This is a genomic window from Alteriqipengyuania flavescens (assembly GCF_030406725.1).
GTDB classification, from domain to species: domain Bacteria; phylum Pseudomonadota; class Alphaproteobacteria; order Sphingomonadales; family Sphingomonadaceae; genus Alteriqipengyuania_B; species Alteriqipengyuania_B flavescens.
This window is the reverse complement of sequence record NZ_CP129107.1, coordinates 57,672-278,270: the sequence shown is the minus strand read 5'-3', so window position 1 is coordinate 278,270 and position 220,599 is coordinate 57,672. Positions and strand designations below refer to the sequence as shown.

The 220,599-nt window shown below is 65.9% G+C and carries 229 protein-coding genes, 2 tRNA genes, 2 pseudogenes and 2 riboswitches (2 of these 235 running past the window's edge); of the genes and pseudogenes, 107 read left to right on the top strand and 126 right to left on the bottom strand.

The window, feature by feature from the left end; translation table 11 throughout:
• The 3 genes from pdxA to QQW98_RS01500 form a co-directional block, all read right to left on the bottom strand.
• A protein-coding gene (gene pdxA / locus QQW98_RS01510) for a 4-hydroxythreonine-4-phosphate dehydrogenase PdxA (protein ID WP_290135809.1) crosses the window boundary here: on the bottom strand, positions 1 to 984 show its 5' portion. Its footprint begins 45 nt before the window's first position; 984 of the gene's 1,029 nt are visible here — the first part of the coding sequence; the start codon lies at positions 982 to 984; its stop codon lies off the left edge, out of view.
• 7 nt (positions 985 to 991) lie between these two features.
• On the bottom strand, positions 992 to 2,371 hold the full coding sequence (locus tag QQW98_RS01505; protein WP_290135808.1) for a peptidylprolyl isomerase: 1,380 nt from the start codon (positions 2,369 to 2,371) through the stop codon (positions 992 to 994).
• Between the two features lie 148 nt (positions 2,372 to 2,519).
• Positions 2,520 to 4,880: an LPS-assembly protein LptD gene (locus tag QQW98_RS01500; RefSeq protein WP_290135807.1), complete on the bottom strand. Its 2,361-nt coding sequence runs from the start codon at positions 4,878 to 4,880 to the stop codon at positions 2,520 to 2,522.
• A 109-nt stretch (positions 4,881 to 4,989) separates the two neighbouring features.
• On the opposite strand from QQW98_RS01500, the gene QQW98_RS01495 reads away from it, so the two are divergent.
• The 5 genes from QQW98_RS01495 (at position 4,990) to QQW98_RS01475 (ending at position 8,934) form a co-directional block, all read left to right on the top strand.
• Positions 4,990 to 6,438: a leucyl aminopeptidase gene (locus QQW98_RS01495; RefSeq protein ID WP_290135806.1), complete on the top strand. Its 1,449-nt coding sequence runs from the start codon at positions 4,990 to 4,992 to the stop codon at positions 6,436 to 6,438.
• A gap of 137 nt (positions 6,439 to 6,575) precedes the next feature.
• A complete protein-coding gene (locus tag QQW98_RS01490) occupies positions 6,576 to 6,752 on the top strand; it encodes a DUF2256 domain-containing protein (protein ID WP_290135805.1) in 177 nt (58 codons plus the stop codon).
• A complete protein-coding gene (locus QQW98_RS01485) occupies positions 6,749 to 7,186 on the top strand; it encodes a DNA polymerase III subunit chi (protein ID WP_290135804.1) in 438 nt (145 codons plus the stop codon). The genes QQW98_RS01490 and QQW98_RS01485 overlap by 4 nt, the downstream gene beginning before the upstream one ends.
• An 825-nt stretch (positions 7,187 to 8,011) precedes the next feature.
• Positions 8,012 to 8,434, top strand: coding sequence for a nucleoside-diphosphate kinase (ndk, locus tag QQW98_RS01480; RefSeq protein ID WP_290135803.1), 423 nt, complete (start codon positions 8,012 to 8,014; stop codon positions 8,432 to 8,434).
• Positions 8,435 to 8,532: 98 nt separating this feature from the next.
• Positions 8,533 to 8,934: a YybH family protein gene (locus QQW98_RS01475; protein WP_290135802.1), complete on the top strand. Its 402-nt coding sequence runs from the start codon at positions 8,533 to 8,535 to the stop codon at positions 8,932 to 8,934.
• Positions 8,935 to 9,172: 238 nt separating this feature from the next.
• Here QQW98_RS01475 and purN read toward each other — a convergent pair whose 3' ends face one another.
• On the bottom strand, positions 9,173 to 10,150 hold the full coding sequence (purN, locus tag QQW98_RS01470) for a phosphoribosylglycinamide formyltransferase (RefSeq protein WP_290135801.1): 978 nt from the start codon (positions 10,148 to 10,150) through the stop codon (positions 9,173 to 9,175).
• Complete coding sequence (purM, locus tag QQW98_RS01465) at positions 10,143 to 11,240, bottom strand: phosphoribosylformylglycinamidine cyclo-ligase (protein ID WP_290135800.1); 1,098 nt, start codon at positions 11,238 to 11,240, stop codon at positions 10,143 to 10,145. Before purM ends, purN begins: the two co-directional genes overlap by 8 nt.
• 68 nt (positions 11,241 to 11,308) lie before the next feature.
• Here purM and QQW98_RS01460 point away from each other — a divergent pair, with 68 nt between their 5' ends.
• The 4 genes from QQW98_RS01460 to QQW98_RS01445 all read left to right on the top strand — a co-directional run bounded on the left by QQW98_RS01460 (position 11,309) and on the right by QQW98_RS01445 (position 14,370).
• A complete protein-coding gene (locus QQW98_RS01460) occupies positions 11,309 to 12,607 on the top strand; it encodes a heavy-metal-associated domain-containing protein (RefSeq protein ID WP_290135799.1) in 1,299 nt (432 codons plus the stop codon).
• Positions 12,608 to 12,617: 10 nt separating this feature from the next.
• Positions 12,618 to 13,229 (top strand): HdaA/DnaA family protein, encoded by a 612-nt coding sequence (locus QQW98_RS01455; RefSeq protein ID WP_290135798.1) that lies wholly within the window; start codon positions 12,618 to 12,620, stop codon positions 13,227 to 13,229.
• Between the two features lie 74 nt (positions 13,230 to 13,303).
• Positions 13,304 to 14,014: a serine O-acetyltransferase EpsC gene (gene epsC, locus QQW98_RS01450; RefSeq protein WP_290135797.1), complete on the top strand. Its 711-nt coding sequence runs from the start codon at positions 13,304 to 13,306 to the stop codon at positions 14,012 to 14,014.
• Complete coding sequence (locus QQW98_RS01445; protein ID WP_290135796.1) at positions 14,014 to 14,370, top strand: DUF2794 domain-containing protein; 357 nt, start codon at positions 14,014 to 14,016, stop codon at positions 14,368 to 14,370. Before epsC ends, QQW98_RS01445 begins: the two co-directional genes overlap by 1 nt.
• 110 nt (positions 14,371 to 14,480) lie before the next feature.
• Here the strand turns inward: QQW98_RS01445 and QQW98_RS01440 are convergent, their stop codons facing one another.
• Complete coding sequence (locus QQW98_RS01440; RefSeq protein WP_290135795.1) at positions 14,481 to 15,389, bottom strand: SDR family NAD(P)-dependent oxidoreductase; 909 nt, start codon at positions 15,387 to 15,389, stop codon at positions 14,481 to 14,483.
• Positions 15,390 to 15,526: 137 nt separating this feature from the next.
• Positions 15,527 to 16,210: an HAD hydrolase-like protein gene (locus tag QQW98_RS01435; protein WP_290135794.1), complete on the bottom strand. Its 684-nt coding sequence runs from the start codon at positions 16,208 to 16,210 to the stop codon at positions 15,527 to 15,529.
• Positions 16,211 to 16,272: 62 nt separating this feature from the next.
• Here QQW98_RS01435 and glmU point away from each other — a divergent pair, with 62 nt between their 5' ends.
• The 5 genes from glmU to QQW98_RS01410 are packed head-to-tail and all read left to right on the top strand — an operon-like array spanning position 16,273 to position 22,580.
• Positions 16,273 to 17,640, top strand: coding sequence for a bifunctional UDP-N-acetylglucosamine diphosphorylase/glucosamine-1-phosphate N-acetyltransferase GlmU (gene glmU, locus QQW98_RS01430; protein WP_290135793.1), 1,368 nt, complete (start codon positions 16,273 to 16,275; stop codon positions 17,638 to 17,640).
• 55 nt (positions 17,641 to 17,695) lie between these two features.
• Positions 17,696 to 17,959 (top strand): ribbon-helix-helix protein, CopG family, encoded by a 264-nt coding sequence (locus QQW98_RS01425; RefSeq protein ID WP_290135792.1) that lies wholly within the window; start codon positions 17,696 to 17,698, stop codon positions 17,957 to 17,959.
• On the top strand, positions 17,956 to 18,324 hold the full coding sequence (locus QQW98_RS01420; protein WP_290135791.1) for a type II toxin-antitoxin system VapC family toxin: 369 nt from the start codon (positions 17,956 to 17,958) through the stop codon (positions 18,322 to 18,324). The genes QQW98_RS01425 and QQW98_RS01420 overlap by 4 nt, the downstream gene beginning before the upstream one ends.
• 18 nt (positions 18,325 to 18,342) lie before the next feature.
• Positions 18,343 to 20,166 (top strand): glutamine--fructose-6-phosphate transaminase (isomerizing), encoded by a 1,824-nt coding sequence (gene glmS / locus QQW98_RS01415; protein ID WP_290135790.1) that lies wholly within the window; start codon positions 18,343 to 18,345, stop codon positions 20,164 to 20,166.
• Between the two features lie 56 nt (positions 20,167 to 20,222).
• Complete coding sequence (locus QQW98_RS01410) at positions 20,223 to 22,580, top strand: putative bifunctional diguanylate cyclase/phosphodiesterase (protein ID WP_290135789.1); 2,358 nt, start codon at positions 20,223 to 20,225, stop codon at positions 22,578 to 22,580.
• A gap of 3 nt (positions 22,581 to 22,583) precedes the next feature.
• Here the strand turns inward: QQW98_RS01410 and purQ are convergent, their stop codons facing one another.
• Both purQ and purS read right to left on the bottom strand, forming a co-directional pair.
• A complete protein-coding gene (gene purQ, locus QQW98_RS01405; protein ID WP_290135788.1) occupies positions 22,584 to 23,261 on the bottom strand; it encodes a phosphoribosylformylglycinamidine synthase subunit PurQ in 678 nt (225 codons plus the stop codon).
• A 2-nt stretch (positions 23,262 to 23,263) separates the two neighbouring features.
• Entirely contained in the window at positions 23,264 to 23,497 is a 234-nt protein-coding gene (purS, locus tag QQW98_RS01400; RefSeq protein ID WP_290135787.1) for a phosphoribosylformylglycinamidine synthase subunit PurS, read from the bottom strand.
• 88 nt (positions 23,498 to 23,585) lie between these two features.
• Between purS and QQW98_RS01395 the strand changes: the two genes are divergently transcribed.
• Positions 23,586 to 24,842: a bifunctional alpha/beta hydrolase/OsmC family protein gene (locus QQW98_RS01395; protein WP_290135786.1), complete on the top strand. Its 1,257-nt coding sequence runs from the start codon at positions 23,586 to 23,588 to the stop codon at positions 24,840 to 24,842.
• A gap of 3 nt (positions 24,843 to 24,845) precedes the next feature.
• Here QQW98_RS01395 and QQW98_RS01390 read toward each other — a convergent pair whose 3' ends face one another.
• The gene (locus tag QQW98_RS01390; protein ID WP_290135785.1) at positions 24,846 to 27,686 is read right to left on the bottom strand and encodes a M16 family metallopeptidase; all 2,841 of its coding nucleotides are present in this window, start codon (positions 27,684 to 27,686) and stop codon (positions 24,846 to 24,848) included.
• 182 nt (positions 27,687 to 27,868) lie between these two features.
• Positions 27,869 to 28,663, bottom strand: a complete 795-nt coding sequence (gene purC, locus QQW98_RS01385) for a phosphoribosylaminoimidazolesuccinocarboxamide synthase (RefSeq protein ID WP_290135784.1) — start codon at positions 28,661 to 28,663, stop codon at positions 27,869 to 27,871.
• A 240-nt stretch (positions 28,664 to 28,903) separates the two neighbouring features.
• On the opposite strand from purC, the gene QQW98_RS13895 reads away from it, so the two are divergent.
• Genes QQW98_RS13895 through QQW98_RS01375 form a run of 3 tightly spaced genes read left to right on the top strand, consistent with a single transcriptional unit; the run spans position 28,904 to position 30,820 of the window.
• A complete protein-coding gene (locus QQW98_RS13895) occupies positions 28,904 to 29,083 on the top strand; it encodes a hypothetical protein (RefSeq protein WP_319023296.1) in 180 nt (59 codons plus the stop codon).
• 53 nt (positions 29,084 to 29,136) lie between these two features.
• Positions 29,137 to 29,310, top strand: coding sequence for a hypothetical protein (locus QQW98_RS13890; protein ID WP_319023295.1), 174 nt, complete (start codon positions 29,137 to 29,139; stop codon positions 29,308 to 29,310).
• A 55-nt stretch (positions 29,311 to 29,365) separates the two neighbouring features.
• Entirely contained in the window at positions 29,366 to 30,820 is a 1,455-nt protein-coding gene (locus QQW98_RS01375; RefSeq protein ID WP_290135783.1) for an NAD-dependent succinate-semialdehyde dehydrogenase, read from the top strand.
• 3 nt (positions 30,821 to 30,823) lie between these two features.
• Here the strand turns inward: QQW98_RS01375 and QQW98_RS01370 are convergent, their stop codons facing one another.
• The 9 genes from QQW98_RS01370 to QQW98_RS01330 all read right to left on the bottom strand — a co-directional run bounded on the left by QQW98_RS01370 (position 30,824) and on the right by QQW98_RS01330 (position 42,469).
• On the bottom strand, positions 30,824 to 32,131 hold the full coding sequence (locus QQW98_RS01370; protein ID WP_290135782.1) for an exopolysaccharide biosynthesis polyprenyl glycosylphosphotransferase: 1,308 nt from the start codon (positions 32,129 to 32,131) through the stop codon (positions 30,824 to 30,826).
• 86 nt (positions 32,132 to 32,217) lie between these two features.
• Positions 32,218 to 33,384, bottom strand: a complete 1,167-nt coding sequence (locus QQW98_RS01365; RefSeq protein ID WP_290135781.1) for a hypothetical protein — start codon at positions 33,382 to 33,384, stop codon at positions 32,218 to 32,220.
• Positions 33,384 to 35,498 (bottom strand): GumC family protein, encoded by a 2,115-nt coding sequence (locus tag QQW98_RS01360; protein WP_290135780.1) that lies wholly within the window; start codon positions 35,496 to 35,498, stop codon positions 33,384 to 33,386. Before QQW98_RS01360 ends, QQW98_RS01365 begins: the two co-directional genes overlap by 1 nt.
• Before the next feature lie 29 nt (positions 35,499 to 35,527).
• Positions 35,528 to 36,106 (bottom strand): polysaccharide biosynthesis/export family protein, encoded by a 579-nt coding sequence (locus QQW98_RS01355; protein ID WP_290135779.1) that lies wholly within the window; start codon positions 36,104 to 36,106, stop codon positions 35,528 to 35,530.
• A gap of 149 nt (positions 36,107 to 36,255) precedes the next feature.
• Positions 36,256 to 37,779 carry an O-antigen ligase family protein gene (locus tag QQW98_RS01350; protein WP_290137071.1) on the bottom strand — a complete coding sequence of 508 codons (1,524 nt, stop codon included), beginning with the start codon at positions 37,777 to 37,779 and terminating at the stop codon, positions 36,256 to 36,258.
• Positions 37,769 to 38,926, bottom strand: coding sequence for a glycosyltransferase family 4 protein (locus tag QQW98_RS01345; RefSeq protein ID WP_290135777.1), 1,158 nt, complete (start codon positions 38,924 to 38,926; stop codon positions 37,769 to 37,771). Before QQW98_RS01345 ends, QQW98_RS01350 begins: the two co-directional genes overlap by 11 nt.
• Positions 38,923 to 40,323 carry an O-antigen ligase family protein gene (locus tag QQW98_RS01340; protein WP_290135776.1) on the bottom strand — a complete coding sequence of 467 codons (1,401 nt, stop codon included), beginning with the start codon at positions 40,321 to 40,323 and terminating at the stop codon, positions 38,923 to 38,925. The genes QQW98_RS01345 and QQW98_RS01340 overlap by 4 nt, the downstream gene beginning before the upstream one ends.
• Positions 40,320 to 41,156, bottom strand: coding sequence for a glycosyltransferase family 2 protein (locus tag QQW98_RS01335; RefSeq protein WP_290135775.1), 837 nt, complete (start codon positions 41,154 to 41,156; stop codon positions 40,320 to 40,322). The genes QQW98_RS01340 and QQW98_RS01335 overlap by 4 nt, the downstream gene beginning before the upstream one ends.
• Positions 41,156 to 42,469, bottom strand: a complete 1,314-nt coding sequence (locus tag QQW98_RS01330; RefSeq protein WP_290135774.1) for a lipopolysaccharide biosynthesis protein — start codon at positions 42,467 to 42,469, stop codon at positions 41,156 to 41,158. The genes QQW98_RS01335 and QQW98_RS01330 overlap by 1 nt, the downstream gene beginning before the upstream one ends.
• A 160-nt stretch (positions 42,470 to 42,629) precedes the next feature.
• Here QQW98_RS01330 and QQW98_RS01325 point away from each other — a divergent pair, with 160 nt between their 5' ends.
• Both QQW98_RS01325 and QQW98_RS01320 read left to right on the top strand, forming a co-directional pair.
• Positions 42,630 to 43,397 (top strand): polysaccharide pyruvyl transferase family protein, encoded by a 768-nt coding sequence (locus QQW98_RS01325; RefSeq protein WP_290135773.1) that lies wholly within the window; start codon positions 42,630 to 42,632, stop codon positions 43,395 to 43,397.
• A complete protein-coding gene (locus tag QQW98_RS01320) occupies positions 43,394 to 44,224 on the top strand; it encodes a Stf0 family sulfotransferase (RefSeq protein ID WP_290135772.1) in 831 nt (276 codons plus the stop codon). The genes QQW98_RS01325 and QQW98_RS01320 overlap by 4 nt, the downstream gene beginning before the upstream one ends.
• Here QQW98_RS01320 and QQW98_RS01315 read toward each other — a convergent pair.
• The 6 genes from QQW98_RS01315 to infA all read right to left on the bottom strand — a co-directional run bounded on the left by QQW98_RS01315 (position 44,145) and on the right by infA (position 47,044).
• The gene (locus tag QQW98_RS01315) at positions 44,145 to 44,702 is read right to left on the bottom strand and encodes an acyltransferase family protein (RefSeq protein ID WP_290135771.1); all 558 of its coding nucleotides are present in this window, start codon (positions 44,700 to 44,702) and stop codon (positions 44,145 to 44,147) included. The genes QQW98_RS01320 and QQW98_RS01315 overlap by 80 nt on opposite strands.
• 98 nt (positions 44,703 to 44,800) lie before the next feature.
• Positions 44,801 to 44,876, bottom strand: a tRNA-Phe gene (locus QQW98_RS01310).
• Positions 44,877 to 45,014: 138 nt separating this feature from the next.
• On the bottom strand, positions 45,015 to 45,158 hold the full coding sequence (locus tag QQW98_RS01305; RefSeq protein ID WP_319023294.1) for a DNA gyrase inhibitor YacG: 144 nt from the start codon (positions 45,156 to 45,158) through the stop codon (positions 45,015 to 45,017).
• A gap of 35 nt (positions 45,159 to 45,193) precedes the next feature.
• Positions 45,194 to 46,183, bottom strand: coding sequence for an Rne/Rng family ribonuclease (locus QQW98_RS01300; protein ID WP_290135769.1), 990 nt, complete (start codon positions 46,181 to 46,183; stop codon positions 45,194 to 45,196).
• Positions 46,176 to 46,754, bottom strand: a complete 579-nt coding sequence (locus QQW98_RS01295; protein ID WP_290135768.1) for a Maf family protein — start codon at positions 46,752 to 46,754, stop codon at positions 46,176 to 46,178. Before QQW98_RS01295 ends, QQW98_RS01300 begins: the two co-directional genes overlap by 8 nt.
• Positions 46,755 to 46,783: 29 nt before the next feature.
• Positions 46,784 to 47,044: a translation initiation factor IF-1 gene (gene infA, locus QQW98_RS01290; protein ID WP_290135767.1), complete on the bottom strand. Its 261-nt coding sequence runs from the start codon at positions 47,042 to 47,044 to the stop codon at positions 46,784 to 46,786.
• 255 nt (positions 47,045 to 47,299) lie between these two features.
• On the opposite strand from infA, the gene QQW98_RS01285 reads away from it, so the two are divergent.
• Positions 47,300 to 50,041 carry a TonB-dependent receptor plug domain-containing protein gene (locus tag QQW98_RS01285; RefSeq protein WP_290135766.1) on the top strand — a complete coding sequence of 914 codons (2,742 nt, stop codon included), beginning with the start codon at positions 47,300 to 47,302 and terminating at the stop codon, positions 50,039 to 50,041.
• Here QQW98_RS01285 and QQW98_RS01280 read toward each other — a convergent pair whose 3' ends face one another.
• The 5 genes from QQW98_RS01280 to QQW98_RS01260 all read right to left on the bottom strand — a co-directional run bounded on the left by QQW98_RS01280 (position 50,042) and on the right by QQW98_RS01260 (position 55,202).
• Positions 50,042 to 50,830, bottom strand: coding sequence for an esterase/lipase family protein (locus QQW98_RS01280; RefSeq protein ID WP_290135765.1), 789 nt, complete (start codon positions 50,828 to 50,830; stop codon positions 50,042 to 50,044).
• A complete protein-coding gene (locus QQW98_RS01275) occupies positions 50,827 to 52,395 on the bottom strand; it encodes a WS/DGAT/MGAT family O-acyltransferase (RefSeq protein WP_290135764.1) in 1,569 nt (522 codons plus the stop codon). Before QQW98_RS01275 ends, QQW98_RS01280 begins: the two co-directional genes overlap by 4 nt.
• Positions 52,396 to 52,541: 146 nt before the next feature.
• Positions 52,542 to 53,663 carry a BaiN/RdsA family NAD(P)/FAD-dependent oxidoreductase gene (locus QQW98_RS01270; protein WP_404800881.1) on the bottom strand — a complete coding sequence of 374 codons (1,122 nt, stop codon included), beginning with the start codon at positions 53,661 to 53,663 and terminating at the stop codon, positions 52,542 to 52,544.
• A 47-nt stretch (positions 53,664 to 53,710) separates the two neighbouring features.
• Entirely contained in the window at positions 53,711 to 54,706 is a 996-nt protein-coding gene (locus QQW98_RS01265; RefSeq protein ID WP_290135762.1) for an LLM class flavin-dependent oxidoreductase, read from the bottom strand.
• Positions 54,707 to 54,764: 58 nt separating this feature from the next.
• Positions 54,765 to 55,202: a hypothetical protein gene (locus QQW98_RS01260; protein ID WP_290135761.1), complete on the bottom strand. Its 438-nt coding sequence runs from the start codon at positions 55,200 to 55,202 to the stop codon at positions 54,765 to 54,767.
• Positions 55,203 to 55,331: 129 nt separating this feature from the next.
• On the opposite strand from QQW98_RS01260, the gene uvrC reads away from it, so the two are divergent.
• Positions 55,332 to 57,293, top strand: coding sequence for an excinuclease ABC subunit UvrC (uvrC, locus tag QQW98_RS01255; RefSeq protein WP_290135760.1), 1,962 nt, complete (start codon positions 55,332 to 55,334; stop codon positions 57,291 to 57,293).
• Between the two features lie 3 nt (positions 57,294 to 57,296).
• Here the strand turns inward: uvrC and QQW98_RS01250 are convergent, their stop codons facing one another.
• The 3 genes and pseudogenes from QQW98_RS01250 to QQW98_RS01240 form a co-directional block, all read right to left on the bottom strand.
• Positions 57,297 to 58,199, bottom strand: a complete 903-nt coding sequence (locus QQW98_RS01250) for an acyl-CoA thioesterase (protein WP_290135759.1) — start codon at positions 58,197 to 58,199, stop codon at positions 57,297 to 57,299.
• Between the two features lie 25 nt (positions 58,200 to 58,224).
• Positions 58,225 to 58,895: pseudogene (locus QQW98_RS01245) on the bottom strand (cupin-like domain-containing protein).
• 99 nt (positions 58,896 to 58,994) lie between these two features.
• Entirely contained in the window at positions 58,995 to 61,148 is a 2,154-nt protein-coding gene (locus tag QQW98_RS01240; protein WP_290135758.1) for a sodium-translocating pyrophosphatase, read from the bottom strand.
• A gap of 249 nt (positions 61,149 to 61,397) precedes the next feature.
• Here QQW98_RS01240 and QQW98_RS01235 point away from each other — a divergent pair, with 249 nt between their 5' ends.
• Both QQW98_RS01235 and QQW98_RS01230 read left to right on the top strand, forming a co-directional pair.
• The gene (locus QQW98_RS01235; RefSeq protein ID WP_290137070.1) at positions 61,398 to 61,592 is read left to right on the top strand and encodes a hypothetical protein; all 195 of its coding nucleotides are present in this window, start codon (positions 61,398 to 61,400) and stop codon (positions 61,590 to 61,592) included.
• Positions 61,592 to 62,557 (top strand): fatty acid desaturase, encoded by a 966-nt coding sequence (locus QQW98_RS01230; protein ID WP_290135756.1) that lies wholly within the window; start codon positions 61,592 to 61,594, stop codon positions 62,555 to 62,557. Before QQW98_RS01235 ends, QQW98_RS01230 begins: the two co-directional genes overlap by 1 nt.
• Positions 62,558 to 62,763: 206 nt before the next feature.
• On the opposite strand, the gene thiL is transcribed toward QQW98_RS01230, so the two are convergent.
• From thiL to hisG, 4 genes are read right to left on the bottom strand one after another with little or no spacing between them, the layout of a single operon-like run.
• On the bottom strand, positions 62,764 to 63,645 hold the full coding sequence (gene thiL, locus QQW98_RS01225) for a thiamine-phosphate kinase (RefSeq protein ID WP_290135755.1): 882 nt from the start codon (positions 63,643 to 63,645) through the stop codon (positions 62,764 to 62,766).
• Positions 63,646 to 64,110: a transcription antitermination factor NusB gene (nusB, locus tag QQW98_RS01220; RefSeq protein WP_290135754.1), complete on the bottom strand. Its 465-nt coding sequence runs from the start codon at positions 64,108 to 64,110 to the stop codon at positions 63,646 to 63,648. It lies immediately after the preceding gene.
• Positions 64,107 to 65,399: a histidinol dehydrogenase gene (gene hisD, locus QQW98_RS01215; RefSeq protein ID WP_290136819.1), complete on the bottom strand. Its 1,293-nt coding sequence runs from the start codon at positions 65,397 to 65,399 to the stop codon at positions 64,107 to 64,109. Before hisD ends, nusB begins: the two co-directional genes overlap by 4 nt.
• Positions 65,399 to 66,058 carry an ATP phosphoribosyltransferase gene (gene hisG, locus QQW98_RS01210; RefSeq protein WP_290136818.1) on the bottom strand — a complete coding sequence of 220 codons (660 nt, stop codon included), beginning with the start codon at positions 66,056 to 66,058 and terminating at the stop codon, positions 65,399 to 65,401. Before hisG ends, hisD begins: the two co-directional genes overlap by 1 nt.
• A gap of 42 nt (positions 66,059 to 66,100) precedes the next feature.
• Here hisG and QQW98_RS01205 point away from each other — a divergent pair.
• Positions 66,101 to 66,451: pseudogene (locus tag QQW98_RS01205) on the top strand (DUF2332 family protein); the annotation flags it as partial.
• Between the two features lie 103 nt (positions 66,452 to 66,554).
• On the top strand, positions 66,555 to 67,205 hold the full coding sequence (locus QQW98_RS01200) for a DUF2332 domain-containing protein (RefSeq protein ID WP_290135753.1): 651 nt from the start codon (positions 66,555 to 66,557) through the stop codon (positions 67,203 to 67,205).
• A gap of 28 nt (positions 67,206 to 67,233) precedes the next feature.
• On the opposite strand, the gene QQW98_RS01195 is transcribed toward QQW98_RS01200, so the two are convergent.
• The 5 genes from QQW98_RS01195 to QQW98_RS01175 are packed head-to-tail and all read right to left on the bottom strand — an operon-like array spanning position 67,234 to position 70,832.
• A complete protein-coding gene (locus QQW98_RS01195) occupies positions 67,234 to 68,124 on the bottom strand; it encodes an alpha/beta fold hydrolase (RefSeq protein WP_290136817.1) in 891 nt (296 codons plus the stop codon).
• A 5-nt stretch (positions 68,125 to 68,129) separates the two neighbouring features.
• Positions 68,130 to 68,936, bottom strand: a complete 807-nt coding sequence (locus QQW98_RS01190) for an SDR family NAD(P)-dependent oxidoreductase (protein WP_290135752.1) — start codon at positions 68,934 to 68,936, stop codon at positions 68,130 to 68,132.
• On the bottom strand, positions 68,933 to 69,823 hold the full coding sequence (locus QQW98_RS01185) for a pirin family protein (RefSeq protein ID WP_290135751.1): 891 nt from the start codon (positions 69,821 to 69,823) through the stop codon (positions 68,933 to 68,935). Before QQW98_RS01185 ends, QQW98_RS01190 begins: the two co-directional genes overlap by 4 nt.
• Before the next feature lie 8 nt (positions 69,824 to 69,831).
• Entirely contained in the window at positions 69,832 to 70,542 is a 711-nt protein-coding gene (locus tag QQW98_RS01180; protein ID WP_290135750.1) for a glutathione S-transferase, read from the bottom strand.
• The gene (locus QQW98_RS01175; protein ID WP_290135749.1) at positions 70,539 to 70,832 is read right to left on the bottom strand and encodes a BolA family protein; all 294 of its coding nucleotides are present in this window, start codon (positions 70,830 to 70,832) and stop codon (positions 70,539 to 70,541) included. Before QQW98_RS01175 ends, QQW98_RS01180 begins: the two co-directional genes overlap by 4 nt.
• A 43-nt stretch (positions 70,833 to 70,875) precedes the next feature.
• Between QQW98_RS01175 and QQW98_RS01170 the strand changes: the two genes are divergently transcribed.
• Positions 70,876 to 71,478, top strand: a complete 603-nt coding sequence (locus tag QQW98_RS01170; RefSeq protein ID WP_290135748.1) for a J domain-containing protein — start codon at positions 70,876 to 70,878, stop codon at positions 71,476 to 71,478.
• Here the strand turns inward: QQW98_RS01170 and QQW98_RS01165 are convergent.
• The 5 genes from QQW98_RS01165 to QQW98_RS01145 all read right to left on the bottom strand — a co-directional run bounded on the left by QQW98_RS01165 (position 71,475) and on the right by QQW98_RS01145 (position 74,100).
• Positions 71,475 to 71,624: a hypothetical protein gene (locus QQW98_RS01165; protein ID WP_290135747.1), complete on the bottom strand. Its 150-nt coding sequence runs from the start codon at positions 71,622 to 71,624 to the stop codon at positions 71,475 to 71,477. The genes QQW98_RS01170 and QQW98_RS01165 overlap by 4 nt on opposite strands.
• Before the next feature lie 250 nt (positions 71,625 to 71,874).
• Positions 71,875 to 72,324, bottom strand: coding sequence for an SRPBCC domain-containing protein (locus tag QQW98_RS01160; RefSeq protein WP_290136816.1), 450 nt, complete (start codon positions 72,322 to 72,324; stop codon positions 71,875 to 71,877).
• Positions 72,321 to 72,944 (bottom strand): glutathione S-transferase family protein, encoded by a 624-nt coding sequence (locus QQW98_RS01155; protein ID WP_290135746.1) that lies wholly within the window; start codon positions 72,942 to 72,944, stop codon positions 72,321 to 72,323. Before QQW98_RS01155 ends, QQW98_RS01160 begins: the two co-directional genes overlap by 4 nt.
• Positions 72,945 to 72,949: 5 nt before the next feature.
• The gene (locus tag QQW98_RS01150; protein ID WP_290135745.1) at positions 72,950 to 73,726 is read right to left on the bottom strand and encodes a VOC family protein; all 777 of its coding nucleotides are present in this window, start codon (positions 73,724 to 73,726) and stop codon (positions 72,950 to 72,952) included.
• 2 nt (positions 73,727 to 73,728) lie between these two features.
• Positions 73,729 to 74,100 carry a DUF1428 domain-containing protein gene (locus tag QQW98_RS01145; protein WP_290135744.1) on the bottom strand — a complete coding sequence of 124 codons (372 nt, stop codon included), beginning with the start codon at positions 74,098 to 74,100 and terminating at the stop codon, positions 73,729 to 73,731.
• A gap of 87 nt (positions 74,101 to 74,187) precedes the next feature.
• Here QQW98_RS01145 and QQW98_RS01140 point away from each other — a divergent pair, with 87 nt between their 5' ends.
• Positions 74,188 to 74,871: a winged helix-turn-helix transcriptional regulator gene (locus QQW98_RS01140; RefSeq protein WP_290135743.1), complete on the top strand. Its 684-nt coding sequence runs from the start codon at positions 74,188 to 74,190 to the stop codon at positions 74,869 to 74,871.
• 4 nt (positions 74,872 to 74,875) lie between these two features.
• On the opposite strand, the gene QQW98_RS01135 is transcribed toward QQW98_RS01140, so the two are convergent.
• The gene (locus QQW98_RS01135; protein WP_290135742.1) at positions 74,876 to 75,712 is read right to left on the bottom strand and encodes an oxygenase MpaB family protein; all 837 of its coding nucleotides are present in this window, start codon (positions 75,710 to 75,712) and stop codon (positions 74,876 to 74,878) included.
• Between the two features lie 54 nt (positions 75,713 to 75,766).
• On the opposite strand from QQW98_RS01135, the gene cobS reads away from it, so the two are divergent.
• Positions 75,767 to 76,756, top strand: coding sequence for a cobaltochelatase subunit CobS (gene cobS / locus QQW98_RS01130; protein WP_290135740.1), 990 nt, complete (start codon positions 75,767 to 75,769; stop codon positions 76,754 to 76,756).
• Positions 76,757 to 76,818: 62 nt separating this feature from the next.
• A complete protein-coding gene (locus QQW98_RS01125; protein WP_290135738.1) occupies positions 76,819 to 79,035 on the top strand; it encodes a transglycosylase domain-containing protein in 2,217 nt (738 codons plus the stop codon).
• A gap of 112 nt (positions 79,036 to 79,147) precedes the next feature.
• On the opposite strand, the gene QQW98_RS01120 is transcribed toward QQW98_RS01125, so the two are convergent.
• The 3 genes from QQW98_RS01120 to fmt all read right to left on the bottom strand — a co-directional run bounded on the left by QQW98_RS01120 (position 79,148) and on the right by fmt (position 82,060).
• Entirely contained in the window at positions 79,148 to 80,260 is a 1,113-nt protein-coding gene (locus tag QQW98_RS01120) for a zinc-binding dehydrogenase (protein WP_290135736.1), read from the bottom strand.
• Positions 80,261 to 80,405: 145 nt separating this feature from the next.
• Complete coding sequence (truA, locus tag QQW98_RS01115) at positions 80,406 to 81,155, bottom strand: tRNA pseudouridine(38-40) synthase TruA (protein WP_290135733.1); 750 nt, start codon at positions 81,153 to 81,155, stop codon at positions 80,406 to 80,408.
• On the bottom strand, positions 81,152 to 82,060 hold the full coding sequence (gene fmt / locus QQW98_RS01110) for a methionyl-tRNA formyltransferase (RefSeq protein ID WP_290135731.1): 909 nt from the start codon (positions 82,058 to 82,060) through the stop codon (positions 81,152 to 81,154). The genes truA and fmt overlap by 4 nt, the downstream gene beginning before the upstream one ends.
• A 53-nt stretch (positions 82,061 to 82,113) precedes the next feature.
• Between fmt and recR the strand changes: the two genes are divergently transcribed.
• Complete coding sequence (recR, locus tag QQW98_RS01105) at positions 82,114 to 82,710, top strand: recombination mediator RecR (protein WP_290135728.1); 597 nt, start codon at positions 82,114 to 82,116, stop codon at positions 82,708 to 82,710.
• Positions 82,711 to 82,845: 135 nt separating this feature from the next.
• On the top strand, positions 82,846 to 83,412 hold the full coding sequence (gene def, locus QQW98_RS01100) for a peptide deformylase (protein ID WP_290135726.1): 567 nt from the start codon (positions 82,846 to 82,848) through the stop codon (positions 83,410 to 83,412).
• 69 nt (positions 83,413 to 83,481) lie between these two features.
• Here def and QQW98_RS01095 read toward each other — a convergent pair whose 3' ends face one another.
• A complete protein-coding gene (locus tag QQW98_RS01095; RefSeq protein WP_290135724.1) occupies positions 83,482 to 83,880 on the bottom strand; it encodes a four-helix bundle copper-binding protein in 399 nt (132 codons plus the stop codon).
• A 101-nt stretch (positions 83,881 to 83,981) separates the two neighbouring features.
• Between QQW98_RS01095 and rmuC the strand changes: the two genes are divergently transcribed.
• Both rmuC and QQW98_RS01085 read left to right on the top strand, forming a co-directional pair.
• Complete coding sequence (rmuC, locus tag QQW98_RS01090; RefSeq protein WP_290135722.1) at positions 83,982 to 85,523, top strand: DNA recombination protein RmuC; 1,542 nt, start codon at positions 83,982 to 83,984, stop codon at positions 85,521 to 85,523.
• Positions 85,524 to 85,688: 165 nt separating this feature from the next.
• The gene (locus QQW98_RS01085; RefSeq protein WP_290135720.1) at positions 85,689 to 86,093 is read left to right on the top strand and encodes a hypothetical protein; all 405 of its coding nucleotides are present in this window, start codon (positions 85,689 to 85,691) and stop codon (positions 86,091 to 86,093) included.
• Positions 86,094 to 86,143: 50 nt separating this feature from the next.
• Here QQW98_RS01085 and QQW98_RS01080 read toward each other — a convergent pair whose 3' ends face one another.
• The 7 genes from QQW98_RS01080 to QQW98_RS01050 form a co-directional block, all read right to left on the bottom strand.
• On the bottom strand, positions 86,144 to 86,944 hold the full coding sequence (locus QQW98_RS01080) for a TrmH family RNA methyltransferase (protein ID WP_290135718.1): 801 nt from the start codon (positions 86,942 to 86,944) through the stop codon (positions 86,144 to 86,146).
• A gap of 11 nt (positions 86,945 to 86,955) precedes the next feature.
• Positions 86,956 to 87,237: an HPr family phosphocarrier protein gene (locus QQW98_RS01075; protein ID WP_290135716.1), complete on the bottom strand. Its 282-nt coding sequence runs from the start codon at positions 87,235 to 87,237 to the stop codon at positions 86,956 to 86,958.
• Positions 87,238 to 87,265: 28 nt separating this feature from the next.
• Positions 87,266 to 87,670, bottom strand: coding sequence for a PTS sugar transporter subunit IIA (locus QQW98_RS01070; protein ID WP_290135714.1), 405 nt, complete (start codon positions 87,668 to 87,670; stop codon positions 87,266 to 87,268).
• Positions 87,671 to 87,746: 76 nt separating this feature from the next.
• Complete coding sequence (gene rapZ, locus QQW98_RS01065; protein WP_290135712.1) at positions 87,747 to 88,670, bottom strand: RNase adapter RapZ; 924 nt, start codon at positions 88,668 to 88,670, stop codon at positions 87,747 to 87,749.
• A gap of 77 nt (positions 88,671 to 88,747) precedes the next feature.
• Positions 88,748 to 89,161, bottom strand: coding sequence for an HPr kinase/phosphorylase (locus QQW98_RS01060; RefSeq protein WP_290135710.1), 414 nt, complete (start codon positions 89,159 to 89,161; stop codon positions 88,748 to 88,750).
• Positions 89,158 to 90,756, bottom strand: a complete 1,599-nt coding sequence (locus QQW98_RS01055) for a sensor histidine kinase (RefSeq protein WP_404800836.1) — start codon at positions 90,754 to 90,756, stop codon at positions 89,158 to 89,160. Before QQW98_RS01055 ends, QQW98_RS01060 begins: the two co-directional genes overlap by 4 nt.
• On the bottom strand, positions 90,749 to 91,504 hold the full coding sequence (locus QQW98_RS01050; RefSeq protein ID WP_290135709.1) for a response regulator transcription factor: 756 nt from the start codon (positions 91,502 to 91,504) through the stop codon (positions 90,749 to 90,751). The genes QQW98_RS01055 and QQW98_RS01050 overlap by 8 nt, the downstream gene beginning before the upstream one ends.
• A 195-nt stretch (positions 91,505 to 91,699) precedes the next feature.
• Between QQW98_RS01050 and QQW98_RS01045 the strand changes: the two genes are divergently transcribed.
• The 6 genes from QQW98_RS01045 (at position 91,700) to QQW98_RS01020 (ending at position 98,329) form a co-directional block, all read left to right on the top strand.
• Positions 91,700 to 93,289, top strand: coding sequence for a phosphoenolpyruvate carboxykinase (locus QQW98_RS01045; protein WP_290135708.1), 1,590 nt, complete (start codon positions 91,700 to 91,702; stop codon positions 93,287 to 93,289).
• A 191-nt stretch (positions 93,290 to 93,480) separates the two neighbouring features.
• Positions 93,481 to 94,854, top strand: coding sequence for a class II 3-deoxy-7-phosphoheptulonate synthase (locus QQW98_RS01040; protein WP_290135707.1), 1,374 nt, complete (start codon positions 93,481 to 93,483; stop codon positions 94,852 to 94,854).
• A gap of 105 nt (positions 94,855 to 94,959) precedes the next feature.
• Entirely contained in the window at positions 94,960 to 96,213 is a 1,254-nt protein-coding gene (egtB, locus tag QQW98_RS01035) for an ergothioneine biosynthesis protein EgtB (RefSeq protein WP_290135706.1), read from the top strand.
• On the top strand, positions 96,213 to 97,199 hold the full coding sequence (gene egtD / locus QQW98_RS01030) for an L-histidine N(alpha)-methyltransferase (RefSeq protein WP_290135705.1): 987 nt from the start codon (positions 96,213 to 96,215) through the stop codon (positions 97,197 to 97,199). Before egtB ends, egtD begins: the two co-directional genes overlap by 1 nt.
• Positions 97,200 to 97,256: 57 nt before the next feature.
• On the top strand, positions 97,257 to 97,931 hold the full coding sequence (locus QQW98_RS01025; protein WP_290135704.1) for a retropepsin-like aspartic protease family protein: 675 nt from the start codon (positions 97,257 to 97,259) through the stop codon (positions 97,929 to 97,931).
• Positions 97,932 to 98,143: 212 nt separating this feature from the next.
• A complete protein-coding gene (locus QQW98_RS01020) occupies positions 98,144 to 98,329 on the top strand; it encodes a hypothetical protein (protein ID WP_290135703.1) in 186 nt (61 codons plus the stop codon).
• 92 nt (positions 98,330 to 98,421) lie between these two features.
• Here the strand turns inward: QQW98_RS01020 and QQW98_RS01015 are convergent, their stop codons facing one another.
• Both QQW98_RS01015 and QQW98_RS01010 read right to left on the bottom strand, forming a co-directional pair.
• Positions 98,422 to 98,697 carry a DUF1499 domain-containing protein gene (locus tag QQW98_RS01015; protein ID WP_290135702.1) on the bottom strand — a complete coding sequence of 92 codons (276 nt, stop codon included), beginning with the start codon at positions 98,695 to 98,697 and terminating at the stop codon, positions 98,422 to 98,424.
• A gap of 39 nt (positions 98,698 to 98,736) precedes the next feature.
• Complete coding sequence (locus QQW98_RS01010) at positions 98,737 to 100,131, bottom strand: O-antigen polymerase (RefSeq protein ID WP_290135701.1); 1,395 nt, start codon at positions 100,129 to 100,131, stop codon at positions 98,737 to 98,739.
• 110 nt (positions 100,132 to 100,241) lie between these two features.
• Between QQW98_RS01010 and QQW98_RS01005 the strand changes: the two genes are divergently transcribed.
• Positions 100,242 to 101,351 carry a glycosyltransferase gene (locus QQW98_RS01005; protein ID WP_290135700.1) on the top strand — a complete coding sequence of 370 codons (1,110 nt, stop codon included), beginning with the start codon at positions 100,242 to 100,244 and terminating at the stop codon, positions 101,349 to 101,351.
• Here the strand turns inward: QQW98_RS01005 and QQW98_RS01000 are convergent.
• Positions 101,338 to 103,284: a pectate lyase family protein gene (locus QQW98_RS01000; RefSeq protein WP_290135699.1), complete on the bottom strand. Its 1,947-nt coding sequence runs from the start codon at positions 103,282 to 103,284 to the stop codon at positions 101,338 to 101,340. The two genes, QQW98_RS01005 and QQW98_RS01000, sit on opposite strands and share 14 nt — an antisense overlap.
• Positions 103,281 to 103,721 carry a hypothetical protein gene (locus tag QQW98_RS00995; protein ID WP_290135698.1) on the bottom strand — a complete coding sequence of 147 codons (441 nt, stop codon included), beginning with the start codon at positions 103,719 to 103,721 and terminating at the stop codon, positions 103,281 to 103,283. The genes QQW98_RS01000 and QQW98_RS00995 overlap by 4 nt, the downstream gene beginning before the upstream one ends.
• A 101-nt stretch (positions 103,722 to 103,822) precedes the next feature.
• Here QQW98_RS00995 and QQW98_RS00990 point away from each other — a divergent pair, with 101 nt between their 5' ends.
• The gene (locus QQW98_RS00990; RefSeq protein WP_290135697.1) at positions 103,823 to 105,043 is read left to right on the top strand and encodes a glycosyltransferase family 4 protein; all 1,221 of its coding nucleotides are present in this window, start codon (positions 103,823 to 103,825) and stop codon (positions 105,041 to 105,043) included.
• 25 nt (positions 105,044 to 105,068) lie between these two features.
• Here QQW98_RS00990 and QQW98_RS00985 read toward each other — a convergent pair whose 3' ends face one another.
• From QQW98_RS00985 to QQW98_RS00945, 9 genes are all read right to left on the bottom strand, one after another.
• Positions 105,069 to 106,427 (bottom strand): polysaccharide biosynthesis protein, encoded by a 1,359-nt coding sequence (locus QQW98_RS00985; RefSeq protein WP_290135696.1) that lies wholly within the window; start codon positions 106,425 to 106,427, stop codon positions 105,069 to 105,071.
• Complete coding sequence (locus tag QQW98_RS00980; protein WP_290135695.1) at positions 106,424 to 107,638, bottom strand: WcaI family glycosyltransferase; 1,215 nt, start codon at positions 107,636 to 107,638, stop codon at positions 106,424 to 106,426. The genes QQW98_RS00985 and QQW98_RS00980 overlap by 4 nt, the downstream gene beginning before the upstream one ends.
• Positions 107,631 to 108,593, bottom strand: a complete 963-nt coding sequence (gene fcl / locus QQW98_RS00975) for a GDP-L-fucose synthase (RefSeq protein ID WP_290135694.1) — start codon at positions 108,591 to 108,593, stop codon at positions 107,631 to 107,633. Before fcl ends, QQW98_RS00980 begins: the two co-directional genes overlap by 8 nt.
• A complete protein-coding gene (locus QQW98_RS00970; protein WP_290135693.1) occupies positions 108,590 to 109,510 on the bottom strand; it encodes a beta-1,6-N-acetylglucosaminyltransferase in 921 nt (306 codons plus the stop codon). Before QQW98_RS00970 ends, fcl begins: the two co-directional genes overlap by 4 nt.
• Positions 109,507 to 110,529: a glycosyltransferase family 2 protein gene (locus QQW98_RS00965; protein ID WP_290135692.1), complete on the bottom strand. Its 1,023-nt coding sequence runs from the start codon at positions 110,527 to 110,529 to the stop codon at positions 109,507 to 109,509. The genes QQW98_RS00970 and QQW98_RS00965 overlap by 4 nt, the downstream gene beginning before the upstream one ends.
• On the bottom strand, positions 110,526 to 111,368 hold the full coding sequence (locus QQW98_RS00960; RefSeq protein ID WP_290135691.1) for an NAD-dependent epimerase/dehydratase family protein: 843 nt from the start codon (positions 111,366 to 111,368) through the stop codon (positions 110,526 to 110,528). The genes QQW98_RS00965 and QQW98_RS00960 overlap by 4 nt, the downstream gene beginning before the upstream one ends.
• Positions 111,361 to 112,581 (bottom strand): DegT/DnrJ/EryC1/StrS family aminotransferase, encoded by a 1,221-nt coding sequence (locus QQW98_RS00955; RefSeq protein WP_290135690.1) that lies wholly within the window; start codon positions 112,579 to 112,581, stop codon positions 111,361 to 111,363. The genes QQW98_RS00960 and QQW98_RS00955 overlap by 8 nt, the downstream gene beginning before the upstream one ends.
• Positions 112,582 to 112,583: 2 nt before the next feature.
• Complete coding sequence (gene gmd, locus QQW98_RS00950; RefSeq protein ID WP_290135689.1) at positions 112,584 to 113,654, bottom strand: GDP-mannose 4,6-dehydratase; 1,071 nt, start codon at positions 113,652 to 113,654, stop codon at positions 112,584 to 112,586.
• A 122-nt stretch (positions 113,655 to 113,776) separates the two neighbouring features.
• Positions 113,777 to 113,851 (bottom strand) — tRNA-Gln (locus tag QQW98_RS00945).
• Positions 113,852 to 113,943: 92 nt separating this feature from the next.
• Here QQW98_RS00945 and argE point away from each other — a divergent pair.
• Positions 113,944 to 115,095 (top strand): acetylornithine deacetylase, encoded by a 1,152-nt coding sequence (gene argE / locus QQW98_RS00940; RefSeq protein ID WP_290135688.1) that lies wholly within the window; start codon positions 113,944 to 113,946, stop codon positions 115,093 to 115,095.
• On the opposite strand, the gene yghU is transcribed toward argE, so the two are convergent.
• Positions 115,092 to 115,958: a glutathione-dependent disulfide-bond oxidoreductase gene (gene yghU, locus QQW98_RS00935; RefSeq protein ID WP_290135687.1), complete on the bottom strand. Its 867-nt coding sequence runs from the start codon at positions 115,956 to 115,958 to the stop codon at positions 115,092 to 115,094. The genes argE and yghU overlap by 4 nt on opposite strands.
• 100 nt (positions 115,959 to 116,058) lie before the next feature.
• On the opposite strand from yghU, the gene QQW98_RS00930 reads away from it, so the two are divergent.
• Both QQW98_RS00930 and QQW98_RS00925 read left to right on the top strand, forming a co-directional pair.
• On the top strand, positions 116,059 to 117,075 hold the full coding sequence (locus tag QQW98_RS00930; RefSeq protein ID WP_290136813.1) for a DNA topoisomerase IB: 1,017 nt from the start codon (positions 116,059 to 116,061) through the stop codon (positions 117,073 to 117,075).
• 108 nt (positions 117,076 to 117,183) lie between these two features.
• Entirely contained in the window at positions 117,184 to 118,209 is a 1,026-nt protein-coding gene (locus QQW98_RS00925; protein ID WP_290135686.1) for a sensor histidine kinase, read from the top strand.
• A 6-nt stretch (positions 118,210 to 118,215) separates the two neighbouring features.
• On the opposite strand, the gene QQW98_RS00920 is transcribed toward QQW98_RS00925, so the two are convergent.
• Complete coding sequence (locus QQW98_RS00920; RefSeq protein ID WP_290135685.1) at positions 118,216 to 119,325, bottom strand: branched-chain amino acid aminotransferase; 1,110 nt, start codon at positions 119,323 to 119,325, stop codon at positions 118,216 to 118,218.
• Positions 119,326 to 119,775: 450 nt separating this feature from the next.
• Positions 119,776 to 120,321 (bottom strand): hypothetical protein, encoded by a 546-nt coding sequence (locus tag QQW98_RS00915; protein WP_290135684.1) that lies wholly within the window; start codon positions 120,319 to 120,321, stop codon positions 119,776 to 119,778.
• Positions 120,322 to 120,411: 90 nt separating this feature from the next.
• Between QQW98_RS00915 and QQW98_RS00910 the strand changes: the two genes are divergently transcribed.
• From QQW98_RS00910 to QQW98_RS00885, 6 genes are read left to right on the top strand one after another with little or no spacing between them, the layout of a single operon-like run.
• On the top strand, positions 120,412 to 121,146 hold the full coding sequence (locus QQW98_RS00910; protein WP_290135683.1) for a TlyA family RNA methyltransferase: 735 nt from the start codon (positions 120,412 to 120,414) through the stop codon (positions 121,144 to 121,146).
• Positions 121,147 to 121,157: 11 nt separating this feature from the next.
• Positions 121,158 to 121,541 carry a dihydroneopterin aldolase gene (locus QQW98_RS00905; RefSeq protein WP_290135682.1) on the top strand — a complete coding sequence of 128 codons (384 nt, stop codon included), beginning with the start codon at positions 121,158 to 121,160 and terminating at the stop codon, positions 121,539 to 121,541.
• Between the two features lie 7 nt (positions 121,542 to 121,548).
• Complete coding sequence (locus tag QQW98_RS00900) at positions 121,549 to 121,887, top strand: Rossmann fold domain-containing protein (RefSeq protein ID WP_290135681.1); 339 nt, start codon at positions 121,549 to 121,551, stop codon at positions 121,885 to 121,887.
• 5 nt (positions 121,888 to 121,892) lie between these two features.
• A complete protein-coding gene (gene moaA, locus QQW98_RS00895; RefSeq protein WP_290135680.1) occupies positions 121,893 to 122,891 on the top strand; it encodes a GTP 3',8-cyclase MoaA in 999 nt (332 codons plus the stop codon).
• Positions 122,891 to 123,133 (top strand): MoaD/ThiS family protein, encoded by a 243-nt coding sequence (locus QQW98_RS00890; protein WP_290135679.1) that lies wholly within the window; start codon positions 122,891 to 122,893, stop codon positions 123,131 to 123,133. Before moaA ends, QQW98_RS00890 begins: the two co-directional genes overlap by 1 nt.
• 2 nt (positions 123,134 to 123,135) lie before the next feature.
• Positions 123,136 to 123,582, top strand: coding sequence for a molybdenum cofactor biosynthesis protein MoaE (locus QQW98_RS00885; protein WP_290135678.1), 447 nt, complete (start codon positions 123,136 to 123,138; stop codon positions 123,580 to 123,582).
• Here QQW98_RS00885 and QQW98_RS00880 read toward each other — a convergent pair.
• A complete protein-coding gene (locus QQW98_RS00880; protein ID WP_290135677.1) occupies positions 123,579 to 124,076 on the bottom strand; it encodes a hypothetical protein in 498 nt (165 codons plus the stop codon). The genes QQW98_RS00885 and QQW98_RS00880 overlap by 4 nt on opposite strands.
• Before the next feature lie 252 nt (positions 124,077 to 124,328).
• On the opposite strand from QQW98_RS00880, the gene rplU reads away from it, so the two are divergent.
• The 3 genes from rplU to QQW98_RS00865 all read left to right on the top strand — a co-directional run bounded on the left by rplU (position 124,329) and on the right by QQW98_RS00865 (position 125,840).
• The gene (gene rplU / locus QQW98_RS00875; protein ID WP_290136812.1) at positions 124,329 to 124,787 is read left to right on the top strand and encodes a 50S ribosomal protein L21; all 459 of its coding nucleotides are present in this window, start codon (positions 124,329 to 124,331) and stop codon (positions 124,785 to 124,787) included.
• A gap of 26 nt (positions 124,788 to 124,813) precedes the next feature.
• The gene (gene rpmA / locus QQW98_RS00870; RefSeq protein WP_290135676.1) at positions 124,814 to 125,083 is read left to right on the top strand and encodes a 50S ribosomal protein L27; all 270 of its coding nucleotides are present in this window, start codon (positions 124,814 to 124,816) and stop codon (positions 125,081 to 125,083) included.
• 211 nt (positions 125,084 to 125,294) lie between these two features.
• Entirely contained in the window at positions 125,295 to 125,840 is a 546-nt protein-coding gene (locus QQW98_RS00865) for a GNAT family N-acetyltransferase (RefSeq protein ID WP_290135675.1), read from the top strand.
• A gap of 120 nt (positions 125,841 to 125,960) precedes the next feature.
• Here the strand turns inward: QQW98_RS00865 and QQW98_RS00860 are convergent, their stop codons facing one another.
• Positions 125,961 to 126,908, bottom strand: coding sequence for a metal-dependent hydrolase (locus QQW98_RS00860; RefSeq protein ID WP_290135674.1), 948 nt, complete (start codon positions 126,906 to 126,908; stop codon positions 125,961 to 125,963).
• A 52-nt stretch (positions 126,909 to 126,960) separates the two neighbouring features.
• Here QQW98_RS00860 and QQW98_RS00855 point away from each other — a divergent pair, with 52 nt between their 5' ends.
• Positions 126,961 to 127,554, top strand: a complete 594-nt coding sequence (locus QQW98_RS00855) for a TetR/AcrR family transcriptional regulator (RefSeq protein ID WP_290135673.1) — start codon at positions 126,961 to 126,963, stop codon at positions 127,552 to 127,554.
• Here the strand turns inward: QQW98_RS00855 and ygfZ are convergent.
• A complete protein-coding gene (gene ygfZ, locus QQW98_RS00850; protein WP_290135672.1) occupies positions 127,551 to 128,282 on the bottom strand; it encodes a CAF17-like 4Fe-4S cluster assembly/insertion protein YgfZ in 732 nt (243 codons plus the stop codon). The genes QQW98_RS00855 and ygfZ overlap by 4 nt on opposite strands.
• Positions 128,283 to 128,403: 121 nt before the next feature.
• Here ygfZ and pyrC point away from each other — a divergent pair, with 121 nt between their 5' ends.
• A complete protein-coding gene (gene pyrC, locus QQW98_RS00845) occupies positions 128,404 to 129,438 on the top strand; it encodes a dihydroorotase (RefSeq protein ID WP_290135671.1) in 1,035 nt (344 codons plus the stop codon).
• On the opposite strand, the gene rarD is transcribed toward pyrC, so the two are convergent.
• The gene (gene rarD / locus QQW98_RS00840) at positions 129,408 to 130,358 is read right to left on the bottom strand and encodes an EamA family transporter RarD (RefSeq protein WP_290136811.1); all 951 of its coding nucleotides are present in this window, start codon (positions 130,356 to 130,358) and stop codon (positions 129,408 to 129,410) included. The two genes, pyrC and rarD, sit on opposite strands and share 31 nt — an antisense overlap.
• A 158-nt stretch (positions 130,359 to 130,516) precedes the next feature.
• Between rarD and QQW98_RS00835 the strand changes: the two genes are divergently transcribed.
• The gene (locus QQW98_RS00835; protein ID WP_290135670.1) at positions 130,517 to 130,990 is read left to right on the top strand and encodes a glycine zipper 2TM domain-containing protein; all 474 of its coding nucleotides are present in this window, start codon (positions 130,517 to 130,519) and stop codon (positions 130,988 to 130,990) included.
• A gap of 141 nt (positions 130,991 to 131,131) precedes the next feature.
• Positions 131,132 to 131,824, top strand: a complete 693-nt coding sequence (locus tag QQW98_RS00830) for a hypothetical protein (protein WP_290135669.1) — start codon at positions 131,132 to 131,134, stop codon at positions 131,822 to 131,824.
• Positions 131,825 to 131,833: 9 nt separating this feature from the next.
• Here QQW98_RS00830 and astD read toward each other — a convergent pair whose 3' ends face one another.
• Positions 131,834 to 133,249 (bottom strand): succinylglutamate-semialdehyde dehydrogenase, encoded by a 1,416-nt coding sequence (gene astD, locus QQW98_RS00825; RefSeq protein ID WP_290135668.1) that lies wholly within the window; start codon positions 133,247 to 133,249, stop codon positions 131,834 to 131,836.
• Positions 133,250 to 133,328: 79 nt separating this feature from the next.
• Positions 133,329 to 134,708 carry a protein adenylyltransferase SelO family protein gene (locus tag QQW98_RS00820; RefSeq protein WP_290135667.1) on the bottom strand — a complete coding sequence of 460 codons (1,380 nt, stop codon included), beginning with the start codon at positions 134,706 to 134,708 and terminating at the stop codon, positions 133,329 to 133,331.
• An 85-nt stretch (positions 134,709 to 134,793) separates the two neighbouring features.
• Between QQW98_RS00820 and QQW98_RS00815 the strand changes: the two genes are divergently transcribed.
• From QQW98_RS00815 to QQW98_RS00795, 5 genes are all read left to right on the top strand, one after another.
• Entirely contained in the window at positions 134,794 to 135,657 is an 864-nt protein-coding gene (locus QQW98_RS00815; protein ID WP_290135666.1) for an alpha/beta fold hydrolase, read from the top strand.
• Positions 135,654 to 136,808, top strand: coding sequence for a glycosyltransferase family 4 protein (locus QQW98_RS00810; protein WP_290135665.1), 1,155 nt, complete (start codon positions 135,654 to 135,656; stop codon positions 136,806 to 136,808). Before QQW98_RS00815 ends, QQW98_RS00810 begins: the two co-directional genes overlap by 4 nt.
• A 115-nt stretch (positions 136,809 to 136,923) precedes the next feature.
• Complete coding sequence (locus QQW98_RS00805) at positions 136,924 to 137,706, top strand: tetratricopeptide repeat protein (protein WP_290135664.1); 783 nt, start codon at positions 136,924 to 136,926, stop codon at positions 137,704 to 137,706.
• A gap of 19 nt (positions 137,707 to 137,725) precedes the next feature.
• Positions 137,726 to 139,063 carry an outer membrane protein assembly factor BamB family protein gene (locus tag QQW98_RS00800; protein WP_290135663.1) on the top strand — a complete coding sequence of 446 codons (1,338 nt, stop codon included), beginning with the start codon at positions 137,726 to 137,728 and terminating at the stop codon, positions 139,061 to 139,063.
• Positions 139,064 to 139,120: 57 nt separating this feature from the next.
• Entirely contained in the window at positions 139,121 to 140,506 is a 1,386-nt protein-coding gene (locus QQW98_RS00795; protein WP_290135662.1) for a methyltransferase family protein, read from the top strand.
• Positions 140,507 to 140,512: 6 nt separating this feature from the next.
• Here QQW98_RS00795 and QQW98_RS00790 read toward each other — a convergent pair whose 3' ends face one another.
• Both QQW98_RS00790 and QQW98_RS00785 read right to left on the bottom strand, forming a co-directional pair.
• A complete protein-coding gene (locus QQW98_RS00790; RefSeq protein WP_290135661.1) occupies positions 140,513 to 141,883 on the bottom strand; it encodes a glutamate--cysteine ligase in 1,371 nt (456 codons plus the stop codon).
• 39 nt (positions 141,884 to 141,922) lie between these two features.
• The gene (locus QQW98_RS00785) at positions 141,923 to 142,684 is read right to left on the bottom strand and encodes a 16S rRNA (uracil(1498)-N(3))-methyltransferase (RefSeq protein WP_290135660.1); all 762 of its coding nucleotides are present in this window, start codon (positions 142,682 to 142,684) and stop codon (positions 141,923 to 141,925) included.
• A gap of 39 nt (positions 142,685 to 142,723) precedes the next feature.
• On the opposite strand from QQW98_RS00785, the gene ubiA reads away from it, so the two are divergent.
• Together ubiA and QQW98_RS00775 are read left to right on the top strand one after the other, a co-directional pair.
• On the top strand, positions 142,724 to 143,626 hold the full coding sequence (gene ubiA, locus QQW98_RS00780) for a 4-hydroxybenzoate octaprenyltransferase (RefSeq protein ID WP_290135659.1): 903 nt from the start codon (positions 142,724 to 142,726) through the stop codon (positions 143,624 to 143,626).
• On the top strand, positions 143,626 to 144,228 hold the full coding sequence (locus QQW98_RS00775; protein WP_290135658.1) for an SOS response-associated peptidase: 603 nt from the start codon (positions 143,626 to 143,628) through the stop codon (positions 144,226 to 144,228). The genes ubiA and QQW98_RS00775 overlap by 1 nt, the downstream gene beginning before the upstream one ends.
• Before the next feature lie 5 nt (positions 144,229 to 144,233).
• On the opposite strand, the gene smc is transcribed toward QQW98_RS00775, so the two are convergent.
• From smc to QQW98_RS00755, 4 genes are all read right to left on the bottom strand, one after another.
• Positions 144,234 to 147,659 (bottom strand): chromosome segregation protein SMC, encoded by a 3,426-nt coding sequence (smc, locus tag QQW98_RS00770; protein ID WP_290135657.1) that lies wholly within the window; start codon positions 147,657 to 147,659, stop codon positions 144,234 to 144,236.
• A 25-nt stretch (positions 147,660 to 147,684) separates the two neighbouring features.
• On the bottom strand, positions 147,685 to 148,431 hold the full coding sequence (locus tag QQW98_RS00765) for a thioredoxin domain-containing protein (protein ID WP_290135656.1): 747 nt from the start codon (positions 148,429 to 148,431) through the stop codon (positions 147,685 to 147,687).
• Between the two features lie 150 nt (positions 148,432 to 148,581).
• A complete protein-coding gene (locus QQW98_RS00760; protein WP_290135655.1) occupies positions 148,582 to 149,265 on the bottom strand; it encodes a DsbA family protein in 684 nt (227 codons plus the stop codon).
• Positions 149,262 to 149,837: a DUF721 domain-containing protein gene (locus QQW98_RS00755; RefSeq protein ID WP_290136810.1), complete on the bottom strand. Its 576-nt coding sequence runs from the start codon at positions 149,835 to 149,837 to the stop codon at positions 149,262 to 149,264. The genes QQW98_RS00760 and QQW98_RS00755 overlap by 4 nt, the downstream gene beginning before the upstream one ends.
• Positions 149,838 to 149,866: 29 nt before the next feature.
• On the opposite strand from QQW98_RS00755, the gene QQW98_RS00750 reads away from it, so the two are divergent.
• Positions 149,867 to 150,895 carry an A/G-specific adenine glycosylase gene (locus QQW98_RS00750; RefSeq protein ID WP_290135654.1) on the top strand — a complete coding sequence of 343 codons (1,029 nt, stop codon included), beginning with the start codon at positions 149,867 to 149,869 and terminating at the stop codon, positions 150,893 to 150,895.
• On the opposite strand, the gene QQW98_RS00745 is transcribed toward QQW98_RS00750, so the two are convergent.
• Entirely contained in the window at positions 150,892 to 151,113 is a 222-nt protein-coding gene (locus tag QQW98_RS00745; protein WP_290135653.1) for a hypothetical protein, read from the bottom strand. The genes QQW98_RS00750 and QQW98_RS00745 overlap by 4 nt on opposite strands.
• Positions 151,114 to 151,212: 99 nt before the next feature.
• Here QQW98_RS00745 and QQW98_RS00740 point away from each other — a divergent pair, with 99 nt between their 5' ends.
• Genes QQW98_RS00740 through QQW98_RS00730 form a run of 3 tightly spaced genes read left to right on the top strand, consistent with a single transcriptional unit; the run spans position 151,213 to position 154,104 of the window.
• Positions 151,213 to 152,550 (top strand): serine hydrolase domain-containing protein, encoded by a 1,338-nt coding sequence (locus QQW98_RS00740; RefSeq protein WP_290135652.1) that lies wholly within the window; start codon positions 151,213 to 151,215, stop codon positions 152,548 to 152,550.
• Between the two features lies 1 nt (position 152,551).
• Positions 152,552 to 153,427 (top strand): NAD(+) diphosphatase, encoded by an 876-nt coding sequence (nudC, locus tag QQW98_RS00735; protein WP_290135651.1) that lies wholly within the window; start codon positions 152,552 to 152,554, stop codon positions 153,425 to 153,427.
• On the top strand, positions 153,424 to 154,104 hold the full coding sequence (locus tag QQW98_RS00730) for a DsbA family oxidoreductase (protein ID WP_290135650.1): 681 nt from the start codon (positions 153,424 to 153,426) through the stop codon (positions 154,102 to 154,104). Before nudC ends, QQW98_RS00730 begins: the two co-directional genes overlap by 4 nt.
• A gap of 21 nt (positions 154,105 to 154,125) precedes the next feature.
• Here the strand turns inward: QQW98_RS00730 and QQW98_RS00725 are convergent, their stop codons facing one another.
• The 4 genes from QQW98_RS00725 to mgtE all read right to left on the bottom strand — a co-directional run bounded on the left by QQW98_RS00725 (position 154,126) and on the right by mgtE (position 156,766).
• Positions 154,126 to 154,467 carry a DUF4168 domain-containing protein gene (locus QQW98_RS00725; RefSeq protein ID WP_290135649.1) on the bottom strand — a complete coding sequence of 114 codons (342 nt, stop codon included), beginning with the start codon at positions 154,465 to 154,467 and terminating at the stop codon, positions 154,126 to 154,128.
• Between the two features lie 112 nt (positions 154,468 to 154,579).
• Positions 154,580 to 154,849 carry a hypothetical protein gene (locus QQW98_RS00720; protein WP_290135648.1) on the bottom strand — a complete coding sequence of 90 codons (270 nt, stop codon included), beginning with the start codon at positions 154,847 to 154,849 and terminating at the stop codon, positions 154,580 to 154,582.
• A gap of 52 nt (positions 154,850 to 154,901) precedes the next feature.
• Complete coding sequence (locus tag QQW98_RS00715) at positions 154,902 to 155,291, bottom strand: DUF1489 family protein (protein ID WP_290135647.1); 390 nt, start codon at positions 155,289 to 155,291, stop codon at positions 154,902 to 154,904.
• Positions 155,292 to 155,326: 35 nt separating this feature from the next.
• Complete coding sequence (gene mgtE, locus QQW98_RS00710) at positions 155,327 to 156,766, bottom strand: magnesium transporter (protein WP_290135646.1); 1,440 nt, start codon at positions 156,764 to 156,766, stop codon at positions 155,327 to 155,329.
• A 192-nt stretch (positions 156,767 to 156,958) separates the two neighbouring features.
• Here mgtE and QQW98_RS00705 point away from each other — a divergent pair, with 192 nt between their 5' ends.
• The 3 genes from QQW98_RS00705 to QQW98_RS00695 are packed head-to-tail and all read left to right on the top strand — an operon-like array spanning position 156,959 to position 158,284.
• Complete coding sequence (locus tag QQW98_RS00705) at positions 156,959 to 157,468, top strand: hypothetical protein (RefSeq protein ID WP_290135645.1); 510 nt, start codon at positions 156,959 to 156,961, stop codon at positions 157,466 to 157,468.
• A complete protein-coding gene (locus QQW98_RS00700) occupies positions 157,386 to 157,760 on the top strand; it encodes an amidohydrolase family protein (RefSeq protein WP_290135644.1) in 375 nt (124 codons plus the stop codon). The genes QQW98_RS00705 and QQW98_RS00700 overlap by 83 nt, the downstream gene beginning before the upstream one ends.
• Positions 157,761 to 157,819: 59 nt before the next feature.
• Positions 157,820 to 158,284: a peptidylprolyl isomerase gene (locus QQW98_RS00695; RefSeq protein ID WP_290135643.1), complete on the top strand. Its 465-nt coding sequence runs from the start codon at positions 157,820 to 157,822 to the stop codon at positions 158,282 to 158,284.
• 170 nt (positions 158,285 to 158,454) lie between these two features.
• Here the strand turns inward: QQW98_RS00695 and QQW98_RS00690 are convergent, their stop codons facing one another.
• From QQW98_RS00690 to QQW98_RS00635, 12 genes are all read right to left on the bottom strand, one after another.
• A complete protein-coding gene (locus QQW98_RS00690; protein ID WP_290135642.1) occupies positions 158,455 to 159,339 on the bottom strand; it encodes a LysR substrate-binding domain-containing protein in 885 nt (294 codons plus the stop codon).
• Positions 159,340 to 159,386: 47 nt separating this feature from the next.
• On the bottom strand, positions 159,387 to 160,310 hold the full coding sequence (locus QQW98_RS00685) for a hemolysin family protein (protein ID WP_290135641.1): 924 nt from the start codon (positions 160,308 to 160,310) through the stop codon (positions 159,387 to 159,389).
• Positions 160,311 to 160,333: 23 nt separating this feature from the next.
• Positions 160,334 to 160,825 carry an rRNA maturation RNase YbeY gene (gene ybeY / locus QQW98_RS00680; RefSeq protein WP_290135640.1) on the bottom strand — a complete coding sequence of 164 codons (492 nt, stop codon included), beginning with the start codon at positions 160,823 to 160,825 and terminating at the stop codon, positions 160,334 to 160,336.
• On the bottom strand, positions 160,826 to 161,860 hold the full coding sequence (locus QQW98_RS00675; RefSeq protein WP_290135639.1) for a PhoH family protein: 1,035 nt from the start codon (positions 161,858 to 161,860) through the stop codon (positions 160,826 to 160,828).
• 89 nt (positions 161,861 to 161,949) lie between these two features.
• Positions 161,950 to 163,293, bottom strand: coding sequence for a tRNA (N6-isopentenyl adenosine(37)-C2)-methylthiotransferase MiaB (gene miaB, locus QQW98_RS00670; RefSeq protein ID WP_290135638.1), 1,344 nt, complete (start codon positions 163,291 to 163,293; stop codon positions 161,950 to 161,952).
• Positions 163,294 to 163,336: 43 nt separating this feature from the next.
• Positions 163,337 to 164,200 carry a lysophospholipid acyltransferase family protein gene (locus QQW98_RS00665; protein ID WP_290135637.1) on the bottom strand — a complete coding sequence of 288 codons (864 nt, stop codon included), beginning with the start codon at positions 164,198 to 164,200 and terminating at the stop codon, positions 163,337 to 163,339.
• Entirely contained in the window at positions 164,190 to 164,615 is a 426-nt protein-coding gene (locus QQW98_RS00660) for a Fur family transcriptional regulator (protein WP_290135636.1), read from the bottom strand. Before QQW98_RS00660 ends, QQW98_RS00665 begins: the two co-directional genes overlap by 11 nt.
• Positions 164,616 to 164,704: 89 nt before the next feature.
• Positions 164,705 to 165,145, bottom strand: a complete 441-nt coding sequence (locus QQW98_RS00655; RefSeq protein WP_290135635.1) for a MucR family transcriptional regulator — start codon at positions 165,143 to 165,145, stop codon at positions 164,705 to 164,707.
• A gap of 110 nt (positions 165,146 to 165,255) precedes the next feature.
• Positions 165,256 to 165,723 (bottom strand): GNAT family N-acetyltransferase, encoded by a 468-nt coding sequence (locus tag QQW98_RS00650; RefSeq protein WP_290135634.1) that lies wholly within the window; start codon positions 165,721 to 165,723, stop codon positions 165,256 to 165,258.
• The gene (tsaB, locus tag QQW98_RS00645) at positions 165,720 to 166,337 is read right to left on the bottom strand and encodes a tRNA (adenosine(37)-N6)-threonylcarbamoyltransferase complex dimerization subunit type 1 TsaB (RefSeq protein ID WP_290135633.1); all 618 of its coding nucleotides are present in this window, start codon (positions 166,335 to 166,337) and stop codon (positions 165,720 to 165,722) included. Before tsaB ends, QQW98_RS00650 begins: the two co-directional genes overlap by 4 nt.
• Positions 166,338 to 166,382: 45 nt before the next feature.
• Positions 166,383 to 166,976, bottom strand: a complete 594-nt coding sequence (locus tag QQW98_RS00640) for a malonic semialdehyde reductase (protein WP_290135632.1) — start codon at positions 166,974 to 166,976, stop codon at positions 166,383 to 166,385.
• Positions 166,977 to 167,000: 24 nt separating this feature from the next.
• The gene (locus QQW98_RS00635) at positions 167,001 to 167,579 is read right to left on the bottom strand and encodes a NifU family protein (protein WP_290135631.1); all 579 of its coding nucleotides are present in this window, start codon (positions 167,577 to 167,579) and stop codon (positions 167,001 to 167,003) included.
• A gap of 106 nt (positions 167,580 to 167,685) precedes the next feature.
• Between QQW98_RS00635 and QQW98_RS00630 the strand changes: the two genes are divergently transcribed.
• The 4 genes from QQW98_RS00630 to QQW98_RS00615 all read left to right on the top strand — a co-directional run bounded on the left by QQW98_RS00630 (position 167,686) and on the right by QQW98_RS00615 (position 172,642).
• Complete coding sequence (locus QQW98_RS00630) at positions 167,686 to 170,634, top strand: M16 family metallopeptidase (RefSeq protein WP_290135630.1); 2,949 nt, start codon at positions 167,686 to 167,688, stop codon at positions 170,632 to 170,634.
• Between the two features lie 61 nt (positions 170,635 to 170,695).
• Positions 170,696 to 171,028, top strand: coding sequence for a hypothetical protein (locus QQW98_RS00625; RefSeq protein WP_290135629.1), 333 nt, complete (start codon positions 170,696 to 170,698; stop codon positions 171,026 to 171,028).
• Between the two features lie 13 nt (positions 171,029 to 171,041).
• The gene (locus QQW98_RS00620) at positions 171,042 to 171,596 is read left to right on the top strand and encodes a DUF937 domain-containing protein (protein WP_290135628.1); all 555 of its coding nucleotides are present in this window, start codon (positions 171,042 to 171,044) and stop codon (positions 171,594 to 171,596) included.
• A gap of 113 nt (positions 171,597 to 171,709) precedes the next feature.
• Complete coding sequence (locus tag QQW98_RS00615) at positions 171,710 to 172,642, top strand: glycoside hydrolase family 16 protein (protein WP_290135627.1); 933 nt, start codon at positions 171,710 to 171,712, stop codon at positions 172,640 to 172,642.
• Between the two features lie 21 nt (positions 172,643 to 172,663).
• On the opposite strand, the gene QQW98_RS00610 is transcribed toward QQW98_RS00615, so the two are convergent.
• The gene (locus tag QQW98_RS00610) at positions 172,664 to 174,526 is read right to left on the bottom strand and encodes a DUF885 domain-containing protein (protein WP_290135626.1); all 1,863 of its coding nucleotides are present in this window, start codon (positions 174,524 to 174,526) and stop codon (positions 172,664 to 172,666) included.
• A gap of 40 nt (positions 174,527 to 174,566) precedes the next feature.
• Positions 174,567 to 174,950: a DUF3597 domain-containing protein gene (locus QQW98_RS00605; protein WP_290135625.1), complete on the bottom strand. Its 384-nt coding sequence runs from the start codon at positions 174,948 to 174,950 to the stop codon at positions 174,567 to 174,569.
• Positions 174,951 to 175,061: 111 nt separating this feature from the next.
• On the opposite strand from QQW98_RS00605, the gene QQW98_RS00600 reads away from it, so the two are divergent.
• On the top strand, positions 175,062 to 175,265 hold the full coding sequence (locus QQW98_RS00600) for a hypothetical protein (protein WP_290135624.1): 204 nt from the start codon (positions 175,062 to 175,064) through the stop codon (positions 175,263 to 175,265).
• Positions 175,266 to 175,281: 16 nt separating this feature from the next.
• Here QQW98_RS00600 and QQW98_RS00595 read toward each other — a convergent pair whose 3' ends face one another.
• Positions 175,282 to 175,995: an energy transducer TonB gene (locus QQW98_RS00595; protein ID WP_290135623.1), complete on the bottom strand. Its 714-nt coding sequence runs from the start codon at positions 175,993 to 175,995 to the stop codon at positions 175,282 to 175,284.
• A gap of 166 nt (positions 175,996 to 176,161) precedes the next feature.
• Positions 176,162 to 176,818, bottom strand: a complete 657-nt coding sequence (locus QQW98_RS00590) for an alpha/beta hydrolase (RefSeq protein ID WP_290135622.1) — start codon at positions 176,816 to 176,818, stop codon at positions 176,162 to 176,164.
• 157 nt (positions 176,819 to 176,975) lie between these two features.
• Between QQW98_RS00590 and QQW98_RS00585 the strand changes: the two genes are divergently transcribed.
• From QQW98_RS00585 to QQW98_RS00575, 3 genes are read left to right on the top strand one after another with little or no spacing between them, the layout of a single operon-like run.
• Positions 176,976 to 178,052 (top strand): cysteine desulfurase family protein, encoded by a 1,077-nt coding sequence (locus QQW98_RS00585; protein WP_404800880.1) that lies wholly within the window; start codon positions 176,976 to 176,978, stop codon positions 178,050 to 178,052.
• The gene (locus QQW98_RS00580; RefSeq protein WP_290135621.1) at positions 178,049 to 179,146 is read left to right on the top strand and encodes a cysteine desulfurase family protein; all 1,098 of its coding nucleotides are present in this window, start codon (positions 178,049 to 178,051) and stop codon (positions 179,144 to 179,146) included. Before QQW98_RS00585 ends, QQW98_RS00580 begins: the two co-directional genes overlap by 4 nt.
• A gap of 5 nt (positions 179,147 to 179,151) precedes the next feature.
• A complete protein-coding gene (locus tag QQW98_RS00575; protein WP_290136808.1) occupies positions 179,152 to 179,475 on the top strand; it encodes a 2Fe-2S iron-sulfur cluster-binding protein in 324 nt (107 codons plus the stop codon).
• Here the strand turns inward: QQW98_RS00575 and QQW98_RS00570 are convergent.
• Positions 179,472 to 180,410: a DUF4349 domain-containing protein gene (locus tag QQW98_RS00570; protein WP_290135620.1), complete on the bottom strand. Its 939-nt coding sequence runs from the start codon at positions 180,408 to 180,410 to the stop codon at positions 179,472 to 179,474. The genes QQW98_RS00575 and QQW98_RS00570 overlap by 4 nt on opposite strands.
• A gap of 172 nt (positions 180,411 to 180,582) precedes the next feature.
• Complete coding sequence (locus QQW98_RS00565; RefSeq protein WP_290135619.1) at positions 180,583 to 181,143, bottom strand: type 1 glutamine amidotransferase domain-containing protein; 561 nt, start codon at positions 181,141 to 181,143, stop codon at positions 180,583 to 180,585.
• Between the two features lie 98 nt (positions 181,144 to 181,241).
• On the opposite strand from QQW98_RS00565, the gene parC reads away from it, so the two are divergent.
• The gene (parC, locus tag QQW98_RS00560) at positions 181,242 to 183,551 is read left to right on the top strand and encodes a DNA topoisomerase IV subunit A (protein WP_290135618.1); all 2,310 of its coding nucleotides are present in this window, start codon (positions 181,242 to 181,244) and stop codon (positions 183,549 to 183,551) included.
• Positions 183,552 to 183,557: 6 nt separating this feature from the next.
• Here the strand turns inward: parC and QQW98_RS00555 are convergent, their stop codons facing one another.
• The 6 genes from QQW98_RS00555 to QQW98_RS00530 form a co-directional block, all read right to left on the bottom strand.
• The gene (locus QQW98_RS00555; RefSeq protein ID WP_290135617.1) at positions 183,558 to 184,073 is read right to left on the bottom strand and encodes a hypothetical protein; all 516 of its coding nucleotides are present in this window, start codon (positions 184,071 to 184,073) and stop codon (positions 183,558 to 183,560) included.
• A 93-nt stretch (positions 184,074 to 184,166) separates the two neighbouring features.
• A complete protein-coding gene (locus QQW98_RS00550) occupies positions 184,167 to 185,363 on the bottom strand; it encodes a CCA tRNA nucleotidyltransferase (protein ID WP_290136807.1) in 1,197 nt (398 codons plus the stop codon).
• A gap of 67 nt (positions 185,364 to 185,430) precedes the next feature.
• The gene (locus QQW98_RS00545; RefSeq protein ID WP_290135616.1) at positions 185,431 to 186,030 is read right to left on the bottom strand and encodes a CoA pyrophosphatase; all 600 of its coding nucleotides are present in this window, start codon (positions 186,028 to 186,030) and stop codon (positions 185,431 to 185,433) included.
• A 7-nt stretch (positions 186,031 to 186,037) separates the two neighbouring features.
• A complete protein-coding gene (locus QQW98_RS00540) occupies positions 186,038 to 186,586 on the bottom strand; it encodes a DUF1285 domain-containing protein (protein ID WP_290135615.1) in 549 nt (182 codons plus the stop codon).
• A 55-nt stretch (positions 186,587 to 186,641) separates the two neighbouring features.
• Positions 186,642 to 187,160 (bottom strand): GNAT family N-acetyltransferase, encoded by a 519-nt coding sequence (locus QQW98_RS00535; protein WP_290135614.1) that lies wholly within the window; start codon positions 187,158 to 187,160, stop codon positions 186,642 to 186,644.
• A 64-nt stretch (positions 187,161 to 187,224) separates the two neighbouring features.
• Positions 187,225 to 188,412, bottom strand: a complete 1,188-nt coding sequence (locus tag QQW98_RS00530) for a PQQ-dependent sugar dehydrogenase (RefSeq protein ID WP_290135613.1) — start codon at positions 188,410 to 188,412, stop codon at positions 187,225 to 187,227.
• Between QQW98_RS00530 and QQW98_RS00525 the strand changes: the two genes are divergently transcribed.
• From QQW98_RS00525 to folP, 9 genes are all read left to right on the top strand, one after another.
• A complete protein-coding gene (locus QQW98_RS00525; RefSeq protein ID WP_404800879.1) occupies positions 188,411 to 189,037 on the top strand; it encodes a ribonuclease HII in 627 nt (208 codons plus the stop codon). The two genes, QQW98_RS00530 and QQW98_RS00525, sit on opposite strands and share 2 nt — an antisense overlap.
• 37 nt (positions 189,038 to 189,074) lie before the next feature.
• Entirely contained in the window at positions 189,075 to 190,007 is a 933-nt protein-coding gene (locus tag QQW98_RS00520; protein ID WP_290135611.1) for a calcium/sodium antiporter, read from the top strand.
• A 63-nt stretch (positions 190,008 to 190,070) separates the two neighbouring features.
• On the top strand, positions 190,071 to 190,571 hold the full coding sequence (locus tag QQW98_RS00515) for an SDR family NAD(P)-dependent oxidoreductase (protein WP_290135610.1): 501 nt from the start codon (positions 190,071 to 190,073) through the stop codon (positions 190,569 to 190,571).
• Positions 190,572 to 190,748: 177 nt separating this feature from the next.
• Positions 190,749 to 190,976, top strand: coding sequence for an SDR family NAD(P)-dependent oxidoreductase (locus tag QQW98_RS00510; protein WP_290135609.1), 228 nt, complete (start codon positions 190,749 to 190,751; stop codon positions 190,974 to 190,976).
• A gap of 184 nt (positions 190,977 to 191,160) precedes the next feature.
• The gene (locus QQW98_RS00505; protein ID WP_290135608.1) at positions 191,161 to 192,297 is read left to right on the top strand and encodes a site-specific DNA-methyltransferase; all 1,137 of its coding nucleotides are present in this window, start codon (positions 191,161 to 191,163) and stop codon (positions 192,295 to 192,297) included.
• A gap of 138 nt (positions 192,298 to 192,435) precedes the next feature.
• A complete protein-coding gene (locus QQW98_RS00500; protein WP_290135607.1) occupies positions 192,436 to 192,906 on the top strand; it encodes a helix-turn-helix domain-containing protein in 471 nt (156 codons plus the stop codon).
• 53 nt (positions 192,907 to 192,959) lie between these two features.
• Complete coding sequence (locus tag QQW98_RS00495) at positions 192,960 to 193,313, top strand: hypothetical protein (protein ID WP_290135606.1); 354 nt, start codon at positions 192,960 to 192,962, stop codon at positions 193,311 to 193,313.
• A 6-nt stretch (positions 193,314 to 193,319) separates the two neighbouring features.
• Positions 193,320 to 193,736 carry a hypothetical protein gene (locus QQW98_RS00490; RefSeq protein ID WP_290135605.1) on the top strand — a complete coding sequence of 139 codons (417 nt, stop codon included), beginning with the start codon at positions 193,320 to 193,322 and terminating at the stop codon, positions 193,734 to 193,736.
• Between the two features lie 233 nt (positions 193,737 to 193,969).
• Positions 193,970 to 195,082, top strand: coding sequence for a dihydropteroate synthase (folP, locus tag QQW98_RS00485; RefSeq protein ID WP_290135604.1), 1,113 nt, complete (start codon positions 193,970 to 193,972; stop codon positions 195,080 to 195,082).
• 9 nt (positions 195,083 to 195,091) lie between these two features.
• Here the strand turns inward: folP and QQW98_RS00480 are convergent, their stop codons facing one another.
• Positions 195,092 to 196,516, bottom strand: coding sequence for a sigma-54-dependent transcriptional regulator (locus tag QQW98_RS00480; RefSeq protein ID WP_290135603.1), 1,425 nt, complete (start codon positions 196,514 to 196,516; stop codon positions 195,092 to 195,094).
• Between the two features lie 329 nt (positions 196,517 to 196,845).
• Here QQW98_RS00480 and QQW98_RS00475 point away from each other — a divergent pair, with 329 nt between their 5' ends.
• The 4 genes from QQW98_RS00475 to QQW98_RS00460 all read left to right on the top strand — a co-directional run bounded on the left by QQW98_RS00475 (position 196,846) and on the right by QQW98_RS00460 (position 200,187).
• The gene (locus QQW98_RS00475) at positions 196,846 to 197,967 is read left to right on the top strand and encodes a Re/Si-specific NAD(P)(+) transhydrogenase subunit alpha (protein WP_290135602.1); all 1,122 of its coding nucleotides are present in this window, start codon (positions 196,846 to 196,848) and stop codon (positions 197,965 to 197,967) included.
• A 71-nt stretch (positions 197,968 to 198,038) separates the two neighbouring features.
• On the top strand, positions 198,039 to 198,458 hold the full coding sequence (locus QQW98_RS00470; RefSeq protein WP_290135601.1) for an endonuclease domain-containing protein: 420 nt from the start codon (positions 198,039 to 198,041) through the stop codon (positions 198,456 to 198,458).
• Positions 198,458 to 198,742, top strand: a complete 285-nt coding sequence (locus QQW98_RS00465; RefSeq protein WP_290135600.1) for an NAD(P) transhydrogenase subunit alpha — start codon at positions 198,458 to 198,460, stop codon at positions 198,740 to 198,742. The genes QQW98_RS00470 and QQW98_RS00465 overlap by 1 nt, the downstream gene beginning before the upstream one ends.
• Positions 198,742 to 200,187 (top strand): NAD(P)(+) transhydrogenase (Re/Si-specific) subunit beta, encoded by a 1,446-nt coding sequence (locus QQW98_RS00460; RefSeq protein WP_290136806.1) that lies wholly within the window; start codon positions 198,742 to 198,744, stop codon positions 200,185 to 200,187. The genes QQW98_RS00465 and QQW98_RS00460 overlap by 1 nt, the downstream gene beginning before the upstream one ends.
• On the opposite strand, the gene QQW98_RS13935 is transcribed toward QQW98_RS00460, so the two are convergent.
• Complete coding sequence (locus QQW98_RS13935) at positions 200,188 to 200,379, bottom strand: DUF2147 domain-containing protein (protein WP_404800828.1); 192 nt, start codon at positions 200,377 to 200,379, stop codon at positions 200,188 to 200,190.
• A 309-nt stretch (positions 200,380 to 200,688) separates the two neighbouring features.
• Here QQW98_RS13935 and QQW98_RS00455 point away from each other — a divergent pair, with 309 nt between their 5' ends.
• The 8 genes from QQW98_RS00455 (at position 200,689) to gcvPB (ending at position 209,447) form a co-directional block, all read left to right on the top strand.
• Positions 200,689 to 201,417 (top strand): aspartate/glutamate racemase family protein, encoded by a 729-nt coding sequence (locus QQW98_RS00455; protein ID WP_290135599.1) that lies wholly within the window; start codon positions 200,689 to 200,691, stop codon positions 201,415 to 201,417.
• A 140-nt stretch (positions 201,418 to 201,557) separates the two neighbouring features.
• Positions 201,558 to 202,637, top strand: a complete 1,080-nt coding sequence (locus tag QQW98_RS00450; RefSeq protein ID WP_290135598.1) for a S8 family serine peptidase — start codon at positions 201,558 to 201,560, stop codon at positions 202,635 to 202,637.
• A gap of 145 nt (positions 202,638 to 202,782) precedes the next feature.
• Positions 202,783 to 203,943 carry a deoxyguanosinetriphosphate triphosphohydrolase gene (locus tag QQW98_RS00445; protein WP_290135597.1) on the top strand — a complete coding sequence of 387 codons (1,161 nt, stop codon included), beginning with the start codon at positions 202,783 to 202,785 and terminating at the stop codon, positions 203,941 to 203,943.
• Complete coding sequence (locus QQW98_RS00440) at positions 203,936 to 204,646, top strand: NAD-dependent epimerase/dehydratase family protein (RefSeq protein ID WP_290135596.1); 711 nt, start codon at positions 203,936 to 203,938, stop codon at positions 204,644 to 204,646. The genes QQW98_RS00445 and QQW98_RS00440 overlap by 8 nt, the downstream gene beginning before the upstream one ends.
• A gap of 53 nt (positions 204,647 to 204,699) precedes the next feature.
• Positions 204,700 to 204,803: riboswitch (glycine riboswitch) on the top strand.
• A gap of 1 nt (position 204,804) precedes the next feature.
• Positions 204,805 to 204,899, top strand: a riboswitch (glycine riboswitch).
• A 32-nt stretch (positions 204,900 to 204,931) separates the two neighbouring features.
• Entirely contained in the window at positions 204,932 to 206,050 is a 1,119-nt protein-coding gene (gcvT, locus tag QQW98_RS00435) for a glycine cleavage system aminomethyltransferase GcvT (protein WP_290135595.1), read from the top strand.
• A 10-nt stretch (positions 206,051 to 206,060) separates the two neighbouring features.
• Positions 206,061 to 206,432 carry a glycine cleavage system protein GcvH gene (gene gcvH / locus QQW98_RS00430; protein WP_290135594.1) on the top strand — a complete coding sequence of 124 codons (372 nt, stop codon included), beginning with the start codon at positions 206,061 to 206,063 and terminating at the stop codon, positions 206,430 to 206,432.
• A gap of 22 nt (positions 206,433 to 206,454) precedes the next feature.
• On the top strand, positions 206,455 to 207,825 hold the full coding sequence (gcvPA, locus tag QQW98_RS00425; RefSeq protein ID WP_290135593.1) for an aminomethyl-transferring glycine dehydrogenase subunit GcvPA: 1,371 nt from the start codon (positions 206,455 to 206,457) through the stop codon (positions 207,823 to 207,825).
• Positions 207,822 to 209,447, top strand: a complete 1,626-nt coding sequence (gene gcvPB, locus QQW98_RS00420) for an aminomethyl-transferring glycine dehydrogenase subunit GcvPB (RefSeq protein WP_290135592.1) — start codon at positions 207,822 to 207,824, stop codon at positions 209,445 to 209,447. Before gcvPA ends, gcvPB begins: the two co-directional genes overlap by 4 nt.
• 18 nt (positions 209,448 to 209,465) lie before the next feature.
• Here gcvPB and QQW98_RS00415 read toward each other — a convergent pair whose 3' ends face one another.
• Positions 209,466 to 209,594, bottom strand: a complete 129-nt coding sequence (locus tag QQW98_RS00415; protein WP_290135591.1) for an entericidin A/B family lipoprotein — start codon at positions 209,592 to 209,594, stop codon at positions 209,466 to 209,468.
• Between the two features lie 73 nt (positions 209,595 to 209,667).
• Positions 209,668 to 209,796 carry an entericidin A/B family lipoprotein gene (locus QQW98_RS00410; RefSeq protein ID WP_290135590.1) on the bottom strand — a complete coding sequence of 43 codons (129 nt, stop codon included), beginning with the start codon at positions 209,794 to 209,796 and terminating at the stop codon, positions 209,668 to 209,670.
• Between the two features lie 121 nt (positions 209,797 to 209,917).
• Between QQW98_RS00410 and QQW98_RS00405 the strand changes: the two genes are divergently transcribed.
• Entirely contained in the window at positions 209,918 to 211,462 is a 1,545-nt protein-coding gene (locus QQW98_RS00405; RefSeq protein WP_290135589.1) for a long-chain-fatty-acid--CoA ligase, read from the top strand.
• Here QQW98_RS00405 and QQW98_RS00400 read toward each other — a convergent pair.
• On the bottom strand, positions 211,455 to 212,363 hold the full coding sequence (locus QQW98_RS00400) for a DMT family transporter (RefSeq protein WP_290135588.1): 909 nt from the start codon (positions 212,361 to 212,363) through the stop codon (positions 211,455 to 211,457). The two genes, QQW98_RS00405 and QQW98_RS00400, sit on opposite strands and share 8 nt — an antisense overlap.
• Here QQW98_RS00400 and QQW98_RS00395 point away from each other — a divergent pair.
• A complete protein-coding gene (locus QQW98_RS00395) occupies positions 212,362 to 212,685 on the top strand; it encodes a hypothetical protein (protein ID WP_290135587.1) in 324 nt (107 codons plus the stop codon). The genes QQW98_RS00400 and QQW98_RS00395 overlap by 2 nt on opposite strands.
• Here QQW98_RS00395 and QQW98_RS00390 read toward each other — a convergent pair.
• Positions 212,682 to 214,205, bottom strand: coding sequence for a CpaF family protein (locus tag QQW98_RS00390; RefSeq protein WP_290135586.1), 1,524 nt, complete (start codon positions 214,203 to 214,205; stop codon positions 212,682 to 212,684). The genes QQW98_RS00395 and QQW98_RS00390 overlap by 4 nt on opposite strands.
• 242 nt (positions 214,206 to 214,447) lie before the next feature.
• Between QQW98_RS00390 and QQW98_RS00385 the strand changes: the two genes are divergently transcribed.
• The 3 genes from QQW98_RS00385 to QQW98_RS00375 are packed head-to-tail and all read left to right on the top strand — an operon-like array spanning position 214,448 to position 217,307.
• Positions 214,448 to 215,761 carry a flippase gene (locus QQW98_RS00385; protein WP_290135585.1) on the top strand — a complete coding sequence of 438 codons (1,314 nt, stop codon included), beginning with the start codon at positions 214,448 to 214,450 and terminating at the stop codon, positions 215,759 to 215,761.
• A complete protein-coding gene (locus QQW98_RS00380; protein WP_290135584.1) occupies positions 215,758 to 216,516 on the top strand; it encodes a glycosyltransferase family 2 protein in 759 nt (252 codons plus the stop codon). The genes QQW98_RS00385 and QQW98_RS00380 overlap by 4 nt, the downstream gene beginning before the upstream one ends.
• On the top strand, positions 216,513 to 217,307 hold the full coding sequence (locus QQW98_RS00375) for a glycosyltransferase family 2 protein (protein ID WP_290135583.1): 795 nt from the start codon (positions 216,513 to 216,515) through the stop codon (positions 217,305 to 217,307). Before QQW98_RS00380 ends, QQW98_RS00375 begins: the two co-directional genes overlap by 4 nt.
• On the opposite strand, the gene QQW98_RS00370 is transcribed toward QQW98_RS00375, so the two are convergent.
• The 3 genes in view from QQW98_RS00370 to QQW98_RS00360 are tightly spaced (at most 4 nt apart) and all read right to left on the bottom strand, a layout consistent with a single transcriptional unit that may run on beyond the window.
• On the bottom strand, positions 217,274 to 218,356 hold the full coding sequence (locus QQW98_RS00370; protein WP_290135582.1) for a glycosyltransferase family 4 protein: 1,083 nt from the start codon (positions 218,354 to 218,356) through the stop codon (positions 217,274 to 217,276). The genes QQW98_RS00375 and QQW98_RS00370 overlap by 34 nt on opposite strands.
• A complete protein-coding gene (locus tag QQW98_RS00365) occupies positions 218,356 to 219,978 on the bottom strand; it encodes a hypothetical protein (RefSeq protein WP_290135581.1) in 1,623 nt (540 codons plus the stop codon). Before QQW98_RS00365 ends, QQW98_RS00370 begins: the two co-directional genes overlap by 1 nt.
• Positions 219,979 to 219,982: 4 nt before the next feature.
• Positions 219,983 to 220,599: the 3' portion of a glycosyltransferase family 2 protein gene (locus QQW98_RS00360; RefSeq protein WP_290135580.1), read on the bottom strand. Its footprint extends 391 nt past the window's final position; only the last 617 of its 1,008 coding nucleotides appear in the window; the start codon falls outside the window, past its right edge; its stop codon occupies positions 219,983 to 219,985.

The window sequence follows — 220,599 nt, the reverse complement described above, 5'->3', positions numbered from 1 at the left end:
GCCCGCTAGCCGCAGGGCGGCCATCGTCGCGCCTTCGCCTGCGATGCCCTTGCCCGCAATGTCGAACCCGGTGCCATGGTCGGGGCTGGTACGCACGATGGGCAGGCCGAGCGTGACGTTGACGCCCGCATCGAAGTCGAGCGCTTTCAGCGGCACCAGCGCCTGGTCGTGATACATGCAGATCGCCGCGTCGTAGCCATCGCGTGCGCGCGGGGTGAAGATCGCGTCGGCAGGATGCGGGCCGCTCGCCTCGATCCCTTCCGCGCGCAAGGCGGTGATGGCGGGCGCGATGACCTCGATCTCCTCGCGCCCCATGCGGCCGTTCTCGCCTGCATGCGGGTTGAGGCCAGTCACGGCGAGGCGCGGGCGGGCGATGCCGAAGTCCCCGGCGAGCGCAGCGGCGGTGATGCGTGCCCGGCTCACGATGAGGTCTGCGGAAAGGCGCTGCGGCACTTCGGCCAGCGCGCAATGAATGGTGACGGGCACGGTGCGCAGGCTCGGCCCGGCGAGCATCATCACCGTGTCCGCTTCCGCCACACCGCAGGTCGCAGCGCAGAATTCGGTCTGGCCGGGATGGGCAAAGCCGACGTCGGCAAGCAGCGCCTTGGCGATCGGCGCGGTCATCACGCCGCCGGCTTCGCTGCGACGCGCCAGATCGACCGCGCGTTCCAGTGACTGCAGCGCCAACCGTGCGCCCTCCGGCGAAGGCGCGCCCGGCGTGTAATCTGCGTCGGCGTTGTCGAGCACCGGCAGCGCGGCGGCAAAAACCTCGTCAGCTTCCGCAACAGTATCGATCCGCACGACCGGACAGTCCACGCTCATGCTTGCCGCAGAGGCTTCCAGAACGCCTGCGCCACCGACCACGGCAAAGGGCGCGAGCCCTTCGCCGCGCCGCAGCCAGCTGCGGACGACCAGTTCCGGCCCGATGCCCGCCGGATCGCCCACCGATACGGCGAGCGGCTTCACGGCGGACGAAGACGTCACCGGCAGGTCAGTTGAGTTCGATCACCGCATCGCGGCGCAGGTCGCGCAGGTAGCGCTCGCCCCGGCGGTCGATGCGTTCCTGCTTCATTTGCGCCTGAAGGCGCTCGGGGCTGGGCGCGTCGGCGGCCTTGGGGTCATCGCGGCCGCACAGCACGAGGACGCTGACGCCTTCCTCCACGCTGCCGAAGGGCGAGGTGACCTGGCCGACCTGCATTTCCAGCAGGGCGTTCTGCAGCGGACCCGGCAATTCGCGCACGCGCACGTCATTGGCGCGCACTTCGGCGCCGGTTTCGGCAGCGATCTGCTCCGCGTTGCCGCAGCCGCGCAGGCGCGCCACGCCCTGGCCAAAGGTTTCGAGCCGCTGCTCGGCCGCCGCCTGGGTCATGCCCTGGTCGAAAGCGATGGTGATCTGCTTCAGCGACAGCGTGGCATCGCGCGGATCGGCGGTGAGAACCTGGCGACGGTCGACGAGGTAGATGATCGAATAGCCGCCGCCCTGCAGCGGGATCGGTCCGACGATCTGGCCGGGGTTCATGCTGCGCAATTCGGTCGCGATTTCCACCGGCAGCTGCGGCAGGCGGACCCAGCCCAGCAGGCCGCCGCTCGCTGCGGTCGACGCTTCCGAGAATTGGGCCGCTGCCGCCTGGAAATTGGCGCCCTGGCGAATCTGCTGCATCAGCGCGCGGGCGTTCGCTTCCACTTCGGCGGAGGTCGCAGCTGTGGCCGACAGGTAGATTTCGGCGACATTAAATTCGTCCAGACCCTTGCTCGCTTCCAGCCGGGCGATGACTTCGTTCACTTCCTCGATGGAGACGTTCACGAAGGGATCGATGTTGCGCGCAATCAGGTTGCGCCATGCCAATTCGCCTTCGATCTGGCGGCGCAGCGAAGCGGTGGAGGACCCGATCGAGGTCAGGTATTCGTCCATCTGCTGCGGCGTCATGTTGAAGTTGTTCTGCGCCACCGCGTTGTAGGCCGCGGTCACTTCATCCGCCGTGACCGGCATGTCCTGTGCAGCGGATTCCTGGATCTTCAGCATTTCGTCGATCAGGTCGCGCAGGGTCTGGGCGCGCAGCTGGGCGATCTGCTCGGGCGTGGCTTGCTGTTCCGTACCCGCGATGAACAGCGCCATGCGCTGCTGCACGTCGGTGCCGGTGATGATCCGGCCGTTGACCGTGGCGGTCGGCAAGCGGACGTTGGGATCGCTGCCGATGCGAAGCTCGCCCTGGCCCGGCAGTTGCAGGCCGGCCGGGTTCACGGCGGCAGAGGCGGATCCGTCAGCCGCGGCGTCCTGCGCATTGGCGAGGGCCGTGCCGGGCATGGCCGCAAGGGCGATCCCGCCCGCAGCAAGAAGGGTCGTGGCAATCCGGGAATAAGTCGAGGTCACGAAATCATCCTGTCATCGATGCGGCGCATGCTGTGCCCGCTATTGGCGGCAAGCCCTGGCGAATTCCGGCTTAACCGCAGCTTAGTGCATGATCTGCCCGCGCCGATACCGCATCGTCCCTGCGGTGCCAAGCGGCACGCAGGCGCGCTTACCGGAAACCGAGGTTCTTCAGGTTGATATAGACCTGGTAGGTGTTGCCGCGCTCCACGTCGCCGGTGGCGAAATAGTCGCGCCGCCAGGTAGCGCCCAATTCGATGCAATCGTCCTCGTACGCCACACCGAGGCGGGTGCGCAGCGGGTCGAAACCGTCGGCGGTGAAGCTGGGGTCTTCCTCGCGGTCGGTGAGGTTGAACACGCCGGAGCCGAACACCGACCAGTAATTGGCAAAGGCATAGCGGCCGGCGAGGCGCAGTTCCTCGCGGTCCTGCAGATCCTCGATATTGATGGCGATATCGCGGTTGAGGCGCAGGTAGCCGACTTCGACATAGGTCCGCCGCGTCCCGACCGTGGCGTCGAATTCGTTGCGGCGGACGGCCAGATCGTCCTTGTCCAGCCGGAAGCGATGGGTGAACTGGACGAAATCCTTGTAGCGCACCTCCGTCCGCCCGACGATGTCGCTGACCCGTTCGGACAGGCCGGTGCCGTCGGGAAGGATGTCGTCGCTGGACGTCAGGCGATAGGACTGGCCCAGCGTCGCCAGCACGCGCCAGCCGGGCGCGGTGAATTTCCAGTCGAAGCCGTAAGTGACGCGCACCCCGTCTTCCACCCGATCGTAGCCGGGGAAGCGGTTGAGTGCGAAAAGGTTGGAATCTTCCAGGTCGATCGCGCGGGCATCCTCGTTCGGGATGGCAAGGTTGCGGATCGGCGGGCTGGCCACGAGCTGGACGCGCGGGGTGAGCACCTGCGTGCCGCCGAACGCCTCCCCGACCAGCGGCCATTTCACGTCGACTGCGCCGAGCGCCACGAAACGTGTCTGCCAGCCTTCCTCGCCCCGATAGAATTCCGTGGGACTGAGCAGGTTGTCGCCGGAATGGTAGACATCGCCCCGGGCCAGCGCGGTGACGGTCACTTCCTGGCCCATGGGCAGGATGCTGCGCCGGTCCCACCGCGCCCCGGCAAAGGCGCGCTGCGTGTCCTGCCCGTCCGTGCGCAGGATATTGAGCGAATTGGCCTGCAATTCGACCTTGCCGCCCAGCAGCGGGTCGGACAGGCGCTGGCGGAAATCGATTGCGGGAATGGCGAAGGGCACTTCGCCCTGGTCGTCGCCGAACCGTAGCGTCTGGAAGGCCCAGCCGGCGATGGAGAGATAGCTGTCGTCGTCGATCCGCTCGACCTCGACAGTGGATCGCAGCCGGTCGTCGCGGCTGATGTCGTAACGGCGCAGGAAGGTGCGGTCGCTCGCCACGCGAATGGATCCGGTGGCCGACCAGTTGGGATCGAACTGGTAGCGCCCGTTGGCATAGACATAGCCGCGCCAGGATCGCTCCGGATCGCCGGGATTGTCGCCGATGGAGATGCGGCTGGATCGGGTGAGATAGCCGGTTGCCTGGAACGCGCCGGTTTCCCCAAGTTGGCGGTATTGCGCAGACACCATCGGCGGCGCGCCGGTGTAAAGATAGCCGGAAGCGGTGAGGTCGCGGTTCTCCGCCAGCCGCCAGTAATAGCTGCCCGAAACCTCCAGCCCGTTGGAAGCCGACAGGCGCAGGTTGGGCACGAGAATGCCCGAACGCGCGCTGCCGTCGGTGGAAATGGCGAGGCCGGGCAGCGGCAGCAGGCGCTTGCCGAAGAGCTCGAGGTAAGCGCCGCGGAAATCGATCTCCTGCGTCTCGGGATCGTAGACAACACGGTCGGCGGTGATGCGCCAGCTGGGGTTCTTTGCACAACCGTCCGGCCCGGTGATGGCGCAGGCGGAGTAGGCCGCGCGCTCCAGCACGACGGCGCCGTCCTCGCCGCGCGATCCCTGCACTGCGGCCAACCGGCCCCCGGCGCGCAGGGCGAGGAGCAGGTTCTCCATCGCGCCGACGCGCAGGTCGCCGTCCAGTTCCACGCTGTCGGTGTACAGCTGGTTGCCGTCCGGATCGACGACGCGCACGTCGCCCTCTGCACGGATCACGCCGGTCTCGCGGTTCCAGACGATCCGGTCGGCGATGACCGAATCGTCCTCGCTGCGCAGGATGACATTGCCGGATGCGGTGACGATCTCGGGGTCGGAGAGATATTCGATCGTGTTCGCCTCGAACTCGATCTCGCGCCCGGCGAGCGGGTTTTCTTCCGCCGCTACGGCCTCGACAGGCGCAGCCGGTTGCGGCGCGTCCTGCTCTGGCTGGGCAGGGTCGATCTGGTCCTGCGCGGTATCGGTGCCCGGCGCCGCGCCTTCTTGTGCCTGAGCGCCCAGCGGCAGCAGCAGGCCCGCCAATGCGGCAAGCCCGGCGGTGCGCCGATGCGGGCCAAAACGGTGGAGACCGGGGGCAGTCAGGATCGGCAGCGCAGGCTGCGTGTCGCAGGGCATGGCTTGCCTATCGCACCGGCGATGCCTAAGCGCAACGCCGCGAATTGCAGCGCGTGAAAAATGGCCGCAGGGCCGTGGTTTCCGCGCCATCCAGCCGGAGCCCGATCCCATGAAAATCACTTTCGACCAGTCCCCCAGCGGCGCGGCCATGCCCTATGCACGGCTTGCGAAAAAGGACCACCTGCCCGCCGACCTGCCCAACGCGATTGCGAAAGGCGCAGAGCGGAGCCGGTTCACGGGCGCCGCGGGGCAGCTGTTCGAAAGCTTCGCCGATGGCGAGGACGGCGTGCACCATGTCGTGCTGGCGGGGATCGGCGATGCCAGCCCCACCAAGCTCGAAAAGGCCGGCAGCGCGCTCGCGGCGAAGTTCATGACCTCGGGCAACGAGGCCATCGCCATCGATTTCGGCGGTAGCGGCCTCGATGCGGACGGCGCGGCGTCCGTGCTGCTGGGCGCGGTCCTGCGCGGTTGGCGTTACGATGCGCACCGCACCACGTTGAAGGACGACCAGAAGGTCAGCCTGCAGACGATCCATGTCGTCGGCGCGCCCGAAGGGATGGACGCCGCGTGGGACGATGCCGCCGCCGTGGCCGAGGGGATCGAATTCGCCCGCGTACTGGTGACGGAACCGGCCAACGTGATTTTCCCGGTCAGCTATGTCGAACATTGCCGCAAGGCTTTCGAAGGAACGGGCGCGGAGCTCGTCGTGCTCGATGTGCCGCAGATGGAAGAGCTCGGCATGGGTTCGCTCCTCGGCGTAGGGCAGGGTAGCGAGCAGCCTTCGCGTATCCTCGCGGTCAAATGGATGGGCGGCAATGCCCACGATGCCCCCGTCGCCTTCGTCGGCAAGGGCGTGACGTTCGACACCGGCGGCATCAGCCTGAAGCCGGGCCCCGGCATGGGCGACATGAAGTTCGACATGGGGGGCAGCGCGGCCGTGGTCGGCGCGATGCTGACGCTGGCGAAGCGCAAGGCGAAGGCCAACGTCGTCGGCGTGGTCGGGCTGGTCGAGAACATGCCCGACGGCAAGGCCCAGCGCCCCGGCGACGTGGTGAAATCCATGTCCGGCCAGACCATCGAAGTGCTCAACACCGATGCCGAAGGGCGGCTGGTGCTGGCCGACGTGCTGACGTGGACGCAGCGCGAGTTCAAGCCGGCGCGCATCGTCGACCTCGCCACGCTGACCGGGGCGATGATCATCGCGCTCGGCAACGAACACGGCGGGCTCTTCTCGAACAACGACGCGCTGGCCAACGACCTGCTCGCCGCCGGCACCGCGACGGGCGACAAGCTGTGGCGCATGCCGTTGTCAGTGGAATACGACAAGCAAATCAACAGCCCGATCGCCGACATGCAGAACATTGGCGGCAAGGGCGCAGGCTCCATCACGGCAGCCCAGTTCCTGCAGCGCTTCATCGAGAACGACACCCCCTGGGCGCATCTCGACATCGCCGGCATGGTCTGGGCGGACAAGCCCGGCCACGCCTGGGGCAAGGGCGCGACCGGCTACGGCGTGCGCCTGCTCGACCGCCTCATCCGTGACACGGTGAAGGGGTAATTTGTCCTCAAGCAGCGAAGCGGTAGGACGAAAGCTTGTCCTCAAGCAGCGAAGCGGTAGGACGAAAGCTTGTCCTCAAGCAGCGAAGCGGTAGGACGAAAGCTTGTCCTCAAGCAGCGAAGCGGTAGGACAACAAAATGCCCAGGATGCGGAAAAAATCTGATCTGCCCACCAAGACCTGCGCGTCCTGCGGCCTGCCGTTCGCCTGGCGCAAGAAGTGGGAGCGGGACTGGGACAGCGTGAAGTTCTGTTCCGACCGCTGCCGCCGCGCGGGCAAGTCAGCAGACAAAGCAGCGAGCGGGGCCGAGGCATGAAGCTGGGCTTCTATCTCGTCGCCGACATGCCCCTGGAAAGCGCGATCGCTCAGATCGCGGTCAAGGTGCTCGAAGGCGGCAGCCGCATGCTGCTGGTGACGCAGGATGCGGACCTGCGCGCGCGGCTCGACAAGGGGCTGTGGACCGAGCAGCCGCAGGAATTCCTGGCGCATGGCGAGGCGGGCGGGCCGCACGATGCGCGCCAGCCGATCCTCATTTCCGAGGAGTGCGATGCCGCCAACGGGGCGACCTTTGTCGGCCTTGCGGACGGGCGCTGGCGCGATGCGGCGCAGGATTTCGAACGCGCCTTCCTGTTCTTCGACGAGGACGGCCGCGATGCGGCGCGCAAGACGTGGAAGGCGCTGGAAGATCGCGACGGGCTGGAACGCGAGTTCTTCGCGCGCGAGGACGGGCGCTGGGTGAAGAAGGGCTGAGCGCCTACTCGAAAAACCAGTGCAAAAGCGAGCGACAGCCTAGCGAATGGTCCATCGGGCGGATTTGCGAAACCCAATGGCTTGAGGCTAAGAAAGTGTGGTGGGGAGGCGACACGTAGCGGAACAAGCAGGCTCCGGTGTGCCCCCCACGCCATTGGCTTGGAATCCATGGCGCTGACCACGCCACAGGTAATGAATCCCTGAACTCGTTACCGTCAAGCGCGACGGGTCTCTTCTAACCCTAATCTTTTCCCCGCCATCTCCACAAAAAGGGGCGAGTCCCCGCGAATGCTAGGCTGGTGAGGCTGGCAAGGCCCAAAACGTATATGTGAAGAAAAAGGCGGGGATGGACTCATTCGAATCCATGACGGCATCATCATGATGATTTCGGTCATTTACCCTTCACGGCTTTGATCACTCCGCTGATGGGGTGGGCGATGCCTTTCTCAACCGCGAGGCCAAGAATCAGGATGGTTAGGACATTGCTCAACCACGCGGGTGCCTACGCCATGGCGGTGAAATAGGCGCTCATCGCGTCGGGATCCAATGGCCGCTCACCAAGAGCACTGTGAAGGACATGAAGGCAAACGGGCGCGCCCATCGCATCGATAGGGTCGCGGCCTCTCTACCATCGATGAAGCGCAGCCAACGCCATACTGAGACTAGATAGCGCTTCACAATTCATCACTCACCAAATCGAGATAGGATTTTGCCGCCACCTCGGCACGCGAACGCTCATCGGCCTATCCGCTTGCCTAACGCCGCCCCCGGGGGTAGTGGCGCGCGCAACAATTTTCCCCCACAAGACAACCCAAGGAAATCACCATGGCGGTTACCCGCACCTTTTCGATTATCAAGCCCGATGCCACCCGCCGCAACCTGACCGGCGCGGTCACCAAGATGCTGGAAGACGCCGGCCTGCGCGTCGTCGCTTCCAAGCGCATCCAGATGACCCGCGAACAGGCCGAAGGCTTCTACGCGGTGCACAAGGAACGCCCCTTCTTCGGTGAACTGGTGGACTTCATGGTCTCCGGCCCGGTCGTGGTGCAGGTGCTGGAAGGCGAAGATGCCGTGAAGACCAACCGCGACGTCATGGGCGCGACCAACCCCGCCGATGCCGACGAAGGCACGATCCGCAAGACCTATGCGGAATCGATCGAAGCCAATTCGGTCCACGGGTCCGACAGCGATGAAAACGCCAAGATCGAAATCGAATACTTCTTCGACGACAGTGAGATCGTCGGCTGATTCTTCGCTGAATCAGGCGCTTGCCAAAAGGGGGTCGGACGGGCTGCGTCCGGCCCCCTTTTGCGTTATATTGGCGATGCCGACTCGGAGGGGCGCCGATGGCCAGAGGGATCAGCAACCGCAAGATCGATGTCGCGATGCAGTTCGTCGCGGCCCTCAACACGCGCAGTTCCCGGCGGGTTTCCGAACTCATCACCCCCGATTGTCGCTTCATCGACAACACCGGCGGTGCCATCGAAGGCGAGCAGGCAATCGGTGCGGCGATGGAGCGGTTTTTTGAACTCGATCCGTCTTTCAGGCTGGAGATTACCGGCAAGACGGTGCGCGGGGACGATGCGCTGTTGAGCGGGCACAGCCGGTCGAACGAGCCCTCGCTAAACCACGATACGCTGTGGCGTGCCAAGGTGCGCGGTAAGAAGGTTTCCGAGTTCCAGAGCTACGGCACGCAGCCGGTGCGCCTGTCGCAAATCCTGGCGCAGCCGCGACAAGTTGCGACCTAATTTCCTGTAAAGACCTCCAATCAGCGCTTGAATGTGTATACCGCCGGGCGTGACAAACTGCTCGTGCTGGCGAAAACAATGATGGGATCGGATCGTGGGTTCCACCCCCGGCTAGACGAGGTGACACGGCGGGCCGGGATGGGCCTTGCAACGCTGACCATATTCCATTCGCTGGCACCGGAAGGCGAGCGGTTACTGTGGCAGGTGCGTTACGCCGGCGAACGTTCAGCGGACGACGCTAAAATTCCACAGCGGCGCGCTGCAGGCTAGCCAGCCGTTTGGGCGCCACTGCGGCCCAGCTTCGCTCCAGCCAGTCCTCCACCGATTGCCAGTCGAGCCCGGGCTGGTCGAGGATCACGCCGATCCAGCCGCTCGCACCGTAGAAGGCTGGCTTGAAATAGGCTTCCGGCGCGCGCTCGATCAGGCTGTCCATTTCGTCCCGCCCGCTGGTCTTCACCAGCAGCGCGATATGATCGCTGCCGTGGTGGCGGTCGTTGAAATAGGCGAAATACTTGCCGCTCTTCCCCGCCGTGCGCCAGCCGGGCGCACCGTGGCTGGGCCGCTCTTCGGCTTCGGGCAGGGCGAGAGCGCGGGTCCGGACCTGCTCCAGCAGCCAGTCGGCGCGGTAGGCGCGCGAGACATATTCGCCCAGCACGCGCGGATAGAGCTGGTGTTCGGCGAGGCGGACCCGCGCGGCAAGGTCATCCGCCGTGTCGCCATCGCGGATCGCGACGGGCAGCTGGCCCAGGACCTCGCCCGCATCCAGCTCCGGCGTGACGAGGTGGACCGACACGCCGCCGTGACTGTCGCCCGCATCGATCGCCCGCGCATGGGTGTCCAGCCCCTTGTATTTCGGCAACAGCGACGGGTGGATATTGAGCATCCGGCCGCGCCACTTCGCGGCGAAATCGTCGGTCAGGATGCGCATGTACCCCGCCAGCGCGACATAGTCCGCCCCGCTCGCGCGAATGGCCTCGTCCATCGCTTCGTCGTGTTCCGCCCGCGCCATCCCCTTGTGCGACAGGGCGAAGGTCTCGACGCTCTCTGCCTCGGCCAGCGCGAGGCCCGCGGCATCCGGATCGTTGGAGGCGACCAGCACGAGCTCGTAGGCGGCACCCGGCAGGCGGCTGGCATAAAGCAGCGCCGCCATGTTGCTGCCCGCACCCGAAATCAGCACGGCCACGCGCGCTTTCGGGGCACGGGCGGGGTCAGCCATCGTGCCCGGCGGACCAGTCGGCCTTGGCGGCCCAGGTTCCCTGCGATCCGCGCACGGTGCAGCCCCTGGTGCCGCTCTCCACGCTGCCGACCACGAATGCGCCTTCGCCCTGCGCCCGCATCAGTTCGAGGAAATCGTCCGCCTTGTCGGGTTCGATCGCCACCACCATGCCGACGCCGCAGTTGAAGGTGCGGGCCATTTCCTCGGGCTCGATATTTCCCTGGCCCTGCAGGAAGGCCATCAGCGCGGGCTGCGGCCAGCTATCCGCATCGACCACGGCGCGTGCGCCTTCGGGCAGGACACGGGGGATATTTTCGAGCAGACCGCCGCCGGTGATATGCGCCATCGCCTTCACCATCCCCTTGCGCACCGCTGGCAGCAGGCTTTGCACATAGATGCGCGTCGGCTCGATCAGGTGGTCGATCAGCAGGCGCTCGTGATCGAACGGGGCCGGGCGGTCGAGCTTCCAGCCCTTGTCCGCCGCCAGCCTGCGCACGAGCGAATAGCCGTTCGAATGCACGCCCGAAGAGGCAAGGCCGACCAGCAAGTCGCCAGCCGTCACGCCCTCGCCGGTCAATTGCTCGCCGCGCTCCACCGCGCCGACGCAGAAGCCGGCGAGGTCGTAATCGCCCGAGGCATACATGCCGGGCATCTCCGCGGTCTCGCCGCCGATCAGCGCGCAGCCGGCCTGCTTGCAGCCTTCCGCAATGCCCGCGATCACCCGCTCCGCGACGCCGTGCTCCAGCTTGCCGGTGGCGAAATAGTCGAGGAAGAACAGCGGCTCCGCGCCCTGCACGATCAGGTCGTTCACACACATGGCGACAAGGTCGATGCCCACCGTATCGTGCCGGCCCGTATCGATGGCCAGCTTCAGCTTGGTGCCGACCCCGTCGTTCGCGGCGACGAGCAGCGGGTCGCTGTATCCGGCCGCCTTCGGGTCGAAGAAGCCGCCGAAGCCGCCGATCTCGCCATCGGCACCGGGGCGCGCAGTCGCTTTCACCAGCGGTCCGATCGCCTTCACCAGCGCATTGCCGGCGGCGATGGAGACGCCCGCGTCTTCGTAGGTAAAGGGGGAGTTCTTGCCACTCATTGCTTCGCCTTAGCCTTTCGCGCTTGGATTTCCACTCGGCTTTGGGCAAAAGGCGCTGACTTTCCCCGATGACGACCATTCTTCCGCCTCTTCCCCGCATCATGCACCTGTCCGCGCGCGCAATCGGCGTGCTGCTGGCGGGCGCCCTGCTGCTGGTTGCGCTGGTGGCGGTGCGCGCGCAGATCGAAGGCGACCGCGGCATCCAGCCGCGCGCGCAGTCGACCGATATCGAAGTCGGCGAGATCGAGGTCGATGTCACGGCGGACACCGCGCAGGAAGCACGCGAGAAGGGCTGGACCGAAGCCGCCCGCCTCGCGTGGGAGAAGCTGGAAGGTCCCGAAATCTCCGACGGCCAGCTCAATTCGATGGTCGCGGGCATCCTGATCGAGCGCGAATCGATCGGGCCGAAACGCTATATCGCCACGCTGGGCGTGGTGTTCGACCGTCAGCGCGCCGGCGGTATGGTTGGCCGGGGCAGCCAGGCCAAGCGTTCCGCACCGATGCTGATGCTGCCCGTCCTCAACGAAGGCGGCGTCTACACGATGTTCGAAAGCCGCACCGAATGGCAGCGCGCCTGGGCGGAAGCGAATTTCGGGTCGAGCCCGGTCGACTACGTCCGGCCGAGCGGGGCCGGGGGCGAATCGCTCCTGCTCACCTATGGCCAGACCGGCCGCCGCAGCCGTGTGTGGTGGCGCAACATCCTCGACCAGTTCGGCGCGTCCGACGTCCTGGTCGCCATCGCCGAAGTGACGCGGCAATATCCCGGCGGACCGGTGGAGGCGAACTTCGTCGCCCGCTATGGCCCCAACAACGCATATCTCGGCAGCTTCCGCCTGAAAGCCGCCAACGATGCCGCCATCCCCGCGATGTACGAACAAGCGGTCGCCCGCTTCGATCAGATCTACAGCAAGGCGCTGGCCGACGGTAGGCTGAGCCCCGACCCGACGCTGGGCCGCCAGACACTCAGCCTGAGCCCCGAATGGCGCGCCGCTCTCGACCAGCTGCGGGCGAAAAACCAGGCGCAGGCCGATGCCGCAAGCGGCGCATCGCGCAGCAGCAGTTCCTCCGGCAGCGGGGAAGGCGCGGCCACACCTTCGCCCATGCCGACCGAAACGGCGGCCCCGGTACCGACCGTGACATACGTGGTCCAGTTCGCCTCGCCCGACGGTGCGGCATTCGATGCCGCGCTCGGTTCGGTCCGCGGCACGCCCGGCGTCGGCGCCGCTTCGGTGAGCTCGACGGCGATCGGCGGCACCTCGGTCATGCGCGTGACCTACACCGGCGATCTGTCGGCTCTGGCCGCTGCATTGCGGGCGCGCGGCTGGAACGTGACGCAGGGCCCCAGCGCGCTCTCCATCACGCGCTAGGGGCGCACGGTTGAGCCAGATCGCCCTTCCGCTGGAGCGTGCCGGAAAGGCCGCGCCTTCGCGCATCGTACTTGGCCCCGCCAACGCCCATGTGGCGGACGCGATCTCCGACCCGTCGAACTGGCCTTTCGGCACCGCGATCCTTCTCGGCCCACCGCGCTCCGGCAAGTCGCTGATGGGCGGCTGGTTCGTGCAGCAAGGCCTTGGCACCACCATCGACGGCGCGGACACGTTGGACGAGACCGCGCTGTTCCACCGCTGGAATCGCGCCCGCGAAGGGGGCGAGCGGCTGCTGCTGATCGTGGACCGCGAAAGCTGGGATATCAAGCTGCCGGACCTGCGCTCCCGCCTCGGCGCGGCGCTGCAGCTCGAAATCGGCGCACCCGACGACGCGATGCTCGCGGCGCTGATAGAAGAACACGCGGCGATGCGCGGCCTTGCGCTGGGCGAAGAAGCCACCAGATACCTCGTGCCCCGCATGGCGCGCAGCTTTGCCGGGGCGGAAAAGATCGTGGCCGAGATCGACCGCATCAGCCTGGAGCGCAAGAGCCCGCCGTCGCTAGCAGTCTGGCGCGCCGCGCTGGAGGCGGTCGAGGGACCGGAGGCCCCGCGCCTCCTGTAACGCGGCCGCATCCTTTAACGCGGCCCGGGCCGGCAAACTTGCGCGATGCGCGCCGAAGTGAAAGGATTGCCGCGATGTTCGAAAAACTCGTCTCCTTTCTCGATTCCATCAAGGCCCGCGACCCGGCACCGCGCAGCCGCTGGGAAGTGCTGCTGTATCCCGGCGTCTGGGCGATCTTCTACCACCGCATCGCCCACTGGCTGTTCGGGGGGAAGCTGTTCTTCCTCGCCCGGCTGGTGAACCACTGGTCGCGCATGGTGACCGGCATCGACATCCATCCCGGCGCCAAGATCGGCCGCCACCTCTTCATCGACCACGGCTTCACGGTGATCGGCGAAACGGCGGAGATCGGGGACGATGTGACGATCTACCAGTGCGTGACGCTGGGCGGCACCAACCCGACCAACGGCGTGCCGGGCAAGCGGCACCCGACGCTGGCGGATGGTGTGATCGTGGGCTCCGGCGCGCAGATCCTGGGCCCCATCACGGTGAATGAACGGGCGCGGATCGGCGCCAACACGGTGGTCACCGACGATGTGCCAGAAGGCGCGACGATGATCGGCCTCAAGGCCCGCTCCACCCTGATGCCGGTGGAAGAATGGGCGCGCGAATTCATGCCCTATGGCACCCCGTGCGAGGAACCGTGCCCGCCGTGCCCCGAATTGCCCGCGGATGTGGACGGCCGCATCGCCGAATTGCAGGCACAGCTGGCGGAGGTTTCCGCCCAGTTGCAGGAATTGCGCGCCGAAAGGGACGCGCCGCGACCCACGGGGACCGATAGCTGATGGCGGGTTTGAACGACGCGGCGCGGATCGTGCCGTTTCCGGGGCGCCAGCCGCAGCAGGTGGGGTTCGAACGGCTGGAGTTGCAGCGCATCCTCGACCTCTACGGCCGCATGGTCGCCGCCGGCCAGTGGCGCGACTACGCTATGGACTTCACCCGCGACGTGGCGGTCTTCGCCGCCTTTCGCCGCGCGGCGGAACGCCCTGAGGTGCGGATCGAAAAGCGCCCGGCGCTGCGCATGAAGCAAGGCATGTGGGCGCTCGTCGGCGAACAGGGCCAGATGCTCAAGCGCGGGCAGGAGCTCGCCAGCGTCCTCGCCCCGATAGAGCGGCGGCTACTGAAATCGGTGGATTCCTGACGCGAAAAGGCCCGGCTGCGCAGCTGCGCAGCCGGATCCGTCTGTCTGCGCCGGAATTATCAGGCGGTGGCGGGTAGGCGCATCGTCATGTCGCCCGGCAGCGTGGCGGCTTAGCCGGCCATCTTCTTCTGCATCGCGGTCATGATCGCGCCCGATTGCTCCGCACCGGAGTTCGGGATCGTCATTGGCTCGGTCTTCGAAATCTCGTCCCAGTGGGCGGCGAAACCTTCGACCGTGCGATCGTCCTGGTCCAGGATGACCGGCGTGTTCATGGTCACGAAGGCGGAGTGATAGCCGCCTGCACCCGCGCCCACGATCGCGTTGGTCGGCGCGTCTTCGCTGACGAGGTAGAGCGCCGCCGGGACGACGTTTTCCGGGCCGAGCATCTTGAACATGGCTTCCGGCATGATGTCTTCGGTCATGCGCGTCGCGGCGACCGGCGCCAGCGTGTTCACCTTGATGTTGTACTTCGCGCCTTCGAGGTAGAGCGTCTTGGTGAAGCCGGCGAGGCCGAGCTTGGCCGCGCCGTAGTTCGCCTGGCCGAAGTTGCCGAACAGGCCGGTGCTGCTGGCGGTCATCAGGATACGGCCATAGGCCTGCTCGCGCATGGTTTCCCACACGGCCTTGGTCACGTTGGCGCTACCGTTGAGGTGCACGTCGACGACGATCTTCCAGTCGTCCATCGTCATCTTGGCGAAGCTCTTGTCGCGCAGGATGCCGGCGTTGTTGATCAGGACGTGGACGCCGCCCCATTCTTCCTTCGCCTTGGCGACCATTTCTTCCATCTGGGCAAATTCGGTCACGCTGCCGCCGTTCGACATGGCGGTGCCGCCGGCTTCCCTGATTTCCTCGACCACCTGCAGCGCGGCGTCGGAATGGCCGGTGCCGTCGCGCGATCCGCCGAGGTCGTTGACGACGACCTTGGCGCCGCGGCGGGCGAGTTCGAGCGCATATTCGCGGCCCAGGCCGCCGCCGGCGCCGGTGACGATGGCTACGCGGTCTTTGAAATCGATGGACATGGGGGTGTCTCCTGTCGTGAAACTGGCTGAATTCTGCGGGGTCGATGGCATGCACCGGCGGTCAATTCAACCGCGCGATTATGGGTCCCCGCTTTCCGTAACGTCAGACCGCGCCTTGCGCGGGAACGCGCGCGTGATCAAAGCGCCTTGAGGGCGGGGATAAGCTCGTCGAAGCCGCGAATCACCGCATCGCCGCCCAGTTCCCCTGCCGGGCGGTCGTTGTATCCCCAACCGGCCACCAGCACCGGAATGCCCGCCGCCTTTGCCGCATCTACGTCGTAGGAACTGTCGCCGATATAGGCCATGGGCCCGCCGCCGCATTCCGTGCGGATGTGGAGCAGGGGATCGGGCATCGGCTTGGCGCGGTATTGCCCGTCAGCATCCTTGCCCAGGCTGTCGCCGCCGACCAGAAGCGCGAAATGGCCGAGGAGGCCGAGGTCCCCCAGCAGCGTGCGGGCGAAACTTTCGAACTTGTTGGTTACCACCGCCAGCGTGACGTCCATCGCCGCAAGCGCTTCCAGCGCCTCCACGCAGCCTTCGTAGGGGTGGGAATGGACCGAGACATGCTCGCCGTAATAAGCCAGCAGCGCCTTGTAATATGGCTTGAACCCGTCGGCGGGCATTCCGCCGGTGCGCTCCAGCGCCTGTTTCAGCAGCATCTTGGCCCCGCCGCCGACCATCTCGTGGATATTATCGAGGGGCACCGGCTGGCGCCCGGCCAGCGCCAGCGCATGGTTCACGGCCGCGCCAAGGTCGCCGCTGGTGTTTACCAGCGTGCCGTCCAGGTCGAAGCCCACGATGTCGAAGGGAAAATCGCTCATGGCGGCGGGACCTGCCCGTGCATACTTCAATCCGCAACCCTTTGGTGGCATGGGCGCTTTCCATGAGCACTCAGACACGATCGATCGCCGCCGTCATCCTCGCCGCGGGCAAGGGCACCCGCATGAAGAGCGACCTGCACAAGGTCCTGCATCCCATCGCCGGGCGTTCCATGGTCGAGCACCTGCTCGCCAGCGTGGAAAGGCTGTCGCCGGAAAAGCTCGTCGTGGTGACGGGCGAGGGGCGCGAGCAGGTGGAAGAGGCGCTGGCGGGCCGCTGCGACTTCGCGCTGCAGATGCCGCAGCACGGCACCGGCCACGCGGTCCAGCAGGCGAGGGACGCGCTCGCTGGCTTCGAAGGCGACGTGCTGGTGATGTACGGCGATGTGCCTTTCGTGCGCGCGGCCACGATGCAGGCGATGGTCGACCGGTTGAACGAGGCCGACAGCCCGGCTGCGGTGGTGCTGGGCTTCGAACCGGACGACGCCAAGGCCTATGGCCGGGTGATCGCGCAACAGGGCCACATCGTGAAGATGGTCGAATACAAGGACGCGAGCGAGGCGGAGCGCGCCTGCACCCTGTGCAATTCGGGCCTGATGGCGGCGAAGGCGGCGGACCTTTTCGCGCTGCTCGACCGCGTGTCGAACGACAACGCACAAGGCGAATACTACCTGCCTGACATCGTCAACATCGCCATCGGCGACGGGCGCAATTGTGCGGTGGTGACGACCGACAAGCCGGAGGAAGTGACCGGGATCAACAGCCGCGCGGAACTCGCCGCGGCGGAAGCCCAATGGCAGGCCGACCGGCGCGAGGATGCGATGGCGGGCGGCGTGACGCTGCGCGCGCCCGAAACCGTGTTCTTCAGTTACGATACCGAGCTCGCAAGCGATGTCGTGGTGGAGCCCAACGTGGTTTTCGGCCCCGGCACCAGCGTGGCGAAGGGCGCGAAGATCCGGGCGTTCAGCCACCTTGAAGGCGCTACGGTGGGCGAAGGCTGCGAAGTCGGCCCCTATGCCCGCCTGCGCCCGGGCGCGGTGATGGAGAAAGGCGCCAAGGTCGGCAATTTCGTCGAAATGAAGAAGGCGACGCTGGGCGAGGGCGCAAAGGCCAACCACCTAAGCTACATCGGCGATGCCACCGTTGGCGCGAAGGCGAATATCGGGGCGGGCACGATCACCTGCAATTACGACGGCTATTTCAAGCACCGGACGGTCATCGGCGAGGGGGCCTTCATCGGCTCCAACAGCGCGCTGGTGGCCCCGGTGAAGATCGGCCGCGATGCCATCGTCGGCGCGGGCAGCGCGGTGACGCGCGACGTGGACGACGGCGAATTGCGACTGGTCCGCGGCGAACAGCTGATGAAGCCAGGCTGGGCCGACCGCTTCCACGACGCGATGCGCAAGAAGAAGGCGGCGGAGAAGGGCGGCTAAACATTCTTCTTGCGATGATATCACGATATGATATCGGTATATCACCGTGTCGCGCGTGCTAGCAGATATCCCTGAAGAGGACCTCGTTCGCCTCGATGAGCTCGCCCGGGCGGAATCGAAGTCGCGCGCGGCCTTGATCCGCGAGGCGGTGGCGGATTACCTCGCGTCCGAATCGCGCCAGGGGTTCGAGAAATATTTCGGCCTATGGTCGCGCCATGGATCGTCGGTCGACGGGTTGGAATACGAACGCAAGCTGCGCGGGGAGTGGCCCGACGTGGCGGACCTCGACCAGGCGCAAGCCAAACCGCCCAAGCCGTGAGCGAGCGTTTCTTCGACACCAATATCATCATCGACATGCTGCACGATCGCCCTGCGGCATGGGCGGAAGTGCGCAATGTCGGCAGGGCATGGATCAGCCGGATGACCTGGATCGAGGTCATGTCGGGCGTACCCGATGCCGCCGCATCGGAGACGGAAGAGTTCCTCCGCCTGTTCGCGATGAGCGAAATCGACGAGGAAATTGCCCGCCGCGCCGCCGACTTGCGCCATCAGCGCAAGTCTCTAAAGGCACCCGACGCAATAATCCTGGCGTCGGCGCAGGTCGCTGGCCGCATCCTCGTCACCCGAAACACCAAGGATTTCCCGGCGCGCATGCCGGGCATCCGCGTACCCTATTCACTCTGACAGCAAGGCCTTGTAACCATGTGCGGAATTATCGGAATTATCGGCAGTCAGCCGGTTGCGGATCGGCTGGTCGATGGCCTCAAGCGGATGGAGTATCGCGGCTACGACAGCGCCGGCGTGTGCACCGTGCATGATGGCGAGCTTGTGCGCCGCCGGGCGGAAGGCAAGCTGTCCAACCTCGTCGAGGTGCTGAAGAAGGACGATGCGCCGGGCGATATCGGCATTGCGCATACCCGCTGGGCCACCCACGGCGCGCCGACCGCCAAGAACGCGCACCCGCATGCGACCGAGCACCTGGCGCTGGTCCACAACGGCATCATCGAGAATTTCAAGCAGCTGCGCGACGAGCTGCAGGCCAAGGGCCGCACTTTCGAGAGCGAAACCGATACGGAAGTCGTCGCCCACCTCGTCTCGCAGGCTTACGAGGACGGTGCCTCGCCGCGCGATGCGGTGCGGGACGTGCTGCCCCGTCTGCGCGGCGCCTTTGCGCTGGCTATCGCGTTCAAGGACCATCCCGACATGCTGATCGGCGCGCGGCTCGGCTCGCCGCTGGTGGTGGGCTATGGCGAAGGGGAGACCTACCTCGGCTCCGACGCGCTGGCGCTGGCCCCGCTGACCCAGCACATCACCTATCTGGAAGAAGGCGACTGGGTCGTCATCACACGCGACGGCGCGACGATTTACGACAGCGAGAACAACGAGGTGACGCGCGATGTCGTCGCCTCGGGCGCGACCGCCGCCGCGATCGAGAAGGGCAATTACCGCCACTTCATGCAGAAGGAGATCTTCGAGCAGCCGACCGTGGTGGCGCAGACGCTGTCCTCCTACGTCCGGCGCGAAGACGGCACGGTGGCGCTGCCGCAGATCGACTTCGACCTGTCGGCCATCAACCGCGTCACCATCGTCGCCTGCGGCACATCCTATTACGCCGGGCTCGTGGCGAAATACTGGTTCGAACAGTTCGCGCGCCTGCCGGTGGACATCGATGTGGCGTCCGAATTCCGCTATCGCGACCCGGTGCTGGAGCCGGGCGGGCTGGCGCTGTTCATCTCGCAGAGCGGGGAAACGGCGGACACGCTGGCCGCGCTGCGCCATTGCAAGGAAAACGGCCAGACCATCGCAGTGGTCGTCAACGTGCCCACCAGCACGATGGCGCGCGAGGCGGACTTGCTGCTGCCGACCCATGCCGGGCCGGAAATCGGTGTCGCCTCGACCAAGGCCTTCACCTGCCAGCTGGCCGTGCTTGCGGCGCTGGCAGCGCACATGGCGGTGAAGCGCGGGCGCATCGACCGCGCGGAGGAGGCGGAGATCGTGCGTCACCTGATCGAGGTGCCCGCCTGCCTAAACGCCGCGCTCGCCCATGACGAGGATATTGCCGCCATGGCGCACCTCATCGCCCCGGCACGCGACGTGCTGTACCTGGGCCGCGGGCAGGACTTCCCGATTGCGATGGAAGGCGCGCTGAAACTGAAGGAAATCAGCTACATCCATGCCGAAGGCTATGCTTCGGGCGAGATGAAGCACGGCCCCATCGCGCTGATCGACGAGGCGGTGCCGGTCATCGTGATCGCGCCGTCGGGCCCGCTGTTCGAAAAGACCGTGTCGAACATGCAGGAAGTGAGCGCACGCGGGGGCAAGATCGTCCTGATCTCGGACGCCGAGGGGCTGGAAGAGGCGGGCGAGGGGTGCATGGCGACCATCGAGATGCCCAAGGTCCACACGCTGATCGCGCCCCTGGTCTATGCGATCCCGGTGCAGCTCCTCGCCTATCACACGGCCGTTGCAAAGGGCACGGACGTCGACCAGCCGCGCAATCTGGCCAAGTCCGTAACCGTCGAATAATTCGCTCGATTTCGGGGGAAAGGTTTACGCCCCGATAACCCTTTCCCGTTACCCGCATGCTGGTGACGGGCGAACGCAACGACATTCCGGCTTTGCCGCGGGATTTTCCGGCCGACGCACTGCTGGGTCTGATGACCCCGGCAGGCGCGGACTGGGCGCGTGTGCGCGGCATCCAGCATGCAGGGCTGGCCGACACCAGCACCCTGTTCCTGATCGCCAACGCAGTGGCGGGGCTGGTGGCGCTCGCCATGATCGCTTTCGATTTGCCGCTGGTCCTCACCATCGCTTGGGGCACCGCCCTCGGCCTTGCGCTGTGGCAGTTGCGGAAATCGGACGGCATGCTTGCCGATGCGGACCGCAACGGGTTGCCCGCAGGAGCGATGCGCCGCAACGCGGTCGTCTCCGGCGCGCTGGGAGCGGTCTGGTCGCTGCCCGCCATCGCTATCACACTCCTCGGCGGTTCGGTCGATGTCCTCGTGTTGTGGACCATTTCCGCGACGCTGATCGCGGCGGCGATGGTCATCCGCTCGAGCGCGCCAGCAGGAACGGCGATTTTCGTCGCCGCCATCGGCGTGCCCCAGATCGCGGCCTTCCTGCTTACCGGCGACCTTGTCATGGCCGCCGCCAGCATCGGATTCGTCGGGCTGGCGCTGGTCGGCATCATCCGCAGCGCCCGCTCCTACCTGAAAGTGCGGGTGGCGGAGGCAGGCGTGGCGGAAAAGGACGAAGTCGTCTCCATGCTGCTGCGCGAATTCGAGGAAGGCGATGCCGACTGGCTGTGGCAGATCGACCGGCAGCGCCGCATCCATTCCGCCAGCCCGCGCTTCGCCTTTGCGCTGGGTGGGGAGCCTGCCGGCTACAACGGCACGTCCTTCATCCAGGCGATCGCCGGCAAGGCATGGGAAACGGGTCAGTTTCCGCCCAGCCTGCATGACCTGGCCGAACGGCTGAAAAGCCGCGCCAGCTTCTCGAACCTGCTGGTACAGGTCGCCATCGGCGCGCAGCAGCGCTGGTGGGAGCTGTCGGGAACGCCCGTGTTCGACCAGCAGGGCAAGTTCACGGGCTTCCGCGGGGTTGGCTCCGACGTCACGGAACAGCGCGAATCGTCCGAGAAGATCGCGCGGCTCGCCCGTTACGACACGCTGACGGGCCTGCCCAATCGGCTGATGTTGACCGAAACGCTGGCCGACGCGATGAAATATGCCGAGCAGTGGCGCACCCGCTGCGCTTTCCTGATGCTGGACCTCGACCGGTTCAAGTCGGTCAACGATTCGCTCGGCCACCTGATCGGCGACCAGCTGCTCGCCAGCGTGTCCGACCGCTTGCAGAGCCTGATGGGCGACGGCGAGATGGTGGGCCGGCTGGGCGGGGACGAATTCGCCATCGTCATCCGCGATGCCGGCAACAAGGCGCGGATCGAGGAGCTGGCGCAAGCGGTCATCGGGCGTCTGTCCGAACCTTACGAAGTGAACCGCCACACGCTTTATGTCGGGGCTAGCGTCGGCAGCGCCTTCGGCCCGCGTGACGGCGACACGGTCGAGATGCTGATGCGCAACGCCGACCTGGCGCTTTATCGCGCCAAGGACGAAGGCGGCAGCGCACATTTCGCCTACAAGCCGGAATTGCACGCCCATGCCGAGGAACGGCGCAGGCTGGAAATCGCGCTGCGCGGCGCGCTGGAGCGGGACGAGCTGACGCTCGACTTCCAGCCCGTTGTCGATGCGCAGACCGAAAGCATCGCCAGTTTCGAGGCCTTGCTGCGCTGGAACAGCCGCGATCACGGGTTCGTCAGCCCCGCGAAATTCATTCCCCTGGCCGAGGACACGCGCCTGATCGTGCCCATCGGCGAATGGGTCATGCAGCGCGCATGCGAGGAAGCGACCAGGTGGCCCGAGCATGTGCGCGTCGCAGTCAACGTCTCGGGCGAACAGCTGCTCGATCCCGCGTTCTCGGACACCGTGGTGCGCGCCTTGTCGATGAGCGGCCTTGCCGCAAACCGGCTGGAAATCGAGGTCACCGAAAGCATCTTCCTGCGCGACGGGACGACGGCAGGCGCCACGCTGGAGCAGATCAAGGGCCTCGGCTGCTCGGTCGCGCTGGACGATTTCGGCACCGGCTATTCCTCGCTCGGCTACCTGCGCAAGGTGCGTTTCTCCACCATCAAGGTGGACCGAAGCTTCGTGCAGGGCGCCAGCGCCGGCAGCGACGAGAGCCTTGCCATCATCAAGGCCGTGGTGGCACTGGCCGACAGCCTGGAGATGAACACCACCGCAGAAGGCGTGGAGACCGAGGAAGAAGCGGCAATGATCCGCGCGCTCGGCTGCAACAAGATCCAGGGATATTATTTCGGCCGCCCGATGGACGCCGCCGATGCGCTGGCGCTGTTCCGGCGGCACCGGGCCGCGAGCGCGTAAGCGTCATGCGTCGACGAGGCTTTTTACAACGCTTTCGAACAGGGCGCGGCCGTCGGTGCCGCCATGCGCATCCTCGATCGCGCGTTCCGGGTGCGGCATCATGCCGAGGACGTTGCCGGCGGCATTGAGCACCCCTGCAATATCGCGCGAGGAACCGTTGCAGTTCTGCACGTAGCGGAAGGCCACGCGCCCGTCGCCTTCGATCCGGTCCAGCGTGTCCTCGTCGGCGTAGTAGTTGCCGTCATGGTGCGCGACCGGGATTTGGATGCGCTGGCCGCTTTCGTAGCCTCCGGTGAACAGCGACTGGCTGTTGGCGACTTCCAGTTCCACCGTGCGGCAGACGAAGGTGATCTGGGCGTTGCGCATCAGCGCACCGGGCAGCAGGCCGGCTTCGGTCAGGACCTGGAAGCCGTTGCACACGCCCAAAACCGGGACGCCGCGCTCCGCCTGCTTCTTCACCGCGGCAAGGATAGGGCTGTTGGCCGCCATCGCCCCGCTGCGCAGGTAATCGCCGTAGGAAAAGCCGCCGGGCAGGGCGATGAAATCGAGCCCGTCCGGCAAGTCGGCATCGCCGTGCCAGACGCGGTGCGGCGCTGCGCCGGAAACCTGCTCCAGCGCCACCGCCATGTCGCGGTCGCAGTTGGATCCGGGAAAGGTGATGACGGCGGAACGGAAGGCCATCGTCAGCCCACCTTCTCGACGCGGTAATCCTCGATCACCGTGTTGGCGAGCAGCTTGCGGCACATCTCGTCGATCGCTTCGTCGCTGGTGTCGTCGGCGACATCCATTTCCACCGTGCGGCCGATGCGGACATCCTCGACGCCCGAAAAGCCGAGGCCTTCCAGCGCATGGTGGACGGCGCGGCCCTGCGGGTCGAGCACGCCGGGTTTCAGCGAAACGAGGATGCGAAGCTTCATGGCCGGGTGCGTGCCTTGTACCAGTGTGGAGGTTCGCAGCCGCCTATGCCGCGCGGCGCGGAACGGCGCAACCGTGTGGGCGGTTGCCATGAACAGAAAGCGCGCCGACAATGCAGGGGGGAGGACCGAGATGATAGCCACCGAGACTTTCACGTTCGAAGGGCGGGCCGGACAGCGGCTCGACGGGAGGTTGGAACGGCCTCTTTACGGCCAGCCCCATGCCGCCGCGCTGTTCGCCCATTGCTTCACCTGCACCAAGCAGAGCCGCGCGGCGACCCGCATTGCGGCGGCGCTGGCGGCGCAGGGCATAGCCGTGCTGCGCTTCGATTTCACCGGGCAGGGCGGCAGCGAAGGCGATTTCGCCAACGCGGGCTTTACAGCCAATATCGACGACCTGGTCGCGGCAGCCGACGCGCTGGAGGCGGCAGGCCTGCCGCCGAAGCTGCTGGTCGGGCACAGCCTGGGCGGGGCGGCCGTCATCGCGGCGGCGGGCAGGATCGCCAGCGCGGCCGCCGTCGCCACGATCGGCGCGCCTTTCGACACGAGCCACGTGTTCGGCCATTTCGGCGACGCGGTGGACGCCATCGAGCGCGACGGTGAAGCCGAGGTCCAAATCGCCGGACGCCCGTTCCGCATCGCGCGCGACTTCCTGGAACAGGGCCGCAACCAGCCGCAGGCCGAACGCCTCGGTTCGCTGGACCTCCCCCTGCTGGTCATGCACGCGCCGGATGACGACACGGTCTCCGTCCACGACGCGGGCGAGATTTTCCGCGCGGCGAAACATCCCAAGAGCTTCGTCGCGCTGGACGGGGCGGATCATCTGCTGACCGAGCCGGGCGCGGCGTCCTATGCCGCCGGTATCGTCGCGGCGTGGGCGTCGCGCTACCTGCCTGCGCCGGAGCCGGAGGAGGTCGCCCTGTCAGGCACGGTCGAGGTGGAGACCGCGGGCGGGAAGTTCGCGCAGTTCGTGCGCACCTCCACGCACCAGTTCATCGCCGACGAACCGGTCAGCTACGGCGGGCGGGACGACGGGCCGACGCCGTACGATTTGCTGCTCGCCAGTCTCGGCACCTGCACGTCGATGACGATCCAGATGTATGCGGAGCGCAAGAAATGGCCGCTCGAAAGCGTGCGTATCGAGCTGGAGCATTCGCGCGATCACCAGCAGGACTGCGTCGATTGCGACAAGGACGGCACGCAGATCCAGGCGCTCGACCGGGCGATCGAGCTGACGGGAGACCTGACTTCAGAGCAGCGGGAAAAGCTGATGGAGATCGCCGACCGGTGCCCGGTTCACCGGACGCTGGAAGGCGACCTCCATATTCACACGACCTCTATCGGCTGACGCTCATTCCGCGGCAGCGGCGGCCGGCAGCACGCGAATATCCGCGCGGCGTTCCGGCACCAGGTACTTGTTCGCCAGCGCCATGATGTCGGCGGCGGTGATGCCCTGGAGGATGGCTTCCTCCTCCCGTGCCCGGTCGAGCCGGTCGGGCTCGCCCTGTGCGGAGGAAGCGACGCCCAGCCAGAAGCCGTTGTCCTTGCGCCGCTGGCGCACCCGCTCCAGCAGCGGCTGGCGGGCGCGCAGCAGCATGTCGTCGCTCACCGCTTCGCTACGCAGCCGTGCGGCCAGCGTCGGGATCAGCGCCTGCACCTGGTCCACCGCATCGGGCGAGACGACCGCGGCCACGGATAGCTGGCCCGTATCCACGAAATCGCTCGACATGGAATTGTCGACCAGCGGGCTGTAGGTCGCGGCCAGTTCTTCGCGCAGGGTTTCGGTGGCGTAGATGTCGATCACTTCCTTCAGCAGGCGCATCGTGACTTCCTCGCGGAAGTCGCCATCGTCGGCGGTGCGCCAGACGCTGCCGGCCATCGCCTGGTCCGCCGGGCCGCCGTGGGTGAAGGTCGCCACCTCGTCGCCCGACAGGTCGTTGTAGGCGACTTCGCGCTGCTCGCTGTAATCGGGCGCCACGTCCGCACGGGCCGGAAGCGCGCCGAAGCTTTGTGCGACCGCCGCGATGACTGCGTCGGCATCCATGTCGCCGACCACGGCGATCTCGATCGGCGCGTCGGCCGCGTTGGCGGTGAAGGGCGCGCGGATCGCTTCCAGGCTGACGGCCTGCAGCTCTTCCTGCGAAGGGAAGGCGAAGCGCGGGTCGTCGGTCAGCACGCCGGAGCTTTCGAACTGGAACACCAGCGGCGGCTGCGAGGTGAGCTGCGCATAGACGGCCCCGATCAGCGAGGTGTAGCGGCTCTGCGCCTCCGGCCGGAAACCCGGATCGGTGAGGTAGGCCGCGGCCACCTTCATTTGCAGAGCGAGATCCGCCGGCGTCGTCGCGCCGCCGACCACGAAATCGTCGGTGCCGGCAGCGAAGCCGGGCGTCACCTGCCTGCCGACCGTGACCTGCTGGATCTCGTCGAAGCTGTGCGCGGCAGTCCCTGCCTGTGCCGCAACCAGCTGCAGCAGCAAGGCTTCGCCGGGGCCGGCATCGCCCAGCGCGAACTGGCCGCCCGACATCGCCACGTTGAAGCGCACGCGGCCCGGTTCGAAATCGGTCTGCTTGATGTTGAGCTTCACATTGTTGGCAAAAGTGACGGTACGGATGCCGAGGTCTTCGATCACCGTGCCCGCCACCACTTCGCCCGGCCCGTCGCCGAAACTGTCGTATGCGAAGGTGGCGACGGCTGCATCGGCGGGCGCTTCCACTGCGACAGTCGCCGCGTTGGCAAAGGCGGCAGCGACCGCTTCCTCGCCGCCGTCGACGCTCTTTGCATTGATGGTGATCAACGGCGCGCTTCCGGTCCACAGGTTCTGGAACGCCTCGTTCACGGCGGGAAGGGTGAGCGTTTCCTTCATCGCCCCGAACAGCTGGTAGCGCCATGCCGGGTCGGTCACGAAATCGTTCTCCCCAGCGACACTGACGATGGCATCCGCCAGCGCGCGGGTGCGGCGCGCATCGGCCTGCTCCGCCCCGCGGCGATAGCTCGCCTCGGTGTTCGCGATCGCTTCCTGCAGTTCGCTGGCGGTGAAGCCGTACTGCAGCGCGCGCCGCAATTCGTTCTCTGCAATCGCAAGGCCTTGGGCCCACTGGCCGTCACCGGTACCGATCGACAGCATGGTCAGTTCCGTCACGGGATCGAACGCCTCGGTCATCACCCCTCCGCCCAGCAAGGGGGAGCCCTCGCTGTTGGCGAGGCGTTCCAGCCGGCGGTTCATGATCGAGGTGGCGAGGCTTTCGAGCGTCTCGGCTCGGCGCTCTGCCAGCGTATCGGCCGGGTCGGTGTAGGGGCGGGCGACGGCGATCACGACATTGGAGGAGGATGCCGGATCGGTGAACACGCTGAAGGCGGCTGCGCGTTCGAGGTCGACGCGGCCGATGTCGGGCTTGCCGCCCGCCTCGCCGACGCCTTCCCAATCGCCGAACGTATCGGCGATGCGGGCTTCCATTGCCGCGACATCGAAATCGCCGACCACGACGAGGGTGGCGTTTTCCGGGCGATAATAGCGGTGATAGAGCGACTTCAGCCGCTCCGCCGGCGCTTCGCGCAGGACCGTGTCGAGGCCGATCGGCAGGCGGTCGTCATAGAGGGATTCCGGCAGCTGAAATTCCAGCCGGTCGATCAGGCCGCGCAGGGAGACATTGTCGCGCTGGCGGCGTTCGCTGGTGATGATCTCGCGCTCCCGGTCGACCGCCTCTGGCGCGAAAGTCGCGTTACCGGCGGCTTCGCGCAGCAGGAACATCGCCGTGTCGACCGCCTCGTCCGTCGCGTTGGGTGCGTCGAGCTGGTACACCGTCTCGTCGAAGCTGGTGTAGGCGTTGGTGTCAGCGCCGAAGGCCAGGCCCTGACGCTCCAGCAGCGCGACCATTTCGCCTTCGGGCACGTTGGTCGATCCGTTGAAGACCATGTGTTCGATGAAATGGGCGAGCCCGCGCTCGTCCTCGGCCTCGTACAGCGATCCGAATTCGAAATGCAGGCGGAAGCTTGCCGCGCCTTCGGGCGTGTCGTTCTGCCGGATGGCGTATTTCATGCCATTGGGCAGCCTGCCGTAAGTGATCGAGGGATCGGCCTCGACGTCGGTCTGCTCGACGCCCCAGGCTTCGACCGGGGCTTCCTGCGCGAGAGAAGGCGCCGCGATGGCGAGCAGGGATGCGATGGCGGCGGCAGATGCGCTGCCCTTTAACATGCGAACGGATTTCATCGGTACTGACCCCGGATATGGCAAGAATGGTGCAGGCGTGTCGCGGAAACGGAGGCGTGCGACCCCCAATTCCTAACGCGACAGCCTAATTTGCCAAGTCCGGCGTGTCAGCCCCCTGAATGCTAGTGCAGGTGCACTAGGGCTCGCGTGTGCCCCTATTTCCGCTCTTATTTCCGGGGCGGCTTGCCGCGCAGCTTGCGGTGGGCGGACAGGTCGAACACCTCGCCCGGGCCGCCGTCATCCTGCAGCAGACCGAGCCGGCGGGCGACTTCCTGGTAAGCTTCTTCCTCCCCGCCGAGGTCGCGGCGGAAGCGGTCCTTATCCAGCTTTTCCCCGCTCGCCATGTCCCACAAGCGGCAGCCGTCGGGGCTGATTTCGTCGGCCAGGATCACACGCGAATAGTCGCCGTCCCACAGCCGGCCGAATTCCAGCTTGAAGTCGATCAGGCGGATGTTGATCGCGCTGAACATGCCCACGAGGAAGTCGTTCACGCGGATCGCCATGGCGGCGATGTCCTGCATTTCCTCGTTACTGGCCCAGCCGAAGCAGGCGATGTGCTCTTCCGCGATCAGTGGATCGCCCAGCGCATCGTCCTTGTAGTAATATTCCAGCAGCGTGTGCGGCAGCGGTTCGCCTTCCTCGATGCCGAGGCGCTTGGAAATGGAGCCGGCGGCAACGTTGCGCACGACCACTTCGATCGGGATGATCTCGCATTGACGGACCAGCTGCTCGCGCATGTTGAGGCGGCGGATGAAGTGGGTGGGGATGCCGATGTGCGACAGACGCGTGAACACATGTTCGCTGATGCGATTGTTGATCACGCCCTTGCCGTTGATCGTGCCCTTCTTCTGGGCGTTGAAGGCTGTAGCATCGTCCTTGAAATACTGGATGATGGTGCCGGGCTCCGGCCCTTCGTACAGGATCTTGGCCTTGCCTTCGTAGATCTGGCGGCGGCGGGACATGGCATTACCCTTCTTCGGGAGGAGAAAACACTGCGCCCCGGCGGGCCGTGCAAGGGGTGCTGGGCATGCCGGGGCGGATGGCCCCGCCTTAGGCGAAGTGACCTGCCAAGGCAATGACCGCGCGGGGCGCGAATGTGACGGGCCCGACCCAAATTGGGGTGCGGGCGCGGACAGGAGTATGGTCGCCTTACTGTGCCGATAGATGTGCGTCCGCTCACGGGGGCGGAAATCGCCGCCCGCATGCCTGACCTCGCCAGGCTGCGTATCGCCGTATTCCGTGAATATCCATATTGTTACGATGGCGATGCGGATCAGGAGCGGCGCTATCTTTCCGACTTTTCCAATGCGCCCGACTCGGCGCAGGTCCCGGCCTTCGACGGGCGCGAGATCGTGGGCGCGGCCACCGCTTCTTCGACCTGAGGGAAGAGCACGCACGGCGATGCGGCGCCGACCGGGCCGTCTTTTGCGCCGTGGTGCGCAAGGGCCATCGCCGGCGCCGCCCCGACGATTATCGCGCGCAGGAAGAATTCTGGGGTGAGCGGGGCTATCGCCCCCTCAAGGGCCTCGTCACGACATTCGAGTGGAAGGAGATCGGCGACGAACAGCCGACCGACCACACGATGCAGTTCTGGATCGGCGAGCTTTAGGAACGCTGTCCGCGCCCGCGCGCTGTGTCTTCCGAGAGACCTTTCGGAGAACACCATGAAAGCCACTGACCTGCCGGCCCACGACCTGCTGAAGGATTTCCTGACCGGCGAAGGGGTGGAGGTGACCAATCCGTCCGACCTGTCGCATCTCGCCTATGTGAAGGATTGCAAGGCCGACGACGTCCGCGACGCGATCGGCCGGGCAGAGGCCGCCCTGCCGGACTGGCGCGATCGCAACGTGAAGGAGCGCGCCGATATCCTGCGCGCCTGGTTCGAAGCCATCATGGCACGCAAGGAAGACCTAGCCCGGCTGATGACGCTGGAACAAGGCAAGGTCATTACCGAGAGCCGCGGCGAAGTGGAATACGGCGCCAGCTTCGTCGAATGGTTCGGGGAAGAGGCCAAGCGGGTCTACGGCGACCATATCCCCAGCCACGATACCGACAAGCGGATGGTGGTGATCAAGCAGGCGGTCGGCGTGGTCGCGGCGATCACGCCGTGGAATTTCCCCATCGCCATGATCACCCGCAAAATCAGCCCCGCGCTGGCCGCCGGCTGCACCGTGGTGGTGAAGCCCGCCGCCCTCACGCCCCTGTGCGCGCTGGCGATCATGAAGCTGGCGCACGAGGCCGGCGTGCCCGAAGATGCCTTCATCACCCTGACCAGCAGCGATGCGGCCACCGTGGGGGAAGAGCTGTGCAAGTCTTCCACTGTGCGCAAGCTCAGCTTCACCGGATCCACCAAGGTCGGCAAGATCCTGGCCGAACAGTCCGCCTCCACATTGAAGAAACTATCGATGGAGCTGGGCGGCAACGCGCCTTTCATCGTGTTCGACGATGCCGATATCGATGCGGCCGTCGAAGGCGCGATCGCATGCAAGTTCCGCAATGCGGGCCAGACCTGCGTCTGCGCGAACCGGGTGATGGTGCAGGATGGCATCTATGACGAATTCATGGCGAAGTTCCGCGATGCCGTGGCCGCGCTGAAGGTCGGCGACGGGCTGGACGACGACATGGAGATCGGCCCGCTGGTGGAAGAGGCCGCGGTCGACAAGGTCGAGGAGCTGGTGGAGGACGCGACCTCCAGGGGCGGCGAACTGATCGGCGGTGGCCGGATGGAGGGCAGGGACGGCTGGTTCTACCGCCCCGGCATCATCGACGGCGCCACCACCGACATGCGGCTGGCCGAAGAGGAAATCTTCGGGCCGATCGCGCCTGTTTTCCGCTTCTCGAGCGACGAGGAGGCGATGGAGATCGCGAACGACACCGCCGTCGGTCTCGCCGCCTATTTCTACAGCCGCGACATCGGCCGCATCTGGCGGGTGGCGGAAGCGCTGGAATACGGCATGGTCGGCATCAACGCGCCCAGCGTCTCCACCGAACTTGCGCCTTTCGGCGGCGTGAAGGAATCCGGCTTCGGGCGCGAAGGCAGCAAGTACGGGGTGGAGGAATACGTAGAGATCAAGGCGCTCCACTTCGGCGGCATCGGCGAAGCGCTGCCGCGGCGATAGGGGTCAGACCGCGCCCTTGCCCGAAACCATGACCTGCAGCGTGCGGAACAAGATCAGCAGGTCGAGCCAAGCCGAGATATTCTTGATGTAATAGAAGTCGTACTGCAGCTTGACGAAGACGTCGTCCAGTTGCGTGACGTGCCCTTGGTTGACCTGCGCCCATCCGGTCACCCCGGGCCGCACGATATGGCGATACTCGTAGAAATCGAGATTCTCGTCATACCATTTCGACAGCGCCATCGCTTCCGGTCGCGGGCCGATCAGACTCATCTCGCCGCGAATGACGTTGATCAATTGCGGCATTTCGTCGAGCCGGGTCTTGCGCAGGAAACGACCGATGCGGGTAATCCGCGGATCGGACGCCTGCGTCATCTGGCTGTCGCGGTCCAAGCCGTCAGGCGCCCGCGTTACCATGGTGCGAAATTTCAGCGTGTGGAAGGGTACACCGCGATGCCCCATGCGCTGGTGCCGAAAGATCGCCGGTCCCGGCGAGTCCAGCCGGATCGCAATGGCGACGACAAGCATGATCGGCGAGAGAAGGATCAGGGTCGGGACCGAAACCAGCATGTCGATCACGCGCTTTGCATGCAGATAGCTGGAAGAAGGCTGCAATGTACCGAAGGAATTTTCCGACATCGCATCGATGCGGACCATTCCGGTCAGCGATTCCCGCAGCTGCTTCACATGGAAAACGCTGACCCCGCGCACCACGGCGCTCGCTATTGCCCGCTCCCAATCGCTGTCGAGATCTTCGCGCAAATCGACCACGACCGGATTGTCGTCGACCCTGGCAAGATCCTCGGGGCTTTCAAGGCGGTGGAAATCGATGTCGCGCAGCTCTTCGCAAAACGCCACTGTGCGGTCGCTCGGCACATAGAACATGGAAATGCTCTTGTATTGCGAGCGGGCGCGCGCGTTGAGGATCCATGTCAGGCTGAAACCGACTACGAACCCGATGGCGCCCAGGATCGAGCTGTACGGTACGCGGGCGATCAGGATTATCAGGATCAGCACGAGGTAGTTTACGAGAAACGCGGGCAAGATCGAGGCAACGCGCCGCGTACCCGGCACTCGGCGCATCTCGCGATACACAAGCATGGACAGTACGTTGGCGGCGAAGGTTGCGCTCAATGTGTTGCTTGTGGTGCGGCTCAGCAACGCGTCGGGCAGGGCGAAGACGACCACGGCAATCTGGACCGCCAAGGTAATCACGACGAGCAGCGGTATTTGGACGCTGAAGCGGTCGAGCGCATCGCGGCGGCCCAGCTGCGATGCGCCGGAATAATGGAGGAGGTCGTCCAGAACGCTCATGAATTGGGTTGGGAGTGCCGTCTACGTGGGGAATAGCGCGCCCGGAGCGATGCACGTGAATGCATCGAAAGGCAATATTTGCCGCCTTAGATTTTTGATAAATCTACCGAGCGGATCCGGATCGCACTGCGCCGGTCGCGTGCCGTATTGACGATTTGAAGGCGGATCGCCGCAAAGGAGCAGCCGGGCAGGGCGGCAGCGATATCGACCTCGGCGCCTGCTTCTACCGCCCTCCATCGGCCCGGTTCCTGCCCGTCTATGCAGCGGATACCGGGCTCCAGCGAAACATTGTCCGGCAGATCGGCATCGACCGAAAGGCGAAAGCGGCCATCGCGCACGGGAAAGGCCTGGAATGCCAGCGTGCCGGAGGCAGCCAATCTTAAATTGGCCTTGATCAGCAAACCCTCGTCGGACGACAAGCGAGCCCGGATCTGGTCGTTGTCCGGAATGGTCCAGCCGAATGGCCGCATCAGTCCGTCAGCCGCGAGCAGGCTGTCCTTGCTGCGCGAGCCGGCCGCCTTGGTTAGCTGGTATACCGACCATGCCGGCGCCAGGGCACCACGACCGGCCAGCAGGCCCACGGCATCACGGTCGGCGGCAGCCAACTGGTCCAGCGGCTGATCCCGGAAAGCCTGACGCACCGCGACGGCCCTGTCGGGATCGAGGTTCGCCGCCGCGTGCCTGATCATCGCCCGCATCCATTCCGGATGACCGCGCATCAAGCCGGCGACGCGCGCGATGTCGTCGCCTTGGCCGAATGCCGCACCGATAGCCGGAACAAGCCGGTCGCTGATCTGGGGCTGCGTCACGATCATGCGTTGGACCGTGGCGAGTGCGGCCTCGGTATCGCCGCCCTGCGTCTGTGCCTGCAATTGCAGGGCTTGGAGCGTCAGCGTCCGCCGGTTGAGCGGGACGCTGCGGTTGGCAGCATCCAACGGCAGCTCGATACCCTCGTCGTCACAGCCATGCGCCAGCGTTGCCGAGGAAAGCGCATTCCCGTCCAATGGTTCGAGAATTACGCTACGCCGGGCCATGTCGGACAAGGCATCCTCGGCGCAGAATGTTGCCGCGCGATCATCGTCAGCCATCGCCAGAACGTAGGGTTGCCGGGCGATCTTGCCTTGCGTCTGCCCATCCAGAGGCAGTGTAGCGGACAGGCGCACTCCGCCAAAGGCGCTCAGCAGTACGGCGGTTGCTGCCAGTCCGGCGATGCCGACGGCGGTCAGCCCGATCCCGGCCAGCGGGCGGCGCATCAGTCGCTCTCGCGGCTGTAGCTGTAATCGTAGCCGTATTCTTCCGATGTCGGCGTCTGCGTCATGATGAACGCGTCGATGTCGGTACCCACCTGTGCCAGCCGGTTCTGAGCCGAATAGATCTTGCGCGACCGGATCTCGTTTGCCTGCACGGCATAGATCACGAGGTCGACCATGCGCGCCATGTGCACTGCATCGGCAAGGCCCAGGATCGGGGGGCCATCATAAAGGACGAAATCGTACCGCTCGAGCACGGATTGGTGCAACTGCATCATCCGGCCACTGGTGATGGCTTCGCCCGGATTGGGCGGGTACTGGCCTACCGTCATGACATCGAAACCGAAATCCTCGTACCGGCGGATCGGCAGCTCATCGGTATCGAAATCGGCGATGTAATCGCTCAGGCCGGGGCGTTTTGGCAAGTCCAGCCAGCCGTTCAGCCGGCCTCGGCGGACGTCGGCATCGACCAGCAAAACTTTCATCCCGCTGCGCGACAGCGCGTAGGAAAGGCCGATGGAGGTGTAGGACTTTCCTTCGCCGGACTGGCTGCTGGTCATCAATGCAGACTTGTGGTCGTCGCCGATCAGGTGGCGCAGGGAAAGCGAGGCCGACAGGAAGGACTCGTAGACCGGGGAGAGGCGGTCGCCCAGTTCTTCGATCGCATCGTCGCCTTCGTTCACGGGGATGGAGCCGATGACCGGGCGACCGGTCAATTTCTGCAGTTCTTCCGGCGATCGGATGACCTGGTCGAGCGCGAAGGTGCCGCCCACGAACAAACCGGCGAAGACGAGGCCCGCCAACGTTGCGGCAACGACGTTCAGGACCGGATTGGGAAACGAGGGAACCTGCGGCGTCTCGGCTTCGTCGATGACCACGATATTGCTGCGCTCCGTCGGAGCGACGCCCACTTCCTTAACTCGCTGCAAAAGTGCGTCGTAAAGCTGGCGGTTGGTGTCCACTTCGCGGGCAAGAAATCCATACTGCACGCCCGTCCTGCGCTCGCTGATGAGCGACTGGGTCAGCTGGGTCACTTCGCTTTGCAAGGCGCGCTCCGCCTGGAGTGCGGCATTGTACTGTTCCTGCAGGCCGCCGCGATAGACGCCGGCTTCCGATGCGATGGCCGAATCGATCTGGGCGAGCTCTTCCCGGGCGGAGCGAAGCGGCGGGTAACCATCACCGAACCGTTCTTCCAGGCCGGCAACGCGCGCCGCGAGCTCGGCCCTGCGTGAGCGCAGCTGGACGAGCGTGCCAGAGGTGTTCGAACTCGTCCCCGAACGCGCGCTGCCGAGCCGGCTGGCGGCCGCGATGCGTTCGGCGCGTGCTTCGCCCAGCCGATCGTTGAGGCTTTCCAGGCGAGAGGATACGAGAGTGGGGCTGTTCTCGGCCGCCGCTCCTTCGCTGTCGCTCGGCAGATTGAGAATCTGGTTGCGCGAGGCGAATTCGATCAGGGCCTGTTCCGCGTCCTGAAGTTTCTCACGCGTTTCGGCGAGGCGGGAATTCAGGAACTCTCGCGCCTGGATCGACGCGCCGAACCGGCGTTCGATATCGGCCGCGATGAAAGCTTCGGCCCAGGCATCGGCCAGCCGCGCGGAATAGGCGGGATCGCGCGTAGTGAAGGTGATATCGGCAAGGTTGGAATCGATGATCGGTTCCACTTCCAGCGCATCGAGGAGCGTGTTGATCGCGCGCTTCTCGGTTATCTGCTCGCCTTCCAGCCCGAAAGCCGCGGCAAATTCCGGATCGCTCATCGCATCTTCGCCGATCGCAACGTCGCGGGCCAGGGAACGCGAGCGAAGCAGCTCGTACTGGGTCTGGAAATACTGTTCGTTCAGCACCAGCGCGCTGGCGGCGTCGGTGTCCGTCGCCTGGACCAGCGTTTCTTCCGGCTTGAACTCCATCCGCGTCTGCGCGGTGTAATAGCGCGGCTGCAGCATGGTCAGGACAACGCCGAGTGCAATCGTCGCGGCGATGATTGCAAGAACCTTCCACCGCTGTTCGCGCAGGATCTGCATGAGGCGAGCGGATACGTCCGACCCCATGGCGCGGCTCTGCTCGACAGGCGCATAGCGCACGGGCGTTGCCGGATCGGCGTCGATGGGACTTATTCCAAGCACTGGTGTTTCTTCGCTTCCGCCGAATGGTGTCAGTTGAGGATGCGCTCAAGCAGGATAAGCGGGCTGGTTACGGCGTTGACCAGGGGCGCGTAAGTCGCGATCGAACGCAGAAGCGCGCTTTCGCCCACCATGATTACATCGCCGGAATAGACCGGCGGATCGCCGTAATTCCCGCGCTCGATCGCGGTCATGTTGTAGACGCCGATATAGCGCTGCCCTTCCACTTCACGGATGAGCAGCACTTCCTGGCGTTCTGCCGCGTCAGTCATGCCGCCGGCCGCCACGACCGAACGCATCAGCGAATTAGCCTGCGTGCTGGAATAGAAACCAGGCCGCGCCACTTCGCCGCCGACCGTGATCTGGCGGGCGGTGCCTTCTTCGACTTGCAGGGAGACCTGCGGATCGAGGACGATCTGCGGGGACAGGCGGTTGGCAATTTCCGCCGCGAGGTCGCTGCGGCGCATCCCGACCGTGTTGATGGTGCCGGTGAAGGGGAACTGCACGGTTCCATCGTCTTCGATCTGGGCGCTGGCGGTGAAATCCTCCGCACCGTAGACCTGCATCGTCACCGTATCGCCCGGGGCAAGCGTACCGCCTTCCCGCGACAATGCGATACTGCGCGTCGGTGGGCCCGGGAGCGAGGAATTATCGAGGACCGTAACCCCCTCGGCCTGACCGACCGGAGGACTGCTGACGCAAGCCGAGCCCAAGCAGGCGAGGCTTGCCACTGCCGCAATCCGGAATACACCAGTGAAAATCACGCTGTCCCTCGTCCTTGGTCGATCCTGCGCGCCGTGTCGTTTTTGCGCGCCATTCCCGTAGCGACGGCGAGCAATTGATACCAGAGGAAAGTGCCGAACGTAAGGAGCAGCGCCGTTCGCATCGGGTAGTCCACCAGGCTGCCCAGCGCCAGCACTACGATCGATATGAGCAGACATTGCGAGCGGACGCGGACAAGCATTCCCTGTCCGCTCCAGCCGCTGTGAGCCGCGCGCACGATACTGATGATCGGCCACAGTAAGAGGCCAAGAGCGAAAATGCCGTATTCGACGAAAGGCTGCAGCCAATCGTTATGCGCTTCGTTGAGGTACTGGCGCATGAGATTGTCGTCCGCTTCGGCCATGCGGTACGCGGCCTCGAATGTGCCGGGCCCGCTGCCGAACGGGAAGTGTGTGCCAACCAGGGCGGCAATGTCCGGCAACAGCTTGAAGCGAAGATCATCGATTGGGTCCGACGCCACTATGCGGCCGAAAGCCTCGGAATTATATGCGAGCAGGGGCAGGGCAACCAGAGCGATACCGATGATTGCCGCAGGGCCGATCAGCCAATTGGAGCGCCCGCCGCCCGCGTTGGTCCGCGCTTTTGCAAAGACGGCAAGCGAAGCGAGCGTAGCCAGCCCCGATACTGCGAGACCCGCGCGGCTGGACCCCAGCAGGCAGCCGGCGAGGATCAATCCAGCGGCGATGAGGTAGAGCGTGCCGGCCTCGTCCTGCTGCGATCGCTTTTCCATGTAACGGTAGAGGCACAGCGGGATCGAGGCTGCGAGGAAGATCGCGTGATGGTTGCGGTTGGCGAAGACGCCGGTGGCGCGGCCGAAGTTGGCGAGATCGTAGAAATAGAGCGATTTCGCACCGCTGACCACCTGCAAGACGCCAAGAAAAACAGAGAAGACCGCGATGACGATAAACAGGTCTATCGCGCTTGTCCGCCATCGTTCCCCTGCTTGAGCGGCGAGCAGGACGAGGGCAAGGGGCGCGAATATGGCCGTAAGCGTATTCAGGGTAAGAGCGACCGATACCGTGGTTGGTCGCCAGGCGCCCGCCATTCCGACGGACGCGAAAAAGTCTCCGATGACTTCGCGTCCCGGCATCGCCGTCCACAGCGATGGCGGCAAGGGAACCAGGTAGAGCGCGGTAATCGCCAGGGCCAAGGACAGGAATATGGCAGGTACCGGGAAGGGCGCGCCCGCTGCGCTCCGACTGCGGCGACCCGAGCCGCGAAGCTTGGCAACCCCGATCCCGATCAAGATGAGCGAAGCGACGATCTTAACCGCCAGCGTTTTCCATTCGTCGGCGCGCGATGCGCCGCCCATGAAGGCGAGCAGGACGATAAATGCCAGGAACGCCGTTTCGAACGCATTAGGACGCGTCCGCCCGTCTGCGGGGCCGCGCTGCCCGCTGCTTTTCGATCGGCGGCGAGAGATAGTTCGTGTCGACATTGGGGTCAGAGCCGCTTTGTGATCGGGAAAGGTGCGTGATTTTGCATTGGCATCAGATCTCACACGACAGAATGTCGCGGTCCGAGGCCAAAGCGGCGTAGGCTGCGATGTTCCCGGCGACGTCGAACCTTGCTTCGGCATGCGCGCGGCTGGCGGCACCCATCGCGGACAGGGCAGCCGTGTCCAGGGCGAGAAGCTTGCGCATCGCCTGCTCCAGCGAAACGGCATCGCGTGGGACCGCGATGAAGCCCGTTTTTCCCTCGATTACGGTTTCCCGGCAGCCCGGATGGTCGGTGGTGATTACCGGGCGAGCGCACGCGGCCGCCTCGATGGCCGATCGGGGAATGCCTTCGCCGTAATAGGAGGGGAGCACGAAACAATGCGCCCGAGCCATCTGATCGCGCACATCATCGCTTGGCCCGCAATAGCGCGCCGGCGAGCCTTGCAGCAGGGCATCGAGTTCTGCCCGCGGCATGGTCGAGGAAAGCTGTTCCTGCGTGAATCCGACGATCCGGTATTCGATCCTGCGCCCATCGGGCGACACGTCACCGATTGTACGTGCGGCCTGCGCAAATTCTGCCAAACCCTTGCTCAGCACGAGGCGGCCGCTGAACAGGAAGACGAAGGGATCGCTAGCGGGCAGGGGAATGGGCGCAAAGCGTGTCAGGTCGACTCCGGAACCGGCAAGCTGCGCGGCCTGTCCGGACGAAACGATACCTTTGCCGACGAACATGTCCCGGCTTTCCCGGTTCTGAAAGATCACTTTCTTCGCACCGCCGAAAGCCGCGGAATAGGCACGACATGCAGCTGTCGTGAGCAAGTTGTCGCGTTCGAAAACCCTGCCGAGCCCCGACACATTGGGCGCAAAACCGGTCCCGGTCAGCCGACTTGCAATCCCGGCGAACACATTGGGCTTGGGTGTGAAGGTAAACACGGTCGCGGGCCGCAGGCGCCGGAACAAGCCGACGTACCAGGCGAGAATGCGGGCATCGGCAAATGGGCTCATGCGGCTCGGAAGCGGGGGGCTATCGTGCACCGTCGCTCCCAGTTCCTTAAGCGCTTGGCGCCGGTCGTCGCGCGGCGCAGCGCAGTGCACTTCATGCCCCTCAGCAATCAGCGCCGCAATGGTTTCCCGGCGGAAATTATGCAGGTACCACTGCGTATTCGCCGCAAACAGGATGCGGCGGCCATGCTGATTTTCAGAAGTCATATAGTGTTGGCCAGACCCAGTCTTGCGGTGCGAGTGTGGTGGGGCGTTGGGGGTGGCACCGCCCGCCGCCGGGAAGCCTGAACCCCTTGCACCAGACCTGCAATCGCCAATCCCTGCACAAGCCAGAAGATCCGCTGGCGGAGGCCGAAAGTGAACAATCCGTAGAGGTAGATCATCACCAGGGCCATCAGCACGCCAAGAAGGAATTGCGCCGCCTGTGGGTTCGGCAGCGACTGGACTCGGCGCAAGAGACCGACCGCACTGACAACCAGGATAGCCATCAGTAAAGCCATCCCGACCAATCCCTGGTCGATCAATATTCCGAGATAGGTGTTGTGCACCTCGTGCCGATGATCGAAATATTGCCGCAGGGCATCCGGTCCGTAGCCGATGACCGGCGATTCCCACCAATGCTGTTCGACCAGGGCAATCTGTTTTCCTCGCGGGCCCAGCGATTCCAGGGTATCCTGTTGCTCGCCCATTTCGACGAATTCGATGATCGGTCGCGCCGCCACCCGCATCGGCCCTTCGGGCAGGGCGGTCCTGCCGAAAGTGACCACAGCGCCGATCAGGGCCACGGTCGCCAGCCCGATGCCAAGGCTGATCGATATCACGCCCAGCTTGAGCCACACCGAAGTGAGTCGTGAGAAAACCACCCGGACTGCGAAAAAGGCCAGCAGCAGGATAAGAAAAATGAAGGACGACCGGCTTCCTGTCGCCAGCAAGGCGACCATTCCGAGGATAATGGTCACGAGTGCGAACGCACGCACTGCAGGCCGCGCCCTGTCGGTGATGAAGAATGTCGTCGCAAGCGCCATTCCCGGTGCGACGTAGGATTGCACCTGATTGGTTGCCAGCATCGTGGAACTGATGCGGTAGCCGCTGGTCGCCCATGCCGGCGCCAGACCCAGCAGGGCAAGGGCGGCGACGAAAGAGACGAGAAAGGTGCCCGCGACGATCGCAAAGGCGATCGTTTCCATGTCGCGAAAACGCACGGCCCAATAGATTAGCGCAACCGCAATGGCCATCCCGTAGATATAATTCGCGGCCGTCAGCACACCGATTCCGAAAGAGGAACCTGACGGCACCCCGACGAGGGTCAAGCTCAGCATCAAGCCGAAGATGAACGCCGCGAACAGCCACAGGCAGAGGCGCTGCTGGCCGGAGAGCGGGGCGCCGATGCGCTTGCTGCCGACGGCGGCTACCAAGGTGAGAAGCAGGAACAGGCCGAAGAAAATGTCCGCTGCAATCAGCTTGGTACCCACCCCGGGCAATTCGGGCGTGAGAGTGATGGCGGATAGAAACGTGGCGCAGAAAAGCAGGCCCATCGCAAGGCGTTGCATTGCAATGAAGCGCTGCGTTCCCTGAACGGGGGGCGATCCGGCGAAGCCCGTCATGCGCCCGCCTTTTTCTTCACGCGTGTGCTGCTGATCGCAATGCGGCGAAGGTAACGCGCAGCGGACCAGCCGAACGCCGCAGCCATCCAGCCAAGGCCGGCAAGACCCGACGGGCGGTTCTTGACGATATTGAGCAGCTGGCCGTGCATCATCTTGTTGAGATTACCGCTCAACCCGCCGCTGTGGAATGGGGGATTTCCATATACACCGAGCACTTGGTCGATCATCAAAGCTGGCTGACCTGCAGCTTTTAGATAGCGACACCAGAAGTCGTGATCTTCGCCATATCGTCTCGTCTCGTCAAATCTAATTGAATTTCGGCGAAATAATACGGTTGGAGTGTTTATTCTATTCCAAAAGTATTCTTTTTCATAGCTAAGCCAGCGCGCTTCCAGCGAGTCAAATTGCAATTCGGATAGAGAGTAGCGGCCTTCGTGATCTATCTGATGGCTCAGAAGGCGATGAAAACTGAATGCTGCCTTTTTGGCCTGCATGGATTCCAATTGGATCTGAAGCTTGTGGTCAAACCAATAATCGTCAGAGTCGAGCAGGGCGATAAATTCTCCGATCGCGATGTCCATGCCGCGGTTACGCGCAACCGATGGTCCACCATTTTCTTCCAATTCTATCAGGCGAACAGGAACGCGCCCGTTCCAATCGTCCAAGCGAGACTTGATGTAATTCACGGTATCGTCCGGCGACTTGTCATCCACCAGGATGATTTCGGCCGGCGGCAGGGTCTGTGCCAGCACGCTGCCGACGGCCCTGTCGATCGTGTCCGTGCAGCGGTAACACGGTATAACGACTGAAATTCTGTCAGATGGCTGCGACACTATGTCTGCTCAGTGCTGTTTGTCGGGTTGTCGGGGTTTGGTTTCAACGCGCGCAGAGCCATGGCGATGGTCACTACCGCATTGAGGGATAGAGCGATAGTTGCAGCAGCAGCGATGCCCTCGATCCCGAAGGGGCCGACCAGCACAAGGCTCAGAACGACCTGTAGCAGCGCGGATAGCACGACTGCCATCATCAGCCGTTTTTGCCGACCGGATAAATTGAGGTACGCAAGCGTGAATGCCCCGCCACTGGCGAACGCGGTTCCGGCACACAGGATAAGCATGGCCTGGTAAGCAGGTGCGAAGGCAGCCCCGAAAGCTGTTGCTAGCAGCCATTCGCCCACCAGGATCATCGCAAGAAGTCCGATCGCCGTGCAGGCCCAGGTGCCGGCCATCGCACGAAAGAGGATCTGTCGGGTTTTCTCAGGTGCATCCAGTTGTGCACTTTCCGAGATATAGGGCATCGCGACGAGATTGATGGTCGCTGGAACCATGGAGAGGACGGCGGCGAACTGTGCCGCTGCGCGATACAGCGCTACCGCCTCCTCGTCGGTCGTGAATCCCGCGATCAGCGTTCCGGCCTGTTGATTGAAATATTGCAATGCGCCAACCACGGCGAAAGGTATGAACATCCTTGTCGATATCGGTGTCGAAGAGGGGGTGGTGTGGCGGATCGCTTTCCCTCGTGCCGAATAAGCGATCGCCGCGAAGGCGAACACGACCGCCGACAGGAAGATTGCCCCGCGAAGCAAAGCAGCCAGGTTCCAATCGATGACGCTTCCGGATTGCCACACCGGATACAGGCAAGCGACGAAGATCACAGGCGCCAGGACCGATGCGGGCAACATGGCGAAAGCCGGCATCTTCAGCGACCGCGCAGCACCCATGAAAGGCCCGGATAGGCAGAATGCCAGAACCAGGACGGCGGTCGCAAGCCATGGCACTTCGCCGTCGAAAAGCTTGCTGAGGCTAAATGTGAGCAGGGTAGCGATCGACGCGGGGATCACCCACAGCAGGGCGGCCCGGGTAGACCAGCGTACGGCGTGGTGGGCTTCGCCATATTCACCCAGCCGGATATGGCGCGGCACCTCCCTGACCAGGAGATTGGAGGTGCCTTGCACCATGGGGATGCAGAACAGCCGTACCGCCGCGAAAAGGAAGGAGAATCGCCCGAAATCTCCCACGGACATCACCCGGACAAGCGCCATGGATACGCCGACCAGCAATACCGCTTCACCGGCACGCATGACACCGGGCCCCAATAATAGGGCGAAGGCCTTGCGGGCCTGACGGATCAAGCCGGCCTTTGCCATGCTAGCGGACCTTCTGTTCTGATAGGTAGAATAGGTAGGGCGTCTGACTGCGGCTCCTTAGGCTCGTCGCCTGCCGCTTTCAAGCTTCGGCTTCCTTCGCGCGGTTGCGTCGGAGCGTCTGAGTGCATAGAGGGCCACGGCTATCGTCGAAGGGCCCCGTATGTACGATCTTTCCAATGTTTACTGGTACCGTCCGAAGCGGTTCAAGATTTTCCCGCAACCCTTGAACCTGGGCGATGCACTTTCTCCGTTTATCGTGGGCCGTTGTCTCGACAAGTTGGCAACAGCGCCGACCGGCGCCCCGCGAAACCGGTTGCTCGCTCTCGGTTCCGTCCTCGAGAAAGCCCGCGATGGCGACACGATCTGGGGCACGGGATTCAATGGAACGAAGCCCGACGATGCGTACAATTTCGAAAAGCTTGACGTGCGGGCCGTTCGCGGCCCCCGAACAATCGAGTTGCTTCGCAGCAAAGGTATCGAAACGCCCGACACGGTCGGCGACCCGGGCATCCTGCTTCCCCTGTTGCTCGAAAGGCCGGCGGCCGAGAAGAAGCTGGGCCCGCTGATCATTCCGCAGCGAAGCGATCCGACCCGTTTCGACCGGTCCGACCGCGTTCTCCAAACCGTGGGGGATGATTTCGCCGCCTTCGTCGATGCCATTCTGGCGTCCGATGTCGTCCTGTCCGGATCGCTGCACGGCATCATCCTGGCGGAGGCATACGGCGTCCCGGCGGTATTCGTGCACCATCGATCGGCGGAATCGCTCGACAAATATTGCGACTATTACGAATCGACCGGGCGGACGGATTTTCCTGTTGCGCCTGATTACGTTGCGGCGCGCACTGTAAATCCGCCCCCACTACCAAACCTTGGACCGTTGCAGGAAGGTCTGCTGAACGCCTTTCCCGCGGACTTGTGGCTCTCATGAACGCTTCATCCACCGAGCAAGAGCGAATGCTCGTTTCACAGCGCGACCAGTTTGCGCGCGAGCTGGACTATCCGGCGACCGAACATCGAAAGACCTTCGTCATTGCGTCGACCGGTCGATCCGGAAGCCATCTCGTTGGTCGCACGCTGCATGCCAGCGGTGCCTTCGGACTACCGCTGGAATATCTTCATCCCTCGCACCTCGCCCTTTGGGGCCGTCGGTCGGGCATGTCGGATGCGATGGAAATCGTTCGCGATATTATCGCTCACCGGACCGGGCCGAATGGCGTGTTCGGTATCAAGATCCACAATTCCCATTTGCGCGCGTTTCCCGACCTGCAAGGGCTGTTTGCCTTGCTCGGCGATACGTACGCGGTGCATCTCGTCCGCGATGATCTCGCAGCGCAAGCCGTCTCCTATTCGATTGCCGTCCAGACCGGCGAATGGATCAGCGGGATGAGCGGCAACGGCCGTGAAGCGCGATATGACGAGGCGCTGATCTTGCGGTGCTTACGCGAGATCATCGCCGATAACGCGGCCTGGTCTGAATTTTTGGCCCGCAACTCCCTCCCAAACCGATCCATCCGTTTGGCGGAATTTCAAGCCGACATACCGTCAACCGTTTCAAGCCTGGCGGAATCTGCGGGGATTGCGATCGACCAGGCCGCGCTTCCGCAAACGCCTGCGACCAGGAAACAGGGGGGCTCCCGAAACGCGGAATGGACACAGCGCTTCAAGAGCGAGACTATTACCGGGAAAGGGATCGGTTATAGCGCGCTTGGCCTGCTTCCCCGAACCATCCTGCGACGCCTGCTCCGGCGCGCCTGATTTCCTCAAAAAGCGAACCAGTCCACTTCGTCGACCCGTTTGCCGGAAAACTTGGCGCCTTCGACAGTATGGTGCCCGTGTGGAGCAGCGGCTTTTCCTCCACTGCCGTGTCGAAATAATCCGCTTCCATCCAGAACAGGATGTTCGAGACAAAGAGGCTTGCGGCGACGATGCTCTGCGCGAAGTCGTCAAGCTGACCGGGCAGCATGAGCGCCCACGCCGCGGGCACACAGGCCAGTACGACAAGTGTCAGCGCCGGCAGGATGCGCCTCGCGCGTCGCTCGTAGAAATGGGCGATGCTGAAGCGTTCTTTCTCGATATCATCGACCAGGATGGTCGTGATCAGATACCCACTGATGACAAAGAATATGTCGACACCGACGTAGCCACCCTTGAAAAGGCCGAAGCCGGCATGGAAGAGGATGACCGGCAGGACAGCCCACGCCCGGAGACCGTCGATCTCTGCCCGGTACTTCATCTTCTTGCCTCGCCCTGCCCGAAGTTCGTCCCGTGCCCCTTTCAGCGGGCCGCGGCCCTTTGCAAGGCATCAGGCAAGTTTATAAAAAGACAGGAAAATGGTGCCCAAGGGCGGGATCGAACCACCGACACTACGATTTTCAGTCGTATGCTCTACCAACTGAGCTACTTGGGCATATCGTCCGGCAGCGGCCCGGGTGGGCGGCTGGGCGAATGAGCGCCGCCTATGGCGAAGGCGCGGGGCGATGGCAAGGGCTATTTGGGGAGCAAGCGGGGTAAATCGCGCTGCGCCCCGATCGCGGCGCCGGGCGACCTAATCCTCGTGCGCCAGGTCGTCCGGATTGGCGGGTTCGCCGGGCATCGAATAGCCTTCGCCGAACCACTTGGCGAGGTCGAGGTCGCGGCAGCGCGCCGAGCAGAACGGGCTGAATTCCTCGCTGCGGGGCTTTTTGCACATCGGGCAGGGCTTGGGTCGTGGCGGAGCGGCCGGCGTCATGGCTGCACCGCCTGCGCGAATCCGGCTTCGAGCGCAAGGTCGCCGCGTGTCGCTATCCGCACCTTGCGTCCGCTGCGGCGGGCAAGTTCTTCCAGCCAATCGTCCCGCAGGGCCGCGCCGACGCCCGGATGGCAGGTCAGGAGCAATTCGCCCGGCTCCGCCACCGCCTCGCCATGGCGCAGCAGTGCGCGCGCAGCCGCGGCCGTGCGCCGGCCGGCGATGCGGTGGAGGAGGGAGGCGCGCTCGAGCCGGGCGACCAACTGGACGAAGCCAAAGCCGTTCATGGCGGTGCGTTCGTGCGACCAGCCATCGAGGGCGCTTTGCAACGCGTCATCCACGGCCTTGCGGTCGGCCTTGGCCTGAAGCGTGGGGAAGTCGATCCCGATGGAGCCGGCAAGGTCGAAGCGCGCAATGGCGCTGCCGAGCGCCTCTGCTGCCGCCAGCGCCAAATTGCGCGGGTCGGCCGTGCCGTCGACATCGACCAGCGTCATCGCGGGCGTTGGGAAAAAGGCGAGCTCGCCGCCCACAAACTCGGTCCGGCCGTGCCATGCGTCGAGCCACAGCGCATTCCACTCGCCTTCCGTGAAGCGATGCACGACGCGCACGGCATGGCCCCCGGCGCGCAGGGCTTCGGCCAGCGTCGGGGCAGGGCGGGGGTCGGCGGATGTCGGGCGGGCCTGCGCCATCTTGCTGCGGCCCTGCTCGCGCAGGGCGGGGCGATGGATTTCGAGCCGGACGGCGGCGCCTTCCCGCGCGTGCTTGGGCAGGCGGTCGACCAGCGCTTCCTCGCCGCTTGCAAAGCGGGCGGTGCCTCGGCTGCTGCCTTTTGCGCGCGAGACGAGGACCGCGTCCTCCACCTGGCCGGCGGCGAGTTTTCCCGGCCAGTCGATCCGCGCTGCCACGATTTCTCCGCCCCGGCACAGGATCGCGCGATGTTCGCCGATCCCTTCCTCCACCTGCCATTCGTTCCCGGGCCGGTCAGCCAAGCCGGTAGCCCGCGGCTTCGAGGAGGATGCGCGTTTCGTAAAGCGGCAAGCCGACCACGCCGGAATAGCTGCCCTGGATCCAGTCGATCAGCCCCGCCGCCCGGCCCTGGATGGCATAACCGCCCGCCTTGCCGCGCCATTCGCCGCTGGCGATGTAGCCATCGATTTCGGCATCGGACAGGCGCTTGAACCGCACCGCCGTTTCGCTGAGCTTGTGGCGCAAGGTGCCGTCTGGCGCTCGCAGGGCGATGGCGGACAGGACCCGGTGCCGGCGGCCCGACAGCAGCGCAAGGCAACGCTGCGCCTCGGCCTCGTCCTCTGTCTTGGGCAGGATGCGCCGTCCGGCCGCGACCACCGTGTCGCCCGCCAGCACCAGCGCGCCGTCATCTGCTGCCGCCTGCGCCTTTTCGCGCGCCATCCGCTGCGCATAGTCGCGCGGCAGTTCGGCATCCTGCGGGGTCTCGTCGATATCGGCGGGGCGCACGGCGTCGGGCATGACCCCGATCTGTGCGAGCAGGTCGAGCCGGCGCGGGCTGGCCGAAGCGAGGATCAGCTGCGGAGTATCGGCCACGGTGTTTCGGCAGTACCCGGGCCGGGTGGTCAGGCCGGCGGGGCCGACTGCGGGCCGGGGCCGCCGCGCCCGGGCATGAAGCGATAGGTGATGCGCCCCTTGGTCAGGTCGTAGGGCGTCAGTTCCACCAGCACATCGTCGCCCGTCAGCACGCGGATGCGGTTCTTGCGCATCTTGCCGGCGGTGTGGCCGATTATCATGTGGCCGTTTTCCAGCTCCACCCGAAACATGGCGTTGGGGAGAAGTTCGGTCACTTTCCCGCGCATTTCGAGGAGTTCTTCTTTGGCCATGATCCGGTTCGGTCGCTTTCTTCAGATTTCAATGCAGGTTGCGGGGAAATTCCCGCCGCGCGGGGGCCTTTAGCGGGCGCAGAGCAAAAAGGGAAGCGGCGAGGGGATCGGACCGTTCCAGAGCTCCGCCAAGCCACAGTTCATGCGGCGACAAGGCGGCCGCAGCCATGCAACCAAGTCGCTCGTCGAAGATTGGCAACGATTGATACACTTTGCGGCTTGTTTGCCGACCATGCCGGACCCACTAGCGCTGCCATGACATTCTGGACCCCCTCGCTCGGCGCGATCGCCGTTTCCCTGTTTGCCCTGCCCGCCGTCGCCGCTGCGCAGGATGCGCCGTCTCCTGTCGCCCAAGACGTCGATGCTCCCGATACGGAAGCGCCGGTGGAGGGCGACGAAATCCTCGTCATCGGGCGGTCGCTGCGCGGCCAGATCAACGCACCCGAAGCGCCGATCATCGAACTGGACGAGGCGGATATCGCTGCCTACGGCGCCAGCTCGATCGCCGATCTCGTCCAGCAACTGTCGCCGCAGACCAGCTCCGCCCGCGGGCGTGGCGGCGGGCAGCCGGTCTTCCTGGTCAACGGCCTGCGCGTATCGTCCTTCCGCGAATTCCGCAGCTATCCGCCAGAAGCGATCGAAAAGGTCGAGGTCCTTCCCGAAGAAGTGGCCCAGCGTTACGGCTTCCCGCCCGACCGGCGCGTGATCAACTTCATCATGAAGGAGAACTACTCCAGCCGCGAGATCGAGGTGGAGGTGGAAGGGCCGACCAGAGGCGGGTTCGCTGCAGGCGAGACCGAGCTGACCTATCTGAAGCTGGCCGACCAGTCGCGCCTCAATCTCAATGCTGAATATAACCAAAGTTCGCTCCTGACCGAAAGCGAACGCGGCATCGCGCAGGTCGAAGACCCGGCGCTGCCCGCCGGGGTGGATCAGGGCCTTTATCGTTCGTTGCGGGGTGAATCGCGCTCTCTCGAGCTGACCGGCAACCACACGACGCGATTGGGCGAGGGGATCACCACCCTCAGCAGCAACGCGACGTACGAACGCTCCGAATCGCGCAGCTTGTCGGGGGTCCGGCTGGTGGAGGCGGATGGCACCGTCGACCCGCTCGACCGCCGCACCCGCAGCGATACGCTGTCTTACGGCGGCGCGCTTAATACCCTGCTCGGCGACTGGGACACCGCTCTGACAATGGATATCAGCCGGGCGGAAAGCGAAAGCGATATCGACCTGCGCTTCGATGCCGACGAGCCGCTGGCGCCAGCCGTGGCGAACAGCCGGACGCAATCGACCGGGCTGGCCAGCAAGGCGACCTTCCGCGGCACGCCGCTGGTACTGCCGGCCGGCGAGGTTTCGACGACCTTCGACCTGGGCGGCGACTGGACCCGCGTCGAAAGCCAGGACAGCCGGACCGCGCGCGACACCGACCTGTCGCGCCGCAATCTCAACGCGGGCGTCAACGTGACCATCCCGATTGCGGAGCGCGATTATGCGTGGGGCGCACTGGGCGATCTGGCGCTCAACTTGTCCGCCGGGGTGGAGGATGTCTCCGACTTCGGCACGCTGGGCGATTACAACGCCGGCCTGACGTGGGGCATTTTCGAGAACCTGACGCTGGGCGCGAGCTACACCTATGCCGAGCAGGCCCCCGGCCTGACCCAGCTGGGCGCGGCGCAAGTCGATACGTTCAACGTGCCGGTCTATGATTTCGCGAACAACACGACCTCGCTCGTCACGGTGACCAGCGGCGGCAATCCCGACCTTCTGGCGGAGACCCAGCGCGACTGGAAATTCAGCGCCAACTGGCAGCCGTGGTTCTGGGACGATGCGCGCTTGAACGTCGAGTACTTCGACAATTCCTCGCGCAATGTCACCGCGTCCTTCCCCTTCCTGACGCCGGAGATCGAGGCGGCGTTTCCCGGCCGTGTCCAACGCAACGCATTCGGCGAGCTGGTGGCGCTCGACAGCCGTCCGGTCACCTATGCGCGGCAGGATGCGAGCCGGCTTGCCGTCGGTCTGACCGTGCGCGGCAGCTTCGGCGAAGCGCGGCCGCAGGGCGGCCAGCCCGAAGGCGCCGGCGGAAGGCCTGCCGCTGCGGGCGAGGGCTCCGACCGTCCCGAAGGCGCCCGGCCTGGTGGCGGGCCGGGCGGCGCTGGCGGGCCTCCCGGAATGAGCGAGGAACAGCGCGTCCGCTTCATGGAATTCCGCACGAAAGTTTGTGCCGAAGACGGAATGGATTTCATCCGCCGCGTCGTGGCCGCGGTGGACGGTGACGAGGCCGCGATCGCCGAGATGGGCGAAGGCTTCGACCCGCAGCAGGCGGCAGGCTTCCTCGCACGGTTCCGCAAGGACGACGGCACGGTCGATTTCGAACGCGTGGCGCAGTTCCGCACCATGATCTGCAGCCGCGAGACGGGCGGCGGGCAGCAGGCATCGGGCGCCGGACAAGGTGGCGGCCAGCGTGGCGGCGGCGGCGGCGGCCGACGCGGTGGCGGCATGTTCGGCGGCGGCGACGGGCGCGGGCGGTATTTCGTCAACCTCACCTACAATTACGAGCTGACGAACGAGATCCTGATTGCGGAAGGCGGCCCGCTGCTCGACCTGCTGGATGGCGATGCGGTCGACAGCAGCGGCAATCCGCGCGGGTCCGCCTCTTTGGAGGCAGGCGCGTTCCGCGATGGCCTCGGCTTGCGACTGTCGGGCCGCTATTCGGGTGCGAGCACCGTGCTCGGCACCGGCGCGCCGGGTTCGACCGACCTGTTCTTCGGCGATCTTGCCACTTTCGACGTACGGCTGTTCGCGGATCTCGGCGAAGTCATCGACAACGAAGGCATCTGGAAGGGCGCGCGGGTTTCCCTGCGGGCGGACAACATCTTCGACACGCGTCGCCGCGTCACGGATGGCAATGGCGATGTGCCCATCGCCTACCAGCCGTTCCTGGTCGATCCGGTCGGCAGCTATGTCGGAATCGAATTCCGCAAGCTGTTCTTCTGATCAGTTGATCGTTTTCGGGAAGAACATGGCCGGGATGCCTTCCGGCGCGAACGGCTTCCATTCGCCTTCGGGCTGGGCCAGCCGGTCGGCGATGGCATAGATCGCCGCCGGGTTGACGCCGAGGCCGATGTGGCTGGCAACGACCTCGATATTCTCGGTGTCCTTTTCCGGCTTCTGCACCGATCCGCGCCAGTGGACCACGCCGTCGCTCTTGGTCAGGATCGAGGTGGTCGGCACCGGCGGCGCCTTGTCCAGCCCGGTGAAGCGACCGTTGCGCAGCGGCTCCGGCTCCTTGCCGTTGAGCATCTCGAAAAGGCGCGCGGCGTTGGAATGACCGCGGTCGTCGCTGATCGGGCTGCCCATGCTGATGACGCTGCGGACCTTGTCCGGGTGCATCTTGGCCAGTTCGCGCGCGAATACGCCGCCCAGGCTCCAGCCGACGATCGAGACCTTGCGCCCTTCGTTGCGCCGGTAGAGCGCATCGAGGCAGCCGCTCATCGCCTCGACCCGCGCATTGTCCACGCGGACGTTGCGGCCGAGGTCCCAGCCGGCGGCGTCGTAGCCCAGGTCCACCAGCAGGCGGCGCAGCGGGGCGGTGGAAAAATCGCTCGCCATGAAGCCCGGCAGCACCAGCACCCCGTGCCCGTCGCCCGACGGAAGGGCGGAATAGAACGGGCGCATGGCGTAGAAACTGGCGACTTCGAACATCGCGCGGGCCGGTTCGGTCAGCGCGAACAGCGGGCTCGGCGGACGCGCGGAAATCTCTTCGGTCATCGTAGTGGCGGTCATGCGGTTTGCGTCCCTTTCTTCGCGCGCGGCTCTTTCGCCGGCGCCTTTTTCTTCGCTGCGGGCTTCTTCGCTGCCGCTTTCCTGGCGGCAGGCTTCTTCTTCGCCGGAGCCTTCCTTGCGGGCTTCCCATCTGCCTCTGCTTCACCGCTACTCGCGGCAAGGTCGCGCAGTTCCTCGAAACTCTCGCGGATGCAGCCGGCATAGAATTCGGGATCGGGTAGCAGGTCGCGGCAGGCGGTGAAGGCGATCGTCGCCTCGTCGACATAGGATTGGACCGTGTGGGCGAGGCCGAGCCCGTCGGCGAGGCAGATGAGGCCCATCTGGCTTTCGAGCTTCGCCCCGCTCGAATAGATCGGCACCGGCGGGCCCGGCACGTTCGTGACCACCGTATTGTACGGCATCTTCACCCGGTTTGCGAGGCCCAGCTGGGTGTAGAGCCGCGCGCCCAGCGCCATGAACAGGGCGGGGGACACCTTGCTGATCTCGGTCATGTTGCGCGCGCCCATCGCGTCGGTCATCGCCTTGGAATTGACCGTTTGCGCGTGGCAGTATTGCAGCCGCTCCACCGGGTCTTCGATATGCGTGCCGAGCGGTGCGATCATGGCGGCGACCTGGTTGCCCATGTCGCCTTTCTCGTCCTTCGCGCGGACGGAGATCGGCGCCATCGCCGTCATCGTCCGCTTGGGCAAATCGCCCTTTGCAAGCAAGTAACGGCGCAGGGCCCCGCCGACGATGGCGAGGAAGACGTCGTTGACCTTGCTCCCCGGCGCAAGCGCGCGGATCGCCTTGATGTCGGCCAGCGGCACGCTGATCCCCTCGACAACGCGGCTGGCGGAAATCTTGCGGTTGAAGCGGGTGCCGGGTGGGATCAGGTCGCGCTCCAGCTTGAAGTCCTTCTGCACCGCGCCTTTCAGCGCATTGGCCATGCCCGGCATTGCCTTTGCGGCGACTTCCAGCTGCTTCATCGGATTGGTGATCGCCCCGACATAGCTCTTGGCGAGCAATTCGGCGGGGCTGGGTATCTTTTCCGGTTTCCACGTGTCGGGCGTTTCCGGCGGCGGTGCGTCGGGAACCAGCGTGTGCATCGCTTCCAGCAGGTCGACGCCGCTCATCCCGTCGATAGCGGCGTGGTGGACCTTCGTCACCATCGCATAGCTGCCCTTGGGCACGCCTTCGACCCCGTCGAGCCCTTCCACCACCGTGAATTCCCACGGCGGGCGCGTCAGGTCGAGCTGGCGGGCGAAGATGCGTGCGGCCTGGATGCACAATTGCCGCCAGTCGCCCGGCTTGGGCAAGGCGATGTGGCGGACGTGGTATTCGAGGTCGAAATTCGGGTCCTCGATCCAGTACGGATAATCGAGGTCGAACGGCACGCGGACCATGCGCTGGCGGATCGTGCGCGACAGCTGCATCCGGCTTTCGAAAAAGGCGAGGATATCCTTGAAACGGACGAAGCCGCCGGGCGCGGTGGCAGGGTTGTAAATGAGGATGGAGCCGATGTGCATCGGCGATGTCGGCGTTTCCATCGCCACGAAACTGGCGTCCATGCCCTGCAATTGGCGCATGTGTGTCCTTTCGCGCTACCGCTTCGCTACTTGAGCGCGGGTAGCCTCTCCTGTGGTCGCCCGCTTTGCGCGGGTCATGGGAATGCTAGCAAAGGGAGGGTCGCGGTCAACTTGCCGCTCCCGTCAAAGGCGCGGGTATCCGTGTCTTACAGCGCCTCGCCCGCCGCGACACCGCTGGCCCACGCCCACTGGAAATTGTACCCGCCGAGCCAGCCGGTGACGTCTACCGCTTCGCCGATGGCGTACAGGCCGGGGAGCTTCTTCGCTTCCATCGTCTGCGAGGAGAGCTCGGCGGTGGAGATGCCCCCGGCGGTCACCTCCGCCTTCGCGAAGCCTTCGGTGCCGTTGGGGAGGAAGGTCCAGCGGCGCAGGCGGTCCTCTGCGGCGCGCAAGGCCTTGTCGCCGGTGTTGCCCAGATCGCCCTCGATCCCCAGCCGCTCCGCCAGAGTATCGGCCAGGCGCTGCGGCAGCGCGTCGCGCAGCAGGCTGCGCAGCGTCGCGCGGGGCTGGGCGCGTTTCGCTTTCAGCAGCCAACCCTCGGCATGGTCCGGCAGCAGGTTCACGGTCACCGGCTCGCCATGTTTCCAATAGCTGCTTGCCTGCAGGATCGCAGGGCCGCTGAGGCCACGGTGGGTGAACAGCGCCGCCTCGCGGAACGCGGCCTTGCCCGCGCGCGCTTCCACGTCGGCGGATACGCCGGAAAGGTCGCGGAACAAAACGTCTTCGCCCCCCAGCGTCAGCGGGACGAGGGCAGGGCGCGGCTCGACCACCTTGAGGCCGAACTGGCGCGCAAGGTCATAGGCGATGCCGGTCGCGCCCATTTTCGGGATGGACGGCCCGCCGGTGGCTATCACGAGCTTGTCCGCACGATAGCTCGCCGCCCCGGTGGTGACCGTGAAACCGTCCCCGTGGGCGACCCCGGACACTTCTTCGCCGCAGCTGATTTCGACTTCGCCCTTGGCGCATTCGGCCAGCAGCATGTCGACGATCGCCTGCGCGCGCCCGTCGCAGAACAACTGGCCGAGCGTCTTTTCGTGATAGGCGATGCCGTAGCTTTCGACGAGCTCGACGAAGTCTTGCGCAGTGTAACGGGCGAGTGCCGACTTCGCGAAATGCGGATTGGCGGAAAGATAGTTCGCCGGTCCCGCGCCCCAATTTGTGAAATTGCACCGCCCGCCGCCGGAAATCAGGATTTTCTTTCCCGGCCGGTCGGATTTCTCGAGCACCAGCACGCGCTTGCCCCGCTGGCCGGCGCGTGCGGCGCACATCAGCCCGGCCGCGCCCGCGCCAAGCACGATCGCGTCGTAGCGGGCGCTCACGCCGGTTCGAAAGCGCCCAGTGCTTCGGCCGTCAGCCTGAGCGATACTTCGCGTGCTTCAGGATCGTAGGTCGCGCCGGCGACGATAATCTCGTCCGCCTGCGTGCGCCGGGCGAAAGTCTCGACCTGTTCACGCACCGTGGCGGGGCTGCCGACGGCGCTCGCCTGGCTCACATGGTCGAGCATCCGCCGCGCCATGGGATCGAGCGTGTCGCGATAATTCGCAATCGGCGGTGCCAGCTTGCCCGGTGTGCCGGTGCGCAGGCGGACGAAGGACTGCAGCTGGCTGGTCGAGAGCGTCTGCGCGGCCTCGTCGGTTTCGGCCGCGAATACATTCATCGCCACCATCACGTGCGGCCTGTCCAGCGTCTCGGACGGCTGGAAATTGCGGCGATAGACCGCCAGCGCCTCGTCCAGGTGGTCGGGCGCGAAGTGGGCGGCGAAGGCATAGGGCAAGCCGAGCGCCGCGGCGAGCTGCGCGCCGAACAGGCTGCTGCCCAGCATCCACATCTCGATATCGGCACCGAAACCCGGCGTCGGGCGCAGGCCGATGTCGGGATGGCCGGCGAAATAGGCGCGCAATTCCTGCACGTCCTGCGGGAAATCCTGTGCCGCCTGGCCCAGGTTCTTGCGAAAGGCATGCTGGATCCGCCCGTCCGCGCCCGGCGCCCGGCCCAGGCCCAGGTCGATCCGGCCCGGGAACAGCGCGTCCAGCGTGCCGAACTGCTCCGCTATAACGAAGGGGTTGTGGTTGGGCAGCATGATCCCGCCCGAACCGATACGGATGGTGCGGGTGGCGTGGCCGACATGCGCCAGCACGACGCTGGCCGCGCCGCCCGCGATACCTTCCATCGCATGGTGTTCCGCTACCCAGAACCGCTTGTACCCCGCATCCTCCGCCACCTGTGCGAGCGAAGCGGCAGCGGCGTAGGCTTGTGGCAAGGTGCCGCCTTCGCGGATGGGGACGAGGTCGAGGACGGAAAGCTGTGTCATTCGCCCTAGATGGGAAGCGCAGGCCGGTTTGTCGACCTCCGCGACGCCTGGGCGGCGATCAGCCCATCAGTTCGGCGGATTTCGCATAGGGATCGCCAATGTCGGCCATGCCGGACTTGTCGCCATCGCACATGTAGGCTTCGTAGTCGGCGCCGGGAGATCCATCGCGAATGGGCTCGGGCGGCAGGTCGAGCACTTCGGATGCAACCACGCTGCCGTATCCGTCGATCACGGTCATCGAATACAGCTTCCATTCGCGCGTGTCGCAATGGAGGATGATCTCCGCTTCCATGAATTCCAGACCGGATCCCTTGTCCTGGGCGATCAGGATCAGCGCGGCGCGGTTGGCCTGCGATCCGGAAACGCTGTCGACATCGATATAGCCGATCGTCGACCCGTCGTCGGTGACGTACCACCAGTTTTCCGCCATCGCGGCGGCCGGGGTGGCGAGCGCCGCGGCGGCGCAGGCGGCGGCCGCAAGGCGAGATGCGGGCATGGAAAACTCCCATCCGGCGGCGAAACTGCCGCTGCGCTTCCACGCTGCTACGGCTGCGTAAATTGTCGATTAAGGCAAGGAAATTGCGCGCGGTGGTGACGGGGCGGCGACACCGCCTATATAGGCGCGATGGCGCGCACCCCGGCAGGCTCTCCCCACGATCCGCGTGGCAAGGAACGGTTCAACGAGGAACGCGCGACCTACACCGTCGCGGGCGCGAAGCCCGACCTGGAAACCGGGGTCAAGGCGATCCGCGAGGTGGTGAAGACGCTGAAACCGAAGCCCGGCGTCTACCGCATGCTCGATGCGCGGGGCGACGTCCTCTATGTCGGCAAGGCGCGCAGCCTGAAGGCGCGGGTGGCGAACTACACCCAGCCCAAGGGGCTATCCAACCGCCTCGTCCGCATGATCGGCCAGACGCGGGCGATGGAAATCGTCACCACCAATTCCGAAGCGGAGGCGCTGTTACTGGAGGCGCAGTTCATCAAGCGCTTCCGCCCGCCGTTCAACGTGCTGCTGCGCGACGACAAGAGCTTCCCTTTCATCCTGCTGCGCGCCGACCACGATTTCCCGCGCATCATGAAGCATCGCGGCGCGCGCCGGGCGAAGGGCAATTACTACGGCCCCTTCGCAAGCGCAGGCTCGGTCAACAAGACGCTGAATGCACTGCAAAAACTGTTCCTGCTGCGCAGCTGCACCGACAGCTTCTTCAATAACCGCGACCGGCCGTGCCTGCTTTACCAGATCAAGCGCTGCAGCGCGCCCTGCGTCGGCCGGATCGACGAGGCGGGCTATGCCGAGCTGGTGGGCGAGGCGAAAGACTTCCTCGCCGGCAAGTCGGGCAAGGTGCAGGCCAAGATCGAAACGCAGATGGCGAAGGCGGCGCAGGACCTGGACTTCGAAACCGCCGCCCTGCTGCGCGACCGGCTGCGCGCGGCGACCTTCATCCAGGGGTCGCAGGCGGTGAATGCGGCGGGCGTGGGCGATGCCGACGTCTTCGCGCTGGCGGAGAAGGGCGGCAGCATCGCGGTGCAGGCCTTCTTCATTCGCGGCGGGCAGAACTGGGGACACCGGGCCTTCTTCCCCCGCAACACCGGCGACATAGACCTTGCCGAAGTACTGGCCGACGTGCTGACCCAGTTCTACGAAGAGGTGCCCCCGCCGCGCACCATTCTCGTCGACCGGGCACTGGAAGAAAGCGAGCTTCTGGCCGAGGCATTCTGCGCCAGTGCCGGACACAAGGTGGACATCAGCGTGCCCCAGCGCGGCGACCGGCGGCGGCTGATGGAACAGGCGCAGCGCAACGCGGTGGAAGCGCTCGACCGGCGGCTGGCGGAAAGCGGCACGCGGGCGAAGACCTGGCGCGAAATGGCCGAATTCCTCGAACTGGAAGAGGCCCCCCAGCGCGTCGAAATCTATGACAACAGCCATATCCAGGGCGACAAGGCGCTGGGCGCGATGGTCGTCGCTTCGCCGGAAGGGCTGGAGAAAAGACAGTACCGCAAGTTCAACATCAAGACCGCGCAAACGAACGACGATTTCGGCATGATGCGCGAGGTGATGCGGAGACGCTTCCGCAACCTTGCGGAGAACCCGGACGGCGAGGAAGGCAAGGCGAACAGCCACGAGACGATCTGGCCCGACTTGCTGCTGATCGACGGCGGCAAGGGGCAGGTCTCGAGCGTAATGGCCGTGCTGGAGGAGCTGGGCATCGCCGACCGTGTGGCAGTTGTAGGTATTGCCAAGGGCCCGCACCACGGGCGCGAGGGGCGCGAGGTCTTCCATTTCCCCGACGGGCGGGAAAAGACGCTGCCGACGAATTCGCCGGTGCTGTTCTTCCTGCAGACCCTGCGCGACGAGGTCCACCGCTTCGCCATCGGCGCCCACCGCGCCAAACGCAGCCGCGCGATCAGCGCATCGCCGCTCGACGAAATCCCCGGCATCGGCCCGTCACGAAAGCGTGCCCTGCTGCTGAATTTCGGCACCGCCGGAAAAGTCCGCGCCGCCAGCCTCGAAGACCTGATGCGCACCCCCGGCATCAGCGAAGGCGTGGCGCGGAAGGTTTACGATTTCTACCACGCTGGAGGGTGAGGATTATCCCCGCGCATCCCGGATCATGCCCTCTTGCGCGACGCTGGCGACCAGTCTTCCGTCGGCGGCGAAGATGCTACCGCGGTTGAAGCCGCGCGACCCGCCGGTCCAGGGGCTGTCGGTCGAATAGAGCAGCCATTCGTCGGCGCGGAAGGGTTCGTGGAACCAGATCGCGTGGTCGAGGCTGGCGCTTTTCAGCTCGCCGCGTGCCCAGCTTAGGCCGTGGGGCAGGGCGCTGGTGCCGAGCAGCTGCATGTCCGAGAGCCAGGCGAGCGCGGCGCGGTGGAGGCGCGGATCGTCGGGTAGCGAGGCCTTCACGCGGAACCACGCATGCTGGACCGGCTCGGCGGGGCCGGTGCGCTCCCAGTGCCGTTCGCCGACCGGACGGATCTCGATCGGGCGTTCCTGCAACAGGATCCGCTTGAACGGGCCGTCGACCTTTTCCGCGATCGCGCGGCGCGCGGCGTCTTCGCTTTCCAGCCCGTCCGGCCCCGGCACGTCCGGCATCTGCGGCAACTGGTGGTGAAGACCGGTCTGCTGTTTCTGGAAACTCGCCGCCAGGTTCAGGATCGGGCGCAATTCGCCGTTCTCGCCGCCCGGTTGCAGGGCGACGACGCGGCGGTTGGAGAAGCTGCCGCCGTCGAACTGGCGGTCGACCTTCAGCGTGATGTCGTGCTCTTCGCTGCCGCCGCGCAGGAAATATGCGTGGAGCGAGTGGGCGTGGCGATCTTCCGCCACGGTGCTTTCCGCTGCGGCGAGCGCCTGCGCGATCACCTGCCCGCCGAAGACGCGGCCGATGCCGTCGCCCTTTCGCGGTGCGGTGAAAACGTCGTCGCCTTCGTCGGTCAGCGTGAATAGGCGCATCAGCCGCGCCACGAGCTCTTGGGGAGGAGTACTGTCCGTCATCGCGCGCTGCGATGGCGGGGCGGGCCTATCGGGTCAAGCGCGCCTTTCGCAACACCTTCCAGCCGAGCGACCTGGCGCGGTTGGCATGCGGCCAGCGGCCCGGTGCTGCGGGGCGCAGGCCGATCCGGCGCAGCACGGCGTTGAAAGCGCGCGCCTCGCTTTCGGCATAGCTCCACTCGCTCCGCCAGGTGATCGACAGGCTGATCGAGGACGCCGGGCCGTTGCGCACGAAGTGCGGCGCCATGACGGGCACGAACAGCGCATTGCCGGGCGACAGGGCGAACTCGGTGCCGTGGGCCAGCATGTCGTCGCTCCACGTCAGTTCGCGCGGGCCGCCGGTGTGATAGGCCTCGTGCACAGTATCGGGCGCGAAGCGCGTGTCGCCGGAGGGGAACTAGGTCATCGCCTTGGTCCCTTCGAGCTGGAGCAGAATATTATGCTCCGGATCGAAGTGATACGGCGTCACCGCATTCGGGCTTGAGATGAAGACGAAGGCTTGCGGGGTCAGCATCGCGCCGGTCCTTGCCTCGAGGGCGAGGCGCAATTCGCCCAGCAGCCGATGGGCAGGTCGCCGCGATTGTATTTGATCGAGCGTTCGGGGAGCTGGACGACCAATTGCGCAAGAGCGTCGAGAGCGAGGAGCGGATGGTCGCGCAAGCCGAAGCAAGGTTTAATCGTGTCGCTCGCGTCCCCCAACCCGACGGAGGCGGCGGCAATCGTTAACGCCGCAAATGCGAAGGCCCCGCCCGGCGCGAACCGGACGGGGCCTTGCCTTGGCCGAATTGGGCGTTTCGATCAGCCGTGGGCCAGCGCGGCGAGCAACAGCAGCGCCACGATGTTGGTGATCTTGATCATCGGGTTCACGGCTGGGCCGGCGGTGTCCTTGTAAGGATCGCCGACCGTGTCGCCCGTCACGGCGGCGTGGTGGGCATCGCTGCCCTTGCCGCCGTGGTTGCCGTCCTCGATGTATTTCTTGGCGTTGTCCCATGCGCCGCCGCCGGCGGTCATGGACAGGGCCACGAACAGGCCGCCCACGATCACACCCAGGAGCAGGGCGCCCAGCGCCGCGAAGGCATTTTCCTGCCCGGCAATGGCGAGGATCGCGAAATAGACCACGATCGGTGCCAGCACCGGCAGCATCGACGGCACGATCATTTCCTTGATCGCAGCCTTGGTGACGAGGTCCACCGTGCGGGCATAGTTGGGACGGCTGGTGCCTTCCATGATGCCCGGGTCGCCCGCGAACTGTTCGCGCACGTCCTTCACCACGTCGCCAGCCGCACGGCCCACTGCGGTCATGCCCATCGCGCCGAAGAGGTAGGGCAGCAATGCACCCAGCAGCAGCCCGACGATGACGTAGGGGTTCTCGAGTGAGAAATCGACGTCGGCATCGGGGAAGAACTCCGCGAGGTCGGTGGTGTAGGCGGCGAACAGCACCAGTGCGGCGAGGCCGGCCGAACCGATGGCATAGCCCTTGGTCACGGCCTTCGTGGTGTTGCCGACGGCGTCGAGCAGGTCGGTCTTTTCGCGGACGCTGTCGTCAAGGCCCGCCATCTCGGCGATCCCGCCGGCGTTGTCCGTCACCGGACCGTATGCGTCGAGCGCCACGACCATGCCGGCCAGCGCCAGCATCGCGGTTGCGCCATAGGCGATGCCCATGAGGCCGGCGAGCTGGTAGGCGATGATGATGCCGGCCACGATCACGATGGTCGGCAGGGCGGTCGATTCAAGGCTGATGGCGAGGCCCTGGATCACGTTGGTGCCGTGGCCCGTTTCCGATGCCTTGGCGATCGATTTCACCGGGCGGTAGTTGGTGCCAGTGTAATATTCGGTGATCCAGATGATCAGGCCGGTGATGACGAGGCCCAGCATCGCGGACCAGAACAGGTCCATGCCGGTGAAGCTGGCGAGGGCGGCGGTGCCTTCTTCTGCCAGCGGCGCGCCGGGGTCGACATTGCCCAGGTTCTCCCCGCCGCCGATGGCCGTGGTCATGTCGCCGAGCGCCCAGTTGGTGACGAGGTATATGAGCGGGATCGCGAGCACGGCGGTGGCGATGAAGCCTTTGTACATCGCGCCCATCACGTTGGTCCCGCGGCCGAGGCGGACGAAATAGGTGCCGATGATGCTGGTGACGATGCAGGCACCGCCGATCAGCAGCGGCAGCGCCATCAGCGGCAGCAGCAGGTCGCCCACGCCGGTGAGCAGCAATGCGGTCAGCACCATGGTCGCGCCGACGGTCACGACATAGGTTTCGAAAAGGTCGGCGGCCATGCCGGCGCAGTCGCCGACGTTGTCGCCCACGTTATCGGCGATCACGGCCGGGTTGCGCGGATCGTCTTCGGGGATGCCCGCTTCCACCTTGCCGACCAGGTCGGCGCCGACATCGGCAGCCTTGGTGAAGATGCCGCCGCCGAGGCGCGCGAAGATTGAGATGAGCGAGGCACCGAAGGCGAGGCCGACCAGCCCGTCCACTACGACGCGGCTGTTGGGCTCCATACCCATCGGCCCGATCAGGACGAGGAAGAACACGGCGATGGCCAGCAGCGCGAGCCCGGCGACCAGCATGCCCGTGATGGCCCCTGCGCGAAACGCGATGGTCAGGCCATGCTGCAGCCCGCTTTGTGCGGCAGCTGCGGTGCGGACGTTGGAGCGGACCGAGATATTCATCCCGATATAGCCCGCCACGCCCGACAGAACTGCGCCGATCAGGAAGCCGACGGCCGGGACCAGCCCGAGGAACACGCCGACCAGCACGGCCACGACCACGCCGACGATGGCGATGGTGGTGTACTGGCGGTTGAGATAGGCCTGCGCGCCCTCCTGGATCGCGCCGGCAATTTCCTGCATCCGCTCGTTGCCGGCACCGGCCCCGAGCACCTGTCGACTGGTGACGAAGCCGTAGAGCACGGCCAGCACACCCAGCGCGATCGCTGTGTAAACGAATATCATCGGGTTGTACCCCTCTCCCAGATCACATTGATGTGAAATGCCCCCTCGTGAAAGCGGGGGGCGTTGGGGCAAGGGGTATAAGCAAAGGCGGGGGCGGCGCAAGCCCCGCAAACCGCCGGTTTCTCACAGTCCGCCCGCATGCATTCTCCGCCCGGCTGCGCGCGCGATCCAGCATCGGGACATTAACCCAAATCGTTAGCGATGTTAGGTTTCTTGCGGGGCGCGATGGTTTCCATTATCTTAACCGTCATGGAAGGGGCCGCAAAGAAACTCATGGCGATCATGCCGTTCCTGTTCGGGATCGGCTTCATCGCACCGCTGACCGCGCAGCTGCTGGAACGGTTCGGCCATTCCGGCCCGTTCGGGTTGAGCGCCGTCGCCTTCGGCCTGCTGTTCGGCGGCACCTGGGGCCTCGTCGCGAACATCCGCGGGCGGTGGCTGTAATGGATACGATCCGGCAGCCGGGCTATGCGGACGAGGCGTTCACCGCCGACGTCGAAGCGGAAGTCGCCGGCCTTGCGCTGCGCGGCGGGAACGATCTCGACAAGCACACGCGGGTCGACCTGCTGAAGCAGGAACGCGCCATCGCCAGGGAATTCCATAGCGGGCGGATGTGGCCCTATGTCGTCGCGGCGTGGGGCGGCTTTGCGCTGTGGGTCAGCCTGTTCCCGCTCACCATGCTGGGCATCGTGCCGCTCTGGCTCGCCTGCATCGTCGCCTGTGTTCTGGCGACCGGCGGCTATGTCACCAGTCACGAGGCGATGCATTCCAACATCGCGCGGCCGAATACGAAATATCGCTGGGTCAACGAATGGGTCGGCAAGGTCTCGACGATCCCGATCGTCTTCCCGTTCTCGATGGCGCGGCTGATGCACCTTGAGCATCATTACCACTGCAACGACCCCGAAAAGGACCCGGACTATACCGACGAGGCGCCGAGCGCAGCGTGGGCCTGGTACAAGACGTGGTACAACCGCCAGCCGGGCGTCGACGGTTCGATCCACCACTACAAGCGCATCCTCGCCGGCATGGGCACGCCGGAGGCAAAGAAGGCGCTGAAGGACACGCTGCTGCTGCAGCTGTTCTTCATGGCGACGCTCTTCACGCTGGCGTGGAACGGCTATGCGCTGGTGGCCGCCGCGGTCTGGTGGCTGCCGCGCCATGTCGGCCTCAGCTACATTCGTTTCTACCTCAGCTGGGCGCCGCACCACCCGCGCGAAGGCAACACCAGCCGCTATGACACCACGCGTATCTTCAAGAGCCGCCTGGGCCACACGATGAGCATGGGGATGGAAACCCATCTCATCCACCACCTCTATCCCGGCATACCGAACCACCGCACCAAAGAGGCGTATTTCGCGCTCAAGCCGATCCTGCAGAAGCGCGGCGTGGACTGTTCGGCGCTGTAACAACCTAGCTTCGGCAAAGGCTCATCGTCCGCAAAGACGGTAAACCCACCCCGCTGCGACTAGTGAGCAAGCTCACAAGTCTCGCTGCCCCTCCCTTGAGGGAGCGAGCGGGGCTGTCCGACCATCCCCCGGATGGTTGGACGGGCGCCCCGCTGGGTGGGTGTGCGGCGCTCGCAATCGGCGATAGTCAGGCTGTGATACGCTGATTAGCCGTGCTGGTACCCGAGGCCGTCGGGGCGCTCGAAAACCTCTCCATCCACCGAGATGCCCGATCCTGCCTCGACCGTGCCGATGCGGTGGATAGGCCATTCCGAGGTGAAACCCGCAGGCGCGGTGAAGAGCAGTTCGTAATCGTCACCCCAGCGCAGCGCTTCGGCGCGGCGGTGTTCGGGCGCGCCCAGCGGGACCGCGCCGCTCTCGATGAATAGGCGGACCCCGCTCGCCTGCGCCATGCGCCACGCGTCGAGCAGCAGCCCGTCGGAAATGTCCATCATCGCGCCGACATGGGGCGCCAGATCGATGCCTTCGTAAGTGCGCGCTTCGGGCCGGCGATAGGCGCGCGCGGCGGCGCTGCGATCGCGGGACAGTTCCTCGAACGCGGTCATCGCCGCGCCGATTTGGCCGGTGACGAAGATCGCATCGCCGGGGCGGGCTCCGTCACGTCCCGGGACAGGGCAGTGCCGCGCCTTGCCGATGGCGGTCATGGTGAAGCTGCGCGGTGCGCCTTCGGGCATCAGCACCGTGTCCCCGCCGAGCACGTCGGCCTGGCAAGTCCCCAGCGCGGAGACGAGCCCCGCGGCAAACCGCGCATCGTCCAGCGTGACCGAATGGCTGACCAGCACCGCAAGCGGTTTCGCGCCCTTCGCCGCCAGATCCGACAGGTTCGCCGCGACAAGGCGCCAGGCGATGTCAGCCTCGTCCATGTCGGGCAGCAGGTGGACGCCTTCGACCAGCGTGTCGCAAGTCACGACCAGCGTTTCGCCGCCGATCTCTATGATCCCGGCATCGTCGCGCAGGTCGCGGGCGCCCGGGGCAAGCGGGGCCACGCCCCGCAGCATGTCGATAAAGGCGAATTCCGCCGAGGGCACCTAGGCGCGCACAGCCTTGCCGACACGGTCGAGCACGCCGTTGACGAATTTTGCCTCGCGGTTCTCGAAGAAGGCTTTTGCGACGTCGATATATTCGCCGATCGCGGTGCCGGTGGGCACGTCGGGGCGGGCCATCAGCTCGTAGGCGCCGCAGCGCAGGATCTGCAGCGTCGTGCGGTCGAGGCGCGTCAGGCTCCACCCTTCGGCAAGATAGCCGGCCAGCAGCGTGTCGATTTCCTCGCGCCGTGCATCCACGCCGCGCACGATATCGTCGAAGAATTCCACCTCGGCTTCGGCCAGTTCCATGTCGTCGATGACTTCGCCCAGCCGGTGCTGGTGGAATTCGTCGAGCAGCCGCGCCAGCGCGGTCTTTTCCATATCCATCTGGTACAGCGCCTGCACGGCGGCGAGGCGGGCGGCAGAGCGGGCCGTTGAGCGATGGGGCGATCGTTTGTTCTGGGTCATTTGAGGCGCAATTCTATCGAGCGGGCGTGGGCCGGCAGCCCTTCCGCGTGGGCAAGGCGGGCGGCGGCGGGGCCGATGGCGGCCAGCGCTTCGGGCCCGCTTTCGAGGAAGCTGGTCCGCTTCATGAAATCGGTCACCGACAGCCCGCTGGAAAAGCGCGCCCGGCGGCCGGTCGGCAGCACGTGGTTCGGCCCGGCAACGTAATCTCCGACCGCTTCGGGCGTGTGCCGGCCGATGAAGATGCTGCCCGCATGGCGGATGCCGTCGAGGAACGGCTCCGGGTCGGCAACCGAAAGCTCCACGTGCTCGGCAGCAAGGCGGTTGGCGAGCGGGATGGCGTCGGCCAGCTTCTCCACCACGATGATCGTACCGTGATTGTCCCAGCTCTGCCGCGCTACGCGCTCCGTGGAGAGCTGGTTAAGCTCCATGCCGATTTCGTCCTGCACCAGGCCGGCAAGCAACGTGTCGTCGGTGACGAGGATCGACTGGGCCGCCGGATCGTGCTCCGCCTGGCTGAGAAGGTCGGCGGCGAGCCAGCGCGGATCGCTGTCCTTGTCGGCGATGACCAGGATCTCGCTGGGGCCGGCGACCATGTCGATGCCCACCGTGCCGTAGAGCTGGCGCTTGGCCTCCGCCACCCAGGCGTTGCCGGGGCCGGTGATGACGTCGACCGGGCGGATGCGGCTGGTGCCGTAGGCGAGCGCCCCCACGGCCTGCGCGCCGCCGATGCGCCAGATTTCGTCGATGCCGCACAGATGCGCCGCCGCCATCACCAGTTCGTTCGACAGGCCCTTGGGCGTCGGGGTGGCGACGACGATCCGCTCCACCCCGGCAACCCTTGCCGGGATCGCGTTCATCAGCAGCGAGCTGGGATAGCTCGCCCGCCCGCCGGGCACGTAGAGGGCTGCCGCATCGACCGGCCGCCATTTCGCGCCCAGCCTTACGCCCGCATCGTCACGATAGTCGCGGTCCTGCGGCAGCTGCGCCTCGTGATAGGCGCGGATGCGGTCGGCGGCGAGGGTGAGGGCATCGCGCAGCGACGGATCGAGCGTGTCCCACGCCGCCTCGCACTGGCGCGGCGTGATCCGCCAGCTGGCGAGGTCCGCCGTCAGCGAGTGGCCGTCGAAACGCTGGGTGTAGTCCTCCAGCGCCCTGTCGCCCGCATCGCGGACCTGGGCGAGGATGCCCCGCACGTCCTGCGACACGTCGTCGCCGGATTCGCGGCGGTCCTTCACCAGCCGGTCGAAGCGCTTGGCGAAATCGGGATCGCTTGCGGAAAGGCGCTGCATCATGCGGCCTTCCTTTCGCTTGCGATGGCCCGGAACCGTTCCACCAGCGCGCCGACGCGCAGGTCGGTCTTCAGCGCGGCGCGGTTGACGATCAGCCGGGCGGTAATGTCCATGATATGGCCGGTTTCGACCAGCCCGTTGTCCTTCAGCGTCTGCCCGCTGGAGACGAGGTCGACGATCCGCCCTGCAAGGCCGAGCGAGGGCGCCAGTTCCATCGCGCCGTTCAGCTTGACGCATTCGGCCTGGATGCCGCGCTTCTCGAAATAGCGGCTGGTGATGTTCGGATACTTGGTCGCGACGCGCAGGTGGCTGGCGCCGCTTGTGTCTGCCGCGCCGCCTTTCGGTTCCGCCACGGCGAGGTGGCAGTGCCCGATGTCGAGATCGACGGGCGCATAGAGGTCCGGATAATCGAATTCCTCAATCACGTCCGATCCCACGATGCCGACCTGCGCCGCGCCGTGGGCCACGAATGTCGCCACGTCGAATGCGCGCACGCGGATGATGCGCATGTCGCCGCCTTCGGTGGCAAAGCTCAGCGCACGGCTGGCCTTGTCGTGAAAGGCGGCATCGGGCACCACGCCCGCGCGCGCCATCAGCGGCAGCGCATCGTCGAGGATGCGCCCCTTGGGCACTGCGAAAGTCAGGCTGTTGCTGGTCATGCGCGGCGGGATAGGGTGAGGCAGGGAAAAGGGCAATCGTGCATGAGTGAAGGCAGCACAAGTGCTGGCGAACGCTATGAGGTAATCGATCCGCTGGCGAGGGGGCCGGAGGCAATCGACCGCGCGTTCGAGAACCAGGTGGCTTATTGCCGCGACAACGGGGCGGATATCACGGCCTGCGTGTGCGCGGGCCTGCGCGCGTTGCTCGATACCGACCGCGGCGGCGCGACGATGAAGCGCGTGCGCCGCTGGTCCGGGCCGCCGCTCGCCGATGCCCTGCCGCTGCGGCTGGCAGGCGGCCTGCACGCGCTGCACTTGTCGGGCGACGAGCCGGCGCTGGAGCCGCTCTACACCGGCCAGCGCGTCACCGACGTGGCCGACTTGCTGGCCGATATTATCGAGCGGCACGACTACACGCTGCCCGTCTGGCTCGACGGTCCCCCCCCAAACGAACGAGGCGGGCCGGTCCGCCAATTATGCCGCCGCGCTTTTGTGGTTGGCGGACAAGGGCCTGCCCTCGCAATTCGCGCTGAACGAGATCGGGTCGAGCGCGGGCATCAACCTGATGATGCGGTGCTATCGTTACGATCTCGGCGGCACGACGATGGGGCCGTCGCTGTCCTCCATGCAGCTCGCGCCCGAATGGCGCGGCGATGCGCCGCCGCAGGTCGGAGTCGATATCGTCGCCGCGCGCGGTTGCGACATTGCGCCGGTGGATCTGACCGATCCCGCCCAGGCGCTGCGCCTGCGGGCCTATATCTGGCCGGAATTTACCGCCCGCTTTGCCCGGATGGACGCCGCCATCGCCGCCGCGCAGACCATGCCTCCCGAAGTCGCGCGCCAGAGCGCCGATGCTTTCGTGGAAGCGATGCTGGCGGAGGAGCCGCAGGATGGTGTCACCCGCGTGCTCATGCACTCGGTCGTGTGGCAATACGTGCCCGAAGACCAGCGCCGCCGCGTGACCGAACTGATGGAGGCCGCCGGCGCCGCTGCCACCGCGGATGCCCCGCTGGCATGGGTCTCGCTGGAGGCGAACCGCGACACCCACCGTCACGAACTCACCGTCCGGTACTGGCCCGGCGGGGAGGAATGGACCCGCCTGGCCACCGCGCACCCGCACGGCGAATGGATCGAGTGGCGGGGGTAGGCGCGCGCGCGTTGGGCGCGAGGCGGGATTAGCGGGCGAGAAAACGCTCCATCGCCGCGTTGACCTTGTCCGGGGCTTCCCACGGGACGAAGTGGCCGCAACCGTGGACTTTCTCGATGGTGAGGTCGTCGACGAATTCGTCCAGCCCCTCGATATTCGCAGCGGGCAGGGCAAGGTCGTCCATCGCCCAGATGACCAGCGTCGGGATGGCGAGGTTGGGGATGGCGGGAGGGGTGTAGTCCGCCGGCACCTCGTAGGGCGCATCCAGCGGGGGGACCTGCACGGGCGAGCCGCGATACCAGTTCAACATCGCCATGGCGGCGTCGCGGTCCTGCCAGTCGGCGAGCAGCGCCTCGCGCTCTTCCGGTTCCATCGCGCTCGGGCGGTCCCAGCGCACGGCCTTCAGCAAAATGCCGACGAGTCCGTGTTCGCGCACGAGCGCGTCGTTCGCCGGATCGCGGAATTCGCGCATATACTGGCTCGCCTCGCGCTGCGCCCGGTCGGTGAAGAGCAGGCGCTGGAACACGAGCGGGTGGGGCGCATTGGCGATGATCGCGCGGGTTACGCGGCCCGTCATCTGGCCGCCGATGGCAGTGCCCCAGGCGATCGCGCCGCCCCAGTCGTGGCCGACCACGGTGAATGTCTCCACCCCCAGCGCATCGGCGAGCTGGAAGACGTCGCCGATCAGCTTGTCGGGCGTGTAGGCGGCGACCTCCGCCGGTTTCGAACTGCCGCGATAGCCGCGCTGGTCGGGCGCGATGCAGCGATACCGGTCGGAAAAATGCGCGATCTGATGCCGCCAGGTGCGATGGCTTTCGGGGAAGCCGTGCAGGAAGACCAGCACCTCGCCGTCCCTGGGGCCGGTGTCTACCACATCCAGCTCGATACCGTTGGCGAGCGTAACGCGGGTTTGCTCCATCGCGCTCAATCCTCCGCTTCCATCTTTTCCATGTAGCCGCTCGCCACCATGGCGGCCATCTGGTCGAACATCGCATCTTCGGTGCGGCGGGCTTCGCCCATCTGTTCCTCCACCCCGCGCGCGACGATGATCTCGCGCTCGCCGCGCCCGATGGCGTCGAGGATGGCGAGGGCGGCCTCGGCGGGCGGGATGCCGTTGTCGATCACCTTGTCGCTGCGCCCGCGCGCCGCGCCGCTGCCGGACAAGGCGTTGCGGCTGACGTCGGTGGCGACCGATCCGGGCGCGACGACATGGACGTCCACTCCCGATTGGGACAGCTCCGCCCGCAGTGTATCGGCATAGCCGATCAGGCCGTGCTTAGCCGCGCAATAGGCGCTGCGCATCGGCACGCCGACCTTGCCGGCGATGGAGCTGATGAAGACCAGCCGCCCCGATCCCCGCTCCACCATGTGCGGCAGCAGCGCCTGCGTCAGCGCGATGGGGGCCATCAGGTCGATGTCGACGATGTGCTGGTAAACCGACAGCCGCGTGTTGATCGCCCGGCTGCGCTGGGAGATGCCGGCGTTGTTGACCAGCGTTCCGACACCGTCTTGCCACGCCTTGGCCTGCTCGACCGCTTCTTCCATCGCGGCCCGGTTGGTTGCCTCGAACGGCAGGATAAGCGTGTCGGACGCGCACTCCGCCGCCGTTGCTTCCAGCGCATCGACGTTGCGGCCGGAAAGGATGACGGGCTCGCCCGCCTGCGACCATGCTAGCGCGAGGGCGCGGCCGATGCCGGACGAGGCGCCGGTGATCCAGACGCTGCCACTCATGGGTAGCTCACCGTTTTGGGCACGTCGGGCAGGGGGATGTATTCCTCCTCGTCACCCGGGACCTTGGGGAAGGCCCCGCTTTGCCACTGTTCCTTCGCGTGGTTGATGCGTTCGCGGTCGCTGCTGACGAAGTTCCACCAGACGTGGCGCTGCGTCGCAAAGGCTTCCCCGCCCAGCAGCATCGCCCGTCCGCCGGTTCGCGAGGTGAGCGTCATCGCCTCGCCGGGCTTCAGGACATAGAGCGTATAGAGCTCCAGCCCTTCGCCATCGAGGCTCGCTTCGCCGCCCACCAGCATCACGGCGCGTTCGTCCGCCCCGGCGTCGATCGGCAGGCTGCCGCCCCCGGCAAGGACGATTTCGGCATAGATCGTCTCCGCATGGGTCGTGGTCGCCGCGCGCTTTCCCCACAGGTCGCCCATGATGACGACTGCCTTGGCGCAATCGTCCTCGACAATCGGAAGATCGCTGATCGCTTCGAAGGCAGGTGCGATCTCTTCCTGCCCGTCCGGCAGGGCGAGCCAGGTCTGCATGCCGTAGAGCTTCGGTCCCCTGTCGCGCTCGTCCTGCGGGCTGCGCTCGGAATGCACGATGCCTGTGCCGGCTGTCATCAGGTTCACCGTGCCGGGCCGGATGGTGGAGAAACTGCCGATGGAATCGCGGTGGTCGATCGCGCCCTCGAACAGCCAGGTAACGGTGGCAAGGTTGATGTGCGGGTGCGGGCGCACGTCCATCCCGCTGCCGATGTCGAGATCGGCGGGCCCGAACTGGTCGACGAAGATGAACGGCCCCACCATCGTGCGCGGCCGCCCCGGCAACGCGCGGCGAACCTTGAAATCGCCGAGATCGTGGGTCGTCGGTGTGATGGTCTGACAGAAGAGGTCTGACATCGGGCTGCTCATTCCGGGTCCAGTTCGGGATAGTGGCGGAAAATGCCGTCTTCGCTGAAGGCCTGCGCGCGGTCGGAGCGCTTGTATGCGGCGATGCCGTCCAGTTCGGACACGGCATCGCGGCACGCTTTCAGTCTTGGATAGTCTTCGCGCAGCGCGGCCATCCTGTTGGGGAATGCATATTCCAGGCCTTCCATCATCTGGAACAGCGACGTGTCCACGTGGCTCCACCGCGCGCCGCGCACGAAGGGGCCGTCGTTCGCCGACAAGGCGTTCTCGAAATGGTCCGCATATTTGGGGATACGGTTCTCCCGAAAATCCTTGGCATGGGCGATCGCCGCATCCTTCTGTTCATCGAAATATTTCGACGTGGCGATGGGATGGTGGGTCGTGTGAACCTCTTCGACCCAGTCCGAAATGTCCAGTTGCAGCTGGATCAGCTGAAGCGCCTCTAACTCGTTCTCGCTGCCGAAACCGTGCCGGTCTGCCAGCCAGCTGACGATATGCGCGGTCTGGCCGATGCACAGCCCTTCCTCGGTCACGATATAGGGCGGAGCGTATGGCTTTATACCGCTGCGCTGCTCCATGTCCTCGGTCAGCGCGTCGATTCCGTCCTCCATCGCGCGGTCGCGATAGGCGATGCCTGCAGCCTCTAGCGGAAGGCGGACGAACTCGCCGCGTCCGGGTATGCCGGGCCAGTACCACAGGTCATAGCTCACGGCCGCTCTCCCGGTGCCCAGGTCTTCAGCGCGACTGCATGGACCCGCGTGCCGGGAATGTCGCCCAGCGCAGCGTTGACCAGCCGGTGGCGCGCCACGCGGCTCTGCCCGGCGAAGGCGGCGCTTTCGATCTCGATGGTGAAATGCGATTCGCCGGAACCGTCGTCTCCCGCATGGCCGTGATGCGCCGCGCTGTCGTTGATCACCGCGAGGTGGAGCGGCGCGAATGCCTCTTCCAGGATCGCGTGCATTTCGCTTTCGAGCGGGCCTGCTTCGGGACGGGGTGCCATGGCGGGGGTTCCTTTTCGTGGGTGGTGCCCCCATCCTATGCCCGTGAGGCAGACGAAGTTCCATGGACGATACGAAGCGGACGGGCGCCTGTGCGCCGTTCCGGGGTGCGAGGAGGCGGGGGAATTCCGTGCGCCGGGCACCCAAGGCCACGGCTTCGACGGGCCGGGCAGCTGGCGCTGGATGTGCCTCGACCACGTGCGCGCGCACAATGCGGGCTATGATTTCTTCGAAGGGATGAGCGCGGACGAGATCTTCCATGCGCAAGGCACGACCGCCGGGTGGGAAGACGTCACCCGCGCCTTTGCCGGGGTGGGGGAGGACGGCTTGCCGCGCTGGGCCGACTTTACCGATCCCCTCGATGCCATCGGCGCCCGGGCGGAGGGCATTCGCGACGCTGCCGGACGCCGCGCCGCCACCGCGCGGCCGATGCCGGGCGGCGGGCGCTTCACCCGCGCAGAGGTGCAGGCGCTGGATGTCATGGGCCTGTCCCGCGATATCGACCGCCGGGCGCTGCGCCGCCGCTATGGCGAGCTCGTGCGCCGGTACCACCCGGACCGCAACGGCGGGGACCGCACGCACGAGGTGCGGCTGACGCGCGTTGTCGATGCCTACAAGCTGCTGCGCGAAAGCACGGCGCTGGCCTAGGCGGCCTCGCCTTCCGGCGGGGTATAGCCGCGCTGCATCCGGTCGAGCTCGCCCACGATGCGCGGTTTCAGGCTTTTCACCCAGTCCAGGATTTCCTGCCGGATGTTCGCCGTTTCGCGTTCGTATTTCTGGCGGGAAATGCCCATGCCACCGGGCATGCCGACATCGCGCAGCAGCTTGCCGATTGCCGGATCGTCCTACAGCTCCTTCGGGAAGACCCGCGCGATGCCGTCTGCGTCCGGCTCTCGCATCATCGCCTGAAGTTCCGCCATGCTTTGCTGCTTGCGGCCAATGTTACCTTGCGCCCGAATGCCGTTGCAAACCCCCTCGTGTCTGGCGGGGGCGAGCATAGGCGCAAGCGGTGAAAGCCGGGTTACCGGCACAGGTGGGTTGCGGTCAGCCGCTTTCGCCTTCGCAGATGTCGGCAAGCTGCGCGGCGCAGGCTTCCCAACCCTGCACGAAGCCCATTTCCTCGTGGTTCCTGCGCGCCTCTTCGCTCCAGTGGCTGGCGGACGCGGTGTAGCGCGTGCCCACAACGCCATCCTCGGTCGCCGGCTCGAATTTCCACGTGCCGACCATGAAGGGCTCCGCCGGCACGAAACCTTCGGTAATCGCGTCGGTCGTCACGAAACGGCGGCCCTCGTCCCATTCCAGGTAAATCCCGCGATTGGGCATCTCCTCGCCATCGGGGCCGAGCATCGTCATGTCGCAGGCCCCGCCGGCGCGCTTGTCCAGCCGGACTCTCCACGGGGCAGGGCACCACCATTCCTCCTGCCGGTTGGCGAGGACATCCCACACCTTTTTCGGCGGCGCAGCAATGAAGCGCGAAACGGATAGTTCGTTTATGCCGCGTCCCCACGCTGCTCGGCCTCGATCGCGCGCGCCTTCTGGTAGGCTTCGCGCTGCTGCAGGCGCTCGGCATAGACCTTGAAACTGTCGCGGTCGGGCAGGCTCTTGAACATCAGCCCCCAGTCGACCTGGCTGCCGACATAGACATCTGCCATCGTGAACGCCTTGCCGCAGACATAATCGTGGGAAGACAGCCAGTTGTCGAGCGTATCGACCGCAAGCTCGTAAGTGCCGAACCCGGCCATTCCGCGCTTGTCGTCGGGAACTTCCCAGCCCATCGCCTTGCTCGTCACCGCCGCCTCGATCGGCCCGGCGGCGAAGAACAGCCAGCGGAAATAGTCGGCCTTCTTGTGCGCATTCGGCAGCAGGCCCGCGTCGGGGTGGGTTTCGGCGAGGTAGTGGCAGATCGCCGCTGCCTCGGTCACCACGTGGTCGTGGCCCTCGTGGTGGTGGACAAGTGTCGGCACCTTGCCCATCGGGTTCGCATCGAGCAGCGCCTGCGGCTTGTCGCCCCAGTCGACGAAGGCGTATTCGAAATCCGCCCACACTTCGAGCAGTGCCCAATGCGCAATCGCGCCCCGGCTCATCGGATTGGTGAAGAAGGTGAATTCGGCCATCGCCTCTAACCCTTCTTGCCGATCAGGCTGAACATGGCCCCTTGCGGATCGATTGCGGAGAACACGTGTTCGCCGCCCGGAATTTCCATCGGACCGACGATGATCTGGCCGCCATTCGCCTTCACATACTCAGCCGCCCCATCGATTTCCGGCACGCGGAAGTAATAGCTCCATAGGCTGACCGGCATTTCGGCAGGTTTGGCCATGATCGCGCCAAGTGTGTAGCCGTTGACCGAATACATGTCGTAGGCGCCCATTTCGCCCATATCCATCGTATCGGCCTTCTCCCAGCCGAAGAGATCGGTGTAGAATTCGTGCGCGGCGGATTGGTCGGCGCTGGCCAGTTCGTTCCAGGCGCAATGACCGACCTTCGGCTCGTGCTTGGCGAAGGAGGTGGAGCCTTCGCCTTCCGGCTGCATCAGGTAGAACGGGGCGCCCTGCGGATCGGCCACCATGGCCATCTTGCCGACGCCCGGCATATGCTGGATATCCATGAAAGGCTGGCCACCTGCCGATGTGAGACTGTCCATCGCGGCGGCGATATCGGTCACCGCAATATATCCCACCCAGACGGGCCGGGCGCCGCCCGCGGTCATCTCTTCGGTCAGGCCCAACAGCCCGACAACATCCGCGCCGGCGGCCTTGCCCAACCGGTAATCCATGCCGGGCGTGCCGCTATCGGCGAATTTCCAGCCGAGCAGGGGTTCATAAAACGCCTGCGCCGCATCGGCATCGCTCGTCATCAATTCGTACCACACGAAATCGCCGTGACCGTCTGCCATGCTTATTCTCCCTTCAATTCTACTACCGGGGCAAACCCGCCAAAGATCAGGCGTTTGCCATCGAATGGCATCGGATTTTTCTCCATATCCATCCGCTCATCGTCGAAATCGTCCGACATCATCCGTGCCATCGCGGCATCGCGGGTCGGCTTGTCCGGCCACTCGATCCAGCTAAAAACGACCGTCTCATCGTCCTTCGCCTGCACAGCCTTGCGGAAATCGGTGACCTTGCCTTCGGAAACATCGTCGCCCCAGCATTCCAGCACGCGGGTCGCGCCCATGTCGATGAATACGCTGTCGCCGGTGTTGGCGTGGTCGATGAACTTCTGCTTGTTCGCGGTAGGCACCACGATCACGAAACCGTCGATATACATGCGAACTCTCCCCTGCATTCCGGCCCCGCAACAAAGCTGCGATCCGGCCCTTGATAAGCATTGCGGCAGCAGTTACCTTTTGCAACAGTGAAGTTACAAAAAGAAACCAAAACCGGGCAGGGCACCCACGGCAAGTGGTACAACGATGCCTGCGGCACCGCCTTCGCGATGGAGGTGTTGGGGGAGCGTTGGGCGCTGCTCGTGCTGCGCGAACTGATGCTGGGTCCGCGCCGCTTTTCGGACCTGCGCGCCAGCCTGCCGGGCATTTCCGCCAAGGTGCTGACGGAACGGCTGGCCAATCTCGAAAGCGCCGGTGTGCTGGTGAAACGGCAGATGGAGCCGCCGATCGCCGCGCGCGTCTACGAACTCACCGAGTGGGGCTACCGGGCGGAGCCGCTGATCCAGGAACTGGGGCGCTGGGCGGCCATGTCGGGCGATCACGATCCCACGCTGCCGCTTTCGCCGGTGTCCTTCATGCTCTCGCTGCGCACGATGTTCGACCCCGCAAAGGCGGCCGGGCAGGCGGCCCGGATCGGCTTCCGCTTTCCCGGCGACCGGCTGGTCGGTGAACTGGCCGACGGGGTGCTTGTCGCATCGCGCGGTTCGCTCGACGGGTGCGAAGCCGTGTTCGAAGCCGCCGAAGCGCCGCAGCTGGCGGCGATCTTTTATGGCAACGTGGCGCCCGAAGACATCGGTGTTTCGGTCGAGGGGGATCGGGAGGCGGCCCTGCGCTTCGCCTCGATCTTCGAGCTTCCGGCCAAGATGACCTGACGCCTCAGCCTTGCCGGAAAGCCCAGCGCAGACCGCCCGCGATGCCGCGGGTCATCGCGCGGGCGGGCAGGACCGCAAGACCGCCGCTTTTCAGCCCCAGCATCTGGCGAGCGTATGCGGGCAGCAAGTCGACCGCCGCCTGGCCGACCGCCCGCTGGACCGCGCGCGGCGTACCTTCGGGCCGCTGGGAGAGCACCAGGCGGGCAACCTCGCGCGCTTCGGGCGTCGCTTTCAGTTCCGGCCGGAAATCGCGCAGCAAGGCGTCCGCCTCGCGCCGCGTCTCCGGCACCGGATCTGCGCCCAGCCGCCGCGCAACCTCTGCAAACTGGCGGAAATACTCGTCCTGCTTCGCCATCGGCCAGGTGGGCTTTGCATAGGCGAGATAGCCCGCAAGGAAGCTGTCCGCCTCTGCCACGTGCACCCAGGCCAGCGTGCGCGGATCGCGGGCGGAGTAGGGCGTGCCATCGGGCAGCGTGCCTTTCACGACCTCGTGGATGCGATTGACCCGCGCGATTGCAGCCTCCGCGCGGTCGCGTTGGCCGAAACTGGTGGTGGCGATGAAGCGCGCGGTACGCCGCAGCCGCCCGTGCATGTCGGCGCGGAAATCCGAATGGTCGAGCACCCCCTGCAGCGCATGGGGGTGGAGCATCTGCAGCAGCAGGCCGCGAATTCCGCCCACCATCATGCCGACGATATCGGCGTGGACCATGCGGATCGGCGTGTCGCGTTCGAACAGCGCGTCGTCGGACGGCGGCTCCCCCTGGCCATCCTCGTTGAAGAAGCCGCGCACGTGGTCGACCACGCGCCGGCGGATGGCTTCGGAAGGGAGCGTTGGCGGCATGGGGCCAATATAGGGTTGGCGTTCGCCGGATAAATGCCTAGGTCGCCCCTCGCGATGAACGACATGACCAGCACCAGCGAACACGGCGGCCAGACCGTCCTTGCCGAGCCCGATACCACCGTGGACGTGCGGGAAACCTTCGGCATCGATATCGACATGAAAGTGCCGGCCTTTTCCGAAGCGGACGAGCGGACGCCCGATTTCGACGCGAACTACGTGTTCGATCCGGATACCACGCTGGCGATCCTGGCGGGCTTTGCCCACAACCGCCGCGTGATGGTTCAGGGCTATCACGGCACCGGCAAATCGACCCATATCGAACAGGTCGCAGCGCGCCTCAACTGGCCGTGCGTGCGCATCAACCTCGACGCGCATATCAGCCGTATCGACCTGATCGGGCGCGATGCCATCGTGCTGCGCGACGGATTGCAGGTGACCGAATTCCGCGAAGGCCTGCTGCCGTGGGCGCTGCAGACCCCGACCGCGCTGGTGTTCGACGAATACGATGCCGGGCGCCCCGATGTGATGTTCGTGATCCAGCGCGTGCTGGAAACGGAAGGCAAGCTGACGCTGCTCGACCAGAACCGCGTGATCCGCCCGAACAAGTGGTTCCGCATGTTCGCCACGGCCAACACCGTCGGCCTTGGCGATACGAGCGGGCTGTATCACGGCACGCAGGCGATCAACCAGGGACAGATGGACCGCTGGAGCCTGGTGGTCGGCCTCAACTACCTGCCGCACGAAACGGAGACGGAAATCGTCGCGGCCAAGAACCCGGACATCGACCCCAAGCTGATCGGCGACATGGTCAAGGTCGCCGACCTTACCCGCCAGGGCTTCATGACCGGCGACATCTCCACGGTGATGAGCCCGCGCACAGTCATCAACTGGGCGCAGAACACGGCGATCTTCAACGATGTGGGCTTCGCCTTCCGCCTCACTTTCCTCAACAAGTGCGACGAGGCGGAGCGCAGCCTGGTGGCCGAATACTACCAGCGCGTGTTCAACACCGACCTGCCCGAAAGCGTGGTCGGCAGCGCCTGACGGGCCGCGCGCCGAGAAAATTCTCGCACCCGCTGTGTTAAACGTGTAATACAGTAGGCGTCATGGGTATCTGGTCGCTTTTCTCCCGCAGCCGAGACGACGCCGATCGTAACGGCGGCGGCTGGCAGTTGCCGGACGATTACGGTTACGCAGGCGGCGCGCAGGAGCGTGTCGACTTCAGCCGGTTCGATGCTGCGCTGGCCTATGACGACGACGAGCCGCGCGGACCCATAGATCACAGGATCGATCATAGGGGCGATCGTTGGTGGCAGAAGCGCTTCTGGTTCGGCCGGCGCAAACGCTGGTGGGCGGTGCGGATTGTTGCCGGCATCCTGCTAACCTTCCTGCTGCTGGTCGCCTATCTCGCGATCACCGCGCCGCTGTCGAAATCGCTCCAGCCCGTGGTGCCGCCGCAGATCACCCTGCTGGCCGCGGACGGCACGCCGATCGCCCGCAACGGGGCGGAGGTGGAAAAGCCCGTCGATGCGGCGAAGCTTCCCGACCATGTGACCGGAGCTTTCCTCGCCATCGAGGATCGCGGGTTCTACGACCACTGGGGCATCTCGCCCAAGGGCATCGCCCGCGCAGCGTGGACCGGGGTCGGCGGGGGGAGCACGATCACCCAGCAGCTCGCCAAGTTCACCTTCCTCACCCCCGAGCAGACCCTGACCCGCAAGGCGCGGGAGGCCCTGATCGCCTTCTGGCTGGAGGCGTGGCTGACCAAGGACGAGATCCTCAGCCGCTACCTCTCCAACGCCTATTTCGGCGACAATGTGTACGGGCTGCGCGCGGCGAGCCTGCATTATTTCTACCGCCAGCCGGAAAAGCTGAAGCCCGAACAGGCGGCGATGCTGGCCGGGCTGGTGCAGGCGCCGTCCGCCTATGCGCCCACGCGGCACTGGGACCGGGCGGTGCGGCGCATGGGGATGGTGAAGCAGGCGATGGCCGACGCTGGGTATATCACGCAGGCCGAAGCCGATGCGATGCCGCTACCCCGGCTGGACGTGCGCACCAAGCGCGACGTGCCGACCGGGACCTATTTCGCCGACTGGGCGCTGCCCCAGGCGAGGAAGCTGACCGAGGGCGGCTACGACCGGCAGACGCTGACCACAACGCTCGACAGCCGGCTCCAGAACCTCGCCCGCCGCATCGTGGAGCGCGCGCCGCTGGGCGGGGCGCAGGCCGCGCTGGTCGCGATGCGGCCGAATGGCGAGGTCGTGGCGATGGTCGGCGGCAAGGACTATTCGAAAAGCGCGTTCAACCGCGTCACGCAGGCGAAGCGCCAGCCGGGTTCCACCTTCAAGCTGTTCGTCTACCTCGCCGCGCTGGAAGCGGGGGCGGAGCCGACCGATACGATCGACAACACCGCCATCACCACCGGCAGCTATCGCCCGAAGAACTACGCCAACCGCTATTCCGAAACGCTGACGCTGGAGCAGGCCTTTGCCCAGTCCAGCAACGTGGCCGCCGTGCGCCTGTTGCAGGACGTCGGCAGCAAGAACGTGATCGACATGGCGCAGCGGCTGGGCGTGTCTTCGCCGATGGCGGAGGGCGACCCCAGCCTCGCGCTCGGTACGTCCACCATGACGCTGATGGAACTGACCGCCGCCTATGCCGGGGTTGCAGGGAACGATTACCCGGTCGAACCGCGCGCTTTCAAAGCGGAAGAAGCGGGCTGGTTCGACTGGCTGACAAGCGGGCGCGGCGAATTCTATTCCAGCGACCTTACGCAGATCGAACGGATGCTGCGGGCGGCGATCAACACCGGGACGGGCCGCGCGGCGACGCTGGCGGGGCCGAATTTCGGCAAGACGGGCACCACGCAGGACAACCGCGACGCACTGTTCGTCGGCTATGCCGGGGAGGGGGATAACCGGCTGGTCGTGGGCGTGTGGATCGGCAACGACGACAACTCGCCGCTGAACGGCGTGACCGGCGGCGGTCTGCCCGCGCGCATCTGGCGCGACTTCATGGTCGGCGCGAAAGCCGGCACTGCGCCCGCACCGCGCCCATCGCCGCAGCAGACCGACCCCGGCGGCCCGATCGAGCCGCTCGACGTGCCGGACATCGGCGACATCCCGCTGGGTGACGGCGCGACGCTGGGCGTAGACGGCGAGGGCGCGAATATAAGTACCGAGATCGAAGGGGTGCCAATCGATGTCCGGATCGACCGCGACGGCGTGCGCCTCAACCCGGGGCAGCGGGATGCGCCGCGCGACGCCCCGCGCGAGGTCGATCCCGCGCGGCTGGAGGAGGAATTGCAGCGGCTTGAACGGTAGCGAACGCCGCAATCCCACCCCGCTGCGACTAGGTAGCAAGCTACCAAGTCTCGCTGCCCCTCCCTTGAGGGAGGGGATGGGGTGGGTGCTCAATGCTAGCCGTTTGAGAGCGTTAACCGTTCGGGGTGACGAGGTATTTCTCGCCCGTCTTCATCTGGCGGTAGTCGAGGATCGCGTCCTTGGTCAGCATGCCTTCCAGGTCGACCTTTTCCTTGTAATTGCTGGCGAAGGTCGTGGTCAGGTTGTCGAGCACGCGTTTGCGCATCCGCATCACGGTTTCCATGCCCGCGTTTTGCAGGAACGGGGTCAGCAGCCAGCCCGACAGCGTCCAGCCGAAGCCGTATGCCGGGGTGAGGACCGTCGGCCCGAAGTCCAGCCGGCCGTAGATGAACATCCGCTTCGCCTGGTTGGAGCCGTAGCGGCTGTATTCGCTCATCTGGGCCACGGCGACCTGTTCCATCGCCTTGAAGCAGTGGTCGACCATCTGGCCGCCGCCGATGGGATCGAAGCCGTAGAATGCGCCCGTCGCCTCGACGGCGCTGCGCAGCTTGTCCATGAAATCCTCGTCCGAGGAGTTCACGACATGCTCTGCGCCCTGCGACTTCAGCAAATCCGCCTGGTCCGCCTTGCGCACGATGTTGACCAGCGCGATCCCGTCTTCCTGGCAGATACGATTGAGCATCTGGCCAAGGTTCGATGCGCCCACCGTGTGGAGGATCGCCTTCTGCCCGTCCATCTTCGCATTCTCGACGAAGCCCAGCGCGGTCATCGGGTTGACGAAGCTGGATGCACCGGCCTCTGCGCTGTGGTCGCCCAGCGGCAGGCACATGGCGGCATCGGCGATGGCATACTGGCTGAAAGCGCTGCCGGGTACGCATGCAACGCGCTGGCCCATCAGGCCCTGCGCCATCTCGCCGTCGCCCGCGGCAACGACCGTGCCTGCGCCCTCGTTACCGGCGGGCAGGCGCTGGCCGTGGCGCGCTTTCGAGCCGGTGTTGAACGGCTCCGGCATCTTGGCGACCACCTTGCCGGGCGAGTATTCCGCATTCTCGAAATCGGCGGCCCCGGTCAGGATGGCAAGGTCGCTCGGGTTGATCGGCGCGGCCTCCATCTTCACCAGCACCTGGTTGCCGGTGGGATCGGGGAAAGTGGCCTCGGCGATCTCGACCGTCAGCGTGCCGTCGGATTCCAGCGTGGTGAAGAGTTGCTTGCCGGTGGTGCTCATGCGGTTTTCTCCTGTTGATCCGGTCGGCCCGGTTATCCTGTTCTGCGACCGTCTGGCTCCCACCCTGCTTCGCTAAGGCTCACCTGCGGTGAACCAAGCTGCGCTGCCCCTCCCTTGAAGGAGGGGTTGGGGTGGGTGTTCGACGTCACTTATCCTCGTCATACTCCGCAGCCACGAAATACAATCCGTGGGCGGGGGCGTTGAGGCCCAGTTGCTGGCGATCCCGTGCCTCCAGAACCTCCGCCAGCTTCGCCTTGTTCCACTGGCCGAGCCCGACCAGCGCAAGGCAGCCGACCATCGAGCGGACCTGGTGGTGGAGGAAGCTGCGCGCGGCAGCGTGAATGTGCACTTCCTCGCCCACGCGCTCGACATCCAGCAGCGCAAGCGACTTGACGGGGCTGTCGGACTGGCAATTGACGCTGCGGAAAGTGGTGAAATCGTGCTTGCCGACGAGGACCTGCGCCGCGTCGTGCATCGCAGCTTCGTCGAGCGGGCGCGGCTGGTGCCACACGCGCCCTTTCAGCAGCGCGGGCGGCGCGCGGCGGTTGAGGATGCGATAGAGGTATCGGCGCCCGGTGCAGGAGAAGCGGGCGTGCCAGTCCCCGTCCACGATCCGGCAGTCGGTCACGACGATGGGATCGGGCCGCAAATGCGCGTTGAGCCCTTCCATCAGGCGGAAGGGATCCTTGTCCTTTTCCAGGTTGAGGTGGCTGACCATCGCCAGCGCGTGGACCCCGCTGTCGGTCCGCCCGGCGCTGTAGAGCGTGACATCTTCCCCGGTTAGCCGGTGCGCCGCCGCCTCGATCGCGCCCTGGATGCTCGGCCCGTGCTTTTGGCGTTGCAGGCCCTGAAACGGCCCGCCGTCGAATTCGATGGTGAGGGCGTAGCGGGTCAAGAAAGCCGCGTCCCGGGCCCTGCCGCATTGCCGCGCAGAAATTCGCCCACCACCATCGCGGGCTTTCCGGCCTTTTGCAGGCGCAGCGGGCGGATTGCGCCCGTGCCGCAGGCAATGGTCATAGTCTGGTCGAGGATTTCGCCCGGCGCGCCGGTGCCCTCCGCCAGTTCGGCCGTGTGCAGCTTCACCCGGTCCTCGCCCAGCATGAACCACGCGCCGGGGGCAGGGGCAAAGGCGCGCACCTGCCGCAGCACTGTTGCGGCGTCCGCGCCCCAGTCGATCCGTGCCTCGGCCTTGTCGATCTTGGCGGCGTAGGTCGCCTCCTCGTCGTCCTGCGCGATCGGGCGCAGCGCATCGAGGTCCTCCAGCTGGCCGACCAGCAGCTGCGCGCCCAGCTGCGCCAGTTCGTCGGTCAGTTCGCCGGCGGTCTTGGCGTCCACCTGCGTGCGCACGGTGGCCAGCATGGGGCCGGTGTCGAGGCCCGCTTCCATCTGCATCAGCGTGATCCCGGTGCCCTCGTCGCCCGCCAAGATCGCGCGCTGGATCGGCGCCGCACCGCGCCAGCGCGGAAGGATGCTGGCATGGACGTTGATGCAGCCGCGCGTTGGCGCGTCGAGGATGGGTTGCGGCAGGATCAGGCCATAGGCCGCGACCACCGCCAGCTCCGCCTCCAGCGCGGCAAACTCCGCCTGCGCTTCGGCGCCTTTCAGGCTGGCGGGATGGCGCACTTCGATGCCCAGCCGCTCGGCCTCGACATGGACCGGCGTCTTCGTCAGCTGCTTGCCGCGCCGCCCGCCCGGGCGCGGGGGCTGGGTGTAGACGCACGCGATCTCGTGATTGGCGCGGGCGAGGGCCGTGAGGCTCGGCACCGCGAAATCGGGCGTTCCCATGAAGATGATGCGCATTGCGTGTGTTTCTGTTTTTGCCAATCGAGGTTCGCGGCCCTATCTCCCGGCCCATGGCATCGCAAGAGATCGAACGGCTGACCGGCGCGCTGGCGCGGCTTCCCGGGTTGGGGCCCCGCAGTGCGCGGCGGGCGGTGCTGTGGCTGGTGAAGCGCCGCGACAGCGCCCTGCCGCAGCTGGTCGAGGCGCTGGCCGAAGTGGGCGAGCGGCTGGTCGAATGCTCCACCTGCGGCAATGTCGACACCACCGACCCGTGCGGCATCTGCGCCGATGCGAAGCGCGATTCCCGCAGCCTGTGCGTGGTGGAGGACGTGGCGGACCTGTGGGCGCTCGACCGGGCGCGGCTGTTCACCGGGCGCTACCATGTGCTGGGCGGCAAGCTTTCCGCGCTCGACGGGGTGGGGCCGGAGGATCTCAACATCGCCAGCCTGATGCAGCGGGTCGGGCAGGGCGGGATCGACGAGATCGTGCTCGCCATGAACGCCACGCTGGAAGGGCAAACGACCGCCCACTACATCGCCGAGCGGCTGGAGGGGAAACCCGTCCGCATCACGCAGCTGGCCCATGGCCTGCCGGTCGGTGGGGAGCTCGATTACCTCGACGAAGGCACGCTCGCCCAGGCATTGCGCGCAAGGCGGCCGATGGCTTAGCAGATGCCGTAGTGCACCCACCCCAACCCCTCCCTCAAGGGAGGGGCAGCGAGACTTGGCGACGTGTCGCCTAGTCGCAGCGGGGAGGGTTTACGACCGTTGAATTCACCCATTCGATCACCTATCTGCCCCCGCATGGCTATCCGCGAAATCCTCGAAGTGCCGGACCCCCGGCTGAAGACCGTGTCCGAACCCGTCACCGAGTTCGATGACGAACTCAAGCTGCTCGTCGATGACATGTTCGAAACCATGTACGCCGCGCACGGCATCGGCCTCGCCGCGATCCAGGTGGGCGTGCCCAAGCGCGTGCTGGTTATCGACCTGCAGCGGCCCGACGAGACTGCCGAACCCGAAGATTGCGGCGACGGCGAGTGCGGGCACAAGCACTATCCGGTGATCAACGAGAAGCTGGTCTTCATCAATCCCGAAATCCTCGACCCGGCGGACGAGATGGCGGCATACCAGGAAGGTTGCCTGTCGGTGCCGGACATCTATGCCGACGTCGAACGCCCCGCGACCTGCCGGGTGCGTTACCAGGACCTGGACGGCAACAGCCACGAAGAAGACATCGAAGGCATGCTGGCGACCTGCCTGCAGCACGAGATGGACCACCTCGAAGGCATCCTGTTCATCGACCACCTGAGCAAGCTGAAGCGCAAGATGGCGCTCAAGAAGCTGGAGAAGCTGCGCCGCGCTGCGTGACCGGCTGACCCGTGAACAAGAAAGCCCCGCTGTTTATGGCGGGGCTTTTCGTTTGTGTCGCGATTGGGGTCAGGCCGCTTCGACCATGCCCTCGTGCGCCTGGACCACGTCTTCCACCACTTCGCGGCACATCCGCTCGCAGCGCTTGCAGTGTGCGTTGTCGTGCTTCGCGCATTCTTCCGCGCAGACCTTGCAGGCGATGATGACCGCTTCGGACAGCGACTTGATCACCGTGACATTGCCGGCGGTTCGGCGGCTGGCGATGCGGTAATAGGCGGTGCAGGCGTCGGAGGCATCGCTGCACAGGCGGATGCAGCGCGACATGTCGCCACCTTCCGCGCTGCAGGCATCGGCGCAGCTGTTCATGATCGCGGCGCCGTACATCGCATGCTTGATCGCCTCGCCCAGCTGCTCGTTGTAATCGGCGCCCACCTGCGGGTGTTCGGAAATCATTTCCTTGATCGACATGTGTTTTCTCCTCTTTGACTGGGGAGCGAACGGGGCGGGGGATTGGTTCCGCCGCGGCGCTTGGCAAAGGCTCACGTTCCGATTATGTTCCGCACATGGAAATGACCCTGCTGATTGTCGCGCTGCTTGCCCTGCTCATCGGGGGAGGGATCGGCTGGTTCGCCGGCTCCCGCCCCATTGCTGAGTGGAAGGAGCGGCACGGCGCGGCCGAGGCGCGCGCGGCGGAGGCGGATGCGAAATACCTGCGCGCCTTTGCTGATCTGGAAGCGGCCGGAGCGCGGGCCGAACGGCTCGAACCGCTCGAGCGGGAGCTTCGCGAAACCCGCGCCGCGCATGACACCACGCTGGCCAACCTGCGCGGATCGCACGAGAAGGCGCTGGCGGACCTGCGCACGGGGCACGACACGCTGGCCGAGACGCTGCGCGGCGAAAAGGCGGCGCTGGCGCGCGAGCTTGACACGCTGAAAAGCGGCGCGGCGGCGCGCGAGAAGGCGCTCGAGGATCGCTATGCCGAGCGCGAGCAGCATTTCGAGCGCGAGCTGAAGCGGCTGGTCGAAGCTGAGGAGAAGCTGCAAGCGAAGTTCAACGAGATCGGGGAAAAGATGCTGGAAGGCGCGCAGTCCAGGTTCATGGAAGGCGCGCAATCGCATCTCGCCAATCTCAACAAGGAAAGCCTTGCGGAGCTGGAAAAGAAGGTTGGTCCGGTGGGCGAGACGCTGGAACGCTATCGCAAGCGGATCGACGAGATCGAGAAGAACCGGGCCGAGGCCTATCACCAGCTGACCGGCGTGATCGGAGAAGTGAAGGCGGGCCAGCGCGAGGTAATCGACGGGGCCAACCGCATCACAACCACGCTGAAAGGCGCCACGAAAGCGCGCGGCGACTGGGGCGAACTGCAGCTGGAGAACCTGCTCGAAAGCTGCGGCCTCAGCCAGCGGACGGATTTCCGGCGGGAGGTCGGGATCAAGGGGGAGGACGGGCAGGACCTGCGCCCCGATGCGATCATCAACATCCCCGGCGGACGCAAGCTGATCGTCGATGTGAAGAACGTCTTCAACACCTACAAGGAAGCAAACGAGGCGGAGACCGAGGAGCAGCGCGGCGTGTTGCTGGCCAAACATGCGCGCGAGCTGCGGGGTCATGTCCAGGCGCTCTCAGCGAAGCGTTATCAGGACCACGTGAAGGGCTCGGCCGATTTCGTGGTGATGTTCGTGCCCGGCGAACACGTGCTCTACGCCGCGCTGACGCAGGACGAGGGACTGCTCGATTACGCGCTGCGGCAGAACGTGGTGCTGTCGAGCCCGCTTAATTTCATGTCGATCGCGATGACGGTGGCGACCGTGTGGCGGCAGGCGGGGGTGCAGGCCGATGCGGACGAGATAGCGAAGCTCGGCAAGGAGCTTTACGACCGGCTCGGCGTCGTGGCCCGGCACCTCGGCAATCTGCGCCGCGATCTCGGCAAGGCGAACAAGAGCTTCGATTCACTTGTGGGCAGCTTTGATACCAACCTGCGTCGCACCGGCGAAAGGTTCGAAGAACTGAGCATCGATACCTCCGCGAAGGAACTTACCGAGGCGTTGCCTATCGGTCATCAGCCGCGCCGATTGGCGAATTTCCCCGACGGCACGGATAATGACGAATAAGGGAATGGCGCGGTGACGTAATAGAACCTCCGGCTCGTTTGCCGGGATGTCGGTTCGACGCGCCAATTCTTTCCTACACCGCTCGCATTTGCTCCACCTATGCGGATGCCGCGCATCCCAGCCCATCGCCGCCGGCGCAAGCCGCCGTTCTTTCATCCCGTACCGGTGCGTTTGCGCAGCGACGGGTGGAACGAGCTGCGCCAGTGCGCTTTCCTTGCCGAGCTCTATTTGACCGGCTCTGCCAGTGAAGCGGCGCGGCGGGTGGGGATGTCGAGGGCTTCGGCCTATCGGCTGCGCGGACGGGAGGACGCAGCGGATTTCGCTCACGCCTGGGATGCGGTGCTCACCCCGCCCGGATCGGGGCGGCTGGCGCGGCCGAAGCGCGACTGGCGGAAGGTGACAACCCGCGCGCTGATAGAACGGCTGGAGGCGGGACTGGTACAGCCCGTCCTTTATCAGGGCCGCATGACCGCGATCCGCCGTAAACCCGACAAAACCTCGCTCTTTCGACTGCTGCGGCGAGCCGACGCGGGCTGGGCGACGCTCGACAGGCGGGAGGCCGGGCGGTGACCGTGCAGTTTTGCGAAACACCCCGGTCGGTGTTCCATGACAGGCGTCGGTTAGCCGTCCAAACCCGCCAGCACCTCGTAGGCGAGCACGGCGCCGGCGATGGCGGCGTTGAGGCTGTCGGCGCGCCCGCGCATGGGCATGGTCACGCGCAGGTCGCAGGCCGCTTCGTAGGCTTCGGGCAAACCTTGCGACTCGTTGCCGACCAGGAGGAAGCACGGCGCCTTATACGGCGCACCGCGATAGGGCACGGCATCGCGCAGGGATGCGGCGACAAGCTGGCCGTCGCCCGTTCGCAGCCACGGCAGGAATTCGTCCCACGTGGCGCGGGCGATCGCCTGGGTGAAAACGGCGCCCATGCTGGCGCGCACGGCCTCCACGCTGAAGGGATCGGCGCAATCGTCTACCAAAATCAGCCCGCCGGCGCCCACCGCGTCGCAGGTGCGCAGCATGGTGCCGAGATTGCCGGGATCGCGCAGCGCCTGCGCCACCAGCCAGATCGGCGCGGCGGTGCGGTCGATCTGGGCGAGCGAGGTGTCCCACTCCGCGAACACGCCCGCGACCGCCTGGGCGTTCGACTTGCCGGTGATCTTGGAAAGGATGTCGGGCGTGGTCTCGATCACCTCGCCGCCGCCCGCATCCACCGCGCGTTCCAGCTCGTCCAGCAGCGGATGCGCATCGCGGCCCCTGGCCATCGCCAGCATTTCCGGCAGGCGCCCGCTTTCGCGCGCATCGGTGAGCAGGCGCAGCCCCTCGACAAGGAAGCGGCCTTCGCGCCGCCGGTACTTCTTGTCCCGCAAGGACCGCAGGTACTTGACCGTCGGATTGGAAAAGCCGGTAATTTCGCGGCGCATGGCCTTCCGCCTCAATCTTCGCCGAAGCGATCTTTCACGAGGCCGACCAGCCGCATGACCGCGACGTCCGCTTCCGGGCCGGCGACGGTGATCGTCACCTCGTCGCCCTTCGCCGCGCCCAGCATCATCAGGCCGAGGATCGAGCTGCCGCCCGCGGAAACCCCGTCCTTCTCGACCGTCACCTGCGTGCCATCGGGCAGGCCGGCAACCGCGCCGACGAACTTTGCGCTGGCGCGGGCGTGCAGGCCCTTCACGTTTTCGATGACGACGCGTTCGCTTGCGGTATCGGCCATGGCTGCGTGCTCCCCCCTTGGCCGCCGACTATGCCTCGGCCGCGAGGAATTCGCTAGCCACGGTGATGTAGTTGCGCCCGGCATCGCGTGCCGCCTTCACCGCTTCCCCGATGGACAGGTTCTTGCGCGCGCCGGCCAGGCGGATGAGCATCGGCAGGTTGATGCCGGCGACCACTTCCACGCGGCCCGCCTCAAGCAACGAAATGGCGAGGTTGGAGGGCGTGCCGCCGAACAGGTCGGTAAGGATGATCGCGCCGTCGCCGATATCGACCTTGCCGATCGCGGTGCGGATGTCCTGCCGCCGTTCCTCCACATCGTCTTCCGGCCCGATGCAAACGGTGGCGACGCGGTCCTGCCCGCCGACCACGTGTTCCATCGCGGCGACGAATTCTTCGGCCAGGCGGCCGTGGGTTACCAGGATTAGACCGATCATCGGTTACGCGCACTCGTCAATCTGCATGGCCAAAGCCTATCGCGGGCTTGCTGGCTGGAAGGTGAAGCGGCGGCCATTACAGGCTCGAACTGCCTTCGACCAGCCCTGCCGCGCGCGAGCCGAGGTTGCGGTGGACGACGGTCGGCTCGAACCCCTCGTCGCGCAGGGCGGCGGCCATCCGTTCGGCCGAATAGACGCTGCGATGGCGCCCGCCGGTGCAGCCGAAGGCGATGGTGGCATAGCGTTTGCCGGTATCGCGATAGCGCGGCAGCAGGTCGAGCACGAGGTGGCAAATCTGCGGGAAGGTCTCATCGAAAGCCGGGTCCGCCTGGATGTGCCGCGCCACCGCTTCGTCCAGCCCCGTCTGTTCGCGCAGCCCCTCCACCCAGTGCGGATTGTCGAGATAGCGCATGTCGAAGACGAGGTCGGCGACGGGCGGCATCCCGCGGGCGAAGCCGAAGCTGGTCACGGTGACAACCATCGCATCTTCGGTGGCCCCGGCGAAACGCTCCCGGATTGTTTCCTGCAGCGCATTCGTGCTGAGCTTGGTCGTGGTGATGACGAGGTCGGCCCAGCGCCTCAGCGGGGCGAGCAGTTCGCACTCCATGCCGATGGCTTCGGTCACCGGCACGCCGTCCGCCAGCGGGTGGCGGCGACGGTTCTCGTTATACCGCCGCTCCAGCTCCGCATCGTCGCAGTCGATGTAGAGGGTGGAGATTTCGAGATCGGGCCGCGCCGACAGCGTCTTGACCAGCTCGATGATCTGGGCCGGCACGAAGCCGCGGGTGCGGGCGTCAAAGCCAATGGCAAGCGGCGCGCGATGCTCGTCCGCTTCCTTGCCGGACACGAGGTTCTTCAGCAGCCGGATGGGGAAATTGTCGATGGTTTCCCAGCCCAGGTCCTCCAGCTCGCGCAGGGCCGTGGTCTTGCCGGCGCCGGACAGTCCGGTGACGAGGAGGATCGGCTGGGCAGCCAGGGCGGTTGTCGAATCGGACACCATGGGGAAGGCGGGCTTGCGCGCCTTGGCCGCGAATTGGAAGGGCGAAGTGGCGACGCTGTTCCGAACGAGGACAGGCTTCAGGCAAGGCCGTAGCGAGCGAGCGCAAGCTCCGCGCGGATGGCCGCTGCCGGGATAGCGGGGTCGAACAGGAGGTGGGGAATGCGGCGGCCGAGAAGGTCGATCCCGCCGGCTGTATCGACGAAACGCGGGGCCTCTGCGGTAAGGGTCAGCACCAAGGCCACCGGACCCTCGCCGACGGGTTTTTCGGCCAGGCCGACATTGCGCAATTCGATAAGGCCGGCGGTGTTGGGCGGGGGCGCGGCCCACAGGGCTTCGCCGCGATCGCTGAGTGTGACGCCGTCATCGCCGACCAGCGTCGCGCCGCGGTCGAGCAACTGGAGGGCGAGGGTGGATTTGCCGCTGCCCGCCGGGCCTTCGATCAGCAGCACGCGCCCGTCGATCAGGACGGCCCCTGCCTGCCTTTCGGTCATCGCGCGCTGTCGGCGGCGGGGAGGGCGAGGGTGAGGCAGGCCCCGCTTCCTCCGTCCGCACGGTCGCCCACGGTCAGCGTGCCGTCATGCGCTTCGGCGATGGTCCGTGCGATGGCGAGGCCGAGGCCCGAATGGTTGCCGAACTGTTCGCTGTCCGGTCGCACCGAATGGAACCGGGTGAAGACCTTTTCACGCGCTTCGGGTGCGATACCGGGGCCCTGGTCGCAGACGCTGAGCTCGACGAACTCGCCTTCCCCCGTGATATCGATGTCGATCCTGCCATCCTTGGGGGAGAACGAGACGGCGTTGTCGAGGAGGTTGCCGATGACCCGCTCCAGCCGCAAGGCAACCCCCTGGATGTAAGCGGGGCCGTCGTGCAGCGTGATCGCGACCTCGCGGCCTTCGTTCTCATCTCTGCGATCGCGCGCCGCGACGAGGTTGCGGACCATCCGGTCCAGGTCGATGACTTCGAATTCGGTGCGCGACATTTCCGCCTCGATACGGCTCGCATCGGAAATCTCGGTAACCAGCCGGTCAATCCGGCGCACGTCGTGGGCGGCAATGTCGTTGAGCTGGCGGCGCAGGGCCGGGTCGTCGACCGTGCCGAGGCTCTCGATGGCGCTGCGCAGGGAAGCGAGCGGGTTCTTGATCTCGTGCGCGACGTCTGCCGCGAAGGCCTCGACGGCATCGATCCGCTGGCGCAGGGCCTCTGTCATGTCGGAAGTTGCGCGGGCGAGGATGCCGATCTCGTCGCCGCGCTCGCTCATGCGCGGGACCACGACGCCGCGCTCGCGCCCCAGCCGCACGCGCACGGCGGCGCGGGCGAGACGGCGCAGCGGCTCGACGATGGTCCGCGCGAGGTACAGCGAGATCATGATGGAAACGAGGAAGGCCACCCCGATCAGCGCGGCGATCAGGCCGCGCGCGTCGCGGACGGATTGCACGATGTCGCGCGGGTTGCGGCTGAGCAGCAGCGTCGCGCCTTCGAGGCCGACCGGCGCGGCGGCGGTAATGACCGGGGTCCGGTCGGGGGCATAGCGCAGGCGCAGCTGCGTGATGCCCTGCCGCCGCGCTTCGGCGAGCTCGGGCCAGTCTTCGGCATCGTCGGTCTCGGGCTCGACATAGTCGGGCACCGGGGGGGCGCCCAGCATCGCGTCCATTCCGGCGTCGAGCGAGCGGCCCCAGCGTTCGACCCAGCTGTCGTCGGTGGGGTCGTCAAGCGTGTAGGCGGGTTCGCCCAGCACGAAACTGTCCTGCGTCAGCACGCCTTCGGGATCGTAAAGGCGGATGCGCAGCTGCTGTTCCTTGCCGATCTGGATCAGCAGCGCCTCCTGGCGTTCCTGCGACGCGCCGGCCAAGGCCTCGGCGATGATCTGGGCTTCTACCTGCGCCAGGCGGAACCGTTCCCCGGTCAGTTGGCGGCGATAGCTGTCGAGGTAGAAGACCGAGCCGGCAAGCAGCGCAATGGGAATGATGTTGAGCAGCAGGATGCGCGTGGTGAGCGAGGCACCGCGGGCAAGGTCAAAACGCGCGAAGCGGGGCGCGATCCGGCCCGGATCGTGCGGGTCGAGCCCGGTCTCGGCAGGCTCACGCACCGGAGAAGCTGTATCCTGCACCGTAAAGCGTCTCGATGCCGGAAAACTCCGGATCCTTGGCGCGGAACTTGCGCCGCATGCGCTTGATGTGGCTGTCCACCGTCCGGTCGTCGACGAAGATGTCGTCCGGATAGGCCGCGTCCATCAACTGGTTGCGGCTCTTGATGACGCCGGGACGCTGGGCGAGCGCTTCGAGGATAAGGAATTCGGTCACGGTGAGGGCCACTGGCACGCCGTCCCAGGTCACGCGGTGCCGCGCGGGGTCCATGCCCAGCCGGCCACGGGTGACGATGCCGGAGCCGTCCTCGTCGCCGTGCGGGCCGGCATGGGCGGGCGATCCGCTGCGGCGCAGGATCGCGTGGATGCGGGCGAGCAGCAGGCGCTGGCTATAGGGTTTGGCGATGTAATCGTCCGCGCCCATCGCAAGGCCGGCCGCCTCGTCAGCCTCCTCGTCCTTGCTGGTGAGGAAGATAACTGGAAGGTCGGAATGTTCGCGCAGCTTGGCGAGCAGTTCCATCCCGTCCATCTTGGGCATCTTGATGTCGAACACGGCCAGGTCCGGCGGGTTTTCCAGCAAGGCCTTCAGCGCCGTTTCGCCATCGGTGTAGAGGCGGGTGACGAAGCCTTCGGCCTGCAGGGCAATCGCCAGCGTGGTCAGGATGTTGCGGTCGTCGTCGACCAGCGCGATGACGCGGTTGTCAGCGCTAGATGCGGCGCCGGGGGCCAGTTCGGGTGTGTCGGTTTCCATCGTCCGCCGGAGATAGCGCGGCAGGCCCGACTGCACAACGCAGGGGATTTTTCGCGCGGACAGCCGCAGCGAAATTGACGGAATCGGTACGGGCCCCTAAAGGCGGCGCAAAGGTCGCTTGCATACGAATGCACCCAGCGTGTCGTTCGCCTGCCTCGCGCCGTCCACCAGACCTGTTACGCCACGGAGTTTCCATTGGCCCACACGCTTTCCGTTCCGCTGTCCGCCCAAGGTATCGAAACCGCCGCGACGATCCACGCCAACCTGTCGAGCGAGGAGCTGACCGAGGCGGCGCTCGCCAACGGGGAGGGCAAGCGCGCCAAGGACGGTCCGCTGGTGGTCGAAACCGGCAAGCACACCGGCCGCAGCGCGAAGGACAAGTTCATCGTCCGCGACGGCGAAACGGAAGACACCGTCTGGTGGGACAACAACGCCTCCATGTCGCCGGAGCATTTTGCCGCGCTGAAGGCCGATTTTCTGGCCGCGCTGAAGGACAAGGGCGACCTCTACGTGGCCGATCTGTTCGGCGGATCCCAGCCCGAATATCGCGCCAACGTTCGCGTCATCAACGAATTCGCGTGGCACAACCAGTTCATCCGCACGATGCTTTGCCGTCCGACGGCGAGCGAGCTGGACGGCTTCTCGCCCGATTACACGATCATCGACCTGCCCAGCTTCAAGGCGGACCCGGAACGCCACGGCACGCGCAGCGAGACCGTGATCGCGGTCAACCTGTCCGAAAAGCTCGTCCTGATCGGCGGCACGCAATACGCCGGCGAAATGAAGAAGAGCGTCTTCGGCATCCTCAACTACCTGCTCCCGCCGCAAGGCGTGATGCCCATGCACTGCAGCGCCAATATCGGCCCCGACGGCAAGAGCGCGGTGTTCTTCGGCCTGTCGGGTACCGGCAAGACCACGCTCAGCGCCGATGCCAGCCGCACGCTGATCGGCGACGACGAGCATGGCTGGTCGGACACGGCGGTCTTCAATTTCGAAGGCGGCTGCTATGCCAAGATGATCCGCCTCGATCCGGAAGCGGAGCCCGAAATCTACGCCACCACCAAGATGGAAGGCACCGTACTCGAAAACGTGGTGATGGACGCGAACGGCGAGATCGACCTCGACGACAACAGCCTCGCCGAGAATACGCGCGGCGCCTATCCGCTCAGCAGCATTCCCAACACCAGCGAAGACAACATGGGCCCGCCGCCCAGCAACGTCATCATGCTGACCGCCGATGCGTTCGGCGTGCTGCCTCCGATCGCGCGGCTGACGCCCGACCAGGCGATGTACCACTTCCTGTCGGGCTACACCGCCAAGGTCGCCGGCACCGAAATCGGCGTGACCGAGCCGGAAGCGACGTTCAGCACCTGCTTCGGAGCACCTTTCATGCCGCGCCATCCCAGCGTCTACGGCAACCTGCTGAAGAAGCGCATCGCCGATGGCGGCGTGCAGTGCTGGCTGGTCAACACCGGCTGGACCGGCGGCAAGTACGGCACCGGCCACCGCATGCCGATCAAGGCAACCCGCGCGCTGCTCAATGCCGCGCTCGACGGCAGCCTGAACGATGCCGAATTCCGCAAGGATCCGAACTTCGGTTTCGAAGTCCCGGTCGCGGTGCCGGGTGTGGACAGCGCAATTCTGGACCCGCGCTCGACCTGGGCGGACGGGGAGGAATACGACCGCACGGCAGAAAAGCTGGTCCAGCTTTTCGTCGACAATTTCGAACCCTTTGCGGCGCATGTCGATCAGGGCGTACGCGACGCGGCACCGGCCGCCGCCTGACGCGCTGCCGGCATGTAGCGTCATGAGAAAAACCCCCGCTCGGGAGACCGTCGCGGGGGTTTTCTCTGGCCCCGCGTCCTCGCACCCGATCAAGGTGATCGGAAAAGCGCGCTTGCCCGCGGCCCAAATTCCGTTTCTGGCAATCCGACCGGCCAACCCCTAGGTTGGAGGCCGAGTAACGGATGGAAATAATGGCACACGATTGGCAACCCGGCAGCTGGACAGGTTTCGAAGCGAAGCACCTGCCCCGCTACGAGGACGAGGCAGCGCTGGCAGAGGCGACCGGCACGCTGTCGTCCTTCCCCCCGCTCGTCTTCGCGGGCGAGGCGCGGGCACTGAAGGCGGAACTGGCCGAGGTATGCCGCGGCGAGGCGTTCCTGCTGCAGGGCGGCGACTGCGCGGAAAGCTTTGCCGAATTCCACCCGAACAACATCCGCGACACGTTTCGCGTGATCCTGCAGATGGCGGTCGTTCTGACTTTCGCCGGCAAGAGCCCGGTGGTGAAGGTGGGGCGCATGGCGGGCCAGTTCGCCAAGCCGCGCAGCAGCGATACCGAAACGCAGGGGCAGCAAACCCTGCCGAGCTACTTCGGCGACAACGTGAACGGGATCGAATTCGATGCCGAGACGCGCCGTAACGATCCGCAGCGCATGGTGCGCGCCTATAACCAGAGCGCGGCGACGCTGAACCTGCTGCGGGCGTTCTCGACCGGTGGCTATGCCAATTTGCGCAAGGTCCACCAGTGGACGCTCGATTTCATGGGCCGCAGCCCGTGGGCGGACAAGTTCGCGCAAACCGCCGACCGCATCGGCGAAGCGCTCGATTTCATGGAAGCCTGCGGGATCGATCCGGCAACCGTGCCGCAACTGCAGGGCACCAGCTTTTACACCAGCCACGAAGCGCTGCTGCTTCCTTACGAACAGGCGATGACGCGGCAGGATTCGCTGACCGGCGACTGGTACGATACCAGCGCCCACATGCTGTGGATCGGCGATCGCACGCGGTTCGATGGCAGCGCGCACGTGGAATTTGCGCGCGGCATCGGCAATCCGCTGGGCGTGAAATGCGGGCCGAGCCTGGAGCCGGACGTCCTCGTGCGCATCCTCGATACGCTCAACCCCTCGCGCGAGGCGGGCAAGATCGTGCTGATCAGCCGCTTCGGCCACGACAAGGTGGAAGCCGGCCTGCCGAAGCTTGTCCGCGCGATCGAGCGCGAAGGGCACCCGGTGGTGTGGAACTGCGACCCGATGCACGGCAATGTCGTGAAGGCGGACAGTGGCTACAAGACGCGGCCTTTCGAGCGGATCATGGGCGAGGTTCGCGGCTTCTTCGCGGTCCACAAGGCCGAAGGCACCCATGCCGGCGGCATCCATCTGGAAATGACCGGGCAGGACGTGACCGAATGCACCGGCGGCGCGGTGGCGATCACCGACGAACGGCTGGGCGATCGCTATCACACGCATTGCGACCCGCGCCTCAACGCCGCGCAATCGCTCGAACTCGCCTTCGCGATTGCCGAAATGCTGGTGGAAGAAGGGGTCGACCGCCGCGCCGCTGCGGCCTGACCCCAACTATCTTTCGCTAATTTCGGGAAATTTCCAGCCTCCCGGCCTTTCTATTGTCATGTCCGTCCGCCATGCTGGAGGAAGACACGAAGAGGGGAGGCGGATTTGGCATCGGTCCAGCCGCAACACGGGGCGCCCGTCGCGTCGCTCGAAGCAGAATTTCGCCGCACGCGCGCGCTGATGCCTGCGCTGGCCGCGCCGCTGTCCGAAGCGGACGCGACCATCCAGTCGATGGAGGATGCGAGCCCGACGAAGTGGCACCTGGCCCATACGACCTGGTTCTGGGAAACCTTCCTGCTGCGCGACCATGTACCGGGCTACACGCTGCATGACGAGCGCTGGCCGTTCCTGTTCAATTCCTATTACGAGGCGGAAGGCGCGCGGATTGCCCGCGACCGGCGCGGGATGCTTTCCCGTCCCACGGTGGCGGAAATCCTCGACTGGCGAGGTGCCGTAGACGAAGCGATGGCCCCGCTGCTGGACCGCGAGGAACTGCAGCCGCTGATCGCGCTCGGCTGCGCGCACGAGCAACAGCATATCGAATTGCTGCTGACCGACATCAAGCACGCGCTGTCCCAGAACCCGCTCGGTCCGAAGATGTGGGACCGCCAGCCGGATCGGTCGGCGGAGCGTACGCAAGGCTGGCACCGCCATCCCGGCGGCATCGCCAAGATCGGCCATGATGGCGATGGGTTCGCCTTCGACAACGAAGGGCCGCTCCACCGCACCTTGCTGGAACCCTTCGCCCTGTCGGACCGGCTGGTCACCAATGGCGACTGGGACCGCTTCATCGCAGACGGCGGCTACCGGGATCACCGCCTGTGGCTGGCGGACGGCTGGGCATGGGTCAACGAGAATGGCATCGACGCGCCCATGTACTGGCGCGATCGCGAGCATTTTACCCACACCGGCTGGCAGGAGCGCGATCCCCATGCGCCTGTCACCCACGTCAGCTATTTCGAAGCGGACGCGTTTGCCGAGTGGGCCGGATACCGCCTGCCGACGGAAGCCGAATGGGAAGCGGTCGCCCGCGGCCAGCACGACGATATCGAACCCGCACACGACCCGGCGGGCGGCAACCAGCTCGACGGCGCGGCCCCGCCGCTGCCCACCGGATCGGACGGGTTGTTCGGCGACGGGTGGCAGTTCACCCGCTCCGGTTACCTGCCATACCCGCGCTATGCCCCGCCCGCTGGCGCGGTGGGTGAATACAACGGCAAGTTCATGAGCGGGCAGTTCGTACTCAAGGGCGCCAGCTGCGCCACGGTGCGCGGCCATTCGCGCGCGAGCTACCGCAATTTCTTCTACCCGCACCAACGCTGGCAATTCACCGGCGTCAGGCTCGCGAAGGATCTCTGATGACGAAAAACAATTCCATGTCCCTCGTCGACCTGGACGAGGGCGGGGTGCACCACGCCTTTCGCTCCGATGTGCTTGAAGGCCTGTCGCAGCGGCAGAAGGCCGTGCCCGCGCGCTGGCTTTACGACGATGCGGGCAGTGAGTTGTTCGAGGATATCACCAAGGTCCCCGAATATTACCCGACCCGCGCCGAACGCTCCATCCTCGAGGAGCGGGGCGCGGAATTTCGCGAGCTCATCGGGCCGGATCGCGCAGTGGTGGAATTCGGCAGCGGCTCCAGCCTCAAGACCCCGCTCCTCCTTTCCGCCATCGATCCTGCGGCTTACGTCCCGCTGGATATCGCGGGAGATTTCCTGCGCGCCTCTGCCGCCGAACTGCAGGCGAAATTTCCCGATCTCGCGGTGTACCCGATCGAAGCCGATTTCATGCGCCGGGTGGAGCTGCCGACTGCGGTGGCGGACATGGCCAAGCTGGGCTTCTTTCCCGGTTCGACCATCGGCAATATGGTCGCGCGCACGGCGGTGGACCTGCTGCGGTCGATGCGAGAGACGCTGGGCGACGGATCGCAATTGCTGATCGGCATGGATCTGATCAAGGATCCGGCCGTGCTGGAAGCGGCATATGACGATGCCGCAGGCGTCACGGCCGAATTCAACCTCAACCTCGCGCGCCGGATCAACCGCGAGCTCGATGGCACCATCCCGGTCGAGGCCCTGCATCACGAGGCCCGCTGGGAAGACATTTTCGCCCGTGTCGAGATGCATCTGGTGGCAGACCGCGACATCGAATTCGAGGTCTGCGACCAGACGTTCCGGATGGCGAAGGGCGAAAGCATCCACACGGAAAACAGCCACAAGTTCGACGAGCGGTCCTCGACAATGCTACTCCTTGCCGGCGGATGGACCCCGGTGAAGCGCTGGCTGGACGCTGAGGAGCGGTTTTCGCTCATCCTCGCCGACGCCAGCGAACCGCGCAACGCGCCCTGACGTGGGTCGGGCCAGCCGTTCATGGCAGGATAGGGTGGCGCACCCTATATAACCGGAATGTCGATAGAAAACCTGTGGCGCGATGCGGCGAACGCGATTGCGGAGGTTCCGCAGACCGGGCTGATGGTCGTCGTCCTCGCCGCCGTGCTCCTCAGCGTGTTCGGCGGGTTCCTGCGCCGCCGCGCGCCGCGCCTCGGCGGGCTGATCCGCGGGACGAGCACCGTGGTCCTGTGCGGTGTCCTGGTGCTGGTGGTCCTGCAATTGAGCCGGCTCGATCCGCGCTTTGACATGGCGCTTCCGCAAGCCGGGCTGCCCGAACAGGTGGTGGAGGGCGGCGAAACCCGCGTACCGCTGGCGCGCGACGGGCATTACTGGCTGGATGCGGAAGTCAACGGCGTGCCTACCCGTTTCATGGTCGATACCGGCGCCACGCTGACGACCTTGGGCGCGGAATCCGCCTCCGCTGCCGGCCTCGAACCTGCCCGAGATCGCCTGCCGATCCGCATGCAGACCGCCAATGGATCGATCAGTGCCAGCATCACAACCATCGACGAACTGCGCTTCGGCAATATCGCGGCGCGCGGCCTCGATGCCGTCATCGCGCCCAATATCGGCCCGACCAATGTCATCGGCATGAACCTGCTCAGCCGCCTGAAGGGCTGGCGCGTGGAGCAGGGCGAGCTGGTCCTCCAGCCCAACAATCCCCAACCGGAACTGGTCGTCGACCGCTGATCAAGGCTGTGGCGGCATAGCCACATTGTCCGGCGATTTTAACAAGCCGACGCTCGACATGACCGAGGGCACGGTCGAAGCCAACATCAATATGGCGTAGGAAGACGACATCGGGGGCACGCTGAAAGGCGCGGTCAACTTGTCTCTGGGCGATATATGAGGCGCTGCGCATCGCATTGACCGATGCCGGCCCGTTTTAGTGGCTCTATTGCATGTATTATTCCGAAGTCGACCGCGTGTACGCGCAGCGCCTGCCGATGCCGGGCTATGCCGCGGCAACCGATGCGGCTCTGGGGGCGGGAACATCTGCCGCAGTCGCCAACGGCTTCCACAATCTCGCCAGCCCGTACAACGCCGACGTGCCGTCCAATATCAGCAGTTCGCGATCTTCGGGGTAACGGTTCGCCAGAGCTTCTGACGCTTCCGGACGGGAGCCCGGCGAGGGGAAGGGCGCGGGACCGCAGGGTTCCGCGCCCTTTGCCGTTGGGGCTCAGGGCAGCTGCTCTGCCGCCGCTGGGCGAAGCTTCACGATGCGGTCGGCGTTGTAGCCAAGGTCGCTCAGCCCGACGCGCGAGGTGCTGCGGAAATTGATGACGCTGCCGCCATCCTCGCCCGGTCGCACGATCGGTCCCAGTTGCCGGACCATCGTGCCCAAGGCGAAAGGCCATTCGATCAGGCCGAACTTGGGTCCGAACACGGCCCCGGCGAACCACAGGACGAGAGCGAGGGCGAGCCACAGGGCGATGCGGGGGCGGGGCGTTTTCATGCGCGCCTTGTGTCCAGCGCATTCCGCGCAGACAAGGATTTACGCGGGTTTGCGCGCCTTGGCCGCCTGCGCCGCCAGTTCCTTGCGCCGCTGCGATGGGTTCGGCTGCGATCCGGCAAAGGCATCGGTCGACAGGCTGCCGCGGCGGTCCATCAGGGTGAACAGCCAGATCAGCAGCAGCGGCAGCTGGTAGAAAACGCTCATCCTTGCGACCGAGATCAGGCTGCCGTCGCGGTAGCTGATGACGGTGGTCGCCAGCAGCAGGAAATAGAACAGGACCAGCAGGCGCGACGAACCGCGCCGCGCGGCGAGGCGGTAGAAATAGCTGTAGAACGCGGCGAATATCGCGGTCTGGATCACGATGCCGAGCCAGCCGAGCTCGTACCATCCCGCTCCGGGCAGCGACGGGGTCATGCCCATCGGGCGCCCGTAATCGAACAGGTTCATGAACCGCACCGGCGCGCCGGCGGGCTTGCCCTCCCACAAGGCGCGCGGGATCGGCTCGGTAAAGAACTGCAGGTAGCTGGCGAAATAGTCGTAAGTGCCGCTGCGCTGCGGGACGACATAGACCAGGTACTCGAAATATTCGAGATTGGCGAAGTCCATGTTTTCGAGCGGCGCGTAGTCGTAGGCCTGCTCCCACGCGACCGAGTTATCCTCGATAAAGACCTCGCGGATGCTGCGTCCGCGGTCCGTCACTACCACGGCAAAGGCGAGGCCCGTCACTGCCACCAGCGCCACCGTACGGGCATCGGGCCAGCTGCGCCGCTTGTCCCACAGCCACAGCAGCAAGAGGGCGGTGATGGCATATACGAAAGGTCCGCGCCCGCCGGTCCCGGCGCGCATGATGACGAAGACGACCAGCGGTATGAAAGACCACCATTTGAACCGCGTCAGCCAGGCGAACAGCACGGCGAGCGGGGCGAGAACCAGCTGCGCTTCGACAAAATAGCCGACACTGTCGGTATGGATTTTCACGAAAGTGGTGGGGTCAGTCAATTCGGTCGGATCCCCGCTGGCAATGGCGCCCCAGCGGGATACCACCGAGGCAATGCCAAGCGGCGCGAGGATAGGGGCGGTCAGGAGAAAGGGTCGCCACATGTTTTCCCGCGGCAGCATTTCCCGTCCAGCCGAAGCCGGTTGCAACGGGGTGTTTCCGATCCGCAGGCTCACGAAGATAAAGACGATCAGCCCCAAATTCGCACCCAGGATCACGGTCATCTTGTCAGCCATCGACGGCTGGAACTCGAAAACCATGTAGACGAAGCGGAAGTCGTAGATGCGCGCCAGGATCGGGCGGAAGACGAACAGGAAGCCGTGGAACAGCAGGTAGAACGCCGCCGGGTGATAGATCGACGCCGCCTTGTGCCGCGCAAACACCGTGCAGGCGGCCACGAAGAACAGCGCCGAGGCGATCAGGAGCAGGTCGTACATGCCGGGATGGGGAATAGGGCATGTGCCCCACGAAGCAAAACTGTGGGCGAGGCAAAGCGGGGGACGGCGGCGCTATCGCCTCCAGCGCGGTCATGCGCCATGTCATGCGCATGACCGCGCGTGATAATCCGATTGCCGTGATGTGGGAGAATTTCGGCCCATACCACCATGACCGTGCCCGCGCGCTGGCAGGGGCGGGCCACCGCGTCCATGCCATCCAGCTGTTCAGCCGCTCGACCGATTACGACTGGGAGCAGGCGGAAGAGGTGTCCTATCCATTGGTCACCCTGGCGCGCGGGGAGGAGGCTATCGGTACGCTTGCGCTAGCCCGGCGGCTGGTGGCTGCTGTCCGGCAATCCGGCGCGCGCGACTGCCTGTTCTGTCACTACGAAAAGCCTGCTGTGCTCCTCGCCGCGACCATCCTTGCAATGCGGGGCGTGCGGGTCTTCACCATGGTTGACTCGAAAGGCGACGACTACGCCAGGCGGCCGTGGCGCGAGGCGCTGAAGCGCCTATGGCTGAAGCCCTACGCCGGCGCGATCGCCGGAAGCGAACGGTCACGCGATTACCTTGCCGGGCTCGGCCTGCCGAGAGCGCGAAGCGTCACCGGCTACGACACGGTCGACATTGCCCGCATCCGGCAGCAGGGAGATGCCGCTACCGAGCCATTTTTCGTAGACCGCCCGTTTGTCATCGCAGCGCGGCTGGTGCCGAAGAAGAACATCGCACACGCGCTGCACGCCTTGGCGCGGGCTCGGTCGCTGGGAGTCGAAAGGCGGCTCCGAATTCTAGGCGACGGCCCCCTGCGCCGCGATCTCGAAAACGAGGCGGCAAGGCTCGGCATCGCCGAACACGTGGTCTTCGAAGGCCATTGTTCCAGCGCACAGGTCAGCGTGGCCATGCGCGAAGGGCTTGCGCTGCTCTTGCCGAGCCTGTCGGAGCAATTCGGCCTGGTCGTGAACGAAGCGCTGGCCAACGGACTTCCGGTCATCGTTTCCCGCAATGCCGGCGCGGTGGACCTGCTCGTCGACGATGGCAGCAACGGCATCGTAATCGATCCGCAGGACGAGGGGGCGCTGGTGGATGCGATGCGCGCAGTAGATCGCGAGACGCGCTGGCAGGCGATGCACGTCGCCGCGCGGAATAGCGCCCCGCGCGGCGACGTGCAGCAGTTCGTGCAAGGGGTGGAAACGCTCCTCGCCCTGCCTAGGCGGTCGTGAAGAAGCCGGTCTCCTCCCAGATCGACCCTGCGAAGGCATTGTAGGTAAATTCGATCCAGTCGCCCGACCGGCTCAGCACCCGGTCAGCGGCAAGCTTAATCCACCATTTCGTGCCCTTGGCGAATTTCAATCCTGCGCCCGGCGTGTCGGACAGGGCACGGAATTTCACCTTCTGGCCGTGGGCATAGGCGAAATTGCTGCCGCCCGTCGGAAAGCGCGCCAGCGCCATGTCGTGCGGTCCGTTGGCATCGAAATAGCAACCGATCAGCGGGCTGTTGGGCGTGATTGTCGTCGCGCCGGTCAGGGGGCCCATGTTGGCCGTGCCGTAGCTGCCGCTCTGTGTGACGAGATTGCGAATCTCGATGGCGGGTACCGACACGGGCGGGTGGGCAACCCATGGTGCTCCGCTCAGCTCGCAATCATCGATAAGCAGGCGCACGGAGTTGGCGACATGGCCGGTCCAGCTCGGCGGATACCACTGCCGCCCATTATCCCGTGCAACTTGCGTCCGCCGGCTCCGCAGGCGCAGCTGGATGTCGCGCGGTGCCTGCTGATACGTGCCTGCCGGTGCGCCGACAATCTGCTGGGTCAACGATGCCGGCCCGTTGATGCGAAGCGGGGCGATGCCGTTCTTTCTGTCGATGACGGCATCGATATCGAGATCGATGTCTTTCAAAGCGAGATAGAGCGGGGTCGACAGGTCCACCGTCGCATCCGTCGTTCGCATTCGCCCGCGTACCCAGCAGCCGACAAAGACTGTCGGGATATTGCGGAACTCGCACCCGTCGAGCTGGGTGATCGGCGGCGCGGCTGCCGCATCCCGCGTGGGATAGAGATAGTGGTAGGTAATGCCGTCGGTCGCACCGCTGCCGATCAGCGTCGTGTCACTGTCGCGCCACAGGCAGCCGCTGTATTGCGCGCGGGTCTTGCCCGTGTCCTCCTGCGCCGTGCGCGCATCGCCGAATTCGCAATCGCGGGCGACGAGCGGGCAATTCGTGCCGGGATTGAAGGCGTTGGCATTGGTGGTCAGCAGCCTCGTGCGCTCGATCGTCAGGCTGCGCTGGGTCTTCGCGCCGCCGAAATAGATCTCGCCCTTCCAGCCGATGAAGTCGCAATCGGCGATCACGACGTCCCCGATGTGGGTGTCGTGCAACCAGACCGCCTTGTCGCTGGTGTCCCAGCCGTCTCCGGTCGCAGGGTTGGCAGGCCAGCTATGCTGCCCGGTCCGTTGCCGGTTGCCGATGAAGTTCAGGCGATGGATCTCCAGCCTGTCGATGGCGAGCGTCTCCGGGGCTTCGGCACCTCGATCCGCAAGCGCAAACAGGCCGCCGCCCCGCCACACGGCGTCGCCGGCATCGGACGCGGATTTCGGCACCACCTGCCAGCTGGTTTCCGGATCGGCGCCGCCGAGGCCGCGGAAGTCGAGCGTGCTGCGCGCGGGGCCGACACCGCGGAGTGTCACCGATGCGCGGGCGACGAGCGGGTGACCGTCGGGCGAATAGATATCGTTCGCCGGGCTCGTGCGCTGCGGGCAATGGATGCGATAGGCAGGCGCGGTGAAGCGGACTTCGCCGATGCCGGTGGCGGCCGCGTAATCGAGCGCAGCCTGGATCGCCGGCTGGTCGTCGGTTACGCCGTCGCCGATGGCGCCCGCCTGTTCGACCGCAATCCCGCCCGCTTCCGGCATCAGACGGAAGACGCGCCCGTCAGCGGCGCGAAAGGTGCATCCCGGATGATCGGCAAGCAGCTCATCGGTGCATCGCGCATCGTGGAGGTAACGCGCTGCACCGACGCCGCCTGCGGCATGGGCAGAGCTGTCGATCCGGTCGCAACCGGGCGGCACGGCGCGGCCGGAAAGCTGCGCGAAGGGCGCCGCGGCGAGGAGGCTTGCCCGCGCCGCCAGGCCGCGCGCGATCATGTCGGGCGCGCTCATTGTGCGATCCTCCAGCTCACGGTTCCGCCCGTGATGTCAAATTCCAGGTAAAGCGTCGCCCCGTCCTCGTATTCGACCCAGACCGGCTCGCAGGCGTTGCCGGTGAAGCTTGCCCACGGGGCGCCCGCCAGGGTCAGCGGATTGCGGGTCGCGCCATTGTCGGTGGAGCGGGTGACAGTCACGGTGCCTTGCCATTCGCCGGCGAGGCGCAGCATCACGGGCGTACCGGGCACGGGGGTGAAGGGCCCTTCCTCGCCGACAGTTGCGGCCATGCCCTCCAGCGGCTGGGGCGGCGATTCGCCACGGGCCAGCACCGGCAGGGGGCTGTCGTGGTCGATCAGGGCGAAGCGTCCGGCAGGGTCGGCATAACCGAGGGCGAAGGCGGGCGCGAAGCCGCCTGGCAAATCAATGGGCAGGTCGTTCGGCAAGTGTTTCATGGTTGGCTCCTGCGGTAAAAGGAACCAATTCGGTTATGCGTGTGGGTCCGTGTAGGAAAATGAAAATTGCCGACATGCATGCAGATGCTAGGATCGCCTGCATGAGAGTGGGCCTCTTCCATCCGGGTACGCAGCACAGCTGGCAGACCGCTCTCGCGCTGCAGCAGCAGCAACGGCTCGCCTGGTATGCGACGTCGATATTCCGTCGCGAAGGGCGCTTTCCCTTCGATTTGCTGGAACGGCTGCCCGGGCCTGCGGGACGGGCTGTCCGCCGCGAGTTCGGCCGCTTCCGCTTCGATGCACTCGATCCGGCAAAAGTGCGCACTCATGGCCTGCACGAATGGGCGGAACGTGCGGCGCGGCGCGCCGGCCTCGGCCGTCTTGCCGCACGGCTTAACGCGGGCGGCAATGTCGAATTCGGGCGCTGGGTCGCGCGGATGGCGCGCAAGGACCGGCTCGATGCGTTGTGGGGCTTCAATTCCAGCTCGCTCGAAGCGTTCGGCGCGGCTGCGGGTACGGCGCGCATCCTCGACCAGACCACACCCGATTTGCGGGCGATCAACGCTGTGCTGGGTGAACTGGAAAGCGGCCACGCAGACTGGCTGGTCAATCCCGGCTTTCGCCATTCGCAGGCGGCCATTGACCGGCAGGCGGGGGAATTCGCGCTCGCCGATCGCATCCTCGTGGGCAGCGAATATACCGCCGCAACCTTGCGCGAACATGCCGGTGCGGGCGTGGCCGCGCGGACCCGGCTCCTTCCCTATTGCTACGATGCGGCGCAGTTCACCGGGCAAAGGGCGCCGGAGGCGACGAGCGGACCGGTCCGGTTCCTGATGGTCGGCTCGATCTCGGCGCAGAAGGGGGCGCATCTTGCGCTCCAGGCGATCGAGCAATTCTCGCCGTCGGAAGCAACGCTGACCTTCGTCGGCAGCCTCGCCCTGCCGCCGCAGAAATGGGGGCAGCACGAACGCCGCGTCAGGCACGTGCGCCATTTGCCGCGCAGCCAGGTACCGATGGCGATGGCGGACCATCACGTCCTGCTGTTCCCGAGCTTCTACGAAGGCGGCGGCATCGTCCTGTACGAAGCGCTCGCAAGCGGACTGGCGCTGGTGCAGACGCCGCGGGCGAGCCATGCGGTCGATGCCGACACCGGCATCCTGCTCGACAATCTGGATGTCGACACGCTGGCAGAGGCCATGCGCACCTGCATCATGGACCGGGAGCGGCTCGAACGCTGGCGCGCGGCTGCTCCCGAACGCGCGCGGCGATTCAACTTCGAATCCTACGCAAGTGGCGTAGCCAAGATACTGAAAACGCTCTGATCAGTCCTTTTGGCCACTCCGGCTTTCAACGCGCGCGTCCCGAGAATATCTGACGGAAGTTTTGCATAAGCGGACCTTCGAGCAGTCCCAGGCGGCGCGTTTGCAGCGAAATCCAGCCGAGCATGGCAAGATCGAGGAGCAGCGCAGCCCAGGCTGCACCGTTCGCCCCCATTGTCGGAGCCAGCAGCGCAACCAATGCCAGCGCGGCAAGTGCCAGGACCAGGAAGGTCCACGTGAAAAGCTCGTGACGATTTATCGCCATGATCAGATTTCCCAAGGGTAGCCAGAGTCCATGCAGGAGCATCGCTATCGCCAGCAGCACCGCAAGCTGGCGGTCGGGCGTGATCGCCCCGTCGGTCCACAGCGCAACAAACCAGGGGCCGAATATCGAAAGCGCCAGAGTGGCAGGCACCAGTACGGCAATGGCAGTTGCGACTGAAAGCATTGCAAGGCGGCTGCGCGCCGCGCGGCTTCCTTGCGCATCGGCGACGGTAAAGAGCGGGGCTGCGCTGGTCGAGACGAGCGCAGTCATCTGTACGGCTGCACGGCTAAGCGTCCGGACCGCGCTGAAGGCGGGCGCTGCCGCAGCTCCGGCGAATGCTCCCAGGACTACCAGAGGCCCATGCAGGGCCAGCGCAAAACACAGCGGGACGATGGCCATCGCCAGCGCCGGGCGCAGCAGCCGCCGGAGTTCGGCGCCGATACCGACGCGGCCGGATGCTCGAAGGAACGGAGCCTGCCTCGAAAGCAGGATCCGCAGACCCAAGGCGCCGGCAATATGCCCGATGCAATAGACTGCCGCCGCATGCAGGATAGATCCGCCGAGTATGACGGCGACCGACAGGGCGGTGACTTCGAGTACTGTAACGGCCGTTATCCAGTATACGCTTTTTGCATAGGCGCCGCTTGCGCGCATACCACCTTGCGCCAGGGCCATCTGCTGGCCGGCAAGACCATATGCCACCATCAGCATGACGGTCAGGAATGCTGCGTCTCCGGATGCGTCTGCAGCACGCTCGGTCCAGGAAGCCAGCGGTCCGGATGCCAGGAACAGGGCGGCAAGTAGGATCACCGGGGCGATGATCGCCAGCATCGCGCCCAGGGCGCGGAAGGTACGGGCAGCGTCTGCCTGCCGTCCTTGCGCGACCGCCGCAGTCATGTCGTTCGCGCCCGCTCCGAGCAGGCCGAAATCTCCAACACCGAGCCAATAGGGGATGGTAAAAAGTACGAGCCAGATACCGTAGGTTTCCAGCCCCCAATGCGTAGCGAGAAGCGGAACCATGACAAGCTGGGCGAGCACGTTGATCGCCTGGCTAAAACCGTTGGCCCCCAGATTTGCACCCAGTCCGGCGCCGCCGAGCCGTGTGGCGAAACGCCTGATCATCGGCCTGTCCGTTGGCGGATTTCCCGGTCCGCTCCATTCAGGATCGCTTCGCGAGACCAGCGATCGGCCGCGCGCCTGGCGGCGTTCTCGCCCAAGGATTGCCGTCGAGCTGGATCGTCGAGCAGTGCCGAAAGCGCCTCCGCAAGGCTTTTCGGATCTTCCGGCGGCACGGCGATGCCGCATCCGGCGATCTCAGCGGCGAGGCCGGTATCCGGCGCCGCCGTCGTGACGACGGGCCGGCCGGACGCGAGCATGTTGGTCAGCTTCGAGGGTAGTACCAGATCGGCGGCTTCTGCGCGCTGCGGCAGCAGATGGATATCTGCCAGTCGCAAAAGCGCTGGCACATCCTTCGCGGGTTGCAGATCCTCGAAGCGGACGTTGTCGAGAGCCGCTGCAAGGTCTTCCAGGCGCTCGCGCTCGGGCCCCTCGCCGCAAATCAGGAAAATGGCATCTTCGCGCACCGACATGCGGCGCGCTGTTTCTATTACGGTATCCAGCCCCTGTTTGTTGGCGATATTCCCGGAATACAGCAGCACGCGCCGCTCGCCCAGGTTCCATTCCTTCCGGTAATCGCGATCCGTGCGGCTCCCTTCGTGGTTGGCCCAGTTGCGCAATTCGAAAACGCGGTCCGACGCGATGCCTTTTGCGAACAGGCGGCGGCACATCGCCGGCCCGATCGAACTGATGATGTCCGCGCTCTTGAACAGCCGCCGTTCGATCGCCGCCGCCACGCGCCCGGCGCGCGATCCGATCAATCCAGTCGCTTGTGCGGCATCGACTTCGAAATCCTGGATGTGAAGCCACAGCAAGGCCCCGCGTCGTTTTGCGACAAGCCAGCCGACCGGAACGCTGAGCAGGGATGGCGCGACGACCATCACCACGTCGGTTCGTTTCTCGCTGCGCATCAGAGCGGGAAACAGGGCGGATAGCGCGAAGCTGGCGTGGTGAAGAATACGTCGCGGCCCGGTGGGTCGTGGGGGCACGTAATGCGGGCAGCGATGGACATCGACACCGTTTTCCCGCCGGGTCGACCAGCCGCGCGGCGCCTCTTCGAAGCGAGACCATGCCGGGTAATAGGGTTCGCCAGCGACGACGCGCACTTTCCACCCTCGCTGCGCAAAGCCTTCCGCCAGATCGGTGGTGTACGGGCCGATGCCGATGGGTTCCGGGGAATAATTCAGGCCAAGCACCAGGAGGGAGGGCTCAGCCACGCAGCATCACCCGGCGCCCGCCGTCTTTGAGGAAATGTCGGTAGGTTGCCGCAATCCCGTCTTCCAGAGTGATCGCCGGCCGCCAGCCCATCGCATTCAGGCGGGAACTGTCGAGCAGTTTGCGCGGTGTCCCGTCGTGCCGGGTGCTGTCGAAGGCCAATTTGCCTTCGAACCCGACGATGTCCGCAACCAGCCGCGCTAGCTCGGTTATCGAAAGCTCTTGGCCCGAGCCGACATTGACGTGCTGCGCTCCGGAATATTCGCGCATCAGGAAAACACATGCATCCGCAAGGTCGTCGACATGCAGGAATTCGCGGCGCGGCTTGCCGCTTCCCCAAACCAGCATTTCCTCGTCTCCTGCGACTTTCGCCTCGTGCGCCTTTCGTATCAGGGCGGGCAGGACGTGGCTGGTGTCGAGGTCGAAATTGTCGCCGGGACCGAATAGATTGGTCGGCATTGCGCTGATGAAGTCGCAGCCATGCTCGATGCGATAGGCCTGGCACAAGCGGATCCCCGCGATCTTCGCGATGGCATACCACTGGTTGGTCGCCTCCAGCGGGCCGGTCAGCAGCGCGTCCTCGGCGATGGGCTGGTCGGCTTCGCGCGGGTAGATGCAGCTGGAGCCCAGCATCAGCAGCTTGGCGGTGTCGACTTGGCGGGCGGCCTCCACCACATTGGCCTCGATCATCAGGTTGTCGTAGAGGAATTGCGCCGGGTAGGCATCGTTGGCGGCGATGCCGCCCACCCGCGCCGCGGCCATGAACACGGCATCGGGACGGGCTTGCGCGAACCAGGCATTCACCGCCTGCTGGTCCCGCAAGTCGACGCCGCGATCGGCGGTCAGGATTTCGCAATCCTCCCGAGCAAGGCGGCGAACGATGGCGCTGCCGACCATCCCGCCATGGCCCGCGACATAAACCCGCTTGCCGGAGAAATCGAAAGTCGGGCGGTTCATGCTGCGAGCCTGCGTCTGTCGAGCCAGTCGAGCAGACCGCTGTCCGACGACCGTATCTTGCGAACGAAGAACTTGCGGCTCGCCCGGATCGCTTGCCGGGTTTCCACGCTATCCGTCAGCCATCGTCCTGGTTCGGTGGCAACATGGTGCAGCGGGGCGTCGTAAATCGATCTGCCTCCCTTGTCCTCGCTCGGCCCAATTCGTTTTTCCGCCCTGTCGCTGTTGGCGAGGATCGAATGAAAGGTCAGCTCATCACTTGCAAAACAGCTTCGAAACGCTGAACGCCACTGCGGTTCGGCCCGAAATCTCTGCAAAACCGTTTCGACCGATGCCGGCGAGAGCGCCCACCATGACGCGCCATGATGGACAGCTGCGCCGTCCAGTTCCTTGGCGATCTCGCGGCCGACAATCCGTGCGATGCGGTTGCGAACTTTCCGGACAAATTCCGCGATTGCGCCGATCGGCGCAAACCTTCGCAAGGTGTCGGACAAATAGGGTTCCATGCGCCATTTGCGGCCGATCAGGTTCCAAAGCGCGGAGCCCGGATGGACAGGGTATGACTGAATCACATCCTTCCCGCGGTGGCAGGAAAGGTAGTCGGCAAGTTCGCCGAGAGGTCGCGCCGGGTAGCAGTGACCCGACAGCAGAATGGTATGGTCCGCCAAGCCCTGATTTTGCATCTCCTCCAGCAGCGCCGCAGTGGCTTCGACCATACCGAACCCCGCCCAATGGATGTCCGTCCGCTTTGCAAGCACCGTTGCATGGTCCAGATCGGACAGCGTCTCCGGCGGTAGAGCGGGAGCGCGCTTGTCCCAGTGGATCAGTACCGAATGCGGGCACAGCGCCGCGACGAGACGGCGTAGCATGGCCGGATCATCGTGCGCGAGAATGCAAAAAGCGAGCGAGTGATTTTTCACAGCTTGCCTCGCAAGCGCGAGATGGAGCCTTGAGCCATGCCGGACGCGACAGCGAGGGCGCCGCCGCGCCCTTTCGCCATTTTCCGCAAGGCCGCGTTCTCCGCCGAAATGGCAGCGCGGACAGCTGCCTTCGTTCGCAAATCGCCGACCGGAGCTTCGGCCCTTATTGCCAGCCAGTCCCCTTGCAGGATCGCATGTCCCAGCGTTTTTCCCGGCTCGCCAAGCGTGTCCAGCCGGTCTGCCTTGCGCAGGAAAGCAGACCGGGCAAGCCAATACCCCATCGTCAGGTGCCAGCTGGACGTCGATACCGTAATCGAGTCGTTGTGTGCGGAAAATTGTGCGACCGGCTGGTGCACGAACGGCACTTGCACGGAAGGCGACCGACCAAGCGCAATCAGAAACAGCAGCAGGTCCGGCCCGATGGCGCGGCGCCACATGAAGTGTGCCCTCAAAGAATCCGCCGTCGAGATGGCTTCCACCTCGGCGAACCATGCATCGAATGCGTCGCGGCGGAACAGGGCGGCGGTAGGACTGACCGGCAGGTGTATGCCGTCCGGCTGCGATTTCGTACAATAGTGCGCCGCGATTTGGCGAGCGGGCATGGTACTCACGCGCCCGTCAGGCTCGAAAGGCTCTTCGCTTTCCGCAGGACGGACCGCGCCATGGCCGATGGCAACGGGTGCGCCTCGCTCAAGCGGTGGCAAAAGCTGGGGCAGGAAATCGGGCGCGATGTAATCGTCCGACCAGACGAAGGTGACTGCGTCGCCGGTCAGCCCCTCGGCACAATCGAGCCAGCTTTTCGTCGGGCCGAGACCGCGCCTGTTCTGGCGCAGCACGACGCGTGGTTCCTCGCCGAATTCCTGTTGCAGACCTTCCCACGATCCGTCGTCGCTCTCGCTGTCGAGCACAATGACTTCGCCGTCGGCCCGCGCATGGTCGAGCGCGACGAGGCAGCTGCGAACCGCCCGCTGGACCAGCCCGTTGCGGTTGAGCGTGGGGATGAGGAAGGTGGTCTTCATGCCGATCCCCGCTCCGCCATGAAACGTGTCAGCGCGGCATCGAGATCGAAGTCGGCCACCGTGCCGACTTCGCCTTCGTAGCGCGCGGTATCGCCGACCAGCGTGTTCGCCTCGCCTTCGACGGGTACGAACTTGATGTCGCTGCGCCCGAAGGCCTTGGATAGCTTGCGGGCGAGGGTTTCGATCTTCACCCCGCTGCCGGTGCAGATGTTCAGCGGCCCCGAAACCTTCGCCTCCAGTGCATCGACCACGCGCGCTGCCAGCCATGCGGCGTCGGCGATGTCGCGCACGCTCTGCGCGCCGTGTAGGTCGAGCTCCGCCCCGAATTCCGCCGCCTCGATCCGGGCGGCGAGCGCGGGCACGACATAGCTTGCCGCCTGCTGCGAATCGAAGAAACTGAACAACCGCAGGATCGCGGCATCGGGCAGGATGCGCTTTACCCAATGTTCGGCATGGAGCTTGGTCAGGCCGTAGTCGGAGGCGGGGGCGCGACTCGTATCCTCGGCCAGCGCCTCGTCCGACGGGCGATAGACGTGCGAGGTGGATATCTGCACCATCCGCGCGCCCGCCTTGGCGACTGCGCGCGCGATCGTGACGCTGCCGCCGACATTCACGGCGATGGCGCGCGCCGTGTCGGCGACCACGTCGCCCACCGGCACCATCGCGGCGGAATGGATCACTGTTTCCTGCCCGCTTGCCCATGCGGTCGCGGCGACGCTGTCCGTCACGTCGCCGGCGAAGGCGTCGACCTGGTGCCCGCGCGCTTCAAGCTCGGCGTGGATGCGGCGGCCGAGCGTGCCGCTCGCCCCGGTCAGGCCGATGCGCATGGCGTCAGGCACCCGCAGAGCGGCGCAGCGCCTCGTGCAGGAACGCCTCGTCGCCTGCATCGGGCTGCGGGTTGAGGCCGATCATCAGGCCGCGTTTGAATACGCCGTCGCATTCGGGCAGGGGCCGCTGGTGGTCGGCGAGGCCGAGCATGCGGGCCAGCGGGTGGCGCAGCACATTGCCGACGATAATCGGGCGCGTTTCCACCCCGTCCGCCTCCAGCGCGTCCCGCCCGCGGTCGCGCGCGTCCCGATCGGGGAACAGCAGCGGCGTCGTCATCCACGAATGGCGATCAATTATATTCGCGCCGGGCACGCGCACGGCGGTGCCATTCAGCGCATCGATACGCCCCTGCGCGACCGTGCGCCGCGCATCGACCATGTCCGCAAGCCGGGTCAGCTGCACGCTGCCGAGCGCGGCGTTGAGGTCGGTCGAGCGGACGTTGTAGCCCGGCAGGACGAAGCAGAAGCGCGGATCGATCGCGCCGCTTTCCTCCCCGCTGTCGAAATCGAGGAAGCCGTCCAGTTGCAGGTTCCGGCTCCACCCGTGGGCGCGCAAGGCATAGGCCATGTCCGCCAGCTCGTCGCTGTCGGTCAGGATCATCCCGCCCTCGATGGTGGTGAGGTGGTGGCTGAAATAAAAGCTGAAAGCGCTGGCCGAACCCAGCGTGCCGATCCTCGCACCGCCTGTCGTCACCGCCCCCATGCTTTCGCAGGCATCTTCGAACAACAGCAGATCGTTCGCGGCGCAATAATCGGCAAGCTCGGCCACGTGGGTGGGATTGCCGAGCACCGGCACGGCGATGACCATGCGGGTCCGCTCCGTCACCGCGGCGGCGAGTGTTTCGACGCTGGCGTTGAGGCTGGCAGGGTCGATGTCGCAGAACACGGGCTTCAGGCCGAGGTTCATCAGCGGCTTGAGCGTGGACGGCCAGTTCAGCCCCTGGATCACGACCTCGTCCCCCGGCGCGCAGGGGCGGCCGGAGGGCACGAGGTCGGGGCGCAGCCGCGACAGTTGCACCAGCGCCTCTATGCCCACCAGGTTGGCGGAGGAGCCGGAGTTGACGAAGATCGCGTGCTTCGCGCCGTGCCAGTCCGCGAATTCCCGCTCGAACCGCGCTACCCTAGCGCCCTGTGTCAGTCGGCCGCTTTCCAGCACCTCATGCGCGGCGGCCATCTCGGCATCGCCCAGCGTGTTGTAGGCGAGGGGGACGCGATAGTCCGTCATCGTCAGTCGGCCTGGCTGATCGTGGCGGACTGCATTTCCTGCAAGTCGGCCTGCAGCATTTCCCGGGCAAGTTCGCGCACGTCGGTTTCGTGGCGCCAGCCCAGCTTCTGGTGCGCCTTGCTGGGATCGCCCAGGAGCAGTTCCACCTCGGTCGGGCGGAAATAGCGCGGATCGACTTCGACCAGCACTTTGCCGGTGGTCCGGCAATAGCCTTTCTCGTCCACCCCTTCGCCGCGAAACTCCAGCGGCAAGCCCGCATCCTCGAAAGCCCAGCTCACGAAATCGCGCACGCTGGTGGTGGTGCCTGTGGCGAGGACGAAATCGTCGGGCTCGTCCTGCTGCATCATCATCCACATGCCGCGGACATATTCCTTGGCGTGGCCCCAGTCGCGCTTGGCGTCGAGGTTGCCGAGATACAGCCGCTCCTGCCGGCCGAGGCTGATCGCTGCGGCGCCGCGGGTGATCTTGCGGGTGACGAAGGTTTCCCCGCGATAGGGGCTTTCGTGGTTGAACAGGATGCCGTTGGAGGCGTGCATGCCATAGGCTTCGCGGTAATTGACCGTGATCCAGTAGGCATAGAGCTTCGCCGCGCCATAGGGGCTACGCGGGTAGAAGGGCGTGGTCTCGCGCTGCGGCACTTCCTGCACCAGGCCGTAAAGCTCGCTGGTGGACGCCTGGTAGAAACGGCTGTGCTTCTCCAGGCCGAGAATCCGGATCGCCTCCAGCAAGCGCAGCGTGCCGATGGCATCCGCATTGGCTGTGTATTCCGGCGTTTCGAAGCTGACTGCCACGTGGCTCTGCGCGGCGAGGTTATAGATTTCGTGCGGCCTGGTTTCCTGCACGATCCGGATCAAATTCGTCGCGTCGGTGAGGTCGCCGTAATGCAGGTGGAAGCGGCGGTTGTCCTCATGCGGATCCTGGTAGATGCCTTCGATCCGGTCGGTGTTGAAGCTGCTGGACCGGCGCTTGATGCCGTGCACCTCGTAGCCTTTCTCCAGCAAGAGCCGCGACAGATAGGCGCCGTCCTGCCCGGTGACACCGGTGATGAGGGCGACTTTACGATCCTGGGACATGGCGACGCGGCTCTCCTGAAACAGTGCCGCAAAGCCGTAGCCACATCACGAGTCGCGCCGCAACCGCCGCCTTTGCGTAATCGACATGTCAGGAAGATCGTCGGAACCGTCGGTTCAGGGCCTGGCTGGGGTGGCAGGGATCGAACCTGCGAATGGCGATACCAAAAACCGCTGCCTTACCACTTGGCTACACCCCAGCAGGCGAGCGCCCCTATAGCGCCCCTGCCGGTGATGTGAAGGCCCGATGTTTGTGGATGCCATGGTCCATTTCGCGGGCTAGGCTGGCGGCATGACCGACCTACTTGCCTCCCGACGCATCCTCGAAACGCTGGTCGCCTTCGACACCACCTCCCACCGGAGCAACCTGGCGCTGATCGAGTGGGTCGAGGCGTACCTGGCCGATCATGGCGTCGCTTCGGTACGGATGCCGGACGACAGCGGCTTGAAGGCCAACCTGTTCGCGACCTGCGGGCCTGCGGTGGAAGGCGGCGTCATCCTTTCGGGCCATAGCGACGTGGTCCCGGTGGCGGGGCAGGACTGGACGAGCGACCCGTGGGTCGTGCGCGAGGCAGACGGCAGGCTTTACGGGCGCGGGACGAGCGACATGAAAGCGTTCATCGCGCTGGCGCTGGCGTGGGTGCCGAAATTCGTATCCGCCTCGCGGCCGGTGCATCTTGCGATCAGTTATGACGAGGAGGTCGGCTGCGCGGGCGCGCCGGCGATGATCGCGCGTATGGCGAAGACGATCCCTGCGCCGCGCTGCGCCATTGTGGGCGAGCCCAGCCTGATGCGCGTGGTGACGGGACACAAGGGCATCGCTGTCCATGAAGTCACGGTGCGCGGCCACGAGGCGCATAGCTCGCTGGTGGACCAGGGGCTATCGGCCAACATGGTGGCGGTCAGGCTCATGGCGCAGCTGGCGGATCTGGCGGAGGAACTGGAGCGGCGCGCCGATGCGGGCAATGGCTTCGATCCGCCGCAGGCGACGCTGACCATCGGCGAGATGGAAGGCGGGACGGCCGCCAACATCCTAGCCGGCCATGCGCGCTTCGTCTTCGACCTGCGCTGCCCGCCGAACGAGGATGCCGCCGCCATCCTCGCCCCGTTTCGCCGGACGTGCGAGGGCATGGACGCGCAGATGAAGGCGCGCTTCCCGGGCACCGGCGTGCGGTTGGAGCGCCGCTCCGGCACCTGCGCCATGACGCCGGAAGGCAGCGACGATGCGGTCGCTTTTGTCCGCGCGCTGACGGGCGAGAACGCGCCGCCGCTGCAGGTGTCCTACGCGGCGGAAGGCGGGCAATTCCAGCAGGCCGGCTTCCCTACGGTGATTTGCGGGCCAGGCTCCATTGAGCAGGCGCACCAGCCGGACGAATGGATCGCGCTATCGCAGCTGGAGGCCGGGGCGCGGTTCATGGACCGGCTGGCGGAAGCTTTGACCTAGGCGGGCTTGCTCGGCTCCAGCCGCTTGCCCTCGAAATCGGCAGCGGAGTGGCGCTCGGCCAGCCTTGTGTCCTCGTCGCCCCAGACCTTCGTCACGATGCGGCCCCGCTGCACGGCCGGACGCGCGCCGATATCTGAAACCCAGCGGACGACGTTCTCGTATTCGTGGATCGACAGGAACGTGTTCGCGTCGTTGTAGATATTGCCTTCGACGAAGGGCGCGAGCCACGGGAAGGTCGCAATGTCGGCAACGGAATAGTCCTCGCCGCCGAGATAGCGATTGTCCGCCAGCCGCTGGTCCACCACATCGAACTGACGCTTCGTTTCCATCGCGTAGCGGTTGATCGGGTATTCGTATTTCTCCGGCGCGTAGGCGTAGAAATGTCCGAAACCGCCGCCCATGAACGGCGCGCTGCCGACTTGCCAGAACAGCCAGCTGAGCACTTCCGCCCGCGTATTGCCGGTCGGCAGGAGGGCCCCGAATTTCTCGGCAAGGTGCAGCAGGATCGCGCCGCTTTCGAAAACGCGCACAGGCTCTGCGCCCGACTTGTCGAGCAGGGCGGGGATTTTCGAATTGGGGTTCACGCCCACGAAGCCGCTGGTGAACTGGTCCCCGTCGCCGATGTTGATCGTATAGGCGTCGTACTCCGCTTCGTGGCCGGCTTCCAGCAGCTCTTCCAGCATGATCGAGGCTTTCACCCCGTTCGGCGTTGCGAGCGAATAAAGCTGGAAGGGATGGTCGCCTTCGGGGAGCGCCTTGTCCTCCCGCGCGCCGGCCGTGGGCCGATTGATATTGGCGAACTTCCCGCCGTTTTCGGCATCGTGGGTCCAGACCTTGGGCGGGGTGTAGGTGGGATCGGCCATGTTCGGTTCCTGTTGCAATGCTACACGGGGTCAGTTGGCGACGACCTGCATCGATTCCATAAGGAACCCGTTTCGCAGCGGAAACGTTTCCTTGCCCACCATGGCCTCCGCCCCGCCACAGATTGTCTATGTCGACGATTCCCAGCCCGGGATCACCCGCAAGGGCGCGGGGAAGGGCTGGGCCTATTACATGCCGGACGGTTCGCTGATCAAAGACAGGGCGGAAAAGAAACGCCTCAACGCGATCGCCCTGCCGCCGGCCTACCAGCGCGCGTGGTTCTGCATCGACTGCAACGGCCACATCCAGGCCACCGGGCACGATGCGCGCGGGCGCAAGCAGTATCGCTACCACCCCGAATTCCGCGCCTGGCGGGAAAGCGAGAAGTTCGACCGCTGCATCGAATTCGGCAAGGCGCTGCCGGGTTTGCGCGAAAAGGTGATCAGCGACATGCGCAAGCCCAAGCTGACGCGGGACCGCGCGGTGGCGGCGCTGGTAAAGCTGCTGGACCTTGGCGCGATCCGCGTCGGCAACACGCAATATGCCAAGGCGAACAAGAGCTACGGCGCCACCACGCTGCAGCAGCGCCACGCGCAGGTCACCGGAAAGACGCTGCGCCTGCGCTTCATCGGCAAGGGCGGGAAGGAACGCGACATCAAGCTGTCCGATGCCTCGCTCGCGCGGGTGGTGCGCCTGATGCAGGATTTGAACGAGCAGGAACTGTTCGCCTGGGTGGGCGATGACGGCCAGCCGCAGGACGTCAATTCCGGCCACGTGAACGAGTACCTGCGCACCAACATGGGCGGGCCGTTCAGCGCCAAGAATTTCCGCACCTGGCACGCCAGCGTCATGGCTTTCCGCCTGCTGGGAGAAGCGACCGGGAAGCTGACGATCAAGGCGGTACTGGAACAGGTTGCGGAGCATCTGGGCAATACGCCGGCGGTCACCCGCAAAAGCTATGTCCACCCCGCCGTCATCGAGCTGATCGGGCGGCAGGAGGAATGGCGCAAGACGCTGCGCCTGCCGCGCGCCCAGCCGCACCTCAACGAATGGGAGCGCGGATTGCTCGAATTCCTGGAAGGCGAGCCCGACGCTATGGAAATCTTCGCCGCGGCCTGAAATTCGCGCCCCGCGCTATTCATGCGAGGTTTTTGCGAACCTGTGCTAGACGAGCCTCGTCGCGGATCACGGCCTGCCACGGGCATGGACGCGGCATGGAGCCATTCCATGCATCGCCTGGCGCATTTCGACGTTGCAAAGACCTTTCGCCGGCCGCGCTCGAAGATCGCTGCGCAGCTGGTATTCGGGTTGACTTGTGCCCTTGCGATGATCGGCTTGCGCACGCTGGTCGATTTCATCGCGCCGGCGGCCGGTCCCTTCGCGCTGGTCTATCCTACCGTCCTGATTGCCACGCTGTTCGGGCATTGGCGTGGCGGGCTGGTCGCGCTTCTCGTCTCGTTCGGATGGGCGTGGTATTTCGTGCTGGAAGCGACTTCCAGCTTCACTTTCGTCGTGGCGACCGACTCGGCCCGTGTCGCGATCAATTTCGCGGCCAGCTCCATCCTGATCATTTTTGCCGAAGCTTTCAGGCGGGCGGTGCGCAACAACGCCGATCGCGCCGAGCTGGAAATCGCGCGTCGCAAGCTGCTGATGGCGGATCTGGAGCACCGGACGAAGAACAATTTCGCCCTCGTTGCCAGCTTGCTCGCCATCCAGAAGCGGCAGGATACCACGCCGGGTATCGAAGAGGCGCTCGACCTTGCCATCAACCGCATCCACACTTTCAAGGATGCCTATTCCAACCTCACGCTGGACCCTGACGACGACAGCGACATCGATATGGTGGAATACCTTTCCCGCCTGACGACGCGCGTAGCCAAGGCCAGCCTCCATGAGAATGTGCGGATCGACACCGACATTGCGCGCATGGTCCTGCCGCGCGAAAAAGCGGTCGCCATCGGCCTCTTCACCAACGAGGCCCTCGCGAATTGCGGCAAATACGCCTTCGCCGATGGCCGCGCGGGCTCCGTCAAATTGCGCTTCCAGCAGGCCGACGACGATGGCTGGACCTTGGAAATCCTCGACGACGGGGCGGGCAACGCGGCGAAAGCCTCAACCGAAAAAAGCGGCCTTGGTAGCAATCTCTTCACCGCCTTCGCGATGCAAGCTGGCGCCGAACACGAAATCGAGATCGGGGAGAGCGGGGCACGAGTGGTGCTGAAATCACGCCCTGCGGAACCCTCCGTTCACTGATCCGGCCTAGCCGATCCTGGTCACCCAGCCGTGGCGATCCTCGATCGTACCGCGCTGGATGCCGACCAGCTTCTCCCGCAGCCTGGCGGCCATCTGCCCGGCTCTCCCGCCGCCAATGATGAATTCGCCATCGCGCCCGCCGACCTTGCCGACCGGGGTGACGACCGCCGCGGTGCCGCAAGCCATCGTTTCCAGCAGCTTGCCGCTCTGCGCGTCTTCGCGCCACTGCTCCAGGCTGTAGCGTTCCTCGACCACGTCCAGCCCTTCCTCGCGGGCGAGGGTGATGAGGCTGTCGCGCGTGATGCCGGGCAGGATCGTGCCGGTTAGCGGCGGGGTCAGGATACGCCCGTCGTCGAACACGAAGAACAGGTTCATGCCGCCCAGTTCCTCGACCCACTTGCGCTCCACCGCGTCCAGGAAGACGACCTGGTCGTATCCGTTCGCGATCGCTTCGGCTTGTGGCACGAGGCTGGCAGCGTAGTTGCCGCCGCATTTCGCATCGCCAGTACCACCCGGGGCGGCGCGGATGTAGTCCTCGCTCACCCAGATCGAGACCGCCGGCGCGCCCGACTTGAAATAGCCGCCGACGGGGCTGGCGATGACGAGGAACTTGTATTCCTTCGCCGGCCGGACGCCGAGGAAGGCTTCCGAGGCGAACATGAAGGGACGCAAATAGAGCGAGCCGCCTTCGACGCTGGGAAACCAGTCACGGTCGGCCAGCACCTGTTCGCGAACGGCGGCGAGGAAGTCGGCCTCCGGAATGGGCGGCATCGCCAGGCGCGCACCGGAATTGTTGAAGCGCGCGGCGTTGGCTTCGGGCCGGAACAGGGCGATGTCGCCATTGTCCTGCCGATAAGCCTTCATGCCTTCGAAGATTTCCTGCGCGTAGTGGAGGACGCTGGTGGCGGGGTCGAGGGCGATCGGCTCGCGCGGGCCGACCCGGTGGCTGTGCCAGCCGCGCCCCTCGGTCCAGTCGATCTGCACCATGTGGTCCGAAAACAGCGATCCGAAGCCCGGATCGGCCAGTGCCTGGTCGCGCGTGGCCCCGGGTACGGGCGCGGGATGGGGGATGCGCTCGAAAGGAATATCGGTGCTGTCGGTGCCGTCTGCGGCCATGGTAATCTCCTGCCCGGCGCGCCTAATTCGCGATGCTGCGGCTGGCAAGGCTGCTGACCTAGCAAAGGGCCGAAGAACCGGCGCGCGTGGACTTTTGGCAGGGCCCGAAAATGAGAAAGGCCGCCACGGCTATGCCGATGGCGACCTTTCGCATGGTCAGCGGCCGGAAGTGCCGCCCACGAAACCTTTATCGGTCAGGAATGCTTACCGATAATGCCTCGCGTGGAAACTTGCCGACCCCTCTGCTGAACCATGAGACATCGGATCACCTCCTTTCGCGCTATTGAGCCAAAACCCGCCGTTTCACCGGGGGCAAGAACCCGCGTTCACCGCTGGCCTTACATGCATATGTGAGTCGTTTGCGCGGCAAAGACAAGGCTTGAAATATATCTTTTCCCCGTCAGAATACGGCGCTTCCGGCCTGCGCTATATGCGCGGGCCGTTTGCGTTTCAGCGGCAGTCCTCGACCACCCGGCTGACCTCGATCCAACTGGGCAGGTACAGCGGCGCAAGACCGGCGATCTCGATGGCGAAACGGCCGCGCGAAAAGGCCATCGCATCGAGCAGCGGATCTCGCGGGGACAGCGCGGCGACCAGCTGCGGCACGGACCCTGTCGTGGGCGAGGCGCTGAGCTGGCGATTCTCCGTTTCGGTGAAGACCCCCATCGCCACGGCGGACGGCGCATTGCCCGGCCGCGCGATGCGAACCTGCCGCGCGGCAAGGTCGCATTCGATCGACAGGCGGACGGTCCCGTCCTCGCCCGCATAGGTCGCGACGGTGGCGTTGCCGACGGCGCCGTAGGTCCAGTTCCCCGGCGTGCGCGGGTTGTCGATCCAGTTCTCCGGCGCGACGGCCACCACGGGCGCTTCGGGCGTCGGCGCGGGCCGCGGGATCGGGGTGTAGATCACCGGCGGCTGGCGCGGCTGCTCCGGCGGGGTGGAACAGCAGGCGATCGCAAACAGCGGGATACAGGCGAGGAGGCGTTTGATTTGCATGGGCTTCCTATGAAGGTTCGGGCCCCTCGTTACAACGCGCGATGTGAACCCCGGCTGGCATGTGGGGCGGCTCGCCGCTATCGCGCTGCCATGGCGAAGCAGAGGGTGGATCAGGCGCTGGTGGAGCGCGGACTGGTGGAAAGCCGCACACGTGCCCAGGCGCTGGTGATGGCGGGGCTGGTCTTTTCCGGCGAGACGAAGATCGCCAAGCCCGGCCAGCAGCTTGCCGTCGATGCGCCGTTGGAAGTGCGCGGACGCGACCATCCGTGGGTCAGCCGCGGCGGCATCAAGCTCGCCCACGCCATCGCGCATTTCGGGCTCGATCCGCGCGGCGCGATCGCAATGGACATCGGCTCTTCTACCGGCGGGTTCACCGACGTCCTGCTGCAGGGCGGGGCGGCGCATGTCTTTGCGGTCGACAGCGGCACGAACCAGCTCGCGTGGAAACTGCGGCAGGACGAGCGCGTGACCGTGCTGGAGCAGACGAGCGCGCGGATCCTGACCGCGGAACAAATCGACCGGCCGTGCGACTGGGTGGTGTGCGATGCCAGCTTCATCGGCCTTGCCAAGGTGCTGGAGCGCCCGCTGGAGCTTGCGGCCACGCCGTGCCGTCTGGTCGCGCTGATCAAGCCGCAATTCGAGGTCGGTCGCGACGAGGTTGGCAAGGGCGGCGTGGTGCGCGATCCGGCGCTGCACGACCGCGTGTGCGGCGAAGTGCGACACTGGCTGGAAAGCGCAGGCTGGCAGGTTGACGGCATCGTCGAAAGCCCGATCACCGGGCCGGAAGGCAACGTGGAATTTCTCATCGCCGCGCAAAGGCGCTAGGGGCCGTTTCCATGACTGCATTCAGCAAAGACACACTGGTGCTCGAAGTCGCGGACTTCACCCACGACGTCCTCACCGGGATCTATTCCGAAGAAACGGGCGAGGCGCAGCCGCTGGTCTTCACGATCTCCGTCAGGATGCGGCCCGAACCGGAGTACACGCCCGACACGCCGCTTTCCGACAGCAAGAATTACATGGACCTGATCGAGGCGGCGTCGAGCGCATTGCCGAAAGATGTGCATTTCAAGCTGATCGAATCGGTGGCCGACCACGTCTGCACCACGCTGATGGCGCAGGACGAACGGATCGAGGCGGTGACAGTCAAGATCGTCAAGCCGAAGATCAGCGAGGCGGACGAGAAGATCGGCATGACGTTGCACCGCGAGCGGCGCTGATCAGCCTGTGGAATCCGGACGCTACGTAATCGAGGAGATGCCGGACGATCCGCTCGACGCGGCGGCCCTGTTCTACGGCAATCACGTGAAGCTGATCGAGGTCGGGCTGTCCGTGCTCGATATCCTGACGGTGCAATTGCCCGCTGTGCCCAAAACCCACGAGCGATATTTGCGCGCTGCAATGGGTGCGCTTGCTCGCAATGTCGCCCCGCGCAGGGTCAATGCCATCAGCGGGAACGACGATGCGGCCATGGAAGCGGCCGCGGCCTGGCTCGCCTCTGCGCCGGGCATCACCGGGCAATATTTCGTTGTGGATGGCGCCGAACCGCAAGGTGCGTTAGGCTGAGCCGCATGAACGAGGGCAACTTGATCGACGGATTTGCGCGGCGGATCAATTACCTGCGCCTTTCGCTGACCGACCGCTGCAACCTGCGCTGCACCTATTGCATGCCCGAACGCATGGAATTTCTTCCGCGCAAGGACCTGCTCTCCCTCGACGAGCTGGAATTGTTGGCGACCCATTTCGTCGCGCGCGGCATTCGCCGCATCCGGCTTACCGGGGGTGAGCCGCTCGTGCGGCGCGGAGCGATGGATCTGGTCGAACGGCTCGGGGCGCTCGTCGGCAGCGGCCTGGACGAGCTGACGCTGACGACCAACGGCACGATGCTGGCAGAACATGCAGAGGCCCTCGCCGCGGCGGGCGTGCGGCGGGTCAATGTCTCGCTCGATACGTTAGACGCCGATCGTTTTGCCCGGCTGACGCGGGGCGGCGACCTGTGGCAGGTGCTGGATGGCATCGCGATCGCCAGGCGTGCCGGGCTATCGCTGCGCATCAACACTGTGGCGTTGAAGTCGGGCAACCGGCACGACCTCCCCGACATGGTCCGCTGGGCGCATGGGCAGGGCTTCGACCTCGCGCTTATCGAAATCATGCCGCTGGGCGAAACGGGCGAGGACCGCTTCGACCAGTATCTGCCGCTCTCCACGGTGCGAGAGGAACTTGAGGCAGAATTCGGCCTCTTCGCCATCGACCACCGGACCGCCGGACCGGCGCGCTACATGCGCAGCGCTGCGACAGGCGGACGCATCGGCTTCATCACGCCGCTGAGCGAAAACTTCTGCGGCAGTTGCAACCGCATCCGCGTGACCGCCACGGGCCAGCTCTATCCCTGCCTGGGCGATGCCGGCCGGGTGGACCTGCGCGCCGCGTTGCGAAGCGAGGACCCCGCGCGCATCCATGCGGCGCTGGACATGGCGATGCGCACCAAGCCCGAACGGCACGATTTTTCCATCACCGCGCCCGGGCAGGCCCCGGCGCAGGCACGGACGATGTCGGTGACGGGCGGCTGATGGCGGTCCGCGTACTCTTCCTCGGCCCGTTGCAGGATTGTGAAGGCGCGGCCGCGCGCGAATTCGACGCGCCGCTCGACTGGCAGGCCCTGCTCGCAAAGGTTCAGCCTTCAACGGCGGAGCAGCTGCGGGAAGATCGCGTGCAGATCGCCGCGCGGGGCAGGGTCCTCGCCGACAAGACCGCACTTCTTGCGCAAGACGGCGACGAGGTGGCGCTGCTGCCGCCTGTCAGCGGCGGTTGACCATGCGCGACGTGCGCGTGACCGCCAGCGGCTTCTCCCCGGCCTCTGCCATCGCCGGTCTGGCAAAGGCGTTCCCGGACGCGGGAGGCCTCGCCAGTTTCGTGGGGCGTGTCCGGCAGGGCGACAGTGTGAAAGCGCTGGAACTCACCCACTACGAACCGCTTACCTTGCCGGGGATGGAATCCTTGGCGGGAGAGGCAGTGGCCCGCTTCGCGCCGCTCGGCCTACTCGCATGGCACCGGGTCGGCGTGATGACGCCAGGCACGGCAATCGTGGTCGTCGCGGCGGCCGCCGATCATCGCCGCGCCGCTTTCGACACGGTCGATTTCCTGATGGACCACCTGAAAAGCGCCGCGTGGTTCTGGAAGCGCGAGCGCCGCGCCGACGGCTGGCACTGGATCGAACCCCGCCCGGACGACTACGCCGCGCTGGAGCGGTGGCGGGTCTAGCGCCGCAATCGGCTGCGCAGCGCGGCGATGGCGGCATCCTGTTCGCCCTGCAGCGCGGCAAGCTCGTTGCGCGCGCGCTCCACATCGCTCGCATCGACGCCGATATCGTAGGTCTCGACATACAGCAGTTCGATGTCGGCGAGCGGCCCGGCCATGGCGCTGCGCTGGCTCGATAGGTCGGCCACGGCCACCTGCGCGGCGGCCCAGGCGTCGGAGGTGACCGATGCGCCCGAAGCTGCCGCCACGGCCCGCTGCGCCCGGCCGAGCGATTCGCGAAACGCCGCCGCATTGGCCAGCGCGGCGGCGCGCCGCTCTTCCAGCAAGGCGCGCTGGTCGGCGGGCAGGGCGCGCAGGGGCGCGGCGGGGTTTGAATAATCGACGTCGCCCGTGCGCCTGAGCTCTGCATCCCGGATGGCAAGGCTGGGGTAGTCGGTGCTGGCCCCCGCGCAGGCGGCGAGGGGCAGGGCGGCGGCAAAGGGCAGGACGATACGCATCGCCCGCAGCCCTAGCATGTTTGGCGCGGCGCACCATATGGGACGGGCGCTGCATGACGGGCGCACGCGGGGTCCGACAGCGGGCAAAAAACCGCCCGCCCGGCGTTGACAGAAGACGGGGCTTGGCCTAACGGCTCCCTTCTTTCCGGCCTCCCTTGCGGGTGGCCGGCGTGTCGCTTGCGCTATGTTGCCCGTTCGGGCAGCGGATCGGAGCGGGGCGACCTGACACGATTAGAAACGGATTTGAAAACCATGTTCGCAGTAGTGCGCACGGGCGGCAAGCAGTATCGCGTCGCCGAAGGAGACAAGATCGCGGTCGAGAAACTCGGCGGCGAAGCCGGTGACACGATCACCCTGGGCGATGTCCTGCTGGCCGGCGAAGGCGACAGCATGGCGGATGCCGCCAAGGTGACCGTCTCGGCCGAGATCATCGCCCAAGCGAAGAGCGAGAAGGTCGTCGTTTTCAAGAAGCGTCGCCGTCACAACTATCGCCGCAAGGCCGGCCACCGCCAGCAGATGACGCTGCTGCGCATCACCTCGGTCGGCGAAGGCAGCAAGAAGAAGGCCGCGCCGAAGAAGGAAGAAGCCACGACGGAGGACGCCCCCAAGGCTGACACCAGGGAGGCAGCTCCCAAGGCGAAGGCTGAGGCACCGAAGAAGGCAGCCGCAACCAAGAAGGCACCGGCCAGTAAGCCGGCTGCCAAGAAGTAATCCAAGCGATCCGGTAGGAACGAGACATGGCACATAAAAAAGCAGGCGGCTCTTCGCGTAACGGCCGCGACTCAGCGGGTCAGCGCCTCGGCGTGAAGAAGTTCGGCGGCGAAAACGTCGTCGGCGGCAACATCATCGTGCGCCAGCGCGGGACCAAGTGGTACCCGGGCCAGAACGTCGGCCTCGGCCGCGACCACACGATTTTCTCGCTCGTGGACGGCCGCGTGCGATTCCACTCGGGCAAACTCGGTCGCACTTACGTGTCCGTGGACGCCATGGCGGAAGCAGCCGAATAACCGGGTGATCCGATAACGGGGTCATCCACCGGGATGGCCCCGCCGGGTTTTCGAACACCGGCATCTGCAAGGGAGACGGGGCCAACCCCTCTCCCTTTTTCTATGTGTCGCTCCCTTGCAACAATCTGCCGCCATCGGGCGGCCGTGTGCAGGCTCCAGTAAGAATTCCCGCATAATCGTGCGGCTTGCGGGGGCGAGAGGAGTAGTACCGATGTTCCACCGTACGCAGCGCCTGTTCCTGCGGCCCGTCTTCCCCGACGACTGGGAAGCGATCTTTGCCGGCATCGCCGACGAAACGGTGGTGCGAAACCTTGCCAAGGCGCCGTGGCCCTATCGCCCCAAGGATGCGCAGGCCTTCGCCGCGCGCGGCCAGGATCCCAGCCTGCCGAGCTTCATCGTCACCGAGCCCACGGCGCGGGGCGAACGGTTGATCGGCAGTGCCGGGCTGGGCGAGGACGCGGGCGAGGTCGAGGTCGGTTACTGGATCGCGCGCGAATACTGGGGGCGCGGCTATGCCTCCGAAGCGCTGGCCGGCGTGATCGAGGTCGCGCGCATGCTCGGGCTCGACCGGCTGACGGCGGGCCACTTCCTCGACAATCCTGCGTCCGGCCGGGTGCTGGAGAAGAACGGCTTCACGCCGACGGGCCGCGTCATGCCGCGCTTTAGCTGCGGCAGGGGCGAGGAATCGCCCGTACGGCAGTACGAGCTGCTGCTCGGGGCGGGGATGGCGAGCGGCGACGAACCCCAGGCGGCCTGAGCCGGGCAATTATTCTCCCCTCCCCGTGGGGAGGGGCCGGGGGTGGGGGTTCCGTGGCCACTGGCGTCGAACCTCCATCCCAACCCTTCCCCAATGGGAAGGGCTACAAAACGGACGCGTTTATTCCGCCGGGACCGCGGTCATGTTGGCGTCGGCGAACTCGCTGTCGTACTTGCCGATCAGCGCGCGATCGTCGTGGTCCCACGGGTGGAAGCCGGGCTTGAAATAGGCCAGCCATGCCGGGAAAATCCGCCGCAGCACGCCGGGCTTAACCGTTAGGTACTTGAACAGGCCCCAGCGCGCCTTCCAGCCGGTGATGCCGTCCTGCGCCAGGAGCTCGATGGCATCCTTCCAGCGGTTCACGATGAAGCTGTTGGTGATGATCAGCATCATGATCGCGCGCAGGCGGTACTTGCGCCACGCCGGCCAGTCCTTCGTCGCGTGCAGATAGGTGTCGTAGGCGACGCCCTTGTGCTCGATTTCCTCGACCGCGTGCCAGCGCCACATTGCGGCGACTTCCTCGTCCGCTTCGGCGAAGTGCTGCGGGTTGGCGAGGAATTCGTGCGCCATCATCGCGGTGTAGTGTTCCAGCGCCATGGTCACGGCGAGGTTGATGATCTGCGGCCGCCCCTTCGTCAGGTCGAGCAGTTCCTTCACCCGCCGGTCAATTTTCTGAATGTCATAGCCATGGTCCTCGGCCAGACGGTTGAAGGCGACGTGTTCGCGCGTGTGGTTGATTTCCTGCCGGATGAAGGCGCGGATTTCCTCCGCCAGCTTCGGATCGGCGCCGTCGCGGTGAGCCTTCACCGATTCGATGAAGAACGCCTCGCCGCGCGGGAAAGTGGCGGACAGGGCGTTGTGCCAGGCCGTGCCGAAGGGTTCGCCCGCCCACCAGCGGCCGGCCTTCTTGTCGCGATTGAAGCGCTCGTCACGGATCACGATGTCGAGATCGGCGGGGGTGGGAGTGGTGCGGGCGCCAGTACCAGTAGCAGTGCGGGTAGCGGTGCGGGCCGCGTCCTTGTCGGTTGCGGCGGCGCGGTCTAACGGGATTGCAGTCGGGGCGTTCATGTTGGTTGCCTCGTGATTGTTCGTGATTGCAAATTGGGGCTTACTTACATCAATGTCAATAAGGAAGCGTTTAAGCCCCGAAGAGTTCCGCATGACCGCGCTGGAAAGCGCGCGCGCAATCCTTATCGAGGCGGGGCCGCAGGCGGTCACGCTCAAGGCCGTGGGCGCTCGGATCGGGCGGACCCATGCGAACCTGCTCCACCATTTCGGTTCGGCTGCCGGGTTGCAGAAGGCGCTGGCCGAGCACCTGACGGCGACCGTGTGCGATTCGGTGGCCGAAGCGGTACGCGCCGCGCGCGCCGGGATCGCCTCCCCGCGCGAGGTGGTCGACATCGCTTTCGATGCGTTCGACAGGGAAGGTGGCGGCGCGCTCGTCAGCTGGATGCTGGCGACGGGCCAGGAAGACGCGATGGAGCCCTTCGTCGAGACCATCCACCGCATGGTCGACGAACTGAACCCCGACGAAGCCACGCACGGCAAGCCTACGCCCGCCCATGACGCCACGCTTGGGGTGGTGCTGCTGGCGCTCGGCAACTCGCTGATGGGCGCCCCGCTGGCCGCCTCGCTCAAGCTCCCCGACAGTCGCGCCCGCGACATCGCGCAGCGCCTGCTGGAACAATCGTTGGCGGCCGAGGTGGTGGGCTAGGGGGCTTCGGCTCTGCCGACCCAATCGGGCCAGGCGTCCGTTGCTACATCCGCCACGCGCACGTGGTCGATGGCGTAGCCGAGTTCCGGCCACGCATGCTTGCGGCGCTTTTCGTCGGACTTGTCGAGCGGGCGCACCAAAAGGCGTCGATTGACCTTCTGGCGCCAGTTCATGCGGGCAGTGTTTTCCTGGCCGATGTAGCAGCCCTTTTCGAAGCTGACGCCGTTCAGCTCGGCCGCGTTCGTTTCAAGCCAGAGGATATCGCCGAGCTCGGCGCGGCCTTCCGGAACGCCGAGCGACAGGCGGTGCTTCGTCCACGCCGCATCGGCGGCCTCGTCCTCCTCCGCCACCGGCGCGAGCCACCGCTGGCCAAGCGCGGCAAGGCGCGGATCGGGTGCGCCGCCATCGCCAAGCTCGGCCTGCCAGTGTACGCCGACGCCATCGTCCACCGCGATGTCGATCTTGCGGCGCAGGCGATAAAGCGAAAGGCGCGTGGCAAACTCCTCCGCATGCGCCGCTTCGCAATCGAGCAGCACATCCTTGCCGCCGGGCCAGACGATGCAGTCGAACATCGTCTTGCCCTGTGCGCTCAGCAGCGCCGAATAGGCGGGAAGCTTGCCGGTCACGTCATTGGTCAGCAGGCCTTGCAGGAACGCGGCCACGTCCTCTCCGTCGTCGGTGGGAGAGAGGCGGATCACGGCACGGTCGAACAGGCGGGTTGCAGTCATGGCCCGATAGATGGGGCGGGAGCGCGCGCAGCACAAGCAATGAGAGGCTTGGCAACGCGAGACGGGCCAATGACGAAGCGGTGGCTGTTCCGCCGCGCCCCGACGCGCTAGGGGAGCGCGCATGACCGAGACGATCACGATCCGCCGCCCCGACGACTGGCATCTCCACCTGCGCGACGGGGCCATGCTCGAAGCCGTGCTGCCCTATACCGCGCGTCAGTTCGCCCGGGCGATCGTGATGCCAAACCTCGCCCCGCCGGTGACGACGATGGCGGACGCGGCGGCCTATCGCGATCGGATCCTCGCGGCCTTGCCGGAAGGTATGCATTTCACCCCGCTGATGACTGCCTACCTCACCGACACGACCGACGCAGGCGATCTTGCGCGCGGCCACGGCGAGGGTGTGCTGACCGCTGCCAAGCTCTATCCCGCGGGCGCGACGACCAATTCAGCCAGCGGCGTGACCGACATCGCCAACATCATGGGGGTGCTGGAACGGATGGCCGAAATCGGCATGGTCTTGTGCGTCCATGGCGAGGTGACGGACGGCGATATCGACATTTTCGATCGCGAGGCCGTGTTCATCGACCGCGTGCTGGCCCCGGTGATCGAGCGCCTGCCCGAACTCAAGGTCGTGTACGAACACATCACCACGCGCGATGCGGTGCAGTTCGTGGAAGGTGCTGGGCCGAACGTCGCCGCCACAATCACGCCGCAGCACCTTCACATCAACCGCAATGCGATCTTCGCCGGCGGGATCAACCCGCACGCCTATTGCCTGCCCGTCGCCAAGCGCGAGGAGCACCGCCTGGCGCTGCGCGCCTTTGCGACCGGGGGCAGCGCCAAGGCCTTCCTCGGCACCGACAGCGCGCCCCACGCGCGCCATGCGAAGGAAAGCGCCTGCGGCTGCGCCGGCATTTTCAACGCGCCCTATGCGCTCGAAAGCTACATCGCCGTGTTCGAGGAAGAGGGCGCGCTGGACCGCTTCGAGGCCTTTGCCAGCGAAAACGGCCCGCGCTTCTACGGCCTGCCGCTGAACGAGGACACGGTGACGCTGGCGAGGTCCGGCACCGATGTGCCGGAACGGTTGGACGGCGAGCACGAGCTCACCCCGTTCCATGCCGGTCAGCGGATCGGCTGGTCCTTCGCGGGCTGAGCTGCCGGCTGCGTGACGCCTTCCGCAGGCGCGCGCCTGGCCCACAAGTCCCAGCAGAACAGCGCGATCGCAAGCCAGATCAGGATGAAGCACGCCAGCTGCGACGGACGCAGCTCCTCGTCGAAAACCGTGAGCCCCAGCACGAACACCATTGTCGGAGCGATGAACTGGATGAAGCCGAGCAGCGAGTAGGGCAGCCGCCGCGCCGCCGTGGCGAACAGCAGAAGCGGCACGCCGGTTACCACGCCCGCGGCTACGATCAGCAAGTCGAGTTGGAGCGACTGGCCCATCGCGGAACCGGCGGCGGTCTGTGTGGCGAACCAGCCGATGACCGCCAGCGAGGGGAGCGCGAGCAGCGAGGCTTCGATCGTCAGCCCCGGCAGCGATCCGACCGGCGCGGTCTTGCGGACGAGGCCGTAGAGCGAAAAGCTGCACGCCAGCGTCAGCGTGATCCACAGCGTGTCGAGCGCGCCGAACAGCAATATCGCCACGCCGCTGGCCGCGAGCGCCACTGCCAGCCACTGCCGCCAGCCCAGTTTCTCGCCAAGGAACAGCGTGCCGAGCGCGATATTGACCAACGGGTTGAGGTAGTAGCCCAGGCTGGCGCCGTAGAGCTTGCCGTCCATGATGGCGTACACATATACCAGCCAATTGATGGCGATCAGGACGCTGCTGACAAGCAGCAGGCGCAGCACCTTCCAATCGCCGAAGGCCGCTTTCAGTTGTGGCACCTGGCCGCGCAGCGCGACGATGGCGAGGCAGACGGGCACCGTCCAAAGGATCCGCCAGCCGACGAATTCCACCGGCGGCACGGCGTTCACCAGTGCGAGGTAGAGCGGCATCAGGCCCCACAGCAGATAGGCCGCAATGGCATGCAGCAACCCGCTGCGGTTCTCGTCACCAGTTTGCGGGCCAGCCATGGCATCGCGGTAGGAGCGCTTGCCGGTCGGCGCAATCACTCGTTTCGTCGCGGCTGAAAAACGCCTCGCCGACCGATAGGGAATCTTGCAGCCTAGTTGCGTGCCGTTCACCTTCTTGCTGCCAAAGCTGAACGCAACAGGGAGCCAGGAGATTTCAAATGCGTAACGTTTTCACCGCCACGTCGCTCGCAGCAGCCGCTGCCGCCATGTCCCTCGCCGCGCCCGTCGGGGCTGCCGAAGTGCCTGCCGCGCAGCCGGCCGGCTTCACCATGGCGCTGCCCGCGGCGCCGATGGGCGCGAACGGCATTGAGACGGCAGAGCACCACCGCCGTGGGCACCGCCCGCGCGGCAATGCCTATGGCCATCGCCGCGATTCGCGCCGCTATAACGACACCCGGCAGCGCTATTACGGCGACCGCGTGACGCGGAACACCCGCGTGTGGCAGGGCCGTGACGGCCGCTATTACTGCCGCAAGGACGACGGCACGACGGGCCTGCTGATCGGCGCCGCAGCGGGTGCGCTTGCCGGACGCGAGCTGACTCGTGACCGTACGCTCGGCACCATCCTGGGCGCTGCCGTCGGCGGTCTTGCCGGCCGCGAGATCGACCGCTCGAACTCGCGCTGCCGCTAAACCAACGGGAAACCGCCGGGTCGAGGTCCGGCGTGCACCGGACGCAAGGGTCGCAATCCTGTTCTCCGTGTGCAGGGGGCGCTTCGCCAGCGATGGCGGGGCGCCCTCGCTTTATGCGCAGGATGGATTACAGAGCTCTGCGTGGTTCGCATCATCGCCCCGATCCTGCTCGTGCTCCTGTCCGCGTGCGGTGGCAACGGGGAAGAGGCGGTACCGCCGACCGAGGTGGCGCTGGAACGCCCGATCGCGTCGGATCCCGACCTCGCGCTCAGCAACGATAGCGGCGCGGTGCTCGGGCTCGGCGGGGGCAGCGCGGCCGGCATGCCCGAAGTCGACCGCTCACCGGAAACGGTCGTCCGCATCCGCGAAAAGGCGGTCCGCCATGTCGGCGGCAACCAGGCGATGCAGGATGCACCCGAAGCCGACGAAACGCTGGAAGAAGCGCCCGACATCCTGACGCTGGAGCAGCGCTTCGCATCGAGCGGGCTGACGACGCTGGCCTGCAGCCGCACCGTCCGTTATGGCGGGCGGTATTCGGCAACGATGCCGCAGCCCTTCGCGCTTTATCCCGAAGCCGCCTTGCAGGATGCCGCCGGATCGGACGGGGAGGCATGCAAGCTGCGCGGCGCGGTGTTCCGCACGCCCATGCCGGTGCAGGACGTGCTCGACTTCTACTACACGCTGGGCGGCAAGGCCGGGTTTCAGCAGGCGCGCGCCGAAATGGGAGAGACGCAGGTGCTGACCGGCGAGCGCAAAGGCCGCAAGTTCGCACTGTACGCGAGCGAGATCGGCGACGGCGTGACCGAGGCCGAGCTGCTCGTCGCCAGCGACTGAGGCCCTTTCCTAGGCTTCGCGCAGGCCCACGCCGATGGTGGCGCGGGGTTGCTCCATTTCCGTGCTGGCGACCGGGTAGGCGCAGTAATCCGCCGCGTAGAACGCCGCCGGGCGGTGGTTGCCCGACAGGCCCACGCCGCCGAACGGGGCAGCGGAGGACGCGCCGTTGGTCGGCCGGTTCCAGTTGACGATGCCGGCGCGGATATTGGCCCAGAAACGGTTGTATTCCTGCGGCGCGCCGCCCAGCAGGCTGGCCGACAGGCCGAAGCGCGTGTTGTTCGCCTCCGCGATCGCCTCGTCGAAATCGTCGACCTTGATCACCTGCAGCAGCGGGCCGAACAGCTCCACGTCGGGGCGGTCCTTCATCGCGGTGGTGTCGATGATGGCGGGGCTGACGAACGGCAGGTCGTCGTCCTTGCGGCGCATGTGCTTGATCGCCTTGCCGCCGTTGGACAGGAAATAGACGAAGCTCTCCGTCAGCTGGTCGGCCACGTTGTTGTCGATCACCGGACCCATGAACGGGGCAGGTTCGCCGAAGGGTTCGCCCACGATGAGGCGATCGGCGAGGCGCTTCACCTGCTCCATCGTCTCGTCATAGAGCGACTTCTTCACGATCAGGCGCCGCGCGGCGGTGCAGCGCTGCCCGGCGGAGGTGAAGGCGGACTGGATGATCAGCGCCGCCGCATCGCTGACGAGCGGCGTGTCCCACATGATGATGGGGTTGTTGCCGCCCATCTCGAGCGCCACGATCTTGCCGGGATTGGTCGCAAGCCGCTTGTTGATCGCGATCCCCGCCTGCGCGCTGCCGGTGAACAGCACGCCATCGATGCCGCGGTGGGCGACCAGCGCCTTTCCTTCTTCCGGCCCGCCGTGCAGAACCTGGACCACGGCGGCGCTGACGCCGGCCTTGTGAAAGCATTTCACCAGCAGTTCGCCGACGGCAGGCGTCTTCTCGCTCGGTTTGAAGACGACCGCGTTGCCCGCGATCAGTGCGGGCACGATGTGGCCGTTGGGGAGGTGGGCCGGGAAGTTGTAGGGACCAAGCACCGCCATAACGCCGTGCGGCTTGTGCCGCAGCGCGGCGGTGCCCTGCAGCGCGCTGTCCAGCTTGCGCTGGCCGGTCCGCTCCGCATAGGCGCGGATCGAGATTTCGACCTTGCCGATCACCGCCTCGACTTCCGTGCGGGCTTCCCACATCGGCTTGCCGGTTTCGCGCGCGATCAGTTCGGCGAAATTCTCCTGCTCCCTGCGCACTTCGTTGGCGAAGCGGCGCATGAGCTCGATCCGGTTGGCGAGGGGCTGCGCGGCCCACGCCGGCCATGCGCGCCGCGCCCGGTCGACCGTGGCATCGACATCGCCGGCGACACCGCGCCACAATTCCCGCCCCGTCGCCGGTTCGGTCGAAATAATCGCGTCGCTACTCATGTGTGATCGGTTCCATCCCCGTTTCGCAGCGCTGATAGCCGCGTTTTTCCAAGCTTTCCAGTAATGTCCTGTCTATATTCTAGGACGGGGCCCGATGCGCCTCTCCCATGCGTCGCAGCGCGTCGACCTTGGCGTGGAGCGGGCCCCAGTCGTCATCCCGGTCGATTGCCGCCCAGATCGCCTCGACCTCCTCGATCAGCATGGTTTCCGGCCCGTCGCCCTGCCAGTAGTCGTGATCGCTCTCGACCGCTTCATACTGAGCCATGATTTCGCCGAGTGCGTGCGCGGCATCGCGCCCGCCGCGGTGGCGGAAGAAGAAGGCATCGGGCGGCTCGTCGCTAGTGCGAAGGGCCGCTTCCGACAGGGAGACGAGCTGGCGGTCGACCTCGTCGCCGCGGGGCTTCAATCCCAGCCGCTGGCACCAGCGCCGCGCCATCGCCGCCTCGTACAGCGGCCCGAAGCGGTCCATCGCGGCGATCAGCGGCGGCGCCTCGCAAATCGACCGCAGCGCGATGGCGAGCTGCGCGCTGTTCCAGTGCATCGCCTCGGGCTGGCGGGCGAATGCGTAAAGGCCCGCGTGGTCGAAATAGGCGGCGGTGAAGCCCGGCTCCCACCTGGGCAGGAATCGCCACGGGCCGTAATCGAAGCTTTCGCCGGTGATGTTCATGTTGTCTGTGTTGAGCACGCCGTGGACGAAGCCCGCGACCATGTAGCTGGCGGAAAGTTCCGCCATGCGCTCGACCACCTGGTGCAGCAGGCGTACGGCCGGTTCGCCGCGATCCGGCGCGTCGCCCGGCGGCTCTGCGCCGGGATAATGGCGCAGGCAGTAATCGACCAGCGCGCGCAGGTGATCGTGCTCCTCCAGCAAGGCGAGCCGCTGGAAGCTGCCGATGCGGATATGGCTGTGCTGCAGTCGCACCAGCACGGCGGAGCGGGTGGGCGAAGGCTCGTCGCCCCGCTCGAGCTGCTCGCCGGTTTCGATGACGCTGAACGTGCGGCTGGTTTCGACGCCGAGCGCCTCCAGCATTTCCGTGGCGAGGATTTCGCGCACCGCGCCTTTCAGCGTCAGCCGCCCGTCGCCCTGCCGGCTGTAGGGCGTCTGGCCCGAACCCTTGGTGCCGAGGTCGAGGATGCGGTCGCCGCCGTCCTTCAGCTGCGCGAACAGGAACCCGCGCCCGTCGCCGATGTCGGGATTGTATACGCGGAACTGGTGCCCGTGATAGCGCAGGGCGAGGGGGTGGGGGAGGTTGTCGGCCAGCGGCTCGAACCGGCCGAAATGGCGGATCCAGTCCTCGTCCGGCAGGCTTTGCAGCCCGACCTCAGCCGCTGCACGGTCGTTGCGGAAACGCAGGACAGTCTGCGGGAAATCGGCGGGCGCGACCGGATCGCCCAGCCAGTCCGCCACCTCCCCAATGATCGGCGCGGGGCGGTAAGCGGCAGGGTCGGGATTGCGCGGCATCTTCCCTAAGTGGGCGAGGGGCGCTAGCAGCGCAAGCCAGTGACACGCGCGCCGCGCCCGGCGCGCGGGGGAGGGGATCAGACCATTGGCCAGTGCCGCCCACGAAGACCGTTATTGGGACAGTCCTGACGGGCTGAAGCTACATTACCGCCACTATGACGGCGACGCGGCTGCGCTCCCCGTGATCTGCATGCCGGGCCTGACCCGCAACGCCCGCGATTTCGAGGAGCTGGCAGAGCACCTCGCCGGCAAGCGCCGCGTGCTGTGCGTGGATTTCCGCGGCCGGGGTGGCAGCGAATATGCGCGCGACCCGATGACCTATAACCCGGTGGTCTATGCCGGCGATGTCGCCGCGCTGCTGGACCAGGCGGGGATCGAGCGGTTCGTCGCCATCGGCACTTCGCTCGGCGGGCTCGTGACCTCGCTGCTGGCGACGATGCATGGAGGCAAGATCGCCGGCTATGTCATCAACGACATCGGTCCCGACATCGACCCCGAGGGTATCGAACGCATCAAGACCTATGTCGGCGTCGGCGGCAGCTATCCCACGTGGATGCACGCGGCGCGGTCCCTGCAGGAAGGGCACGGGGAGACCTTCCCTGACTGGTCGCTGGAAGACTGGCTCACCTTTGCCAAGAAATGCATGACCGTGGGCGGCAACGGGCGGATCGTGTTCGATTACGACATGAAGATCGCCGAACCCTTCCGCCAGTCGGAGGGCGCGCCGGACGTCGACCTGTGGCCCGCCTTCGAGGCGCTGGGCGGGCGGCCCGGCCTGCTGGTGCGCGGCGAGCAGTCCGACCTGCTGACACCCGCCACGCGTGACGCCATGCTGGCCCGGATCGACGGGCTGGAAAGCGTCACCGTGCCCCGCGTAGGCCATGCGCCGACGCTGGCGGAGCCGGAGGCCATCGCCGCCATCGACGCGCTGCTGGAGAGAGCGGGATGAACGAAGCCCGTCGGCCCGCGCGCATCCTCCACCTGCATTCCAGCTTCGCCCCCGGCGGCAAGGAATTGCGCAGCGTTCAGCTGATCAACGCCTTCGGCCGCTCTGCCGAGCACGAGATCGTTTCCGCCGACAAGAACCAGTACGGCGCCTCCAAAGCGATCAAGCCGGGTCTTCGCGTGCGCTATCCTCGCAGCTTCCCCTCCTTGACGGGCAAGCCCACGCCGCGCCGCCTGCTGAAAATGGCGCAGGCGATGACGGATTACGACCTTATCCTGACCTACAACTGGGGCGCGATGGACGCCGCGATGGCGCACACCGCCTTTGCCGAGCGGATGGGCCTACCGCCGCTGATCCACCACGAGGACGGCTTCAATTCGGACGAGGCGAAGAAGCTGAAGTGGTCGCGCAACTGGTATCGCCGGATCGCGCTTGGCCGGTCGGCGGCGGTTGTCGTGCCGTCGCACATTCTCGGCCGGATCGCGCGCCAGACCTGGAGCCAGCCGCCCGACCGCGTGACGCGCATTCCCAACGGTATCGACGTGTCCGCCTTCCGCAAGAAGCCGAAGCGCAGCGCCTTGCCGCGCCTGATCAAGCGGCCGGGCGAAATGTGGCTCGGCACCATGGCCGGTTTGCGCGAGGTGAAACGCATCGACCGGCTGGTGGAAGTCGTCGGCAAACTGCCCGACAACTGGCACCTCGTCATTTTCGGGGAGGGGCCGGAGCGCGAAGCGATCCTCGAGACTGCGGACCGATACGAGATAAGCGACCGCGTCCACCTGCCCGGCCACGTGAAGGATCCGGCGAAGGTTATCGGCCTGCTCGATATCTTTGCGCTATCTTCCGACAGCGAACAGTTTCCGATTTCGGTGCTGGAGGCGATGGCCGCCGGGCTTCCGGTCGCCGCACCCGATGTCGGCGACATCTTCGCCATGGTTGCGCCGGAGAACGAGGAATTCATCGTCTCGCCCGGCGACAGGGAGGCTTTCATCCACGCCGTACGGACCCTGAGTTCCGACGATGTGCTGCGCGAGCGGATCGGCAAGGCAAACAAGGCGAAAGTGACGGCCGAATACGGCGAGGCGCGGATGATCGAGTCCTACCGCGATCTCTACAACCGTTTCCTGCCGGCCCATGCCCGCTTGCAGGCCTGAGCCGGTTCACCGCAACTTCATTTGCCGGACGACATCTTCGGCGGACCAGTTGAATAGTCCCCGCCATGCGCTAAAGAGCGCGCCATTCCGAAATTGACAGCGAAAGTGGCTTTTAGTGGCCCTGACACCCAAGACCCCGCCGGCAAATATCGGCAATGAACCCGGCAAGAAGGAGCGCGTCGCCGATGCGGAGCAGGAAGCCCTGCTGCGCGAAGTGGACGAGGCGGTCCGCACCGACACGTTCGAAGGCTTTGCCAAGAAGTACGGCACCGCCATCGTCGGCGGCGTCGTCCTGCTGCTGGCGGCGTTCGGCGGCTACCTGTGGTGGAACTCCAGCCAGAAGGCCGAGCGCGAAGTCGTTTCCGAAGAGCTGATCCGCGGCATCGATCAGGTCGAAGGCAATGCGAACGCCAGCGAAACGCTCGCCACGGTGGAGGCCGATGGCGGTCCGGCCCAGCAGGCAGCGGCGATCATGCTGCGCGCATCTGCCGCCCAGCGGCAGGGGAACAACGCGGACGCGATCGAGCTGTTCGACCAGGTCGCCGCCATGGGCGATGCGCCCGCTGCCCTGCGCGACGGGGCGACGATCCGCGCGGTTGCCGCCGGATACGACACGATGCAGCCGTCGGACGTGATCCAGCGGCTGGCCCCGCTGGCGAAACCGGGCAACCCGTGGTTCGCCAGCGCAGCCGAAATGAGCGCGCATGCCTATCTTGCACAAGGCAAGCCGAACCAGGCCGGCCCGCTGCTGGTCGCGATCGCTCAGGACGATACGCTGCCGAACACGATTCGCCAGCGCACCCGGCAGTTGGCCGGATCGCTCGGCTTCGATGCGATCGACAACGTGGCGGAAATCGTCGGCCCGCAAGGCGCGGCGGCGCCGGCCGCGGCCGAATAGGACTTCAGAGGATTTTCGAATGACCCGCACCAAGCCTTTCTCTTTCCTCGCGGTTTCGGCGATGGCTTTGGCCGTATCCGGTTGCGGCATCTTCGGCGGTAGCGACGACAAGACGACCACGCCGACAGTCGGCAACCGGGTGCCGATCCTATCGCAGATCCGCGCAGGTGCAGTGGTCGATCCCTCGCTCGCGGGCGTGTCGGTGATCGTGCCGGCAGCGCAGGCGAATGCCGACTGGCCCCAGCCGGGCGGCGCGGCCAGCAACGCCATCGGCCATGTCGCGCTCAGCGCTACGCCGGCGCTGGCCTGGACCGCGCAGATCGAAGGCTCCAACGACCGGCGCCGTCTCGGCTCCTCCCCGGTGGTCGGCGGCGGCAAGCTATTCGTGGTCGACACCAGCGGTACGATCCGCGCGTTCGACGCCGCGAGCGGCGGTGCGCTGTGGACCAAGGCACTGGAGCGGCCCGACGGTTCGCAGAACGCTGCCTTCGGCGGTGGCGTCAGCTATGCCGGTGGCCAGCTGTTCGCGACCGACGGCACCGGCAACGTCGTGGCGATGAGCGCCGACACGGGCGAAATCCGCTGGCAGGTGAAGCCCGCCGGTCCGCTGCGCAACGCACCCACCGTGGCCTTCAACCAGGTCTTCGTGATGACGCAGGACAACCAGATCCACGCGCTGAGCACGCTCGACGGTTCGGCCATCTGGTCGGATACGGCAGCCGCTGGCAGCGCCGGCGTCTTCGGTGTCGGCGCCCCGGCCGCGGCGCAGGGTTCGGTCATCGCGGGCTACAGCTCTGGCGAACTGACCGCCTATCGTTACGAAAACGGCCGCAACCTGTGGTCCGACGCGCTTGCGCGCACCTCGATTTCCACCCAGGTCGGCACGCTGACCGACGTCGACGCCGGGCCGATCATCGAATCGGGCAAGGTTTACGCATTGGGGCAGGGCGGCCGCATGGCAGCGTATGACCTGCTGAGCGGCCAGCGCCAGTGGGAGCTCAACATCGCCGGCATTTCCACGCCCGCGGTGGCGGGTGAGTGGCTGTTCGTGCTGACGGACGAAGCGGAGCTGCTGTCCATCCAGCGCACGACCGGCAAGGTCCGCTGGATTTCCCAGCTCGACCGGTACCGCGACGCAAAGGACCGCGAGGGCGAGATTTTCTGGACCGGGCCGGTGCTCGCCGGCAATTCGCTGTGGGTCGCCAGCAGCCGCGGTGCGGTCAAACGGGTCGACGTGATGTCGGGGGCCATCGCCGACTTCCAGCAGCTCAACAGCGGCGTATCCCTGCCGCCGATCGTGGCCGGCGGGACCATGTATATCCTGGAAGACAGCGGCCGCATCAATGCCTACCGCTAGGGCTCGCCTGCGGGTTTTACCGCGGCCTTAACCCTTCTGCGCTACGGCGCGAGGGGTATGGACACAACGCGCACGATCCCCGCGGCCCGCCCGGCCAGTGATGTCAGCGCCGCCGTCGGCTTCGTCGGGCTGGCGACGCTGGCCGCATGGGTCATCGTGTGCCGCAACTGGCCGGCCATCGCCCCGCATTTCGGCTTCGACCCCGCGCTGGGGCGGCTCGACGGACCCTATGCCGCGTTGCTCGGCGTCGTTTTCTCCGGCCTCGCGATGAGCGTGTGGTCGGTGGTGGTCGAGAAAGTCCACCGCAATACCTCGACCGGGATGGCGTGGGACAACCCGCGCCCCTTGCACGCCGTGCTGGATGTGTCCGTGGTCAAGCTCGCCGGGCTATGGACCACATTTGCACTGATCGCCGCGTTCTACTGCCTCGGCCGGTGGTACTGGAGCGGTAGCTACCAGTTCTCGATGCACGTGCTCGGCTATGCGGCGATCCCGCTGGTCCTGCTGTCCGTGCCCTATGTCCTGTGGATCGACCGCCGCATGGGCGAACCGCGCGATGCCAGTTGGCATTTCGGCGCGATGCTGCTCGGCCGCGATGGCTGGGAAATGGCGGCGGTGAAGAAACACGGCCGCGCCTGGTTCATCAAGGCGTTCTTCACCGCCTTCATGCTTTCCATCATTCCGGGCGGCTTTTCCTACGTCGTGATGGCCGATATCGGCGCGGTCGCGGGCAATCCGGTGGCGCTGGGCGAGGTGCTGTTCGCGGCGCTGTTTCTGGTCGATGTGCAGATCGGCACGGTCGGCTATTTGCTCACCTTCCGCCCGCTCGACAGCCACATCCGCAGCGGCAACCCGTTGCTCGCGGGCTGGATCGCGGCGCTGATCTGCTACCCGCCGCTGGTGTGGGGCATCATGGGCGGCCCGGGCATCTTCACCAACGGAGAGGGCGGCCTGCTTGGATACGAGGTGGGCACCGGCGGCTGGGCGCATTGGCTGGGCGGCAGCGAGCTGTTGCTCTGGGTCTGGATGGGCTGGCTGGTGTTCCTGACCGCGGTCTATGCCTGGGCGACCTTCGCTTTCGGCATCCGCTTCTCGAACCTCACCTATCGCGGGGTCGTGACCAACGGTCCCTATGCCTTCACCCGCCACCCGGCCTATGTGTCGAAGAACCTGTTCTGGTGGAGCAGCGTGCTGCCTTTCGCGGTCGTCAACGGTTCGACCACCGACATGGTCCGCAACACCGTGTTCCTCGGCGTGGTGAGCGCGATCTATTACTGGCGCGCGCGCACCGAGGAGGCGCACCTGCTGGCCGAGGATCCGAAGTACCGCGAATATTACGACTGGATGGGCGAACACGGCGCGCTGACCGCGCGGCTGCGCAAGCTGGTGCGCTTCGCCAATCCGCGAAAGTCCGGCCCGCCGGTCATGCATCCGGTAGAGTAGGGCGCGCTAGAAGCGTTCCTCGTAAACGCGTGAAATATCGCCGTCCCACGGGCCGTGAAACTTATCCAGCAGGACTTGCGCCGGCGACTTGCCGCTTTCGATGATCGCATCGAGCGGGCGCAGGAAACCGGTCTCGTTGTCGCCGCTGGTGGAAGGATTGCCGCGCGCGGCAAGGCCCTGCCGCGCGATTGCTAGCACGTCCTTGCCGAGTTCCTGCAAGGTCCGCCCGCCGGGCACGGCAGCCGCCAGCCCTTCCTTCGGCACCGCGTTGCGCAGTGCCTCGCGCTCTTCCATCGACCAGTCCTTGACCAGGTCCCACGCCGCATCGAGCGCGCCCTGGTCGTAGAGCAGGCCGACCCACAGCGCGGGCAGGGCGCAGATGCGGTTCCACGGGCCGCCATCGGCCCCGCGCATTTCGAGGAAGCTCTTCAGCCGCACTTCGGGGAAGGCGGTGGACAGGTGATCCCACCAGTCGCTTTCCGTCGGCTTCTCGCCGGGAAGCTGTGGCAGCTTGCCGTCCATGAATGCGCGAAAACTTTCCCCGGCGCAGTCGATATACCGGCCGTCCCGCACCACGAAATACATCGGCACGTCGAGCATGTAGTCGACATAGCGTTCGTAACCGAAGCCCTCTTCGAACACGAAGGGCAACATGCCCGTGCGGTGCGGATCGGTGTCGGACCAGATGTGGCTGCGATAGCTCAGGAAGCCGTTGGGCTTGCCCTCGGTAAATGGCGAGTTGGCGAACAATGCGGTGGCGAGTGGCTGCAACGCCAGCCCGACGCGGAATTTCTGCGCCATGTCCGCTTCGGAAGAATAATCGAGGTTCACCTGGATCGTGCAGGTGCGCAGCATCATGTCGAGGCCGAGATTGCCGACCTTCGGCATGTGCCGCATCATGATGCCATAACGCCCCTTGGGCATCACCGGCAGTTCGCCGCGCGTCTTGTCCGGCCACATGCCGAGGCCGAGCATCCCGACGCCCAGTTTCTTGCCGATCGTCTTCACCTGGTGGAGGTGGCGCTGCGTCTCGTTGCAGGTTTCGTGAAGGGATTTGAGCGGCGCGCCCGACAACTCGAACTGGCCGGCGGGTTCCAGGCTGATCGTCCCGTCCTCGCCCGCCATGGCGATGACCTTTCCGCCTTCCTCGACCGGCTCCCACCCGTATTCGCGCATGGCGAGCAGGATGTCGCGGATGCCGCCGGGTTCGTCGTAGGACGGGGCGCGGTAGTCTTCGGTCCGGAAGACCAGCTTCTCGTGCTCCGTCCCGATCCGCCAGCGGTCCTTCGGCTTCTCGCCCGCCTGCATCGGCGCGACGAGCTGGTCGCGGCTTTCGATCACGGGATCGTTGCTATTGGAAACTGATCGGGTCGACATGCGCTCGCCCTAAGCCAGCGATTGTGAATTCGCCAAGCGCTATTTCCAGTCGCCGGCGATACCCATCCACAGCGCGGTGGCGGCAATGGCGGCGGTTTCGCCGCGCAAGATGCGGGGGCCGAGCGCAATGGCGCGCGCCTGGGGGTGGGCACGGATGGCGGCGCGCTCGGCATCGTCGAAGCCGCCTTCGGGGCCGACCAGCAGCGCGGCCGGACCAGCGGCGGACGCAAAAGCCCCGGCTGCCGGATCGCCGCCCGTCTCGTCCGCGAAGAACAGCACGCGGCCCTCCGGCCAGCCTGCCAGAAGCGCATCGAGTTTCACCGGAGCGGCAACCTGCGGCAGCGCGGTGCGGGCGCACTGCTCCGCCGCTTCGGTGACGAGGGTCTGCGCGCGCGCATCGTTCAGCTTGTCGGCGACGCAGCGGCGGGTGACGACCGGGTGGATGGCCGCCACGCCCAGCTCGGTCGCCTTTTCGAGCACGAGATCGAAGCGGTCTTTCTTGAGGAGGGCGGGAACGAGCCAGAAATCGGGCACGTCCTCGCGCGGACGCAAGCGCTCGCCCACCGTCAGCGTTACGTTGCGCCGGTCCGCCGACTCCATCCGGGCGACCCATTCGCCGGTCGCATCGTCGCACAGGATCACTGCGTCGCCGGGCTTTGCGCGCATAACGCGTGAAAGATAGTTTGCCTGGTTGCCCTCCAACGACACCATCGCACCCTGCGCCAGCCGGTCCTCGACGAAGAGGCGCGGCGCGCTGCGCGGGGGCCATGCGGGGGTCTTGGGATCATGCGTCGACGGCATGGCTTTTCACTACGCGAACGCCGCTGTAGGACAAGGGCGATGACCGATAACATCGTCCCCGACAGCCAGCACCGCGGGCTCGTGGCGCGCCTGCCGCAGCTGCCGCGCGACCTTGCGCAGCTGGCCCGGTTCGACCGGCCGATCGGCTGGTGGCTGCTGTTCTGGCCCTGCGTTGCCGGGGTCTGGCTGGCGGGCGAGGGGCCGCAATGGGCGCTGCTCGCGTGGTTCCTGCTCGGTGCTATAGCCATGCGCGGCGCAGGCTGCGTCTACAATGACATCGTTGATGCGAAGCTGGACCGGAAGGTCGCTCGCACGGCGCAGCGCCCGGTGGCGAGCGGCCGCGTGTCGAAGCCTCTGGCCTGGGCCTGGCTGATCGCCCTGAGCCTGGTCGGCTTCGTCATGCTGCTCCAGCTGCGGTGGCAGGCGCAGCTGGTCGCGCTCGCCAGCCTCGCACTGGTGGCGGCCTATCCCTTCATGAAGCGCATCACCTGGTGGCCGCAGGCCTGGCTCGGCCTTGTCTTCAGCTGGGGAGCGCTGGTCGGCTGGACCGAACTGCGTGGGCCCCCGTGGGAGGCGCTGGCCGCGCTGTATGCCGGGTGCGCGCTGTGGACCATCGGCTATGACACGATCTACGCGCTGCAGGACCGGGAGGATGACGCGCTGGTCGGCATAAGGTCGAGCGCGCTGCGCATGGGCGAAACCGTGAAGGGCGGTGTCGCCGCATTCTATGGCGGCGCGCTTGGCCTGTGGGCGCTCGCCATCTGGCTGCTGCGCGGAGACTGGCTGGCGCTGACGGCGCTGCTGCCGGTCGCTGGCCATCTCGCGTGGCAGGTGCTTACGCTCGACCCGGCAGACGCCGACAACCCGCTCGCCCGTTTCCGCGCCAACCGCTTCGCCGGGCTGTTGCTGGCGCTCGCCTGCTTCGTGGTTGGGAACGCCTGATGTGCAACCTTTATCGCATGACGAAGAACGCAGACGAAGTGGCTGCATGGTTCGATGCGGTGAACGAGGCCGCAGGCGGCAACTGGGGGGCGGAGGTCTATCCCGGCACACCCGGCCTCGTGATGGCGGAAGGCAAGGTCAAGGCCTGCACCTGGGGCTTCCCGCTCCAGCGCAAGGGTGCGAAGGGCCAGCCGCTAAAGCCGAAGCCGGTCAACAACACGCGCACCGACAAGCTCGGCTCGCCATTCTGGAATTCGAGTTTCGAGAAGCGCCGCTGCCTCATCCCGGTGGAAGCCTTTGCCGAAGCCGAAGGGGAGAAGGGCGCGAAGACCCGGACGTGGTTCTCCGCGCCCGATTCCGACTTGCTCGCCATCGCCGGCATCTGGCGCTGGAGCGAGGAATGGGGCGCGGTCTATTCCATGATCATGACCGAAGCTGCCCCGGAAGTGGAAGGCGTCCATGACCGCAGCCCGGTCATCATCGGCCCCGACCAGCGCGGCGCGTGGCTGGACGGCGAGCCGGACGAGGCTTTCGCGCTATGCAAGCCGTGGCAGGGCGGGCTGGAGGTGGAACGGACGGACGCGCCGTGGGTGCGGCGCTAGCGGCGCTATTCCGCCGCCAGCAGTTCTTCGGCGCCGCCGAGGTCGACGCTGACGAGACGGCTTATGCCTTTTTCGATCATCGTGACGCCGAACAGGCGATGCATGCGGCTCATGGTGACGGCGTTGTGCGTGACGATGAGATAGCGCGTGTCGGTTTCGCGCGTCATGCGGTCGAGGAGATCGCAGAAGCGGTCGATATTGGCGTCGTCGAGCGGCGCGTCGACTTCGTCCAGCACGCAGATCGGGGCCGGGTTGGTGAGGAACAGGCCGAAGATCAGCGCGACCGCCGTAAGGGCCTGCTCGCCGCCGGATAGCAGGGTGAGCGATTGCAGACGCTTGCCCGGCGGCTGGGCGAATATCTCGAGCCCGGCTTCGAGGGGATCGTCGCTGTCGATCAGTTCGAGATAGGCCTGCCCGCCTTCGAACAGGGCGGTGAAGAGCCGCTTGAAATGCGCGTTGACCTCCGTGAAGGCGGCGCGCAGCCGTTCCCGCCCTTCGCGGTTGAGGCTGCCGATGCTGCCGCGCAGGCGATTGACCGCTTCGTGCAATTCGGCCTGTTCTTCGGCACTTGCGCCGTGTTCCTGCTCGATCTTCGCAAGTTCTTCGGCGGCCACGAGATTGACCGGGCCGATGCGTTCACGGTCTGCGGTCAGCTTCTCCAGCATGGCGGATTCGTCCGGGGCCGGCTTGACCTCGTCCTCGGCGAAATCGAATTTCGCGGGTAGCAAGGGCGGGGGCGACTGGAAGCGCTCGCCGGAAATGCGGCCCATTTCGCGGCGCCGCTCTTCCTCGTTTTCCGCGCGGGTGGTGGAGGCGGCACGCATTTCGCGCGCGGCGGCGAGGGCTTCATTCGCTTCGGAAAAGGCGCTGTCGGCAGCGCGTCCTTTCGCTTCCTCAGCCTCCAGGGCCGCCTGCGCCTTTGCGAGTTCTTCGCCGAGCCGCTGGCGGGTCGCTTCGCCGCCTTCGATTTCGCGCATCAGCCCGGCGGGCTTGGCGGCGATGACTGCGCGCTCTTCCTCGATTTCCTCGAACCGGCGCCCCATGTCGGACAGGCGCCGGGCGGCATCGCCGGCGCGGGCCTGCCAGCCTGAAATATCGGCCTGCTGGGCCGCGGTACGCTCCCTGCCCACGGCGAGCGCCTGGTCGTGCGCGGCGAGCTCTCCGGTGGCCGACTGGTGGAGAGCGCGTGCGGCTTCGTTCTTGGCCTGCGCCGCTTCCAGCTGCGCGCGGCCGGCGGCGGGGTCCGGCAGGGCGGACTTCTTCGCCTGCGCTTCCTCGAGATCGTTTTCGGCGGACTTGCGCTGTTCAGCGAGGTCGTCGGCGGCGGCATCGAGCTGCTCCATCCGCGCGGCCAGCCGTTCCTTTGCCGCTTCCGCCTGATCGAGGGCGCGCAGGGCACCGCGCTCGTCCTCGCTCGCCGCGGCAATATCGCGCTCGCGGGCGACGAGGCCGCGCTGCAGTTCGCCAAGGGCCTCGGCAGTTTCGCGCGCTTGCGCCTCGGCCCTCTCGGCAGCATCGCGCAGCTCCGGTAGCTGCGCGGCGAGTTCGGCATGGCGGTTCTCCGCCTCCAGCCGCGCCGCTTCCGCCCCGCCTTCGCCGCGCGCGACGAAACCGTCCCACCGCCGCAGCGCGCCCGACATCGTCACCAGCCATTCGCCGGGGGCAAGATCGCGCCCGTCGTCGCTTTCCGCCACGTGGACCAGCGCGAGCCGCGCCGCGAGCTCTTCCGGCGCCTGGAGCACATGAGCGGCGAGGCTGTCGGCCACGCGCGCAGGTGCACTCCGCCCGGTCCAGAAGCGGCCTTCCGCCTTGTCTTGCGGCGATCCGACCGGCGTCTTCGCGTCCCGGCCGAGCACGGCGGCGACCGCCCGTTCATAGCCGGCAGCGGCGCGGACGCCGTCGATGGCCAGATGCCGGCCGCTGGCGTCCTTTTGCCGCTTTTCGCGCGCGGCACGGTCACGTTCGAGCGCCGCATATTCGCGCTCGATCCCGGCAAGCTCGGCCCGGGCGGCGGATTGCGCTTCGGCGGCAGCATCGCGGGCCTGCTGCAGCTCGTCCTTGCGTGCCCGCTCTGCCTCCAGCTCCTCGCGCAAATCGGCGAGACGCTTGGAGGCTGCGTCGGCATCGGCGCGCGCTTCGGCGACGACTTCGTCCGGATCGCGCGCGCCGAGCAGGTCCTCGCGCTGCGCCGCCTGCCGCCGCGCTTCGGCATCGAGCCGCGCGAGCCGTGCCTCGGCCTGTTCGATCGCGGCCTGCGCCACGCGCCATTCCGCCTCGACACCCGCATGGTCGGCGGTCGCCTTGGCCAGCGCCAATTCAGCGGTTCGGCTCGCGCGCTCGGCATCCTCCAGTTTCGCGGCGAGGGCGGGGCGCCGTTCCTCGTCCGCCGCCAGCGCCTTGCCCGCCTCCGTCAGTTCGCGCTCCAGCCGCTGCAGGGCTACTGCCGCGTCCTTGGTCAGCCGGTCGGCTTCGCCGCGGTCTTCCTCCAGCCGCGCCTTTTGCCGGTCGAGATCGGCGAGCCGCTGTTCCGCGGCTTCCAGCTGGCTGGTGAGCGCCGCCATGCGGTGGCCGTGGGCGCTCGCATCGTCGCGCCGGTCGGCCACTTCCTCGCGCGCTTCGGCAAGGGCGATGGCGGCGGCCTGCTGCGCCTTTTGCGCCCCGTCCGCCCTGGCCTTGGCCTCGGCCACCCGCGCTTCCGCCTTTTCCGCCTCGGCCCGCGCGGCATCGGCGGCGGCGGCCGCATCGCGCCACCGGGCGAAGACCAGCCGCGCCTCGGCAGCCTGTATCTCGCCCGTCAGTTTCGTGTAGCGTTCGGCCTGCCGCGCCTGGCGTTTCAGCGACGAAATCTGGCTGTCGAGCCCGGCCATCAGGTCTTCCAGCCGCTCGAGGTTCTTTTCCGTCGAACGCAGCTTGCTCTCGGCGTCCTTGCGGCGGACGTGCAGCCCGGCGATGCCGGCCGCTTCCTCCAGCATCTGGCGCCGTTCGGTCGGCTTGGCGGCGATGACGGCAGCGATCTTGCCCTGGCTGACGAGGGCAGGGCTATGCGCCCCCGTCGCCGCATCGGCAAAGGTCAGCGCGACATCCTTTGCCCGCACATCGCGCCCGTTCACGCGGTAGGCGCTGCCCGCCCCGCGCTCGATCCGGCGGACGACCTGCAGTTCGTCGCCGTCGTCGGTTTCCGCTTCCAGCACGACTTCGGCGAAATCGCGCGGCGGGCGCGCCTCGGTACCGGCGAAAATCACGTCTTCCATTCCGCCGGAGCGCATGGACTTGGGCGAGTTTTCGCCCATCACCCAGCGGATCGCCTCGAGCAGGTTGGACTTGCCGCAGCCGTTGGGGCCGACCACGCCGGTCAGCCCTGGTTCGATGCGCAGGGTGGACGGCTCGACGAAGCTCTTGAAGCCGGTCAGCTTGAGCTTCGAGAACTGCATGCCGCCCGTTGCCCCGCGCTACGCCCTAGCGGGCGCCCGCGTTCTTGAGGGCTTCTTCGATCTTCGGCCAGCTGTTCTCATCGACGCGGCGACCATTCAGGAAGAAGGTCGGGGTGCCGGTGATGTTGAGCTCTGCCGCCTGATCGTTGGAATTCTTGTAAATTTCCGCAGCCTTGTCCGTATCGGCAAGGCAGGTGGCGAGCTGGTCGGCGGAAATGCCGCGCTGGGCGAAGAACTGGGGCAGGCCGGCGAGCTGCGCCAGCGCCACGAAGCGGCGCTCCGGCGGCTGCTGCAAGGCCGCGTTGTAGGCGGCTTCATTGGCGTAGGCCGTCTGCATGATGTTCTGGAAGTCGCCCCACGCCTGGTTGGCGATAGGGTGGAACGATTCCTCCGCGCCGCACCGCGCGCCAAGGGCGATAGTGAGGTCGAGCGGGTCGCGGATCAGGTTGCGGATTTCATAGCTGACCCGGCCCGAAGCGACGTAATCGTTTTCGATGGACGCGGCGCCGGTCTGGGAGAACTGGGCGCAGGCCCCGCAAGTGTGGCTGGCGTATTCAACCAGCTTGATCGGTGCATCGGGGTTGCCGACCACGATGCCGCCTTCGGGGGTCTCGCTTGCGGTTTCGACCCAGCTCTGCCCTGCGGGGGCCTCGATCGCGTCGATGGCATCGCCGCTCGGCGGGCCTTCGCCGGTATCGTCCGAATTGCACGCGGCCAGCGTCAGCGCCAGCGCGGCAAGGGTTGCGGATTTCAAAGCGGTGCGGATCGTCATGGTCAGTCCTGTCTCAACGTTTGAGAAAAACGTAGCGGTAGAGGGGCATCGCACAAGGGCGAAGGGGCGAGAGCGGTGGGTTTTGCACAGCGCCATCCCCAGTTCGGGCCAATTCGGGCGTCGATCGGGCGATCATAGTCCCTTTCCGGTTCAATCGTACGCCAGTTCGTAGAGCCGCGCGTTGAGCGTAGGCCAGCTGTGCACGCCCTCCAGCGTGATGCCGTTGACGACGAAACTGGGCGTACCGGTGATCCCGTACGCGTCCGCGTCGCGCGCCGAGCGGTCGCGCAGGGCGTCGGCCTCAGTCGTGTCCGCAAGGCACGCGTCGAGCTCGGTTGCATCATAGCCGCGTGTCGCCATCAGGTCGTAGAAGCCGAGGTCGCTGGCCATGGCCTGGTATTGCTGCGCCCGGGTGCCGCTGCTCCACCGCGCGCGCTGGGCGGGGGAGGCGGCGCGCCCTTTCGCGAACCACTGGTCCTGGGCGATCATCATCGCCGTGTGATTGCCGAAGAATTTTTCCGGCGGGCCGCAACGGGTGGTGAGTGCGGCGACGAGGTCCGCCTTATCCCGGATCCGGTGCTTGATCTCCACCCCGACGCGCCCTTCGTGGATGTAGCCGAGCTTGAGGATGCCCTCGCTCGCTTTTTCGAAAGAGGCGCAGTGCGGGCAGGTATAGCTGACGAATTCAATCAGCTGCACGTCGGCATCGGGATCGCCCATGCGGTGCCCGCCGTCGGTTTCGACCACGGTGTTGATCCAGCCCTGCACGGATGCGCCGGGCACTGCCGCGCCAAGGGCCAGCGCCGCCGCGCCGATGAAAAGCTTGCCGTTCACGCCTTGCCGTCCTCCTTCTCGCCGCCGTTGTCGCCCCCATTGTCGCCCAAGCTGCGGGCGAGGCCTTCCAGCACGCTGCGCAGTTCCGGATCGCCGATGTCGCGCAGGCTTTCGCCCAGCTCCATGGGGATGGGCTTGAGCGAAGGCGGCGCCGCGCGCGGCTTTTCAGCAGCCGGCGGCTGAACCTCGCCTTGCCGGATCTTGACCTTGGCGACGGCGCGATAGCCGAAGAAGCGGTTCACCCGCTCCATGATTTCGGGGATGACGTGCTGGATGAGCGGGGCGTGGGCGGGCAGCACGACAAGCTGCAGGATGCCGTCGGCCTTTTCGCCCGGCGGGAAGCGGATCGCTTCGGGCGCGCAGACGCGGGCGTGGGTGGTGCCGACGATCTCCGGCCAGCGGGTGACGACGCTGGACTGGACGAAGCCGAAACGGCGGAATGCGCTGCGGCCGACATGGGGCATCAGGTCGGCAATCTGGCGCGCACCGCGGCCGCGCGGCCGTTCGTACGCCTTGGGCGCAGTCTTGCCTTTTCCACTACCCTTGCCGGGGTTTCCGTCGCCGTGTTCCATCGCGGGGAAAGCCATGCCATAGGCGCCGCGTGAGCGCCACCGCCGACATCGCCGGAACATTGCTGCATTGGTACGATGTCCACGCCCGCACATTGCCCTGGCGCGCGCCGCCGGGATCGCCTGCGCCCGACCCGTACCGGGTGTGGCTGTCCGAAGTGATGCTGCAGCAGACGACCGTTCCGGCGGTGAAGCCATATTTTGAAGCCTTTACCTTGCGCTGGCCGACCGTGGAGGCCCTGGCGGCGGCGAGCGAGGAGGACGTCATGGCGGCGTGGGCGGGGCTCGGCTATTATTCGCGCGCCCGTAACCTCGTCGCCTGTTCCCGCGCGGTGGCGGAGCGTGGGGGTTTTCCGGACAAAGAGGCGGAACTGCGCAAGCTGCCGGGGTTGGGCGCTTATACAGCAGCTGCGGTCGCGGCGATCGCCTTCGGCCAGCGGGCGGTCGTGGTGGACGCGAATTTGGAGCGGGTGGTGTCGCGCCTGTTCGCGATATCCGAGCCGCTTCCCGGCGCGCGCAAGGCGATCCGGGCGCGCACGGACGAGATTACGCCGGACACGCGCTCCGGCGACTTTGCGCAGGCGATGATGGACCTTGGCTCCGGCATCTGTACGGCGCGCGATCCGAAGTGTTTGTTGTGTCCCGTGTCCGCCCACTGCGAGGGCAGGCGAGCAGGCGATCCGGCTCGCTTCCCGGTAAAGGCACCGAAGAAGGCCAAGCCGCACCGCACCGGCACCGCCTATTTTATCGAGCGGGACGGCGAGGTCTTGCTGGCTACGCGTCAAGGCACGGGAATGCTTGGCGGGATGCGCGCACTACCCGACGACGGCTGGAGCGCGCGGAGTGACGGCGACGGTGTGCCGCCGATCGACGAAGACTGGAGCGATGCGGGTGTCGTGAGCCAAGGCTTCACGCACTTCACGCTCGACATGGCGGTGCGATTTGCCCGCGTCAGCGATGCATCGCTGGATGGCGAGTGGTGGCCGATCGAGCGGCTGGACGATGCGGGCCTGCCGACACTCTTCGCGAAAGCGGCCGCGCGGGCGCTAGCCGATCGTTAGATCAAGCCGCCGCCCAGCGAGAGGCGGATCACGGCGATCAGGCCGATCACGAGACAGAAGTTTCGCCCCGATTTGCTCGACGACATCTGGCCGAGCACGACACCGATCACGAGGATGGGCAAAGCGAACCAGTTGCCCCAGCCGAGAAGCGGGATCGTCGCCGGGATGACGATGATCAGCGACAGGATTCCGAGGAGGAAGGAGAGTATGTTCAGCATGTGTGTTATATAGGTAGTGCAGTGCGCTTTCGCAAGAACATTGACCGGCTTAACCAGTCGCTTAAAACGCGCTGCTGCAATCCCTTTGAGGAATTCCCGATGGCCTATCGCTCTTTCGAAGATGTCACCCTGTCGCGGCGCGCGCTGTTTCGCTCCGGCGCCCTGTTTGCAGGGGGCGCGGCCGTTGCCGCATCGCCGATCGGCGCAGGCGTCGCATGGGCCGATCATCACAAGGCGGCAGGGGCGGCGATGTGGCCCAACGTCGCGGCCACGGTGGCGGACTACGTCTCCACCGGGAAGGTCGCCAACATGCAGGCGGTCCTCGGTTTCGGGCAGGCCGACCCTGTAATCATCTCTGACGGCCTGACGCAATTTGCCACCGGGACGCCAGTCGACGGGGACACGCTCTATCGCATCTATTCGCAGACCAAGCCGATCACCGGCATGGCCACGATGATGCTGATCGACGACGGGCTGATTGGCCTGGATCAGCCGCTGGCGGAGATCATTCCCGCCTTCGCCGACACCAAGGTGCAGATCGAGTATGATGGCAGCATCGAGGAAGACAATCTCCAGCCGCAGGCACGCCCGGTTACCATCCGCCACTTGCTGACCCACACGTCGGGCCTGGGGTACGGCATCGTCCAGAAGGGCCCGATCGCCGCCGCCTATGCCGCCCGCGGGCTGGGCGCGGGGCAGGTGACGAAGCTACCCCTGCCCGGCATCGGCGGCGTCCCGGAGAAGATCACCCTCGAAACCTTTGCCAACCGCCTCGCCAGCCTGCCGCTGGTCCACCAGCCGGGCACGAAGTGGAGCTATTCCGTCGGCCTCGATCTGCTCGGCCGCGTCATCGAGGTGGCGAGCGGGATGAGCTTCGACAGTTTCCTGCGCACCCGCCTGTTCGAACCGGCCGGCATGGACAGCACCTTCTTCCGCGTCCCGGACAGCGAGAAGGAGCGCCTGACCACCAACTACGGTATCGACAACGGGACCCCGTTGCCGCTCGACCTCGCTGCGGACTCGATCTTCCTCGACGAACCGGCCTTCCCCTATGGCGGGTCGGGCCTCGTCAGCAGCCCGCGCGATTACGACCGTTTCCTGCGAATGCTGCTAGGCAACGGCATGCTCGACGGCAAGCGGGTGATGGGCGAACTTGCCGTGCGCGTCGGGACCAGCAACCTCCTGCCGCGCGGCGTGGAGACGGCAGGCACGTGGATCGAAGGCCAGGGCTTCGGCGCCGGCGGCAGGGTGCAGACCGACAACGGCATGCACGCCTACGGCTGGGGCGGCGCTGCGGGCACGGTCGGCTTCGTCGAATTCACCAGCGGGCTGCGGGCGGGCCTTTACACCCAGTACATGCCGGCAGAAGCCTATCCCATCCAGCGCGGCTATCCGGAAATCGTCCTGCGGGATCTCGCCGCCATGCGCGGGATGTAGCATGGCGGCACCTGCCGTAGCATTTTCCGGCAGCCCGCTGGACCGGGCGGACAATATCCGCTGCGATCCCGATGCGCTGGGTGGCCTGATGGACTGGCGCGCGCGGCTGCTGAAGCTCGACGGGCTGATACCCGACATCGCCGACGACGGGACGCTGGAATGGGGCACGCTGGCGGATGCGGCGGACGATGCGGAGCTGGTTTTCCTCGGCCTGCTGGACGGCAAGGCATGCTTCGCCGCCGTGCCGGAAGAGGGCGCCGGCGGCCCTGCGGACCCTCGCGCCTGGCAGGTCCTCGGCCTGCTGCAACCCGCCGACCTCGCGCTTTACGGCGGGGCGCGCAGCCTGGTGGACTGGCATGCGCGGCACCGTTTCTGTGCTCGCTGCGGTTCGCCGACCAAGCCCGCGAAAGGCGGCTGGCAGCGCAATTGCCCGGCGTGTGGGGCGGAGCATTTCCCGCGCACCGATCCCGTCACCATCATGCTCGTCGAGCACGAAGATCGCCTGCTGCTCGGCCGCCAGCCGCGTTTTCCCCCGCGCATGTATTCCGCGCTTGCCGGCTTCGTCGAGCCGGGGGAGACGATCGAGGAGGCGGTGGCCCGTGAGGTGCTCGAAGAAGCGGGCGTGACGGTTCACGATGTCGAATACGTCGCCAGCCAGCCGTGGCCTTTCCCCTCGCAGCTGATGATCGGCTGCCATGCAAAGGCGAGCGACGATGCATTGATTATCGACCAAACCGAATTGGACGATGCGCGTTGGTTCACGCGGGCCGAGTTGCTTGAAGCGCGCGGTGCCGGGCCGCAGGGGAACGACACGATCATATACCCGCGCCCCTTCGCCATTGCGCGCACCCTCATCGACTGGTGGCTGGACCTGTGAGCGAGCGGGTCACCATCGACATCTGGTCCGATGTCATGTGCCCCTGGTGCCTTGTCGGCTGGGGCCAGCTGTCGCGCGCGCTGGAGACCCTAGAGGGCGAAATCGACGCCGAGATCCGCTGGCTCCCGTTCGAGCTGAACCCCGACATGCCGGAAGAGGGCGAGGAGCGCACAGCGCATATCGCCCGCAAATACGGCCGCACGATGGAACAGTCGCACGACGTGCAAGGGCACATGCGCGCGATGGCGGAAGAAGCCGGCGTCAGCCTCGATTATTCGGGCGGCGAAACGCCCGAACCGGCGGCGATGATGTGGAACACCTTCCTGGCGCACAAACTGCTCGGCTGGGCGCTGGCAACGGCAGGGACCGAGGCGCAGACCCGGCTGAAGCTTGCGCTGTTTGCCGCCCATTTCCACCATCGGCGCAAGATCGGGGAGGCCGAAGTCCTGCTCGATATCGCCGCGGAGGAAGGGTTCGATCGCGCGGAAGCGGCCGCTGCGCTGGCGGACGAGCAACTGGGCCAGATGATCCGCATGGAGGAACGCCACGCTTTCGACCTCAACATCACCGGCGTCCCGGCGATGGTCGTGGACGGCAAGTTCCAGATCCCCGGCGCTCAGGGCGCCGAAACATACGAAACCGAGCTCCGCCGGGTGGTGGCGAAGCGCGCTTCGTAAGGTGATTTTGGTGGTTGCCGGCTAGCCCGCTTGGGCCGCGCTCCGCTCGGCCACCTCCGCATTGAAACGGGCCATCAGTGCTTCGTCGGTCTGGATACGCTGGCCGATATAATTGAAGCGCGCGACCGAAAGGCCACCTTGCTGTAACATGGCCGCCATCAGTTGCTGCTTTTCCGCATTGGTCTTGCCGGCATCGTCACGCAGCTGCGCAAGGACGATTGCCGCGTCGACGAAGCCGCTCATTTCGGCCTCGGTGACCGGCCCGCTTGCCTCGGCGGGGGCCATCGCCGCATCCTGCGCGGTGGCGGCAGCCGGCGCGGCGGTGAGGGCCAGTACGGCGAAAATGGTCTTGAGATAGGTCATCGGGTCTCCTGTCCGTTGGATGGGCGCGCGACCTCGTAAGATCGCGGCGCCCGTTCAAGGACAGTCAGCCGGCTCGTTGCGTGTGTTCGGCGAGCCGAGCCCGATTTGCGAATTACCCGCGCGGTCCTTGCGGATCGGCCTTTTCAGGGCGCGAGGAGCCCATGGTGTTATTGCTCATCGCGGCATCCTGCGCTTCGGATTTGTCGGCACCGCGCACGCGCTCGACGCGCGGGTCGGCATCTTCTACGTGATGCTTTTCGGCGCGCGTCCCGACGTCGCGAGCGAGCTCTCCCCCGGCGCGACCGGAGTGGCCGGGCGTCGCGTCCTCGGTAATGGCGTCGATCAGTTCGTTGTCGGGATGGCGGGACTGGCGTTCGGGCATGAAGTTTCTCCTTTCCCGATCAACGGGCCGGAGGGCATGCCCGTTCCGAAAATCAGATCAGGCCAAGTCTCTGCAACTTGCCGGCGAGCTTGCCGGGGATGACATCGCCGATGTCCTCGCCTTCCTCCAGGTCGCGCGGCGGTTCGCCCTTGAGGTAGCGCCAGCCCTGGTGCGCGCGCTTGGGGCGGGGCAGGACCGGCACTAACCGCGGTTCTAGGTCGATCGACCAGCGCCCGCTCTGCGTTTCGGAGAAACCCAGAATTTCGCTGCGGGCGACGATATTGTGCTGGTGGATCCAGTAGAGCGACCCGCCGATGCATTCCTCCCATCGCGTGGGGCGATAGCACGTGGTCAGGTTGGGGCTGCGCCGCTGCGCGTACCAGCTTTCGATATCGCCGAAAGACTGCGCGCCGAAGGCGATCTTGGTCAAATGGAGCGGCATGCCCCTCAAGATAGGGGCGGGGCTGCTCGCTGCAACTAGAGCGAGACCAGCCCGCTGGCGACGGCAAGGCCGAGGAAGGCGAAGAATCCCATCGAATCGGTGATCATCGTCACGAACACGCTGCTCGCCACCGCCGGATCCTGGTCCATGCGGTCGAAGGCCACGGGCACCAGTACGCCGGCCATGCCGGATATGACGATATTGACCACCATGGCGGCAGCGATGACCGCACCGAGCGGCGGCGTGAAGATGACCGAGACCGCAAGGCCGATCAGCACGGCGATGACCACGCCGTTCATCATCGCCACCTTCAGTTCCCGCCACAGGACTCGCCATGTGTTCGACCGGGTCAGCTGGTTCATGGCGATGGCGCGCACCGTAACGGCCATCGTCTGCGTGCCCGCATTGCCGCCGATGCTGGCGACAATCGGCATGAGCACGGCAAGGGCAACGAGCTGTTCGATCGCCCCGCCGAAGAAGGCGATGATCGCGCTTGCCACCACAGCGGTCCCGAGATTGGCGATCAGCCAGCGGACGCGGGCGGAGAATGCCTCGCGCAGCGGCTCGTTGATGTCCCCTTCGCCCGCGCCGCTCATCAGCAGGGCATCCTCGCCCGCTTCTTCGGCAATGATGTGGACAATGTCGTCGACCGTCAGCTGGCCGACCAGCCGCCCGTCCTCGTTGACCACGGCGGCGCTGATAAGGCCGTATTTCTGGAAGCGCAGCGCGACTTCTTCCTGATCCATTTCGACTGGGATCAGCGTCTGTTCGCGCTTCATCACGTCGGCGATGGCGACATCGCGCGGCGTGGTGAGGATCCATGACAGCTGGCAGGTGCCGACCGGGTGGTGGCGATGGTCGACGACGAAGATTTCCCAGAAATCCGTCGGGAAATCGTCGCTGTTGCGATCGGGGCTTCGCAAGTCGTCGATCAGGTTGCCGACGGTGTAATGCTCCGGCACCGCGACCAGCTCGCGCTGCATCAGGCGGCCGGCGGATTCGTCGGGATAGGCAAGCGCGGTCTCGATCGCGAGCCGGTCTTCCGCGTCGAGCTCGGCCAGGATGGCCTGCTGGTCCTCTGCGTCGAGGTCCTCGATCAGCTGGACGGCATCGTCCGTGTCGAGCTGTTCCGTGATCGCCGCCGCCGCCGCGGCTGGCAGGGCCTCGATCATGTCCTCGCGAACGAAGTCGTTGAGCTCGGCGATGACGTCCGCCGTCATCAGGTCGCTTATCGCGCTGGCGAGCGCGAGCCGCTCTTTCTTCTCCAGCAGTTCGAAAAGGTCGGCGATGTCGGCCGGGTGGAGCGGTTCGACGAGGTCGTAGGCGGCGCTCCCGTCGCCCGCGTCGAGCGCTTTTTCGACCTCGCGGACGAAGCCGGGCTTCAGCCGGTCGTCCTCGTCCAGCCGCGATTCCTCGCCCTCCGGACCCTGCGGATCAGCGAGTTCGCGATCGAGAATGTCGGGGTCCCCTGCCATGCGCCCCGTCTAGGCCCGCGCGATGGAAACGCAAGCGCTTGCCAAGTGTATTATTGCACTATAGGAGTGAGTCACTATTTCGACCGACCGAAGCAAGACAGGGGCTCCCATGCACAGACTTTTCGCCCCCGCCGCAGTTGTGGCACTGCCGGCCTGTTCCACCGTGCCGCAACAGGCCGCGTTGTCGGAAGCGTGGCCGAGGTTGCCGCGATGGGCATGACTTCCATCGAGCACGCCCGCGACCTGCCGCTCGACTGCTCGACCTTCGGGGCGGAATATCGCGGTGCGATCCTCGCCAAGATCCGCGGCGAGGCCGAAAACTGGCCGGACCGGCGCGCCATGCCTGGCAAGGCCCGCGACACGTTCGACCAGGCGACCTGCGATGCGCAGATCGCTGCCATGTGCGACAACGGCACCTATTACGTGCCGACGCTGCTGACACGCGAAATGGATTACCGGGCGGGGGAGGCGGCCTATCGCGACGATCCGCGCCTTGCCTATATCCCCGCGATGCAGGCCGGGCACTGGAAACGGCGACCTCGACCGCACGGCCTCCATGCCGGCAGAGCTGGTTGCCGACTTCGGCGATTTCTTCCGCCTGACGCAGCGCACCACTGGCATGGCGTACAAGGCGGGCGTGAAGATCATGACCGGCACCGATGCCAACGATACGATGGTGTTCCCCGGTTTCAGCCTGCATGACGAACTGCGCCACCTGGTCGGCTCCGGCCTCTCGGAGATGGACGTACTGCGTGCGTCCAGTACCGTGCCGGCGGAATATCTCGGCCGCTCGGCAGAGTTGGGCGGAGTGTCGGTGGGCAAGCTGGCCGACCTAGCGCTGCTGCGTGCCGATCCGCTCGCAGACATCGGCAACACCACGCAGATCGAGGCGGTGTTCGTGAACGGCCGGCTCTATGACCGCGCCGCACTCGACGGCTTGCCAGCAGACGTGCGTGAGTGGGTGGTGCAGGCCAACGAAATGACCGGCGACTAGCCAGTGACGGTATGGCCACCTATGGCGTGGCTGCAACCAATCACAGGAGATTCGCAGACATGGCCGACAGCACACTGACCCTCACCCTCGACACCGGCGACGGCGAAGGAAAGGACGTTGTCATTAAGCTGCGCCCCGATCTGGCGCCCGGCCATGTCGAGCGGATCACCGAACTTGCCAAGGAAGGCTTTTACGACGGCGTGGTGTTCCACCGCGTGATCCCGGGCTTCATGGCGCAGGGCGGCGATCCGACCGGCACCGGCATGAGCGGCAGCGACAAGCCCGACCTGAAGGCCGAATTCAACAGCGAGCCGCATGTGCGCGGCACCTGCTCGATGGCCCGCACCCAGGTGCCGGACAGCGCCAACAGCCAGTTCTTCATCTGCTTCGACGATGCGCATTTCCTCGACGGGCAGTACACCGTGTGGGGCCAGGTCGAGAGCGGCATGGAACACGTCGACGCCCTGCCGAAGGGCGAACCGCCCGCGAATCCGGGCAAGATCCTGAAGGCCACTGTAGCTTGAGTGAGATAGAGCAGGTCGTGGATTTCATCCGGCGCATGTCCGTTGAGGTCCACGACCAGCAATGGGGTTAACGAGGTATAGAAGCCGATGTGGTCGTTAAAGCCGTCAGCGACACGCTAATGTCGCTGGCTAATGCTATCGAGAACGGCGCGCATCGAGAATGACCTGCTTCACAGCCCTGCCTTGACCAGCCAGTCGTGGAACAGGCGCACGGGGCGTTGTTCCAGTGCCATGGGCTTGCAGACGAACCAGTAGCTATAAGGGCTGTCGACTTCGAAATCGAACAGGTCGGTCAGCCGGGGGTCGGCGGCGCGGCGGCGGTGGTCGTCGTGCATGATGGCGATGCCGAGGCCCTGTGCGGCGGCCTCCAGCATCAGCTGGCCGGAATCGAACTGGTCGATGGCGGCAGGCTCCAGGTCCCGCATGCCGAGCTCTTCCTTCCACGCGGTAAAGCTTTCGGGCAGCTCGTTGTGGATGAGGAAGGTCTGCTTTTCCAGGATCGCGCGATCCGGCGTGTCGCCGAGCGACTTGGCGACCTCGACGTTGGAAATGGCGTGGACCTTGTTCTCGTCCAGCCGCACGGCGTGAAGGCCCGATTTGGGGCCGCGGCTGAGGATGATTGCGGCATCCAGCGTGTCGCCGACCCGGTCCTCCAGATGCGCGCCGGTATCGATGTCGATATGCAGGCGCGGGTGCATCCGGCGCAATTCGGCGAGGCGCGGGAACAGGCGTTGGCTGCCGAACAACGGCAGCACGCCGAGGTGCAGGCGCAATAGGGAGAGGTTTTCCGACTGGCCTTCGATTGCCAGCGCCAGCTCTTCCAGCTTGGGTTGCACGGCGTCATAGAAATGGCGCCCTTCGTCGGTCAGCTTCATCGCCTGGTGCGCGCGCGTGAACAGCTTCTTCCCGACGAATTCTTCCAGATTGGTTATCCGTCGGGACAGGGCCGACGGGCTGAGCGCCAGCTCGTCCGCCGCCGCGCGGGCGGAGCCGAGCCGCACGACCCGCATGAAGGCCTCGAGGGCGCGCAGGGGAGGGAGGCGGCGGACAACCATGGCTTCGGTTTAATGCAACAAAGCGCGATGTCGAACGGTTTGTCGCCCTAACCTTCTTCGGCCGCTCTCGGTTCGTGCAGGCGCAGGCGCGTCACGTGGGTTTCGTCGCCCGCCAGCACTTCGATGCGCCAGCCGCTCGGGTGGTCGAGAATGTCGCCCTTGGCCGGGACTTTCTCCGCCAGCACGAAAGCGAGGCCGCCCAGCGTGTCGACCTGTTCCTCCACCTCGGCAAGGCGCGGATCGACGCGGGCGGCGACTTCCTCCAGCTCCACGCGGGCGAGGGCATCCCACATGCCGTCGCCGATATCGACGAGCTGGTCGATCGGATCGTCGTCATGCTCGTCCTCGATCTCGCCGACGATTTCCTCGACCAGGTCCTCGATCGTGATGATGCCGTCGGTGCCGGAAAATTCGTCGAGCACGATGGCAAGGTGCGTCTTGCTCGATCGCATGTCCGCCAGCACGTCTAGCGCGCCGCGCGCCTGCGGCACGAATAGCGGCTGGCGCATCATCCGCGTCCAGTCGCGCGGCGGTTCCTTTCCGGATGCGAGGTGGTTGAAGACGTCCTTGATCAGCATCATGCCGATCACCTGGTCCAGCCCGTCGCGGTAGACCGGCATGCGCGAATGGCCGTGCTCGGCAAACATGCCGACCAGATCTTCCCACGATGCCTCGGTCGACACGGCAATGATCTCGCTGCGCGGAATCGCCACGTCGTCGGCATCGTGCTCGCTGAAATGGAGCAGGTTGCGCAGCATTTGCCGCTCCACCAGCGACAAGTCGCCTGCAACGGCAGAGCCGCCGGCATCGCCGTTCAGCTCTTCGGCTTCCTTGTCGTCAATCGCCTCTTCCAGCTGCTCGCGCAGGCTCTGGCCGGGTTCCTCGCCCGAAAGGAAGCGGCGGAGTGCGGGCCAGAACCCGCTGCTACTCTCCGCCTCGGCGGAGGTATCGGTACTCGAAGGGTCGGGCATGGCCCTGTCTGTCTTCCCTGAAGTCATTGTTCGGTCCGCCCATATGGGTCCGCCAGCCCCATGTCCGCAAGGGCCTTCACCTCGATTGTTTCCATCGCGTCGGCATCCGCGTCGGAAATCTCGTGATCGTGGCCGGCAAGGTGGAGGAAGCCGTGGACGATAAGGTGCGCGGCATGGTGCTCGACCGGGAGTGATTTCTCCGCCGCCTCGCGCGCACAGGTTTCATAGGCAAGCGCGATATCGCCGAGCATTTCGGGCGGGCCCTCATCGGCGAGATCGAGCAGGTCCTCGCGCGCCAGCATGGGGAAGGACAGGACGTTGGTGGGCTTGTCCCGCTGGCGCCATTCGCGGTTGAGCGTGTGCACCTCCGCATCAGATGTGAACAGCACGCTGGCGGTAAGCCGGGGGTTGGCCAGCGCATGCTCGTGCGCGGCGAGGGCGCCAAGGCACCGCTCCGCCAGCTCTTCCCACGGCCCGGTGGGCCACGGCTCCTCGATGTCGATGTCGAGCTCCACCTAGGCGGCGGGGCCTTCGTAAGCTTCCACGATACGGCCGACGATGGGGTGGCGGACCACGTCCGACGCGGTGAAGCGGCAGGTGCCGAAGCCTTCGACGCCCTCCAGCTTCTCGACCGCGTCCGCAAGCCCGCTCATGCTGCTGCCGCCGGGGATATCGACTTGCCGCGGGTCGCCGCAGATTACCATGCGGCTGTTCTGGCCGAAGCGGGTGAGGAACATCTTCATCTGCTCGCGCGTGGTGTTCTGCGCCTCGTCGAGGATGACGAAAGCATCGGCCAGCGTCCGCCCGCGCATGAAGGCGATGGGCGCGATTTCGATCACGCCGCTGGCGATGTGCCGTTCCACCTGTTCGGGCGGCATGCAATCGTACAGCGCATCGTAAAGCGGGCGCAGGAAGGGATCGACCTTCTCCTTCATGTCGCCGGGCAGGAAACCGATCTTTTCGCCCGCCTCGACCGCAGGACGCGACAGGATCAGGCGCTGCACGCTGCCGCTGATCAACTGGCTGACCGCCTGCGCCACCGCGATATAGGTCTTGCCGGTGCCCGCCGGGCCGAGGGCGAAGATGATGTCCTCGCGCGCCAGCGCTTCCATGTAGGGAACCTGGCCGGGGCTGCGCGGCACGATGGTCTTGCGCCTTGTGCGGATCATGATCGGCGGCGCGCGGTCCGGCGCGTCGGCCATGATCCCGTCCAGCGTGGGTTCGTTCGACATGGCGATGATGCTTTCAATGAGACCGGCGTCGAGGTCCTGCCCGGTCATCAGCTTTTCGTGCATGGACTTCAGTACGTCGCGGGCGCGGGCGACATCGTCCTCGCTGCCTTCGATGTGGACCTTGTTGCCGCGCGCGGAAATGAAGACGCCGAGCCGGTTTTCGATCTGGACGAGATTGGCGTCGAATTCGCCGAACAGCGCGCCGAGCACGGCTTCACCGTCGAAGGTAACCTCGGCGTGGGTGCGGGGGCCGATATGCCCCGGCCCGTCGATATTTGCAGCCGCCCGTGGGGCGATGCGGGTTGTCTTGCGAGCCATGCGCTCCTTTCGAGTGTGTCCGAGTCGGAAATGTAGGCACTCGAAGGATTAAGGCAAGCTGGCGGAGTTTTCGTGACAGTGGATAGCGCTCAGGCGAGAGCGGGTTGGCGCAGGCTTCCGCCGAGCGATTGCGGGCCGGCGCTGGTCAGTTCCACTTCGACCAGATCGCCCATCGCGATGTCGCCGGTGAAATGGACCGATTGCAGCCACGGCGACTTGCCGAGCCACTGGCCGTCCTGCTTGCCGCGTCGTTCCACCAGCACCTGGCACGTCTTGCCGACGCTCGCCTCGTTGAAAGCGAGCTGGTCGCGGCGCAGCGCGGCCTGGAGGCGTTGCAGGCGCTCGTCCATCACCTCGGGCGCGATTTGCCCGTCCATCGTCGCGGCGGGGGTGCCGGGGCGGGGCGAATACTTGAAGCTGAAGGCCTGCGCGTATCCGACCGCGTCGACCAGCTGCAGGGTTTCCGCAAATTCCGCCTCGGTTTCGCCGGGAAAGCCGACGATGAAGTCTCCGCTCAGGGCAAGATCCGGGCGCGCGGCGCGGAACCGGTCGAGCAGCCTGAGGTAGCTTTCCGCCGTGTGGCTGCGGTTCATCGCCTTCAGCACGCGGTCGCTGCCACTTTGCACCGGCAGGTGGAGATACGGCATCAGCTTGTGGACTTCGCCATGGGCGGCGATCAGCGCTTCGTCCATGTCGGCCGGGTGGCTGGTGGTATAGCGGATGCGGGAAAGGTCGGGCAGCTTTGCAAGCGCGCGGACGAGGCCGGCGAGGCCGACGGTGCGGCCCGCTTCATCCTCCCCGCTCCACGCAGAGACATTCTGGCCGAGCAGCGTGATCTCGCGCGCGCCGGCATCGACCAGTTTCTTCGCTTCGTCGACCAGGGCGCTGTACGGCCGCGATATTTCCGCTCCGCGTGTGTAGGGCACCACGCAATAGGTGCAGAACTTGTCGCACCCTTCCTGGATCGTAAGGAAGGCCGACGGGGCGGTCTTGCGGCGCCTTGGCAGCGCGTCGAACTTCGCATTGGCGGGCATGTCCGTGTCGGTCGCACGCCCCCCGGCGATCGCCGTGTCGAGCATTTTCGGCAGGCGGTGGTAGGCCTGCGGGCCGACGACCATGGACACCGCGGGCGCGCGCGCCATGATCTCCTCGCCTTCCGCCTGGGCGACGCAGCCGGCGACTGCGATCAGCGGCTGCTTGCCCGCTTCCCGCCCGCGCTTGGAAATGCGGCCGATGTCGGAATACACTTTCTCCGCCGCCTTTTCGCGGATGTGGCAGGTGTTGAGGACGACGAGATCGGCATCCTCACCTTCCGCCGCGGGCATGATGCCGCGCTCGCCCAGCAGCTCGCCCATGCGCTCGCCGTCATAGACATTCATCTGGCAGCCGAAGCTCTTGACCCGGTAGGTCTTCGGGGGCGCGTTGTCTGGCATGCGGGCGCCTATAGCGGCAGATGGCGGGCCGCGAAAGGCGGGACTATTCCAGCGGCACCTGCGGCTTCGAATAGCGCACCGGGCCGACATCGTGATCGAACGGGCGGGGTGGGTGGCCGAGTATATCGGTCAGCTTCGCCTCGATCATCTCGCGCGCCTTTTGGGCGATGGCTTTGCGCCCTAGATGCTCGACCGGGCTGAACGGTTCGAGATAGTGGATGTTGAGCCGGAACGTGCCCGGCCGCCCCAGCACGCGCATCGCGTTGTTCACGCCGCTTTCCGTGCCGATCCACCCGATCCATTCGGAGACCTTGCCGTAATCGAGCACCACCGGCTGGACGAGCACGTTGGCAGGCGGCGGCTCCAGCACTTTGAGCATCGAGCTCTTGAAGGGGAGGAGCGACTTGTTGTCGGTCGTCGTGCCCTCGGGGAAAACGGTGACCGACCAGTTGTCGGCCAGCGCCTCCCGCAGGGCGTTGATCTGGCCTGCCACACCCATGCGGTTTTCCCGTTCGACATAGATGGTGCGATTGAGCCCCGCGAGCCAGCCGACGACCGGTGCATCGCGCAGTTCCGCCTTGGCCACGAAAGCCGTTCCGCTCGACCCCGCGAGCGACAGGATATCCAGCCACGACACATGGTTCGCAACGAAGAACACGTCGCGCTTCAGCGGGGTGCCGTGGTTCTTTACTCGCGCGCCGGCAATCCATGCGGCTAGCTTCAGGAAATACTTCGGGAAGGGCGAACCGTAGGCGAAGATCCGGTAGAGATAATGCAGCGGCACGAAGACGATCAGCGTCAGCAGCAGCAGGATTACGCGAAGGGTGAAGAACGCCCAGCCGAGAGGAGACAGCGGCGTCTTCTCGCCGGCGGCCGCGCGGGCGCGCAGCGCGTCCCTATCCGGCATCGCGGCCCAGTTTGACGCCGTAGAGCTCCATCCGGTGGTCGACGAGGCGATAGCCCAGCTTCTCGGCAATCTGGCGCTGCAGGGCCTCGATCTCCGGGTCGACGAATTCCACGACCTGGCCGCTTTCGATATCGATCAAGTGGTCGTGATGGGCTTCGGGCGCAGGTTCGTACCGTGCGCGCCCGTCACCGAAGTCGTGCCGGTCGAGGATGCCGGCCTCTTCGAACAGGCGCACGGTGCGATAGACCGTGGCGATTGAGATCTTGGGGTCGACGGCCGAGGCGCGGGCGTGGAGCATTTCCACATCGGGATGGTCGTCCGCCTCGGACAGCACCTTAGCGATCACGCGCCGCTGTTCGGTGATCCGCAGGCCCTTGTCGGCGCACAATTGTTCAAGATCGATCGGGTTCGGCATGCTGGTCCTGGATACGAAACGCCCCGCCACCGATAGCGGGGCGGGGCGCTGCGCTCAAGTTTGGGGCAATGCCCGGAATAAAACGGCGTTCAGTCCGTCTTTTTCTTGCGGCCGCGTTTCTGGCCGGGCTTGCGGCCGAGGCCGATCTTCTTGGCCAGTTCGCGGCGCTTCTCGGCATAGTTCGGCGCGACCATCGGGTAATCGGACGGCAGGTTCCAGCGCGCACGATACTCGTCCGGCGTCATGCCGTGGTCGGTCATCAGGTGACGCTTCAGCATCTTCATCTTCTTGCCGTCTTCCAGGCAGACGATGTGATCCGGCTTCACCGATGCGCGAACCGTTACGGCCGGCTCGGGCGGGGTTTCATCGGCCTGCGCGGGCGAACCGAGACCGGCAAGCGCCCCGTGCACGTTCTGGATGAGTTCGGGCAGCTGATTCACCTCGACCGAATTGTTCGCGACATGCGCGGCGACGATTTCGGACGTCAGGGTGATGAGCATTTCTGCGGAATCGGTTTCGAAATTTTCCATATGTGTGTTCTCTCCAAGCCTTCTGCGGGCCTTTGTGTATTCCGTTGTAGGAATCCGCCATCTATGGCCTTAATCGTCCCGCTTTGCAACCGATTGTAGTATAGTTTTCCCTATCCGTCGATCTTGGCGAGCGGTTTTACGAATGTGATGGCATCTCGTTTCGATCCATCGAGGGCGCGATAGTAAGCCTTGCGAATACCGATGGGCGAGAACCCAAGGTCGCGATAAAGCGTTTCCGCTGGATTATCAGCCCGCATTTCAAGGAATAACTTGGCGACGCCGCGCTCCGCAGCTTCTTCGAAAAGATTGGTCAGAAGGGTGCGTCCGAACCCGCGACCGCGCAGGTCCGGCAACACTGCGATCAGCAGCAATTCTTCCTCGTCCGCGGCCATGCGGCTGAGGGTAAAGCCGACAGGATCGCTCTCGCTGTCGATCCTTCCGGCTGCATCGATGGTTGCTGCGAAAGTATTCGGCATGACGAGTGCATCGCCGACTTGCCTGCGGTTCCACGCCTCACCGAAGAAGGGATCGAAGCCGCGTTCCATCACCGCCATGATCCTGTCGACGGTGTCGTTCATCGTGCCTGCGGGAGCTTCGCGTCGGGCGCGCGGCCATAGAGCGGGGAGAGGTCGGCGGTAAATTGGTCTTCTGCAAGCAGCAGCGCCTCCCGCGCATCGGGAAGGATGTCGAGCGCCGTGCCGTGCCCGCGCTGTCGCACCAGGGCCTGCGCCTGCGTGCCCGCCACTAGTGCCGGGCTAGCTGCTTCGGCAGCTTGGGCCGGGACGAGGGAAGCAAGAGTTCCCAGCGCCTCGCCATCGCTCCCGAACGATTGCACGAACCATTCGCCGTGCCCGCCGGTCATCGCGACCGCAACGTCCTGCGCGCCCTCACGCTTGCGGGCCATGGCGGCGACCAGCGCGAGCGTCGGGTAGGCGAGCACCTCGGCCTGCCAGGCGAGACCGAATGCGCGCGCGGCGGCAATCCCGATGCGCACGCCGGCGAAACTGCCTGGGCCGCGTGCGACCAAGATCCGCTCCGCTTTCCCGCGATCGGGCAGGGCGGAGACCATCGGCACCAGCTGTTCCGCGTGGCCCCGGCCCAGTTCGCGCCAATCGCCCGCAAGCAAGCGATCGCCTTCGAACAGGGCGACGGAGCAGGCGGCTGTCGCGCAATCGATCGCGAGCGTTCTCACCTGCCCCCCATACACCCGCTCTGGCGAAGTGCTACGGTCCTGACCCTAGACGACCCGGTTGAAGCGGTCGAAGTCCGGACGCGGACTGCGGTCGAAAATCGTCGACCTGTCGCCGTGGCCGATGGAGATGAGCCAGTCGGCACGGTACTTCGGCTCGTCGGCGAAGAATTCCTTGGTCGTCGCATCCTGGTCGAACCCCGACATCGGGCCGCAATCGAGGCCGATGGCCCGCGCCGCGAGCATCAGGTATGCGCCCTGGAGCGCCGAGTTGCGGAACGCGCCTTCCTTGCGGCCTTCCTCGTCGCCTTCGAACCAGCTCTTCGCGTCGGTGTGGGGGAACAGCCATGGCAGCTGCTCGTGAAAATCGATGTCATAGCCCACGATGACGCAAACGGGCGCAGTCAGGATCTTCTCCTGGTTGCCCTCGCTCGCATGCTTGGCGAGCCGTTCCTTCGCTTCCTTCGACTTGCACCACACGAAACGGCCGGGCTGCGAATTGGCAGAGGTCGGCCCCATTTTCAGCAGTTCGTAGATCTGCCGGATTTCCTCGTCCGACACTTCCTTGTCGTGCCAGCCATTGTAGCTGCGCGCTTCGCGAAAGATGAGGTCGAGGGCGGAATCGGAAAGAGTGTCAGTCAAGTGATGCTCCGGAAGGAATGAAATTCAGGCTGCGCGAACTTCAACCACTTCCGGCACATAATGTTTCAACAGGCCTTCGATGCCATGCTTCAGGGTCGCTTCGGAAGACGGGCAACCGGCGCAGGCACCCTGCATAGTGAGGTAAACCACGCCTTCGCGAAAGCCGCGGTACTGGATGTCGCCGCCGTCACCGGCCACCGCCGGGCGAATGCGCGTTTCCAGCAATTCGTGGATCTGTGCGACGATTTCCGCGTCGGCGGGATCGTCCTCGATCATCTCCTCGTCCTCTGCCGGGACGCTGATCCCGGCGGCGGTGCCGGGCGCGAACAGCGGGGCGCCGGACACGAAATGGTCGAGCAGCACCCCGGTGATCTGCGGCTTCAGGGCCGACCAGTCGGTACCGGGTGGGGCGGATACGGATACGAAGTCGGCCCCGAAGAACACGCCGGTGACCATGCCCGTGTCGAACAGGGCCTGGGCGAGCGGACTGGCCTCGGCATCCTCAGGCGAAGCGAAGTCGCGGGTCCCGCTTTCCATTACCGTGCGATGCGGCAGGAACTTGACGGTGGACGGGTTCGGGGTCGGTTCGGTTTCGATATACATGATGCCTTGCATCTAGGGGGCCGGCGGTGCGCCTGCAATGGGCAGCGGTTGCGTGAAAACCTCCGCATTCACCAATCCTTCAGGGGCTTTCGTGCTTGGGTGCCCCATGACATCGAAACTGCGCCCCGCCGGGGCTTTCGCTTTCCTGCTCGCCGGATTTGCCCTGCTACCCCTGCCGTTGCTGGCGCAGGAATCGAACACGCCGGTCCGCGCCGCCGTATCCGTTCCCGAACCGCAGGCGATCGATCGCGAGGATCCGTGGCTGTTTCGCGGCGGCGACATCCCGGTCGATCCGGCGTGGTATTTCGGCGAGATGGAGAACGGCGTCCGCTACGCCACACGCCGCAACGGCGTGCCGCCGGGGCAGGTTTCGATCCGCATCCGTATCGACGCCGGGTCCATGTACGAGCGTGAGGCGGAGCGCGGCTTTGCCCACCTGATCGAGCACCTGTCCTTCCGCGAATCCAGGTATCTCACGGCGGGCGAGGCTATCCCGACGTGGCAGCGCCTTGGCGCATCCTTCGGCAGCGACACCAATGCCGAGACCAGCCCGACGCACACGGTCTACCAGCTCGACCTGCCCAACGCGACGCCGGCTAAGCTGGACGAATCCTTCCGGCTGCTATCGGGCATGATGCGCGATCCTGTGTTCTCGCAAGCCAACCTCGCCGCCGAAGTGCCGATCGTGCTCGCCGAACTGCGCGAGCGGGCAGGCCCAGGCCAGCGCGCCTTCGATGCCTCGCGCGAGACGTTCTATCGCGGCCAGCTGCTCGCCGAACGCTCGCCCATCGGCACGGTCGCGACGCTGCAGGCGGCAACCCCGGGCAGCGTGCAGGCCTTCCACGACCGCTGGTACCGGCCGGAACTCACCGTCATCAGCGCGGTCGGCGATATCGATGCGCGGGTGATGGCCGGCCTGATCGAGAAATATTTCGGCGACTGGTCGGTCCCCGGTCCGGTCCCGGCGCAGCCCGATTTCGGCGCGCCGCAGCCACCCGTCGATGCCGATCCCGCATTCCCGCTCGACGCGATCGAGGTGGTGATTGAGCCGGACCTGCCGCATTCGGTGAGCCTCGCCTACATGCGCCCGTGGGAGCAGGTTACCGACAACCTCGAATACAATCGCGGGCTGATGCTCGACCAGCTGGCCATGTCGATCATCAACCGCCGGCTGGAAAGCCGCGCGCGCGGCGATGCGCGTTTCCTTGCCGCGCAGGTCGGCACCAACGACGTCGCCCGCTCGGCCAACGGTACCTTCGTTTCACTGACGCCCATCGACGGCGACTGGGAAGGCGCGCTGGAAGATGTCCGGCTGGTGATCGAGGATGCGCTCGCCAACCCGCCCAGCCAGCAGGAAATCGACCGCGAGGCGGCCGAATTCATCCTCGCCTTCGAGACCGGCCTTGAACAGGAATCGGTCGCGGCGGGCGCAGGGCTTGCCGACGAGATCGTGACCGCTGTCGATATCCGGGAAATGATTGCGACGCCGCAGACCCGGCTTGATCTCGTCACCGGCCTGACCGACCGCTACAATCCCCAAGAGATCTTCCGCCGCACCAAGCGTCTGTTCGAAGCAACCGCGGTCCGCGCCGTGCTGGTCACGCCCGAGGCACCGGATGGCGGCGATACCGCGCTGCGCCTCGCGCTGACGCGTCCGCTCGAACTGCCCGAAAACATCCGCGGCGATGCGAACCTGCGCAGCTTCGCCGATCTTCCCGCGCTCGGCACGCCGGGGACCGTCACGGATCGCCGCTCGATTTCGCGGCTGGGTTTCCAGCGTATCGAATTCGACAATGGCGTGACGGCGCTGATCTGGCCGACGACCAACGAGCCCGGCCGCGCGACGGTGAAAGTGCGCTGGGGCGCAGGCTTCCGTGCCTTTACGCCCGACCAGGCACCGGAAATCGCGCTTGGCCAGTATGCCCTCGTCCCGCAAGGCCTGGGCGAGCTCGACCTCGAAGACCTGGACCGCATTGCCACGGGCCGCAAGTTCGGCTTCGATTTCGAAATCGGCGAAGGCGTGTTCTCGATGAAGGCGGAAACGCGCCGTGCCGATGTACGCGACCAGCTCTACCTGTTTGCCGGCAAGCTTGCCGATCCGCGCTGGGACGAGGCGCCGCTGCGCCGTGCGAAATCGGCGCTGCAGACCGGCTACGAGAGCTATGCGGCCAGCCCCGTTGGCGTGATCAACCGCGACCTGTCATGGCTGCTCGCCGGCAAGGACGGGCGCTACCAGACGCCCACACCGGCCGAGATCGCCGATGTCACCAGCGCCGAATACCGCGCCGTGTGGGAGCCGATCCTGAAGCAGGGCCCGGTCGAAGTCCTCGTTTTCGGCGATATCGAGGCGGAAGAGACGGTTGCCGCGCTTGCCGAGACCTTCGGCGCGATCCCCGCGCGCGAACCTTTGCCCGCCGGCGTCGCCGCGCGTGCGGTCCCGTTCCTCGACGGCACGCCAGAACCGATCCGCCTGACCCATCGCGGCGCAGGGGACCAGGCGGCGGCCGCCGTCGCTTGGGAGACGGGGGGCGGTTCCGCCAACCTAGCGGAGGCTCGCAAGCTCGAAATCCTGTCCCAGCTGTTCAACAACCGGCTGATGGATGCGCTGCGCGAAAAGGCGGGGGCGAGCTATTCGCCGCAGGTCGTCTCGCAGTGGCCGGTCGATATCGACAGCGGCGGCAATATGCTGGCGCTGGCCCAGTTGCCGCCGGAAACGGCCGATGCCTTCTTCAACGAAGCCGAGGCGATTGCGGCGGACCTTGCCGCCAATGGCCCCGATGCGGACGAGCTGGCACGCGTTACCGAACCGCTCAAGCAGCTGCTGCTGCGGGTGCAGACGGGCCATGCCTTCTGGCTGGGCCAGGTCGAAGGCGCGACGACGGACGAGAGCCGCGTCGCACAGCTGGCCACGCTGTTGCCGGACTTCACCGAAACGACGCCCGACGAAATGCGCGCGCTGGCCGCCAAGTATTTCGTCCCGGGAGAGGCGGTGAAGATTGTCGTCCTGCCCGAAAGCGGCAGTGCGGGCGCAGGATCGGCTGCATCGGGGCGCTAGGGCTTTGACAATTGCTGCCCGCGAGGCATGGTGACGCCCTAGCAATAGAAGGAGCGTCACCATGAACCTGTTCGATTCCATCTTCGACAAAGTCAGCGACCACCCGACAGTCGACAATCTCGCCGCCAAATTGGGCATCGACAAGGAACAGGCGGCCAAGGCGATCGCCGGCCTTGCCGAAGGCCACCAGGCCGATGGCGACACGGTGCAGGAAGCGGCGGCGAAGACCGGTCTCGACGCCGGCATCCTGGAACAGGTGCGCGAACATATCGGCGGCGAAGGCTCGCTGACGAAGTTCGCCTCCATGTTCGACAAGGACGGCGACGGAAATCCGCTCAACGACATCCTCGGTTCGGACGGCGGGATGCTCGGCGGCCTGTTCGGCAAGAAATAAGGGAGCGCACGGCATGAACCTCAACCAGATTCTGCAGAACAGCGGCGTCATCACCAGCATGGCGAACGAGCTCGGCATCGACGAACAGACCGCAAAGGTCGGCGCGGGCGCCTTGCTGCCTGCCATCGTGGCCGGGATGGGCCGCCAGTCGACCTCCGCGCCGCAAGGCGGCGGCCTGGGCGGCCTCGGCGACATCCTGGGCCGTTCGATGGGTGGCGGTGCAGGCTCCGCCGCGGGTGGCGGCCTTGCCGGCGGGATAGGGGGGATGCTGATCGACGCGGTGCTGAAGAAGGACCCGACCCCGGCGGCGCCCGGCAACGACATCCTCGGCCAGATTTTCGGCAGCAAGGATGTCAGCCGCGGGGTGGCGGAAGAAGTTGCCGGATCGACCGGGATCGACAGCGCCGTCCTGAAGAAGATGCTCCCGATCCTCGCCATGGCCGTGGTCGGCTACATGATGAACAAGCAGGCACCTGCCGGGCAGGGCGGAGGCGCCGGAGGCGGCGCACTGGGCGGTGCGCTCGGCGGCCTACTGACGCAGGTCGTGGCCGGAATGGCGCGCCGCTGACCCGCGCATAGCTATGCGCCGGCCTTGCCAATCGCAGGGTCGGCGGTTTAGCTTCTGTGAACGTTATCAGCCGCCGGCTCCCTCGCCGGGCGGCGATGAGCGGGAGAGAAGCTATGCCAGGACTACGCAACATTCTTGCCACTTCGCTCGGCGCAATCGCGCTCGCATCCTGCGGCGGGGGCCAGGGCGGGGGTGGTGGCTCCGGCGTAATAGCGCGCCCCTCCACCCCGCCGCCGACCGTTACGCCAACGCCGACCCCGCCTGCGACGCTCCAGCTGGTGTGGTCCGACGAATTCGACGCCGACGCGCTCGATCGCAATGTCTGGACAGTCGAAGGGCCTTCGTTCTTCGTCAACAACGAGCAGCAGGCCTATATCGATTCTGCCGAGACGATCTCGTTCTCGCGCCCCGCAGGCGCGGATGGCGGCGCGCTGGTGTTGAAGCCCGTCTGGCAGGAGAATTATGCCACCCCGACCGGCCGCGAAGTCGATTTCGTGTCCGGCCGCATCAACACGCGCGACAAGGTCAACGTGACCTATGGTAAGGTCGCCGCGCGCATCCGCATGCCGGTGGCAGTCGGCGTGTGGCCCGCCTTCTGGATGCTCGGCTATGGCCAGTGGCCGGATTCGGGCGAGACCGACATCATGGAATATGTCGGCGATCCCACGTGGGTGAATTCGGCCATCCACGGGCCCGGCTATTCTGGGGACACCCCGATCCTGAAGCGCTATTACTTCTCGCAAGGCCAGGATGTCAGCGGATGGCACACCTATGCCGTGGAGCGCACGCCCGACGCGCTTATCTTTTCGGTCGACGACATCGAATATTACCGTGTCACCAAGGCCGATATCGAACGCTACGGCGCGTGGCGCTTCGACCGCGAGCAGTACATCATTCTCAATTTCGCGGTCGGCGGGGTCTATCCCTTCAACGTCAATTCCATCGAAACGCCCTATTATGGCGTGCCGCAGGAAACGGTCGACCGGATCAAAGCCGGCGAACTGGCGATGGAAGTGGACTGGGTCCGCGTGTGGGAGCCGCGCTGAGGCTGCTCCCGCCGCACGCGGTCAGACGCTCGCGATATAACGGTCCACGTTCTTCGCCAGCACGTCCAGCGGCGCGTTGCCGCCCAGGATCACGGCGTCGTTGAAGCCCTTGAAGTCGTAGGCCGAGCCCATCGCCGCCTGCGCGCGGCCGCGCTGGCGCACGATCTCGCTGTGGCCCAGCTTGTAGCCGCAGGCCTGGCCGGGCCAGCTGCAATAGCGGTCGACCTCGCTTTCGACTTCCTCCCGCTTCGATCCGTTGCGCTCGACGAAGAAGTCGACAGCGCGCTCGCGGCTCCAGCGCTTGTGGTGGAGGCCGGTGTCCACCACCATGCGACAGGCACGGAAGGCGAGCGACTGGAGATAGCCGAGACGGCCGACCTTGAAATCGTCATAGGCGCCAAGCTCGTCGGCCAGCTGTTCGGCGTACAGCGCCCAGCCTTCGCTGAAGGCGTTGAAGGCGAGAATGGAGCGGATCAGCGGCAGGCGGTTGGAATATTCGCCTTCCCACACGTGGCCCGGAATGGTCTCGTGAAAGGTCAGGTCGGCGAGGTCGTATTTGCGGTGCAGGTCGGTGGTGCGCAGGTTGATCCACATGCGCCCCGGGATGGAGCCGTCCTTGCTGCCTGCGCCGCCATATGCGCCCGGCGCGCCGGGTTCTTCGGCCAGCGGCAGGCGCTTCACTTCCAGTCGGGGATCGACCAGCGTGTTGAAGGCGCGCGGCATCTGGCCCTTGATCCAGCCGATACGCTCTTCGATGAAGGCCATGATCTCCGCGCGGCCGGGATCGCCTTCGGCAAACTTGTAGCGCGGATCTTCGCTCAGCGCCTGCATCCGCTCCCCCACCGTGCCGGAGGTGTAGCCGATTTCGCGCAGGATCGGGTCCATCCGGTCATGCAGCAGGGCCAGTTCCTCGAGGCCCTGTTCGTGAACCTCGTCGGGCGACATGGTGGTGGTGGTGCTGGACCGCAGCGCCCAGGCATACCATTCGTCGCCGCGCGGGCGGGCGGACATGCCGGGATCGCCGGTCGCCATGCCGCGTTGCACCCTCAGTTCGGACAGCTGGCGGCCGAGCGCGCCGGCAATCGGCCCGGTGACGAGCGGGTTCAGTTCCATCGGCCAAGCGCGCGCGATGCCGGTATCGGACAGGTTCTCCGACAACTGGGCCAGGAACAGCTCCCCGCTGCGCGCCATGGACAACGTGCTTTCCATTTGCGCGATCGCCTTGTCGAGCAGGAAGGACGGCGGGACCACGCCCATGCCGCGGGCCTCGCGCATCCGCGCCAGTTCCCCGTCGAGCACGGCGGGGAGGGCGCGCAGCCGCTCGGCATACGCCTCCGCATCGTCCGGCGTCTTCAGCGGGTGCGTGCTATCGAGGAGGCGCGGCATGTCGAGATAGGTCCCGACGTTCTGGATCACGGCATAGGGCGCCGTGCGCCAGCTGCCGATAGGAATGTCGCCATAAGGAAGATCGAACCCCGCCGTCGCGACGTCGTAGGCGCTTTCGACCACCTCAAGGCTGGTGCGCGTGTCGGCATCGAGCGCGGAGGTGTCGAGCGAGCGGACCAGGGCAAGGTCGCTTTTGAGGGTTTCGGCCAGCGCCGCCTGGCCATCGGGCGACTGGTCTTCCAGCTGTCCGCGAAGATAGGCGTATTCGCCGGTATCGACGCCGAGGCCGGTCGCCCGCTCCGGCTCGTGCTTCAGCAGATTGTAGGCGATCCGTTCGAGGAAGGCGTTGGCCGATGCATTGTCGATTGGCAGCAGTCCACCGCCCTGCGGTCCTGCGGGCCGTGTCAATTGCTGCGCACATCCCGGAAGCGCGGCAAGCGAAACCCCCGCACCGAGCGATGCGAGGGTCTGGCGGCGTGTGAATTTCGTCGTGTCCATGGCGCGGTTGATCGCCGCGCCATGGATTGGAGTCAAACGCTTAGTCGAGCATCTTGTCGGGAACCTTGCCGCCGTTCAGCGCCAGTTCCTGCATGGTGCGGCGATGCAGCCAGATATTATCTTCCGCGCTGCCTTCGTAATCGGTGCGGCCCATTTCCTGCGCAAGTTCCTTGCGGTTCTCGTAGCTGGAATCGATGCCGAGCAGCTTCATCAGGTCGACGATGGAGGTCCGCCAGTTGAGGCGATCGGCGCCGTCCATCTTGGACAGACGGTCTTCCACGTCGACCGAACCCGCGCGGCTGATGTTGCGCAGCGCCTCCGCCGTGATCGAATTGTCGCGCGCCTTCTGCGCCTCTTCCGGCGGTGCCGGCTTGGGCTGGTCCTTGCCGAAAATCGCGTTCTTGATGGATGAGAAAATGCCCATGTGGTGGCTCCTTTGGTTTGTTATTATGAGGTCACCGGTTCAACGCACGCGGGCGCGGATCGGTCCCGCTTGGGCGGACATTTCCGCCATATTGAGGCAGAAGGCAATCCGATGGACACGGTACTTTCCATTGTGGCGATCGCAGCCATCGCGCTGCTGGTGGGCGCGGTCTGTGCGTTTCGTGCCGGCCACCGCAAGCAGGCAGGACTGATGGTGGTGCTGGCGCTGGTGATGGCGGGCAATATCGCGATCATCGCCGCGCCCGATGCCAGCGGTCGCTCGCCGATCCTGGATGCGGCGAGCGACAGCGAATGATGGCAAGTAGTCCGGCCTAGCGCGGGATTTGCCAGCGCACCTGGCCGGTGTATGTGCCGACCACCGAATTGCCGTTCCGGTCCTGTGCCGGCGTGAAGCGGGCGCGGCGCGTGATTGCGTCGCAAGCCTTCTCGTCCAGGCGGGAGTGGCCGGAGGAACGTGTGACCTGGCAGGCCGACACCCGGCCGCTGCTGGAGACAGAGAGGCGGTAGGCCGTCACACCCTCGTTGCCGCGGCGCAGCTCGATCGAAGGATAGTCGCGCGCGGTGACCCAACCGCCTTGTTCGTTACTGGGGCGCGGAGGGAGGGGGTCGAACAGCGGGGGCGGACTGGGTGAAGGACTGGGGGATGCCGACGGCGATGCGCTTGGCCCGGGACTGGGGCGCTCGTCATTGGCGTTGGGATCGGCGGTAACGCCTTCGTTCGCATTTTCGTCGGTCGTCGGCGTGCGGAAATCGTCCGGACGCGGAATCGGGTTCGGAACGGGGGGCATCGTGATGACGCTTTCGACTTCGGTCCGCTCGGGCTGGTCCGGCTCGGGCGGCGGGGGCGGTGTCGGTTTGTCCTCGGGTATTTCGAACGTGTCGATGCGCTCGGGGGCAGCGCCGATCACGCCGGTGGCGTTGAGGCCGACGACGAGCAATGCGCCGATGCCGGCGTGGATCAGCACCACCGTGCCGACCGATGAAACGCGCTGGGCGGGGGTTATTGTCTGTTGGGCATAGGACATGGGCGGTTCCTCTCACTCGTGCTCGCACTGGTTTGCGAGTCATGTGATAACATTACATAACGAGGATGCTTTTGCAAGGTGGTGCTTCGCCCGGGCCTCCCGAGTGAAAGCAGAACGAAAAAGGGCGGCCCTCGGACCGCCCCTTCGAAGTTCGGATTTGCCCCGCTCAGCGGATCGGGCAGGCCGGGTCCAGCCGGAAGTCGAGATAGTTGTCGATCGACCGCATCAATTCGGCCTGTTCATTCTCGAAGAAATGGTTCGCACGCGGGATCACGTCGTGGTGGATCGTGATATGCTTTTGCGTCCGCAGCTTTTCCACAAGCTTTTCCACAGCCGCCGGCTGTACCACAGTGTCTGCCGCGCCCTGCACGAAAATGCCGCTGGCGGGGCAGGGGGCGAGGAAGGAAAAGTCGTACATATTCGCCGGCGGGGCGACAGAGATGAAGCCCCGGATTTCCGGGCGGCGCATCAGCAGCTGCATGCCGATCAGCGCGCCGTAGCTGACGCCGGCGACCCAGGTGACCTGCGCTTCGGGATGGATCGTCTGCACCCAGTCGAGCGCGGCGGCGGCATCGTTCAGCTCGCCGATACCGTTGTCGAAGCTGCCCTGGCTGCGGCCGACGCCGCGAAAATTGAAGCGCAGCACGGCGAAGCCGCGATTGACGAAGGTCTTGTACAGGCGCTGCACGATCTGGTCGTTCATCGTCCCGCCGCTCTGGCTGTGCGGGTGCAGGATCATGGCGACGGGTGCGCGCGGACGCGGGGCCGGCTGGAAGCGCCCCTCTAGACGACCTTCGGGACCGGGAAAAATGACGGCGGGCATGGTGCGGTTCTCGCAAGTGAAGTGATGCGGTGGTCGGCAATGCAGCGCTGGCGCATGCCGGGTCGGCGCCTATATAGGGCGAAGCGCCGTTTTCGCAACGATTTCGGCGGTTCGCGCCCGCGCCGCGAAAGCGACCTGCCTGTTCCTTCCCCCTCGACTGGAGGCCTACGTCACCGACCGCATCTATCTCGACCACGCCGCCAGCAGCCCGCTGCGCCCCGAAGCTCGCGCCGCGATGGAGGAGGGCTTTGCCATCTGGGCCAATCCAAGCAGTCCGCATGCCGAAGGCCGCAAGGCCCGCGCCGCGCTCGAAGACGCAAGAGCCCGGATCAAGGCAGCGCTCGGTTGGGAAGGCGAAGTCATCCTGACCTCAGGCGCTAGCGAGGCGGCGGCGTTGGCACTAAGCAAGGCCAAGGGCGGTGCGCGCCTCGTCTTCAGCGTCGAGCACGACGCGGTGCGCAATGCCGCGCCGGTTGCTGAGCAGCTCCCGGTCCGCCCCGATGGCAGGATCGACATGGGCGCGTTGCACGAGGCGCTCGAGCGGGAAGCGCCGGTTGTCGCCATCCAGCAAGTCAATTCCGAAACTGGCGTGGTGCAGGACATGGCTGCCATTGCCGCAATGGTGCGCGATGCGGGCGGCCGCCTGCTCGCCGATTGTTCGCAGGGTGCCGCGAAGATGCCCCTGCCGCCGTGCGACATGGCAATCGTTTCGGCGCACAAGTTCGGCGGGCCGATCGGCGTCGGTGCGCTGCTGGTTCGCGACTTCGCCATGCTTGAACCGGCGGGCGGGCAGGAACGTGGCTATCGGCGCGGGACGGAGAATTTGCCCGGCGCGCTGGGCATGGCAGCCGCATTGGAAGCGGCCAAGCAGTACTATCTCGACCCCGCCATCCTCGCGCCGCTCGGCACGCTCAAGGAGCGCATCGTGGCGGCTGGCCTGCCGTGGATCCCGGACATGTTGGCGGAAACATCGCCCTATATCCTGCCGCTCGCCATGCCCGGAATGTCTGCCAGCGCGCAGGTGATGCGTTTCGACATGGCCGGCATCGCCCTGTCGCAGGGTAGCGCGTGTTCGTCCGGCACGCTCAAGACCAGCCGGGTGTTCGAGGCGATGGGCTTCGATCCCGGCCTTGCCGAGCGGGTCATCCGCGTCAGTTTCGGCTGGAGCACGACCCGCGCCGATGTCGAGAGGTTTTGCGAGACGTGGTACGAACTGGCAGGGGTGGGCGCATGATCTATCTTGATTACCAGGCCACGACCCCGCTGGCGCCCGAAGCGCGCGATGCCATGCTGCGCTGGCTCGACGGGCCGGGGGGCGAGGGGTTCGGCAATCCGCACAGCCCGCACCGCATGGGGCGCGCGGCCCATGCCGCGGTTGAGATGGCGCGCGAGCAGGTCGCCTCCCTGTTTCCCGCCAACGGCCGGGTCATCTTTACTTCCGGCGCGACCGAGGCGGTCAACCTCGCCATCCGCGGCGTGCTGTCTGCGGCGCGCAGCGAGGGCAAGCCGCGCGGCAGCGTCTCGGTATCCGCAATCGAACATGCCTGCGTGCTGGACACCGCCCGCGCATTGGGGGCGGCGCATATCCTGAACGTGGGGAAAGACGGGCAGTGCAACACGAAACAGGACCTGCCGAACGATTGCCGCCTCGTCTGCCTGATGCAGGTCAATAACGAAATCGGCACGATCCAGCCGACGGTCGACTGGCACCGCAAGGCGAAAGAGGCGAACGCGCTGTACCTGTGCGATGCGGTGCAAGCGTTCGGCAAGATGGAGGTGACCGGGGCAGACCTGATCGCCGTCTCCGCCCACAAGCTGCACGGGCCCAAGGGCATCGGTGCGCTGTGGGTGCGCAACGGGGTGGACCTGGGCGAGGTGCAGACCGGCGGCGGGCAGGAATTTGGCCTGCGTTCGGGCACGCTGAGCCCGGCACTGTGCGCCGGCTTCGGCGCCGCGGTGGCGGAATGCAAGGACCGCATGGGCCGCGATGCGGAGCACGTCGAAACGCTCTGGCAGCGCGCCCGCATCCTCTTCGCCGACTGGGACCTGAACGGTAGCGAGGACACGCGCTGGCACGGCAATCTCAACATCCGCCGCAAGGGGCTCGATGTGAACCGCCTGATGAGCGATTGCCGCAAGGTGATGTTCTCTGCCGGGTCCGCCTGCGCCAGCGGATCGGGCCGGCCGAGCCATGTGCTGGAAGCGATCGGCCTGTCGGCGAAGAAGGCGAAAAGCTCGATCCGGCTGGGCTGGGGCCGCTACACCACGCTGGCGGAAATCGAGGAAGCGGCGGAGTTGATCAACGCCGCGGCGGATCGCCAGCAGTGAGCGTCATGGTCAACTTCACCCGCCGCGACGGCACGGTGCTGAGCGTGGAAGCGGGCGAGGACGAGAGCCTGCTCACCGTGGCCCAGAACGCCGGCTTGCCGCTGGAGGGGACGTGCGAGGGGCAGATGGCGTGCTCCACCTGCCACGTTTACGTCGCGCGCGAATGGTTCGAGAAACTGGAACCGCCGCGCGAGGAGGAAGAGGACATGCTGGACCTTGCCGCCGCCGCGCGTGCGAATTCGCGGCTGTCCTGCCAGATCGAGCTGACGGCGGAACTGGACGGGATCGCCATAACGATCCCGCCCACGTCCTACGACCAGAGCCGCTAGGCTTCCGCCGGCGTTTCGGCCGCCATCCGTTCGGCGTCGCGTCGTTCGCTCCAGCGGTTGATCCGCATCGCACCCCACACCAGCGCCGCGACCGGGGCAACGCCCGCGCCCAGCATCAGCAACCATGCGATCACCGTGCCCAGAATGCCGCCGACATTGCCTAGCGCATCGCCGATGGGGCGTGAGAAGCTGCCGCCCATCGGGGTCGAGCTTTCGTAGTCGAGAGTCATCCGGCTGAAGGACACGCGACCCTGCATCTCTGCCACCCATGCCTCGGCCGCCTCGATCTCTTCGGTGACTTTCGCCACCTCGCGTTCGGCCTGCACCATCTCGCCGACCGAGCCGCGCCGGGTCTTGAGGTCCGCCATCAGCCGGTCGCGCAGCGCCTTGCGCGCTTCCAGCCGGGCCTCGGTATCGACCATCTGCTTCGACAGGTCCTCGCCCGTGATTCCGGTGGAGACTTGCTCACCGCCCGCATTCTCCGTCGCCTGCGCCAGCTCGCTGCCGAAGCCGCGTGCGACTTCGGACCGCACTGCCAGTTCCAGCCTGCCCTGGCCTTCGTTGTCGGCACTGGCGCCGGTCATGCCGAGGATCCGGCACACCTCCGGCCCTTTCGCCTCGCACATGTCGGCATGGCGCCGCTGCAGGTCGACGATGTCGTCGCCCGGCAGGCTGAAACCGTACTGGTATTCATAGGCGATCTTGGGCATCGTCGCCGGCATTTCGAGTTCGGGCACGCTGCCAGCTTCGGTCGTGCTGGTTGCAGTGGCAGCATCCGCAGTCGACTCGACCGCAGCCTCGCTTGCCATGTCGACCTGCGCCATTTCGGCTTCGCCCGCAGCGTCCGTGTAGCTGGAATTGTCCGCTTCCGAACACGCGGCCGCTGCCAGGGCCAGCGCGCAAACACCCATTTTCAATCCGAGTCGCATCATCATTTCCTCTCCGTAAATGGGGCCATCCGGCCCTGCCTTATTGTGCCTCAAAGATGCCGTAATTGTGCCACAATCGGGAAATCATGCAAGCTGGAAACGTAACACCCCGCCACCGGGGGGACGGTGACGGGGTGCCGAAGCCCGAACTTGATCGAGCTATTTCAAATTATTGGGATCAGGCGCTTTCCATCTCGCGCTTCTCGACGGTCATGCCCAGCTTTTCGAGCAGTGCCTGCGAGAATGCGGCGATATCTTCCGGTTTGCGGCTGGTAATCAGGTTGCCGTCCACGACGACTTCCTCGTCCACCACATTCGCGCCGGCATTGGCGAGGTCCGTGCGGAGCGAGGGCCAGCTGGTGACCGTGCGGCCCTTTATGACGTCCGCTTCGGCGAGCAGCCACGGCGCATGGCAGATTGCGGCAATCGGCTTGCCCTGGGTTTCGAAGTCGCGGACGAGGGCGATGGCCCGTTCGTTCATGCGCAGGATGTCCGGGTTTATCTGGCCGCCTGGTAGCAACAGCGCGTCGAACCCGTCGATGCTGTCCACTTCGTCGACCGTCTTGTCGACCTTGACGCTTTCGCCCCAATCCGTCTGGTCCCAGCCCTTGATCTCGCCGCTTTCAAGGCTGACGACGACCGTTTCGACGCCGTTCGCTTCCAGGTTGGCCTTTGGTTTCATCAGCTCCGACTGTTCGAAACCGTCGGTTGCGAGGATCATGATGCGGTTGGTCTGCATGGGGATAACTCCTTGTTTCTATGTTACCTTCCCTACGCGTGGGGAAAGCACTCGTTCCGCTGTGTCCCGCGAAGCGAGCCGGTGATAAGGCGGACCGCATGAGCACCGATATCGAAGACGAAACGGACCCGTTCGACGCCATCGTGAACGCCCCTTTCGACAGCGCCCTGTCCGAACGTTATCTCGTCTATGCCCTCTCCACGATAACCGCGCGCAGCCTGCCGGATTTGCGCGACGGGCTGAAGCCGGTCCATCGCCGGCTGCTGTGGACGATGCGCCAGCTCAGGCTCGATCCCGGCAACACCTTCAAGAAGTCCGCCCGCGTGGTCGGCGAGGTGATCGGCAAGTACCACCCGCACGGGGACACCGCCGCTTACGATGCGATGGTCCGACTGGCGCAGGATTTCTCGTTGCGCTATCCGCTGGTCGAAGGGCAAGGCAATTTCGGCAATATCGATGGCGATAATGCCGCTGCCTACCGCTATACCGAAGCGCGCCTGACCAAGACCGCGATGACCCTGATGCAGGGGCTGGACGAAGGCACGGTCGACTTCATCCCGACCTACAATGGCGAGGAAGTGGAGCCGGAGCTGATGCCCGGGCCGTTCCCCAATCTGCTCGCCAACGGAGCCAGCGGCATCGCGGTGGGCATGGCGACCAGCATCCCCAGCCACAATGTGGCCGAAGTGATCGATGTCGCGCTGGAACTGATCGACAACCCGCACGCGGAACACGCGCGGCTGATGGAGCTGTTCCAGGGGCCGGATTTCGCCACCGGCGGCCTGATCGTCGACAGTCCCGAAGCGATTGCCAAGGCTTACGAGACCGGACGCGGCAGCTTCCGCGTGCGCGGCCGTTTCCATGCGGCCGAGGCGGAAAAAGCGGAGGATCGCGAAGCCGGGATCGAACGGCAGAAGGGCGGCGGGTACCAGCTCGTCATCAGCGAAATTCCCTACATGGTGCAGAAAGGCAAGCTGATCGAGCAGATCGCGGCTGCTATTTCGGACCGCAAGCTGCCGATCCTGGAAGACGTGCGCGACGAAAGCGACGAGCAGATCCGCATCGTTCTGCTGCCCAAGAGCCGCAATGTGGACCCGGAGCTGCTGAAGGAATCGATCTACAAGCTGACCGATTTCGAAACCCGCTTCGGCCTCAACCTCAACGTGCTGGACGCCACCCGCACGCCGATGGTGATGGGGCTGAAGGAACTGGTCCACAACTGGATTGGCAGCCAGATCGAGATCCTGCAGCGCCGTGCGCGGCACCGGCTGGAACAGATCGCCAGGCGACTGGAACTTGTCGGCGGCTATATCATCGCCTTCCTCAACCTCGACCGGGTGATCGAGATCATCCGGACCGAGGACGAGCCCAAGCCGGTGATGATGGCCGAGTTCGAGCTGACCGACCGGCAGACCGAAGCGATCCTCAACATGCGGCTGCGGTCCTTGCGCAAGCTGGAAGAGATGGAGCTGAAGCGCGAGAAGGAGAGCCTGCTGGAAGAGCAGGACGGGCTCGAGAAGCTGCTCGCCAGCCCGGCGCGCCAGCGCACGCGGCTGAAGCGCGATCTTGCCAAAGTGCAGAAGGAATACGGCAAGGACACCGATCTCGGCGCGCGGCGCACGACGATTGCGGAAGCCGCGCCCACGGTCGAATTCAGCATGGACGCAATGATCGAGAAGGAACCGGTCACGGTCATCCTTTCCGCCAAGGGCTGGGTGCGCGCGGCGAAAGGCCATGTGGAACTGGCTGGCAGCGCCGACGGCATGGGCGATTTCAAGTACAAGGAAGGCGACGAGGCCGCCTTTGCAATCCATGCGCAGACGACCGACAAGCTGCTGGTCGTCGCCGATGACGGGCGCTTCTTCACTCTGGGCGCCGACAAGCTGCCCGGCGCGCGCGGCTTCGGCGAGCCGATCCGCACGATGCTGGACATCGATCCCAAGGCGCAAATCGTGGCGCTGCTGGCGCACAGGCCAGGCGGCAGGCTGCTGCTGGCGAGCAACGCGGGGAAGGGCTTTGCCGCGGAAACCGATGCGCTGGTCGCCGAAACGCGCAAGGGGCGCCAGGTGGTCAATCTGAAAGCCGGCCAGCGTCTTGCCGTGATCCGCCCGATCGCCGAGGGGCACGATCACGTCGCGGTTGTCGGCGACAACCGCAAGCTGGTGGTCTTCAACCTGGAGGAAGTGCCGGTGATGGCGCGCGGGCAGGGCGTGCAGCTGCAGCGTTATCGCGACGGCGGATTGTCCGACGCGATAACCTTCACGCTGGAGGAAGGCCTGAGCTGGCAGATGGGCGGCAAGGGTGACCGGACCCGCACCGAAAGCGACATGTGGCAGTGGAAGGTGGCGCGCGGCGCCGCCGGCCGGATGCCGCCGCAGGGCTTCCCCCGCGACAACAGCTTCGGTTGAGGCGCGTTACTTCTTCGCCGCCAGCTGCGCGGTGACGTCGGCCGTGCTGACCAGCGCCTGCAACTGGCTGCTGACCAGGCGGAAGCCGCTGCGCGGCAGGTAGAACGCTCCGGCAACGCCTTCCACCAGCACCATGCCGGTAGCCGTGACTTCGCTAATGGTGCCGAGCGGCGCGCCGTTCGCGTCGAAGACGGCCGCGGCGGGGACGATGGCTGCGTTGAGCGCATTTGCCTGCGCGGTTTCCGCAGCCAGGATCAGCTCGTCGAGCTGCGCGCGCGTGGTCACCAGCATCGGGCCGCGGGTCGACTGCCCGAACGTCGCGAGCAGCACGGTGCCGCGCCGCGTTCCGGTATCGACGACCGCCGTACCCGCAGCCTGGTCGACGCTGACGATCGTGGCGACATAGTCCCCGCGCGGATCGACGACCTGCCGGCCCGGCGCCGGATCGCGCATGTCCTGCGCCTGGGCGATGCCGGGAATGGCAAAGGCGAGGGCGGCGGCGAGGAAGGCGGTCGATTTCATCGGGGAACTCCAGTGGCTTGTCCGGGGCCAGCCATTCCATCGAATGCGGGCCAAGGCAACAGCGATCCTGCGGCGCGGGCGATGAAGCCCGGCTTAAGCGGCGGCGGCGATCGCGGCGTCGATATGCGCCAGCGCGGCCTCCCGGTCCGGGAAGCCGGCCGCGATCCAGCGTTCTTCCGCGTCCTGCAGGATCGCCGCGACCTGCGGCCCGGCGCTGACCCCGCGCTCGATCACGTCGCGGCCTTTCACCGGGAATTGGGGCACGTCCCACTCGTCCAGCATCGCCGTGTTCGCGCCGCCCAGCAGCAGGCGGTCGCGCGCGCTGTCGAGCCCGTGGCGATAGGCGAGGGCGTGCGCGCCGTCGCTGTCCGCCGCTTCGCGCGAGGCCGCCGTCACCAGCCGCAGTTTCTGCGCGCGCGACAGCCGCAGGCGTGCGGCAACGTCCCTTGCCACCTCGGGCGAGGGTGGCAGCAGCGCGGCAAGGCGGCGCAACGGGTGCGGCGCAATACCGGAAGATTTCTCGGCATCGATAAGACGGGCAAGCGCCGCCACTTCCTTGGCGCCCGCCTCGGGCAGGATCACGCCGAGCACGCCCCGGTCCTCCATCCGCGCTACGGTGTCCGCAGGGGCGGGCAGGGCGAGCAGGTTCAGCAATTCCATCGCGATCCGCTCGCGGCTCAACCCTTTCATCGTCGGGGCAAGCTCGGCGCAGGCCTCCTCCGCCTCGCTGTCGAGCGCGCTGCCGAAGCGGGTCTGGAAGCGGTAATAGCGCAGGATGCGCAGGTGGTCTTCGCGGATGCGTTCGCGCGCATCGCCGATGAAGCGGACCACGCCGGCGCGCAAATCGGCAATGCCGCCGAAATAATCGTGGACCACGCCGCTGCCCGGCTCTGCGTACAGCGCATTGATGGTGAAATCTCGCCGCGCGGCATCGTCCTGCCATTCGCTGGCGAATGCCACGGTCGCCCGCCGCCCGTCGGTAGAGACGTCCTTGCGCAGGGTGGTCACCTCGACATTCCCGCCCTCGCGCAGCGCGGTGACGGTGCCGTGTTCGATCCCCGTGGGGACGGTGCGAATGCCGGCGGCGTCGCAGGCAGCGATCACCTGTTCCGGCGTCAGCGTGGTCGCCGCGTCGATATCGTGGACCGGCACACCGGCCAGCGTATCGCGCACGCAGCCGCCCACCCAGCGCACGTTTCCGTAACCCAGCGCGGCGACCAGCTGCGCGAGGTCTTCGCGGTGCAGCCATTCGGCGTCGATGGTGGCGGTTTCGGTATCGTCGTTGGTCATGCTCACCGGGCGTCCTTTACTACGCCGCCGGCGGTTGTCGAATGGCGCGCAATCGGATTTCGCCGGCCTAGCGTTCCCACAATTCGGTCAGTTCCAGCCGGCGCGAGAGATTGGCGATGATCGCCGCCGTCACGCCCCAGATGCGGTAGCCGTTCCAGTCCATCTCGTAATAGGTCCTGTCGGCGCCTTTCCAGAAGGTGGAGTTCTCGCGGTAATTGCTGCGGTCGAACAGGACGCGCAGCGGCACTTCGAACCAGCTTTCCACCTCGTCCGGATTGGCGCGCAGCGGCAGGTCGGGCGGCGCGACGCCGAGCACCGGGGTGACCACGAACCCCGTGCCGGTGGTGTAGGGATCGGTCGCGCCGATGATCTCCACCTCGGCAGGCGGCAGGGCGATTTCCTCGTGCGCTTCCCGCAAGGCGGCCTGGACGACGTCCTCGCCCGGATCGAGCTTGCCGCCGGGAAACGCGACCTGGCCCGGATGGCTGCGCATGTCGGCGCGCCGGCGCGTCAGGATCGCGCCCGGATCGGGCCGGTCGGTCACCGCGATCAGCACGGCGGCGGGACGCGGGTCGGGTTCGGCAAAGCGCTTGTCCGTCAGCAGTCCGTCGAGCGGCTTGCCGTGGCCTTCGTCAAAAATGCGGGTCAGCCGCTCGACCAGCGTCATGCGCGTCTCATGCGGGCTGGAGGCTGAAGGTTTCGCCGCCGCTGGTGACCGTCCAGTCATCCCCTTCCTCGAGCGAGAGCGCGGCAAGCTGTTCGTATGTCGAGCGGTTGAGCCTGGCTTCCAGGCCGCTGCGGACGTGAAGGTAGATGGCCGGCGTATCGGCATCGCCCCGCGCGGCGAGCGCATGGTCCGGTCCCGCGACGACGAGATCGTCGGTGTTGAGGCGGAAGGCGAGCGCGCCGTCGCGCCGCTGCACGTCCACCGCGACGAGCGGCGCGTCCTCCACCGCGATGGCCAGTTTCTGGTACGGGGTGACGAGCGAGTGGCTGCCGTCCTCTTCGCGGCGCAGGAGGCCGGAGAACGCACGCACCATCGCGGGGCGGGTTATAGCGCTGCCGTCATGATACCAGGTGCCCGCCGCATCGATCCGCATGTGGCTGTCGCCTTCGTGCGTTGGCGCCCATTCGGCAACCGGCGGCAGCTTGCGCGCGGCGACCTGCTCGGCGATTTGGGCCAGGGAGAGGGAGGCGAGTTCGGGCGGGGGCGTGTAAGGCATGCGAGTTAAAGCGCTGGCACAGGCCGCGCGTTCCGCCAAGTGCCCTTTGCAGGCTTCAGCCGGGCCACGGCCCCAGCATGCCTTCGCGGGGCAGCACGGCCGCATTGGGCGCGCGCACCAGCAGCCGCTCCGGCTCCCACGGGCCGGGCAGGCGCCAGCCACCGGTGGGCGCGGCGCTGAAGCCGAAGAAGCGGCCGTAATAGTCGGGATCGCCGACCATGACCTGCGGCAGGGCATTTTCGCCCAGCGCGCCCAGCAGCCCCAGCATGAGCACCTTGCCGAAGCCTTCGCCCTGCCGTTCGGGCACTACGGCCACCGGTCCCACCATCACCATCGGGTGCGCGCGGCCATCGGGATCGGTCAGGGCGACGGGCCAGCTCTGGATCGTGCCGGCCAGCATTTCCTCCGCGTCGAGCACGGCGAAGCTCAGCGCCGGAAGCCACTGCGTCCCGGTGCGCACACGATAGGCAGTGCGCGCATGGCGATCCGGCCCGAAGGCACGGTCGAGCAATTGCTCGATCATCGCGGGCTCGACCTGGGCGAGCGGGATCAGCGTGGCATCGTCGGCGGACATGGCGCGCGCCGTTACGGGCGGCGGCGGGCCAAGTCGATTAAATTCCGCTTTCCGCCCGCGCGGCTCAGCTTGCCGGCGACAGCTTCAGCAGCCGGCCGCCTTCGCCATCCTCGATGATCCAGACCGCGCCGTCCGGCCCCTGCGCAATGTCGCGCAGGCGCTTGCCGAAGTCGTAGCGACCGGCCTCGGTGGCGCGCGTCCCGTCCATCGCAACGCGGATAAGCGCCTCGGTCTTGAGCCCCACGATCAGCGCATCGCCGCGCCATGCGGGGAAGGCATCGCCGGAATAGAAGATGAAATCGCCCGGCGCGATTACCGGGGTCCAGCCGATCACCGGTTTAACGAGGTCGGGCCGCGTGTCGTTGTCGGGGATCGGCGACCCGTTGTAATTGTCGCCGTTGGATACGAGCGGCCAGCCGTAATTGTTGGCGACCTCCACGAGGTTCAGCTCGTCACCGCCTGCGGGGCCATGCTCGAGGTCCCACAGCCGCCCGGCATCGTCGAATTGCAGGCCGAGGATGTTGCGATGGCCGTAGCTCCAGATCTGGTTCGTCGGGGCGGGCAACCGCGGATAGGGGTTGCCGGCGGCCGGGGTGCCGTCGAGGTTCAGGCGAACGATCGTGCCGAGATTGTTGGTGTTGTCCTGCGCCGGGTCCTTCTTCTGGCGCTCCCCGCTGGCGATGAACATGTTTTGCTCGTCGGGCGAGAAGGCGATCTTGTGCGAATAATGCCCGCGGCCGGTGACCTTGGGCGCCTGCCGCCAGATGACCTGCCAGTCCTCGATCGTGCATTCGTCGGCGACGTAGCATTTCAGCGTGCCGCGCCCGACCGCCGCCCCGCGCGTATCGCCGCTGCCGGCCTCTGCGAACGAAAGGTAGATCGTCCGCGTATCGAGCCGGTCGGCGCTTTCCGAAGGCAGGAAGGCAACGTCGCCGAGCCCGCCCTGGCCGCCGTAGTCGACATCGGGAAGGCCGCTCACCGTCACGAGGCGCGGATTTTCGCCGGAGGTGTCGACGATGCGCGCGGTGCCGGGCAATTCGGTGATGAAGGCAAGGTCGGTGCCCGGAATGAAGGCGATCGCCCACGGTTCGTCATACGTCCCGTGTTCGCTGATCGTGTAGGGCACCGTATCGCCTGCAGAGCCGGTGCTGGCGGGCGCGGCGCTATCCCCGCCCATTCCGCCCGAGCAGCTTGCGGCGGTAAGCAGGGGAAGCGAAAAGGCGGCGAGAAGGAGGGTTTTTGCGTTGGTCATTTTGGCTTCAACTCCCTGTGCATCGTTCGGGCCCGAAACGGCGCCGGTCATCGGGGTGGACGAGGCCGGGCGCGGACCGTTGGCAGGGCCTGTGGTAGCCGCTGCGGTCGTGCTGTGCCAGCCGTGTCCCGAAGGGCTGGACGATTCGAAAAAGCTCACCGCCGCTCGTCGCGCCAGGCTCGACAGTGAAGTGCGCGAATGCTGCGCCTGGGGCATCGGGATCGTCGAGCCGGGGGAAATCGACCGGATCAACATCTTCGCCGCGACCATGCTGGCGATGAGCCTGGCGGTGGAGCGGCTGTGCGGCGCACTCGGCTCCGCCCCGAGAGAGGTCCTGATCGACGGCAACATGACGCCCGCCGGGCGCTGCGACCTGTGGCGCTGGCCGGCGCGCGCCATCGTGGGCGGGGACGGGATCGAACCGGCGATTTCCGCAGCCAGCATCGTCGCCAAGGAATGGCGCGACCGGTTGATGAAGGACGCGGCGGCGCGGCACCCGGCCTACGGGTGGGAGCGTAACAAGGGCTACGGCACCAGGGAGCACATGGCGGCACTGCGCGAACACGGGCCCACGCCGCTCCACCGGCACAGCTTCGCCCCCGTCGCGCAGGCCAGCCTGCTTTGACCTCGCTTGGCGCCATCGAACCCGCTAGGGCGCGCCGATGCTGACTTCGATCCTGATCCTTCTTGCCGGCCTCGTGGCGCTGACCATCGGCGGCGAACTCCTCGTGCGCGGCGCCGTGTCGCTGGCGGAAATCTTCGGCCTGTCGGCCCTCGTCACCGGCGTCGTGATAGTCGGCGCGGCGACATCGATGCCGGAACTGGTCGCGAGCATCCAGGCCGCGCTTGCCGGATCGCCGGGGATCGCATGGGGCAATATCGTCGGCTCCAATATCGCCAACACGCTGCTCATCCTCGGCGCGGTGGCCGTGTTCGCGCCGTTCAGCCTGTCGGGCGGTGGGAAGCGCGATGCGTTGGTCGGTTTGCTGGCCACGGTGTTGCTGGGTGGGCTTGCGTGGTTCGGGCTTGCCGCCACTTGGCTCGGCATCGTGCTGGTCGCGCTCCTCGTCATCTACATCGTCTGGCGGCTCGGCCATCCGCGCATACCGACGGCGGAGAACGAGGAGAAGGAAGAGGAACTCGGCGGCTATCGCCTGCCTGCCGCCAGCGCCTTGTTCGCCGTAGGCGTCGGCCTGCTCGTCCTGGGCGGCAGCTGGCTGGTTTCCGGCGCGGTCGATCTTGCCCGGCTGGCCGGGGTGAGCGAAGTCGCGATCGGCGCGACGGTGGTGGCGATCGGCACATCGCTGCCCGAACTCGCCGCGTCGGTTGCCGCCGCCTTGCGAGGCCAGCCCGACCTGGCTTTCGGCAACGTGGTTGGGTCCAACGTGTTCAACGCACTGCTGATCGGCGGCGTGACGATGGCCGTTGCACCGCTGCCCATCCCGGTCGAACTGCTCGACATCGAATGGCCGGTGCTGATCGCCAGCGCGGCGCTGCTCTTGTTGCTTGCCGGCAAGATCAAGCGCATCGGGCGCGGGGTGGGTGCGGCGATGCTGGCGGTCTTCGCGGCTTACTCGGCGCTCGCCTTCACCTGACCGCCTGACGGAACGTAGCGGCGGTGCCCCGCATTGGACCGGAACCGATCCATGGAGCACGCCGTGCGAAACTTCACCCTTTCCGATATTCCCGACCAGTCCGGCAAGACCGCCATCGTCACCGGCGCGAACACCGGCATCGGCTACGAGATTGCGCGCCACCTCTCCATGAAGGGCGCCCGCGTGGTGCTTGCCTGCCGCGACGAGGACAAGGCGCGCGATGCGATCGCCGAAATTGCTGCCGACGCCCCGGGCGCCTCGCTCGATTTCCTCGCCCTCGACCTCGCCGACCTCGACAGCGTGGCCAGGGCTGCGCAGCAGGCGAAGGAAGAGGCGCGCATCGATCTACTCATCAACAACGCCGGCGTAATGATGCCGCCGCTCGGCCATGCGACCGCGGGCACGGAACTGCAGTTCGCCGTGAACCACTTGGGCCATTTCGCGCTCGCGGCCCAGCTGGTCGGCAAGCTGGCAGAGGATGGCGGCGGGCGCGTGGTCGTGCAGTCCAGCATCGCCCACAAGAGCGGCAACATCGGTTTCGACAATCTCGACGCGAGCAAATAATACGCCCGCAGCCCGTTCTATTCGCAAAGCAAGCTGGCCAACCTGCTGTTCGCGCTGGAGCTGGACCGCCGTCTGCGCGCCGCTGCATCGCCCGTCGCCTCCATCGCCTGCCACCCCGGCGTCGCCGCGACCGAGCTGACGCGCCACATCGGCTTTGCCGCGCTGTTCACGCCGGTCATGAAGATCATGCTGAACACGCCGGAGCAGGGGGCAATCCCCGCGCTGCAAGCGGCGACCGACCCTGAAGCGCAGGGCGGACACTACTACGGACCCCGCGGCTTGCTGGAGGCACGCGGCAACACGTCGGGCCGTGCCTATGCGACACGCCGCGCACGCGACGAAGCGCTGGCGAAGAAGCTGTGGGAACGCTCCGAAGAGCTGACCGGGATCGACTTTCGCATTTAACGGGGCGGGGCGAGTCTTTCGCGCCACACCACAAGATGGCGAGTCTGCGCGTCCTGCGCGGACTCAACATCTTGTGTCGGACTCGCTTCGTTCTCCCCCAATGCTCGCAACATGCGGCAAATTTGCCGCTTGACCCGCGGAGTCCCGACAGGCCACATCCTGTGGCTAAGTCGAGGGGGATGCTGTGGGCCAGGTTACGAAAATTCGCGCGCCGCGTGTGCGCGCAAGGGACGATGCGGCCCGGAAGGCCGACTTGCCGCTCGGCCAGATCCTCGACGGCGATTGCGTTCAGCGCCTGCGCGAGCTGCCCGATGCCAGCATCGATCTCGTCTTCGCCGATCCGCCCTACAACCTGCAGCTGGGCGGCGACCTGAACCGCCCGGACGGCAGCCATGTCGATGCCGTGACGGACGACTGGGACCGCTTCGACAGCTTCGCCCTTTACGACGAATTTACAAGGGACTGGCTGGTGGAGTGCAAACGCGTCCTCAAGCCGGACGGGGCACTGTGGGTGATCGGCAGCTACCACAATATCTACCGCGTCGGCGCGATCCTGCAGGACCTCGGCTTCTGGATCCTCAACGACATCGTCTGGCGCAAGACCAACCCGATGCCCAACTTCCGCGGCACCCGCTTTACCAACGCGCACGAAACGCTGCTGTGGGCGAGCCAGGGCGAAAAGGCGAAGTACCAGTTCAACTACCGCGCGATGAAGACGCTCAACGATGAACTGCAGATGCGCAGCGACTGGGTCCTGCCGATTTGCCAGGGCGGGGAGCGGCTGAAGGACGGCGGACAGAAGGTCCACCCGACGCAGAAGCCCGAAAGCCTGCTTTACCGCGTGCTGCTGGCGACGACGGAGAAGGGCGACGTGGTGTTGGACCCGTTCTTCGGCACCGGCACCACCGGCGCGGTCGCCAAGCGGCTTGGCCGCGAATGGATCGGGTGCGAGCGGGAAGAGGCTTATCGCAAGGCCGCCCGCGCGCGGATCGACAAGGAACTACCGCTGGATGAAAGCGCGATCACGGTCATGCAGGCCGGCCGCAGCGCGCCCAAGGTCGCCTTCGGCGCTTTGGTGGAAAGCGGCCTGATCCCGCCAGGCACTCAGTTGTTCGACAAAAAACGCCGATGGATCGCAACCGTGCGTGCGGATGGCTCCATCGTCCATGGCAAGCAAGCCGGCAGCATCCACGGCCTTGGCAAGGACCTGCAAGGCGCCCCCAGCTGCAACGGCTGGACCTTCTGGCACTACGAGAACGGCGGAGAGGTCAAACCCATCGACGCCGTGCGGCAGCTATACCTGCTCAGCGTCGAGGATTGAGGTTTCGCGTTGCAGAACCGCATTCCGGATGGACACTTAGGTCATTTTACTTAGTCGACCGTTAACCGGAACTCGCTACACGCCCTGTGATTGATCCAATATGGATGAAACGGGGGGCACACCATTAACGACGATGAATTGTCACCTCTGGACAGGTTGACGCCGCGTCAACTCGAATGCCTGCGCCTGGTCCGCGACGGTCTGTCGGCCAAGCACGTGGCGCGAGAACTGGGCATTTCCCATCGGACGGTAGAATTTCACCTTACCGCAGCTATCGAGAGATTGCAGGCTGGCAACCGGTTGGGGGCGGTCATGATGCTGTCCGAGCTGGAAAAATCTGCGGAAGAAAAGAACACCACACCCCAGGTTCCGCCGGCCCCGTTTATGCTCGTTTCCGACGCCGCATCGAACGAAGACGATCTCGTCGAGGGATCATCCAAAGAAGGGCGCCACAATCACATTCCGCCTGTCGGTGGTAAGGTTAACGATCTGACCGTTGCGGAACGACTCAAGGCGATACTGACCGTGGCCAGCGTGTCTATCCTCGTCGTCGCGGGGCTAATCCTGACCATTGCGGGGGCAATCCATGTTCTTTCGAACAGTTCATGACGGCAAGCTTCTTTCCCAGCCCCCATTCCGGGAGCTTTGCGAAAGGGTCAAACATGCACAAGATTGAAGATTCCGCAGGTCACGTGGTCGCCAACGACACGCAAAACTCCGTCGCGTCGGTCGATCAGGCTGTCGTGTCGCTGGCAAACCTTTGTGCCAGCATCGTCGAAGTGAGCACGGCGTCGAACCTGCCCATCGCCACCGCACAGAGCGCGCTGGCGCACGCCTCCGCGGGACTTTCCAACCTGGTCGCATCGCGTGAGAATATGGCGGCAGCGACGCGCGAGATCATCCGCGTGCAAAAGGCATCGACGCTTTCGATCGTGAATTTTGGTTGCCCGAACGGCTTGCCGCAACCGAGCGGTATGAAGTCTGACCAAGCTGTCGGCCGCAGCGAGACTGCCTAGTTCTCTATGACCTTCACACTTGCCTTCTGGATCTTTTTTGCCGGTGCAATTGGGTTCGGTTGGCAGGTGGGAAGGCGGCAAGATCGACACGTAGTCGCTGCGGTCATCGTTGCCGCGACTGCGACATTTGTCGCCAATGGGGCGTTGGGTATCGAACAGGCACTTTTGGCCGTAGCGATTATTGACTTCGGCCTGCTGGTATTTCTCCTGGTGGCAGCATTGCGGACAGACCGCTATTGGCCGCTCTGGTTTACAGGCTTTCAATTTGCGGCTGTACTGACTTCTCTATCGGCTTTGCTTTTGCCTGGGGACAATCGCTGGATTTTCCAGACGCTCGGAGGTTTTTGGGCCATTCCAGCGCTGGTCGTCATGTGTATTGGCTTGGCAAAGGATCGCTTGGCGGGGGTTACGGTGGCTGGTTGACTGAAGCACCTGTCCTACCGACGCTTTCACCGCTAGCGGTACGGTATGAACTTTTACCAAGCCTCAAGCGCGGTCGTTGGCGGTTGGATTCCGGAAGGTGACAGCGCCAAGCCATGTTCCGCGCATAACGTTTTAAGGGATAAGGAAAATTTGGTTTTCTCGCTTTATGCAATCGAGGCACATGCCTGTTCCACGCAATTGAATAGGCGGCCAGCATTGGGCAAGCGAACGACATGACCAAAAGTCTCTACATCCGCCCCATCGGCCTCGCGCCTTCGCCGCAGGGCGAGGAGGGCGGAGCGATCAGGCTGGCAGGCGGGATGGTCTATGCCAGCCGGTTCGCGGTGATCGTGCGCGATAGCGACCGGGTCGTTTCGCGCAGCCTTGGCGGGGTGGACGATGTGCCGGCGATGCTCGGCGCGCTAGAAAGCGACCTTGCGGCGGAAGGCGAACGGCAGTGGTCCAATTTGCGAATGGCGCATGTGCCGCTGCAGCTGGGTGAGCGCACCGTGCGGCTCGACCAGCCGCAGGTCATGGGCGTGCTCAACGTCACGCCCGACAGTTTCAGCGACGGGGGCGAATTCCTCGACGATCCGGAGGTCGCCGCGCAGCACGCCGCAGCGATGCTGGAAGCAGGCGCGGCGATCATCGACATCGGCGGCGAAAGCACGCGGCCGGGCGCCTCTGCGGTGTGGGAAGGCGAGGAAATCAAGCGGACCGGGCCGGTGATCGAACGCGTCGCCGCAATGGGGGCGGCGATCAGCATCGACAGCCGACGGCCCGCGGTCATGGAGGCCGCCCTGGCCAAGGGGGCGCAGCTGATCAACGACGTATCCGCGCTGCGCCACGACCCGCGCAGCATCGAACTGGCTGCGGCGAGCGGCGCGCCCGTGGTGCTGATGCACGCGCCGGGTGACGGCGACGACCTCCATTCCAACGGCGACTATGCGAACGTGGTCTTCGACGTATTCGAGTGGCTGCGCGACCGGCGCGATGCGGCGCTGGATGCGGGCATCGCGCGCGAGAAAATCGTGCTCGATCCCGGTATCGGCTTCGGCAAGACCCTCGCTGACAACCTCGCGTTGCTCAATGCGCTGCCGCTGTTCCATGCGCTCGGCCAGCCATTGCTGCTGGGCGCGAGCCGCAAACGTATGATCGGCGCGCTGTCGGGCGAGGCGGGTAGCCACGAGCGGCTGGGCGGCAGCCTGGCGCTCGCCATCGCGGGCATGAATGCCGGCGTGCAGCTGCTGCGCGTCCACGACGTGTTCGAGACCGTGCAGGCGCGCAACGTGTGGCGGGGCCTGCGCGATGCGGCGCTGACGGATTTCGCGGATCTGCCGGCCTAGGCCGACCGGTCAGGCAGCGTTGTCGATGCCGAGATCGCTGAGCTTGCGGTAGAGCGTGGAGCGACCGATGCCGAGCCGCCGTGCCACTTCGGTCATTCGGCCACGGTAGTGACCGATCGCGAGGCGGATGACGTCGGCCTCGATCTCTTCCAGTGGGCGCAGATTGCCGTCCTCGGTGTAGAGCTGGATGCCGATGCCTTCGTGCGTCGGCGTGTCGTCGGCTGCCGGGGCGAGCTCGCCAATCAGCTCGAGGAGCTGGGGGAAGTCGTCCGCCGTCAGCGCGTCGCCATCGGCATAGACGGCGGCGCGGAAAAGGACGGATTGCAGCTGGCGCACGTTGCCGGGCCAGTCGTATGCAGACAGCAGCGCCAGCGCGCCGTCGGTGATGCCCAGTTCGCGCAGGCCCGGCTGTTCGCCGATGCGTTTGAGGAAGAAGCGGGTCAGCCGGCCGATGTCGCGCCCCCGGTCGCGCAGGGCGGGCAGGACGATGCGGGTCGCGGCGAGGCCGCTGCGCAAGTCCTCGCGGAAATCGCCCGCGGCCACCAGCTCGTCCAGCGGTGCGTTGGTGCAGGCGATCAGGCGCAGGTCGATCTTGAAGGCGTGGCGCGCGCCGATGGGGCGGACCTGGCCCTTGGCGATGGATTCGGCCAGGCGCTCCTGCACTTCAGGTGGCAGATGGTCGACCTCGTCCAGCACCAGCGTGCCGCCGTCGCATTGCTGCATTGCGCCTATCTGGCGGTCGAACGCGCCGGGAAACGCGCCTTTCTCGTGCCCGAACAACAGCGATTCGAGCGAAGCTGCGGGCATGCCGGCCACGTTGACCAGCCGCAGCGGCGCCTTTGAGCGCGGGCTGGCGGCGTGCATCGCGCGCACGATCATTTCCTTGCCCGTTCCCGTTTCGCCCTCCAGCAACACATGCCCGTGGCCGCGCGCCGCCTTTGCCGCCTGGGCGAGCGCGGTGCGGAATTCGGGCGAGGTGCCGATCATCGCGTCGAAATCGAGCGTCGCCTCCATCTTCTCGGTCAGAGGGGCGAGTTCGTCGGCAGGCGTTTCGCGGGTGGTGGCGCTGCGCAGCGCCAGCATCAGCCGGTCCGGGCTGACGGGCTTGATGAGGTAGTCGGTCGCGCCGGCGCGCATCGCCTCCACCGCCAGCACCGGACTGGCGCTGGTGGTCAGCATGAGCAGCGGCAGGGCGGGGCGGCGGCTCCTGAGTTCGCCGATCAGCGCGCAGGCATCGTCGCCGGGCACCCACTGGTCGAGGATGATCGCGGACAGCTGCATGCCCTCGCGCGTGCCGAGCGTGGCGATGGCGGTTTCGGAATCCTGCACCACGAGCGTGCGCCAGCCCTCCCGCGCGGCGAGCACGGAGATCAGCCGGCTCTGCGCCGGTTCGTCGTCGATCAGCATCAACAGGCGAGTGTCGCTGTCGCTCATGGCCCCGAAACCGTCCCCCTTTGGTACGGAAATGCGTGTAGCGGCGAGGGGTAAAGAGCGAATTAAGGCTGATGTCGTCTTCCCGTCTCCTTCCGGGTGCAGCCGCGGAATACCCACAGGGGCTTGAGCGGCGCGTTGCGGCGGACTAGGACACGGGGCCAACGACAACACATCCGAAGGAATGCCCATGTCCGGCAACGACATGAAAGCCGCCAAACACACCTACACGTCCTTCATCGGGCACCTGAAGTGGGCGGTGCCGCTGATCGCCGCCGTCACGGCCTTCGTGGTCATCCTGATCTCCTGATCGGGCATACGGGGGGCGCATTATGAAGATCGCGGTGTTGAAGGAGCGGGCTCCGGACGAACACCGGGTCGCGGCCACCCCCGAAACCGTCAAGAAATTCATCGCCCTCGGCGCCAACATGGCGGTCGAGAGCGGAGCCGGCGCGGGCGCGTCGATCCCCGACGATGCCTATGCGGAGGCGGGCGCCACCGTGGCCTCGCAGGCCGAGGCGGTAAAGGACGCGGACATCGTGTTCGGCGTCCGGGCGCCCGATGCGGCGCTGCTGGCACCGGCGAAGAAGGGCGCATGGCTCGCCGCTGTCCTCGACCCGTTCCGCCAGCGCGAGACTGTGGATGCCTATGCCGCCGCCGAGATCGAGGCGCTGGCCATGGATTTCATGCCGCGCATCACCCGCGCGCAGAGCATGGACGTGCTTTCCAGCCAGTCTAACCTTGCCGGCTACAAGGCGGTAATCGCCAGCGCCAACGCGTATGGCCGCGCCTTCCCGATGATGATGACCGCCGCAGGCACGGTGCAGGCCGCGCGCGTGTTCGTGATGGGCGTCGGCGTCGCGGGTCTGCAGGCGATCGCCACGGCCAAGCGGCTTGGCGCGCAGGTCTCCGCCACCGACGTGCGCAGCGCGACGAAGGAGCAGATCCAGTCGCTCGGCGCGAAACCGGTTTTCGTGGAGGAAGTCGAAGGCATCGAGGGCGAAGGCAGCGGCGGCTATGCCACCGAAATGAGCGAGGAATACCGCAAGGCCCAGGCAGAACTGGTCAGTTCGCACATCGCCAAGCAGGACATCGTCATCACCACCGCGCTGATCCCCGGCAAGCCCGCGCCGCGCCTGATCACCGATGCGCAGGTCGCCAGCATGAAGCCGGGCAGCGTGATCTTCGACCTCGCCATCGCCAACGGCGGCAACGTGGAAGGCGCCAAGGCCGACGAGACGGTGGAGCGCCACGGCGTCAAGATCATCGGCTTTTCCAATACCGCCGGCCACCTGGCTGCCGACGCAAGCGCGCTGTACGCCCGAAACCTCTACAACTTCCTCAGCGCGTTCTGGGACAAGGATGCCGGCCGACCCGTGCTGGACGAGGAAATCGGCGACGCGGTGCGGCTGACGAGAGACGGCAAGGTCGTGAACGAGAGGCTGGCGGGTTGAGCCACGGCACTTCTGGAAGCTCCCCCTTTGGGGGAGGTGGCAGCGCGAAGCGCTGACGGAGGGGGCGGGGCTTGGAAAACCATACCACGCAATCACTCACCTCGGCGCGCAGGCAGCGTCGGGAAATGTCCCTGCCCGAAGGTCTTTTGTGGCAAAAACTTCGCCAGCGTCCCCATGGCGTCAAGTTCCGCAACCATCATCCGATGGGTAGTTTGGTCGTCGATTTCTATTGTACGAGCAAGAAGCTTGCCATCGAGATCGATGGAATTTCGCATGATATGGGCGACAATCCGGCGCGCGACCGCAAGCGCGATGCCTGGCTGCTTTCGCAGGGCATCCATGTCGTTCGCATAGCTGCAAGCGAGGTGTTGCGCGATCCATTGGAAGTTGCCGACGGACTTGCGAAACTCTGCGCCGACCGGCCCCCTCCGTCAGCCGCTGGCGCGGCTGCCACCTCCCCCAAGGGGGGAGATTCTGGAGTTACTGCCTAATGGACTTCATTTCGATCCTGTCGATCTTCGTGCTGGCGTGCTTCGTCGGCTATTACGTGGTGTGGTCGGTCACGCCCGCGCTGCATACGCCGTTGATGGCGGTGACCAATGCGATCTCCTCGGTCATCATCGTGGGCGCGCTGATTGCGAGCGCCGAGGCGGGTAGTCCTGCGGCCAAGTGGCTCGGACTTGCCGGGGTCGTGCTGGCGAGCGTCAACATCTTCGGCGGCTTTGCGGTCACGGAGCGCATGCTGGCGATGTACAAGAAGAAGGAGAAGAAGTGATGCTCTCCTTCCTGGCAGGCGGTGCGGACGGCGCGCCGGTGAACCCGTGGGTCGCGCTCGCATACCTTGTCGCCGGCGTGTTCTTCATCCTTGCGCTGCGCGGCCTGTCCTCGCCTGCGACGAGCCGGACGGGCAACCGCTTCGGCATGGTGAGCATGCTGATCGCCGTGGTGACGACGCTGGTGACGCACGATGTCGCGAACATCGTCGAGATCGGCATTGCCATCCTGATCGGCGGCAGCATCGGTTTCATAATCGCCCGCCGTATCGCCATGACGGCGATGCCGGAACTGGTCGCCGGGTTCCACAGCCTCGTCGGGCTTGCCGCAGTGCTGGTGGGCTGGGCGGCCTATCTCAATCCGGCAGCGTTCGGCCTGCTGATGCCCAATGGCGGGATCGATCCCGTCAGCAAGGTCGAGATGGGCCTCGGTATCGCCATCGGCGCGATCACGTTTTCAGGTTCCGTCATCGCGTTCCTGAAACTGTCGGGCCGCATGAGCGGGTCGCCGATCCTGCTGCCGGGGCGGCACGTCATCAACCTCGGCACGCTCGCCGCAATTCTGGTGCTGGTCGCCATGTTCGCGCACACGATGGGCGCGGGCACGCTGCCGCTGATCGTGGCGCTGACTATGGCGGCCTTCGCCATCGGCTTCCTGCTGATCATCCCCATCGGCGGCGCGGACATGCCGGTCGTGGTTTCCATGCTGAATTCCTATTCCGGCTGGGCCGCGGCGGCGATGGGTTTCACGCTGGGCAACACGGCGATGATCATCACCGGCGCGCTGGTCGGCAGCTCGGGTGCGATCCTCAGCTACATCATGTGCCGCGCGATGAACCGCAGCTTCCTGTCGGTCATCGCCGGCGGCTTCGGCGCGGACGACAGCGTGGGCGGCAGCGGCGAGGCGAAGGAGCAGCGCCCCTACAAGCAGGGTAGCGCGGCCGACGCGGCCTTCATGCTGGAACAGGCGGAAAAGGTCATCATCATCCCCGGCTACGGCATGGCGGTGGCGCAGGCGCAGCACGCGCTGCGTGAAATGGCCGACATGCTGAAGGAGAAGGGCGTGGAGGTGAAATACGCCATTCACCCCGTCGCCGGCCGCATGCCGGGCCACATGAACGTGCTGCTGGCCGAAGCGCAGGTGCCCTATGACGAGGTGTTCGAGCTGGAGGACATCAACAGCGAATTCGCACAGGCCGACGTCGCCTTCATCATCGGCGCCAACGACGTGGTGAACCCGGCGGCCAAGACCGACAAGTCCAGCCCGATCTACGGCATGCCGGTGTTCGACGTGGACAAAGCGAAGCAGGTCTTCTTCATCAAGCGAAGCATGGGCGGCGTGGGCTACGCCGGCGTCGACAACGACGTGTTCTACATGGACCAGACCATGATGCTGCTGTCCGATGCCAAGAAGATGGTCGAGGAGATCGTCAAGTCGCTCGACTGATCAGTTGTAGCGCGGCCAGACCTGTGTTTTGCAGAACACCGCGACGCAGCCTTTCACTTCAAGCCGGTCGGCGGACAGCTTGCGGACTTTTGCCGTGAAATAGCGCCCGTCGGGCGGGCTGTAGCCTTTGCCCCGCCGGCAGGCTTTGCCAACAGGAAGCGGCTGATGCGGCCGCAATAGGCGGAACCGCACCGCGCGATGTGACTACCGCGCGCCCGTCTGCCGTCTTCCACTGCCCGTCGATGGCCGCAGGCGGGGCCGCAGCGGAGATCGGGGCGGGGGCGACCGCTGCATTCGCTGCAACCACGCAGGCCGTGGCGGCGATAATCTGGCGGATCATGGCAATACTCCGTTTGTTGGGACTTCTGCAGGAATAGACGGCTACGGGCGGTTATCGGTTGCAGGAAGTCCGGCCGGGCTGCCAGCTTTTCCTGACAGGGGAACGATGCAACCGGCCAGGCCTTTCTACGGCATGAGTTCAGAACGGGGGGAGTTTTTGTTTTGCGCAAGCTTGGTTTGATCGGGGGGATGAGCTGGGTTTCCACGCGCCGGTATTACGAACATCTGAACACGATCGTACAGCGCCGCGTCTCGCCGCGATCGAGCGCGCCGCTCCTGATCGAAAGCCTCGATTTCGACGGATTGTACCGCATTGCCGACGAGGATGGCTGGAAACGCGCAGCCGACACGCTGACCGCATCGGCGAAGCGGCTGGTCGGCGCGGGGGCCGAAGGGCTGATCGTCTGCGCCAATTCCATGCACCGCGTGTACCGCGAGCTGGAAGATGCGGTGGAGGTGCCCATCATCCACATCGCCGATTGCGTAGCCGCGCGCATGCAGGCCGACGGGGTCACGAACGCCGCGCTGATCGGCACGCGCAACGTCATGACCGAAGGGTTCTACCGCCGCCGCCTGATCGAGCGGGGCATTACCCTGCTTCCGCCCGACATGGACACTGTCGAGACCGTCGACCGCATCATCTACGAGGAGCTGATGCTCGGCAAGGCGACCAAGAATGCCGAGCGCACGCTCAAGAGCATCCTGACGATCAAGGAGAAGGACGGCGCATATGCGATCGTGCTGGCCTGTACCGAGCTTGAAATGATCGTCGACACCGATGCCAACGTCTTGCCGGTGTACGATTCGACACGGATCCACGCAGAGGCTGCGGCTGACTGGATGCTTGGCGATAGTGACCACGCGAAACTTTCGGAAAGCGCCGCGACTTAAGCTTACCCTATATCCCCCTGTTTTCGTGCCTCAGCCGAAATTTACCGTCAATTTGGGGTTCACAAAAGCGTAACACGCGTCATTGTGCCGGTCTCTGATTTTCCAAGGGACTGGGAGAATAGTTTATGAAGGGTCGTATGATGACCGCTGCATCGGCAGCGGCTTTCGCTGCATCTGCGTTCGCCTCGCCGGCAGCGGCAGCACAGAAGATCGACAACAGCTATATCTGCGTGTTCAAGGACAGCCGCGTGGCTCCGGGCCAGGCGCGTGCGGCAGCAGCTGCAGCAGCCAATGGCCGTGGCAACGTTGGCCATGTCTATTCCGCCACGATCCGCGGATTCAACTTCAAGGGCTCGGCACAGGCCGTCACCGCGATGCGCCGCGCGCGTCCGGAAATCGCCTATTGTGAGCAGGACCAGATCGCGACCATCGGCCAGCGTGGCAAGAAGGGCAAACCCGGCGGCGGCAGCACCCAGCCACAGGTCACCCCCTACGGCATCACCCGCGTGAATGGCGGTGCGGCAGGCTCCTATGGCACCGCGTGGATCATCGACAGCGGCGTGGATCTCGACCATCCCGACCTCAACGTTCTGGCGGGCATCAACTTCACCGGCGAGCGCAACGCCGACGACGGCAACGGCCACGGCACGCATGTTGCCGGGACGATTGCTGCCATCGACAACGACATCGGCGTGATCGGCGTTGCCCCCGGCGCCCCGGTCGTGGGTCTGAAGGCTCTGGGCCGTCGCGGTTCGGGTTCGTATTCGGACATCATCGCCGCGGTCGATTACGTGGGCGCCAACGGCAAGGCCGGCGACGTCTGCAACATGAGCCTCGGCGGCGGGGCCAGCTCCGCGCTCGACAACGCGATCATCGCCGCGTCCAGCCGCGTCGTCTTTTCGCTCGCCGCGGGTAACGAAAGCCAGGATTCGAACAACGTTTCCCCGGCTCGCGTGAATGGTGTGAACATCTTCACGATCAGCGCCATCGACATCAACGACCGCTTCGCCAGCTTCTCGAACTTCGGCTCGCCGGTGGATTATGCGGAGCCGGGCGTCTCCGTCGGTTCGACCTACAAGGACGGTGGCTACGCCACGCTGAGCGGTACTTCCATGGCCGCGCCGCACTTCGCCGGTCTGGTGCTGACGGGCTACCGCACCGACGGTCGCCGCGCCATCAACGACCCGGACGGCAACGCCGACCTGATCGCGCTGAGGTAAGACAAACGGGTTCCCGCTTGCGGGAGAGGGGGATGGGCCGTGCGGGCAACCGCGCGGCCCTTTCTCGTCAGGCGAGGGTTTCAAGCGGGTTTCCCGCTCTGTTCCCGTTGCCACGCCCGCCTGCGCTGACTAGCGCTGCAAGCCGATGACCCGCGCCCACTATGCCGCCGATCCTGCCGCCACGCGCGGCCGCCAATACCGGGCAGCGGGCGGCGAGACCCGCGGTCCGCGCAGCGAATTCCAGCGCGACCGCGACCGCATCGTCCATTCGATCGCCTTCCGTCGGCTGCGCGGCAAGACGCAGGTGTTCGTGGCGCCCGATGGTGATCATTACCGCGTCCGCCTGACCCACAGTATCGAGGTCGCCCAGGTCGGCCGCGTCATCGCGCGGGCCCTTGGCCTTGACGAGGACTTGACCGAGGCGCTGTGCCTCGCCCACGACATCGGCCACCCGCCGTTCGGCCATGCCGGCGAAGCGGCGCTGGAGGATGCCACCCGGCGCCATGGCGGCTTCGACCACAATGCGCAGACCCTGCGCATGCTGCACGTGCTCGAAAGCCCCTATTGCGACCATCCCGGCCTCAACCTGACTTGGGACACGCTGGAAGGCCTCGCCAAGCACAACGGCCCGGTCCACCAGCCGTCGTGGGCGCTGGAGGAAATCGACGCCGCCTTCCCGCTCGACCTTGCCAGCTGGCCGAGCGCGGAAGCGCAGGTCGCGGCCGTCGCCGACGACATCGCCTACGATAACCACGATATCGACGACGGCTTGCGCGCAGGCTTCCTCGAACTCGACGAGCTGCTCGCGCTCGATTTCGTAGCCGACCAGTGGCGGGCGGTCGAAAAACGCTTTCCCCATGCCGAGCAAGAGCGCCAGTTGCGCGAGCTCGTCCGTAGCCAGATCGGGCTAATGGTAAACGACGTGATCGAAACCGGGCGGGCGAACCTTGCCGGTATGGGTTCCGTCGGCGACGTTCGCGGGGCAGGGCGGCAGTGTGTCGGCTTCTCGCCCGGGCTGGCGCAGGAAGAAAGGTCGCTGAAGAAGTTCATGTACGACCGCCTCTATTACCACCCCGAGCAGCTGGAGACGGCGAAGAGAGCGCATGACGTGATCGCGCGGCTTTATGCCGCCTACGACCAGGATCCGCGCCGGATGCCGGGCGACTGGCAGCGCGCGATGCCGGACCGCGAGCCCAAGCGCAGCCGCCATATCGTCGATTACATCGCCGGGATGACCGACCGCTTCGCCATGCAGCAGGTCACCCAGATCTACGGCGCGCGGCCGGAGGGATTGTCCAATGTCTGAAGCCGCGAAACAAATGCGGGTGCTGGTGGTGGGGGCCACCGGCCTGATCGGAGGAGAGGCGATCGCGATCGGCGCGGCGGACCCGCGGGTCCGCATCCTCGGCCTCTCGCGGCGCGAGGCTACCCTGCCGCCGGGCACGCGGGCAGAAATGGTGGTGGCGGACCCGCAGGACTGGGCGCAGTCCATCAGGACGCTGAAGCCGCATGTAGTGATCAACGCGCTGGGCACGACCTGGCGCAAGTCCGGCAAGAGCGAGGAAGGCTTTCGCGCCGTCGACGTGGACTTGGTGCTCGAAGTTGCGCGCGCCGCGAAAAATGCGGGCGCGACCGATTTCATCCACGTCTCCTCGGTCGGCGCGGCGGCGAGCAGCAGCAATTTCTACCTGAAGACCAAGGGGGAGGCGGAAAAGGCGCTCACCGGCCTCAAGTTCCGCCGCCTCGATATCGTCCGGCCCGGCCTGCTGCGCGGTGCGCGGGGCGGGGACCGGCGGCTGAAGGAGCGCGCGGCGATCATCGCCAGCCCGCTGACCGACCTGTTTCTCCACGGCGGCGCGCGCAAGTTCCGCTCAATCCGGGGCAGCGAAGTGGCGACCGCGGCGATCGCCTTTGCACTGGAAAAGGCGGGCGGGCGCTTCATCCACGAGAACGACGGCCTGCACCTGGCCGCCAAACGCTATCGCCGGACGCTGGAATCCGCCGATTGACGGGGGCGCGGCGATTGACAGCCGCCGCTCGCAAATGCATCGCCATTCCATCGCTGAACCGCGCGGGAGAGCGTCCGATTCGTCGCCAGACGGGCCGGGCCGCCGAAGGAGCAACCGACCCCGGAATCTCTCAGGCATCAGGGACCGCGCGGGTTCGATAGCGATGCTCTGGAAAGTGCCTTGATGGCCACCGAAGGGGGAAGTGCGGCCCAGCCTGCGCGAAGCTCTCAGGTTATCCGACAGAGGGGGTCCGCCGGGCAATTCCGCCCGCTAAGGACCCGTATCTTGAGCGATTTCGAAACAGGCGAAGACACGGTCGAAACCGGCACCTTGCCGCTCGACGCATGGCACCGCGCGCAAGGCGCCCGGATGGTGGAATTCGCCGGCTACCACATGCCGATCCAGTACGAAGGGATCATCGCCGAACACCTCTGGACCCGCGAGAACGCCGGCCTGTTCGACGTGTCGCACATGGGCCAACTGACGGTCAGCGGCGCTGGCGCGGCAGAGGCGCTGGAAAAGCTGATGCCGGGCGATTTTTCGGCGCTGGGCGAAGGGCGCATGCGCTACTCCCTGCTGCTGGACGAAGACGGCGGTATCTTGGACGACCTGATGGTGACGAACACGGGCGAGCACCTGGCGCTGGTGGTCAACGGTGCCTGCAAGTGGGAAGATATCGGCTTCCTGCGCGAACATTTGCCCGACGACATCACGCTGACCCATCACGAGGACCAGGCGCTGGTCGCGCTGCAGGGTCCGAAGGCGGTCGATGCGCTGTCCCGCCTCGTGCCGATGGCCGCGGATCTCAAGTTCATGCAGTCGGGGCCTGCCGATTGGGACGGGGTGCCCCTCTACATCAGCCGCTCCGGCTATACGGGCGAAGACGGTTACGAGATATCGGTGCCCGCAGATGCGGCGGAGAAGTTCGCCGAAGCGCTTGTCGCGATGGACGAGGTCAAGCCCATCGGACTGGGCGCGCGCGACAGCCTGCGGCTGGAAGCGGGGCTGCCGCTATACGGCCACGACCTGACCACGGCTAGCGACCCGGTCACCAGCGGCCTGACCTTCGCGATTTCGAAGCGCCGGCGCACCGAGGGCGGCTTCTACGGCGCGGAGCGCATCCTCGACCTGCTCGCGAATGGCGGGCCGACCAGGCGCGTCGGCCTTGCACTCGAAGGCCGCATGGCAGCGCGCGAAGGCGCCAGGGTCTTCGCGGGCGAGCGCGAAATCGGCACCGTCACCAGCGGCGGTTTCTCGCCCACCCTCGAACACCCGATCGCCATGGCGCAGGTCGATGCGGCGCATTCCGAGACCGGTACCGCGCTTGAAGTGGAGCAGCGCGGCAAGCGCCTGCCCGCGACCGTCGTCAAAATGCCCTTCGTACCCCCAAAATACGTCCGCTGAGGAGCACGCAATGACCCGTTACTTCACCGATGAACACGAATGGATCGACGTCGATGGCGATGTCGGCACGGTCGGCATCACCGACTACGCACAGAGCCAGCTGGGCGACATCACTTTCGTCGAGCTTCCGGGCGCGGGCGACCAGCTGAAGAAAGGCGACGCGCCTTGCGTGGTCGAAAGCGTCAAGGCGGCGAGCGATGTCTACGCCCCGATCAGCGGCGAAGTGACCGAAGCCAACGCCGCGTTGGAAGACGAGCCGGAACTGGTCAACTCCGCCCCTGAAAGCGACGGCTGGCTGTTCAAGGTCAAAATGTCCGACGCGTCCGAACTCGACGGGATGATGGACGAGGCGAAGTACAAGGACTTCGTCAGCTCTCTCTAACCCGCAATTGCCGGAACCTGACATGCGATATCTTCCCCTGACCGCCGAAAACCGCGCCGAAATGCTCGGTGTGATCGGTGCCGATACGGTCGACGACCTGTTCACCGACGTGCCCGAGGCCGCGCGGCTGAAAGGTCCGATCGAGGGCCTGCCCCTGCACGCGAGCGAGCTTGCGGTGGAACGGCACATGACGCGGTTGGCGGCGAAGAACCTGTCGGCAGGGGCCGCGCCCTTCTTCCTCGGCGCCGGGGCTTATCGCCACCACGTCCCGGCCAGCGTCGACCACCTGATCCAGCGCGGCGAGTTCCTGACGGCCTACACGCCGTACCAGCCGGAAATCGCGCAGGGTACGCTGCAGGTGCTCTTCGAATTCCAGACGCAGGTCGCGCGGCTGTTCGGCACCGATATCGCCAACGCCTCGCTCTACGACGGCTCGACCGCGTGCTGGGAAGCGATCGCGATGGCGGGGCGGATTACGCGGCGCAAGAAAGCGGTGCTGTCGGGCGCTTTGCACCCGCATTACGTCGCGACGATCAAGACCATGGCGAAGTTCACCGGCGACGAGATTGCCGATGCGCAGCCTACCGTGGCGCCCGAACCCGACGAGGCAGGGCTGATCGGCCGGATCGACGACGCGACCGCTGCCGTGGTGGTGCAATATCCCGATATCCTCGGCCGGATCGGCAACCTCCAGACCATCGCCGAAGCCGCGCACGCGAAGGGCGCGCTGCTGATCGCGGTGGTGACGGAGCCCGTGGCGCTCGGCCTGATCGAGGCGCCGGGCAAGCTGGGCGCCGACATCGTGGTGGGCGAGGGGCAGTCGCTCGGCGTCGGCCTGAACTTCGGCGGGCCCTATCTCGGCCTGTTCGGTTGCCGCGAGAAATTCGTCCGCCAGATGCCGGGAAGGCTCTGTGGAGAAACTGTGGATGCGCAGGGGAAGCGCAGCTTCGTGCTGACGCTCTCGACCCGCGAGCAGCATATCCGCCGTGAAAAAGCGACGAGCAATATCTGCACGAACTCAGGGCTTTGTGCGCTGGCCTTCAGCATTCACATGACCTTGCTCGGCGGAACGGGTCTCGCCAGACTGGCGAAGACCAACCACTTGCGCGCGCGGCAATTGGCGGATCGCCTGTCGGGTATCCCCGGCATTGCATTGGTCAACAGCACATATTTCAACGAATTCTGTGTTAAGCTGCCGACCGACGCGCGCGAGGTCGTGCGGGCGCTGGCGGATCGCGGGATCCTGGGCGGGGTGTCGCTCGGCCGGCTCTATCCGGATTACGAGGCGATCCACGGCGGGCTGCTCGTGACCGCCACCGAAACGACGACCACCGAAGATATCGAGGCGCTGGCCGGCGCGCTCGAGGATATCCTTGCGGGAGAGGCAGCATGAACGCCGTGAACCCCTCGGGCTGGCGCCCGGCTGCTCCCGCCCGCGCCGCCGACGCCCCGGAAAGCCCGACCGCCACCGGCGACCGCGGGCTGATGCTGGAAGAAAAGCTGATCTTCGAACTCGGCGGCTGGGACCAGACCGGCGTCGATATCGAGGATGTGGAAGGCGAGGTGCTCGGCAGCCTGTCGGGCCACCTGCGCGCCGAAAAGCCGGCGCTGCCGGGCCTCAGCGAGCCGGAAACGGTACGCCATTACACGCGCCTCAGTCGGCAGAACTATGCCATCGACCTCGGCCCGTTCCCGCTGGGCAGTTGCACGATGAAGCACAACCCGCGGCTCAACGAGAAGATCGCGCGCCTGCCGGGCTTTGCCGACATCCACCCGCTGCAGCCGACGGGCACGGTGCAGGGTGCGCTGGAGTGCATCAACGAGCTGGCATTCTGGCTGATGGACCTGACCGGCATGCACGGCGTCGCGATGAGCCCGAAGGCCGGCGCCCATGGCGAGCTGTGCGGCATATTGTGCATCCGCGCCGCGCTGGAAGCCCGCGGCGACTCGCGCGAGGTGGTGCTGGTGCCGGAAAGCGCGCACGGCACCAATCCCGCCACCGCCGCCTTCGCCAACTACCGCGTCGAGGCGATTCCGGCGACCAAGGATGGCCGCGTCGACCTGGCCGCGCTGAAGGACCGGCTCGGCCCAGATGTCGCCGCGGTGATGATCACCAACCCCAACACCTGCGGCTTGTTCGAGCCGGACATGAAGGCGATTTCCGATGCGGTCCACGAAGCCGGCGGCTTCGTCTATTGCGACGGCGCGAACTTCAACGCCATCGTCGGCAAGGTTCGCCCCGGCGACCTTGGCATCGATGCGATGCACATCAACCTGCACAAGACGTTCTCCACCCCGCATGGCGGCGGCGGACCGGGTTCGGGCCCGGTGGTGCTGTCCGAGGCGCTTAGCCCGTTCGGCCCACTACCCTACACCGCGCGGACGAACGACGGCGTGGTCCACCTGGTCGAGGAAGAGCAGGCCGACGCGTTCTCCGAAGAACATTTCGGCGGCGTCATGCGCAGCTTCGGCCGCATGGCGGCGTTCCACGGGCAGATGGGCATGTTCACCCGCGCGCTGACCTACATGCTCAGCCACGGTGCGGACGGGCTTGCCCGCGTGGCGGAAGACAGCGTGCTCAACGCCAATTACATCCTGCGCAGCCTCGAAGACCTGCTCGATGCGCCCTATGCGCACAGCGGCCCGTGCATGCACGAGGCGCTGTTCAGCGATGCGGGACTGGCGGAAGGTTTCTCGACGCTGGATATCGCCAAGGGACTGATCGACGAGGGGTTCCACCCGATGACGGTCTATTTCCCGCTGGTGGTGCACGGCGCGATGCTGGTCGAGCCGACCGAGACCGAAAGCAAGGACGGGCTCGACCGTTTGATCGTGGCGCTGCGCAGCGTGGCGGAGCGGGCGAAAGCGGGCGACGAGGCGCTGCATTCCGCGCCGCATTTCACGCCGCGTCGCCGGGTCGACGAAACGCAGGCAGCCCGCAAGCCGGTGTTGGTCTGGAATGGCGACCCCGCGCCGTCCGGCCAGCCGGTGCCGAGCGAGATTGGCGGGCGATAGGCGAGGGCTGGCGCGCGGTCAGTCGATCGCGCGCTCGCCGGCCCTGCCGACCGACTGGATATCCTCTCCAAGGCCTTTCACCGTATTACAGGCTGAGGCAGTGAATGCGAGGCCGGTCGCGGCCATGACGAGGACGAATCTACGCATTGGAAACTCCAAAAACAAAGGCCCGCGCCTTTAACCGGCGCGGGCCTTGATTTTCGCTGAATGATCGCGGCGATCAGTCGATGACTTCTTCGCCGGCCTCACCCACGGATTCCACGTCCTGGCCGAGGCCCTTGACCGTGTTGCAGGCGCTCGCGGTCAGCGCGAGGCCGGTGGCGGCGACGATGATTACGAATTTGCGCATGGTATTCTCCCTTGCACGACCGGCACATCGCCGACCCTCATGATCCCACCAAACGCTTGTTCCATCGCTAAAGTTCCTGTTTGAATGTCTCGAGACCCGCAAACGGGCGTGGAGAGGTGCGATGGACGAGATACTGAGCTTCGATGCATTCCTGCGGCACTGGGCCAAGGAGAAGCCCGACGCGGTCGCGCTGGAGCAGGACGGCCGCACGCAAAGCTGGCGCGAGTTGGAGGACAACACTGCCCGGGTTGCGGCGATGCTGGTGGAGCGGGGCCTCGCAAAAGGCGACCGGATCGCCTGGCTCGGCAAGAATTCCGATCTCTACTTCACCCTGTTCTACGGCGCGGCGCGCCTCGGCGTCGTGATGGCACCAGTGGGCTGGCGGCTCGCGCCTGCCGAGGTGCGCTACATCTTGGAAGACACCGGCGCGAAACTGCTCTTCACCTGCGAGGATTGCAGCGGCGCGGCGGAAAAGGCGGTCGAGGGAATTGCTGAGGCGCCCGCTATCATTTCGCCCGGCGAGGCATGGCAGGCAATCGGCGAAGCCGGCCGCACCGATTTCGTCGCGGCCGGCCCGGACGATGCGGTCCTGCAGCTCTACACCTCCGGCACCACCGGCAAGCCGAAAGGCGCGGTGCTTTCCAACCGCAACCTCTTCAGCCTGCGCCTGCCGGGCGAGGAGGCGGGGGTGCCGTGGGCGATCTGGGAGGAGGACGAGGCGATCCTCGTCTGCATGCCTTGCGCGCATATCGGCGGCACCGGGCTCGGCGTTATGGCGATGAGCGCGGGCAAGCGGGCGCTTGTGCAGTCGGAATTCAATCCGGATTGGGTGCTCGACAGTTTCGCGCAAGGCATCACCCGCCTGTTCATCGTGCCCGCCGCGTTGCAGATGGTCGTCCAGCATCCGCGCGCAAAAGAGACCGACTTTTCCGCCGTGCGCTTCGTCATGTACGGTGCCGCGCCGATCCCGCTCGAACTGCTGCGCGAGGCGGTGCGGACCATCCCCAATGCAGGCTTCGTTCAGGTCTACGGAATGACCGAGACGACCGGCACGATCAGCGCCTTGCCGCCGGAGGATCATACGCTGGAAGGCAACCAGCGCATGCGCAGCGCGGGCAAGGCCGTGCCCGGCGCGGCGATGATGATCGTCGGCGAGGACGGCGCGGAATTACCGAGCGGTGAAATCGGCGAATTGCTGATCAAGTCGCCTAGCAACATGCTGGAATATTGGGGCAAACCCGATGCGACCGCGGAGGCGCTGAAAGGCGGCTGGATGCACACCGGCGATGCCGCCTACATGGACGATGACGGCTACGTCTATATCCAGGACCGCATCAAGGACATGATCATTTCGGGCGGGGAGAACGTCTACCCCGCCGAGGTGGAAAGCGCGATCTACGGCCACCCGGCCATCGCCGAAGTCGCCGTGATCGGGGTGCCGGACGAGAAGTGGGGCGAGGCGGTCAAGGCCTGCGTCGTGTGCAAGCCCGGGCACGAGCTGACCGAAGCGGACGTGATCGCCTATGCCCGCGAGCAGGTGGCAGCCTACAAGGTGCCGAAATCGGTCGACCTGATCGCAGAAATGCCGCGCAACCCCTCAGGCAAGATCCTCCGCCGCGAATTGCGCGCACCCTATTGGGAAGGGCGCGACCGGCAGGTCAACTGACCGGTTCGGTAGCCTTCCGGCGAGCGATCTGCCGTTCGCGGTAGAAGATCACGAGGCCGGCGAGGATGATCAGCGGCGCGCCGATCCACAGGGTGGAAGGCGGCACGCGGCCGAAGATGGCAAAACCGTAAATCGTCGCCCAGATCAGCGACGTGTAATCCATCACGATGATCGTCGCCGCGCTGCCGAAGCGCAGCGAGCTCGTCAGCAACACCTGCGCCAGCGCGCCGCACAGCGCCATGGCGAGGATGATGCCCCACGTGGCGGGATCGTGCGCCGTCGCCACGAAGGGCAGGGCGAGCGCGGCGATGGGCGCGGTCAGCGCGGTGAACCAGAAAATGATGCTCCACGGGCTTTCCGTGGTGTTGAGGTCCTGGATCTGTAGCGAAATCAGGGCGACGAACAGCGCGGCAATCAGGCCGATGGCGGCGCCGAACGGGTCGATCGCACCGCTGCCGCCCGGCTGCAGCACGATGAGCACGCCGGCAAAGCCGATCGCCACGGCGGCCCAGCGATAGAGGCCGATCCGCTCGCGAAACAGCACCAGCGACAGCAGCACGGCGAACATGGGTGTGGTGAAGCTGATTGTAGTCGCCTCCGCCAGCGGGAGCAGGATGACGGCGCCGTAGACGAAGAACATGCCGACGAGGCCGAGCAGGGCTCGCCGGGCGTGGGCACCGAACCGATTTGTGCGCACGGTGGCGAATCGTCCCGCCAGCAGCAGCCCGCCGCCGACCAGCGCGACCGTGATGGCCTGTCGCCAGAAGATGAGCTCCGCCAGATGCGCGCCGCGCTGCTGCGCCAGCTTCACCAGCATGGACATTGTCGCCAGGCTCAACGCCGTGGCAAGGCGCAGGAAGAGCGCCAGCATCGGTCGGGGGCGGGCGATCGATCCGTCCATGGCGACCGCCTTAGGGCAGGCGGGGGCAGGCGCAAGCCTGCGCATGCCCATTGCCGCTCGGGCCGCGTGCCACCATATGGCCGGCGCGATGCAGGCCGTGACCGATCATTTCCGCTTTGCGAGCGATGCCGAAGAGATCGCGTGGCTGGCGCTCGCCTGCCTGCTGCTCGCCATCCTTGCGCTGGTCGCGGATCGCCGCCGCCTGAAGCGCAAGCGCATCGACAGCGTCGGCTGGATGCCGTGGAACGCGATTTTCTTTGCCGCCGCCTTTGCCGCCGCCGGGCTGGGTGCCGCGGCGGCGAAAGGCTTGCTCGCGCCCTAGAGGCAGGCTTCCAGGAACGCCTGGTCGAAACCGTACTGGCGGGCCTTTTCCAGCGTGTAGGGACGCAGGCCAGACGAGCGGTATTCGCCGACGATCTTGCCGTCGTCGCCTTCGTCCAGATATTCGAACTTGAACAGTTCCTGCGTCACGATCACTTCGCCTTCCATCCCGATCACCTCGGTGATGTTGGTCGTGCGGCGCGAACCGTCGCGAAGGCGCTTCACCTGCACGATCAGGTCGACAGATTCGGCGATCTGGCGCGAAATGGCTTCCTTAGGGATCTTGATGTCGCCCATCAGGATCATGTTCTCCATGCGGCCGAGGCACTCGCGCGGGCTGTTGGCGTGGAGCGTGCACATCGAACCGTCGTGGCCCGTGTTCATGGCGGCGAGCAGATCGAAACACTCGGCGCCGCGAATTTCGCCCAGGATGATGCGGTCAGGGCGCATACGCAGGGCGTTCTTCACGAGGTCGCCAATGGTGATCGCGCCCTGGCCTTCAAGGTTCGGCGGACGGGTTTCCAGCGGCAGCCAGTGCGGCTGTTGCAGGCGGAGTTCGGCGGCGTCTTCGATGGTCAGCACGCGCTCGCCCGGGTCGATCATCTTCGACAGGGCGTTGAGCATGGTCGTCTTGCCCGAGCCCGTACCGCCGGAAATGACGATGTTCATCCGGCTGGCGCCCGCAATCTTCAGCGCGGTCGCCATCTTCTCGCTCATCGAGCCGAAGCCCTTGAGCATGTCGATCGTGATCGGCTTTTCGGAAAACTTACGGATCGAAATCGCCGTGCCCTTCAGCGACAGTGGCGGGACGATCACGTTGACGCGGCTGCCGTCCTTCAGGCGGGCGTCGGCCAGAGGCGTGGTCTGGTCGACGCGGCGGCCGACCTGGTTCACGATGCGCTGCGCGATCTGGAACAGGTGGTTCTCGTCGCGGAAGCGGATCGGGGCGATCTGCAGCTTGCCCTTCTTTTCGATGTAGGTCTGGTCCGGTCCGTTGACCATGATGTCCGACACGTCGGGATCGTTCAGCAGCTCTTCGAGCGGGCCGAAGCCGAGCAGCTCGTCGATCAGCACCTTTTCCAGCGCGAACTGTTCGCGCCGGTTCAGCGTGACCTTCAGTTCCGCCAGCACTTCCATGATGATCGGGCGGAATTCTTCCGACAGCTCGTCCTTCGTCAGCGTGGCCGCCGCTTCGGGATCGACGCGTTCGAGCAGGCGCGGAAGCACCTGTTCCTTGATCTTGTGGACGCTGGCTTCGAAGCCGCCGATTTCCTGCTGTTCGTGAATGGCGTTGGCGCGGTCGGCCAGACGCGTCATCGCGTCGGCCTGGTCCGCCTTGCCGCCGCTGGACGGCGCCGCTTCGCCTTCACCGGGCAGGGGAGGGAATTGCTCGCCACCGGGGGGCGGGACGGAATCGCCGCGATCGGGGATGCCGCCCTTCATGGGCTTGGCGACACCGAAGCTCGGCCGGGACCCGGCACCCAAGCCGCTCGCTCCACCCTTGCGTCCAAATGCGCTCATCGTTCCCTGTCTCCCCGGCCGGATACGACCCGTGACGCCCGACGGTCATGGCCGGGCCCTGTTACGTCGGCTGTGGTAGGCAGGAATGGTAAACAAACCGGAAATCGCCTTGGAAACGCGCATTTACGATTTACCGGGGGTTTTACGCCGCGTTAACCACGCCCCGCCTAGGAAACGGCTGTATCTGCGGTGCGCGCGCGAGCGGGCATGCGCGAGCACGGGAAAGGGGCGGCTGCGCTTCGATGCGAAGTTTGCTGGCAAATTTCGGATGGCTTTCGGGCGAGATGCTGGCCCGGCTTTTCGCCGGACTTGCGGTCATGACGCTGGTCGCCCGCGCGCTCGGCCCGGCGGGCTTCGGTGCCTATAGCTGGGCGATCGGTCTGGCCGTGTTGGTAATGCCGCTGGCCCGCTCCGGCATGGAACCGGTGGTGATGCGCCGCATTGCCGCCGCTCCGGAAGCTGGGCGCTCGATCCTGCGCTCTGCCATGGGGGTAACCGTGCCCGCCATGATCCTTGCCGCCTTGGTCGGCGCCGCGCTTTTTGCGATGCGCACGCCGCCGGAGGGGGTGACCGCCACCATCGTCGCCCTTGCGCTCGTGGCCGTGCTGGTAAGCCCGGGGGAAAGCTTCGCCACGGCGGTCAAGGCCCGCGAACAGGTCGGCCGGTTCGCCGCGATGCGCATTGCGGTGATCCTTGGCGTGGCTGCGGTGACGGCGTGGGTGGCGATAAAGGCGCCTTCGCTGGAAGCCCTGGTGGCGCTGCGCAGCGCAGAGGCCGTTCTGGCGGCTGGCGCCGGGATCGCCGCATGGCTGATGCTTTCGCCGATAAAGCCTGCGTCCCGCCCGCAACCGGATGCGCGCGCCCTTTCGCGTGAAGGATTCCCCCTGATGATCGCCACGTTGTGCATGGCCGGGGTCATGCGGGTTGATCAGCTGATGCTCGGCTGGATGGTGGGCGAGGCGGAACTCGGACAATACGGGCTGGCGGCACGCCTTGCGGAGCTTGCGTGGTTCGTCCCCGTCGTGCTCCAGGCCACGCTGATGTCGGCCACGGTGCGCAACCATGCGGATACGGCAATCGATTTCGACACGTTCTCGCAACGAATTCTCGACATTTTCGCGCTGGCCGCATGGCCGGTCATCGGCGTTACCGCGTTGGGCTGCGCGATGCTGCTGGTGCCGGTGTTCGGAGCCGACTACGCTCCGGCGCTGAAGATGGTCCTGGCTCTCAGCGCCTCAACCCCGCTCTATTTCCTCTATTTCGCTTTCGGTACGCTGCTGACGGTGCGCGGGCTGGTCTGGCAGTCGGCCGGCGCGGCCGCCCTGGCTGCAGGGGTCAACATCGCGCTCAACGCGGTGCTGATCCCGCGGTGGGGCTGGGCTGGCGCGGCGATTGCCACGTGGTTCGCTTACCTGTTCGCGACGATCGTCGCTGCGTTGATCTTCCCGGAGACCCGCGCGTGGGCCATCCGGCTGGTCCGCGCGCTCGACCCGGTGTCCGCCACGCGGCGCCTTTGGACGCTGTACGGCGCGCAAGTGCGGGAGGCAGTGTCATGAGCGCGGGGCCGCGCATTTCCGTCGTCAGCGCCAGCTATAATGCGCTGGACGGGCTGAGGGCCACGGCGCGGAGCGTGGCGGAGCAGACCTTCGGCGATGTCGAACATATCGTCGTCGACGGTGGGTCGAGCGACGGCACCGTCGACTTCCTGCGATCGCTCGGCGACCGGGTGCGCTGGATCAGCGAGCCGGACGAGGGGATTGGCGATGCGCTGAACAAGGGCGTTGCCATGGCGAGGGGAGACTATGTCCTCGTGCTGCAGGCGGAGGATTATTTCGTCGATGCCGGCAGCCTGTCGGCCTGTGCGAGGCATCTGGGAACCCACGACCTTGTTTCTTTCGGCGTGCAGGTCGAAAGCGGGGTCGGACGCACATATGTCGAGAGCCGCGGGGCAGGTTGGCGCAGCCACTTGCACATGACGATGCCGCACCAGGGGTTGTTCGCGAGGCGGCGGCTCTTCGACGAGATTGGCCTATTTGACACCTCCTACCGGATTGCCATGGATTACGACTGGCTCCTGCGCGCCCGGAACCACGGCGCGACCGCGCTGGCGGTGAAGGAAGCGTACACGGTGATGCCGGCGACGGGTATCAGCTCGCGGACAGACTGGCCCGGTATGCGGGCGCGCCTGCTGGAATTTCGCCGCACCCAGCTTGCCCATGCCGCCTCGTCCAGAGGCCGGAAGGCGCTTCGCGGCTGGTGGTCGCTGTATCTGCCGTTCAAGCGGCTCAAGCTCGCAGCATCGGGCCGATGACCGCGCCGCGGATCACCTTCGTATTGCCCTTTTTCAACGAGGAAGGGTTCATCGGCGACACGATCGACAGCCTTGCTGCGCAGAGCTGCCACCGGTTCGCGCTTGCCCTTGTCGATAATGGATCGACCGACGGCTCCGTGGCAGAGACTGAGGCGGCCTTGGCCCGGTCGCCGCAGCTGCGGGCAGAGGTGCTTTCAGAACCGACGCCCGGCAAGACGATGGCGATCATGGCCGGGATTGCGGCGACGTCGGGGGAACTCGTGGGCACGCTGGACGCCGACACATTCTACCCACCCGACTATGTCGAAAGGCTGCTCGCCGCTTTCGATGCCAACCCCGACGCGGCCATGGTGATCGGCATCAACACGGGCTCCGACCGGCGTCGTTCGCAGGTCTCGCCGAGCAAGCGGATGCAGATCGCATTGTGGCCGCGCAAATGCCATGGCGGGGGATGTGCGCAAGCCTTCCGCCGCGGCGCGCTGGAGCAGGCGGGCGGCTTCGATCCGGCGCGCTGGCCGTTCGTGCTGGAAGATCACGAAATCGTCTGCCGGGTGCGCGAATACGGCGGCATTGCCTATGATCCGCGCCTCGTTTGCCATGCTTCGGACCGGCGCAGCGATCGCAGCGACGCGCACTGGAACCGGCTGGAGAGGCTGCTCTACAAGCTGGTACCTGCCGGCCGCGAAAGCTGGTTCTTCGACAAATTCCTGCGCTGCCGTTTCGCCAAGCGCGGCCTGTCGAATCTGCAACTGCGCAATCAGGCATGGAAAGCGGGCGAAGGCAGCGCGTAGACGGCAAAGGTCTCGCGCGCCGCGCGGGGCCAGCTGTAATGTTCGGTCGCGACCCTCGCCGCATTGCGGATGAAGTCCGCACGCTCAGGCACGCTCCATGCCGCGACTGCCTCGATCTGCGCCTTCCACCCCGCGGCATCGCCGGGAGGCAGGAGGAACCCGGTCTCACCGTCACGCACGGCGCTCGTCAGGCCGCCGGTCCGCGCGGCGAGGACCACGCCGCCGCACGCCGCCGCTTCCGGCGCGACGAGGCCGAAGCCTTCGAATTCACCGTTGGCCAGTTCGATATTGGGCACGATGACGCACAGCGCCCGGCCGTATGCGCGAGCGAGTTCGGCCTGGTCGAGCCCGCCAAGGAAGCGCACGCGCGGGTGTTCGGTCACGAAGGCCTCGTCTTCCGCCCAGCCGGTCCCCGCCACGGCGAGCGTGAAACGCTCCGGCAGCAGAGGCAGGACTTCGCGCACGAACCAGCCGCAGCCCTTGCGAGTGACGAGGCGGCCGGCAAACAGGATTTCGTCGGTGTGGGCGGCGGGTTCCTGCGGCGCGCGCAGATCCGTCCCCAGCGGCACGATCGCCGCGACGTGCCAGCCCAGTCCCCGGGCAGCCTCCGCCGTCGTATCCGAATTGGCCACCACTGTGGCGCTCCGCCCCAGAAGCCGCGCGCCGAGCCGCTGGTAAGCACCGTAAGTCTTGCCGAGAAAGCCGCCGCGCGCGGGGTAAGACACGTCCGTACCATGGGCGGACAGCACCACCTGCCGTCCCGGCGCGAACAGCTTCGCCAGCAGGCCGAGCGGCCAGATAGCCATGTCGCCGAGATGCAGCACGTCGGGAACGGTGTCGCGCGCAAACCGGTGGCGCAGGACGGTAAAGGGGAAGGCGAGCAAGGCCGCTGCGGAGGGCGGCGAACCGTCTTCGCGGCCGGGCAGGGCGACCACCTCGACCGGCTCGATCTCGGCCAGCTCTTCGCTGAGGCGGTGGCTGTACGTCTCCATCCCGCCGATCGCGGGCGCCCACTTGCGGGTCACGAACAGGATGCGCGGCGCGGTCATCAATAGTTGGTGTAGAGCGCCCCGTCGGGCCACGCAAAGGCCGGGCGCGGCAAATGATTTCCCCAGCGCAAGGTCGCGGTTCCCTGCGCGGACACGGCATGCTCGCCGCGCTGCAAGACGACCGTCCGGCCCGGTGCATGGGTTCGGTCGTCGACGGTGACAGCGGAGCCCTCGACGGTGTAGGTGCCCGGAACCAGCACCTCGATCCGCCCGATCCCCGGACCGATCCGCTTGCCCGCCACGAAGACCTTGCCCCAGTGGCGGATGTAATTGTCGCGCAGGGCTGCGGTATCTTCGCCCAGCAGCATCAATTCGCCGTCCCTTGCCGGATCGAAATTCTCCATCGCCGGGCCTTCGCGCAGCAGGAAGGGGACGACGCGCTGCTCCATCGCCATGCGATAGCTCGGCTGGCGAGCGGCGCGATAGCCCGACAGGCCCCAGCCGCTCGCGAAGTGATGCACCGCGCGCGGGAAGGGGCCGACGAATGCGGCGTCGTCGATATAGGTGACAGGCTCGGGGAAAATCTCGGCGATCCCCGCGTGCACGGTGTGCTGGTCGTGCAGGACCTGGCGGTCTTCCGACAGGGAGAGGGCAAGAGCATTGATCGCCAGCACGGCGGCGACGGGCGCAAGGCCGTATCGCTTCTGCATCCAGTCCGCCCCGGCCGCAGCGATGATCATCGCAGGCGGCAGCGCAAAGACGTAGTAATAGGGAAAGGCATTGCGATAGATCGCGACCGCCAGCAGCGGCACGAGGCACGCGGCGAGGAAGGGCAGGGCCTGCAGGCACCGCTGCCACAGGATGACAGCGCCGGCGAGCAGCATGATCGTGAGGATCGGTGCGGTCAGCAGCTGGTCGGCGAGATAGCCGCCTTGCGGGAACAGTCCGCCATCGAACATGCGTTCGGCAGACGACGCTGCCATCGTGAATAGGGGACCGGATGCGCCGGTCGCGACCAGGGCGACGAGGCCCAGGCCTGCCGCCACTGCCGCTGCGGGGATCAGGAGGCGCAGTGGCAGGCTGTCACGGCGCCACCACAGGGCGGCAAGGATTGCGGGCGCATACAGGACGCTCTTGATCGTGGCGATCATCGCGAGGGTGAAGAGAAGCGCCGCGCCCGCCAGTGCCGGCGAGCGGAGCGGGCGGGTGAGGACCACCCACAGCACGCCCATCAGCAGGCTCGCCGCGATCATGTCGGCGCGCAGGGCGAAGGCGTGGAGGAACACGTGTCCTCCGCCGATATAGGCCAACGCCGCCAGCAGTGCGGCGTTGCGGCTGGCAAAGCGGCGGGCGAGGTCAAAGATCACGGCAGCCGTGAGCAGTTCGAACGGCAGGATCAGCGCCCGGATGGCGAGGATGTGGTCGATGGCTCCACCGGGCAGGCGCGGCACCCAGCCGAAGAGGTAGACATAGGGCACCTGCAGGACCGGCACCGGTTCGCCGCACAACCACTGGTGGATCTGGCCGAAACCGAAGAATTCGTCCCAGTTCACGCTTTTGGCGAAAACCAGTTCGACCTGCATGGCCAGGATGGCGAGGCCGCAGGCGATGGCGAGCGTTCGCCCGTCGGCGAGCCAAGCGGGGAGGCTGGAGATCGGACGCCGGGCGATTGCGGTCTGCATGCGCCTATCCCGTGCGCGACCGACGCGGGTGTTCATCGGCGGAGTCAGAGAAGGCGTCTGCCTGCGCATCGACCTTCTCGCGCAGTTGCCGGATCTCGAGCAGGTTCGCTTCGAGCAGCTTGCGATTGGCGGCGACCAGGTCGGCCAGCACGCCGAGGATGCACAGCAGCACCCCGATGACGAGCAGCGCCCCGCCGATCACGATCGACTGGATGTGCCCGTCGCCCTGTCCCTGCAGATAAAACCACACGAATCGCAGCAGCGGGACCATACCGATTAGCGCCACCACGAGGCCGCTGCCGACAAAGGCGCGCAGCGGATTGTACATCGTATAGGCCCGCGCCATCGTGACGCCGGTCTGCATGATGAAGCGCGGCACGCTGCGGAACAGGCGGCTTGGGCGCGGGGTCGCGTGGGTGCGGATCGGCACGCTGGCGATGGCCATGCGCTTGCGCCCGGCCTGGATCAGCATGTCGGTGGTGTAGCTGAATTCGGTGGTGATTGTCAGGCGCTGGGCGGCATCGCGGCTGAAGGCGCGAAAGCCGCTGACGGCATCGGTGATGTCGGTGGCGCTGAGCTTGCGGACGGCGGCACTGCCGATGCGCTGCAGGCGGCGCTTGA

Excerpts from the sequence above, each read along its gene's own strand:
- QQW98_RS01345 (WP_290135777.1), bottom strand. The coding sequence starts at position 38,926 with ATGACTTCTGAAAATCAGCATGGCCGCCGCATCCTGTTTGCGGCGAAT.
- QQW98_RS00410 (WP_290135590.1), bottom strand. The coding sequence starts at position 209,796 with ATGCGCAAATTCGTAATCATCGTCGCCGCCACCGGCCTCGCGCTGACC.
- fmt (WP_290135731.1), bottom strand. The coding sequence starts at position 82,060 with ATGCGCATCATCTTCATGGGAACGCCCGATTTCGCGGTGCCGAGCCTC.
- QQW98_RS00990 (WP_290135697.1), top strand. The coding sequence starts at position 103,823 with ATGAGAGTGGGCCTCTTCCATCCGGGTACGCAGCACAGCTGGCAGACC.
- QQW98_RS01340 (WP_290135776.1), bottom strand. The coding sequence starts at position 40,323 with ATGACGGGCTTCGCCGGATCGCCCCCCGTTCAGGGAACGCAGCGCTTC.
- QQW98_RS00765 (WP_290135656.1), bottom strand. The coding sequence starts at position 148,431 with ATGACGATCCGCACCGCTTTGAAATCCGCAACCCTTGCCGCGCTGGCG.
- QQW98_RS01265 (WP_290135762.1), bottom strand. The coding sequence starts at position 54,706 with ATGACACAGCTTTCCGTCCTCGACCTCGTCCCCATCCGCGAAGGCGGC.
- QQW98_RS00965 (WP_290135692.1), bottom strand. The coding sequence starts at position 110,529 with ATGAAGACCACCTTCCTCATCCCCACGCTCAACCGCAACGGGCTGGTC.
- QQW98_RS00535 (WP_290135614.1), bottom strand. The coding sequence starts at position 187,160 with ATGTCCGCCGACGATGCCACGCTGATCCCGCTCGCCCAGGTCGAGCCC.
- QQW98_RS00665 (WP_290135637.1), bottom strand. The coding sequence starts at position 164,200 with ATGCCGGATAGGGACGCGCTGCGCGCCCGCGCGGCCGCCGGCGAGAAG.
- QQW98_RS13895 (WP_319023296.1), top strand. The coding sequence starts at position 28,904 with ATGCCTGACCTCGCCAGGCTGCGTATCGCCGTATTCCGTGAATATCCA.
- QQW98_RS00890 (WP_290135679.1), top strand. The coding sequence starts at position 122,891 with ATGGCGGTCCGCGTACTCTTCCTCGGCCCGTTGCAGGATTGTGAAGGC.
- QQW98_RS00930 (WP_290136813.1), top strand. The coding sequence starts at position 116,059 with ATGGCCTCCGCCCCGCCACAGATTGTCTATGTCGACGATTCCCAGCCC.
- QQW98_RS00475 (WP_290135602.1), top strand. The coding sequence starts at position 196,846 with ATGAAGATCGCGGTGTTGAAGGAGCGGGCTCCGGACGAACACCGGGTC.
- QQW98_RS00615 (WP_290135627.1), top strand. The coding sequence starts at position 171,710 with ATGCCAGGACTACGCAACATTCTTGCCACTTCGCTCGGCGCAATCGCG.
- QQW98_RS00740 (WP_290135652.1), top strand. The coding sequence starts at position 151,213 with ATGGCCTATCGCTCTTTCGAAGATGTCACCCTGTCGCGGCGCGCGCTG.
- QQW98_RS00880 (WP_290135677.1), bottom strand. The coding sequence starts at position 124,076 with ATGCGTATCGTCCTGCCCTTTGCCGCCGCCCTGCCCCTCGCCGCCTGC.
- QQW98_RS01390 (WP_290135785.1), bottom strand. The coding sequence starts at position 27,686 with ATGTTAAAGGGCAGCGCATCTGCCGCCGCCATCGCATCCCTGCTCGCC.
- QQW98_RS01095 (WP_290135724.1), bottom strand. The coding sequence starts at position 83,880 with ATGTCGATCAAGGAAATGATTTCCGAACACCCGCAGGTGGGCGCCGAT.
- purN (WP_290135801.1), bottom strand. The coding sequence starts at position 10,150 with ATGGCTGACCCCGCCCGTGCCCCGAAAGCGCGCGTGGCCGTGCTGATT.
- QQW98_RS01435 (WP_290135794.1), bottom strand. The coding sequence starts at position 16,210 with ATGAGCGATTTTCCCTTCGACATCGTGGGCTTCGACCTGGACGGCACG.
- QQW98_RS01370 (WP_290135782.1), bottom strand. The coding sequence starts at position 32,131 with ATGAGCGTTCTGGACGACCTCCTCCATTATTCCGGCGCATCGCAGCTG.
- QQW98_RS01075 (WP_290135716.1), bottom strand. The coding sequence starts at position 87,237 with ATGGCCGATACCGCAAGCGAACGCGTCGTCATCGAAAACGTGAAGGGC.
- QQW98_RS00595 (WP_290135623.1), bottom strand. The coding sequence starts at position 175,995 with ATGTCCTATGCCCAACAGACAATAACCCCCGCCCAGCGCGTTTCATCG.
- QQW98_RS01175 (WP_290135749.1), bottom strand. The coding sequence starts at position 70,832 with ATGGCACCCCGTCCCGAAGCAGGCCCGCTCGAAAGCGAAATGCACGCG.
- QQW98_RS00725 (WP_290135649.1), bottom strand. The coding sequence starts at position 154,467 with ATGACCTATCTCAAGACCATTTTCGCCGTACTGGCCCTCACCGCCGCG.
- QQW98_RS01025 (WP_290135704.1), top strand. The coding sequence starts at position 97,257 with ATGTCGATAGAAAACCTGTGGCGCGATGCGGCGAACGCGATTGCGGAG.
- QQW98_RS01010 (WP_290135701.1), bottom strand. The coding sequence starts at position 100,131 with ATGTACGACCTGCTCCTGATCGCCTCGGCGCTGTTCTTCGTGGCCGCC.
- QQW98_RS00495 (WP_290135606.1), top strand. The coding sequence starts at position 192,960 with ATGCACAAGATTGAAGATTCCGCAGGTCACGTGGTCGCCAACGACACG.
- QQW98_RS01320 (WP_290135772.1), top strand. The coding sequence starts at position 43,394 with ATGAACGCTTCATCCACCGAGCAAGAGCGAATGCTCGTTTCACAGCGC.
- QQW98_RS00540 (WP_290135615.1), bottom strand. The coding sequence starts at position 186,586 with ATGCCTTACACGCCCCCGCCCGAACTCGCCTCCCTCTCCCTGGCCCAA.
- hisD (WP_290136819.1), bottom strand. The coding sequence starts at position 65,399 with ATGCAGCGCCTTTCCGCAAGCGATCCCGATTTCGCCAAGCGCTTCGAC.
- QQW98_RS01275 (WP_290135764.1), bottom strand. The coding sequence starts at position 52,395 with ATGCGCCAATTGCAGGGCATGGACGCCAGTTTCGTGGCGATGGAAACG.
- QQW98_RS01460 (WP_290135799.1), top strand. The coding sequence starts at position 11,309 with ATGACGACCATTCTTCCGCCTCTTCCCCGCATCATGCACCTGTCCGCG.
- gcvH (WP_290135594.1), top strand. The coding sequence starts at position 206,061 with ATGACCCGTTACTTCACCGATGAACACGAATGGATCGACGTCGATGGC.
- ubiA (WP_290135659.1), top strand. The coding sequence starts at position 142,724 with ATGACCGATAACATCGTCCCCGACAGCCAGCACCGCGGGCTCGTGGCG.
- rapZ (WP_290135712.1), bottom strand. The coding sequence starts at position 88,670 with ATGGTGTCCGATTCGACAACCGCCCTGGCTGCCCAGCCGATCCTCCTC.
- QQW98_RS00570 (WP_290135620.1), bottom strand. The coding sequence starts at position 180,410 with ATGATGATGCGACTCGGATTGAAAATGGGTGTTTGCGCGCTGGCCCTG.
- nudC (WP_290135651.1), top strand. The coding sequence starts at position 152,552 with ATGGCGGCACCTGCCGTAGCATTTTCCGGCAGCCCGCTGGACCGGGCG.
- QQW98_RS01285 (WP_290135766.1), top strand. The coding sequence starts at position 47,300 with ATGACATTCTGGACCCCCTCGCTCGGCGCGATCGCCGTTTCCCTGTTT.
- QQW98_RS00575 (WP_290136808.1), top strand. The coding sequence starts at position 179,152 with ATGGTCAACTTCACCCGCCGCGACGGCACGGTGCTGAGCGTGGAAGCG.
- QQW98_RS00460 (WP_290136806.1), top strand. The coding sequence starts at position 198,742 with ATGCTCTCCTTCCTGGCAGGCGGTGCGGACGGCGCGCCGGTGAACCCG.
- QQW98_RS01040 (WP_290135707.1), top strand. The coding sequence starts at position 93,481 with ATGGCACACGATTGGCAACCCGGCAGCTGGACAGGTTTCGAAGCGAAG.
- QQW98_RS00955 (WP_290135690.1), bottom strand. The coding sequence starts at position 112,581 with ATGACGGACTATCGCGTCCCCCTCGCCTACAACACGCTGGGCGATGCC.
- miaB (WP_290135638.1), bottom strand. The coding sequence starts at position 163,293 with ATGCCAGACAACGCGCCCCCGAAGACCTACCGGGTCAAGAGCTTCGGC.
- QQW98_RS01305 (WP_319023294.1), bottom strand. The coding sequence starts at position 45,158 with ATGTGCAAAAAGCCCCGCAGCGAGGAATTCAGCCCGTTCTGCTCGGCG.
- yghU (WP_290135687.1), bottom strand. The coding sequence starts at position 115,958 with ATGGCCGATCCCACCTACACCCCGCCCAAGGTCTGGACCCACGATGCC.
- QQW98_RS01005 (WP_290135700.1), top strand. The coding sequence starts at position 100,242 with ATGACCGCGCGTGATAATCCGATTGCCGTGATGTGGGAGAATTTCGGC.
- QQW98_RS00925 (WP_290135686.1), top strand. The coding sequence starts at position 117,184 with ATGCATCGCCTGGCGCATTTCGACGTTGCAAAGACCTTTCGCCGGCCG.
- QQW98_RS00920 (WP_290135685.1), bottom strand. The coding sequence starts at position 119,325 with ATGGCCGCAGACGGCACCGACAGCACCGATATTCCTTTCGAGCGCATC.
- rpmA (WP_290135676.1), top strand. The coding sequence starts at position 124,814 with ATGGCACATAAAAAAGCAGGCGGCTCTTCGCGTAACGGCCGCGACTCA.
- QQW98_RS00380 (WP_290135584.1), top strand. The coding sequence starts at position 215,758 with ATGAGCGCGGGGCCGCGCATTTCCGTCGTCAGCGCCAGCTATAATGCG.
- glmS (WP_290135790.1), top strand. The coding sequence starts at position 18,343 with ATGTGCGGAATTATCGGAATTATCGGCAGTCAGCCGGTTGCGGATCGG.
- QQW98_RS01325 (WP_290135773.1), top strand. The coding sequence starts at position 42,630 with ATGTACGATCTTTCCAATGTTTACTGGTACCGTCCGAAGCGGTTCAAG.
- QQW98_RS00545 (WP_290135616.1), bottom strand. The coding sequence starts at position 186,030 with ATGACGCTGGTCGAGCGGCTGACCCGCATTTTTGACGAAGGCCACGGC.
- QQW98_RS01410 (WP_290135789.1), top strand. The coding sequence starts at position 20,223 with ATGCTGGTGACGGGCGAACGCAACGACATTCCGGCTTTGCCGCGGGAT.
- QQW98_RS01145 (WP_290135744.1), bottom strand. The coding sequence starts at position 74,100 with ATGTATATCGACGGTTTCGTGATCGTGGTGCCTACCGCGAACAAGCAG.
- QQW98_RS01485 (WP_290135804.1), top strand. The coding sequence starts at position 6,749 with ATGAAGCTGGGCTTCTATCTCGTCGCCGACATGCCCCTGGAAAGCGCG.
- QQW98_RS00745 (WP_290135653.1), bottom strand. The coding sequence starts at position 151,113 with ATGCTGAACATACTCTCCTTCCTCCTCGGAATCCTGTCGCTGATCATC.
- QQW98_RS00775 (WP_290135658.1), top strand. The coding sequence starts at position 143,626 with ATGTGCAACCTTTATCGCATGACGAAGAACGCAGACGAAGTGGCTGCA.
- QQW98_RS00785 (WP_290135660.1), bottom strand. The coding sequence starts at position 142,684 with ATGCCGTCGACGCATGATCCCAAGACCCCCGCATGGCCCCCGCGCAGC.
- ygfZ (WP_290135672.1), bottom strand. The coding sequence starts at position 128,282 with ATGACTGCAACCCGCCTGTTCGACCGTGCCGTGATCCGCCTCTCTCCC.
- QQW98_RS00580 (WP_290135621.1), top strand. The coding sequence starts at position 178,049 with ATGATCTATCTTGATTACCAGGCCACGACCCCGCTGGCGCCCGAAGCG.
- smc (WP_290135657.1), bottom strand. The coding sequence starts at position 147,659 with ATGCAGTTCTCGAAGCTCAAGCTGACCGGCTTCAAGAGCTTCGTCGAG.
- QQW98_RS01375 (WP_290135783.1), top strand. The coding sequence starts at position 29,366 with ATGAAAGCCACTGACCTGCCGGCCCACGACCTGCTGAAGGATTTCCTG.
- QQW98_RS00795 (WP_290135662.1), top strand. The coding sequence starts at position 139,121 with ATGGACACAACGCGCACGATCCCCGCGGCCCGCCCGGCCAGTGATGTC.
- gcvPB (WP_290135592.1), top strand. The coding sequence starts at position 207,822 with ATGAACGCCGTGAACCCCTCGGGCTGGCGCCCGGCTGCTCCCGCCCGC.
- QQW98_RS00865 (WP_290135675.1), top strand. The coding sequence starts at position 125,295 with ATGTTCCACCGTACGCAGCGCCTGTTCCTGCGGCCCGTCTTCCCCGAC.
- QQW98_RS00855 (WP_290135673.1), top strand. The coding sequence starts at position 126,961 with ATGTCAATAAGGAAGCGTTTAAGCCCCGAAGAGTTCCGCATGACCGCG.
- QQW98_RS00625 (WP_290135629.1), top strand. The coding sequence starts at position 170,696 with ATGAACCTGTTCGATTCCATCTTCGACAAAGTCAGCGACCACCCGACA.
- QQW98_RS01330 (WP_290135774.1), bottom strand. The coding sequence starts at position 42,469 with ATGGCAAAGGCCGGCTTGATCCGTCAGGCCCGCAAGGCCTTCGCCCTA.
- QQW98_RS01365 (WP_290135781.1), bottom strand. The coding sequence starts at position 33,384 with ATGCGCCGCCCGCTGGCCGGGATCGGGCTGACCGCCGTCGGCATCGCC.
- QQW98_RS00550 (WP_290136807.1), bottom strand. The coding sequence starts at position 185,363 with ATGACCAACGACGATACCGAAACCGCCACCATCGACGCCGAATGGCTG.
- astD (WP_290135668.1), bottom strand. The coding sequence starts at position 133,249 with ATGAGTAGCGACGCGATTATTTCGACCGAACCGGCGACGGGGCGGGAA.
- QQW98_RS01080 (WP_290135718.1), bottom strand. The coding sequence starts at position 86,944 with ATGCGCCGCGAAATTACCGGCTTTTCCAATCCGACGGTCAAGTACCTG.
- QQW98_RS00800 (WP_290135663.1), top strand. The coding sequence starts at position 137,726 with ATGACCCGCACCAAGCCTTTCTCTTTCCTCGCGGTTTCGGCGATGGCT.
- folP (WP_290135604.1), top strand. The coding sequence starts at position 193,970 with ATGACCAAAAGTCTCTACATCCGCCCCATCGGCCTCGCGCCTTCGCCG.
- QQW98_RS01165 (WP_290135747.1), bottom strand. The coding sequence starts at position 71,624 with ATGGGCATTTCCCGCCAGAAATACGAACGCGAAACGGCGAACATCCGG.
- QQW98_RS01000 (WP_290135699.1), bottom strand. The coding sequence starts at position 103,284 with ATGAGCGCGCCCGACATGATCGCGCGCGGCCTGGCGGCGCGGGCAAGC.
- QQW98_RS00395 (WP_290135587.1), top strand. The coding sequence starts at position 212,362 with ATGGCGACCGCCTTAGGGCAGGCGGGGGCAGGCGCAAGCCTGCGCATG.
- purM (WP_290135800.1), bottom strand. The coding sequence starts at position 11,240 with ATGAGTGGCAAGAACTCCCCCTTTACCTACGAAGACGCGGGCGTCTCC.
- QQW98_RS00530 (WP_290135613.1), bottom strand. The coding sequence starts at position 188,412 with ATGACCAACGCAAAAACCCTCCTTCTCGCCGCCTTTTCGCTTCCCCTG.
- QQW98_RS00605 (WP_290135625.1), bottom strand. The coding sequence starts at position 174,950 with ATGGGCATTTTCTCATCCATCAAGAACGCGATTTTCGGCAAGGACCAG.
- QQW98_RS00565 (WP_290135619.1), bottom strand. The coding sequence starts at position 181,143 with ATGCAGACCAACCGCATCATGATCCTCGCAACCGACGGTTTCGAACAG.
- QQW98_RS01240 (WP_290135758.1), bottom strand. The coding sequence starts at position 61,148 with ATGATATTCGTTTACACAGCGATCGCGCTGGGTGTGCTGGCCGTGCTC.
- QQW98_RS00555 (WP_290135617.1), bottom strand. The coding sequence starts at position 184,073 with ATGAAATCGACCGCCTTCCTCGCCGCCGCCCTCGCCTTTGCCATTCCC.
- QQW98_RS00385 (WP_290135585.1), top strand. The coding sequence starts at position 214,448 with ATGCGAAGTTTGCTGGCAAATTTCGGATGGCTTTCGGGCGAGATGCTG.
- mgtE (WP_290135646.1), bottom strand. The coding sequence starts at position 156,766 with ATGGCAGGGGACCCCGACATTCTCGATCGCGAACTCGCTGATCCGCAG.
- QQW98_RS01185 (WP_290135751.1), bottom strand. The coding sequence starts at position 69,823 with ATGTCAGACCTCTTCTGTCAGACCATCACACCGACGACCCACGATCTC.
- QQW98_RS01020 (WP_290135703.1), top strand. The coding sequence starts at position 98,144 with ATGTATTATTCCGAAGTCGACCGCGTGTACGCGCAGCGCCTGCCGATG.
- QQW98_RS00685 (WP_290135641.1), bottom strand. The coding sequence starts at position 160,310 with ATGCCCGACCCTTCGAGTACCGATACCTCCGCCGAGGCGGAGAGTAGC.
- QQW98_RS01120 (WP_290135736.1), bottom strand. The coding sequence starts at position 80,260 with ATGAGCACCACCGGCAAGCAACTCTTCACCACGCTGGAATCCGACGGC.
- purS (WP_290135787.1), bottom strand. The coding sequence starts at position 23,497 with ATGAAGCTTCGCATCCTCGTTTCGCTGAAACCCGGCGTGCTCGACCCG.
- hisG (WP_290136818.1), bottom strand. The coding sequence starts at position 66,058 with ATGACCAGCAACAGCCTGACTTTCGCAGTGCCCAAGGGGCGCATCCTC.
- QQW98_RS00835 (WP_290135670.1), top strand. The coding sequence starts at position 130,517 with ATGCGTAACGTTTTCACCGCCACGTCGCTCGCAGCAGCCGCTGCCGCC.
- QQW98_RS01015 (WP_290135702.1), bottom strand. The coding sequence starts at position 98,697 with ATGAAAACGCCCCGCCCCCGCATCGCCCTGTGGCTCGCCCTCGCTCTC.
- QQW98_RS01490 (WP_290135805.1), top strand. The coding sequence starts at position 6,576 with ATGCCCAGGATGCGGAAAAAATCTGATCTGCCCACCAAGACCTGCGCG.
- epsC (WP_290135797.1), top strand. The coding sequence starts at position 13,304 with ATGTTCGAAAAACTCGTCTCCTTTCTCGATTCCATCAAGGCCCGCGAC.
- cobS (WP_290135740.1), top strand. The coding sequence starts at position 75,767 with ATGAACGACATGACCAGCACCAGCGAACACGGCGGCCAGACCGTCCTT.
- QQW98_RS00600 (WP_290135624.1), top strand. The coding sequence starts at position 175,062 with ATGGACACGGTACTTTCCATTGTGGCGATCGCAGCCATCGCGCTGCTG.
- infA (WP_290135767.1), bottom strand. The coding sequence starts at position 47,044 with ATGGCCAAAGAAGAACTCCTCGAAATGCGCGGGAAAGTGACCGAACTT.
- QQW98_RS00370 (WP_290135582.1), bottom strand. The coding sequence starts at position 218,356 with ATGACCGCGCCGCGCATCCTGTTCGTGACCCGCAAGTGGGCGCCCGCG.
- QQW98_RS00905 (WP_290135682.1), top strand. The coding sequence starts at position 121,158 with ATGACTGCATTCAGCAAAGACACACTGGTGCTCGAAGTCGCGGACTTC.
- QQW98_RS00810 (WP_290135665.1), top strand. The coding sequence starts at position 135,654 with ATGAACGAAGCCCGTCGGCCCGCGCGCATCCTCCACCTGCATTCCAGC.
- rmuC (WP_290135722.1), top strand. The coding sequence starts at position 83,982 with ATGACCCTGCTGATTGTCGCGCTGCTTGCCCTGCTCATCGGGGGAGGG.
- QQW98_RS01270 (WP_404800881.1), bottom strand. The coding sequence starts at position 53,663 with ATGTGCGCCGCACGCGCCGGCCAGCGGGGCAAGCGCGTGCTGGTGCTC.
- QQW98_RS01235 (WP_290137070.1), top strand. The coding sequence starts at position 61,398 with ATGGAAGGGGCCGCAAAGAAACTCATGGCGATCATGCCGTTCCTGTTC.
- moaA (WP_290135680.1), top strand. The coding sequence starts at position 121,893 with ATGAACGAGGGCAACTTGATCGACGGATTTGCGCGGCGGATCAATTAC.
- QQW98_RS00445 (WP_290135597.1), top strand. The coding sequence starts at position 202,783 with ATGACCCGCGCCCACTATGCCGCCGATCCTGCCGCCACGCGCGGCCGC.
- QQW98_RS01495 (WP_290135806.1), top strand. The coding sequence starts at position 4,990 with ATGAAAATCACTTTCGACCAGTCCCCCAGCGGCGCGGCCATGCCCTAT.
- pyrC (WP_290135671.1), top strand. The coding sequence starts at position 128,404 with ATGACCGAGACGATCACGATCCGCCGCCCCGACGACTGGCATCTCCAC.
- gmd (WP_290135689.1), bottom strand. The coding sequence starts at position 113,654 with ATGTCCCAGGATCGTAAAGTCGCCCTCATCACCGGTGTCACCGGGCAG.
- QQW98_RS00400 (WP_290135588.1), bottom strand. The coding sequence starts at position 212,363 with ATGGACGGATCGATCGCCCGCCCCCGACCGATGCTGGCGCTCTTCCTG.
- recR (WP_290135728.1), top strand. The coding sequence starts at position 82,114 with ATGGCATCGCAAGAGATCGAACGGCTGACCGGCGCGCTGGCGCGGCTT.
- QQW98_RS01070 (WP_290135714.1), bottom strand. The coding sequence starts at position 87,670 with ATGATCGGTCTAATCCTGGTAACCCACGGCCGCCTGGCCGAAGAATTC.
- QQW98_RS01250 (WP_290135759.1), bottom strand. The coding sequence starts at position 58,199 with ATGACGGACAGTACTCCTCCCCAAGAGCTCGTGGCGCGGCTGATGCGC.
- QQW98_RS00440 (WP_290135596.1), top strand. The coding sequence starts at position 203,936 with ATGTCTGAAGCCGCGAAACAAATGCGGGTGCTGGTGGTGGGGGCCACC.
- QQW98_RS01440 (WP_290135795.1), bottom strand. The coding sequence starts at position 15,389 with ATGTCCATCGATTTCAAAGACCGCGTAGCCATCGTCACCGGCGCCGGC.
- QQW98_RS00465 (WP_290135600.1), top strand. The coding sequence starts at position 198,458 with ATGGACTTCATTTCGATCCTGTCGATCTTCGTGCTGGCGTGCTTCGTC.
- uvrC (WP_290135760.1), top strand. The coding sequence starts at position 55,332 with ATGGCGCGCACCCCGGCAGGCTCTCCCCACGATCCGCGTGGCAAGGAA.
- QQW98_RS00675 (WP_290135639.1), bottom strand. The coding sequence starts at position 161,860 with ATGGCTCGCAAGACAACCCGCATCGCCCCACGGGCGGCTGCAAATATC.
- egtD (WP_290135705.1), top strand. The coding sequence starts at position 96,213 with ATGACGAAAAACAATTCCATGTCCCTCGTCGACCTGGACGAGGGCGGG.
- QQW98_RS01135 (WP_290135742.1), bottom strand. The coding sequence starts at position 75,712 with ATGCCGCCAACGCTCCCTTCCGAAGCCATCCGCCGGCGCGTGGTCGAC.
- nusB (WP_290135754.1), bottom strand. The coding sequence starts at position 64,110 with ATGACCCAGAACAAACGATCGCCCCATCGCTCAACGGCCCGCTCTGCC.
- QQW98_RS00655 (WP_290135635.1), bottom strand. The coding sequence starts at position 165,145 with ATGGAAAATTTCGAAACCGATTCCGCAGAAATGCTCATCACCCTGACG.
- QQW98_RS01315 (WP_290135771.1), bottom strand. The coding sequence starts at position 44,702 with ATGAAGTACCGGGCAGAGATCGACGGTCTCCGGGCGTGGGCTGTCCTG.
- QQW98_RS00885 (WP_290135678.1), top strand. The coding sequence starts at position 123,136 with ATGCGCGACGTGCGCGTGACCGCCAGCGGCTTCTCCCCGGCCTCTGCC.
- QQW98_RS00490 (WP_290135605.1), top strand. The coding sequence starts at position 193,320 with ATGACCTTCACACTTGCCTTCTGGATCTTTTTTGCCGGTGCAATTGGG.
- QQW98_RS00510 (WP_290135609.1), top strand. The coding sequence starts at position 190,749 with ATGAAGATCATGCTGAACACGCCGGAGCAGGGGGCAATCCCCGCGCTG.
- QQW98_RS00985 (WP_290135696.1), bottom strand. The coding sequence starts at position 106,427 with ATGATCAGGCGTTTCGCCACACGGCTCGGCGGCGCCGGACTGGGTGCA.
- QQW98_RS01500 (WP_290135807.1), bottom strand. The coding sequence starts at position 4,880 with ATGCCCTGCGACACGCAGCCTGCGCTGCCGATCCTGACTGCCCCCGGT.
- gcvPA (WP_290135593.1), top strand. The coding sequence starts at position 206,455 with ATGCGATATCTTCCCCTGACCGCCGAAAACCGCGCCGAAATGCTCGGT.
- QQW98_RS00690 (WP_290135642.1), bottom strand. The coding sequence starts at position 159,339 with ATGGTTGTCCGCCGCCTCCCTCCCCTGCGCGCCCTCGAGGCCTTCATG.
- QQW98_RS00695 (WP_290135643.1), top strand. The coding sequence starts at position 157,820 with ATGGCCGACAGCACACTGACCCTCACCCTCGACACCGGCGACGGCGAA.
- QQW98_RS00790 (WP_290135661.1), bottom strand. The coding sequence starts at position 141,883 with ATGTCGACCCGATCAGTTTCCAATAGCAACGATCCCGTGATCGAAAGC.
- QQW98_RS00720 (WP_290135648.1), bottom strand. The coding sequence starts at position 154,849 with ATGCCCGAACGCCAGTCCCGCCATCCCGACAACGAACTGATCGACGCC.
- QQW98_RS01155 (WP_290135746.1), bottom strand. The coding sequence starts at position 72,944 with ATGGCCGAATTCACCTTCTTCACCAATCCGATGAGCCGGGGCGCGATT.
- QQW98_RS00635 (WP_290135631.1), bottom strand. The coding sequence starts at position 167,579 with ATGTATATCGAAACCGAACCGACCCCGAACCCGTCCACCGTCAAGTTC.
- QQW98_RS00860 (WP_290135674.1), bottom strand. The coding sequence starts at position 126,908 with ATGAACGCCCCGACTGCAATCCCGTTAGACCGCGCCGCCGCAACCGAC.
- QQW98_RS00365 (WP_290135581.1), bottom strand. The coding sequence starts at position 219,978 with ATGCAGACCGCAATCGCCCGGCGTCCGATCTCCAGCCTCCCCGCTTGG.
- purC (WP_290135784.1), bottom strand. The coding sequence starts at position 28,663 with ATGTCCCGCCGCCGCCAGATCTACGAAGGCAAGGCCAAGATCCTGTAC.
- QQW98_RS01125 (WP_290135738.1), top strand. The coding sequence starts at position 76,819 with ATGGGTATCTGGTCGCTTTTCTCCCGCAGCCGAGACGACGCCGATCGT.
- QQW98_RS00415 (WP_290135591.1), bottom strand. The coding sequence starts at position 209,594 with ATGCGTAGATTCGTCCTCGTCATGGCCGCGACCGGCCTCGCATTCACT.
- QQW98_RS00910 (WP_290135683.1), top strand. The coding sequence starts at position 120,412 with ATGGCGAAGCAGAGGGTGGATCAGGCGCTGGTGGAGCGCGGACTGGTG.
- QQW98_RS01395 (WP_290135786.1), top strand. The coding sequence starts at position 23,586 with ATGAACAGAAAGCGCGCCGACAATGCAGGGGGGAGGACCGAGATGATA.
- parC (WP_290135618.1), top strand. The coding sequence starts at position 181,242 with ATGAGCACCGATATCGAAGACGAAACGGACCCGTTCGACGCCATCGTG.
- QQW98_RS00915 (WP_290135684.1), bottom strand. The coding sequence starts at position 120,321 with ATGCAAATCAAACGCCTCCTCGCCTGTATCCCGCTGTTTGCGATCGCC.
- QQW98_RS00995 (WP_290135698.1), bottom strand. The coding sequence starts at position 103,721 with ATGAAACACTTGCCGAACGACCTGCCCATTGATTTGCCAGGCGGCTTC.
- QQW98_RS01260 (WP_290135761.1), bottom strand. The coding sequence starts at position 55,202 with ATGCCCGCATCTCGCCTTGCGGCCGCCGCCTGCGCCGCCGCGGCGCTC.
- QQW98_RS00755 (WP_290136810.1), bottom strand. The coding sequence starts at position 149,837 with ATGGAACACGGCGACGGAAACCCCGGCAAGGGTAGTGGAAAAGGCAAG.
- QQW98_RS00650 (WP_290135634.1), bottom strand. The coding sequence starts at position 165,723 with ATGAACGACACCGTCGACAGGATCATGGCGGTGATGGAACGCGGCTTC.
- QQW98_RS01230 (WP_290135756.1), top strand. The coding sequence starts at position 61,592 with ATGGATACGATCCGGCAGCCGGGCTATGCGGACGAGGCGTTCACCGCC.
- QQW98_RS00820 (WP_290135667.1), bottom strand. The coding sequence starts at position 134,708 with ATGCCGCGCAATCCCGACCCTGCCGCTTACCGCCCCGCGCCGATCATT.
- ndk (WP_290135803.1), top strand. The coding sequence starts at position 8,012 with ATGGCGGTTACCCGCACCTTTTCGATTATCAAGCCCGATGCCACCCGC.
- QQW98_RS01060 (WP_290135710.1), bottom strand. The coding sequence starts at position 89,161 with ATGACCGAAAGGCAGGCAGGGGCCGTCCTGATCGACGGGCGCGTGCTG.
- QQW98_RS01195 (WP_290136817.1), bottom strand. The coding sequence starts at position 68,124 with ATGGAGCAAACCCGCGTTACGCTCGCCAACGGTATCGAGCTGGATGTG.
- def (WP_290135726.1), top strand. The coding sequence starts at position 82,846 with ATGGCTATCCGCGAAATCCTCGAAGTGCCGGACCCCCGGCTGAAGACC.
- QQW98_RS00480 (WP_290135603.1), bottom strand. The coding sequence starts at position 196,516 with ATGAGCGACAGCGACACTCGCCTGTTGATGCTGATCGACGACGAACCG.
- QQW98_RS00405 (WP_290135589.1), top strand. The coding sequence starts at position 209,918 with ATGGACGAGATACTGAGCTTCGATGCATTCCTGCGGCACTGGGCCAAG.
- argE (WP_290135688.1), top strand. The coding sequence starts at position 113,944 with ATGACCGACCTACTTGCCTCCCGACGCATCCTCGAAACGCTGGTCGCC.
- QQW98_RS00590 (WP_290135622.1), bottom strand. The coding sequence starts at position 176,818 with ATGCCCGCCGTCATTTTTCCCGGTCCCGAAGGTCGTCTAGAGGGGCGC.
- QQW98_RS00715 (WP_290135647.1), bottom strand. The coding sequence starts at position 155,291 with ATGCCGCTCCATTTGACCAAGATCGCCTTCGGCGCGCAGTCTTTCGGC.
- QQW98_RS01475 (WP_290135802.1), top strand. The coding sequence starts at position 8,533 with ATGGCCAGAGGGATCAGCAACCGCAAGATCGATGTCGCGATGCAGTTC.
- glmU (WP_290135793.1), top strand. The coding sequence starts at position 16,273 with ATGAGCACTCAGACACGATCGATCGCCGCCGTCATCCTCGCCGCGGGC.
- QQW98_RS00520 (WP_290135611.1), top strand. The coding sequence starts at position 189,075 with ATGCTGACTTCGATCCTGATCCTTCTTGCCGGCCTCGTGGCGCTGACC.
- rplU (WP_290136812.1), top strand. The coding sequence starts at position 124,329 with ATGTTCGCAGTAGTGCGCACGGGCGGCAAGCAGTATCGCGTCGCCGAA.
- QQW98_RS00700 (WP_290135644.1), top strand. The coding sequence starts at position 157,386 with ATGGCGTACAAGGCGGGCGTGAAGATCATGACCGGCACCGATGCCAAC.
- QQW98_RS00660 (WP_290135636.1), bottom strand. The coding sequence starts at position 164,615 with ATGCCGAACCCGATCGATCTTGAACAATTGTGCGCCGACAAGGGCCTG.
- QQW98_RS00620 (WP_290135628.1), top strand. The coding sequence starts at position 171,042 with ATGAACCTCAACCAGATTCTGCAGAACAGCGGCGTCATCACCAGCATG.
- QQW98_RS01150 (WP_290135745.1), bottom strand. The coding sequence starts at position 73,726 with ATGGCAGACGGTCACGGCGATTTCGTGTGGTACGAATTGATGACGAGC.
- fcl (WP_290135694.1), bottom strand. The coding sequence starts at position 108,593 with ATGAACCGCCCGACTTTCGATTTCTCCGGCAAGCGGGTTTATGTCGCG.
- purQ (WP_290135788.1), bottom strand. The coding sequence starts at position 23,261 with ATGGCCTTCCGTTCCGCCGTCATCACCTTTCCCGGATCCAACTGCGAC.
- QQW98_RS00375 (WP_290135583.1), top strand. The coding sequence starts at position 216,513 with ATGACCGCGCCGCGGATCACCTTCGTATTGCCCTTTTTCAACGAGGAA.
- QQW98_RS00630 (WP_290135630.1), top strand. The coding sequence starts at position 167,686 with ATGACATCGAAACTGCGCCCCGCCGGGGCTTTCGCTTTCCTGCTCGCC.
- QQW98_RS01280 (WP_290135765.1), bottom strand. The coding sequence starts at position 50,830 with ATGACCGCCACTACGATGACCGAAGAGATTTCCGCGCGTCCGCCGAGC.
- QQW98_RS00390 (WP_290135586.1), bottom strand. The coding sequence starts at position 214,205 with ATGAGCGCATTTGGACGCAAGGGTGGAGCGAGCGGCTTGGGTGCCGGG.
- rarD (WP_290136811.1), bottom strand. The coding sequence starts at position 130,358 with ATGGCTGGCCCGCAAACTGGTGACGAGAACCGCAGCGGGTTGCTGCAT.
- QQW98_RS01445 (WP_290135796.1), top strand. The coding sequence starts at position 14,014 with ATGGCGGGTTTGAACGACGCGGCGCGGATCGTGCCGTTTCCGGGGCGC.
- QQW98_RS01190 (WP_290135752.1), bottom strand. The coding sequence starts at position 68,936 with ATGAGTGGCAGCGTCTGGATCACCGGCGCCTCGTCCGGCATCGGCCGC.
- QQW98_RS00450 (WP_290135598.1), top strand. The coding sequence starts at position 201,558 with ATGACCGCTGCATCGGCAGCGGCTTTCGCTGCATCTGCGTTCGCCTCG.
- QQW98_RS00610 (WP_290135626.1), bottom strand. The coding sequence starts at position 174,526 with ATGGACACGACGAAATTCACACGCCGCCAGACCCTCGCATCGCTCGGT.
- QQW98_RS01050 (WP_290135709.1), bottom strand. The coding sequence starts at position 91,504 with ATGGAAACCGACACACCCGAACTGGCCCCCGGCGCCGCATCTAGCGCT.